Annotated in this window: 204 protein-coding genes, 1 pseudogene and 1 riboswitch (2 of these 206 running past the window's edge); of the genes and pseudogenes, 91 read left to right on the forward strand and 114 right to left on the reverse strand. The window is 71.9% G+C overall.

Annotated features, from left to right (window positions below; all coding sequences use genetic code 11):
* From ACZ4TO_RS15690 to ACZ4TO_RS15700, 3 genes are all read right to left on the reverse strand, one after another.
* Positions 1–536: the 5' portion of an LLM class F420-dependent oxidoreductase gene (locus ACZ4TO_RS15690; protein WP_468024427.1), read on the reverse strand. The gene continues 382 nt to the left of window position 1, outside the view; the window shows 536 of its 918 coding nt (coding positions 1–536); it begins with the start codon at positions 534–536; the stop codon falls past the left edge of the window.
* A gap of 122 nt (positions 537–658) precedes the next feature.
* Positions 659–3,223: an ABC transporter permease gene (locus ACZ4TO_RS15695; RefSeq protein WP_468024428.1), complete on the reverse strand. Its 2,565-nt coding sequence runs from the start codon at positions 3,221–3,223 to the stop codon at positions 659–661.
* A 7-nt stretch (positions 3,224–3,230) separates the two neighbouring features.
* Positions 3,231–4,187, reverse strand: a complete 957-nt coding sequence (locus ACZ4TO_RS15700) for an ABC transporter ATP-binding protein (RefSeq protein WP_468024429.1) — start codon at positions 4,185–4,187, stop codon at positions 3,231–3,233.
* Between the two features lie 207 nt (positions 4,188–4,394).
* Here ACZ4TO_RS15700 and ACZ4TO_RS15705 point away from each other — a divergent pair, with 207 nt between their 5' ends.
* Both ACZ4TO_RS15705 and ACZ4TO_RS15710 read left to right on the forward strand, forming a co-directional pair.
* Positions 4,395–4,634: a toxin-antitoxin system HicB family antitoxin gene (locus ACZ4TO_RS15705; protein WP_339127977.1), complete on the forward strand. Its 240-nt coding sequence runs from the start codon at positions 4,395–4,397 to the stop codon at positions 4,632–4,634.
* A 4-nt stretch (positions 4,635–4,638) separates the two neighbouring features.
* Positions 4,639–5,013, forward strand: coding sequence for a fic family toxin-antitoxin system, toxin component (locus ACZ4TO_RS15710; RefSeq protein ID WP_382787151.1), 375 nt, complete (start codon positions 4,639–4,641; stop codon positions 5,011–5,013).
* A 31-nt stretch (positions 5,014–5,044) separates the two neighbouring features.
* Here ACZ4TO_RS15710 and ACZ4TO_RS15715 read toward each other — a convergent pair whose 3' ends face one another.
* The 4 genes from ACZ4TO_RS15715 to bioB all read right to left on the reverse strand — a co-directional run bounded on the left by ACZ4TO_RS15715 (position 5,045) and on the right by bioB (position 9,181).
* Complete coding sequence (locus ACZ4TO_RS15715; protein WP_468024430.1) at positions 5,045–5,734, reverse strand: class I SAM-dependent methyltransferase; 690 nt, start codon at positions 5,732–5,734, stop codon at positions 5,045–5,047.
* Positions 5,735–5,963: 229 nt separating this feature from the next.
* Complete coding sequence (gene bioD, locus ACZ4TO_RS15720; RefSeq protein ID WP_467848554.1) at positions 5,964–6,680, reverse strand: dethiobiotin synthase; 717 nt, start codon at positions 6,678–6,680, stop codon at positions 5,964–5,966.
* A gap of 1 nt (position 6,681) precedes the next feature.
* Positions 6,682–7,962, reverse strand: coding sequence for an adenosylmethionine--8-amino-7-oxononanoate transaminase (locus tag ACZ4TO_RS15725; RefSeq protein ID WP_382787142.1), 1,281 nt, complete (start codon positions 7,960–7,962; stop codon positions 6,682–6,684).
* Positions 7,955–9,181, reverse strand: coding sequence for a biotin synthase BioB (gene bioB / locus ACZ4TO_RS15730; RefSeq protein WP_382787139.1), 1,227 nt, complete (start codon positions 9,179–9,181; stop codon positions 7,955–7,957). Before bioB ends, ACZ4TO_RS15725 begins: the two co-directional genes overlap by 8 nt.
* Before the next feature lie 169 nt (positions 9,182–9,350).
* Here bioB and ACZ4TO_RS15735 point away from each other — a divergent pair, with 169 nt between their 5' ends.
* Positions 9,351–10,475 (forward strand): 8-amino-7-oxononanoate synthase, encoded by a 1,125-nt coding sequence (locus ACZ4TO_RS15735; protein WP_382787136.1) that lies wholly within the window; start codon positions 9,351–9,353, stop codon positions 10,473–10,475.
* A 99-nt stretch (positions 10,476–10,574) separates the two neighbouring features.
* Here the strand turns inward: ACZ4TO_RS15735 and ACZ4TO_RS15740 are convergent, their stop codons facing one another.
* Complete coding sequence (locus tag ACZ4TO_RS15740) at positions 10,575–10,799, reverse strand: DUF397 domain-containing protein (protein ID WP_385040250.1); 225 nt, start codon at positions 10,797–10,799, stop codon at positions 10,575–10,577.
* A gap of 11 nt (positions 10,800–10,810) precedes the next feature.
* A complete protein-coding gene (locus tag ACZ4TO_RS15745) occupies positions 10,811–11,668 on the reverse strand; it encodes a helix-turn-helix domain-containing protein (protein WP_382787130.1) in 858 nt (285 codons plus the stop codon).
* A gap of 212 nt (positions 11,669–11,880) precedes the next feature.
* Here ACZ4TO_RS15745 and ACZ4TO_RS15750 point away from each other — a divergent pair, with 212 nt between their 5' ends.
* The gene (locus ACZ4TO_RS15750) at positions 11,881–12,342 is read left to right on the forward strand and encodes an ATP-binding protein (RefSeq protein WP_468024431.1); all 462 of its coding nucleotides are present in this window, start codon (positions 11,881–11,883) and stop codon (positions 12,340–12,342) included.
* A 262-nt stretch (positions 12,343–12,604) separates the two neighbouring features.
* Here the strand turns inward: ACZ4TO_RS15750 and ACZ4TO_RS15755 are convergent, their stop codons facing one another.
* The 3 genes from ACZ4TO_RS15755 to ACZ4TO_RS15765 all read right to left on the reverse strand — a co-directional run bounded on the left by ACZ4TO_RS15755 (position 12,605) and on the right by ACZ4TO_RS15765 (position 14,564).
* A complete protein-coding gene (locus ACZ4TO_RS15755; protein ID WP_351865790.1) occupies positions 12,605–13,078 on the reverse strand; it encodes a C40 family peptidase in 474 nt (157 codons plus the stop codon).
* A gap of 3 nt (positions 13,079–13,081) precedes the next feature.
* A riboswitch (cyclic di-AMP (ydaO/yuaA leader) is annotated at positions 13,082–13,254 on the reverse strand.
* Between the two features lie 361 nt (positions 13,255–13,615).
* Positions 13,616–13,921, reverse strand: a complete 306-nt coding sequence (locus ACZ4TO_RS15760) for a hypothetical protein (RefSeq protein WP_382787124.1) — start codon at positions 13,919–13,921, stop codon at positions 13,616–13,618.
* Positions 13,922–13,928: 7 nt separating this feature from the next.
* Positions 13,929–14,564: an ATP-dependent Clp protease proteolytic subunit gene (locus tag ACZ4TO_RS15765; RefSeq protein WP_382787122.1), complete on the reverse strand. Its 636-nt coding sequence runs from the start codon at positions 14,562–14,564 to the stop codon at positions 13,929–13,931.
* 188 nt (positions 14,565–14,752) lie between these two features.
* On the opposite strand from ACZ4TO_RS15765, the gene ACZ4TO_RS15770 reads away from it, so the two are divergent.
* The 8 genes from ACZ4TO_RS15770 to ACZ4TO_RS15805 all read left to right on the forward strand — a co-directional run bounded on the left by ACZ4TO_RS15770 (position 14,753) and on the right by ACZ4TO_RS15805 (position 21,975).
* Positions 14,753–15,031: a type II toxin-antitoxin system Phd/YefM family antitoxin gene (locus ACZ4TO_RS15770; RefSeq protein WP_382787120.1), complete on the forward strand. Its 279-nt coding sequence runs from the start codon at positions 14,753–14,755 to the stop codon at positions 15,029–15,031.
* A 452-nt stretch (positions 15,032–15,483) separates the two neighbouring features.
* Positions 15,484–15,786 (forward strand): urease subunit gamma, encoded by a 303-nt coding sequence (locus tag ACZ4TO_RS15775; protein ID WP_326789136.1) that lies wholly within the window; start codon positions 15,484–15,486, stop codon positions 15,784–15,786.
* 14 nt (positions 15,787–15,800) lie between these two features.
* Positions 15,801–16,112: an urease subunit beta gene (locus ACZ4TO_RS15780; RefSeq protein WP_382787114.1), complete on the forward strand. Its 312-nt coding sequence runs from the start codon at positions 15,801–15,803 to the stop codon at positions 16,110–16,112.
* Positions 16,105–17,826 (forward strand): urease subunit alpha, encoded by a 1,722-nt coding sequence (locus ACZ4TO_RS15785; protein ID WP_385040236.1) that lies wholly within the window; start codon positions 16,105–16,107, stop codon positions 17,824–17,826. Before ACZ4TO_RS15780 ends, ACZ4TO_RS15785 begins: the two co-directional genes overlap by 8 nt.
* Positions 17,826–18,500 carry an urease accessory protein UreF gene (locus ACZ4TO_RS15790; RefSeq protein ID WP_385040233.1) on the forward strand — a complete coding sequence of 225 codons (675 nt, stop codon included), beginning with the start codon at positions 17,826–17,828 and terminating at the stop codon, positions 18,498–18,500. Before ACZ4TO_RS15785 ends, ACZ4TO_RS15790 begins: the two co-directional genes overlap by 1 nt.
* 263 nt (positions 18,501–18,763) lie before the next feature.
* Positions 18,764–19,441 (forward strand): urease accessory protein UreG, encoded by a 678-nt coding sequence (ureG, locus tag ACZ4TO_RS15795; protein ID WP_385040230.1) that lies wholly within the window; start codon positions 18,764–18,766, stop codon positions 19,439–19,441.
* Positions 19,438–20,196 carry an urease accessory protein UreD gene (locus ACZ4TO_RS15800; protein WP_468024432.1) on the forward strand — a complete coding sequence of 253 codons (759 nt, stop codon included), beginning with the start codon at positions 19,438–19,440 and terminating at the stop codon, positions 20,194–20,196. The genes ureG and ACZ4TO_RS15800 overlap by 4 nt, the downstream gene beginning before the upstream one ends.
* 168 nt (positions 20,197–20,364) lie before the next feature.
* Positions 20,365–21,975, forward strand: coding sequence for an alpha/beta hydrolase (locus tag ACZ4TO_RS15805; protein ID WP_382787096.1), 1,611 nt, complete (start codon positions 20,365–20,367; stop codon positions 21,973–21,975).
* Positions 21,976–22,057: 82 nt separating this feature from the next.
* On the opposite strand, the gene ACZ4TO_RS15810 is transcribed toward ACZ4TO_RS15805, so the two are convergent.
* Positions 22,058–22,783, reverse strand: a complete 726-nt coding sequence (locus ACZ4TO_RS15810; protein WP_468024433.1) for a lysophospholipid acyltransferase family protein — start codon at positions 22,781–22,783, stop codon at positions 22,058–22,060.
* A 181-nt stretch (positions 22,784–22,964) separates the two neighbouring features.
* Positions 22,965–24,230, reverse strand: coding sequence for a hypothetical protein (locus tag ACZ4TO_RS15815; RefSeq protein ID WP_468024434.1), 1,266 nt, complete (start codon positions 24,228–24,230; stop codon positions 22,965–22,967).
* A gap of 355 nt (positions 24,231–24,585) precedes the next feature.
* Here ACZ4TO_RS15815 and ACZ4TO_RS15820 point away from each other — a divergent pair, with 355 nt between their 5' ends.
* The 5 genes from ACZ4TO_RS15820 to ACZ4TO_RS15840 all read left to right on the forward strand — a co-directional run bounded on the left by ACZ4TO_RS15820 (position 24,586) and on the right by ACZ4TO_RS15840 (position 33,062).
* Positions 24,586–25,689, forward strand: coding sequence for an FHA domain-containing protein (locus tag ACZ4TO_RS15820; protein WP_468024435.1), 1,104 nt, complete (start codon positions 24,586–24,588; stop codon positions 25,687–25,689).
* Between the two features lie 407 nt (positions 25,690–26,096).
* Complete coding sequence (locus ACZ4TO_RS15825; RefSeq protein WP_468024436.1) at positions 26,097–27,590, forward strand: hypothetical protein; 1,494 nt, start codon at positions 26,097–26,099, stop codon at positions 27,588–27,590.
* Entirely contained in the window at positions 27,587–28,891 is a 1,305-nt protein-coding gene (locus ACZ4TO_RS15830) for a hypothetical protein (RefSeq protein ID WP_468024437.1), read from the forward strand. Before ACZ4TO_RS15825 ends, ACZ4TO_RS15830 begins: the two co-directional genes overlap by 4 nt.
* A complete protein-coding gene (locus ACZ4TO_RS15835) occupies positions 28,888–31,212 on the forward strand; it encodes a vWA domain-containing protein (protein ID WP_468024438.1) in 2,325 nt (774 codons plus the stop codon). Before ACZ4TO_RS15830 ends, ACZ4TO_RS15835 begins: the two co-directional genes overlap by 4 nt.
* Entirely contained in the window at positions 31,209–33,062 is a 1,854-nt protein-coding gene (locus tag ACZ4TO_RS15840) for a serine/threonine protein kinase (protein WP_468024439.1), read from the forward strand. Before ACZ4TO_RS15835 ends, ACZ4TO_RS15840 begins: the two co-directional genes overlap by 4 nt.
* A 210-nt stretch (positions 33,063–33,272) precedes the next feature.
* Here the strand turns inward: ACZ4TO_RS15840 and rocD are convergent, their stop codons facing one another.
* From rocD to ACZ4TO_RS15855, 3 genes are all read right to left on the reverse strand, one after another.
* Positions 33,273–34,523: an ornithine--oxo-acid transaminase gene (gene rocD / locus ACZ4TO_RS15845; protein ID WP_385040223.1), complete on the reverse strand. Its 1,251-nt coding sequence runs from the start codon at positions 34,521–34,523 to the stop codon at positions 33,273–33,275.
* Positions 34,520–35,332, reverse strand: a complete 813-nt coding sequence (ddaH, locus tag ACZ4TO_RS15850; RefSeq protein ID WP_385040220.1) for a dimethylargininase — start codon at positions 35,330–35,332, stop codon at positions 34,520–34,522. The genes rocD and ddaH overlap by 4 nt, the downstream gene beginning before the upstream one ends.
* A 125-nt stretch (positions 35,333–35,457) precedes the next feature.
* Positions 35,458–35,961 carry an Lrp/AsnC family transcriptional regulator gene (locus ACZ4TO_RS15855; protein WP_151470518.1) on the reverse strand — a complete coding sequence of 168 codons (504 nt, stop codon included), beginning with the start codon at positions 35,959–35,961 and terminating at the stop codon, positions 35,458–35,460.
* A gap of 98 nt (positions 35,962–36,059) precedes the next feature.
* Here ACZ4TO_RS15855 and ACZ4TO_RS15860 point away from each other — a divergent pair, with 98 nt between their 5' ends.
* From ACZ4TO_RS15860 to ACZ4TO_RS15875, 4 genes are read left to right on the forward strand one after another with little or no spacing between them, the layout of a single operon-like run.
* Positions 36,060–36,815, forward strand: coding sequence for a LytR/AlgR family response regulator transcription factor (locus ACZ4TO_RS15860; protein WP_385040217.1), 756 nt, complete (start codon positions 36,060–36,062; stop codon positions 36,813–36,815).
* A gap of 11 nt (positions 36,816–36,826) precedes the next feature.
* A complete protein-coding gene (locus ACZ4TO_RS15865) occupies positions 36,827–37,186 on the forward strand; it encodes a hypothetical protein (RefSeq protein WP_382787082.1) in 360 nt (119 codons plus the stop codon).
* A gap of 3 nt (positions 37,187–37,189) precedes the next feature.
* Positions 37,190–39,040, forward strand: coding sequence for a sodium/solute symporter (locus ACZ4TO_RS15870; RefSeq protein ID WP_468024440.1), 1,851 nt, complete (start codon positions 37,190–37,192; stop codon positions 39,038–39,040).
* On the forward strand, positions 39,037–40,242 hold the full coding sequence (locus ACZ4TO_RS15875) for a sensor histidine kinase (RefSeq protein ID WP_382787076.1): 1,206 nt from the start codon (positions 39,037–39,039) through the stop codon (positions 40,240–40,242). Before ACZ4TO_RS15870 ends, ACZ4TO_RS15875 begins: the two co-directional genes overlap by 4 nt.
* Before the next feature lie 183 nt (positions 40,243–40,425).
* Here ACZ4TO_RS15875 and ACZ4TO_RS15880 read toward each other — a convergent pair whose 3' ends face one another.
* From ACZ4TO_RS15880 to ACZ4TO_RS15900, 5 genes are all read right to left on the reverse strand, one after another.
* The gene (locus ACZ4TO_RS15880) at positions 40,426–40,584 is read right to left on the reverse strand and encodes a hypothetical protein (RefSeq protein ID WP_261704251.1); all 159 of its coding nucleotides are present in this window, start codon (positions 40,582–40,584) and stop codon (positions 40,426–40,428) included.
* A gap of 122 nt (positions 40,585–40,706) precedes the next feature.
* Entirely contained in the window at positions 40,707–41,660 is a 954-nt protein-coding gene (locus tag ACZ4TO_RS15885; RefSeq protein ID WP_468024441.1) for a cytochrome c oxidase assembly protein, read from the reverse strand.
* Between the two features lie 137 nt (positions 41,661–41,797).
* Positions 41,798–42,823: a 6-phosphofructokinase gene (locus ACZ4TO_RS15890; RefSeq protein WP_037616657.1), complete on the reverse strand. Its 1,026-nt coding sequence runs from the start codon at positions 42,821–42,823 to the stop codon at positions 41,798–41,800.
* Between the two features lie 308 nt (positions 42,824–43,131).
* Positions 43,132–43,860: a type 1 glutamine amidotransferase gene (locus tag ACZ4TO_RS15895; RefSeq protein WP_339127948.1), complete on the reverse strand. Its 729-nt coding sequence runs from the start codon at positions 43,858–43,860 to the stop codon at positions 43,132–43,134.
* Between the two features lie 19 nt (positions 43,861–43,879).
* Positions 43,880–45,118 carry a MurT ligase domain-containing protein gene (locus tag ACZ4TO_RS15900; RefSeq protein WP_339127947.1) on the reverse strand — a complete coding sequence of 413 codons (1,239 nt, stop codon included), beginning with the start codon at positions 45,116–45,118 and terminating at the stop codon, positions 43,880–43,882.
* A gap of 153 nt (positions 45,119–45,271) precedes the next feature.
* Between ACZ4TO_RS15900 and def the strand changes: the two genes are divergently transcribed.
* A complete protein-coding gene (gene def, locus ACZ4TO_RS15905) occupies positions 45,272–45,811 on the forward strand; it encodes a peptide deformylase (RefSeq protein WP_385040203.1) in 540 nt (179 codons plus the stop codon).
* Between the two features lie 74 nt (positions 45,812–45,885).
* Here def and ACZ4TO_RS15910 read toward each other — a convergent pair whose 3' ends face one another.
* Positions 45,886–46,530, reverse strand: a complete 645-nt coding sequence (locus ACZ4TO_RS15910) for a TetR/AcrR family transcriptional regulator (RefSeq protein ID WP_382787066.1) — start codon at positions 46,528–46,530, stop codon at positions 45,886–45,888.
* Positions 46,531–46,699: 169 nt separating this feature from the next.
* Here ACZ4TO_RS15910 and ACZ4TO_RS15915 point away from each other — a divergent pair, with 169 nt between their 5' ends.
* Positions 46,700–47,929 (forward strand): acyl-CoA dehydrogenase family protein, encoded by a 1,230-nt coding sequence (locus ACZ4TO_RS15915; RefSeq protein ID WP_339127945.1) that lies wholly within the window; start codon positions 46,700–46,702, stop codon positions 47,927–47,929.
* A 220-nt stretch (positions 47,930–48,149) separates the two neighbouring features.
* The gene (locus ACZ4TO_RS15920; RefSeq protein ID WP_468024442.1) at positions 48,150–48,824 is read left to right on the forward strand and encodes a transcriptional regulator; all 675 of its coding nucleotides are present in this window, start codon (positions 48,150–48,152) and stop codon (positions 48,822–48,824) included.
* A 67-nt stretch (positions 48,825–48,891) separates the two neighbouring features.
* Here ACZ4TO_RS15920 and ACZ4TO_RS15925 read toward each other — a convergent pair whose 3' ends face one another.
* From ACZ4TO_RS15925 to ACZ4TO_RS15945, 5 genes are all read right to left on the reverse strand, one after another.
* Positions 48,892–49,131, reverse strand: coding sequence for a DUF6213 family protein (locus ACZ4TO_RS15925; RefSeq protein ID WP_151470505.1), 240 nt, complete (start codon positions 49,129–49,131; stop codon positions 48,892–48,894).
* A 25-nt stretch (positions 49,132–49,156) separates the two neighbouring features.
* The gene (locus ACZ4TO_RS15930; protein WP_468024443.1) at positions 49,157–50,548 is read right to left on the reverse strand and encodes an NADP-dependent succinic semialdehyde dehydrogenase; all 1,392 of its coding nucleotides are present in this window, start codon (positions 50,546–50,548) and stop codon (positions 49,157–49,159) included.
* Positions 50,549–50,657: 109 nt separating this feature from the next.
* A complete protein-coding gene (locus ACZ4TO_RS15935) occupies positions 50,658–51,134 on the reverse strand; it encodes an NUDIX hydrolase (protein WP_468024444.1) in 477 nt (158 codons plus the stop codon).
* Positions 51,131–52,669: an ATP-dependent DNA ligase gene (locus tag ACZ4TO_RS15940; RefSeq protein WP_468024445.1), complete on the reverse strand. Its 1,539-nt coding sequence runs from the start codon at positions 52,667–52,669 to the stop codon at positions 51,131–51,133. The genes ACZ4TO_RS15935 and ACZ4TO_RS15940 overlap by 4 nt, the downstream gene beginning before the upstream one ends.
* Positions 52,670–53,181: 512 nt before the next feature.
* On the reverse strand, positions 53,182–54,201 hold the full coding sequence (locus ACZ4TO_RS15945; protein ID WP_468024446.1) for an NAD(P)/FAD-dependent oxidoreductase: 1,020 nt from the start codon (positions 54,199–54,201) through the stop codon (positions 53,182–53,184).
* Positions 54,202–54,263: 62 nt separating this feature from the next.
* On the opposite strand from ACZ4TO_RS15945, the gene ACZ4TO_RS15950 reads away from it, so the two are divergent.
* The 6 genes from ACZ4TO_RS15950 to ACZ4TO_RS15975 all read left to right on the forward strand — a co-directional run bounded on the left by ACZ4TO_RS15950 (position 54,264) and on the right by ACZ4TO_RS15975 (position 59,856).
* Positions 54,264–54,923, forward strand: coding sequence for a helix-turn-helix domain-containing protein (locus ACZ4TO_RS15950; RefSeq protein WP_468024447.1), 660 nt, complete (start codon positions 54,264–54,266; stop codon positions 54,921–54,923).
* A gap of 233 nt (positions 54,924–55,156) precedes the next feature.
* The gene (locus tag ACZ4TO_RS15955; protein WP_468024448.1) at positions 55,157–56,134 is read left to right on the forward strand and encodes an NADPH:quinone oxidoreductase family protein; all 978 of its coding nucleotides are present in this window, start codon (positions 55,157–55,159) and stop codon (positions 56,132–56,134) included.
* Positions 56,131–57,321, forward strand: coding sequence for an acyl-CoA dehydrogenase family protein (locus tag ACZ4TO_RS15960; protein ID WP_382787041.1), 1,191 nt, complete (start codon positions 56,131–56,133; stop codon positions 57,319–57,321). Before ACZ4TO_RS15955 ends, ACZ4TO_RS15960 begins: the two co-directional genes overlap by 4 nt.
* Positions 57,300–58,424 carry an acyl-CoA dehydrogenase family protein gene (locus ACZ4TO_RS15965; RefSeq protein ID WP_468024449.1) on the forward strand — a complete coding sequence of 375 codons (1,125 nt, stop codon included), beginning with the start codon at positions 57,300–57,302 and terminating at the stop codon, positions 58,422–58,424. The genes ACZ4TO_RS15960 and ACZ4TO_RS15965 overlap by 22 nt, the downstream gene beginning before the upstream one ends.
* A gap of 269 nt (positions 58,425–58,693) precedes the next feature.
* Positions 58,694–59,557, forward strand: a complete 864-nt coding sequence (locus ACZ4TO_RS15970; protein WP_468024450.1) for a phosphatidylinositol-specific phospholipase C/glycerophosphodiester phosphodiesterase family protein — start codon at positions 58,694–58,696, stop codon at positions 59,555–59,557.
* Between the two features lie 104 nt (positions 59,558–59,661).
* A complete protein-coding gene (locus ACZ4TO_RS15975) occupies positions 59,662–59,856 on the forward strand; it encodes a hypothetical protein (protein WP_365734568.1) in 195 nt (64 codons plus the stop codon).
* Between the two features lie 29 nt (positions 59,857–59,885).
* Here ACZ4TO_RS15975 and ACZ4TO_RS15980 read toward each other — a convergent pair whose 3' ends face one another.
* The 8 genes from ACZ4TO_RS15980 to ACZ4TO_RS16015 all read right to left on the reverse strand — a co-directional run bounded on the left by ACZ4TO_RS15980 (position 59,886) and on the right by ACZ4TO_RS16015 (position 67,998).
* Entirely contained in the window at positions 59,886–61,115 is a 1,230-nt protein-coding gene (locus tag ACZ4TO_RS15980) for a phosphodiester glycosidase family protein (protein ID WP_468024451.1), read from the reverse strand.
* 75 nt (positions 61,116–61,190) lie between these two features.
* The gene (locus ACZ4TO_RS15985; RefSeq protein ID WP_382787029.1) at positions 61,191–61,547 is read right to left on the reverse strand and encodes a DUF779 domain-containing protein; all 357 of its coding nucleotides are present in this window, start codon (positions 61,545–61,547) and stop codon (positions 61,191–61,193) included.
* Positions 61,548–61,749: 202 nt separating this feature from the next.
* Entirely contained in the window at positions 61,750–62,739 is a 990-nt protein-coding gene (gene hypE / locus ACZ4TO_RS15990) for a hydrogenase expression/formation protein HypE (RefSeq protein ID WP_382787245.1), read from the reverse strand.
* A 73-nt stretch (positions 62,740–62,812) separates the two neighbouring features.
* A complete protein-coding gene (gene hypD / locus ACZ4TO_RS15995; protein ID WP_385039901.1) occupies positions 62,813–63,934 on the reverse strand; it encodes a hydrogenase formation protein HypD in 1,122 nt (373 codons plus the stop codon).
* Entirely contained in the window at positions 63,931–64,269 is a 339-nt protein-coding gene (locus ACZ4TO_RS16000) for a HypC/HybG/HupF family hydrogenase formation chaperone (protein WP_382787023.1), read from the reverse strand. Before ACZ4TO_RS16000 ends, hypD begins: the two co-directional genes overlap by 4 nt.
* 30 nt (positions 64,270–64,299) lie before the next feature.
* Entirely contained in the window at positions 64,300–66,660 is a 2,361-nt protein-coding gene (gene hypF / locus ACZ4TO_RS16005; RefSeq protein WP_468024452.1) for a carbamoyltransferase HypF, read from the reverse strand.
* Positions 66,657–67,538 (reverse strand): hydrogenase nickel incorporation protein HypB, encoded by an 882-nt coding sequence (gene hypB, locus ACZ4TO_RS16010; protein ID WP_468024453.1) that lies wholly within the window; start codon positions 67,536–67,538, stop codon positions 66,657–66,659. Before hypB ends, hypF begins: the two co-directional genes overlap by 4 nt.
* Entirely contained in the window at positions 67,522–67,998 is a 477-nt protein-coding gene (locus ACZ4TO_RS16015) for a hydrogenase maturation nickel metallochaperone HypA/HybF (protein WP_468024454.1), read from the reverse strand. Before ACZ4TO_RS16015 ends, hypB begins: the two co-directional genes overlap by 17 nt.
* A gap of 88 nt (positions 67,999–68,086) precedes the next feature.
* Between ACZ4TO_RS16015 and ACZ4TO_RS16020 the strand changes: the two genes are divergently transcribed.
* Positions 68,087–68,542, forward strand: a complete 456-nt coding sequence (locus ACZ4TO_RS16020; protein ID WP_385039887.1) for a helix-turn-helix transcriptional regulator — start codon at positions 68,087–68,089, stop codon at positions 68,540–68,542.
* Here the strand turns inward: ACZ4TO_RS16020 and ACZ4TO_RS16025 are convergent.
* The 8 genes from ACZ4TO_RS16025 to ACZ4TO_RS16060 form a co-directional block, all read right to left on the reverse strand.
* Positions 68,518–68,634 carry a DUF6893 family small protein gene (locus ACZ4TO_RS16025; protein ID WP_392180883.1) on the reverse strand — a complete coding sequence of 39 codons (117 nt, stop codon included), beginning with the start codon at positions 68,632–68,634 and terminating at the stop codon, positions 68,518–68,520. The two genes, ACZ4TO_RS16020 and ACZ4TO_RS16025, sit on opposite strands and share 25 nt — an antisense overlap.
* Positions 68,635–68,639: 5 nt before the next feature.
* Positions 68,640–69,200 (reverse strand): hydrogenase maturation protease, encoded by a 561-nt coding sequence (locus tag ACZ4TO_RS16030; RefSeq protein ID WP_468024455.1) that lies wholly within the window; start codon positions 69,198–69,200, stop codon positions 68,640–68,642.
* Positions 69,197–70,636 carry a hypothetical protein gene (locus tag ACZ4TO_RS16035; RefSeq protein ID WP_468024456.1) on the reverse strand — a complete coding sequence of 480 codons (1,440 nt, stop codon included), beginning with the start codon at positions 70,634–70,636 and terminating at the stop codon, positions 69,197–69,199. The genes ACZ4TO_RS16030 and ACZ4TO_RS16035 overlap by 4 nt, the downstream gene beginning before the upstream one ends.
* A gap of 1 nt (position 70,637) precedes the next feature.
* The gene (locus tag ACZ4TO_RS16040) at positions 70,638–71,279 is read right to left on the reverse strand and encodes a DUF6084 family protein (RefSeq protein ID WP_382786999.1); all 642 of its coding nucleotides are present in this window, start codon (positions 71,277–71,279) and stop codon (positions 70,638–70,640) included.
* The gene (locus tag ACZ4TO_RS16045; RefSeq protein ID WP_468024457.1) at positions 71,276–72,013 is read right to left on the reverse strand and encodes a DUF5947 family protein; all 738 of its coding nucleotides are present in this window, start codon (positions 72,011–72,013) and stop codon (positions 71,276–71,278) included. The genes ACZ4TO_RS16040 and ACZ4TO_RS16045 overlap by 4 nt, the downstream gene beginning before the upstream one ends.
* Positions 72,010–72,924, reverse strand: a complete 915-nt coding sequence (locus ACZ4TO_RS16050; RefSeq protein ID WP_382786993.1) for a NifU family protein — start codon at positions 72,922–72,924, stop codon at positions 72,010–72,012. The genes ACZ4TO_RS16045 and ACZ4TO_RS16050 overlap by 4 nt, the downstream gene beginning before the upstream one ends.
* A gap of 91 nt (positions 72,925–73,015) precedes the next feature.
* A complete protein-coding gene (locus tag ACZ4TO_RS16055) occupies positions 73,016–74,797 on the reverse strand; it encodes a nickel-dependent hydrogenase large subunit (RefSeq protein WP_382786991.1) in 1,782 nt (593 codons plus the stop codon).
* 50 nt (positions 74,798–74,847) lie between these two features.
* Positions 74,848–75,930, reverse strand: a complete 1,083-nt coding sequence (locus tag ACZ4TO_RS16060) for an NADH-quinone oxidoreductase subunit B family protein (RefSeq protein WP_382786989.1) — start codon at positions 75,928–75,930, stop codon at positions 74,848–74,850.
* A gap of 368 nt (positions 75,931–76,298) precedes the next feature.
* On the opposite strand from ACZ4TO_RS16060, the gene ACZ4TO_RS16065 reads away from it, so the two are divergent.
* Entirely contained in the window at positions 76,299–78,005 is a 1,707-nt protein-coding gene (locus ACZ4TO_RS16065; protein ID WP_468024458.1) for a subtype B tannase, read from the forward strand.
* Between the two features lie 175 nt (positions 78,006–78,180).
* Here ACZ4TO_RS16065 and ACZ4TO_RS16070 read toward each other — a convergent pair whose 3' ends face one another.
* Together ACZ4TO_RS16070 and ACZ4TO_RS16075 are read right to left on the reverse strand one after the other, a co-directional pair.
* Positions 78,181–80,130 carry an SMI1/KNR4 family protein gene (locus ACZ4TO_RS16070; protein ID WP_468024459.1) on the reverse strand — a complete coding sequence of 650 codons (1,950 nt, stop codon included), beginning with the start codon at positions 80,128–80,130 and terminating at the stop codon, positions 78,181–78,183.
* 750 nt (positions 80,131–80,880) lie between these two features.
* The gene (locus ACZ4TO_RS16075; protein ID WP_468024460.1) at positions 80,881–81,207 is read right to left on the reverse strand and encodes a hypothetical protein; all 327 of its coding nucleotides are present in this window, start codon (positions 81,205–81,207) and stop codon (positions 80,881–80,883) included.
* On the opposite strand from ACZ4TO_RS16075, the gene ACZ4TO_RS16080 reads away from it, so the two are divergent.
* The gene (locus ACZ4TO_RS16080; RefSeq protein WP_382786978.1) at positions 81,185–81,871 is read left to right on the forward strand and encodes a glycoside hydrolase family 16 protein; all 687 of its coding nucleotides are present in this window, start codon (positions 81,185–81,187) and stop codon (positions 81,869–81,871) included. The two genes, ACZ4TO_RS16075 and ACZ4TO_RS16080, sit on opposite strands and share 23 nt — an antisense overlap.
* Positions 81,872–82,002: 131 nt before the next feature.
* Here the strand turns inward: ACZ4TO_RS16080 and ACZ4TO_RS16085 are convergent, their stop codons facing one another.
* Positions 82,003–83,235 (reverse strand): carboxylate--amine ligase, encoded by a 1,233-nt coding sequence (locus tag ACZ4TO_RS16085; RefSeq protein ID WP_468024461.1) that lies wholly within the window; start codon positions 83,233–83,235, stop codon positions 82,003–82,005.
* A gap of 139 nt (positions 83,236–83,374) precedes the next feature.
* Here ACZ4TO_RS16085 and ACZ4TO_RS16090 point away from each other — a divergent pair, with 139 nt between their 5' ends.
* The 3 genes from ACZ4TO_RS16090 to ACZ4TO_RS16100 are packed head-to-tail and all read left to right on the forward strand — an operon-like array spanning position 83,375 to position 86,471.
* The gene (locus ACZ4TO_RS16090) at positions 83,375–84,430 is read left to right on the forward strand and encodes a phosphotransferase family protein (RefSeq protein ID WP_382786973.1); all 1,056 of its coding nucleotides are present in this window, start codon (positions 83,375–83,377) and stop codon (positions 84,428–84,430) included.
* Positions 84,427–85,644 carry an NAD(P)-binding domain-containing protein gene (locus ACZ4TO_RS16095; protein WP_468024462.1) on the forward strand — a complete coding sequence of 406 codons (1,218 nt, stop codon included), beginning with the start codon at positions 84,427–84,429 and terminating at the stop codon, positions 85,642–85,644. Before ACZ4TO_RS16090 ends, ACZ4TO_RS16095 begins: the two co-directional genes overlap by 4 nt.
* Positions 85,641–86,471: a glycoside hydrolase family 16 protein gene (locus tag ACZ4TO_RS16100; protein ID WP_468024463.1), complete on the forward strand. Its 831-nt coding sequence runs from the start codon at positions 85,641–85,643 to the stop codon at positions 86,469–86,471. The genes ACZ4TO_RS16095 and ACZ4TO_RS16100 overlap by 4 nt, the downstream gene beginning before the upstream one ends.
* Positions 86,472–86,523: 52 nt before the next feature.
* Here ACZ4TO_RS16100 and ACZ4TO_RS16105 read toward each other — a convergent pair whose 3' ends face one another.
* The 7 genes from ACZ4TO_RS16105 to ACZ4TO_RS16135 all read right to left on the reverse strand — a co-directional run bounded on the left by ACZ4TO_RS16105 (position 86,524) and on the right by ACZ4TO_RS16135 (position 94,209).
* Positions 86,524–87,327, reverse strand: coding sequence for a polysaccharide deacetylase family protein (locus ACZ4TO_RS16105; RefSeq protein WP_385039850.1), 804 nt, complete (start codon positions 87,325–87,327; stop codon positions 86,524–86,526).
* A gap of 28 nt (positions 87,328–87,355) precedes the next feature.
* A complete protein-coding gene (locus tag ACZ4TO_RS16110) occupies positions 87,356–88,363 on the reverse strand; it encodes a glycosyltransferase family 2 protein (protein WP_385039847.1) in 1,008 nt (335 codons plus the stop codon).
* Complete coding sequence (locus tag ACZ4TO_RS16115) at positions 88,360–89,697, reverse strand: lipopolysaccharide biosynthesis protein (protein ID WP_385039844.1); 1,338 nt, start codon at positions 89,695–89,697, stop codon at positions 88,360–88,362. The genes ACZ4TO_RS16110 and ACZ4TO_RS16115 overlap by 4 nt, the downstream gene beginning before the upstream one ends.
* 10 nt (positions 89,698–89,707) lie before the next feature.
* Complete coding sequence (locus tag ACZ4TO_RS16120) at positions 89,708–90,979, reverse strand: glycosyltransferase family 2 protein (protein ID WP_468024464.1); 1,272 nt, start codon at positions 90,977–90,979, stop codon at positions 89,708–89,710.
* Positions 90,976–91,764 carry a glycosyltransferase family 2 protein gene (locus ACZ4TO_RS16125; protein WP_385039838.1) on the reverse strand — a complete coding sequence of 263 codons (789 nt, stop codon included), beginning with the start codon at positions 91,762–91,764 and terminating at the stop codon, positions 90,976–90,978. The genes ACZ4TO_RS16120 and ACZ4TO_RS16125 overlap by 4 nt, the downstream gene beginning before the upstream one ends.
* 149 nt (positions 91,765–91,913) lie before the next feature.
* The gene (locus ACZ4TO_RS16130) at positions 91,914–92,342 is read right to left on the reverse strand and encodes a hypothetical protein (protein WP_385039835.1); all 429 of its coding nucleotides are present in this window, start codon (positions 92,340–92,342) and stop codon (positions 91,914–91,916) included.
* A gap of 7 nt (positions 92,343–92,349) precedes the next feature.
* Positions 92,350–94,209 carry a glycosyltransferase gene (locus ACZ4TO_RS16135; protein WP_468024465.1) on the reverse strand — a complete coding sequence of 620 codons (1,860 nt, stop codon included), beginning with the start codon at positions 94,207–94,209 and terminating at the stop codon, positions 92,350–92,352.
* A gap of 434 nt (positions 94,210–94,643) precedes the next feature.
* Here ACZ4TO_RS16135 and ACZ4TO_RS16140 point away from each other — a divergent pair, with 434 nt between their 5' ends.
* Positions 94,644–95,447 carry an alkaline phosphatase family protein gene (locus tag ACZ4TO_RS16140; RefSeq protein ID WP_385039829.1) on the forward strand — a complete coding sequence of 268 codons (804 nt, stop codon included), beginning with the start codon at positions 94,644–94,646 and terminating at the stop codon, positions 95,445–95,447.
* A 22-nt stretch (positions 95,448–95,469) separates the two neighbouring features.
* Here the strand turns inward: ACZ4TO_RS16140 and ACZ4TO_RS16145 are convergent, their stop codons facing one another.
* Positions 95,470–96,552, reverse strand: coding sequence for a GNAT family N-acetyltransferase (locus tag ACZ4TO_RS16145; RefSeq protein ID WP_468024466.1), 1,083 nt, complete (start codon positions 96,550–96,552; stop codon positions 95,470–95,472).
* Positions 96,553–96,715: 163 nt separating this feature from the next.
* Complete coding sequence (locus tag ACZ4TO_RS16150) at positions 96,716–97,798, reverse strand: lipid II:glycine glycyltransferase FemX (protein WP_468024467.1); 1,083 nt, start codon at positions 97,796–97,798, stop codon at positions 96,716–96,718.
* Positions 97,799–98,104: 306 nt separating this feature from the next.
* Here ACZ4TO_RS16150 and ACZ4TO_RS16155 point away from each other — a divergent pair, with 306 nt between their 5' ends.
* A complete protein-coding gene (locus ACZ4TO_RS16155) occupies positions 98,105–98,803 on the forward strand; it encodes a hypothetical protein (protein ID WP_468024468.1) in 699 nt (232 codons plus the stop codon).
* 10 nt (positions 98,804–98,813) lie between these two features.
* On the opposite strand, the gene ACZ4TO_RS16160 is transcribed toward ACZ4TO_RS16155, so the two are convergent.
* The 8 genes from ACZ4TO_RS16160 to xylB form a co-directional block, all read right to left on the reverse strand.
* On the reverse strand, positions 98,814–100,037 hold the full coding sequence (locus tag ACZ4TO_RS16160; protein ID WP_385040508.1) for a metallophosphoesterase: 1,224 nt from the start codon (positions 100,035–100,037) through the stop codon (positions 98,814–98,816).
* Positions 100,038–100,169: 132 nt separating this feature from the next.
* A complete protein-coding gene (gene exaC, locus ACZ4TO_RS16165; RefSeq protein WP_468024469.1) occupies positions 100,170–101,693 on the reverse strand; it encodes an acetaldehyde dehydrogenase ExaC in 1,524 nt (507 codons plus the stop codon).
* A 174-nt stretch (positions 101,694–101,867) separates the two neighbouring features.
* Positions 101,868–103,205, reverse strand: coding sequence for a winged helix-turn-helix domain-containing protein (locus ACZ4TO_RS16170; RefSeq protein ID WP_468024470.1), 1,338 nt, complete (start codon positions 103,203–103,205; stop codon positions 101,868–101,870).
* Between the two features lie 109 nt (positions 103,206–103,314).
* Positions 103,315–103,917, reverse strand: coding sequence for an N-acetylmuramoyl-L-alanine amidase (locus tag ACZ4TO_RS16175; protein ID WP_385039813.1), 603 nt, complete (start codon positions 103,915–103,917; stop codon positions 103,315–103,317).
* 145 nt (positions 103,918–104,062) lie between these two features.
* On the reverse strand, positions 104,063–105,076 hold the full coding sequence (locus ACZ4TO_RS16180) for an acetamidase/formamidase family protein (RefSeq protein ID WP_468024471.1): 1,014 nt from the start codon (positions 105,074–105,076) through the stop codon (positions 104,063–104,065).
* On the reverse strand, positions 105,073–106,557 hold the full coding sequence (locus tag ACZ4TO_RS16185; RefSeq protein WP_385039807.1) for an APC family permease: 1,485 nt from the start codon (positions 106,555–106,557) through the stop codon (positions 105,073–105,075). The genes ACZ4TO_RS16180 and ACZ4TO_RS16185 overlap by 4 nt, the downstream gene beginning before the upstream one ends.
* A 489-nt stretch (positions 106,558–107,046) precedes the next feature.
* Positions 107,047–108,255 (reverse strand): ROK family protein, encoded by a 1,209-nt coding sequence (locus tag ACZ4TO_RS16190; RefSeq protein ID WP_468024472.1) that lies wholly within the window; start codon positions 108,253–108,255, stop codon positions 107,047–107,049.
* A 169-nt stretch (positions 108,256–108,424) separates the two neighbouring features.
* Entirely contained in the window at positions 108,425–109,870 is a 1,446-nt protein-coding gene (gene xylB, locus ACZ4TO_RS16195) for a xylulokinase (protein ID WP_385039801.1), read from the reverse strand.
* A 215-nt stretch (positions 109,871–110,085) separates the two neighbouring features.
* Between xylB and xylA the strand changes: the two genes are divergently transcribed.
* A complete protein-coding gene (gene xylA / locus ACZ4TO_RS16200; RefSeq protein WP_385039798.1) occupies positions 110,086–111,252 on the forward strand; it encodes a xylose isomerase in 1,167 nt (388 codons plus the stop codon).
* Positions 111,253–111,938: 686 nt separating this feature from the next.
* Positions 111,939–112,541, forward strand: a complete 603-nt coding sequence (locus ACZ4TO_RS16205; RefSeq protein ID WP_468024473.1) for a hypothetical protein — start codon at positions 111,939–111,941, stop codon at positions 112,539–112,541.
* 67 nt (positions 112,542–112,608) lie between these two features.
* On the opposite strand, the gene ACZ4TO_RS16210 is transcribed toward ACZ4TO_RS16205, so the two are convergent.
* Positions 112,609–113,952 (reverse strand): esterase-like activity of phytase family protein, encoded by a 1,344-nt coding sequence (locus tag ACZ4TO_RS16210; protein WP_468024474.1) that lies wholly within the window; start codon positions 113,950–113,952, stop codon positions 112,609–112,611.
* A 248-nt stretch (positions 113,953–114,200) separates the two neighbouring features.
* On the opposite strand from ACZ4TO_RS16210, the gene ACZ4TO_RS16215 reads away from it, so the two are divergent.
* The gene (locus ACZ4TO_RS16215) at positions 114,201–114,383 is read left to right on the forward strand and encodes a hypothetical protein (protein ID WP_468024475.1); all 183 of its coding nucleotides are present in this window, start codon (positions 114,201–114,203) and stop codon (positions 114,381–114,383) included.
* A gap of 181 nt (positions 114,384–114,564) precedes the next feature.
* On the opposite strand, the gene ACZ4TO_RS16220 is transcribed toward ACZ4TO_RS16215, so the two are convergent.
* The 3 genes from ACZ4TO_RS16220 to ACZ4TO_RS16230 form a co-directional block, all read right to left on the reverse strand.
* Positions 114,565–115,449: a hypothetical protein gene (locus ACZ4TO_RS16220; RefSeq protein WP_468024476.1), complete on the reverse strand. Its 885-nt coding sequence runs from the start codon at positions 115,447–115,449 to the stop codon at positions 114,565–114,567.
* 133 nt (positions 115,450–115,582) lie between these two features.
* Positions 115,583–115,900 carry a hypothetical protein gene (locus ACZ4TO_RS16225; RefSeq protein ID WP_468024477.1) on the reverse strand — a complete coding sequence of 106 codons (318 nt, stop codon included), beginning with the start codon at positions 115,898–115,900 and terminating at the stop codon, positions 115,583–115,585.
* 108 nt (positions 115,901–116,008) lie between these two features.
* Complete coding sequence (locus ACZ4TO_RS16230; protein WP_468024478.1) at positions 116,009–116,542, reverse strand: PadR family transcriptional regulator; 534 nt, start codon at positions 116,540–116,542, stop codon at positions 116,009–116,011.
* A 109-nt stretch (positions 116,543–116,651) separates the two neighbouring features.
* Between ACZ4TO_RS16230 and ACZ4TO_RS16235 the strand changes: the two genes are divergently transcribed.
* Positions 116,652–117,410: an alpha/beta fold hydrolase gene (locus ACZ4TO_RS16235; protein ID WP_468024479.1), complete on the forward strand. Its 759-nt coding sequence runs from the start codon at positions 116,652–116,654 to the stop codon at positions 117,408–117,410.
* Between the two features lie 69 nt (positions 117,411–117,479).
* Here ACZ4TO_RS16235 and ACZ4TO_RS16240 read toward each other — a convergent pair whose 3' ends face one another.
* Entirely contained in the window at positions 117,480–118,079 is a 600-nt protein-coding gene (locus tag ACZ4TO_RS16240) for a class I SAM-dependent methyltransferase (RefSeq protein WP_468024480.1), read from the reverse strand.
* Between the two features lie 152 nt (positions 118,080–118,231).
* On the opposite strand from ACZ4TO_RS16240, the gene ACZ4TO_RS16245 reads away from it, so the two are divergent.
* The 7 genes from ACZ4TO_RS16245 to ACZ4TO_RS16275 all read left to right on the forward strand — a co-directional run bounded on the left by ACZ4TO_RS16245 (position 118,232) and on the right by ACZ4TO_RS16275 (position 125,088).
* Positions 118,232–119,005: an MHYT domain-containing protein gene (locus ACZ4TO_RS16245; RefSeq protein WP_468024481.1), complete on the forward strand. Its 774-nt coding sequence runs from the start codon at positions 118,232–118,234 to the stop codon at positions 119,003–119,005.
* 62 nt (positions 119,006–119,067) lie between these two features.
* Positions 119,068–121,629, forward strand: a complete 2,562-nt coding sequence (locus ACZ4TO_RS16250; protein ID WP_468024482.1) for a sensor histidine kinase — start codon at positions 119,068–119,070, stop codon at positions 121,627–121,629.
* The gene (locus tag ACZ4TO_RS16255) at positions 121,626–122,063 is read left to right on the forward strand and encodes a roadblock/LC7 domain-containing protein (RefSeq protein ID WP_382786882.1); all 438 of its coding nucleotides are present in this window, start codon (positions 121,626–121,628) and stop codon (positions 122,061–122,063) included. The genes ACZ4TO_RS16250 and ACZ4TO_RS16255 overlap by 4 nt, the downstream gene beginning before the upstream one ends.
* A 19-nt stretch (positions 122,064–122,082) precedes the next feature.
* Complete coding sequence (locus tag ACZ4TO_RS16260; protein WP_382786879.1) at positions 122,083–122,496, forward strand: DUF742 domain-containing protein; 414 nt, start codon at positions 122,083–122,085, stop codon at positions 122,494–122,496.
* Between the two features lie 195 nt (positions 122,497–122,691).
* On the forward strand, positions 122,692–123,297 hold the full coding sequence (locus ACZ4TO_RS16265; RefSeq protein WP_382786876.1) for a GTP-binding protein: 606 nt from the start codon (positions 122,692–122,694) through the stop codon (positions 123,295–123,297).
* A 197-nt stretch (positions 123,298–123,494) separates the two neighbouring features.
* A complete protein-coding gene (locus ACZ4TO_RS16270) occupies positions 123,495–123,908 on the forward strand; it encodes a roadblock/LC7 domain-containing protein (protein ID WP_382786874.1) in 414 nt (137 codons plus the stop codon).
* A 127-nt stretch (positions 123,909–124,035) separates the two neighbouring features.
* Complete coding sequence (locus tag ACZ4TO_RS16275; protein WP_468024483.1) at positions 124,036–125,088, forward strand: DUF6397 family protein; 1,053 nt, start codon at positions 124,036–124,038, stop codon at positions 125,086–125,088.
* On the opposite strand, the gene ACZ4TO_RS16280 is transcribed toward ACZ4TO_RS16275, so the two are convergent.
* Together ACZ4TO_RS16280 and ACZ4TO_RS16285 are read right to left on the reverse strand one after the other, a co-directional pair.
* Positions 125,025–125,891 (reverse strand): acyl-CoA thioesterase, encoded by an 867-nt coding sequence (locus ACZ4TO_RS16280; RefSeq protein ID WP_355770234.1) that lies wholly within the window; start codon positions 125,889–125,891, stop codon positions 125,025–125,027. The two genes, ACZ4TO_RS16275 and ACZ4TO_RS16280, sit on opposite strands and share 64 nt — an antisense overlap.
* Positions 125,892–125,910: 19 nt before the next feature.
* A complete protein-coding gene (locus ACZ4TO_RS16285; protein WP_382786866.1) occupies positions 125,911–128,424 on the reverse strand; it encodes a DEAD/DEAH box helicase in 2,514 nt (837 codons plus the stop codon).
* A gap of 145 nt (positions 128,425–128,569) precedes the next feature.
* Here ACZ4TO_RS16285 and ACZ4TO_RS16290 point away from each other — a divergent pair, with 145 nt between their 5' ends.
* Complete coding sequence (locus ACZ4TO_RS16290) at positions 128,570–129,364, forward strand: metal-dependent hydrolase (protein WP_385039762.1); 795 nt, start codon at positions 128,570–128,572, stop codon at positions 129,362–129,364.
* 113 nt (positions 129,365–129,477) lie between these two features.
* Here the strand turns inward: ACZ4TO_RS16290 and ACZ4TO_RS16295 are convergent, their stop codons facing one another.
* The 4 genes from ACZ4TO_RS16295 to ACZ4TO_RS16310 all read right to left on the reverse strand — a co-directional run bounded on the left by ACZ4TO_RS16295 (position 129,478) and on the right by ACZ4TO_RS16310 (position 134,453).
* The gene (locus tag ACZ4TO_RS16295) at positions 129,478–129,753 is read right to left on the reverse strand and encodes a type B 50S ribosomal protein L31 (RefSeq protein ID WP_385039759.1); all 276 of its coding nucleotides are present in this window, start codon (positions 129,751–129,753) and stop codon (positions 129,478–129,480) included.
* A 36-nt stretch (positions 129,754–129,789) separates the two neighbouring features.
* Positions 129,790–130,260, reverse strand: a complete 471-nt coding sequence (locus ACZ4TO_RS16300) for a DUF5709 domain-containing protein (protein WP_382786857.1) — start codon at positions 130,258–130,260, stop codon at positions 129,790–129,792.
* A 213-nt stretch (positions 130,261–130,473) separates the two neighbouring features.
* Positions 130,474–132,498, reverse strand: a complete 2,025-nt coding sequence (locus ACZ4TO_RS16305) for an ABC transporter ATP-binding protein (RefSeq protein WP_468024484.1) — start codon at positions 132,496–132,498, stop codon at positions 130,474–130,476.
* Positions 132,495–134,453: an ABC transporter transmembrane domain-containing protein gene (locus ACZ4TO_RS16310; protein ID WP_468024485.1), complete on the reverse strand. Its 1,959-nt coding sequence runs from the start codon at positions 134,451–134,453 to the stop codon at positions 132,495–132,497. The genes ACZ4TO_RS16305 and ACZ4TO_RS16310 overlap by 4 nt, the downstream gene beginning before the upstream one ends.
* Positions 134,454–134,672: 219 nt before the next feature.
* Between ACZ4TO_RS16310 and ACZ4TO_RS16315 the strand changes: the two genes are divergently transcribed.
* A complete protein-coding gene (locus ACZ4TO_RS16315) occupies positions 134,673–135,422 on the forward strand; it encodes a L,D-transpeptidase family protein (protein WP_385039747.1) in 750 nt (249 codons plus the stop codon).
* Positions 135,423–135,512: 90 nt separating this feature from the next.
* Entirely contained in the window at positions 135,513–137,222 is a 1,710-nt protein-coding gene (locus ACZ4TO_RS16320) for a peptide-N4-asparagine amidase (protein WP_468024486.1), read from the forward strand.
* A 74-nt stretch (positions 137,223–137,296) separates the two neighbouring features.
* On the opposite strand, the gene ACZ4TO_RS16325 is transcribed toward ACZ4TO_RS16320, so the two are convergent.
* Both ACZ4TO_RS16325 and ACZ4TO_RS16330 read right to left on the reverse strand, forming a co-directional pair.
* The gene (locus ACZ4TO_RS16325) at positions 137,297–140,242 is read right to left on the reverse strand and encodes an FAD-binding and (Fe-S)-binding domain-containing protein (RefSeq protein ID WP_468024487.1); all 2,946 of its coding nucleotides are present in this window, start codon (positions 140,240–140,242) and stop codon (positions 137,297–137,299) included.
* A gap of 277 nt (positions 140,243–140,519) precedes the next feature.
* On the reverse strand, positions 140,520–140,975 hold the full coding sequence (locus ACZ4TO_RS16330) for a MarR family winged helix-turn-helix transcriptional regulator (RefSeq protein ID WP_382786842.1): 456 nt from the start codon (positions 140,973–140,975) through the stop codon (positions 140,520–140,522).
* A gap of 132 nt (positions 140,976–141,107) precedes the next feature.
* On the opposite strand from ACZ4TO_RS16330, the gene ACZ4TO_RS16335 reads away from it, so the two are divergent.
* Positions 141,108–142,907 carry an ABC transporter ATP-binding protein gene (locus tag ACZ4TO_RS16335; RefSeq protein WP_385039735.1) on the forward strand — a complete coding sequence of 600 codons (1,800 nt, stop codon included), beginning with the start codon at positions 141,108–141,110 and terminating at the stop codon, positions 142,905–142,907.
* A 44-nt stretch (positions 142,908–142,951) separates the two neighbouring features.
* Positions 142,952–143,785: pseudogene (gene mltG, locus ACZ4TO_RS16340) on the forward strand (endolytic transglycosylase MltG); the annotation flags it as partial.
* A gap of 210 nt (positions 143,786–143,995) precedes the next feature.
* Here mltG and ACZ4TO_RS16345 read toward each other — a convergent pair.
* Positions 143,996–145,084, reverse strand: coding sequence for an NAD(P)-binding domain-containing protein (locus ACZ4TO_RS16345; RefSeq protein ID WP_468024786.1), 1,089 nt, complete (start codon positions 145,082–145,084; stop codon positions 143,996–143,998).
* Positions 145,085–145,397: 313 nt separating this feature from the next.
* Between ACZ4TO_RS16345 and ACZ4TO_RS16350 the strand changes: the two genes are divergently transcribed.
* Positions 145,398–145,820 (forward strand): secondary thiamine-phosphate synthase enzyme YjbQ, encoded by a 423-nt coding sequence (locus tag ACZ4TO_RS16350; protein WP_468024488.1) that lies wholly within the window; start codon positions 145,398–145,400, stop codon positions 145,818–145,820.
* 25 nt (positions 145,821–145,845) lie between these two features.
* On the opposite strand, the gene ACZ4TO_RS16355 is transcribed toward ACZ4TO_RS16350, so the two are convergent.
* The 3 genes from ACZ4TO_RS16355 to ACZ4TO_RS16365 all read right to left on the reverse strand — a co-directional run bounded on the left by ACZ4TO_RS16355 (position 145,846) and on the right by ACZ4TO_RS16365 (position 150,411).
* On the reverse strand, positions 145,846–147,423 hold the full coding sequence (locus ACZ4TO_RS16355; protein ID WP_468024489.1) for a multicopper oxidase family protein: 1,578 nt from the start codon (positions 147,421–147,423) through the stop codon (positions 145,846–145,848).
* 350 nt (positions 147,424–147,773) lie between these two features.
* Positions 147,774–149,537, reverse strand: coding sequence for a SpoIIE family protein phosphatase (locus ACZ4TO_RS16360; protein WP_468024787.1), 1,764 nt, complete (start codon positions 149,535–149,537; stop codon positions 147,774–147,776).
* 193 nt (positions 149,538–149,730) lie between these two features.
* Positions 149,731–150,411: a class I SAM-dependent DNA methyltransferase gene (locus ACZ4TO_RS16365; RefSeq protein ID WP_382786829.1), complete on the reverse strand. Its 681-nt coding sequence runs from the start codon at positions 150,409–150,411 to the stop codon at positions 149,731–149,733.
* 799 nt (positions 150,412–151,210) lie between these two features.
* On the opposite strand from ACZ4TO_RS16365, the gene ACZ4TO_RS16370 reads away from it, so the two are divergent.
* Both ACZ4TO_RS16370 and ACZ4TO_RS16375 read left to right on the forward strand, forming a co-directional pair.
* A complete protein-coding gene (locus tag ACZ4TO_RS16370) occupies positions 151,211–152,275 on the forward strand; it encodes an NAD(+)/NADH kinase (RefSeq protein WP_382786826.1) in 1,065 nt (354 codons plus the stop codon).
* A gap of 127 nt (positions 152,276–152,402) precedes the next feature.
* Positions 152,403–153,032, forward strand: coding sequence for a dihydrofolate reductase family protein (locus ACZ4TO_RS16375; protein WP_468024490.1), 630 nt, complete (start codon positions 152,403–152,405; stop codon positions 153,030–153,032).
* A 73-nt stretch (positions 153,033–153,105) separates the two neighbouring features.
* Here ACZ4TO_RS16375 and ACZ4TO_RS16380 read toward each other — a convergent pair whose 3' ends face one another.
* Positions 153,106–153,687, reverse strand: a complete 582-nt coding sequence (locus tag ACZ4TO_RS16380; RefSeq protein WP_468024788.1) for a TetR/AcrR family transcriptional regulator — start codon at positions 153,685–153,687, stop codon at positions 153,106–153,108.
* A gap of 397 nt (positions 153,688–154,084) precedes the next feature.
* Positions 154,085–154,561, reverse strand: a complete 477-nt coding sequence (locus ACZ4TO_RS16385; protein WP_382786820.1) for an Lrp/AsnC family transcriptional regulator — start codon at positions 154,559–154,561, stop codon at positions 154,085–154,087.
* 240 nt (positions 154,562–154,801) lie between these two features.
* On the opposite strand from ACZ4TO_RS16385, the gene ACZ4TO_RS16390 reads away from it, so the two are divergent.
* A complete protein-coding gene (locus ACZ4TO_RS16390; protein ID WP_468024491.1) occupies positions 154,802–156,304 on the forward strand; it encodes an FUSC family protein in 1,503 nt (500 codons plus the stop codon).
* Positions 156,305–156,836: 532 nt separating this feature from the next.
* Positions 156,837–157,883 (forward strand): lactonase family protein, encoded by a 1,047-nt coding sequence (locus ACZ4TO_RS16395; protein ID WP_468024789.1) that lies wholly within the window; start codon positions 156,837–156,839, stop codon positions 157,881–157,883.
* A 141-nt stretch (positions 157,884–158,024) separates the two neighbouring features.
* Here the strand turns inward: ACZ4TO_RS16395 and ACZ4TO_RS16400 are convergent, their stop codons facing one another.
* The 3 genes from ACZ4TO_RS16400 to ACZ4TO_RS16410 form a co-directional block, all read right to left on the reverse strand.
* Positions 158,025–158,945: a sirohydrochlorin chelatase gene (locus ACZ4TO_RS16400; protein ID WP_385039718.1), complete on the reverse strand. Its 921-nt coding sequence runs from the start codon at positions 158,943–158,945 to the stop codon at positions 158,025–158,027.
* A 129-nt stretch (positions 158,946–159,074) separates the two neighbouring features.
* Entirely contained in the window at positions 159,075–160,157 is a 1,083-nt protein-coding gene (locus ACZ4TO_RS16405; RefSeq protein WP_468024492.1) for an N-acetylglucosamine kinase, read from the reverse strand.
* A complete protein-coding gene (locus tag ACZ4TO_RS16410) occupies positions 160,154–160,831 on the reverse strand; it encodes a uracil-DNA glycosylase (protein WP_382786806.1) in 678 nt (225 codons plus the stop codon). Before ACZ4TO_RS16410 ends, ACZ4TO_RS16405 begins: the two co-directional genes overlap by 4 nt.
* A gap of 461 nt (positions 160,832–161,292) precedes the next feature.
* On the opposite strand from ACZ4TO_RS16410, the gene ACZ4TO_RS16415 reads away from it, so the two are divergent.
* The 3 genes from ACZ4TO_RS16415 to ACZ4TO_RS16425 all read left to right on the forward strand — a co-directional run bounded on the left by ACZ4TO_RS16415 (position 161,293) and on the right by ACZ4TO_RS16425 (position 163,933).
* Positions 161,293–162,279: an ArsR/SmtB family transcription factor gene (locus tag ACZ4TO_RS16415; protein ID WP_468024493.1), complete on the forward strand. Its 987-nt coding sequence runs from the start codon at positions 161,293–161,295 to the stop codon at positions 162,277–162,279.
* A gap of 131 nt (positions 162,280–162,410) precedes the next feature.
* Positions 162,411–162,809, forward strand: coding sequence for a peptidase inhibitor family I36 protein (locus ACZ4TO_RS16420; protein ID WP_385039709.1), 399 nt, complete (start codon positions 162,411–162,413; stop codon positions 162,807–162,809).
* A 155-nt stretch (positions 162,810–162,964) separates the two neighbouring features.
* On the forward strand, positions 162,965–163,933 hold the full coding sequence (locus tag ACZ4TO_RS16425; RefSeq protein ID WP_468024494.1) for a hypothetical protein: 969 nt from the start codon (positions 162,965–162,967) through the stop codon (positions 163,931–163,933).
* Between the two features lie 252 nt (positions 163,934–164,185).
* Here ACZ4TO_RS16425 and ACZ4TO_RS16430 read toward each other — a convergent pair whose 3' ends face one another.
* Positions 164,186–165,271 (reverse strand): WD40/YVTN/BNR-like repeat-containing protein, encoded by a 1,086-nt coding sequence (locus tag ACZ4TO_RS16430; protein WP_468024495.1) that lies wholly within the window; start codon positions 165,269–165,271, stop codon positions 164,186–164,188.
* 250 nt (positions 165,272–165,521) lie between these two features.
* Between ACZ4TO_RS16430 and ACZ4TO_RS16435 the strand changes: the two genes are divergently transcribed.
* Entirely contained in the window at positions 165,522–166,094 is a 573-nt protein-coding gene (locus tag ACZ4TO_RS16435; protein ID WP_382786792.1) for an Rv1733c family protein, read from the forward strand.
* Between the two features lie 373 nt (positions 166,095–166,467).
* Here the strand turns inward: ACZ4TO_RS16435 and ACZ4TO_RS16440 are convergent, their stop codons facing one another.
* The 4 genes from ACZ4TO_RS16440 to ACZ4TO_RS16455 form a co-directional block, all read right to left on the reverse strand.
* Positions 166,468–168,543 (reverse strand): HEAT repeat domain-containing protein, encoded by a 2,076-nt coding sequence (locus ACZ4TO_RS16440; protein ID WP_468024496.1) that lies wholly within the window; start codon positions 168,541–168,543, stop codon positions 166,468–166,470.
* 261 nt (positions 168,544–168,804) lie between these two features.
* A complete protein-coding gene (locus ACZ4TO_RS16445) occupies positions 168,805–170,691 on the reverse strand; it encodes a phosphatidylglycerol lysyltransferase domain-containing protein (RefSeq protein WP_468024497.1) in 1,887 nt (628 codons plus the stop codon).
* Between the two features lie 681 nt (positions 170,692–171,372).
* A complete protein-coding gene (locus ACZ4TO_RS16450; protein ID WP_382786783.1) occupies positions 171,373–171,642 on the reverse strand; it encodes a hypothetical protein in 270 nt (89 codons plus the stop codon).
* 299 nt (positions 171,643–171,941) lie between these two features.
* Entirely contained in the window at positions 171,942–173,021 is a 1,080-nt protein-coding gene (locus ACZ4TO_RS16455; RefSeq protein ID WP_468024498.1) for an NADH:flavin oxidoreductase/NADH oxidase, read from the reverse strand.
* A gap of 183 nt (positions 173,022–173,204) precedes the next feature.
* On the opposite strand from ACZ4TO_RS16455, the gene ACZ4TO_RS16460 reads away from it, so the two are divergent.
* On the forward strand, positions 173,205–173,552 hold the full coding sequence (locus ACZ4TO_RS16460) for an ArsR/SmtB family transcription factor (RefSeq protein WP_382786777.1): 348 nt from the start codon (positions 173,205–173,207) through the stop codon (positions 173,550–173,552).
* A 236-nt stretch (positions 173,553–173,788) separates the two neighbouring features.
* Positions 173,789–175,936: an RNA polymerase recycling motor ATPase HelR gene (helR, locus tag ACZ4TO_RS16465; protein WP_468024499.1), complete on the forward strand. Its 2,148-nt coding sequence runs from the start codon at positions 173,789–173,791 to the stop codon at positions 175,934–175,936.
* 207 nt (positions 175,937–176,143) lie between these two features.
* Here the strand turns inward: helR and ACZ4TO_RS16470 are convergent, their stop codons facing one another.
* A complete protein-coding gene (locus ACZ4TO_RS16470) occupies positions 176,144–177,493 on the reverse strand; it encodes an FAD-dependent oxidoreductase (protein ID WP_468024500.1) in 1,350 nt (449 codons plus the stop codon).
* A gap of 214 nt (positions 177,494–177,707) precedes the next feature.
* Between ACZ4TO_RS16470 and ACZ4TO_RS16475 the strand changes: the two genes are divergently transcribed.
* Complete coding sequence (locus tag ACZ4TO_RS16475; protein ID WP_385040492.1) at positions 177,708–178,178, forward strand: DUF6214 family protein; 471 nt, start codon at positions 177,708–177,710, stop codon at positions 178,176–178,178.
* A gap of 89 nt (positions 178,179–178,267) precedes the next feature.
* Here ACZ4TO_RS16475 and ACZ4TO_RS16480 read toward each other — a convergent pair whose 3' ends face one another.
* The 5 genes from ACZ4TO_RS16480 to ACZ4TO_RS16500 all read right to left on the reverse strand — a co-directional run bounded on the left by ACZ4TO_RS16480 (position 178,268) and on the right by ACZ4TO_RS16500 (position 181,980).
* Entirely contained in the window at positions 178,268–178,981 is a 714-nt protein-coding gene (locus ACZ4TO_RS16480; RefSeq protein WP_468024501.1) for a TetR/AcrR family transcriptional regulator, read from the reverse strand.
* A 116-nt stretch (positions 178,982–179,097) separates the two neighbouring features.
* Positions 179,098–179,388 (reverse strand): hypothetical protein, encoded by a 291-nt coding sequence (locus ACZ4TO_RS16485; RefSeq protein ID WP_385039682.1) that lies wholly within the window; start codon positions 179,386–179,388, stop codon positions 179,098–179,100.
* A 183-nt stretch (positions 179,389–179,571) separates the two neighbouring features.
* On the reverse strand, positions 179,572–180,276 hold the full coding sequence (locus tag ACZ4TO_RS16490; RefSeq protein WP_468024502.1) for an HAD family hydrolase: 705 nt from the start codon (positions 180,274–180,276) through the stop codon (positions 179,572–179,574).
* A 109-nt stretch (positions 180,277–180,385) separates the two neighbouring features.
* Positions 180,386–181,327 (reverse strand): M56 family metallopeptidase, encoded by a 942-nt coding sequence (locus ACZ4TO_RS16495; protein ID WP_468024503.1) that lies wholly within the window; start codon positions 181,325–181,327, stop codon positions 180,386–180,388.
* An 89-nt stretch (positions 181,328–181,416) separates the two neighbouring features.
* The gene (locus ACZ4TO_RS16500) at positions 181,417–181,980 is read right to left on the reverse strand and encodes a DUF5134 domain-containing protein (RefSeq protein ID WP_468024504.1); all 564 of its coding nucleotides are present in this window, start codon (positions 181,978–181,980) and stop codon (positions 181,417–181,419) included.
* Between the two features lie 232 nt (positions 181,981–182,212).
* On the opposite strand from ACZ4TO_RS16500, the gene ACZ4TO_RS16505 reads away from it, so the two are divergent.
* Both ACZ4TO_RS16505 and ACZ4TO_RS16510 read left to right on the forward strand, forming a co-directional pair.
* Positions 182,213–183,856: an FUSC family protein gene (locus ACZ4TO_RS16505; protein WP_468024505.1), complete on the forward strand. Its 1,644-nt coding sequence runs from the start codon at positions 182,213–182,215 to the stop codon at positions 183,854–183,856.
* Positions 183,853–184,512 carry a MarR family winged helix-turn-helix transcriptional regulator gene (locus ACZ4TO_RS16510; RefSeq protein WP_468024506.1) on the forward strand — a complete coding sequence of 220 codons (660 nt, stop codon included), beginning with the start codon at positions 183,853–183,855 and terminating at the stop codon, positions 184,510–184,512. The genes ACZ4TO_RS16505 and ACZ4TO_RS16510 overlap by 4 nt, the downstream gene beginning before the upstream one ends.
* A 103-nt stretch (positions 184,513–184,615) precedes the next feature.
* Here ACZ4TO_RS16510 and ACZ4TO_RS16515 read toward each other — a convergent pair whose 3' ends face one another.
* Entirely contained in the window at positions 184,616–185,386 is a 771-nt protein-coding gene (locus tag ACZ4TO_RS16515; protein WP_468024507.1) for a VOC family protein, read from the reverse strand.
* Between the two features lie 83 nt (positions 185,387–185,469).
* On the reverse strand, positions 185,470–185,856 hold the full coding sequence (locus ACZ4TO_RS16520) for a VOC family protein (protein ID WP_382786746.1): 387 nt from the start codon (positions 185,854–185,856) through the stop codon (positions 185,470–185,472).
* Between the two features lie 107 nt (positions 185,857–185,963).
* On the opposite strand from ACZ4TO_RS16520, the gene ACZ4TO_RS16525 reads away from it, so the two are divergent.
* A complete protein-coding gene (locus tag ACZ4TO_RS16525; protein ID WP_382786743.1) occupies positions 185,964–186,506 on the forward strand; it encodes a GNAT family N-acetyltransferase in 543 nt (180 codons plus the stop codon).
* A 243-nt stretch (positions 186,507–186,749) separates the two neighbouring features.
* Here ACZ4TO_RS16525 and ACZ4TO_RS16530 read toward each other — a convergent pair whose 3' ends face one another.
* A complete protein-coding gene (locus tag ACZ4TO_RS16530; RefSeq protein ID WP_382786740.1) occupies positions 186,750–187,433 on the reverse strand; it encodes a glycerophosphodiester phosphodiesterase in 684 nt (227 codons plus the stop codon).
* A 579-nt stretch (positions 187,434–188,012) separates the two neighbouring features.
* Here ACZ4TO_RS16530 and ACZ4TO_RS16535 point away from each other — a divergent pair.
* From ACZ4TO_RS16535 to ACZ4TO_RS16550, 4 genes are all read left to right on the forward strand, one after another.
* Complete coding sequence (locus tag ACZ4TO_RS16535) at positions 188,013–189,410, forward strand: DUF6421 family protein (RefSeq protein ID WP_382786737.1); 1,398 nt, start codon at positions 188,013–188,015, stop codon at positions 189,408–189,410.
* A gap of 41 nt (positions 189,411–189,451) precedes the next feature.
* Complete coding sequence (locus ACZ4TO_RS16540) at positions 189,452–190,207, forward strand: SDR family NAD(P)-dependent oxidoreductase (RefSeq protein WP_382786734.1); 756 nt, start codon at positions 189,452–189,454, stop codon at positions 190,205–190,207.
* Complete coding sequence (locus ACZ4TO_RS16545; protein ID WP_468024508.1) at positions 190,204–191,277, forward strand: threonine aldolase family protein; 1,074 nt, start codon at positions 190,204–190,206, stop codon at positions 191,275–191,277. Before ACZ4TO_RS16540 ends, ACZ4TO_RS16545 begins: the two co-directional genes overlap by 4 nt.
* An 89-nt stretch (positions 191,278–191,366) precedes the next feature.
* On the forward strand, positions 191,367–191,939 hold the full coding sequence (locus ACZ4TO_RS16550; RefSeq protein ID WP_468024509.1) for a transglutaminase domain-containing protein: 573 nt from the start codon (positions 191,367–191,369) through the stop codon (positions 191,937–191,939).
* A 37-nt stretch (positions 191,940–191,976) separates the two neighbouring features.
* Here the strand turns inward: ACZ4TO_RS16550 and ACZ4TO_RS16555 are convergent, their stop codons facing one another.
* On the reverse strand, positions 191,977–192,705 hold the full coding sequence (locus tag ACZ4TO_RS16555; protein ID WP_382786727.1) for a lysophospholipid acyltransferase family protein: 729 nt from the start codon (positions 192,703–192,705) through the stop codon (positions 191,977–191,979).
* 185 nt (positions 192,706–192,890) lie between these two features.
* Complete coding sequence (locus ACZ4TO_RS16560; RefSeq protein ID WP_382786724.1) at positions 192,891–193,307, reverse strand: DUF4395 domain-containing protein; 417 nt, start codon at positions 193,305–193,307, stop codon at positions 192,891–192,893.
* Between the two features lie 75 nt (positions 193,308–193,382).
* On the opposite strand from ACZ4TO_RS16560, the gene ACZ4TO_RS16565 reads away from it, so the two are divergent.
* From ACZ4TO_RS16565 to ACZ4TO_RS16580, 4 genes are all read left to right on the forward strand, one after another.
* On the forward strand, positions 193,383–193,796 hold the full coding sequence (locus ACZ4TO_RS16565) for a TlpA family protein disulfide reductase (protein WP_385039656.1): 414 nt from the start codon (positions 193,383–193,385) through the stop codon (positions 193,794–193,796).
* Positions 193,797–194,038: 242 nt separating this feature from the next.
* Positions 194,039–194,548 carry a flavin reductase family protein gene (locus ACZ4TO_RS16570; RefSeq protein ID WP_468024510.1) on the forward strand — a complete coding sequence of 170 codons (510 nt, stop codon included), beginning with the start codon at positions 194,039–194,041 and terminating at the stop codon, positions 194,546–194,548.
* A gap of 231 nt (positions 194,549–194,779) precedes the next feature.
* Positions 194,780–195,565, forward strand: coding sequence for an electron transfer flavoprotein subunit beta/FixA family protein (locus tag ACZ4TO_RS16575; RefSeq protein ID WP_361680902.1), 786 nt, complete (start codon positions 194,780–194,782; stop codon positions 195,563–195,565).
* Positions 195,566–195,658: 93 nt separating this feature from the next.
* On the forward strand, positions 195,659–196,621 hold the full coding sequence (locus ACZ4TO_RS16580) for an electron transfer flavoprotein subunit alpha/FixB family protein (RefSeq protein WP_361680899.1): 963 nt from the start codon (positions 195,659–195,661) through the stop codon (positions 196,619–196,621).
* A gap of 77 nt (positions 196,622–196,698) precedes the next feature.
* Here ACZ4TO_RS16580 and ACZ4TO_RS16585 read toward each other — a convergent pair whose 3' ends face one another.
* On the reverse strand, positions 196,699–197,598 hold the full coding sequence (locus ACZ4TO_RS16585; RefSeq protein ID WP_385039650.1) for an endonuclease/exonuclease/phosphatase family protein: 900 nt from the start codon (positions 197,596–197,598) through the stop codon (positions 196,699–196,701).
* 217 nt (positions 197,599–197,815) lie between these two features.
* Between ACZ4TO_RS16585 and ACZ4TO_RS16590 the strand changes: the two genes are divergently transcribed.
* Positions 197,816–199,120 (forward strand): DUF6986 family protein, encoded by a 1,305-nt coding sequence (locus tag ACZ4TO_RS16590; RefSeq protein WP_468024511.1) that lies wholly within the window; start codon positions 197,816–197,818, stop codon positions 199,118–199,120.
* 15 nt (positions 199,121–199,135) lie between these two features.
* Here ACZ4TO_RS16590 and ACZ4TO_RS16595 read toward each other — a convergent pair whose 3' ends face one another.
* Positions 199,136–200,218, reverse strand: coding sequence for a LacI family DNA-binding transcriptional regulator (locus ACZ4TO_RS16595; protein WP_385039644.1), 1,083 nt, complete (start codon positions 200,216–200,218; stop codon positions 199,136–199,138).
* 237 nt (positions 200,219–200,455) lie between these two features.
* Here ACZ4TO_RS16595 and ACZ4TO_RS16600 point away from each other — a divergent pair, with 237 nt between their 5' ends.
* From ACZ4TO_RS16600 to ACZ4TO_RS16610, 3 genes are all read left to right on the forward strand, one after another.
* The gene (locus ACZ4TO_RS16600; protein ID WP_468024790.1) at positions 200,456–201,409 is read left to right on the forward strand and encodes an ROK family protein; all 954 of its coding nucleotides are present in this window, start codon (positions 200,456–200,458) and stop codon (positions 201,407–201,409) included.
* A gap of 428 nt (positions 201,410–201,837) precedes the next feature.
* A complete protein-coding gene (locus ACZ4TO_RS16605) occupies positions 201,838–202,035 on the forward strand; it encodes a hypothetical protein (RefSeq protein ID WP_382786707.1) in 198 nt (65 codons plus the stop codon).
* 128 nt (positions 202,036–202,163) lie between these two features.
* A complete protein-coding gene (locus tag ACZ4TO_RS16610; RefSeq protein WP_468024791.1) occupies positions 202,164–203,204 on the forward strand; it encodes an NUDIX hydrolase in 1,041 nt (346 codons plus the stop codon).
* A 295-nt stretch (positions 203,205–203,499) separates the two neighbouring features.
* On the opposite strand, the gene ACZ4TO_RS16615 is transcribed toward ACZ4TO_RS16610, so the two are convergent.
* On the reverse strand, positions 203,500–204,855 hold the full coding sequence (locus tag ACZ4TO_RS16615) for a dipeptidase (protein WP_385039641.1): 1,356 nt from the start codon (positions 204,853–204,855) through the stop codon (positions 203,500–203,502).
* A 176-nt stretch (positions 204,856–205,031) separates the two neighbouring features.
* Here ACZ4TO_RS16615 and ACZ4TO_RS16620 point away from each other — a divergent pair, with 176 nt between their 5' ends.
* Positions 205,032–206,288, forward strand: coding sequence for a geranylgeranyl reductase family protein (locus ACZ4TO_RS16620; RefSeq protein ID WP_382786701.1), 1,257 nt, complete (start codon positions 205,032–205,034; stop codon positions 206,286–206,288).
* 231 nt (positions 206,289–206,519) lie between these two features.
* Here the strand turns inward: ACZ4TO_RS16620 and ACZ4TO_RS16625 are convergent, their stop codons facing one another.
* A complete protein-coding gene (locus ACZ4TO_RS16625) occupies positions 206,520–206,969 on the reverse strand; it encodes a nitroreductase family deazaflavin-dependent oxidoreductase (RefSeq protein ID WP_382786698.1) in 450 nt (149 codons plus the stop codon).
* 232 nt (positions 206,970–207,201) lie between these two features.
* On the opposite strand from ACZ4TO_RS16625, the gene ACZ4TO_RS16630 reads away from it, so the two are divergent.
* The 3 genes from ACZ4TO_RS16630 (at position 207,202) to ACZ4TO_RS16640 (ending at position 210,267) form a co-directional block, all read left to right on the forward strand.
* Complete coding sequence (locus ACZ4TO_RS16630; RefSeq protein WP_468024512.1) at positions 207,202–207,930, forward strand: TetR/AcrR family transcriptional regulator; 729 nt, start codon at positions 207,202–207,204, stop codon at positions 207,928–207,930.
* A 436-nt stretch (positions 207,931–208,366) separates the two neighbouring features.
* A complete protein-coding gene (locus ACZ4TO_RS16635; protein WP_468024513.1) occupies positions 208,367–209,605 on the forward strand; it encodes a sensor histidine kinase in 1,239 nt (412 codons plus the stop codon).
* A complete protein-coding gene (locus ACZ4TO_RS16640) occupies positions 209,602–210,267 on the forward strand; it encodes a response regulator (RefSeq protein ID WP_468024514.1) in 666 nt (221 codons plus the stop codon). Before ACZ4TO_RS16635 ends, ACZ4TO_RS16640 begins: the two co-directional genes overlap by 4 nt.
* On the opposite strand, the gene ACZ4TO_RS16645 is transcribed toward ACZ4TO_RS16640, so the two are convergent.
* Positions 210,228–210,476 (reverse strand): DUF6332 family protein, encoded by a 249-nt coding sequence (locus tag ACZ4TO_RS16645; RefSeq protein ID WP_468024515.1) that lies wholly within the window; start codon positions 210,474–210,476, stop codon positions 210,228–210,230. The genes ACZ4TO_RS16640 and ACZ4TO_RS16645 overlap by 40 nt on opposite strands.
* 163 nt (positions 210,477–210,639) lie before the next feature.
* Positions 210,640–212,145 carry an MFS transporter gene (locus ACZ4TO_RS16650; protein WP_468024516.1) on the reverse strand — a complete coding sequence of 502 codons (1,506 nt, stop codon included), beginning with the start codon at positions 212,143–212,145 and terminating at the stop codon, positions 210,640–210,642.
* Between the two features lie 85 nt (positions 212,146–212,230).
* Here ACZ4TO_RS16650 and ACZ4TO_RS16655 point away from each other — a divergent pair, with 85 nt between their 5' ends.
* Positions 212,231–212,644: a MarR family winged helix-turn-helix transcriptional regulator gene (locus ACZ4TO_RS16655; RefSeq protein WP_468024517.1), complete on the forward strand. Its 414-nt coding sequence runs from the start codon at positions 212,231–212,233 to the stop codon at positions 212,642–212,644.
* A gap of 63 nt (positions 212,645–212,707) precedes the next feature.
* Here ACZ4TO_RS16655 and ACZ4TO_RS16660 read toward each other — a convergent pair whose 3' ends face one another.
* From ACZ4TO_RS16660 to ACZ4TO_RS16675, 4 genes are all read right to left on the reverse strand, one after another.
* On the reverse strand, positions 212,708–213,472 hold the full coding sequence (locus ACZ4TO_RS16660) for a maleylpyruvate isomerase family mycothiol-dependent enzyme (protein ID WP_385039628.1): 765 nt from the start codon (positions 213,470–213,472) through the stop codon (positions 212,708–212,710).
* A gap of 199 nt (positions 213,473–213,671) precedes the next feature.
* Complete coding sequence (locus ACZ4TO_RS16665; RefSeq protein ID WP_468024518.1) at positions 213,672–214,838, reverse strand: MFS transporter; 1,167 nt, start codon at positions 214,836–214,838, stop codon at positions 213,672–213,674.
* Between the two features lie 587 nt (positions 214,839–215,425).
* On the reverse strand, positions 215,426–216,871 hold the full coding sequence (locus ACZ4TO_RS16670; RefSeq protein ID WP_385039622.1) for a glyceraldehyde-3-phosphate dehydrogenase: 1,446 nt from the start codon (positions 216,869–216,871) through the stop codon (positions 215,426–215,428).
* A 388-nt stretch (positions 216,872–217,259) separates the two neighbouring features.
* Complete coding sequence (locus ACZ4TO_RS16675) at positions 217,260–218,039, reverse strand: DeoR/GlpR family DNA-binding transcription regulator (RefSeq protein WP_385039619.1); 780 nt, start codon at positions 218,037–218,039, stop codon at positions 217,260–217,262.
* Positions 218,040–218,161: 122 nt separating this feature from the next.
* On the opposite strand from ACZ4TO_RS16675, the gene ACZ4TO_RS16680 reads away from it, so the two are divergent.
* From ACZ4TO_RS16680 to ACZ4TO_RS16690, 3 genes are all read left to right on the forward strand, one after another.
* Positions 218,162–219,043: an SIS domain-containing protein gene (locus ACZ4TO_RS16680; protein WP_468024519.1), complete on the forward strand. Its 882-nt coding sequence runs from the start codon at positions 218,162–218,164 to the stop codon at positions 219,041–219,043.
* A 260-nt stretch (positions 219,044–219,303) separates the two neighbouring features.
* Entirely contained in the window at positions 219,304–220,155 is an 852-nt protein-coding gene (locus ACZ4TO_RS16685) for a class II fructose-bisphosphate aldolase (protein ID WP_468024520.1), read from the forward strand.
* A gap of 499 nt (positions 220,156–220,654) precedes the next feature.
* The gene (locus ACZ4TO_RS16690) at positions 220,655–221,887 is read left to right on the forward strand and encodes an MAB_1171c family putative transporter (RefSeq protein ID WP_382786661.1); all 1,233 of its coding nucleotides are present in this window, start codon (positions 220,655–220,657) and stop codon (positions 221,885–221,887) included.
* A gap of 124 nt (positions 221,888–222,011) precedes the next feature.
* On the opposite strand, the gene ACZ4TO_RS16695 is transcribed toward ACZ4TO_RS16690, so the two are convergent.
* Positions 222,012–223,409 (reverse strand): FAD-dependent oxidoreductase, encoded by a 1,398-nt coding sequence (locus ACZ4TO_RS16695; protein WP_468024521.1) that lies wholly within the window; start codon positions 223,407–223,409, stop codon positions 222,012–222,014.
* Between the two features lie 141 nt (positions 223,410–223,550).
* Positions 223,551–224,705, reverse strand: a complete 1,155-nt coding sequence (locus ACZ4TO_RS16700; protein WP_468024522.1) for a methyltransferase — start codon at positions 224,703–224,705, stop codon at positions 223,551–223,553.
* A 59-nt stretch (positions 224,706–224,764) separates the two neighbouring features.
* Here ACZ4TO_RS16700 and ACZ4TO_RS16705 point away from each other — a divergent pair, with 59 nt between their 5' ends.
* On the forward strand, positions 224,765–225,442 hold the full coding sequence (locus tag ACZ4TO_RS16705; protein ID WP_382787230.1) for an alpha-ketoglutarate-dependent dioxygenase AlkB family protein: 678 nt from the start codon (positions 224,765–224,767) through the stop codon (positions 225,440–225,442).
* Between the two features lie 121 nt (positions 225,443–225,563).
* A protein-coding gene (locus ACZ4TO_RS16710; RefSeq protein WP_382786653.1) for an ROK family protein crosses the window boundary here: on the forward strand, positions 225,564–226,400 show its 5' portion. Its footprint extends 402 nt past the window's final position; the window shows 837 of its 1,239 coding nt (coding positions 1–837); the start codon lies at positions 225,564–225,566; the stop codon falls past the right edge of the window.

The raw sequence follows: 226,400 nt of genomic DNA on the forward strand, positions 1-226,400 counted from the left end.
GCGTGCTCCGCGGCCAGGCGGAGCATCCGGTCGCCGTTGGCCCCGATCAGCAGGGGCACCCGAGGCGGTCCGCCGCCCGGCGTCCGGGGCGCCTCCCCGCCCGGCCACGGCGTGCCGGCGGAGAGTCCGTCCGGGCCGAGCAGGCGCTCCAGCTCCTCGACCGTGCGCACGAGATGGTCGACCCTCTCGCGCGGGGTGCCGAAGGGCAGTCCCGCCGTCTCGTGTTCGGCCGGTACGTAACCGGTGCCGAGGCCGAGTTCGAGACGGCCGCCGGTCAGCGCGTCCGTGGTGGCCACCTCGCGGGCGAGCAGCGCGGGGTTCCAGAAGGCCGCGTTGAGCACGAACGTGCCGAGCCGGGGCCGTCGTGTCGCCTGTGCCGCGGCCACCAGTGAGGGGAACGGGGCGGGCATGCCCAGGTGGTCGGCGACGGTGATGACGTCGTAGCCGAGTTCCTCGGCGCGGCGGCACCGGTCGGCCCACTCGGCACCGGTCGCGGGAGCGATGAGGCTGACGCCGAAACGGAACGGGCGTGGCATCGGGGGTCCCTTCCACGTGACTTCGGCGGTCTCTTCCGTCGGAGAACTCGCCGCGGCCCGGCCTTGACCGAGTCGACGGACGGCCGGCCCGGCCCCGGATGCCGGGACCGGGCCGGGATCGGTCACTCGTGCGCGATCGCCGCCAGGACGTTCATGCGCGACGCCCGCAGGGCCGGGAGCAGGGCCGCGACGATGCCGACGACCGCCGAGCCGATCACGACCGCGACGATCGTCGTCCAGGGGATGGCGAGCGCCTTCATGCCCTGCAGCGCGAGCACCTGCTGGACGCAGACACCCCAGATGATCCCGAGCGCCAGTCCGAGGACCGCGCCGAACACGGCGATCACCACGGACTCCAGACGGATCATCCGGCGCAGTTGACGCCGGCCGAGACCGATGGCGCGCAGCAGCCCGATCTCGCGGGTGCGCTCCACGACGGACAGCGCGAGGGTGTTGACCACGCCGAGCACCGCGATGACGATCGCCAGCCCCAGCAGCGCGTACACGAGGTAGAGCAGCACGGCGATCTGGTCGTGGACGAGCTTCTTGTAGTCGGCCTGGTCACGGACCTGGACCTGCGGATACGGCTCCAGGGTCTTCTCCAGCCGTGGCCGCAGCCGCTCCGGTGAGGTGCCCGGGGCCGCGTTGACGTACAGCGCCGAATCCTGCCCGCCGGGCACGTACTTCTCGATGGTGCCGAAGCCGAAGAAGAGTCCGCCCTGTGTCCCGAACCCGCCGCCGTCCTGGTCCGTGAGCGCGCCCACGGTCAGGGTCGTCCTGCGGCCGGCGGGGAACTCGACGGGAATCGTGCTGCCGACCCGCACGTCGTGGTCCTCGGCGAACGTCGCGTCCATCGCGATACGTCCCTCGCCGAGCGCCGCCGCCGAATCGCCCCGCGTGTACGTGAGGTGGGCGACGTCGTCGAGACGCGGATCGTAGGCCGAGGCGGTCGTCTCCACCCGCTTGCCGTCGGGCAGTTCGACCGCGACCGGGGTGAAGCGCTGCCGGACGACCAGTCCGACGCCCTCCGTGGCCCGCACCTTGTCCGTGACCTCGTGCGAGAACGGCACGTAATTGGCGTTCTGGAGCACGAAGTCGGCGCCGAGGGTTTTGTCGATCTGCTGGTCGAAGGACTTGCTCATGGACGCGCTGGCCACGGACATCCCGCCGACCAGGGCGAGACCGACCATGAGGGCGGCCGCGGTGGCGCCGGTGCGCCGTGGATTGCGCAGCGCGTTGCGCTGGCTCATCCGGCCCACCGGCCCGAAGAGCGCCGGGAACGCGCCGCCGAGGACCCGGATCACGGGGCGTACGAGCAGCGGTCCGGCGATCACCGTGGCGATCAGGGTGAGGACGACACCGAGTCCCAGCAGCGACGCCGAGGTCGAGGTCTTCGACGAGGCCGCGCATCCGGCCAGGGCCGCGGCCCCGGCCGCGCCGACGACCCCGCCGACCACGGCCCGTACCCGCAACGGCCGTCCCACGCCCGCGACTTCGGCGTCCGAGAGGGCGGCCATGGGAGAGACGCCCGCGGCCCGCCTGGCCGGGAGATAGGCGGCGACGTAGGTGACGCCCACGCCGACGACGTACGCCGCCACGGGGGTTCCCCAACCGATCACCATCTCCGTGGACTTGAGGTTCATGCCGAAGGCGGACATCAGCTTGATCAGCCCGATCGCCAGCCCGATCCCGGCCGCGAGGCCGAGGGTCGATCCGGCCAGGCCGAGGAGCAGCGCCTCGGTGAGCACCGACCGGCGCACCTGCCGGCGGTCGGCGCCCAGCGCCCGCAGCAGTCCGAGTTCCCGGGTGCGCTGGGCGATCAGCATGGAGAAGGTGTTGACGATGAGGAATATGCCGACGAGCACCGCGATCCCGGCGAAGCCGAGCATCACGTACTTGATGACGTCGAGGAATCCGCCGAGCTGCTCGGCGGACGACTTCGCCTGCTCCTCGGCCGTCTTCACGTCGTAGGGCCCGGAGCCGAGTTCGGCGGAGACGCGCTTCTTGAGCACGGCGTCGTCGACACCCGGCGCGGCGTCCACCGAGATGCTCGTGGCGGCGTCGGGGCGGCCGAGCAGCTTGGACTGCGCGGTCGGGGTGTCGAGGAAGATCAGCGCGGCACCGGGGTTGGTGGTGGTGAAGGTGGCGATGCCGACGATCCGCACCTTGAAGGAGCCGGGCTGCGCCTGCACCGTGAGCGTGTCGCCGACACCGAGGTGCTTCTTGTCGGCGGTGTCCGCGTCGAGCAGCGCCTCGCCCGCGCCGTGGGGTTCGTGACCGGAGGTCAGCTTCACCGGACTGCGTTCGGTGATCTCCCAGTTGGTGACGATCGTCGGGGCGCCCGTCGTCGGTCCGACCGACTTGTTCGCGCTGTCGACGACCGGGGCGTTCTCCACCGAAGCGTCCACGTGGGTCGCGGCGACTCCGTCGACTCCGGCGAGCCGGTCCGCGAGGGAGGCGGGGACGGTCTCGGTCGCGCCGGTGGGCAGTTGGGAGGTCAGGTCGTTCTTCGGTTCCACGGTCACATCGGCCGCGGTGGAGGCGAAGAGCCGGTCGAACGTACGGGTCACCGTGTCCGAGAAGATGAGACTGCCCGCGACGAAGGCCACGGACAGCACGATGGCCAGGGCCGACAGCAGCAGTCGCCCTTTGTGCGCGAGAAAGCTTCGCAGTGTCGCCTTGAGCACGACCGCCTCAGTCCTTGTCGGGGGTTACGTCGCCGGAGCCGCCGCCGGGAGCGGTGTCGCCGGGGCTGCCGTGGGCCGCTTCACCGGCGGCGGGAGCCGTGGCGCCCGCGCCCCGGGTGTCCGGCGCGGCCGCACTCTCGCCCTCGGAGGCCGCTCCACCGGGCCCGCCGCGGCCGTCGTCGAAGGTCACCCGGACGGTGTCGAAACGCTTCATCCGCTCCAGCACGGCGTCCGCGGAGGGCCGCTCCATCTCGTCCACGATCCGCCCGTCCGCGAGGAAGAGGACCAGGTCGGAGTGGGCGGCCGCACCGGGATCGTGGGTGACCATGACGACGGTCTGGCCCAGTTCGTCCACGGCCTCGCGCAGGAATCCGAGGACTTCGAGGCCGGCCCGCGAGTCCAGATTGCCGGTCGGCTCGTCCGCGAAGATCAGCTCGGGCCGGGAGGCGAGCGCCCGGGCGCAGGCGACGCGCTGCTGCTGTCCCCCGGAGAGCTGGGCGGGCCGGTGCTTCAGCCGCTCGCGCAGTCCGAGGGTGTCGATGACCTGGTCGAGCCACTTCTGGTCGGGCTTCTGGCCCGCGATGTCCATCGGCAGCGTGATGTTCTCGGCCGCGTTGAGGGTGGGGATCAGGTTGAACGACTGGAACATGAAGCCGATCCGGTCCCGCCGCAGCCGGGTCAGCTCGCGGTCCTTCAGCCCGGTGATCTCGGTGTCGCCCAGCCACACCTGTCCGGCCGAGACGGTGTCCAGGCCCGCCAGACAGTGCATGAGGGTGGACTTCCCGGAGCCCGAGGGCCCCATGACGGCGGTGAACCGGCCGCGCGCGATGTCCACGTCGACCGAGTCGAGGGCCAGCACCGCGGTCTCGCCGGAACCGTACGCCTTGGTCAGGCCGCGGGCGCGGGCGGCGATCCCGTCCCCTTCCGCGCGGCCGGGGATCTGCTCGGCAGCAGCTGTGGACAAGACCGCCTCCTCCTGGGATGGATGTCCGGACCCTTGGTCCGGCCCGAGCGTAGTGTGATCGGACGCACACCCGGTATCCCTCGTAGGTGCCGTACGGTCTCCGCCCCAGGGTGGGGCCCTGATATCGATGTAAGGGGCAATCTCCACCGGGGTTCTCCACCCCGGCTCCCCTTGCCCGTGCTAGCGATTCCGCGCTAGCTTCAAAGGATGGCGAAGACACAGCTGAACGTCCGGGTGGACGAAGGCACAGCGCGCGCCGCCCGGGAGAGAGCCCTGGAACGGGGGATGAGCGTGAACCGCTACATCGAGGAACTGGTTCGCCAGGACACCGGGGAGGTGGGCCACACCTTCGTGGAGGCCGCCGCCGATTTCATGAAGCAGTACGAGTCCGTCTTCGCCGAGGAGTTCGGCGCGGAGCGTGAAGGCACCAGCGAAGGTCGTCGTTGATCCCTTGAGCAGTCTCCGAGTCGACCTTGCCTGGCTCCTCATGATCGCCGAACAGAAGACACCGGGAGACCCCCAGGTCACCGACTGGGGAGCACTCGTCGCCGCGGTCAGCCGGCACGAGGCGGAGATCCTCGGCATTCCCGTGTACGACAGTCCGCACGCCCGCGCCGCCGCCCTGCTCCAACTCCTGTTGCACGTCCCGGCGCTCGAACGCTCCAACGCGATGTTCGCCTCGGCCGTCGCCTACGCCTATCTCGTCGCCAGCGGCCTGAAGGTCGTCACCTCGCCCGAACAGGTGAGGGAACTGGCACGGCTGGTGAAGAGCGGCGAGGCGACCGTCCACGACATCGCCCACGAACTGCGCCGCTGGAGTCTGTGACCCCGGCGTGGCAGCCCCCTGGGCACGCTCGTCAGTCGAGCTGCCGGTGGGCCGTGCCCAGGACGCAGTACGACGTGGGCAGGCGCGGCCCCTTCTCGGGCATCGACAGCCGCCGGTACGGGCCCAGTTCGAACCCCGCCTCACGCAGCGCGGCGATCGGGTCGCGGGCCACGTGACAGCCGCCGCACAGCCGCGGCCACACCGTGGCGTCCAGGCCCCGCTGGACGGAACCCATGATTCGCCCGCCGCCCTTGCCGTGCTCGAAGAACCGCACGGTGCCGCCCGGGCGCAGCACCCGCCGCACCTCGGACAGGGCCTTCGGCACGTCCCGCACGCTGCACAGCACGAGCGAGAGCACGGCGGCGTCGTACGCCTCGCTCTTGACCGGCAGGGCCTCCGCGGCGCCCGGCGCCACATCGACGGGCACCTCGCAGCGCAGCGCCGCCTCCATCGCCAACTGCCGCAGCAGCCGCTCGGGTTCGATGGCCACGACCTCCGACACGGTGCCCGGGTAGTGGGCGAAGTTCAGGCCGTTGCCCGCGCCGATCTCGATCACCCGCCCGGACAGCCCGGCGAGCAGCCGTTCACGCAACCGGCCCATTCCCAGCCGGGTCTCGGCGCCGACGCTGAGGCGGGCGTAGGAGCGGGCGAACACCGGATGGTGCACGGCCTCCGCGGAGACCTTGCCGGAGTCGGCCGACCGGAGCGGCTTGAACGGCATCTCGGACCTCCCGGGAGACAGGGTTCACCGGAATTGTCCCCCCGGGAAGGCCGCCGCACGCGCGGCGCGTCACCCGGAGGCCGAGTCGACCCCGCCGGGAGCCGCCCGCCCGGGCCGCGGCGGCTCCCAGGCGGGCGCCGTCCGGCCGAGAGCGCCGCGAGAGGTGCCCGCCGAGCCCTGGGCCGGGCCGTGTGGGGTGGGTGACGCGCCCGCCGGGACCGCGGCCTGGTCAGGCCGTGTGCGCCGCCGCGAAGACCCCGGCGTTCCAGCGGCCGCCCAGGCGGTGATCCAGCCAACCCGGCGCCCCGGCACGGAAGTCGGCGGGGGACAGGGCGCCCGCGCCCGCCGGGACGGCGCCCAGCAGGGGAGCCCCGGACACCGCCGGCAGGTCCGCGAGGTTGCAGCGCATCGCCAGATCGGGGGAGTCCGGCCAGCTCCCGATCACGACTCCCGCGAACTCCAGCTCCCGGAGACGCAGTTCACGAGCCGTCAGTTCCGTCGTGTTGAGCGTTCCCAGCCCCGCCGAAGCGACGACCAGCACGGGCGCGTCCAGCATCCGGGCCACGTCCGCGAGCGTCCCGTCCTCGTGGTCGAACCGGACGAGCAGACCGCCCGCGCCCTCGACCAGCACCAGATCGTGCTCGGTGGCGAGCTTCGCCGCGGCCTCCGCCGCCGACCGCGGGGACACCGGCGGCAGTCCGGCCCGCCGGGCGGCCGTCGCGGGTGCCAACGGCTCCGGATAGCGGCCCAGTTCGAGCGTCGTGACGGCACCGGCGAGGCGGGCCACCTCGTCCGCGTCGCCGCGCTCGTCCGGTCGTACACCCGTCTGCGCGGGCTTCAGCACGGCCACGGACCGCCCGGCCGCGAGGGCGGTGGCGGCGACGGCGGCCGTGACGACCGTCTTGCCCACCTCCGTGCCCGTACCCGTGATCACCAGTACCGTCATCTCAGCCCTCCCGCGCCGCGGCGCACACCGCGCGCGTGATCCGTGCCAGGTCCGTGTCGCCGGTGACGTACGGCGGCATCGTGTAGACGAGGTCGCGGAACGGCCGCAGCCAGACCCCCTCGCGTACCGCGGCCGCCGTCGCCGCCTTCATGTCCACCTCGTGGTCGAGCTGGACCACTCCGATCGCGCCGAGCACCCGTACGTCCCGTACGCCCGGAAGCGCGGAGGCCTCCGCGAGACCCTCCGTCAGTCCCGCCTCGATCCGCTTCACCTCGGTCCGCCAGTCCTGCCCGAGCAGCAGGTCGACCGAGGCGCACGCCACCGCGGCGGCCAGCGGATTGCCCATGAACGTCGGGCCGTGCGCCAGCACCGGCACCTCGCCGCGCGAGATGCCGTCGGCCACCCGCGCGGTGCACAGCGTCGCCGCCATCGTCAGATAGCCGCCGGTCAGCGCCTTGCCCACACACATCACGTCGGGGGTCACGCCCGCGTGGTCCGCCGCGAACAGCTCACCCGTACGGCCGAAACCCGTCGCGATCTCGTCGAAGACCAGCAGGACGTCGTGCTCGTCGCAGGCCTCGCGCAGCACCCGCAGATACGCGGGGGAGTGGAAGCGCATCCCGCCCGCGCCCTGCACCACCGGCTCCACGATGACGGCGGCGAGTTCGTCGGCGTGCCGCCCGATCAGCTCGCGCAGATGATCCGCGTACGACTCCTCGTACGCGGCCGGCGGCGCGTCGGCGAACACCTGGCGCTGGAGCACGCCCTGCCACAGCTCGTGCATCCCGCCCTCGGGGTCGCACACCGACATGGGCTGCCAGGTGTCCCCGTGGTAGCCGCCGCGCCAGGTCAGCAGCCGCTGCTTGCCCGGACGGCCGAGCGAGCGCCAGTGCTGAAGGCACATCTTGACGGCGACCTCGACCGAGACCGAGCCGGAGTCGGCGAGGAAGACGTGCTCCAGACCGTCCGGCGAGATGTCGACGAGCCGCTTCGCCAGCCGGACGGCGGGCTCGTGGGTGAGCCCGCCGAACATCACATGGCTCATCCGGTCGAGCTGGCCGCGAGCCGCGTCGTTCAGGACCGGGTGGTTGTAGCCGTGGATGGCCGACCACCAGGACGACATGCCGTCGACCAGCTCGCCCGTACCGTCGGCCAGCCGCAGCCGGACCCCGCTCGCCGACTCCACGACCAGCGGTTCCTGGCGGCCGGGCATGGGCCCGTACGGATGCCAGACATGCCGCCGGTCGAGGTCGAGCAGTTCCCGCGTGGACAGCTCACGCATTGGGCGCGAGATCCGTTCCGGCACCGCGACGGCGTACGGACACCAGGTCCGTACGGGCCTCGGCGGGCGCCTCGGCCGGAGCCACCGGCGCCGAACCGCACACACCGCCGCCCTCGTGGGACCCGCAGCCCCCTTCGGCGTGCGATCCGCATCCGGCCGCCGCGCCGTGCGAACCGCACCCCGCCTCCGCGTGCGATCCGCAGCCGCCGGACGGTGCGCGGTGCTCGGGCAGCGTCACCTCGCCCGCGTTCTCCACCTCGAAACCGGCGTCCGCGATCATCTCCAGGTCGGCCTTGCCCGCCTGGCCCTCGCTGGTGAGGTAGTCACCGAGGAAGATCGAGTTGGCGAGGTTCAGGGCCAGCGGCTGGAGGGTGCGCAGATGCACCTCGCGGCCGCCGGCGATCCGGACCTCCACGTCCGGGCAGACGAAGCGGACCATGGCCAGGATGCGCAGACAGCGCTGCGGGGTGAGGTTCCACTCCTTGGCGAGCGGCGTTCCCTCGAACGGGATCAGGAAGTTCACCGGAACGGAGTCCGGGTCGAGCTCGCGCAGGGCGTAGACGACGTCGACGAGGTCCTCGTCCGACTCGCCCATGCCCGCGATCAGGCCCGAGCAGGCGGACAGCCCCGCCGCGTGCGCCTTCTGGACGGTGTCCACCCGGTCGGCGTACGTGTGGGTGGTCGTGATCTCCCCGTACGTCCCCTCGGACGTGTTCAGGTTGTGGTTGTAGGCGTCCGCGCCGGCCTCGCGCAGCCGCTCGGCCTGGCCGTCGGAGAGCAGACCGAGGCAGGCACAGACCTCGACGTTCTCGTTCTGGTCCTTGATCGCCTTGATCGTGTCGGAGACCCGGTCCACGTCACGGTCCGTCGGACCGCGCCCGCTGGCCACCAGGCAGACCCGCTTGGCGCCCCCGGCCAGCCCGGCCGCCGCGGCCTTGGAGGCCTCCTCCGGCTTGAGCCAGGTGTACTTGAGGATGCCGGCCGTGGAGCCGAGACGCTGCGAGCAGTACGAGCAGTCCTCGGGGCACAGGCCCGACTTCAGGTTGACGAGATAGTTCAGTTTCACCCGTCGGCCGAACCAGTGACGGCGCACCTTGCCGGCCGCGGCCACCACGTCGAGTACGTCGTCGTCGGAGGTGGCCAGTACGGCCAGCGCCTCGTCGCGGGTCGGCAGCTCGCGCCGAAGCCCCTTGTCCACCAGCGTGTTCAGCAGGTCCATGAGGTCCGATCCTGGACCATGCGACCGCTCCCGGCCAAGGAGAGTTTGCACAACAGAGATGGTTCGACGTGTGGGTATTGCCACATCATGCGCCGCCGGAGCGCCCGCTAGGGTCTGTTCACTGCCTACAAAACACCGCCACCGCACCACAGCGAGACCCGGAGGACCCATGGCGTTCGGCTGGATCGACGAGCAGGCCGAGGCACGCCGCCGGGCCGGACTCGTGCGTACGTTGCGCCCGCGCCCCGCCGAGTCCCCGCTCCTCGATCTCGCGAGCAACGACTACCTCGGGCTCGCCCGCCATCCGGAGGTCACCGAGGGCGCGGCCCGTGCCGCACGCCTGTGGGGCGGCGGTGCCACGGGCTCCCGGCTCGTCACCGGCACCACCGAACTCCACACCGAGCTGGAACGCGAACTGGCCGACTTCTGCGGCTTCGAGTCCGCGCTCGTCCTGTCCTCCGGCTACGCGGCCAACCTCGCCGCCGTCACCGCGCTCGCCCCGCACGGCTCACTGATCGTCTCGGACGCGGGCAACCACGCCTCCCTGATCGACGGCTGCCGGCTCGCGCGCGGCACCACACAGGTCGTCCCGCACGCGGACCCCGACGCCGTGCGCAAGGCGCTCGGCACCCACGACGGCCCCGCCGTCACCGTCTCCGACACGGTCTTCTCGGTGGACGGCGACGCGGCCCCGCTCGCCGAACTCGCGCTCGCGTCCCGTGAGTACGGCGCCGGACTCGTCGTCGACGACGCGCACGGGCTCGGGGTCCTGGGCGACGGCGGCAGGGGCGCCGCGCACGCCGCGGGGCTCGCGGGGGACCCGGACGTCGTCGTGACCGTCACGCTGTCCAAGTCGCTCGGCAGCCAGGGCGGCGCGGTCCTCGGCCCGGCGGCCGTGATCGACCACCTGATCAACGCGGCGCGCACCTTCATCTTCGACACCGGCCTGGCGCCGGCGGCGGCGGGCGCGGCGCTCGCGGCCCTGCGCCTGCTGCGCCGTGAGCCGGAGCGGGCCGCTCGGGCGCGCGAGGTGGCCAGGGCGCTGCACGCGCGATTGACGGCGGAGGGTCTCTCCGCGGTACGACCGGATGCCGCGGTCGTCTCCGTGCGGGCACCGTCCCCCGAACGGGCGGTGCGATGGGCGGCCGACTGTCGCGAGGCGGGCCTCGCCGTCGGCTGTTTCCGTCCCCCGTCGGTGCCCGACGGTGTTTCGCGGCTGCGACTGACGGCCCGCGCGGACCTCACCGAGGAGCAGATCGAGCACGCGGTGGACGTGATCAGCCGGAACCGGTGAACCGGTGGAGCGGTCGATCGACGAGCGGGTGGAGCGTTCGGCCGGACAGATGCAGGGGTGGCCGGCCGGTGGTGCGGTGGAGCGGTGAACCGTGCGGGGTCAGTTCAGCCCGGTGATGAACCCCTCCCAGACGTCCGGGGTGAACAGCAGGGCGGGTCCCGCGGTGTTCTTGGAATCGCGCACCGCGACCATTCCGGACCAGGGTCCGGTGCCCGGGCGTGCGGTCTCGACGCAGTTGTTCATCCCGGTACTGCGACTGCTGCGCAGCCAGCGCACATGGAGCAGCGAAGTGCTGGAGGGTACGTACCGAGGCATTGCAGACATGACGTGCCTCCTTACGTGTCGTCGCCTATCGAGGCGATGTAGTCCAACGAGTCCTCGGGTGAAAGGGCGTGGAACTGAAGGGCGTTGAAGGCCTCGGCGTATGCCTGGAGGTCTTCTTTCCGTTCGAGATAGAGGCTACTCGTCAAGTGGTCGAGAACAACCACATCCAGATCGGTTGTGTTCGGAAATGAGAAGATAACGAAAGGGCCGGTCACGCCGATGTGCGCGCCGGCCGCGAACGGCAGTACCTGGAGCCGTACTTGAGGCAGCACGGCGGCCTCCCGCAGCCGGCGGAGCTGGCGTGCCATGACGTCGGGGCCGCCCACCTCACGGCGCAGCACGGCCTCGTCCAGGACGGCGGACAGTTCGAGCGGCGGGTCCGAGCGCAGCACGTCCTGCCGGGCCAGACGCACTTCGACCAGGGCGTCGAGCTTGCTCTCCTCCAGTCCGTCCACGGCGGCCCGCGTCACCGCGCGGGCGTACTCCGGTGTCTGCAGCAGACCGGGCACGACGGAGGTCTCCAGGGTGCGCATCGCGCTGGCGCCGGACTCCAGGCTGATGAAGTCCCGGTACTCCGGCGGGAGGACCCCGCGGTACGCGTGCCACCAGTGGTGGCGGCCGTTGACCTCGGAGCCCGCCAACACGACCAGGAGCCGGCGCAGTTCGGGATCCTCGACGCCGTACGCGTGCAACAGGCGTTCCACATCGGCCGGTTTCACCCCGCTGGTGCCGGTTTCGATGCGGCTCACCTTCGACTGGTGCCAGCCGAGCAGGCGGGCCGCCTCCCCGCTCGTGAGCCCCGTGCCCGCGCGCAGCGCGCGCAGTTCGGCTCCGAGCTTGCGGCGGCGCACCGCGGGACCGTGCTGCATGGCTGTTCTCCTTACTCCTTCCAAGTCGTCCGAATACGCTCTGCCGACGCAGAGTTCACCGCATCGAGCGACAGATATATGCATTACTCGGTGGATCGCACCCGCGACCGGCCCGGTAATGGCAGTCTGGCGCAAGCACCAGTCCGGGACCGTACTCGAACCATCCGCTCGGTGTCGGGCTCCGGTCCCGTGGGAAAGGGACGAACGTCGCCATGGCAGACCATCAGGAAGCATCCGTCACCCTGCCGAGCGAACCGGTCTCGGTTTCCGTGGCCCGAAATTTCGTCGCCGAAGTGCTGTCCGAATGGGGCCTGCCGGGGGACTGCGACGTCGCCGAGACCGTGCGGCTGATCGTGTCGGAACTGGCGACCAACGCCGTGCAGCACACGTTCGGGCAGTCGCCCACCTTCACGGTCGGCGTGCGTCTCGACCGGGAGGAGCGGCTGCTTATCGGGGTCACCGACAGCCATCCGCGCTTTCCGAAGCGGCTGCCCGCGGCCGTCCAGCAGGACAACGGCCGCGGCATGGTGATCATCCGTTGGCTCACCGCCGAATGCGGCGGCAGGCTCACCGTCGTACCGACCCGGGAGGGCGGCAAGACGGTCTCCATCGAGCTCCCGTGGACGGTGCCCGTCCAGCCGGTGCCGGCCGGGTGGCCGCCCCAGGAGCCCTGAGGGGCGCCGCCCCGAGGCGACCGGTCGTCATGGCCCTTGGGGCGGCGGCGGTCGTCAGCGGCCCATTGAGGCCGCGGCGGTCGGCAGTGGCATTGAGGGCGCGGCGGTCGTCAGTGGCCCCGTGAAAGCCGCGGCGGCCATGGTCGGCCCACAGGGGCCGCCCCCGGCCCCGGTCGGCCCGCGAGGGGCCGGGAGGGCGTCACGGCGGCCCTGAGGGCGCTCGCGCCGGGGCGGCGAGGGTCCGCCGCCCCGGGCGAAAGGGTCAGCCGACCCTGCCGTACCAGACGCTTCTCGTCCAGATCTTCTGGAGCTTCACCACTTCCCCGGTCTTCGGGGAGTGCCAGATCTTTCCCTTACCGGCGTAGATGCCGACGTGGTACACGTTCCGGCCCGAGTGGAAGAACACGAGGTCACCGGCCTTGCGGTGCGAGGCCGAGACATGGTGCGTCTTGTTGTACTGGGCCGCGGCCGTACGAGGCAGCTTCTTGCCCGCCTTCTTGTACGAGTAGAGCGTGAGCCCCGAGCAGTCGAAGCGGTGCGGTCCGGTGGCGCCCCACTGGTAGGGGGAGCCGTGCTTCGACGCCGCGACCTGGAGTGCCCGCGTCGCGACGGTGGCCGCCTCGGCGTCTGGTGCGACACCGGGAACCACCAGGCTGCCGCCGACGGCGGCAAGTGTGAGCGCCGAGGCCGTACCGGCCCGGGTCCACAGCGACGGGACACGATTGAGCGCAGTCATGCGCAACCCTTCGTCAGCCGCCTGTGAAGGATGACCTGTCGGATTCGGGCTGGCGAAGTTGCCCGGCCGCTGCTGCGGCTTCACCCCAAGGGCCGCCCGGAACTGTTCCGGCGACCCGTCTAGCTGGGTCCTCCACTCCTGCCGATCCACTCCTGTCGACCGGGCATCCGGGCGGCGGCAGGACTCGGCGTCCGCCCGGACCGCCCCGCCGCTGTGGCGGGGGCTTGTCGTCGGAAGGGATCTTCACTCATCAGAGTCGGAAAATCCGAGCGGAACCGGTGTTTTGTGGGCTTACTCACCACTCGACTGTTCGAGTGAACACCCCTCCGTTCGAGCACGTGTTGGGGACGGCGATGAGGCCCGCACCTGCGACGACGGGGCCCATCCGGCGTCCGGACTCAGCGTGTTGCGCAACTCGGAGGGGTCAGGGAAGGGACCGATGAATACGCCGTCAGGGGGTACACCATCCGGTCCGTTTGAGTCGTGGTCCGGACGTCATGCCGCTTCGGCGCGGGCCGGCCCGTCGGTGGGGGTCCGTCAACTTCCGGACTCGGGAGGCACCGTGACCCGGGCCGCCCGCCGCTCTCCGCCGAGCACCCGCAGGGCCTGCGCCAGCGTCGGGGCGTGCACCTCGCTCTCGCCCCGCTGATGCATCAGCGTGAGCGCGTCCCGCAGGGCCTCCGCCTTGCCGACCAGTGCCTGAGCCGCCCTCAGGCCGCGATAGGTGTCTCCGGGGCGGGAGGGGTTGATCCGGCCGAGGAGGTCGACGACGTCGAGATAGCGGTCGATGAGTTCGGCCTCCGCGCGGGTCAGCGCGGGCAGCGGGGGAAGGTCCGGGATCATCGGCCGCTCACCTCGCGCCGGGCGTGTCGAGCGCGGACCTGCGGCTCGGGACGATCCGGTCGATCAGCCCGTAGGCCAGGGCCTCCGGCGCGTCGAGGATCCTGTCGCGCTCGATGTCCGCCGCGACCTGCTCCGGACTCCGGCCCGTGTGGCGCCCGAGCATCTCCTCCAGCGTCCGACGGGTCCGCAGCAACTCCTCGGCCTGGATGAGCAGGTCGCTCGCCTGGCCCTGGAGCGGCTCGGCCGCCGACGGCTGGTGGAGCAGGAAGCGGGCCCCCGGCAGTGCGAGCCGCTTGCCCGGAGTGCCGCCCGCCACCAGTACGGCCGCGGCCGAGGCCGCCCGGCCCAGGCAGACCGTCTCGACGTCGCAGGTGACGAACCGCATCGTGTCGTAGATCGCGGTCATCGCGGCGAAGGAGCCGCCGGGGGAGTTGATGTACAGCGAGATGTCCTGCTCGGGCGCCTGGTGTTCGAGGTACATGAACTGGGCCGTCACGTCGTTCGCCGACGTGTCGTCGATCGGCGTCCCGAGGAACACGATCCGCTCGCTGAGCAGCTTCGCGTACGGGTCCAGGGTCCGGTGTCCCGCGCTCGTGCGTTCCGTGAACTCGGGCAGGACATAGCGGGCGGACGGGCTGTCCATGGCGCGCCTCCTCAGATCGACGTCTGTAAAAAATGTACAGGACGTACGTCTCTGTGGAAGAGGGCCCTGCTGAGAGCAGAAACGGCGGCATGCCCGGACGGGAAGGTGGCCGAGGGTGCCGTGCGGGGGCCTGCCGGCGGGATCTCGCGCCCCGCGGAGTGCGGGAGGCCCGGTCTAAGCTGGACGTCATGGCCTACGAGATTCCGGTGACGCAAGCCAGGGCTGAGCTCGCCGAACTGATCAACCGCGTCGTGTACGGCGGTGAGCGCGTCGTCGTGACGCGGCACGGCAAGCCACTCGTCGCCCTGGTCTCCGCGGCCGACCTGGAGCGCCTCGAAGATCTCCCGGAGCCGGCGGACGACCAGGTGGTCAGCTCGCTGTCCAGCGTCCGCGAGGTGGCCTCGGCGCCCCGCGAGCACCAGCGGTTCGGCATCGCCGCGGAGCACCGGGGGCCCAGCGCCTCCTGACCGCCTCCCGAGCGTCGTGTGACCGTGCCCGCCGCTCCCTTCCCCCGTCGACTCGATGCATGGTGTGTCCCTTCGTCGACTCGATGCATGGCGTGCCGTCCCGCTCTCCGTGTCGACTCGGCGGCTTCCCCGCCGTCCCGGCTGCCGGTGACGGCTCGGTGCCTCGCGCGGCACACCTCCGTGGCTCGTGCCGCACGCCGTATACGGTCCGGCCCCCGACGGCCTCGCGGTGGTCCGGGGTGATCCCGGGGCCCGGGGCGGAAGAACGGGGCAAGCGGGGCGGCATCGCGGACCCGGGAGCGTTCCTCGGCCGGGCCGGAAGGAGAGCGCGGGCCGGTTAACGTCCTCGAAACTCCGGCCAACTAGCGTGCCCATCCATGCCACCAGGGGTTTCGGTGGCCGCGGCCACCGGGCCCCGCACGGCCCGGAGCGAGGATGTGAGGTGGGACGTCGTGCAACTGACCCCGCACGAGCAGGAGAGGCTGCTGATCCATGTGGCGGCCGATGTCGCCGAGAAGCGCCGGGCCCGTGGGCTGAAACTGAACCACCCCGAGGCCGTCGCCCTGATCACCTCGCACATCCTCGAAGGCGCCCGTGACGGCCGTACCGTCGCCGAACTGATGTCCTCCGGGCGCAAGATCCTCACCCGGGACGACGTCATGACGGGCATCCCCGAGATGATCCACGACGTCCAGGTCGAGGCCACCTTCCCGGACGGCACCAAGCTCGTCACCGTCCACGACCCGATCGTCTGACGGAGGGGAGCGCCGTGATTCCCGGAGAGTTCCTGTTCGCCGACGGACCCGTCGTGTTCAACGAGGGGCGTGAGACCACCCGGCTGACCGTCCTCAACGCCGCCGACCGCCCCGTCCAGGTCGGTTCCCACTACCACTTCGCCGAGGCCAATCCCGGTCTGGACTTCGACCGCGCGGCCGCCCGCGGCAAGCGGCTCAACGTCGCCGCCGGGACCGCCGTGCGCTTCGAGCCCGGGATCCCGGTCGAGGTCGAACTCGTCCCGCTCGCCGGCGCCCGCGTGGTGCCCGGACTGCGCGGGGAGACCGGAGGTGCCCTCGATGCCTGAGATCTCGCGTGCCGCGTACGCCGATCTGTTCGGTCCGACCACCGGCGACCGCATCCGCCTCGCCGACACGGACCTGCTGATCGAGATCGAGGAGGACCGCTCGGGCGGGCCCGGCCTCGCCGGTGACGAGGCGGTGTTCGGCGGGGGCAAGGTCATCCGGGAATCCATGGGCCAGTCACGCGCCACGCGCGCCGACGGCACCCCGGACACCGTCGTCACCGGCGTCGTGATCGTCGACCACTGGGGGATCGTCAAGGCCGACGTCGGCATCCGCGACGGCCGCATCTCCGGCATCGGCAAGGCCGGCAACCCCGACACCATGGACGGCGTCCATCCCGACCTGGTGATCGGACCCGAGACCGAGATCATCGCGGGCAACGGACGGATCATGACCGCGGGCGCCATCGACGCCCACGTCCATCTGATCTGTCCGCAGATCGCCGACGAGGCCCTCGCCTCCGGCATCACGACGCTCGTCGGCGGTGGCACGGGTCCCGCCGAGGGCTCCAAGGCGACCACCGTCACCCCCGGCCCCTGGCATCTGGCGCGGATGCTGGAGGCGATGGAGGGGTATCCGGTCAACTTCGGTCTGCTCGGCAAGGGCAACACCGTCTCCCACGAGGCGATGCTCTCGCAGATCCGCGGCGGCGCGCTCGGGCTGAAGATCCACGAGGACTGGGGCTCGACACCCGCCGCGATCGACGCCGCGCTCACCGTCGCCGACCGCACCGGCATCCAGGTCGCCATCCACACCGACACCCTGAACGAAGCCGGGTTCGTCGCCGACACCCTCGCCGCCATCGCCGGACGCGGAATCCACGCATACCACACGGAGGGCGCGGGCGGCGGGCACGCGCCGGACATCATGACCGTGGTCTCCGAGCCGTACGTCCTGCCCAGCTCGACCAACCCGACCCGGCCCTACACCGTCAACACGGCCGAGGAACACCTCGACATGCTGATGGTCTGCCACCACCTGAACCCCGCGGTGCCCGAGGACCTGGCCTTCGCCGAGTCCCGCATCCGGCCGTCCACCATCGGGGCCGAGGACATACTCCACGACCTCGGGGCCATCTCGATCATCTCCTCCGACTCCCAGGCCATGGGCCGCGTCGGCGAGGTGATCATGCGGACCTGGCAGACGGCCCACGTGATGAAGCGACGCCGGGGCGCCCTGCCGGGCGACGGCCGTGCCGACAACCATCGGGTACGTCGCTATGTCGCCAAATACACCATCAACCCGGCGCTCGCGCAGGGACTCGCCCGCGAGATCGGCTCGGTGGAGACCGGCAAGCTCGCCGACCTGGTCCTGTGGGAGCCGGCGTTCTTCGGGGTCAAACCGCATCTCGTCGTCAAGGGCGGGCAGATCGCGTACGCGCAGATGGGCGACGCCAACGCCTCCATCCCGACCCCGCAACCGGTGCTGCCCCGGCCGATGTTCGGGGCGATCGGGCGGGCTCCCGCCGCGAACTCGTTCAACTTCGTGGCACCGCTGGCCATCGAGGACGGACTGCCGGAACGGCTCTCGCTGGGCAAGCGGTTCGTCGCCATCGAGTCCACGCGGGCGGTGACCAAGGCCGACATGCGGGAGAACGCTGCCCGGCCCGACGTGCGGATCGACCCCGACAGCTTCGCCGTGCACATCGACGGGGAGCTCGTCGAGGCGACTCCGGCCGCCGAACTGCCCATGGCCCAGCGTTACTTCCTCTTCTGATGTCCAGGGCAGCACTTCTCGTCCTGGCCGACGGGCGCTTCCCCGCCGGAGGGCACGCGCACTCCGGCGGGGCCGAGGCCGCGGTCAAGGCCGGGCGGATCACCGGAGCGGCGAGCCTGGAGGACTTCTGCCGAGGCCGGCTGCACACGAGCGGACTCGTCTCGGCCGCGCTGGCCGCGGCGGGCGCGCTCGGGGTCGATCCGGTGGCCCTGGACGCGGCCGCCGACGCCCGCACACCCTCGCTCGCCCTGCGGGTCGCGGCGCGCCGTCTGGGCCGGCAGCTCCTGCGGGCCGCGAGGGCGACCTGGCCGTCCCCCGAACTCGACGCGCTGGCGCGGGAGTTCCCCAAGGGTGCCCATCAGCCGGTCGTGCTGGGGGTGACCGCGCGGGCCGCCGGTCTCGGGCCCGAGGACGCCGCGTACTGCTCCGCGTACGAGTGCGTCAGCGGGCCCGCGTCGGCGACGGTGCGGTTGCTGAGCCTCGACCCGTTCGACGCGACGGCCGCGCTGGCCCGGCTCGCGCCGGAACTGGACGTCGTCGCCCACGCGGCGGCGAGTGCGGCGCGGCGGGTCCTCGACGACGGGGTCGAGGCGCTTCCCGCGGCGTCGGCACCGCTGCTGGAGATCGGCGCGGAGGCGCACGCGGCCTGGCCGGTACGACTGTTCGCGTCCTGACGGCCGCACGCTCTCCGGCGACCACGTTCTCCGGCCGCCGGGCACCTCCCCTGACCGCCGGAAGCCCGAGAACGCCGCATCGGCCGACCGGTGGCGTCAGCCGGTCAGCCAGTCACCCGGTCAGCCGGCAACCGGTCCGCCGGTCCGCAGGTCAGGCCGTCGACGGGTGGCCGGTCGCCCGACCGCCCGGCTCCCCGAGCGGCCGTCGGCGGTCCGCTCCCCGAACTCGATTCCCCCCAGCCCGACGAAGTTGGAGTCGCACCGTGCATCTCGATCACACTCACCACGGACCGTCCGCCGTCAGCGCCGACGCCCGTAGGCCCGACGGCAGGCGGCGTGCCCTGCGCATCGGGCTCGGCGGCCCCGTCGGCTCCGGGAAGACGGCGACCGTCGCCGCGCTCTGCCGGGCGCTGCGCGACGAACTGTCCCTCGCCGTCGTCACCAACGACATCTACACCCGTGAGGACGCCGAGTTCCTGCTGCGGGAGGCGGTACTGCCCCCCGAACGAATCACCGCCGTCGAGACCGGCGCCTGTCCGCACACCGCGATCCGGGACGACATCTCCGCCAACCTCGAAGCGGTCGAGGACCTGGAGGACGAGATCGGCCCGCTGGATCTGATCCTCGTGGAGTCCGGCGGCGACAACCTCACCGCGACCTTCTCCAAGGGCCTCGTCGACGCCCAGATCTTCGTGATCGACGTCGCGGGCGGGGACGACATCCCCCGCAAGGGCGGACCCGGAGTCACGACGGCCGACCTGCTCGTCGTGAACAAGACCGACCTGGCGCCGTACGTGGGCTCCGACCTCGGACGGATGGCGGCCGACGCCAAGGCGCAGCGGGACGGACTTCCCGTGGTCTTCCAGTCGTTGCGCACGGAGGCCGGCGTCACCGCGGTCGCCGACTGGGTGCGGGAACGGCTCGCGGAGTGGACCGCGTGACGACGGCGGGAGTCCGCGCCACCGCGCGGATCGAGGCCAGGGACGACGGCCGCGGCGGGACCTCGCTGCCCGTGCTGGAGGGAGAGGGGCCGCTCGCCCTGCGCCGGGTCCGAAGCGGTGGGCCGGAGACGCGCGTGATGCTCGTCGGGGCGATGAGCGGACCGCTCGGCGGCGATCACCTCGCCGTCGAGGCCCGGGTCGGTCCGGGCGCGCGTCTGCGGGTCGGCTCGGCCGCCGCCACCATCGCGCTGCCCGGACAGGCCAAGGGGGAGGCCCGCTACGACATGCGCCTCGACGTCGCCGACGGAGGTGAACTGTGGTGGCTGCCCGAGCAGTTGATCTCGGCCGGCGGCAGCGACCTGTCCGTCTCCTCGCGCATCGAACTGCGGGGCGGTGCCCGGCTCGTCCTGCGTGAGGAGCAGGTGCTCGGGCGCGTGGGCGAGGACCCCGGGCGGCTGACCAGCCGTCTCACCGTGCGATGCGACGGACGGGCCCTGCTCGACCAGGAGGTGGCGTGCGGCCCCGGCGCGCCCGGGGGCTGGGACGGGCCCGCCGTCCTCGCGGGGCATCGGGCACTCGGCCAACTGGTGATCGTAAGACCGGAGTTCGAGAAGCACCCGCCGGCGGCACGACCGCTCGGGGAGTACGCCGCGCTCACCCCGCTCGCCGGACCCGCCGTGCTCGTGACGGCGCTGGCCCCCGACGCGCTACTGCTGAGACGGGTGCTGGACGAGGCGTTGCGTGAATTGACGTGACGTCAATTGTGTTGCCCGGAAGAGTTGTTCACGTCGTGCCGACCGCTCACCGGAACATGCCGTACCGGCTATCGGATTGGTAAAGAACACCGGTCGCGTCTGTTCCCAGGGACCTCACAGCCGAAAGGATCCCCGTACCAATCGCAATCATGTACGGGGAGGTCACACTTGAGGTCCAAGAGACCGACAAAGCGCGTGGCGGCACTGGGTTCGGCCGGTGTGCTCGTCACGGCGACCCTGATAGCCGGGGCCGTCGCGGCGCCGTCGGCCACCGCCGACTCGCGGCACGGCCACGACTACGGGCAGAGCCGCGAGCAGCACGGCGCGGCCGTGGCCGCCGAGCGGGCCGCCAAGGCCGGGATCGACTGGCAGGACTGCCCGGCCGACTGGGGCTTCGAGAAGCCGATCCAGTGCGGCTGGGTGAGCGTGCCGCTGGACTACGCCCACCCCTACGGCAAGCAGCTCAAGCTGGCCGTGGACCGCATCGGGAACACCGGTACCAAGGAGGAGCGCCAGGGAGCGCTCGTCTACAACCCGGGCGGCCCCGGCGGTTCCGGCATGCGCTTCCCGCGCCGTGTCACCACCAAGGCCCCGCTGTGGGTGAACACCGCCAAGGCGTACGACTTCGTGGGCTTCGACCCGCGCGGAGTCGGCCACTCGGCGCCCATCTCCTGCATCGACCCGCAGGAGTTCGTCAAGGCGCCCAAGGCGGACCCGGTCCCGGACTCCGAGGCCGACAAGCGGGCCCAGCGCAAGCTGGCCGCGGAGTACGCCGACGGCTGCGCCGAGCGCAGCGGCAAGGCCGTGCTGGCGCAGATGACCACGCCCAACACGGCACGCGACCTCGACGTCATCCGGGCCGCGCTCGGTGAGAAGAAGCTCAACTACCTCGGCGTCTCGTACGGCACCTACCTGGGAGCCGTCTACGGCACGCTCTTCCCGGGCCACGTGCGCCGCATGATCGTCGACAGCGTCGTCAACCCGTCGCGCGAGAACATCTGGTACCAGGCCAACCTGGAGCAGGACATCGCCTTCGAGGGCCGCTGGAAGGACTGGGAGGACTGGGTCGCCAAGAACGACGCGGCCTTCCACCTCGGCGACACCCGCGCCAAGGTGCAGGACCAGTGGCTGAAGCTGCGCGCCACCGCGAAGAAGGCCCCGCTGGGCGGCGTCGTCGGCCCCGCCGAGCTGATCTCCTTCTTCCAGAGCGCCCCGTACTACGATTCCTCGTGGGTGCCGACCGCCTCGGTGTTCAGCAAGTACGTCGCCGGTGACACCCAGGCGCTCGTCGACGCCGCGTCCCCCGACCTGTCGGACACGGCGGGCAACATCTCCTCGGAGAACGGGAACGCCGTGTACACGGCCGTCGAGTGCACCGACGCGCAGTGGCCCACGAGCTGGCGGAAGTGGGACCGGGACAACACGCGGCTCAACGCCCAGTACCCGTTCATGACCTGGGCCAACGCGTGGATGAACCTTCCGTGCGCCACCTGGCCGGTCAAGCAGCAGACCCCGGTGGAGGTGAAGACCGGTAAGGGCCTGCCCGCCGTCCTCATCGTCCAGTCCACCAATGACGCCGCCACGCCGTACGCCGGCGCCGTCGAACTGCACAAGCGGTTCAAGGGCTCCCGCCTCATCACCGAGCAGGGCGCGGGCTCGCACGGTGTGACCGGACTGGTCAACCCGTGCATCAACGGGCGGGTGGACTCCTACCTGCTCACCGGCAAGACGGACGCCGCCGACGTGACGTGCACGCCGCACGCCACGCCGCAGCCGTAGTCCCGACAGCACGAGGGGGCGGCCGGAATCCCGGCCGCCCCCTTCGCCGTGCCCGGCGCCCCGCGCGCCGGCTCCGGCAGCGTCAACTCAGCGGCATGCGGCGGAACTTGCGGCCCGCCTCGGCCTTCTGTGCCGCTTCCTCCGCCTTGACCTCGGCCGCGTACCGGTCGACGTACTCCTGCTCGGAGAGGGCCAGGATGGCGTACATGATCTCGTCGGTGATGGCCCGCAGCACGGCCTTCTCGCCCTCCATCCCGGCGTAGCGCGAGAAGTCGAGGGGCTTGCCGAACCGGATCACCACGGGGTGGATCCGCGGCAGCTTCCGGCCCGGCGGCTGGGCCTCGAAGGTGCCGATCATCGCGCACGGGACGACCGGGGCCTCGGCCCGCAGGGCCATCACGGCGACGCCGACCTTGCCCTTGTAGAGGCGGCCGTCGTGCGAGCGCGTGCCCTCGGGGTAGATCCCGAGCAGCTCGTCCTTGGTCAGCACGCCGAGCCCCTCGCGGATCGCCGCCTGCCCGGCCTCCTTGCCGGAGCGGTCCACCGGAATCTGCCCGATGCTGCGGAAGAACGCGGCCGTCAGTCGTCCCTTGATGCCGGGCCCGGTGAAGTACTCGGCCTTCGCCAGGAAGGTGATCCGGCGCTTCAGGATCGCCGGCATCAGGAAGTGGTCCGCGAAGGACAGGTGGTTGCCGGCGACGATGGCCCGGCCCGACGACGGTACGTGTTCAAGGCCCTCGATCCGAGGCCGGAAGGTCACTCTCAGCAGCGGACCCAGAAGCACATATTTGAGCACGTGATAAAACACTTGGGGCACTCCTCGTCTTCCCCGGGGAGCGATCAGTGTAGGCGCGGCCGTCGCCGGGCGTAACCATCGTGATGTCACTCTCTGTGGCCTCTTGGCCGGTATCCGACCCCTTGCGCCAGCACTTTCCCAAGAGCCCCAGGAGTCGACCGGAGCCGCGCCCGTCCGCCCGGTCGGCGTGTTGTCATCGTGTCCCGATGACACCGGCCGCCTGCGGCGCGGCCGCACAGGTGTGCCGCAGCGGCAGGTTGGCCGCTTCCAGCAGGGAGGCCGCCGTGGTCAGGCTCTTGTCGCCGAGCATCGGCAGATCGCATTTGGGGCAGGGGTGGCACAAGTACAGCGCCTTGCCTCGCAGCGCGACCACCGTGATGACCCGTCCCGAACCCGAGTCGTCCGTGATCTCCACCGTGGGGTGCGGGCCGTCCGGCAGCATGCCCGCTGACGTCGAGGACAGCAGGTCCGAGGTGAACACCCGCACGGCGTTGTCGAGATCGTCCGCGGCGCCGGGCAGCGCCTCGTACCAGGGGGCCCGGCTCCACTGTCCTACCGACCCCCAGGCGATGTGCCCGGACAACTGCGCCGCGAACGCGTCGAGCAGGGGCCGCCCGTCGGCCACGCGCTGCTCGGCCACCTTCTCGCGCACCTCGTCGAGCAGCGAGGCCCGTTCGGCGGCGGCGGCCCTGCGACGCTCCAGCAGATCGAGGCGCACGGCCTCCAGGGAGTCGTGACCGGTGGCCTGCGCACCGGCGAGACGGGCGAGTTCGTCCCTCCTCGCGGTCAGCCGTTCGGACGCCGGCGCCAGGTCGTTGTAGAGCGCGTACCCGAACCGCTTGTGCTTCGCGGAGTCGAGGCGCGCCTGGACCTCCGTGTGGTCCTCGAGTCGCCGACCGAAGGACTCCTCCATCGGAACCCGGCGGAAACCGGTGGCCCAGATCAGGGCACCGGTGAAGAGGGCGATGAAGACGATGTCCGCCGGGCCTTCCATGCCGGTGTCGAGCCCGCCGCCGATCGCCATCACCACCGCCACCACGCAGGTGGCCGCGCCGATCGCGGGTATCTGGAGCAGCGCCCGCGGCAGCGCGCGCCACGGACCACCCGCGCGTGCCCGCTCCGCCAGCGGCGATCCGTCCGGCGGGTGTGGAGCCGAGCGCCGCCTGGAGGCCCGGTAGAGCGCCAGGGCCACCCCTCCGGCCAGGGACGCGATCGCCGCCGGCACGGTCATCCAGGACGAAGCCAGCAGTTGCAGGCTCAGCAGGATGGCGAGCAGGCGCCACAGGAGGTTCCACCCGAACCGGCGGGCGTGTTCGCGGCGCACCTCCGACTCGGCCGTGTCCCAGGACCCGCGTTCACGTCGCGTGGCCTCGGCTGCCTGCTCGGAGACCTCCTCCCACTGCCGCAGGGTGCGTTCCCACTCCGCCTGGGCCCGGTTCTCCCGGCGCGCCTCGGCCACGCCGAGCTTCACCGCCGCCTCGCACGCCGGACACGACGTGTCCGCACTGTGTTCACACAAGATGTCGATCCCGCTCACTGCGCCCCTCCCTGGACTGTGTCGGTCGGAGCATGATCAACCCTTCGGGCCCGTTGATCAAGAGCCGTCTCATCGAAAGGCTTCGCAGGTCAGAGGTGATGACGACAAGTCAGGAAGGGTCTTGCGCGGCTTGATCACCATGATTAATGTACCCAACACCCTTGCGCGGATCTCGTGGAGATTTCGTGTCTTCCATCGTGCGTGGCCGTCAACAGTTGTATGTGCGGCCTGTTCTGCGGAGGATCCGGCAGTTTCGACGGAGGCGGGAGGCGTCACGATGAAGGTCGCGGGCGGAGTGGTGGACGTGTCCAACGTCTGCTGGTCGGACCGGTTGACTCCGGTGGGCCGTCATGTCCCGTTCCTGAAGCGGCTCTTCCTGATACGGGACGCCTGGCATCGGGAGTACGGGGCCGGCACCCCGCTGCGGCTGGTCGCCGACAACTCGTTGCGGCGCCTGTTGCGTTCCGACGAGCGGGCGTCCCTGGAACGCATGGAACGTGACGGCGAGATCCGTCTCGTCCCGACCGCAGACCCGGTCCTGCTGGGCCTGGCCCAGCGGCACGGCTGGCACGTCGTCAGCATGGACCGGTTCGTGGACCTGCGCCGGGCGCATCCGTGGATCGAGCACAGCCCGGAGCGGTTCCTGTCCTGGGAGACTCGTGACGGAGTCGTCCGCTTCCGCTCCAGCGGCATCCGCCCGCTCGCGGCGCAGGTGGTGACCAGGGCGATCGAGGACAAGACCCTGAAGTGGGAACAGAAGCTCGACCCCCGTGACCCCGGGCACAAGGTCGTGCTGGCCAGCCACTGGAGATGCGTCAACCCGGCATGTCTCAAGGCCCGTTACTGGCCGGAGAGACTCCACGATTGGCCGGTGCTGAGCCGGACCGGGCAGCCGCAGTGCGGCGGCTGTTCGGCACGTGTGGAGAACGCGGGGCCGCGCAGCCGTCCCCGCTCCTTCGTCGTCGAGGACTCCGAGACGGGACGCGAGCTCCTGCGCTTCCCCGTCGGTGAGGACGACGCCCTGGAACTGGGCCGCGGCGCTCTTCGTCACGGCATCAACCTGGCCGCCGACGAGCTGGATCCCCCCGACCGGATCACCCGGCTCAGCCGCCGCCACCTTCTGCTCGCCGTGGAGAGGACCCCGGAGGGCTCCCGGGTCACCGCCGCGGATCTGGAGTCCGGCAACGGCACCGTGCTGGTACGCAAGGGCACCCGACGCCCGCTGGGCCCCGGCGAGCCGGTCGTCATCCGCGAGCAGGACCGCCTCGTCCTGGCGGACGTGGTCACCCTGCGCCTGTCCGGACAGCGCTTCTTCTCCGACGAGCAGCAGGTCCAGCCCCGACTGGGCAGTACGGGCGGCGGGCTGACCATGCTCGGCTGACGCCGGCGACCGGGCATGGTTCAGGGCCTCACCTGTCGCGGCCAAAGGGTTCGGGCTCGAGAGGCTCGGGTCGCGCCGGCCGCACCGCATCGGTTCGAGGTCCCACCGAATCGGACGTACGCGCCCGGGGCCGCGCCGGTTCCGGAGCGCGACGGTCGCGGAGCGGCACCGGCCTCTCGGGTCGTACATGTCCGGGGCTGTACTGGCCCGGGGCGTACGTGTCCGGTGCAGAAGTCGGAACCGGGTGGCACCGGTTCCCGGCCGGGCCGGCCCGAAGCGCGGCGTCTGCACCGGGCCGCACCGGCTCGGGGCCGCCGGTTCGGAACCGCCGGTCAGGGGCGGCGGCCCCGAAGTCGTAACCGCTTCTCCGTTCCTCTTCCTCTTCTCCACTCCTCCACGACCTTGGGATGACGGTTCACATGCTGGTGAGTCTGACCCGGGTGGGGCCGACCAGGCACTCGCTCGTCAAAACGGTCCTCATGGCCGGCGCGGACACCGGTGCCGCGCTCCGCGAGATCCGGCTGCCCGCTACGCCGGAGTTCGTTCCGGTGACGGAGGTCCGCCCGCACGACACGGTCCCGGGCCTGCTGACCGTCCGGCTCGACGGGGCCTGGCTGGGCACTCCCGCCGCCCGTGAGCAGGTCTTCGGCCACCTCGCCGAGGTGATGGGGTCCCTGGCCCGCGCCGCCCACTCCCAGCGCGGCATGCTCCTCGCCCCGGGCGTGCAGCCCGATTCCGCCGCCCCGCGTGCGCCGCTGGCGGGCGACGGGCACGGGCTGCGCACCCTGGACGACGCCGAACAGGCGGTACTCGTCAACCTGTTGCGCAGACACAGTCCCACCCTGATCGCGCTGACCGGCCGGGCCCGTGTCGGCGGTCCGCCGGACCGGGCCGGCTCACGCCGTCTGATCGAGTCCCGGGAGCATCTGGCGACCCGTTTCCTGGCCTCGGCGGACACCCGCTACCTCCATCACTTCCGGGCCGAACTGCGGCGCACCGACGGCATATCCGACCTGCTGCGGATGGACGTGGCTCCGGTGCCCGCGACACCGGGCAGTCCGGCGGAGGTGGCCGTCCGCTGCGTGGACGCGCAGGTCGCGCTCGCCGACACCCGGGCCCAGGCGCTGCTCCTGGACGCCCTCGTCCTGCGGGCCCGGCGGATGGTCACCCGCGGCCGGCGGGAGCGGTTCGTCCCCCAGGACGTCATCGACGTCAACCGAACCCGTGCCGTGGTGCACGGTATGCGCGCCCGGTTCGTCCCGACCGAGAGGCGGACGGGCAAGGGGCCCTCCACGACGCTGTCGGCCCGCGAGGCCGGGCGGCGGCTGCTCAGGGACCTGCTGCCCGAACTGTCCCTGCTGGACGCGACAGCACGTGAACTCCTGCCCCTGCTGGCCCCGCTGGACCTCCCGGACCTGGGCCTGTACGGCCTGCGGGCTCAGGACCTGCTGAACCGGGCGGCGCACGACCGTGCCGGTCTGGCCGCCCAGGCCGAGCAGGCGCTGTGCGACCCCCGGCCCGGCGGCGGGGTGTTCGACAGGCTGGAGCGGACCTCGCCCGGCCGGTTGCGGCTGCTGCTGGACGACTGGGACCGGATGCTCCGCGACGGGACCGCCCCCGCGGATACCCCCGACACCCCCGGTGAAAGGGCTGCCGCCCCGCGGCGCTCCGGCAGGCGCCCCGACGGCGGCGGCAGCGACGCCGGCAGAAGCGACGGCGGCGGAAGAGACGGCGCCAGAGACGCCCGCGGTGGATCCGGCACCGGCAAGGGCGGCAACCGGAGCGCTGGGCGTCCGCGGCAGGGTCCGCCCCGCAACGGCCGCCGGTACGAAGGCAAGCAGCAGCACGGCAAGCGCCCCGGTTCCTCCGGCGGCGGCGACGAACGGAGGGACCCCCGATGAGCCAGGCGCCGACGGCACAGGTCGAGGCCGTCCTCGACCTGACCGGGTGGGGCGTGCCCCTGCACGGTCCCGAGGAACTGGGCGCCCTCTGGAACGCCCTCGAACCCGGCCTCCACGGCCGGACCCTGGCCGGTGTCCCGGTCCACACCTTCGAGGCCGCCCAGGGAGTCGTCAGGCTGGAGATCGTCCGTCTCGACCCGGCGGTGGACGTGGTGACTCCGCGGACCACCGTCAACCTGGTCGCTGTCCGCGAGGCACCCACGCCCGCCGACCGCTGCGCGGTCTGCGAACGGGAGGGACGCCCCGCCGAACGCGGAGCCCTGCGGTGCGCCGACTGCGCGGCCGACGGCGGCCCCGGGCGTATCTGCGGCGACCACACCGTCCTGATGCCGGGCGCGCTCACCGCGACCTGCCCGGACCACCGGCCGTCCTGTCGGTGCGGCGATCCTGCGTCCTTCTGGTGCGCGGGCGCCCGGTGCCGTTCGCGCGAGGCGTGGTGCGCCCGGCACGCGACGGCACATCCGCAGGACCCCGGCACCGCCTACTGCCCCGACTGCTTCAAGCTCGCCTTCCCCCGCTGCGAGGAGCCCGGTTGCTCGGCCGTGGGCATGGTGAGCTGTGACTGGCAGGGCCCCGACGGCCGTCCGTGCGGACACCAGGCATGCACCCGCCATGCCAAGCGGTGGCAGGTGTTCGGCCCGGAGGAAGTGGGCCTCGGGCTGTGCCGTGCGCACGGCGGAGTCCAGGGGCGGCCCGCGGAGGAACTGGTCCACCAGATCTGCGCGGGCGCGGTCCGCAGACGCCGTGTCCGGATGCCCACGCTCAGAGCCTTCGGGCACACCCTGCGCAACTGCGGTCATCGCGAACTGGCCGTCGACTACGTCCGCATCCGCGCACTGCTGGCCTCGGTGGGCTCCCGGGCGGACGGCGGTCGAGCGCAGGACCTGCGCAAGGGTCTTCTGGACCGGGCGGGCACTGACTGGGACCGCGAACTCCGCGTCCTGCTGGAGACCGTGGTCGCGGGCGAGCGACTGGTCGAGCGGCTACGGCAGTTGATGGTCGCCAAGGACCCCGTGAACGGCCGTCAGATGGCGCTGGACATCCGGCTGGAGGAGTACAAGCCGGCCTTCGAAGGGAAGAACCAGGCCCGTCCGGCGCGGCTGTGGCTTCTGGTCCCCGACAAGCACCGGGGCCGGTTCATCGGCAAGGGAGGCGTCCACCTCAAGTCCTACGCCGGGCAACTGGGAGTGGACATCATGCTGGCGGGCGGCAAGAGCGACGATCACGAGGGAAGGCGATGAACGTGTCGTTGCCGAACGGGGAGACCCATCGGCTGATCCAGGTGACCGACGGCGGCCCCGTCCAGGGGCAGCGGCTCGGCGTGCACCCGGCCGACCTGCCCGGTGACGTCCCGACGGCGGGCCTGCCGGCGCTGCTGACGCTGGAGTCCGCGGGGGACGAACTCCGTTTCGCGGTACGGCTGGTGCCGGTCGTGGAGGTACCCGCCGGCGTGGTGGCCATCGGCGCCGAATTCGCGGCGGAGGCCGGGATCGAGGACGCCGGAGGCGTCTCCCGTTGGAGAGTCGCGCGGCCGCTCACGGTCCCGCTGCGCGGGGTGCGCCTGGAGTCCGCCTCCGAGGCGTCCGCCGACGAGGCGGCGCGTGCTCTGTCCGACGCCGGGCTCCCCGGCCGCCTGCTGTGGGTCCCGGCCCACGACGACGAGCTGTGGCTCAACGCCGGTGAACTGCCCTACCGGGTCAGCCACCTGGACGGCCTGCAGCAGCGCGATGTGCTGGCCGAGTTCCGCCAGGACACCGAAGTGGAACTGTTCGTCTCCGGCGCCCGTGGCGGAGTGGACATGGTGGTGCTGGCCGACTGCAGCGGTTCGATGATGGTGCCCGACATCCCCTCCGCCGGTGAGTACGCCGAGACCGGGCCGTACGGGCTGCAGGCCTCGCGGTACTTGTCGGCACCTCCGGGCCACCGGCTGCCCAAGAAGGAGCGGGCGCAGGCTCTGCGGGAGTCGCTGCACCACCTGGTGGACGAACGGCGGCGGCTGCGCGGCCGGACCTCCAGGATCGCCCTGATGGAGTTCACCCACAGCACCCGGCACGTCTTCCCGCGCGGTGGCGGCATGACGGAGTTCGACGCGGATTCCCCGGCGTCGCTGGCGGCCGAGTTCGAGTCGGCCGTCGAAGCGATCGCCCCGGTGCGGCGGGCGAGCACCGACATCGGCACCGCCTTGCACGAGGCGGGCAACCTGCTGCGCACGCACGGGAAACCGGGCAACGAGAAGCGGATCGTCCTGGTCAGCGACGGAGGCGACTGGCGCTCCAAGGGAGACCAGTCGCTCGGTGAGGTGGTGCAGGCGTTGCAGGAGCCGGTGAGCCTCATGGAGCACCTGTACCGCGACAGCGGGATACGGGTCCACGCGGTGGGCATCAGCACACCCGACCTGTACCGCGCATGGCTGGCCGAGGACCCGCGGAACGTCAACGGTCAGGGACTGTCCCCGGACCACCTGCTGCTGGACGAGCTGTCCCGGGTCGGCGGTGGCGACGCCGCAGCGATCGGCGGACTTGACGTACTCATGCGTGAGTTCGCCGAACTGGGCGCCGGCACGTCTCGCCGGGTCACCCTGTCGGGGAGTGCGGCGATCGGCGGGGCCCTGTCCCGGGAGGCCGCCGAGACGCTGCGCGAACTGGGGGAGCGGCGGGGAAGCGCGACGGGCGCGGGCACGCCCACCGGGCCTGCCGCGGCCGGCGCGATGGAGGACATGGCGGGCCGGATCGTCGAGGAGGCTCACCGGGCGAACGGGGAGGCCGAACGGGTCCTGGGGCACGCCCTGTTCGAGATGGGCGGCATCTCTGTGGCCGTCAGCCGTGCGATAGGCCAGGGCGACAAGGCGCTGGGGCAGCGCAACTTCATCCCCGACATCACCCAGGGGTTCGCACCCCAGTGCCGGGACGACGTGCCGCGGGATCTCCGGCCCGTCCTCGAAGCCCTGAAGCGCTGCCTGGACGGTGTGGCCGAGGGCACCAAGGAGCAGGTCGGCGACTCCGCGTGGCGGTTGGAGCAGGTGACCCGGCTCGCGGAGCGCCTGGAGGAACTGGCCGGGCGGCTGGCCGGAGCACCGGTGCGGTTCGAGCCCGGTCACCCGGCGGTGGCCGCCGTTCAGGCGGCACCGGCCCGCCTGGCGGCGGACGGCGTCCGGGCCGACGACGGCCGGACACCGACCCTGCCGGATTCCCGCGCCGCGGTCGCGGTCGCGCGGCAGGCCGCCTGGGCGAGCCTGCCCACCGAGGACGCCCCGGGCGTCCACCCGCGTCACGTTTCGCCGCGGGCCGTGGAGCCGGTACCCGTGGCCGCGGCCGGGGACGGACCCCGGGAGGGACGCGCGGGCTCGTACGACGACGCGTGGCGTTCGTACGACGGCAACTCCTCGGGCGCGGACGGGGACGGTTTCGGGGACACGTACGACGACGGCTTCGAGGACGGCTGGGCCACGCCGGTCACGGACAGCGACTCCGGCCCGCGTCCCTCGTCGCCGGCGGCCGCCGAGCCCGCACCCACGCCTGCCGCGGCGCCCGTGTTCGACTTCCTCTACCGGGCGGGCGCGTGAACGACAGGACGACGCTCTGGGAGCCGGGGCACACCCTCGGCGACCCGGGTTGTCCGGACGAGTTCCGGCTGGAGCAGTTCATCCACCGCGGCGGCGAGGGCGAGTTGTGGAGAGCCCGTCGCAAGGAACGTGACGGCAACCCCACATGGCACGCCGTCAAGATCCTCCGGGCCGACGCGCTGTCGTCACCGGAGGCGCTGACGGTCTGGCGCAACCGCTGGAGAGACAGCGTGTACGCCGCGAACGAGATCCAGTTGGCGGGACTGGTCCGGTCCCAGTACATGGAGGGTGTTCTTCCGCATCCGGAAGGGGCGCAGGGTGAGCCCGGCGGGGTGTATCTGATCGGGCCCTGGCAGAAGGACGCCCGTCCGCTGGACGAGTGGGCCCGGACCAGCATGGCCCCGCCCGCCGAGCGGCTGCGGGTCCTGGTCCGGCTCAGCAGGATCATCGACGACCTGCACCGCGCCGACTGGGTGCACCGCGACATCTCGGGCGGGAACGTCCTGGTGGACGGGGCCGGGAACCCCACGCTGATCGACCTGACCTTCCTCAAGAGGAGGTCGGCGGGCATCAGTGTCCTGGTCGGCACGCCGGGGTACGCCTCGCTCGACGAGGAGATCCGGGGTGAACAGCCCAGCATCCACAAGGACTGCCTCGCCGTCGGCGTACTGGCTCGCGTGCTGCTGCTGCCCCAGCAGCCGCTGTACGACAGTGTGGCGGCCGTCGCGGCCGACGCACCGGAACAGCTCTCCGCGGCCGGATACTCCGACGAGGTCGTGGACTGCCTCATGCGTGCGCTCGACGCGGAACCGTGGCGGCGTCCCAGCCCGCTGCTGCCCTGGGCTGAGGAACTGTGCGCACGCGTAGCCGCCGGGCCCGATCCCGGACAGCGCTGCCTGGCGCTGTCGACCGACGTCCTCGGGCGTCCGGTGGTGGTCACCGGCGGCGACCGAGGGTTGAACTGGTACACCGCCGCAAGCCCCGTCGAACGGGAGGCCGACCCGGCGGCGGACTGGGTACCGCCGCGCGAGAAGGGCCCCCGGGACGTCCGTGACCTGGCACTGGCCAGGGACGCGCGGGGCGAGCTGGTGGTGGCGGCCGTGGACGCGGACGGAACGCTGAGGATCGCCCGGCGGGACCGCGGGTGGCAGGTCCCGGCGGGCAATGCCCGCGGCCTGGCGGTACTGGTCTCGCCGCGCGGAGAGGTCCTCCTCTGGACGGCCCAGCCGGAGGGCATCCTGCGGGTGCGGCTGTGCCCCGACGGCTCCCCGCCTACACAGGAGGTGCTGCGGGCCGCGCCCGGTTCACGGGTGCTTGCGGCTGCCTGGGACGCCGACGGCCGGGCCGCCGTCCTGGTCGCCGAGCCCGGCCGGGTCACCCACTGCACCTGGCCCGCCGTCCCGGGCGCCGCCCCGGAGTGGGCGGCGGTCCGCGCGGGAGCGGCGGTCCGCGGGACGATCGGGCTCAACCGCAGTTGGGGCGAGCTGGAGGCCGGACTGTGCACGGCCGACGGCACCTGGTACAGCCTGAGCAGGCACCGCTCGGGGGCACCGTGGGACGAGACCGACGCCTCCGGACGGCCGGGGAGCCATACCGCGCTGCGCGGCATCCGGCACGGCGTCGCCCGCGCCACCGCAGGGCCGCAGGGCCTGGCCGTGGCGATCGAGACCGCGGCGGCTGCGGGCAAGGACAACGAGCACGTTCTCCACACCGGACCGGCGCGCATGGTCGGCCTGCACGCCGGGACCGACGGGAACCTGCATGTGGCGGCCCTGGCAGGCGGAGAGATCCGGTGCTGGTCGGAGACCTGGGCGGAGCGGTGGACGAGCACCGCACTCCGGCCCAGGTGATCGCGGGGGCGGGCGCTTCCGCGCGCCCGCCCGCGCCCCCGCCGCCGGTCGTCCGGGTTCGGCCCCCGTACTCGCCGGGACGGTTCTCGTGGTGCGGGCATGACGGGGAGGGGTCCGTGGTGCGTCAGTGGGGGTGCGGGCAGTACGGGAGGGCCCCGCGGCGCCGGCGCCGCGGGACCCCCGACTCGGGCTCTTCGCCCCAAACCCTGCTCAGACCCCTTCGGTCAGAACCTTCTCCAGCGACCCGAGCGCCGACCGGAGTTCCTCCGCCGTGATGGTGAGCGGGGGTGCCAGCCGGATGGTCGAGCCGTGGGTGTCCTTGACCAGGATCCCCTCGCGCATCAGGCCCTGGCTGATCTCCCGGCCCGTGCCGATGGAGGGGTCGATGTCGACGCCCGCCCACAGCCCCCGGGAGCGGAAGCCCTCGACGCCCCGGCCCACCAGAGCCGTCAGCCCGTCCCGCAGCAGGACGCCCAGTTCGGCCGCGCGTCGCTGGTACTCGCCGGTCTCCAGGAGACCCACGACGGCCGAACCGACGGCCGCGGCCAGCGGATTGCCGCCGAACGTCGAGCCGTGCTCACCCGGACGCAGCACACTCAGCACGTCACGGCGGCCCACGACCGCGGAGACGGGCACGATGCCGCCGCCGAGCGCCTTGCCGAGCAGCACCAGGTCGGGGACGACCGACTCGTGTTCCACCGCCAGCGTGGTGCCGGTGCGGCCGAGGCCGGACTGGATCTCGTCCGCGACGAACAGACAGTTGGTGCGGCGGGTGAGCTCGCGGACGCCGGCGAGATAGCCGTCGTCCGGGATGATCACGCCCGCCTCGCCCTGGACGGGCTCGATCAGCACCGCGGCCGTCGTCTCGTCGATCGCCGCTTCGAGCGCGGCCAGGTCGTTGTACGGCACGACCCGGAAGCCCGGCGTGAAGGGGCCGAAGCCGGAGCGGGCCGTCTCGTCGGTGGAGAAGCTGACGATCGTCGTCGTCCGGCCGTGGAAGTTGTCGGCCGCGACCACGATGGTGGCCGAACCGGGCTCGACGCCCTTGACCTCGTACGCCCACTTGCGGGCCACCTTGATGGCGCTCTCCACCGCCTCGGCGCCCGTGTTCATCGGCAGGACCATGTCCATGCCCGTCAACGCGGCCAGGGACTCCGCGAATCCGGCGAGCCGGTCGTTGTGGAAGGCCCGCGAGGTCAGGGTGAGCCGGTCGAGCTGGCGGTGCGCCGCCTCGATCAGCACCGGGTTGCGGTGGCCGAAGTTGAGTGCCGAGTACCCCGCCAGCATGTCGAGGTAGCGGCGCCCCTCGACGTCCTCGACCCAGGTGCCCTCGGCGTGCGCGACGACGACGGGCAGCGGGTGGTAGTTGTGCGCCAGGACGGGGCCCTCGGCCCGGATCAGTTCCTCGGAGCTGCGCGCACCGGCGTCGGCGGGCGCGGTCGCACGGGCGGGAGCGGTCATGAACGGATCTCCTGTGTGCAGCACTTGATGCCGCCGCCGGCCTTGTGGAACTCGGAGAGGTCGACGGGGACGGGGACGTACCCATGGTGGTCGAGTTGCGCGGCGAGGGCCTCGGCACGCGGCGCGATGAAGACGTGACGGCCGTCCGAGACGGAGTTCAGACCGAAGGCGAGGGCGTCCTCACGGGTGGCGATCACCGCGTCCGGGAACAGCCGGCCCAGCACCTCGCGGCTGCCCGGCGAGAAGGCCTCCGGGTAGTACGCGATGTTGTCGTCGTCGAGGACGAAGAGCGCGGTGTCCAGGTGGTAGAAGTGCGGGTCCACCAGGCGCAGGCCGATCACCGGGACCCCGAAGAACTCCTGGACCTCGCGATGGGCCTCGGGCGTGGTGCGAAAACCCGTACCGGCGAGGATGTGGCGGCGCGTCGGGACGAGATCGCCCTCGCCCTCGCACACCGACTCGGGGCGGTAGACGTCGAAACCGGCCGTCTTGAACCAGGTCTCGTACGCGGTGGACTCCGGACGGCGCTCGGGTGCGTGGAAGGACGAGCCGAACACACGGCCCTCCAGGACGAGCGCGCAGTTCGCGGCGAAGACCATGTCGGGAAGGCCGGGGACCGGCTCGACGGAGTCGACGGTGTGGCCGTGGGCGCGATAGGCGCTGATCAGCGCCTGCCATTGAGTTCGCGCGAGATCGACGTCCACAGGGGTGTCGGGACGCATCCAGGGGTTGATCGCGTACTGCACGGCGAAGTGTCTGGGTTCGCAGACGAGAAAGCGCCGGGGGCGCGGCACACGGCTTTCGGACACAGAGAGGTTCCTCCGCTTCCTGCGGTGTCATCTGGTGGGATGCCTCAACGGTAAGAAGCGGGGGACACGGGCGACAAGCGACGAGAGCTGCGCGTATACGCAGTACTGCTGCGTGATCGGCCCGGTCAGCGCACGTTTCCTGCGTCGTCCGGGGCTGCGTGGGTCGCCCCGGCCTCCGGGGCCTCGGGCAGCAGATGCGACAGCACCATGTAGCTGATCGTCTTCCGGATGAACGGCTCCACCCGGATGCGCTCCAGGACCTCCTCGAAGTGCTCCACGTCGACGGCCCGTACGTGGAGCAGCGCGTCCGCGCCGCCGGTCACCGTCATCGCCGCGGTGATCTCCGGATGGTTGCGCACCACCTCCGCGAGCCGCCTGGGGGGCGCCGCGCCCTCGCAGTACACCTCCACGTACGCCTCCGTGCGCCAGCCGAGCGCCGCGGGCTTCACCGTGGCCGTGAAGCCGGTGATCACGCCCGTCTCGCGCAGCCGGTCGACCCGGCGCTTGACCGCCGTCGCGGACAGTCCGATCGCCGCGCCGATCTCCGCGAAACTCGTCCGGGCATTGGCCATCAGGGCCGTGATGATCTTGCGGTCGAGCTCGTCGAACATCGCGGGCTTGCTGTTCATGGCCGCACTGTATCCAGCGGCGGCCACCGGCCGGCCGGGCACGACGGCCGTGTCCGGCACATGTCCAGCCGTGCGTTTGGCTCCTACACTCCACTCTCATGCTGCGCGCGCTCGCCGTCGACGACGAACAACCCTCCCTCGAAGAGCTGCTGTATCTGCTCAACGCCGATCCCCGGGTCGGCAGCGCCGAGGGAGCGAGCGACGCGACCGAGGCGCTGCGCCGGATCAACCGGGCCCTGCAGTCGGGCCCCGGCGGACCCGAGGCCATCGACGTCGTCTTCCTCGACATCCACATGCCCGGCCTGGACGGGCTCGACCTGGCCCGGCTGCTCGGCGGGTTCGCGCAGCCGCCGCTCGTCGTGTTCGTCACCGCCCACGAGGGATTCGCCGTGCAGGCCTTCGAGCTCAAGGCCGTCGACTACGTCCTGAAGCCCGTACGCCGCGAACGGCTCGCCGAGGCGGTCCGCAGGGCCGCCCAACTCCGCGACACCGCGCCCCTCATACCCGTCCACGAGCCCGACCCCGACCAGATATCCGTCGAACTCGGCGGTGTCACACGCTTCGTGGCCGTCGAGGACATCACGCACGTCGAGGCCCACGGAGACTACGCCCGGCTGCACACCGCGCAGGGCAGCCACCTCGTGCGCATCCCGCTGTCCACCCTCGAGGAACGCTGGCGCTCCCGCGGCTTCGTCCGCATCCACCGGCGCCACCTGGTCGCCCTGCGCCACATCGGCGAACTCCGCCTGGACGCGGGCACGGTGAGCGTCCTCGTCGATTCCGTCGAACTCCAGGTCAGCCGCCGCCACGCCCGCCAACTGCGCGATCTGCTGCTGCGCCGGACCACGAGCTGAGGAGCACCCGCGTGCCGCAGGACCCCACCGAACGCCGCGTGGTCGTCACCGGAGCGCCCCGGCACACCCGGCGGACCTCCGGCTACTACCGGCCGAGGACCGAGATCGACGAACAGACCACGCTCGGACACACCTACGTGCGTTCCCTGATGCGCAGTCAGCTCCGCGCCGCATGCGTCACGTTCGCCGTCCTGGTCCTGCTCGTCGGGCCGCTGCCGCTGGTATTCGCCGCGATGCCGGACGGGGCCGGCCTGGAATGGGCCGTCCTCGGCTTCTGCCTGTACCCGCCGCTCGTGCTGCTGGCCCGCTGGTACGTACGGCGGGCGGAACGCAACGAGAGGGATCTCGTGCGTCTGGTCGAGGACCGCTGAACCGTGAACGAGAACTACTCCGTTCCCGCCGTCGCCCTCGTCGTCCTCGCGACCGTCCTGGTCGGCGCGTTCGGGCTGCGCATCTCCCGGACCACCTCCGACTTCTACGTCGCCTCGCGCACCGTCGGCCCCCGGCTCAACGCGGCCGCGATCAGCGGCGAATACCTCTCCGCCGCCTCCTTCCTCGGCATCGCCGGCCTGGTGCTCGTCCAGGGACCCGACATGCTCTGGTACCCGGTCGGCTACACCGCCGGCTATCTTGTGCTGCTCCTCTTCGTCGCGGCGCCCCTGCGCCGCTCCGGCGCCTACACCCTGCCCGACTTCGCGGAGGCCCGGCTCGGCTCCCAGGCCGTCAGGAGGCTCGCCGGGGCCTTCGTCGTCGGTGTCGGCTGGCTCTATCTGCTGCCTCAACTCCAGGGCGCGGGGCTCACGTTGGCCGTGCTGACCGACGCGCCCGATTGGTTCGGCGGGGTGCTGGTCGCCGTGGTCGTGGTGGCCACCGTCGCCGCGGGCGGCATGCGCAGCATCACCTTCGTCCAGGCCTTCCAGTACTGGCTCAAGCTCACCGCCCTGCTCGTGCCCGCACTCTTCCTGATCCTCGCCTGGCAGTCCCACGGCGCCCCGCGCGACGCCTTCGAGGAACCGCCGGCCTTCCGCGAACAGCGCCTCGTCCGGATCGATTCCACACTCGACCTGAAACTGTCCCGGCCGCTCACCGTCACCGCGACGGGCACCGTCGACGGCCGGCGGTACGAGGGCACACGCGTCCGGCTCCCGAAGGGCACCCACCGCGTCGACGGCGGCACCCGGCTCACCTTCGACCGGGGATCCCCGGTCCCGGCGGCCGAACGCGGGAGCACCGACGCCCTGTCCGCCTCGCCGGCCGCCGGCCACGAGGAACGCCCGCTCTACGCCACGTACGGACTGATCCTCGCCACGTTCCTCGGCACGATGGGCCTGCCGCACGTCGTCGTCCGCTTCTACACCAGCCCGCACGGGGTCGCCGCCCGCCGCACCACCGTCGCCGTCCTCGGCCTCATCGGGGCGTTCTATCTCCTGCCGCCCGTCTACGGCGCGCTGGGCCGGCTGTACGCCCCCGAACTCAGCCTCACCGGCGACGCGGACGCCGCCGTCCTGCTGCTGCCCGACCGGATGATCGGCGGAGCCGGCGCGGACCTGCTCGGGGCGCTCGTCGCGGGCGGCGCCTTCGCCGCGTTCCTCTCGACGGCCTCCGGACTCACCATGGCGGTCGCGGGCGTGCTCACCCAGGACGTCCTGCCCTCGCGGGGCGTACGCCACTTCCGGCTCGGCACCGTCCTCGCGATGGCCGTGCCACTCGGCGCGAGCGTGCTGGTGGGCGGGCTGCCCGTCGCCGACGCCGTGGGGCTCGCGTTCGCCGTGTCCGCGTCCTCCTTCTGCCCGCTGCTGGTCCTCGGCATCTGGTGGCGACGGCTCACCCCGCCCGGCGCGGCGGCCGGAATGCTCGGCGGCGGCGGCGCGGCACTCGTCGCCGTCGGCGCGACCATGGCCGGCTATCCGGGGACGGCGGGCCCGCTGCGCGCTCTGCTCGCCTGGCCGGCGCTCTGGTCGGTGCCGCTCGGCTTCGTGACCATGGTGGTGGTGTCGCTCGCCACCGCCGCCCGCGTACCGCCCGGAACGGCGGCGATCCTCGCCCGCTTCCACCTCCCGGAGGAACTCACCGACGACCAGGTCCGCGCGGCGGTCGGCGCCGCGGGCGCGACGGCGGGCACGACGACCGGGACGACGACGGGGACGACGACGGGCACCGCGGCGGGCGCTTCCGCGGACACCGTGGCGGGCACGCAGGAGACCGAAGGGGTGGTGAGCGGGTGAGCGGGTTCGTCGCCGGGCTGTGCGTGGCCGTGCTCCCGCTGCTGGCGGCCGGGTTCTGGCTCGGCAGACGTACCGCGCGGCCCGAGAACCTCGGAGGACTCGGCACCCCGGTCGAGCACGCCACCTTCCAGACCCTGCACACCGCCTCGCTCGCCGCGCCCCCGCTCCGCGCCGGACTCACCGAGGAGACGGCACGCCGGTCCGCCCGCCGGCTGCGCACCCTGCTCGGCACGGACGCCCTGTGCCTCACCGACCAGGACACGGTCCTGGCCTGGGACGGCGTCGGCGCCCACCACCGCACCGAGGTCATGGAACGCCTCGGCGCCCCGCTGGAGACCGGCCGGGGCGAGGCCTTCCGGCTGACCTGCGACGAGCCCGACTGCCCGCTGCGCTGGGCCGTCGTGGCGCCGCTCACCGTCGACGAACGGGTCCACGGAGCGCTCGTCGCCTGCGCGCCCCGCGAGTCCGCGGTCCTGGTGCGCGCCGCCGGCGAGGTCGCGCGCTGGGTCTCCGTCCAACTGGAGCTGGCCGACCTCGACCGGTCCAGGACCCGGCTTATCGAGGCGGAGATCAAGGCGCTCCGCGCGCAGATATCCCCGCACTTCATCTTCAACTCGCTGGCCGTGATCGCCTCGTTCGTCCGCACCGATCCCGAGCGCGCCCGCGAGCTCCTGCTGGAGTTCGCCGACTTCACCCGCTACTCGTTCCGGCGGCACGGCGACTTCACCACCCTCGCCGACGAGCTGCACGCCATCGACCACTACCTGGCGCTCGTCCGGGCCCGCTTCGGCGACCGGCTGTCCGTCACCCTGCAGATCGCGCCCGAGGTGCTGCCGGTCGCGCTGCCCTTCCTCTGTCTCCAGCCCCTGGTGGAGAACGCCGTCAAACACGGTCTGGAGGGCAAGACCGACAAGAGCCACATCAGCATCACCGCGCAGGACGCCGGTGCGGAGGCGCTGGTGGTCATCGAGGACAACGGCACCGGCATGGACCCCGAACGGCTCCGCCGCATCCTGTCCGGGGAGGTCGGCCCCTCCGGGGGGATCGGACTGTCCAACGTCGACGAACGGCTGCGCCAGGTGTACGGCGACGATCACGGCCTGGTCATCGAGACCGCTGTGGGAGCGGGAATGAAGATCACCGCGCGGCTCCCCAAGTACCAGCCGGGCGTCCACTCGGCGACCCGAGGTCCCCGGCAGTGAGCCGCCTCCGGCGACCCGAGGTCCCCGGCAGTGAGGCGCCTCCGGCGGCTGGACATCCCTGGGAGTGAGCCGCCTCCGGCGATCCGACGTCCTCGGAGGTGAGGCGCTTCCGGCTGCCGGTTCCCGGGAATGAGGCGCCGTCGGCGGCCGGGGGAGGGGCCGTCCCGTGCGGAGGTCCCCCGGTCAGGTGCTGCGGGAGGCCACCATCCCCACCGTGATCAGACCCAGTACGACCCAGCCGAACCACAGCCAGCCGTTGCTGCCCAGTGCCACCGTGTAGGCCGTCACCACGACGAGCCCGCCCACGGTGAGCACCCCCATCGTCTTCGTCGAACCGGGCATCGCAGCACCCTCCTCGAGGCGGGTCCGTGAAGCGGGCCGTGGCCTTTGGGGCCATTTTCACCCGGAGGGAGGCGCTTCGCCAGGGCCGTGCGCACTCCGGGGCCCCGGGGGTGGGCCGTGACTCAGTTGCCGCGTGCGTTCAGGGAGGCCAGATAGGCGTTGTACGCCTCCAGCTCCTTGTCGCCGTCCCGGTCCGCGGCGCGGTCCAGACGCCTGGCCTGCCGCTGCTCGGAGTTGTACCACTGGAAGAGCAGCGCGAGCAGGACGAGCACGGAGGGGATCTCGCTGAACGCCCAGGCGATCCCGCCCGCGGCGGTCTGGTCGGCGAGCGCGTCGATGCCGAGCGAGGCCGGCGGGTTCTTGTACGACTCGACCATCGGCCCCGACGCCATCATCAACGCGATGCCGAAGAACGCGTGGAACGGCATCCCCGCGAACAGCTCCAGCATCCGCATCAGATAGCCCGGCCGGTGCGGGCCCGGGTCCACGCCCATGATCGGCCAGAAGAAGAACAGGCCGACGAGGAGGAAGTGGCACATCATCACGATGTGGCCCGTGGTGGAGCCCATCAGGAAGTCGAAGAGGGGTGAGAAGTACAGCGCGTACAGACTCGCGATGAACATCGGGATGGTGAACGCGGGGTGCGTGACGACGCGCATGTAGCGGCTGTGCAGGAACATCAGCAGCAGTTCGCGCGGGCCCTTGGCGCCCCGCCTCGCGGCGACCGGCAGCGCGCGGAGCGCCAGCGTGATCGGCGCCCCGAGCAGGATCAGGATCGGGGACAGCATGCTGATCACCATGTGCTGGACCATGTGCACGCTGAACATGACCATGCCGTAGTCGTTCAGCCGGGTGCACATGACGAGCATCACCGTCAGCACGCCGGTCACGAAGGCGGCCGTACGGCCCCAGGACCAGGCGTCGCCGCGCCGGGCCAGCCGGACGACTCCCCAGCCGTACAGTCCGAGCCCGAGCAGGCACGCGACGAGGAAGAACGGGTCCGCGGACCACTCGAGCCCCCGCCCCAGCGTGAACGGCGGCAGATCCATGGTCATGCCGTGCCCGCTGTGATCCATCCGCCGGCTCCTGTTTCTGGGGATACCTCCCCGGCCCTTTTACGGCACTGGGGGAGGTTGTGCGCTGTCTGTCCGCACCAGAGTAGAACCGCCCCCGGCCGCGACTGCGACCGGGGGCGGTTCCGACGGCGTACGGCTCAGAGCACGCACTCCGCCTCGGCGTAACGCTCGTCCGGAACCGTCTTGAGGGTCTCGACCGCCTCCGCGAGCGAGACCATCACGATGTCGGTGCCGCGCAGGGCGGTCATCATCCCGAACTCGCCGCGGTGCACGGCCTCCACGGCGTGCCACCCGAACCGGGTCGCGAGCACGCGGTCGTACGCGGTGGGGGTGCCGCCGCGCTGGACGTGCCCGAGGATGACCGGCCGGGCCTCCTTGCCGAGCCGTTCCTCCAGCTCGATGGAGAGCTGCCGGGCGATGCCCGCGAAGCGCTCGTGGCCGTAGATGTCCTTGCCGCCCTCGTCGTAGGCCATCGAGCCCTCACGGGGCTTCGCGCCCTCGGCGGCGACCACGATGGCGAACCGCTTGCCCGCCTCGAACCGCTCGCCGACCCGCGCGGCCAGCTCCTCGATGTCGAAGGGGCGCTCCGGTACGACGATGGCGTGGGCGCCCGCGGCCATGCCGGAGTGCAGCGCGATCCAGCCGGTGTGGCGGCCCATGACCTCCACGATCAGGACGCGCTGGTGGGACTCGGCGGTGGTCTTGAGGCGGTCGAGGGCCTCGGTCGCGACACCGACGGCCGTGTCGAATCCGAAGGTGACGTCCGTGACCGCGATGTCGTTGTCGATGGTCTTCGGCACGCCGACGATCGGCAGGCCGCCGTCCGACAGCAGACGGGCCGCCTTCAGCGTGCCCTCGCCGCCGATCGGGATGATCGCGTCCAGGCCGAGGTCCGCGACGTGGCCCTTGGCCCGCTCCACGCCGTCACGCAGATGCGCGGGCTGGACCCGGGAGGAGCCGAGCATGGTGCCGCCGCGAGCGAGGATCCCGCTCACCGCGTCGAGGTCGAGCTTGAGGTAGTCGCACTCCAGGAGACCCTTCCAGCCGTCCCGGAAGCCGATGACCTCGTCGCCGTGGTCGACGACGGCACGGTGTACGACCGACCGGATGACGGCGTTCAGGCCGGGGCAGTCGCCGCCGGACGTGAGGACACCAATGCGCATAGCCCGAAATACCTTCTCAACGTGGTCCGGGGACCGGACCACGTTGTCCGGCGAGGATCGCGGCCAGCCTACCGGCGGGAGGGGCCCGCGCCGTACCGTGCGTCCGCCTGCTGGACGCACCCGCTCACCTGTGCGGATACCGTTTCAGACGGGCTCCGGACGAGGTCCGACGGGTCCGTCTCGCAGCAGCGGAAACGGTTCCCTCGGCGTTCGCTGCGACGACGGAAACCGTTCTTCCCCGGGAAACGCGAAGAGGAACCGTTCCTCCTCGAGAAACGGTTCCTCTGACCCGCCGGGGCGGGCCGGCCCTACGCGGGCTGCGTGGCGGACGCGATGCGCTCGGAGCGCAGCGCCTCGTACCAGCGGTCGTCGGTCGGCGGCAGCGCGTTGACGTCGAGGGCCAGCTTCAGCAGCAGGTCCGCGATCTGCGGGTTGCGGGCGAGGACGGGCCCGTGCATGTACGTGCCGAACACGGTGTCGTTGTAGGCGCCCTCGGTGCCGTCGCCCGTGCCGTTGCCCTTGCCGAGCCGCACGTTCGCGAACGGGCGGGCGGTGGGTCCGAGGTGGGTGACGCCCTGGTGGTTCTCGAAGCCGGTGAGCTGGGGCAGACCGAGCCGCGGGTCGATGTCCGCGAGGACGTCGCCGACGCACCGCTCGCCCTCGCCGCGCACCGAGACCACGTCGAGCAGGCCGAGGCCCGGCTCGCGCTGGCCGAGGTCGTTGATGAACTCGTGGCCGAGGATCTGGTAGCCGGCGCAGACGGAGAACACGATCGCGCCGTTGCCGACCGCGCGCTCCAGACCGCCGTCGCGGCGCAGCCGCTCCGCGGCGAGCCGCTGCGGCCGGTCCTCGCCGCCGCCGATGAGGTAGATGTCGCCGGAGGTCGGGACCGGCTGGTCGCTGCGCACGTCGACACGGGCCACGTCGAGGCCGCGCTGACGCGCCCGGCGCTCCACGACGAGGGCGTTGCCCTGGTCGCCGTAGGTGCTCAGCAGGTCGGGGTAGATCCACACCAGCCGCAGGCTGTTGTCAGTCATTCTCTTCGTCCTCCGTGGCTCAGTTGCCGACACGACGCCTCAAGTCCTGGAATGCGGTGTAGTTCGCGATGACCTCGATCCGTCCGGGCGGTGCCATCTGCACGGCCTGGTCGAGGGTGTCGCACACCTGGAACTGCTGGTTGGCCACTTCGAGGCGGACGGCGAGGTCGAGCTTGCGGTCGCCGAGTACGAAGATCGGGTGTCCGGTCAGACGGGTGTAGTCGACGTCCCAGAGCCAGGAGGTGTCGGTGCCGTCGGCGCCGCGCGCGTTCACCGACAGGATGACCGGGGTCGGCGGCGGGTCGATCAGGGAGAAGGTCTCCAGCCAGCCCGCGGGGTTCTTGGCGAGCAGCAGACGCAGGTCGCGCTCCATGAACTGGACCACGTCGTAGCGTCCGGCCACGGCCTGCACCTGGTACATGCGCTCCAGGGCGACCTGCGGCGGCACTCCGAAGACGGCGGCCACGGCGGCCGAGGAGGCGGCGTTCGCCTTGTTGGCCCGGCCCGGGAGCTGGAGGTGGATCGGCCACGCGGAACCGTGCGGGTCGAGGACGTGGTCCCCGGACAGCGCCCAGGTCGGCGTCGGACGGCGGAAGCCGCACTCGCCGCAGAACCAGTCGTCGCCGGGGCGCTGCATCACGCCGCCGCACGACGGGCAGGACCAGGCGTCTTCCTTCCACATCTGTCCGGCCGCCACCCACATGACGTTCGGCGAGGAGGAGGCGGCCCACACGACCAGCGGGTCGTCCGCGTTGGCGACCACGACGGCCTTGGAGCCGGCCAGACCCTCGCGCCAGTGCTCGGCCATCATCCGGGTCTCGGCGGCACGGTCGAGCTGGTCGCGCGAGAGGTTCAGCAGCGCGATGCACTTCGGGTCGGTGTCACGGGCGACACCGGCGAGGTACTTCTCGTCGACCTCGATGACCGCGAACTTGGCGTCCGAGCCGCCGGCCAGCGCCGAGGTGATGCCCGCGGGCATGTTGGCGCCGAGCGCGTTGGAGACGACCGGGCCCGCGGCGCGCAGCGCCTCCGCGATCAGCCGGGTCGTCGTGGTCTTGCCGTTGGTCGCCGACACCAGGATCACGTCCAGGTGCGTGGCGAGCCTCGCCAGCAGGTCGGGGTCGAGCTTGAGCGCCACCCGGCCGCCGATCACCGATCCGCTGCCGCGTCCGGCGGCTCGCGAGACGGCAGCCGCCGCCTTGCCCGCCGTCACGGCCAGCTTGGCCCGCGGCGACAGCGGGTCCGAGTTGCCTGACATCGTTTCTCGATCCTCCTTGCGTACGCGCCGCGCCCCTGCCCCCGGCACATGTGGGGGTCAGCCTATCGAGATCCACTCACGGGCCCGAATCGCGGCACCACCTCGGTGCCGGCGCGACATGCGCGCGCCTACCAGGACCGTACCCTTGCCGCCATGCGACACGGTTCCATCCCCGGCACGCACGGGCGCGTCCGGCCCCTCATCCTGCTAGGTGACCCCGTCCTGCGTACAGCCTGCGCGGACGTCACGGATTTCGGCCCCCAACTCGCGGAGCTCGTCGAGGACATGTTCGCGACGATGTACGCCGCCGAGGGCGTCGGGCTCGCCGCGAACCAGATCGGCGTCGGTCTGCGGGTCTTCGTGTACGACTGCCCGGACGACGACGATGTCCGTCATGTCGGGCATGTGGTGAACCCTCGACTCGTCGAGGCGGACGGTGTGGTCCTGCGCGGACCGGAGGGCTGTCTCTCGCTGCCGGGTCTGGAGGCCGGGACCGAGCGGTACGACCACGCGGTCGTCGAGGGCCGCACGGTCACCGGCGAGCCGGTCACCGTGCACGGCACCGGCTGGTTCGCCCGCTGCCTCCAGCACGAGTGCGACCACCTCGACGGCGGTGTGTACGCGGACCGGGTCACCGGATGGCGCCGGCGGCGCCTGCTGCGCCAGGTGGCGCGGGCCTCCTGGAGCGGCTGAGGGCCGCTCAGGACTCCGGCCGCCTCCGGCGGTCGGAGCAGGCTGTCCTGACGGGACGTCCGGGTGAGTTCCGGTCAGAACCCGGGGCCGCCGACCCGGTCGCCGGCCGCCGCGAGGCGGCCCCACAGCAGGTCGGCCAGGCTGCGCACCAACTCGGCGCGCGTGCACGGCCGTTCGCCGAGCCACCAGTCCCCGGCCGCGTGCATCATGCCGACGATGCCGTGGCCCCACACCCGTGCCAGTTGCTGGCTGCCCGGTCCGAGGTCCACCCGCTCCTCGATCACCTCGGCCAGCTCCTCGCCCATGCGGCGCAGGACGGGCGCGGAGTACTTGCCCACGTCGAACCCGGCGTCGCCCGGCTGGCCGCCCTCCGCCGGATGCATCAGGAAGCGGTAGACCTGCGGGCGTGCCTCGATGGCGGCCAGATAGGTGTCGAGCGTCGACTCCACGCGCTCACGCCGGTCGGCCGGGGCGTCCAGTGCCGCCCGCAGCGCTTCGAGGAGCGCGTCCGTGTGCCGCTTGGCGAGCGCGGCGTAGAGCCCGCCCTTGTCGCCGAAGTGGCGGTACAGGATGGGCTTGGTGATGCCGGCCTCGGCGGCGATGGCGTTCATGGAGGCCCCGGGGCCGTCGCGGAGCACCACTCTGTCGGCGGCTTCCAGCAGCTCGCGCCGGCGGCGGTCGGCGGACCTCTGCTGATCGGTCCGCTGTGTGGTGTCCATGTGCTCTCCCCACCCGTGGTGATTCGGTGACGCCTGCGCAAACTAACACTGATCGTCGTATGGGTATCGAACGGGATGCCGAGCCGGGCTCGGGAGTTGACTTTTCCTACTAGCCAGTAACAGACTCCAGTTACCGCAAGTAACAGTTTAGTGCAGCGCTGGAGGGGACATGGCCGAGTTCACCATGGAGCTCAACGACGAACAGAAGGAGGTCCGGGACTGGCTGCACGGCTTCGCCGCCGATGTGATCCGTCCCGCGGCCGCCGAATGGGACGAGCGCGAAGAGACTCCCTGGCCGGTCATCCAGGAAGCCGCGAAGGTCGGCATCTACTCCCTGGACTTCTACGCCCAGCAGTACTTCGACGCCACCGGGCTCGGCATACCCATGGCGATGGAGGAGCTGTTCTGGGGCGACGCGGGCATCGCGCTGTCCATCGTCGGCACCGGCCTCGCCGCCGTGGGCGTCCTCGCCAACGGCACCGAGGAGCAGATCGGCACCTGGATCCCCCAGATGTACGGCGATGCCAACGATGTCAAGGTCGCGGCCTTCTGCTCCTCCGAGCCCGACGCCGGCTCCGACGTCGCCTCGATGCGGACCCGCGCCGTCTACGACGAGGCCAAGGACGAGTGGGTCCTGAACGGCACGAAGACCTGGGCGACCAACGGCGGCATCGCCAACGTCCACGTCGTCGTCGCCGTGGTCGACGCCGAACTCGGCTCCAAGGGCCATGCCTCCTTCATCGTGCCGCCGAACACGCCCGGCCTGTCCCAGGGCCAGAAGTTCAAGAAGCACGGCATCCGCGCCTCGCACACCGCCGAGGTCGTCCTGGAGAACGTCCGGATCCCCGGATCCTGCCTGCTCGGCGGCAAGGAGAAGCTCGACGAGCGTCTCGCCCGTGCCCGCGAGCGCGCCAGGGCCGGAGGCGGCGAGCGGGTGAAGAACGCGGCGATGGCCACCTTCGAGGCCTCCCGTCCGGCCGTCGGCGCCATGGCCGTGGGCACCGCGCGGGCCGCGTACGAGGTCGCCCTCGACTACGCGAAGACGCGTGAGCAGTTCGGCCGGCCGATCATCGACAACCAGGGCGTCGCCTTCCAGCTCGCCGACATGCGCACCTCGATCGACGCGGCGCGGCTGCTGGTCTGGCGGGCCTCCTGGATGGCGGTCAACGGCAAGCAGTTCACCGCGGCCGAGGGCTCGATGTCGAAGCTGTTCGCCAGCGAGACGGCGAAGAAGGTCACGGGCCAGGCCATCCAGATCCTCGGCGGCAACGGCTACACGCGCGAGTACCCCGTGGAGCGGATGCACCGCGACGCGGCGATCTACACCATCTTCGAAGGCACCAGCGAGATCCAGCGCCTCGTCATCGCCCGCACCCTGTCCGGGATGCCGATCCGCTGACGCCGCGCGGCCCGGAGCCGTTCCCCCGACGGGACGCCGGTGATCACCGGCGTCCCGGGCGTCCGCGGGGTCTACGCGGGCGGGCGCGGCGGGCCACCGTCGCGCACGGCCGGCGTCACCCCACCGGACCTGGGACTTCGCGTCGCAGCGCGATGAACCGGGGGAGACCGTGCACTCTGGTCGCGGGGGCTCGGAGTCAGCCGGACCGAAGGAGCGCGCGATGACGCGGACGGCCAGGGAACTGCTGGAGGGCGTCACCGGAAAACTCGCCCCCGACCCCCACGCCAACCGGCTGCTCCCGCTGATCGCCCGGGGTGCCGCCCAGCTCGACACGCTCGCCGCGCTGGCTATGGAACAGCGTCATGTCGTCGCGGCCGATCACCGCGCGTTCGTGCATCTGGCCGGCCGCTCGGCGGCCGACCCGGCGAGTGCCGCCTTCTTCGAGACGCTCGCCGAGGGCGAGGCGGTGGCCGGGGCCCGGCTCCCCGCGTTCGCCGCCGCGGTGGGAGCCGGCGAGGCACGGGCCGCGGAGTACGAACCCCTCGCCGACTGCCAGGCCTATCCCGCGTACGTCGCCTGGCTCGCCCTGAACGGGGAGCCCGCCGACGTGGTCCTCGCGCTCGGCGCCAACCTCGCCGCGTGGGGCGGCTACTGCGAGACCATCACCGAGGCGCTGCGCCGTCACTACGGCTTCGACGACGAGGTGTGCGGTTTCTTCGACTTCTTCGCCGAGCCGGCGCCCGAGCTGGAGAGCAAGGCCCTGGACGCCGTGCAGGCCGGTCTCGACGCCGAACGGATCTCCCTGGACGACGTCCTGCGCCACGGGCGGCTGCTCCAGGCCTACGAGGCGAAGTTCTGGCACGCCCTGTGGGAACAGGACCAGCGCGTCGCCTGAGACGGCGGCGACGGCGTCCCGTGCCGGGACGCCGTCCGCGGCCTGGACGCGCCGCCGTCGCCGACGGTCAGCGGCCGCTCGGGCCGCTGCTGTGCGCGATGCAGGCCACGTCGATCCGGTCGGCCAGCTTGGCCAGTTCGATCGTGAGCGCGGCCACCGTGTCCTCGTCGAGACCGTCCTGGCCGGCCTCCACCAGATGCAGCCATCGGCCGCCCACCGTGCGCAGCAGCTTGCTGACGTCGGCGGCCGCCACCTGCAACGTGCCGCGGTCGTCGACGATCAGGGGGAGGGTCACTTCGCGGTTCACACGAGGGATCGTAGCTGCGGAACGCTCACGCTCCGTGCCATACGGTGGTGATGTTGCAGAACTCGCGGATTCCGTGCCCCGACAGTTCACGCCCGTAGCCGGACCGCTTCTCCCCGCCGAACGGGAACGCCGGGTGCGAGGCCGTCATCCCGTTGACGAACACGCCGCCCGCCTCGGAATCACGTACGAACCGCTCCACCTCCGCCTGGTCGTTGGTCCACACGTTCGAGCTCAGCCCGAACGGCGTGTCGTTGGCGAGGGCCACCGCCTCGTCCAGGTCGGCCGCGCGGTAGAGCGTGGCGACCGGCCCGAACGTCTCCTCCTGGTGGATGCGCATGTCGGGCGTGATGTCGGTGAGCACGGTCGGCAGGTAGTACCAGCCGCCGCCGAAGCCGTCGGGGCGTTCGCCGCCGCACAGCACGGTCGCGCCGTTCTCGACCGCGTCGTCGACGAGCTCCTCCAGGTCGGCCCGGCCCTGCTCGGTGGACAGGGGCCCGATGTCGGTGTCCTCCTCCAGCGGGTCGCCGACCGCGAGGGCCCGCATGCCCTCCGTGAACCGCTCCGCGAAGGCGTCGAACACGTCGGTGTGCACGATGAACCGCTTGGCGGCGATGCACGACTGTCCGTTGTTCTGGGCACGCGCGGTGACGGCGACGGTCGCGGCGCGCTCGACGTCGGCGGACGGCATCACGACGTACGGGTCGCTGCCGCCCAGCTCCAGCACCGTCTTCTTCACCTCGTCCCCGGCGACCGAGGCGACCGCCCGGCCGGCCGGTTCGCTGCCGGTGAGGGTGGCCGCCTTGACCCGCGGATCACGCAGGATGCCCTCGACCGCCCCGGAGCCGACCAGCAGCGTCTGGAAGCAGCCCTCGGGGAAGCCCGCGCGACGGAACAGGTCCTCCAGGTACAGGGCTGTCTGCGGCACGTTCGAGGCGTGCTTGAGCAGTCCCACGTTGCCCGCCATCAGCGCGGGCGCGGCGAACCGGACCACCTGCCAGAGCGGGAAGTTCCACGGCATCACGGCGAGCACGGGGCCGAGCGGACGGTAGCGCGCGAGGACCCGGGAGGCGCCGGAGTCCGCGGCGTCGGCGGGGGCCGCCAGCTCGTCGGCGAGCAGATCCTCGGCGTGGTCGGCGTACCAGCGCATCGCCTTGGCGCACTTGGCGGCCTCCGCCCTGGCCTGCTTGACCGGCTTGCCCATCTCGGTGGTCATCACCCGGCCGATGTCGTCCAGGTCGTCGTCCAGGAGAGCGGCCGCGCGGTGCATGAGCCGCGCCCGCTCGGCGAACGGGGTGGTGCGATACGTACGGAACGTGGCCTCGGCGGCAGCGAGCCTGCGCTCGATCTCCTCGGCGCCGAGGGCGTCGTACGTCTTGAGCGTCTCGCCGTTCGCCGGGTTCACCGTCGCGATGGGCATGGCCGACCTCCTGAAAGCTGGCTGTTCCCCGACCCTCCCGCGCGGGGCGGCACGGCGCAACGCGGGCGGGCCCCGAGGTGAGCCGGCGCTTCTGGCCGAACGCCGGCTCTCAGTGCGAGTGCTCAGCCAGGCGGTCGAGAAACACGGTCTGCGCGGTCACGAGCAAGGAACGGGCCCGTTCCGGGCTCATCCACTCCACCCGGTCGAGCTCGGGGAACTCCTGGCGCCGCCCCGATCTCGGGGGCCATTCCATCGTGAACGTGCCGGGGACCATGGCCGCCGGATCGAGATCCGCCTCGATCGCCCAGGCCGTGACCACCTTGCCGTTCTTCTGGGTCACCTCGCCGAGGGCGATCGCCGCGCCGTCGGGCGGCGGCAGCCCGAGCTCCTCCCGGAACTCGCGGCGGGCGGCGTCCCAGGCCGTCTCGTCGGGCTCGTACTCGCCCTTGGGAAGGGTCCAGGCGCCGGCGTCCCGCCGCGCGTAGAACGGGCCGCCCATATGGCCGACCAATACCTCCACGCCGTGGTCGGTGTGCCGGAACAACAGCAGTCCCGCGCTCCGGCGCCCGTGCTGGTCTCCGCTCATCGCGTCACCTCCGGGTGGGCGGCCAGCAGGGTGTCGACGGTGTCGGCCTCGGCGGCCGCCTTGTCCTCGCGGTAGCGCACGACCCGGGCGAAGCGGAGGGTGACGCCGGCCGGGTAGCGGGTCGACCGCTGCAGACCGTCGTACGCGATCTCCACGACCAGCTCGGGCCGTACGGTCACCACGTGGCCGTCGTCCGAGACGGCCAGCTCCCGGAATCGCTCGGTCTGCCAGGCGAGCATCGCGTCGGTCATGCCCTTGAACGTCTTGCCGAGCATGGCGAAGGAGCCGTCGGCGGCGCGGGCTCCCAGGTGCAGGTTCGAGAGCTTGCCGGTGCGCCGCCCGTGACCCCATTCGGCCGCCAGGACCACGAGGTCGAGGGTGTGCACGGGTTTGACCTTGAGCCAGGCGGCACCGCGCCGGCCCGCGCTGTACGGGGCGTCGAGGGCCTTCACCACGACGCCCTCGTGCCCCCGGGCCAGCGTGTCGGCGAGGAACGTCTCGGCCCGCGCGGCGTCGTCCGGCCCCGGCACGAGCGTCCGCCGCACCCGCATCGGCTCGGGAACCAGCCGGGCCAGTTCCGCGTGCCGCTCGGTGAACGGCAGATCCAGCAGGTCCCGGCCGTCGACGGACAGCGCGTCGAAGAAGACGGGGGAGACGGGCACGGTCTCCGCGGCCGTCGTCACGTCCACCCGGGACCCCACCCGGGCGGCCGTCTCCTGGAAGGAACGCGGCCGTCCCCGGTCGTCCAGCGCGATCACCTCGCCGTCCAGGATGAACCGCTCACCCCGCAGCTCCATCGCGACAGCGGTCAGTTCGGGGAGCCGGCCGGTGATGTCGTCGAGGGTGCGGGTGTAGACGCGGACGTCCTCGCCGTCCCGGTGGAGCTGCACCCGGATGCCGTCCAGTTTCTCCTCGACCACGCAGGCGCCGAGCTTGCCGACCGCCTCCGGGACGGAGGAGGCCGAGTGCGCCAGCATCGGCAGCACCGGGCGGCCGACCGTGAGCCGGAAGCCGTCCAGGGCCCCCGGGCCGTCCGCGAGGAGGGCCCGCGCCACCGCCGAGAGCGAACCCGCCAGCATCACCGCCCGCCGTACGTCCTCGGCGGGCGCGCCGGTCGCCTCCGCGAGGCCCTCGACCGCGAGCGCGTCCAGCGCGCCCTGGCGGACCTCACCGGTGAGCAGCCCGAACAGGAAACGCTGTTCCTCCTCCGTGGCCGCCGCCATCAACTCGGCCACCAGGCGGGCCCGTTCGGCCTGCGAACCGGTGCCGGAGACCTTGCCGAGCTCGGTCAGCCGGGCGTCCACCTCGCGCACGGTGAGGGTGGGGCCGGCGGCGGGGGCGACCGGCGCGCTCAGTACCTTCCAGCCGACCCCGATGCGGCCCTGCGGCAGCCGGCCCGCGAGATACGGGATCACGATCGGCGCGTCGTCCGCCTCGGCGTCCCGGAACAGCTCCGCGAGCAGAGCGGTCTTCCGGGACCGCGCCGAGGTGGCGGCGACCTCCTGGGACACATGGGCGAGCCGGCTCAGCAGCATGCAGCCATCCTGCAACGCGAGCGCCCGGTTCACACCCGTACGGGACGCGGAGGATGCGCCCTGAGGGCGTGTTTCGGCCCAGTCCCCCGCAGGGCCGACGGGCGGCGGGCCCGGGGCCCGGTCCGGGTGTGCTGTGGGCGGCGGGCTCGCCACCCGGCCCGCCTCGTACGGCCGGACCGCGGGCTCGCGGGCTTGTCCGGGGGTGCCGCAGGGCCGCGGGCCCGCAGCGGTGTCCGGGTGTGCCTCCGGGCCGCCGGTCTCGGTTCGGGCCGGGTGTGTGCCGTCGGGCCCCGGCCCTTGGATCAAACCGGCTGTGTGCCGTCGGGTTGCGGGCCTCCCGTCGGTCCGGGGGGTGCCACAGGGCCGCGGGCCCGCAGCCCTGTCCGGGTGCGCCTCCGGGCCCCGGGCCTCGGATCGGTCCGGGTGTGTGCCGTCGGGTCTCGGATCGGACCGGGTGTGTGCCGTCGGGTCGCGGGCCCCGGATCGGGCCGGGTGCGCCCCGGGCGCTGGTCTCAGCCCTGGCCGCGGGCGATCGCCGCGTCGAGGTCGGCGAAGAGGAGTTCTCCGTTGAGCGTGGCCGCCGCGCGGTACCCGGCGCTCGCGGCGTTCACCACCTGCTCGGCGAAACCGGCGGCGTTGCCGGCCGCCCAGACGCCGGGCACGCTCGTCAGTCCGGTCGGGTCGACGACCGGGTAGCTGCCGAACGGCGTCTCCCGCAGCTCCGCGCCCAGCCGCTCCAGCAGACCGGTCCGCGGCACCGGGCGCGGCGCCACGAACAGCACCGAGCGGTCGTGCGTGGTCCCGTCCGCGAGCCGTACGCCGGTGAGCCGGTCGTCCTCGACCACCAGCTCCGCGACCTCGCCCGGCACCACGGCGACCCCCGCGGCGGCGAGCCTGCGCAGGTCCTCGTCGGAGAGCTCGTCCTCGGCCACCGTGTGCAGGAAGAAGGTGACGTCCTTCGACCACTGGCCGACCATCAACGCCTGGTGCACACTCATCGGCGTCGCGGCCAGCACCCCGAAGGCCTGGTCGCGGACCTCCCAGCCGTGGCAGTACGGGCAGTGCAGCACGTCGCGCCCGAAGCGCTCGGCGACGCCGGGCACCGACGGCATCTCGTCCGCCAGGCCCGTCGTGACGATCAGCCGGCGCGCGTGGACCCTGTCCCCGGAACCGACCGTGACGTCGAACTCCCCGGCGCCGTCCCGGACGACGTCCGTCACCCGGCCCCGGACGATCTCCACGCCGTACCCCTCGACCTCCCGCCGCCCCTCGGCGAGGAACGCGGCGGGCGGCATGCCGTCGCGGGTCAGATAGCCCTGCATGTGCGCCGCGGGCGCGTTGCGCGGCTCGCCCTCGTCGACGACGAGCGTGCGGCGCCGCGCCCGGCCGAGGACCAGGGCCGCGGAGAGCCCCGCCGTGCCGCCGCCGACGACGACCACTTCGTACGTCCCGGCCGACGGTCCGGCCGCTGCCCCGGCCGCTGTCTCGGCCGCTGTCCCGGTCATTGCCTCGGTCATGGTGACCACCTCCATGGAGAAGGTCGCCCCGAACCCGCCGGATTGACAAACGGCTTTGCCGATTCTGCAATGGAGGGATGAGTGAGGCGGCCCGTGCGGGCGAGAGTGACAGCGGCGGGCACGACGGCGGCGGGCGCGGTGCGACCGGCGACGCGGCGACGGACGAGGTTCTCGCCGAGGTGGGTCCGCGGCTGCGCCGGATCAGGAAGGAGCGCGGGGCGACCCTCGCGGGGCTGTCCGAGGCCACCGGCATCTCGGTGAGCACGCTCTCGCGCCTGGAGTCCGGCCTGCGCAAGCCCAGCCTGGAGCTGCTGCTGCCCATCGCGCGGGCCCATCAGGTCGCCCTGGACGAACTGGTCGGCGCCCCGCCGGTGGGCGACCCCCGGGTGCGCGCCGAGCCGCTCGTGCGCCACGGCCGTACGTACTGGCCGCTGACCCGTCAGCCCGGTGGACTCCAGGCCTACAAGGTGCTCGAACCGCAGCGGACGGGGGAGCCCGATCCGCGCACCCACGAGGGCTACGAATGGCTGTACGTGCTCTCGGGGCGGCTGCGGGTGGTCCTCGGTGAGCACGACGTCGTGCTGGAGGCAGGCGAGGCGGCCGAGTTCGACACGCGCGTGCCGCACTGGTTCGGCTCGACGGGGGAGGGGCCCGCGGAGTTCCTGAGCCTCTTCGGTCCGCAGGGGGAGCGCATGCACGTACGGGCCCGGCCCAAGACCCGGTCCAAGGAGGAGTGACGGCGGACGCCGGGGCGGCCGGGGTGCGGGGTTCCCTGCGGCGGGGCGGCCGGCGCGCGCGTGCGGCCCGTGCGGTGGGACGGCGGGGTGGCGGGGGTGCGGGCCGGTGCGGCGGGGGCCGCGGTCGTGGGGCTTGGTGAAGACGTGGGCCGTTCGCTGTTCCCAGGGCGGCAAGCGACCGCTTAGTATGCGAAGGACCCCGGTCAGCCGACACAGTCCCCTGGAGGCCCCGCATGCAGGCATGGCAAGTGCACCAGAACGGCGAGCCCGCAGAGGCGATGCGCCTCCTGGAGGTGGAGCGGCCGACGCCCGGTGACGGCCAGGTCCTGCTCAAGGTGCGCGCCGCGAACATCAACTTCCCGGACGCCCTGATGTGCCGCGGTCAGTACCAGGTCAGGCCGCCGTTGCCGTTCACGCCGGGCGTGGAGATCTGCGGCGAGACCGAGGACGGCCGCCGGGTGATCGCCAACCCCGCCCTGCCGTACGGCGGCTTCGCCGAGTACGCGGTCGCGGACGCCGCCGCCCTGCTGCCGGCGCCCGAGGCCCTCGACGACGCCGAGGCCGCGGCCCTGCACATCGGCTACCAGACCGGCTGGTTCGGCCTGCACCGCCGGGCCCGGCTGGAAGCCGGCGAGACGCTGCTCGTCCACGCGGCCGCCGGAGGTGTCGGCAGCGCCGCGGTCCAGCTCGGAAAGGCGGCGGGCGCGCGGGTCATCGGCGTCGTCGGCGGTGCCGACAAGGCCGCCGTCGCGCGCGAGCTGGGCTGCGACGTCGTCGTCGACCGGCGTTCCGAGGACGTGATCGCCGCCGTCAAGGAGGCGACCGGCGGACGCGGCGCGGACGTGATCTACGACCCCGTGGGCGGTGAGGCCTACACCCAGTCCACGAAGGTCGTCGCCTTCGAGGGCCGGATCGTGGTCGTCGGCTTCGCCAGCGGCTCGATCCCGAGCCCCGCGCTGAACCACGCCCTCGTCAAGAACTACGGCGTCCTCGGCCTGCACTGGGGCCTGTACAACACCAAGAACCCGAAGCTCGTCCTGCACTGCCACGAGCAGCTCACCGAACTGGCCGCGCGGGGCGCGATCAAGCCGCTGGTGAGCGAGCGGGTGCCGCTGAGCGGGGCCGCCGCCGCCGTACAGCGGGTCGCCGACGGAGTCACCACCGGGCGGATCGCCGTGGTGCCCACACTGGAGAACGGAGCCGCCGCATGACCGACGCAGCCGAACTGCGCCGCCGCACCCAGGAGTTGCTGGCCGCACACCCGCCCGGGGAGACGGACCGGCTGGACTTCCTCGGGGCCCGTTTCGACGCCGGGCTCGCCTGGGTGCACTACCCCGAGGGCCTCGGCGGCCTCGGCGCCCCGCGCCGCCTCCAGGCCGTCGTGGACGCCGAACTCGCGGCCGCCGGCGCACCCGACAACGACCCCCGGCGGATCGGCATCGGCCTCGGCATGGCCGCCCCGACCATCCTCGGCTTCGGCACCGAGGAGCAGAAGCGCCGCTTCCTGCGGCCCCTGTGGGTCGGCGAGGAGGTGTGGTGCCAGCTCTTCAGCGAGCCCGGCGCCGGCTCGGACCTCGCCGCCCTCGGCACCCGCGCGGTCCGCACCGACGGCGAGGACGGTGACTGGGTGGTCAACGGGCAGAAGGTGTGGACCTCCAGCGCCCACCTCGCCCGCTGGGCCATCCTCATCGCCCGCACCGACCCGGACGTGCCCAAGCACCGGGGCATCACCTACTTCATCTGCGACATGACCGACCCGGGCGTCGAGGTGCGGCCCCTGCGCCAGATCACCGGCGAGGCCGAGTTCAACGAGGTCTTCCTCACCGACGTCCGCATTCCCGACGCGCACCGCCTCGGCGAGGTCGGCGACGGCTGGCGGGTCGCGCAGACCACGCTCATGAACGAGCGCGTCTCCATCGGCGGCATGCGCATCCCGCGCGAGGGCGGCATGATCGGCCCGGTCGCGAAGACCTGGCGCGAGCGGCCCGAACTGCGCACCCACGACACGCACCAGCGGCTCCTGAGGCTGTGGGTCGAGTCCGAGGTCGCCCGGCTCTCCGGCGAACGGCTGCGCCAGCAGCTCGCCCAGGGCCAGCCCGGCCACGAGGGCTCCGGCATGAAGCTCGGCTTCGCCCGGCTCAACCAGGAGATCAGCGGCCTCGAAGTCGAACTCCTCGGCGAGGAAGGCCTGCTGTACGAGGACTGGACGATGCGCCGGCCCGAACTCGTCGACTTCACCGGCCGGGACGCCGGATACCGCTACCTGCGCTCCAAGGGCAACAGCATCGAGGGCGGGACCAGCGAGGTCCTGCTGAACATCGTCGCCGAACGCGTCCTCGGCCTGCCGTCCGAGCCGCGCACCGACAAGGACGTCGCATGGAAGGACCTCGCCCGATGAGCCAGGTGAGCACCGAGCCCGATCTGCTCTACACGGAGGAGGAAGAGGCGCTGCGCGCCGCCGTCCGCGACCTCCTCACCGACCGCTGCGCCGCGGCGGACGTCATCACCCGCAGCGAGTCGGGCACTCCGCACGACGCCGAGCTGTGGAAGGCGCTCTCGGAGGGCATGGGTCTCGCCGGCCTCCTCGTGCCCGAGGACCGGGGCGGCCAGGGTGCCACGCACCGCGAGGCCGCCGTGGTCCTGGAGGAGCTGGGCCGCGCGGTCGCTCCCGTGCCCTATCTGACCAGCGCCGTGGTCGCGACCGAGGCCCTGCTGGCCTGCGAGGGACCGGCCGCGGCCGAGCTGCTCGCCGCGCTCGCCTCCGGCCGGACCGTGGGCGCCCTCGCGGTCGCCCTGAACGTCGCCCCGGGAGCCGTCCACCGGGCCGTCCGTCTGGAGAACGGTTCCGTGCACGGGGAGCTGACGGGCATCGCCGACGCGGCCGCCGCCGACGTGCTGCTCGTTCCGGCCGAGGACGGCGGGCTGTACGCCGTCGACGCGGACGCCGTCACGATCGTCCCGCAGGTCAGCCTCGACCAGACCCGGCCGCTCGCCCGGATCACCTTCGACTCCGCGCCCGCTCGGCTGCTCACCGCGGACGCGCCCGGTGCCGTACGGCGCGCGCTGCGGGCCGGGGCCGGACTGCTCGCCTCCGAGCAGCTCGGGCTCGCCGACCACTCGTTGACCGAGACGGTCCGCTACCTCAAGGAGCGCAAGCAGTTCAACCGGCCGGTCGGCGGGTTCCAGGCGCTCAAGCACCGGCTCGCCCAGGTGTGGCTGGAGGTCGTCAACACCCGTGCCGCCGCCCGGAACGCGGCCGACGCGCTGGCCACCGCGAGTGCGGACGGCGACGTGGCCGTGGCCGTCGCCCAGGCGTACGCGGCACCCGTCGCCGTACACGCGGCAGAGGAGGCGCTCCAGCTCCACGGCGGCATCGGCATGACCTGGGAGCATCCGGCCCACCTCTACCTCAAGCGCGCCAAGGCCGACTCCATCGCCTACGGCACGGCGGGCGCGCACCGCGAGGCCCTGGCCGAACTGGTCGACCTCCAGGCGCCCTGACCGCGCCTACCCGCAAGCGCCCTGACACCACGTCCGGAAGAGCCCGCCCCACCTGGGTCGGGCTCTTCTCGTGCGCCCGTCGCACCCCGGTTCGGGGAGGGCGGGGAGGTCACACCGGACCCCGCCCCGCTCGGCCCGCTCCGCCCCGCTCCGGTGAGGTGAACACGTCACGTCGGTCCGGCCAACTCCCCCTTGAGCGAGGGTCCGCGGCGGTGGGCAGGCTCCATACTCCCTGAGGTCCTGAACGGCATCCTCAAGGGAGGCAGAGCATGGCCCACACCACCCGCCGCAGCGCCCTCACCACCCTCGGCGCCGCCCTCGCGGGCTCGTTCGCGCTGCCCGCGCCGCGAGCTCGTGCGAGCGAGCCGAGGCCCCGGACCCGGCCCTTATGGCGAGCCCACGCGCACAACGACTACGAGCACCCCCGCCCCCTCCTCGACGCGCTCGACCACCGCTTCGGCAGCGTCGAGGCCGACATCTACCTCGTGGGCGACCAACTCCTCGTCGCCCACGACCCGGTGGACCTCGACCCCACCCGCACCCTCGAATCCCTCTACCTCGAACCGCTGGCCGCTCGCGTCAGGGCCGAGCACGGCTCGGTGTACCGGGGCCACCACCGGCCGCTGCAGTTGCTCATCGACATCAAGACCGAGGGCTCCTCGACCTACCTCGAACTCGACCGTCATCTGCGCCGCCACCGGCACCTGTTCACCTCGTACGCCGACGGCAAGGTGCGCCCCGGCCCGGTCACGGCCGTGATCTCCGGGGACCGCGCCGCGCGCGTCCCGATGGAGGCGCAGCCCGAGCGGCTCGCCTTCTACGACGGCCGGCTCGCCGACCTCGGCGGCCCCGCCCCCGCCTCCTTCATCCCGCTGATCAGCGACAACTGGACACTCACCTTCAGCTGGCTGGGCGAAGGCCCCTTCCCCGACGCCGAACGCGAGAAGCTGCGCGGCATCATGGCCACCGCCCACGCGCGCCGGCAGAAGGTCCGGTTCTGGGCCACGCCGGACCTCGCGGGCCCGACACGCGAGGCCCTCTGGAGCGAACTCCTCGCGGCCGGCGTCGACTACTTCAACACCGATGACCTGGGCGGTCTCGAGAAGTTCCTGGACGCCCACGACCGACGGTAGAAGACCACCCGTTCGGGGGACACGTCAGCCGCCCGGACCAACCCTCCGCTACGCCACACTTGCGGCCGAACGCCGCGAAGCGGACGTGGCGGAGGAGGTTGACGATGGCCATTTCCATCTCTGCGGTGCTGTTTCTCCTGGTGCTGGCGGTGATCTTCCTGCGCAACGGAGGGCTGAAGATCTCCCACGCCCTGGTCTGCGCCCTGCTCGGGTTCCTGCTGGCCAGTACGAGCATGGCCCCGACCATCCACAGCGGGCTCACCGCGACGGCCGACATCGTGGGCAGCCTGACCCCCTGACGCCCCGGTCCTCTCACCCGAGGGGCGCCTCATGGGCCCTCGAACACCCCGATGCCGTTGGGGACCGGACGCTCGGCGCCGCCGCTCGGATGGTTGAGGACACTCACGGCGTCCGCCCCCGGCCACCGGGCGACCATCGTGGTGGATCCGCCGCCGTCCAGGCTGAAGGCGTCCTCGGACCCCAGCCGCTTCATCGCCCCGGTGACCTCGGCGATGGTGAGGCCGGCGCGGAACTGCGGTGCGCCGTCCAGGGCGAGGAGCTGCATCCGGCGCCCGTGGTCGGAGAAGCCGACCGCGGTGCGTACGGCGGCGGTCCGGTCGTCCAGACCCGGCAGCGGCACGCCGTCGGTCATCATCGGATAGCCGCCGAGCGCGAAGCGGTAGGGCACCTTGGAGGATTTCGCGACCAGCCGGTGCCGTACCCCGACCGGCTCGCCCACGGACAGCTTCCGCAGCTTCTGGGCACCCGCCTCGCGGCCGACGAGCACGGTGGTGCCCCGGGCGATGGGTCCGCTCCCCGGAGTGTCGCCCGCGGTCACGACCCGCCCGTGGCGGACCGTCACCTCATAGGTGTCGGTACTGCACGGCGCGGCCCGGTCCGTGTCCGTACCGCAGGTCGCGCGGACCCGCGAGACGCTTCCCCAGTCCGCGGTGAACGCGCCGACGGAGTCGACCGGGAGCGCGTACTGGTTGAACCCGCCCAGCGGCCAGGTGCCCTCGGGACCGCGGACGGATCCGTCGAGGACCACGTCGTCCAGCCGGGCCCGGCGGTCGACGCCCACACCGAACACGTCCTCGGTGTGGGTGTCGGGCGGCAGCGCGGGCCCGAACCGCTGGCCGTCGGGCACCGCGGCCTTGAGCCCCCGTCCGCTCGCGATCGCGGGGCCCACCGTCGCGCCCGTCGCCTCGACACCCGGATGCTGGGTCTCCGTGATGTTGAAGAAGTCGCCGTTGACCCCGGCCACCGCGCCCCGGGAGTCGGCCAGTTGCGACACCGGAGCCCGCGCCGCCACCGCGCCAGGGTAGAGCAGGTCGACCCGCACATGGGGATTGCGCAGATCGACGTTCAGCACATGCGCGTGGGCCACTCCCTTGGCTCCTGGGATGTCCAGCTCCGTGTACGCGACCCCGGGCGCGACACGGGTCGCGCTCTCCGCGGCGTCGGCCGGCGCCGCCCCCGTCAGGGCCGCACCGGCCAGCGCTCCGGTTGCCGTGAAGACCGTCAGTGCCGTTCTGAACCGTCTGCCAAGACGCGTCACGGTGCCCCCTGATGTCTCGTCAACTCTGCCAGGACTCAGGGGAATTGCACCAGAGACGGGGACCCGGCCCGGTGGCTAGACGCCGACGACGCGGGAACGGATCAGAAAACGCACTCCTTCGGGTGCTTCGAGGGAGAAGCCGCTGCCCCGGCCGGCCACGACGTCCACGATGAGCCGCGTATGGCTCCACAGCTCGTACTGGCTCTTCGAGATCCAGAAGGAGACCGGCTCGGCCACCCCCTCGACCTCCAGCTCGGCCATCAGGACGTCGGAACCGCCGGTGCGGAACTCGCCCTCCGGGTAGCACATGGGGGCGCTGCCGTCGCAGCAGCCGCCGGACTGATGGAACATCAGCGGTCCGTGCAGGGTCCGCAGCCGCCGCAGCAGTTCGGCGGCCGCGGGTGTCAGCTCCACGCGTGGGACGACGTCCATCGGCTCTCCCCCTCGGGTCTCGCGGCTGTCGCGCACCAGCCGACCAGACCGGACGTTGCGAGAGGGTTGCACCCGCCCCGGGGTACGGAAAAGGGCCGGTCCCCGGTGACACCCGCGTGATGCGGGTCCGTCACCGAGGACCGGCCTCGGAAGTGTTCGTGCCGGCCGACGGGGCGTCAGCCGTGGGCGTGGACGGGGTGGGTCAGCAGATGCGCGGAAGCTGCTCGCCGAGCGGCATGTCCACCACCCGGGTGCCGCCCAGGCCGGTGGCCGCGACCACCATGCCGGGGTGGTCGGGGACGCAGTGGCCGATCGCCACGGACTCCTTGCCCAGCGGGTGCGCCCGCATCGCCGCGAGCACCGCGTCGGCGTGCTCGGCCGCCACGAACGCGACCAGCTTGCCCTCGTTGGCCACGTACAGCGGGTCCAGACCGAGGAAGGCGCAGGCGTTGGCGACCGTCTCCGGGACGGGCAGGGACCGTTCGTCGAGCCGGATGCCGACCCGTGCCGCCGCCGCGATCTCGTTCAGCGAGGTCGCCAGGCCGCCCCGGGTCGGATCGCGCAGCACGTGCAGGTCGGGACAGACCGCCAGCATGTCCGCGACCAGACCGGCCAGCGAGGCGGTGTCGCTCTGGATCTCGACGCCGAACTCGAGCCCCTCCCGCACGCTCATGATCGCCACCCCGTGCACCCCGATCGGCCCGCTGACCAGCACCACGTCACCGGGTGCCGCGCGCTGCGGGCGTATGTCGACGCCCTCGGGGATCAGCCCGATCCCGGCGGTGTTGATGAAGACGCCGTCGCCGTGACCGGCGTCGACGACCTTGGTGTCGCCGGTCGCCACCACCACCCCGGCCGTCCGCGCGGCCTCGCCCATCGCCTCGGCCACGCGCCCCACGACGGAGAGCTCGACGCCCTCCTCCAGGATGAACCCGCAGGAGAGGTAGGCCGGAACGGCCCCCGCCATGGCCAGGTCGTTGACCGTGCCGTTGACGGCGAGGTCCCCGATGCTGCCGCCGGGGAAGAACAGCGGCCGTACGACGAAGGAGTCGGTGGAGAAGGCGAGCCGGGCGCCGCCCAGCAGCAGATGGGCGGAGTCGCCGAGTTCGGCCAGCACGTCGTTGCCGAAGGCGGGAGCGAACAGATGCTCCACCAGTTCGGCGGAGAGCGTGCCGCCACCGCCGTGCCCCATCACGATCCTTTCGTGGTCGCGCAGGGGCGCGGGACAGGTCCAGGAGGAGAAGTCGACCGGAGCGTACGCCGAGTCAGCCAACGGAGCTCGCCTCCTTCTGGTCCGGGCTGTCCAGCCGCCGGTAGAGGTAGTAGGCGGCGCAGGCGCCCTCGCTGGAGACCATGGTCGCGCCCAGCGGATTGCGCGGGGTGCACTCCTTGCCGAAGGCGGCGCACTCGTGGGGCTTGATGAGGCCCTGGAGCACCTCGCCGCTGCGGCATACGGTCGACTCCTCGGTCTCGATGTCCGTCACCGAGAAGCGGTGCTCGGCGTCGAACTCGCGGTACTTGGGCGACAGCCGCCAGCCGCTCTGCGGGATCATGCCGATCCCGCGCCAGGCGCGGTCGGTCACCTCGAAGACGTCGGCGAGCATGGCGCGCGCCGTGGGGCTTCCCTCGGGCTGCACCGCGCGCGGATAGGCGTTCTCCACGGTGTGCTCACCCGCCTCCAGTTGGCGCACCGCGCGGCGGATGCCCTCCAGGATGTCGAGCGGCTCGAAGCCCGTCACCACGATCGGCACCCGGTGCCGTTCGGCGAGTTCGGGATACTCGGCCATGCCCATCACCGTGCAGACGTGCCCGGCGGCGAGGAACGCCTGGACCCGGCAGTCGGGCGAGTTCATGATGGCGTCGATGGCCGGGGGCACCTTGACGTGCGAGACCAGCAGGCTGAAGTTGGGGATGCCCAGCTTCTTGGCCTGATAGACGGTCATCGCGTTGGGCGGCGCCGTGGTCTCGAAGCCGATGCCGAAGAACACGACCTGCCGGTCGGGGTTCTCCTGCGCGATCTTCAGCGCGTCCAGCGGCGAGTACACGACGCGTACGTCCGCGCCCTCGCTCTTGACCTTGAACAGATCGCGTCCGCTGCCGGGCACGCGCAGCATGTCGCCGAAGGAGCAGAAGATCACGTCCGGGCGGGAGGCGATCTCCAGCGCCTTGTCGATGATCTCCAGCGGGGTCACGCAGACCGGGCAGCCCGGCCCGTGGATCAACTGGATCTCCTCGGGCAGGAGCTGGTCGATGCCGTGGCGGATGATCGAGTGCGTCTGGCCGCCGCAGACCTCCATGAGCGACCAGGGCCGGGTGGTGATTGCCCTGATGTCGTCGAAGAGCCGTTTGGCGAGGACCGGGTCGCTGAACTCGTCCAGGTACTTCATGACCGCGCCTCCTTCTCGACGCCCTCCAGGGGCGGTGGTCCGGTTCCGGCCGGGCGTTCGGCGCCGGCGTCCCGGGCCGCCTTGCCCCAGGCGTCGCCGAACTCCTCCTCCAGCACCCCGAGGTTCTCGAACAGCTCCAGGGTCTGCTTCGCCGACTCCTCGTCCAGCCGTTGCAACGCGAATCCCACATGGACGATGGCGTAGTCACCGACCTTCATGTCCGGCACGTACTCCAGACACACGTCCTTGACGACACCGCCGAAGTCCACCTTGGCCATCCGCGTCGCGTCACGTTCCTCGATCTCCAGCACTCGGCCGGGTACGGCCAGACACATGACTTGCTCCTGCCTCGCTCGTGCGCCGCGCTAGTCCAGCGACCGGGCGGCGACGACGAGCTGACCGAGGGCCAGACCGCCGTCGTTGGGGGGAACCCTGCGGTGCCTCAGCACGGTGAAGCCGTCCCGTTCCAGGACGGCGCCGCAGGCCTCGGTGAGCAGGGCGTTGCAGAACACCCCGCCGCTGAGGGCGACGACGCCGATGCCCGTCCGTGTCCGCGCCACCGTGCACACCTCCAGGACCAGACCGGTCACGGCCCGATGGAACCGACGGGCCACCCGCCCGGCCCCGGAGCCGGATCCGACATCCGCGACGGCGGCGGCCAGGACCGGCGCCGGATCGGCGATCAGCGGCGCTTCGGGGTCCTGACGGACCGTTCTCAGCATGAACCGGTACGCGTCGTTCCGCTCGTCGTCGGCCAGCGGTCCGGCCAGGTCGCCCAGCGCCGCGTTCTCCAGCTCCATGGCGGCCTGCGCCTCGTACTCCACCCGGTGGCAGACGCCCGCGAGCGAGGACACCGCGTCGAAGAGGCGTCCCATGCTGGACGTCGGGACGCAGTTGAACCCCCGTTCGAGCTGCCGTTCGAGCAGCCGCCGCTCCTCGGGTGTGGCGGCCGCGACGCACGGCAGCTCGTCCCTCCAGGGCAGTCCCGCGGCCCGCAGGTGCGACAGCGCCATGCGGTAGGGATTGCGTACGGCCGCGTCGCCGCCCGGCAGCGGGACATAGCCCAGATGGGCGAACCGCCGGTATCCGTCGTAGTCGGCGATCAGTACCTCACCGCCCCACACCGCCCCGTCGTCGCCGTAGCCGGTCCCGTCGAACGCGACCCCGATCACCGGCGTCGAGCCGTCGAGCCCGTGCTCGGCCATCGCCGAGGCGACATGGGCGTGGTGGTGCTGGACCTGGCGCAGCGTCAGTCCGCGGGCCTCGACGGCGCGCCGTGCCCACAGGGTCGCGCGGTAGCCGGGATGCCGGTCGGCGACGAGCAGGCGCGGCGTGACGGCGGTGAGCTCCGTCAGATGGCCGGTGGCCCGCTCGAAGGCGGTCAGGGTGGCCAGGTCGTCCATGTCCCCGACGTGCGCGGACAGCCAGGCGTAGCGGCCGTCCCCGGCACAGAAGGTGTTCTTCAGGTCGCCGCCCACCGCCAGCGCCGGGACCACCGGCACCGGCAGCGCGATCGGGAAGGGGGCGTAACCGCGCGAGCGGCGCACCGGCAGCTCGGCTCCCGCGCAGACCCGGACCACCGAGTCGTCGCAGGGCACGTGGATGGGCCGGTCGTGCGCGAGCCAGGCGTCGGCGAGGCCCGCCAGCCGGGTCAGCGCCTCGGCGTCGTCGGTGACGATGGGTTCGCCCGAACGGTTCCCGCTGGTCATGACGAGGACGTCGGGACCGGGCGGGTCACCGGGCAGACCGAGCAGCAGCCGGTGCACCGGTGTGTACGGGAGCATGAAGCCGAGGTCGGGGCTGCCGGGCGCGACGCCCGCCGCGATCTCGTCGCCCGTCCCCGCCCGCCGCCGCAGCAGGACCACCGGCTTGCGCGGCCCGAGGAGCAACTCCCGCTCCTCGGGCCCGACATGGGCCAGCCGCCGGACGGTCTCCAGCGAGCCGGCGAGCACCGCGAAGGGTTTGCCACCGCGGTTCTTGCGCTTGCGCAGCGTGCGGACGGCCGCGGGATCCGCCGCGTCGCACGCCAGGTGGTAGCCGCCGATGCCCTTGACCGCGACCACGGCGCCCTCGGCCAGCAGCCGGCGGGCCTCGGCGAGTGCCTCCGCGCCCCGCAGTTCGCCCGGATCGTCCGCTCCCGTGCGCAGGGTGAGCCGGGGACCGCAGGCGGGGCAGGCGATCGGCTGGGCGTGGAAGCGCCGGTCGGCGGGATCCGCGTACTCACGGGCGCAGTCCGGGCACATCGGGAAGCCCGCCATCGTGGTGCTGTCCCGGTCGTACGGCAGCGCGGTCACGATGGTGAACCGCGGACCGCAGTGCGTACAGGTGATGAAGGGATGCCGGTACCGCCGGTCGGCGGGGTCCGCGAGCTCACGCAGGCAGGCGTCGCAGGTCGCGGTGTCCGGGGAGACCAGGGTGCGGCCCGGCCCGCCGGAGGAGGGCCGGATGGTGAACACCGGGCCGTCGTTCTCCAGGGGTACCGCCCGGTGCTCGACCGACTCGACGACCGCGAGCGGCGGGGGCCGGGTCCCCACCCGCGCGCAGAACTCGGCCACGTCGGCGGCCGGGCCCTCCACCTCGGCCTCGACGCCCCGCGCGTTGTTGGTGACCCAGCCGCTCAGCCCCAGTTCCTCCGCGAGGGTGTACACGAAGGGCCGGAAACCCACCCCTTGGACCACGCCCGTGACCGTGACGTGCCGGCGCTCGCGCCCCGGGGCCCGTTTCACGGCGCCTGTCCGTCCACGGGGGCGGGCTCGCGGGCATGTTCGTCTCCGCGCTCGTGCTCCTGCTCGTGCTGGTGGTCGTGCGCGGGGCCGTGGCCGTGGCTGTGGTCGCGGTCGTGCGTGTGTTCGTGCGCACCGCCGTTCCCGTCCCCGCTCCCGTCCCCGTTCTCGTGGCTGTGCAGATACCGCTCGTGCTGCCGGGCCAGGACCGGTACGTGCGCCTCCTCGCCGGCCGCGCAGCGCAGGACGTGCGCCAGCAGGGCGTCGACCCCCTGGCCGGTGCGCGCCGAGGTCTCCAGGACCGGCACCCCGGGATTGACCTGGCGGACCCCGCGCAGGAACGCCTCCCGGTCGAAGCCGACGGCGTCCGCGATGTCGGTCTTCGTGATCACGACCAGGTGCGCGAGCCCGAACGCCGTCGGGTACTTGACCGGCTTGTCCTCGCCCTCGGTCACCGACGCGAGCGCGATGCGCAGGGTCTCCCCGAGGTCGTAGGAGGCGGGACAGACGAGATTGCCGACGTTCTCGACGAACAGCAGCCGGGCGCCCTCCGGCAGCCATCCCTCGAGCCGCCGCTGGAGCATGCCCGCCTCCAGATGGCACAGCCCGTCCGTGAGGATCTGCCGCACCGGCGCCCCGGAGCGGGCCAGCCGTGTCGCGTCGTTCTCGGTCGCCAGGTCGGCGGTGACGGCGGCCGCCGGGGTGCCGCCCGCCACGGCGCGCGCGAGCAGCAGTTCGAGCAGGGCCGTCTTGCCGCTGCCGGGACTCGACAGCAGATTCACCGCCACCGTGCCGCGGTCACCCAGGTAGCCCCGCAGGGCCAGCGCGTTCGCGTCGTTCTTGGCGAGTACGGCCTGATGCAGGTCAACGGTGCGGCACATGGCTCGCCTCCTCGTCGCGTACCGGCAGCCCGGACGGCGCGGACTCCGGCCCGTCGTCCGGGCCCTTCACGCCCTGCACGTTCAGGGACCCGTTCACGGGCCCGTTCGCGTCCGCCGGCCCCTCGGCCAGCGTCACCCGGACGATCTCCAGCTCCCGGCCGCCGAGCAGGGTCAGTGGTGCCCCGCACCCGGCGCACCACAGCACCGGAGGCATCCCGGTCGCCGCCTCGCGGCCGCAGCCCTCGCAGCGGCCCCGGGCATCGACAGTCTCGATCAGCAGGCGTGCCCCCGCCAGCGCGGTGCCCTCCGCGGCGAGCTCGAACGAGAACTCCAGTGCCTCGGGCACCACGCCCGCCAGCTCGCCGATCCGCAGGGTCAGCGACACGACCGCGCGGCCCTGTTCCCGCACGGCCTCCTCGACCTGTTCGACGACCGCCACGGCGATCGACAGCTCATGCACGGACCTCACCTCCCGCCGCCGGTCCGCCGCGCGGTGCCGCCGCGCCCGGATGTGAGGCCCGCGCATGGCTGGTTACCCTGAGAACACGATGACCGGGCAAGAGGTCGAGAGACGCGCTCTGCTCACCCCGGTGCTGCTCCTGTTGCTGGCCGAACGCCAAGGTCATGGCTATGAACTGGTGCAGCGCCTGGGAGCTTTCGGCTGCGGCGACGCGGACCAGGCGCATGTGTACCGGCTGCTGCGGGGCATGGAGAGCAGCGGTGAGGTCACCTCGCACTGGCGCGCCTCGGAGAGCGGCCCCGCACGCCGCGTCTACGCGATCACCCAGCAGGGCGCCATGAACCTCGCCCTGTGGTTCGTGCGCCTGGGTGAACTCCACGGCACCCTGCATCTCTTCCTGGAGCGCTATGTGCAGCTCGAGGACGTCGGTGGCCGCGCCGGTCGCGACGGCGGGAGTCCCCGGGACGGCGGGAGTCCGCGCGCCGGAGCCCGTCCGCCGGATCACACGCATCCGCCGGATCACATGCGCCGCATGCGCAAGTAGCGGCGGATGTCCGACAGGTTCCTCGCGACTCCGTAGGCCACTACGAGGCCCGCGGCCAGGCCAACCCATTGCCATTCCATCCTTGCCTCCATCGTGGTCAGCTCCTCTGGGGTACAGAGGCAGCGCGGTGTACGAGGTCGAGCACCAGGTCGGCGGCGGCGTCCACGGCACCGGCCACCGGGGGAGTCAGGCCCATGCCCTCGCCGGTGTCGAGGGGTTCGCAGCCGATGACGTACACCTCCTCGGGGAGGGTGCCGCCCGCACCGGCGTGCAGGTCGTGCAGCAGGGCCAGCACGGTGGCGGGGTCCATGGCGTGCGTGTCCAGCGGACCGGGTGCGTTCCCCGCCGTGGGAGGTTCGGGGCCGACGTCGATCGTGTAGAGCGTGCCCGGCGGGCCTCCGCGGCTGACGAGGTCCACGAGCACGAGCGTCCGGTACCCCTCCAGCAGCCGGTAGGCGAGATGCACCCCGCGGATGCCGGCGTCCATCAGTTCGACGCCGGTCGGCAGTCCGGGCGCACGGGCGGCGAGCCGTCGTACGGTCTCCACCCCGAACCCGTCGTCCTGGAGGAACACGTTGCCGACTCCGGCGACCAGAATCCGGCCGGTCGCGTGCTCCGCGGCCGGACCGGAGGGGCCGCTGTGCGGGGATCCGGTCATGTCGCCTCCTCCTCCCGCTCCTTCAGCGGTGCCACCTCGTCGGGCTTGAAGTAGAGGAAGCGGCCCTGGGCCCGGCGTACGTCGGTGCCCGGGTCGTCGTCCACGACGACGGCGAGATGCGTCTCGCCGTCGAGGTCGCCGACCACGGCCTCGACCGTGGCGTGCCGGCCGTGCAGGAAGGAGTCCTGGGCGTCGGAGCGCCGGGCGCCGGGGGTGAGCCTGACCCTGCTCCCGGCGCGTACCGTCTCGCCGTCCACGACGACGGCGTCGGGCACCTCGGCGGCCTCGGCGTCCTGCGCCGGATCCCACCAGGGATGCCCGGGACCCTGAGGGAGAGTCGGTCCGGTGTCGGGGGCGGCGGGCCGCGGTTCGCCCGCGGGGCCGTCGCCGGTGACCTCGCGCAGCCCCCGGATCGCCCCGTGCAGCCGTTCGCGGACCGCGCCCGGCATGGCGTCGACCAGGTCGATGACGTCGGCGGCGCGGGCGTCCGTGCCGCGGGCCTCGCGCTTCTCCCGATCGGTGAGCGCGGCCGTGCGCAGCGAGAGGATCTCGTCGATCTCGGTGGCGTCGTAGAGGGGCCCGGGACTCTCCTCGGCGACGGCGGGATGGTCCTCCAGGATGATCGGCGAGGACAGCATGACGTCGTCCGCGCCGGGCGGGCCCGCGAGCACGGGCCAGGTGCTCTCGTTCCGGCAGCTCGCGGCGGCCGGGCGGACCCACTCCGGCGGGTCCGTCAGCGACAGGAACCGTCCGCCGGGTACGCCGAACAGCAGATGGGTGCCGATCAGGCTGTGGGCGAGGGCGGTCTCGCGGTCGGCGTCCGCCCGCTCCGTGACAGCGGTCGTGTTGTGCACACTCACCGTGAGCCGCAGCACCCGGTAGGGTCCGGGCAACTCCTCGACACGCGGCCGCAGTTCTCCGGTCAGTCGCTTTCTGCGCCGCACCAGACGGCCCAGCGTCCGGCCCTCGGCGTCGGTCACCGGTTCGTACTCCACGGCGTCGGGGAGGTCGAACCGTACGGCGTGGACCGGTGCCTGATCGCCCGTCAGCTTGTCGAGCGCTTCATGGATCAGGACACGCTCCTCGTGCCCCTCGTCCCACGGGACCAACACCCGGTCGGGCAGGTCGAGTTCGGGAACCTCCGTGTATCCGCCGTCCGCGTCGAGCCGTTCGACCGTGCGTCGCCGCACGTGCAGGAAGCGCAGTTCGGCGTGGAGCCGGTCGCCCTTGCGGGGCTCCAGCAGACACTCGGTGCGCTGGACGGAGTGTTCCCCGGTCGTGGCGGTCCAGGCGGGCGGCACCAGGACGCCGAACTGCCAGCGCAGTTGGTTCTTCGCGGCGGAGGCACGGTAGGGGTAGAGGACGTATCCCTCGAACAGGACGGCGTCCGCCACCGCCCGGGCCCGTTCGAAGCGGTCCTCCAGCGGATTGCTCATCTCAGTCGGCCCCCTTCGCGTCGGCGGTGGCGAGGAGTTCGTCGAAGACCCGCTCCCAGGAGGGCAGGGCGCGCGCGGACCGGTAGCGGCGCAGGGCGTCCAGGACGTCCAGCCGGACGCGGAGCCAGCCCGAGTTGGGGAAGTACTGCTCGATCATGTTCCGCCAGACGTCCACCGGCATCCGGTACGACGTCTCCTTGTGCCAGGGCACGGGCTCGGCCCGGAAGCCGTCGCGGCCGGTGAACACCGTGCCGGAGAACAGCAGGAGCAGCGGGACCTCGCCGCGGGACAGCGCCCGGAAGTACGACGCGGACGCGACCTCGGTGTCGTAGGTGCAGGGCACCGGGAGATCGACCTCGGTCGAGCCGGTGAACCCCGGGACCGTGATGGAGGTGTGGGCGAACTGGAGCGGCTTGAGCGTGCTGCTCCAGCGGCTCGGCTCACCGAACAGGTCGCCCAGCATGCCGACCTCCTCGGGATCGTAGGACCGCCCGGCGGGCTCGATACGGATCTGGCAGCGCAGCGCGACGGCGTGCACCGGCTGGTGGTCCGCCTCCTCGATGCGCAGCCCGAACAGCAGCGTGGGCCCGGCGCCGAACGGTTCGGGGCGCACACCGGTGCAGGTGAACTGGAGATCGGTCACGGGGCGCCCCCGGAGCTCTCCGCGTTCCCGGCGCTCTCGACCTTTCCGGAGCTCTCGACGTCCCGGGCGGTCCGCGCGCTCCCGGTCCTCTCCAGGCTCCCGGAGTCGTCCCCGCTTCCCGCGTGCTCCAGCGGCCGGGCGCTCGCGGTGATCCGTTCCAGGAACTCCGCGATGTCCGCGCGGGCCTCGGCACCGCCGTCGAAGCCCTTCCAGTGCAGCCGCATCCGTCCGACCAGTTCGTAGCAGACGTCGACCGGGACGAGTGTGCAGGTCACCGCCCCGCCGCGACCGCGGTGCAGCAGCAGCGCCTCCACATCGGGTTCCAGCAGCCCCGCCAGCTCGCTGCGGCCGAGCACCGCGTCCCAGGTCGCCGGGTCGAGTTCGCTCTCGGTGGCGCCCGCCGGGCTCGGATAGAAGGCGGCGAGCCGGCCGAGTTCGGAGTTGCGGAAGAAGAAGGCGAGCGCGACGGGGATCTGCAGCCGGTTCCAGTCGGCCTCGTCCAGGACGAACCCGGGGTCGGTGAGATACCGGTCCGGGACCGCCCGGAACCGGCCCTGTCCCGCGCCCGGCCGGGTGAACAGCAGATGGCAGGGCGGGCAGGAGCACTTCAGGGACCGCCGGGAGGTGTCCACGAGATGCCGGTGTTCGGCCGGCAGCGGCTCCCCGCACAGGTCGCAGCGTTCGCCCTCGGGCGGTGGCCTGCGCTTGAACTGCCTGAGGATGTCGGTGGTCACGGTCCCGCCCCCAGCAGCTCACCGGGCAGTGCCACCCGCACCGACCCGTCCTCCTCCTCCAGCAGGGGTACGGGCTCCAGATGGCCCTGGTCGCCCCGGCCCGCCCGGCGGACGTCGAACGTGGCGCCGCAGCCCGCGCAGACCAGCAGTTCACCGTCCAGGACGGCTCCGGCGAGGCCCGCCGCGCACAGGGGGCAGCGGTCGCGGTACGCGTACAACTGGCCCGGCAGACGGATCAGCAGGAGGGCGCGGCCCGCCACCTCGGTGACTCCGGTGCCGCCGTCGCCCGCAGGCAAGGAACCCGGGACGAGTTCGTACCAGCGCGCCGCCTCGCCCGGTCCCGCGGAGGGCGCCGCCTCGCCCGGGGCGTCGTCCGGGCGGTGCGGCAGGATCTGCAGCAGCGCCGGCTCCGGGCTCCCGTCGGTCATGCCCTCGACCTCGATGTGGGCGATCTCGGGGGCGATCCGGGCGACCGCCTCCTCGATGGTCCAGCGCACGGTCTGGGTGGAGGACGGACAGCCGTCGCAACTGCCGCGCAGCCTGAGCCGCAGCGTCGGACCGTCGGCGGTCTCCAGGTCGAGGCCCGCCACCTCCACGTCACCCGCGTGCGAGCCGAGGTAGGGGCGGACCTTGTCGAGGGCGCGGCCCACCCGGGTCGCGGTGTCCTCGGGGTGCAGATCGTGCAGGATCAGCAGGTCACTGACGAGTTCGTCGGCGGTGAGGACGGCGAGGGGATCCGCGCCGTCCGGGGCGGAGCGCAGCAGGCGTACGGTCCGGGCCAGGCCCTCGCCGTAGAACTCCATGAGGCAGCGCACCAGTTCGTCCGCGATGTCGCGCGCCTCCGGTCCCGCCCGCTGCGCCAGCTCGTCGAGCAGCGCGCCTATCCGCTCGCCCGTCTCCTGTCCGGCCATCGGCAAGCCCCTCTCCTGAGGAAGGTCGATCGCGAGGAAGGACGGATCGCGATGAACGTCGGATCGCGATGAACGCCGGATCCCGGGAAGGTCAGCCGGCCAGTCCGCTCAGCCCCGTCGGCAGGTGCGTCTGCTCCACGGTCCGCCCGCCGCCGACGTACATGTGCACACCGCACGGCAGACACGGGTCGAAGCTGCGGACGGCCCGCATGATGTCGATGCCCTTGAAGTTCTCGGGCGGGTTCTCCTCGAAGATGGGCGTGTTCTGCACCGCGTCCTCGTACGGGCCCGGTGTGCCGTAGCTGTCGCGCACACTGCCGTTCCACGGGGTCGGCGGGTACGGGTGGTAGTTGGCGATCTTGCCGTCCCTGATCACCATGTGGTGGGAGAGCACACCCCGGACGGCCTCGGTGAAGCCGCAGCCGATCGACTCGTCCGGCACGTCGAACTTCTCCCAGGTCTGGGTGCGTCCGGCCCGTACCTCCTCCATCGCCTGCTCGGCGAAGTGGAGGGCGGCAGCGGCGGCGTACGCCTGGAAGTAGGTGCGGGCCCGGTTGCGTTCGAGGGCGTTGCTCCACTGCGGGATCTTCCACTCGAGCGCCATCTCGGGCTTGGTCATCGTGCGCGGCAGATTGATCTGCACGCTGTGCCCGGTGGCCTTGATGTAGCCGATGTCGACGAGACCGGAGAGCGCCGTGGACCACAGCCGGGCGATCGGGCCGCCGCCGGTGTCCAGGGCCAGGTGGTCGGTGCCGTCGAACCAGCGCGGCGACATGACCCAGCTGTACTTGTCGTCGAAGTCCCGCTTCTGCGGGGCCGGGATGGTGTGCTGGTTCCACGGGTGCCGCTCGTCGATGGGGTTGCCGAGCGGGTCCCGCTCGACGAACTTCTCCATGCCCGACCAGTCCTCGTAGTACGAACTGCCGAGCAGGATGCGGATGCCGAGGTTGATGTCGACGAGGCTGTTGGTGACCAGCTTGCCGTCCACGACGACGCCCGGGGTGACGAACATCCGCCGGCCCCAGTTCTCCATGTTGGCGTACTGGAAGTCGCAGTACTCCGGGTCGTTCAGGGCGCCCCAGCAGCCCAGCAGCACCCGGCGCCTGCCCACGTCCTCGTACCCGGGCAGGGCCTCGTAGAAGAAGTCGAAGAGATCGTCGTGCAGCGGGACGACCCGCTTCATGAACTCCACGTAGCGGGTGAGCCGGGTCAGATAGTCGGTGAAGAGCTGGATCGTCGCGACCGTGCCGACACCGCCCGGGTAGAGCGTGGAGGGGTGCACATGGCGTCCCTCCATCAGGCAGAACATCTCCCGGGTGTAGCGGCTGACCTGGAGCGCCTCACGGTAGAACTCGCCCTCCAGCGGGTTGAGCGAGCGCATGATGTCGGCGATGGTGCGGTAGCCGTGGTCGGCCGCGTGCGGGGCCTCGGTGCGCTCGGCCTGTTCGAGCACGCCGGGGTTGGTCTCGCGGACCATCCGCTCGCAGTAGTCAACGCCGACCAGGTTCTCCTGGAAGATGTTGTGGTCGAACATGTACTCCGCGGCCTCGCCGAGGTTGATGATCCACTCGCCGAGGTGCGGGGGAGCCACGCCGTACGCCATGTTCTGGGCGTAGACCGAGCACGTGGCGTGGTTGTCGCCGCAGATGCCGCAGATCCGGCTGGTGATGAAGTGCGCGTCGCGCGGGTCCTTGCCGCGCATGAACACGCTGTACCCGCGGAAGACGGACGAGGTGCTGTAGCACTCCGCGACCCGCTTCGCCTTGAAGTCGATCTTGGTGTGGATGCCGAGACTGCCGACGATGCGGGTGATCGGGTCCCACGACATCTCCGTGAGGCCGTCACCGGCCGGCTTGTTCGTCGCCGTCGCCATGGTGCCGCGCCACCTTCCTGTCGAGTGTCCTGCTCAGCGGGTGTCCGTGGTCACCACGGGGCCTTGTAGCCGGTCGTGAGCTCCTCGCCCTTGCCGCGCCACTTCGGTTCCTTGTCGACGGTCTTCGCGGTGATGTTCCGCAGGCGTCGTATGACGGATCCGTAGATACCGCTCGCCGTCGCGGACACATGGCCGCCCGGCGGCTCGTCCATGAACGGCATGAACTTGTCGGGGAAGCCCGGCATGGTGCAGGCGATGCAGATCCCGCCGACGTTCGGGCAGCCGCCCACGCCGTTGATCCAGCCGCGCTTGGGCACGTTGCACTTGACCACCGGGCCCCAGCAGCCGAGTTTGACCAGGCACTCGGGAGATCCGTACTCGTTCGCGAACTGCCCCTGCTCGTAGTAGCCGGCGCGGTCGCAGCCCTCGTGGACCGTGGCCCCGAACAGCCACGTCGGCCGCAGCTCCTCGTCGAGCGGGATCATGGGTGCCGCGCCCGCCGCCTGGTACAGCAGGTAGAGCAGGGTCTCGGAGGCGTTGTCCGGGTGCACGGGGCAGCCCGGGATGCAGACGATCGGAATGCCGGCCTTGGACTTCCACTCCCAGCCGAGGTAGTCCGGCACCCCCATCGCGCCGGTCGGGTTCCCGGCCATCGCGTGGATGCCGCCGTACGTCGCGCAGGTGCCGATGGCGACCACGGCGAGCGCCTTGGGGGTGAGCCGGTCCAGCCACTCGCTGGTGGTGATCGGCTGACCCGTCTCCGGATCGTCGCCGAAGCCGCACCAGTAGCCCTCCGGCTTGACCCGCTCGTTCGGGATGGACCCCTCGACGACCAGCACGAAGGGCTCCAGCTCGCCCCGGTCGGCCTTGAAGAACCATTCGACGAAATTGTCGGCGCCCTCCACGGGCCCGCACTCGAAGTCGATCAGCGGCCAGTGGACCGCCACCTTGGGGAGCCCCGGCAGCGCGCCGAGGGCCAGTTCTTCGATGCTCGGCTGGGTCGCGGCGGTCAGCGAGACCGAATCCCCGTCGCAGCTCAGCCCCGCGTTGATCCAGAGAATGTGGACGGTCGGGTCCTCCTGCGCGTCGTCCTGCGCGGCCGGGCCCGCCGTCGTCGCGGTCGGGGCGTCCATGAGCCCTCCTGGGATCAGCTCATTCAGGTCATAGCTGGCCAAACAGCCTCTCCCATGGTGACCGCCAGGAGGCGTCGCCGGTAAGTGCGAACGGGCCCTATCGCCGTCCCGCACCCCCGTCGCGGCGGAGGCGTGCCGTGGGGCGGCCGCCGGATGGCGCGAAATGTTCGCAAAATTGCTGGGTATTTTGTTAACAATCTTGTAGCGTGCGTGACGCCTTGGGCCCGAGGTGTCAGTGGATCACTCGATACGCAACAAGAGGAGACCCCATGCAGTCGCTCTCGGAATCCTCCGGTCGAGCAGGCTCCGCCCGCCCGGCGGGTGAAGCGGAAGGACGCGCCCCCGGCCGCGGGCGTCGTGTGCGGGGCATGGCGATAGCGGGCTCACTGGCCCTGACGGCGCTCGCGATGCCCTCGTCCGCGTTCGCCGCCCAGGGGCACTCCGCGTCGCACGCACACGTCGTGGACCCGGAGGACGCCGCTCTGGCCTTCGACGCCGCCGCCTACACGACGCTCACCGTGACCGTCGACGGGCAGCCGGTCAAGGTCCGCTCCTACAAGGAACTCTGCTACGTCGCCGCCCCGGTCGCCGCGGCCGCGCAGCAGTCCGGCATCAACGGCACCACCACCATCGCGAACACGCGCTGCGGCTACGAGAGCATGAACGTCTTCGTGCCCGAGAGCGCCTTCGACGACCAGCGCGCGCCGGTCTACTTCGCGGTGAACAACGCCGGCTGGATGGCCAGTTACATCCGGGCGAGCGTCGCCGACGGCGCGTCCTACAACAGCGCCACGAGCAACGTCGGCGCGGCGCTGAAGGCCGGGTACGTCTTCGTGGACGTCGCCAACCGCAGCCGAGGCCTGGTCGGCGCCGACGGGTCCTCGCCGGGCAAGGCCCCCGCCGCGGTGGTCGACGCCAAGGCCGCGGTCCGCTACCTCCGCCTCAACGACGCCGTCATGCCCGGCAGCGCCGAGCGGATCGTCGTCAACGGAACGAGCGGCGGCGGCGCGCTGTCCTCGATCCTGGGCGCCTCGGGCAACAGCGCCGAGTACGACTCCTACCTCGCCGCGATCGGTGCGGCCGGCATCGACGCGAAGGGCCGCAGCACCCTGCGCGACGACGTGTTCGCGGTCGACGCGTACTGCCCGATCACCGACCTCGGCAACGCCGACACGGCCTACGAATGGCTCTACAACGTCCTCGGCACCCGCGACGCGACCGGCTCGAACGCCACGCCCGCGGACGCCGCCGAGATCGCGGCCGGGTTCCCCGCGTACGAGAAGAGCCTCAAGCTCCGTAACCCGGACGGTTCCAGGCTCACCGCCGACGACATGCTCGACACGATCAAGAAGGAGGTGATCCGTTCCGCGGAGACCTATATGAAGGCCGACCCGGCCAACACCGTTCCGGCGCTCGGAGCCACCTTCGACATCACCTCCGGCGGGCCCGGCGGGACCACCACCAAGTCGTACGTGAACGACTGGATCGACGTCGACAACGCGGCGGACAAGGTGCTGTCGGTCGACATGGCGAAGTACCTGGCGTTCGTCGCCACCCAGGCCAAGCTGAAGACGACGCCCGCCTTCGACGCCGTCGGCGTGCACGGGAACACCACCAGCGGGACCGAGACCAACCTCTTCGGCCCGTACACCCAGAAGTACATGAACTACACCGAGTGGAGCTGGAACCACAACGACGTCGCCGGCGACGGCAGCGGCATCGACGACACCGGGCTGACGTGGGACCAGTACACCGGTAAGAAGAGCACGACCCTCGACGACCAGATCCATCTGATCGACCCCATGGACTTCGTCGGCACGAGCGCCGACACCGCGCCGAACTGGTACGTCCGCAACGGCACCCGCGACCGGGACACCTCCTTCATCATCTCGGTCAACCTGGACCGGGCGCTGGAGGCGGACAAGCAGGTCAAGAACGTCGACTACCGGCTCGCCTGGAACCAGCCGCACGCCGGCAACTACGACGTGCCCGAGGCCATGGCCTGGATCGCCGAGGTGGCCGCCGAGGCCGGCGACCCGCTCGCCCCTCCGCACCACGGCCCCACCCCGCGCTAGGGCCCGCCCTTCGGGCGACGACGCGCATTGTCGGACAGGCCCTGGCCGCACCGGCCGAGCCGATTGTGAGTCGCCGGGTCCCGTCCATGGGCGGGACCCGATCCGGGGGTGGCCGGGCCGGGGGGTGGCCCGGCCGGGCCGGGGGAGTGCCCGGAGCCTTCGGCCCGGCCGCCCGCTACTCGCTCCCCGGTATGTGGTCTCCCGTCGGTTCGACGGCCGCGGGGAGTGGGGCTCCCGCATCCACCCAGATCGTCATGTACGTCTCTCCCTCCCCGGGAGGTCGGGTCCACGAGCGTGTGGTGAACGAGTGCAGCCGCCCGCTCCGGATCGCGTGACGCGGCAGATGGACCCCGAACTCCGCGCCCACCGCTTCGAGCAGCCGCCGCTCCGCCTCGTGGCTGTCCTCCGGTCCGCCGAGGAACCGGTCGGGATCCAGCGACTCCGGTATCTCCCCGCTCCGCCGGACCTCCCCGCCCGCGTACGTGAACGCGTACTGTTCGGCGCCGTCCCACGCCACCGAGAGGTGGAAGAACGGCTCCCCGTGCCGCGTCCCGAGGCCGCTCCACACCACCACCGCGCGGGAGGCCGTGCCCGCGCGCGCCGCCGGCGACACGAACCGCTGCCTGCCGAAGGGGGCGGGGTTGCCGTCGTAGGCGAAGCTCCAGCCGTCGCCGGCCCGGCCGACCGCCACGAGGGCCTCGTCCCCGTAGGAGGAGAACTCCCGCCTGCCGCGCAGCGATCCGCTCCGTGCCTCCCAGCGGGTCTTGGGATCGTCGAGCCCGGAGCTGTCGTCCGCGAGACGTCCGGGCAGTTCCTGTGGCTCCACGCCCTCCACCAGGACGAACCGATAGGACCTGCCGTCGTCGCCCGGCTCCGGTTCAGCGAGCCAGGCCAGCCCGCCCGGGTCGAGGCCGGGCGTCGGCTCCGGCACCTCACCGGACCGCCCTCCCCTCGGGGTGGACAGCAGTTCTCGGCCCCGCTCCGGGGTCAGCAGCGGGCCGAGCACGGGGTCGGCCACCCACCCCAGCGGTGCCAGGTGGTGGGGTCCCAGCGGTTCCCACAGGGGCACGGCGTCCCTCAGCGTCCGCCACGCCCCGTCCGTGTCCCCCCACCGCGCCGTCTCCCGCGCCCGCTCGACCGCCTCCCCGAACGGTCCGCCCGGTGCGTACCGATAGGCGCCGCCCCTCACCTGATCCAGTGTCGCGAAGGCCAGTGACACCAGGTCGTCGTCCGCACCCCGCAGGTGGAACTTCAGCGTGGAGTCGTCCCAGTTCGAGTTCGCCGCGTGTTCGGCGACCAGCGGCGGCAGGAGATCGGGCGCGTACCGAGGGTCCGTCACCAGGTCCTCGAAATACACCATGTAGGTCTGGCCCAGCAGACGCCGTATCTGGTCACCCAGGCCTGCGGCCCCGGGCCTGCCGTAACTCCTGGCCTCGTCGAGGAGCGCAACGGCCCGCTCCCAGCCGCCGCCCAGCGCCTCCAGCCGGGCCCCGGCCACCCGGGCGTCCTGCTCCCGTGTCGTGCCGTTGACGAACGCCGGCTCGCCGTCGCGTCCGTGTGCCCGCAGACTGTGGAACTCCCGGTGCATGTCCCGCATGAACTCCAGGAAACTCGCGTGCCGTTCGGGTGCCTCGGCGCGCCAGCTCGCCCACGTGTACACGGCCCACTCGCCGTCCTCGTCCACGTCCTCGGGATCCATGAGGACGTACGTGGCGTCCGACTCCACGTCGAGCTGCAGTCCGCGCCGCCAGATGTCCGCCTCCCGCCGCTCCTCGGGCCCGGCGTCCTCGTCCAGATACTCCTCGAACGACGCCCCGAGTCCCGAGGCGTCGTCGTGCCAGTCGGCGTCCTGCGTCCCGGCCAGCAGCCACACGAACCCGCCCGCGTGCCGCCAGCCGTCGGTGACCTTGAGGAACTCCCGGTACGACGGGGGAAGGCGCCGGCCCAGGCGCTCCTCCATGGCCGCGATCCGGTCCTCGGGCGCGGGCGGGAATCCCAGCCAGCGCGCCTGCCGGGCGCTCGCGTCGCCTTCGTCCCGTGTCTCGTCCTCTGGCAGGGAATCCGCCCACTCCCCGCTCCAGGTGAGCAGGAAGGGCCGCCAGGCGAAGGTCGTGGTCTCGGTCATGAATCCGATGCTGCCACCCGCCACTGACAGTGGCCCGGCGCGCGCCGTCGGTGACGCGGTCGGCCGCGGTGTCCCCGTCGGCGCCCGACGTCCGGGCGACTGGGGCCGATGGCTGCCGACTGGAGCCGATGGCATGCGATTTGGAGTGTATGACCGAATTGCCCCGTCACGTGTCGGACATCACTGGACCGGGCCCGACCCGGTCAACTCCAGTGCGGGACATGAATTTCCCCTGAGGAATGGGGTGCTCCGGGGGTGGTCAGGTACTTGCGGATCCGGTTCACCTCCCGCAGAGTCCATCACCGTTCAGTCCGCCATTGCCCACCGGTTTTGCGTGGCACACCTGTGTCGCATGGGGGCGAAAGGTCACGCGTACATGCCAATGAATCGCACAACTGATATTGCTAAACACCGTCGTCCTCGCACCATGCGAATGAAATTGGGTGCGCTCGCGGTCGCCACTTCCGCGGTCGCCGGAGGCGTCCTTACGCAAACGGGCCAAGCGGAGGCGTCGACTCCCGGCGTCGTGGTCGATTCTCTTTCCGTCTCGGCCGCCTCGAACGGACAGTCCAAAGCCACTGCCGCGGTCCACAGCGCCAAAACGATCAAATTGCAGGCACTGACCGTGGCCGTACGGTCCGCCGACGGCGGCAAGTACGACTTCCCCGGCGCCACCGCGGCCACTCTGGGAACGCGGCCCACCGCTTTCACTTCGGGCTCCCGCTCATTCCCGGCCGGCACCTACACGTATTACGTGGCGTACAAGTTCCACGACCGCTGGCACAGCGTCTCTCCGGTGAAGTCCTTCACCTCGGGCCCCTCGGCCGGTACCGGTTCCTCCGCGACGCCGACCGCGACGCCGCCGTCCACCGCGGCCCCTACTGTGACGCCGCCGTCCACCGCCGCACCGGTACCGACGTCCACGCCCGCGTCGACCCCGGCCTCGACTCCGACCTCGACTCCGCCGTCCACCCCGGCGTCGGCACCCGCGTCGACCCCGGCTTCGACGCCGACCCCCAGTGCGACCTCCTCGGCGCCGTCCACGGGCGCGGCGATGCCCGCCGGTATCGGCGGCACCTGGCATCAGGTGTTCAGCGACGAATTCAACGGCACCGCACTCGACACCTCCAAGTGGAACGCGAACTGGTTCGGCTGTTCCGGGTGTGCCACCAAGCCGGTGAACTCCGCCGAGGCGTCCGCCTATTCCCCGTCGCAGGTCACTGTCGCCGATGGATCCCTGCACCTGAATCTCAAGCAGCAGTCGACCACCGTCGACGGCAAGACGTACCCGTACGTCTCCGGTCTGGTGAACAGCAACGGCAAGGCCCAGTTCACCTACGGCGCTTTCGAGTCCCGTATCTACACGCCTTCGTCCGGGTCGCAGATGGCCAACTGGCCGCAGTTCTGGGTGGACGGGCAGAACTGGCCGACGGACGGCGAGCTGGACGTCATGGAAGGTCTGGGCGGCTCCGCCTGTTATCACTTCCATTCCACGGCGGGTGGTCCCGGAGGCTGTGCCTCCGGCAATTACTCCGGTGGCTGGCACACGTTCGGCGCCGAATGGAAGCAGGGCTCCGTCACGTACTACTACGACGGAAAGCAGGTCGGTCAGATCACCTCCGGGATCACGTCCTCCCCGATGTATCTGATCCTCAACAACGGAATCAATCCCGATCACAGCGGAACCAACGTGGCTCCCGCCGACATGAAGGTCGACTACGTGAGGGTCTGGCAGCACTGATGTGAGGTCCGGCGGCGCCGACTTCACCGTCGAGCCGGGCACACTCCACTGTCACGCCGGGCAGACCCCGCCATCGCGCCCGGGCGCCGACCGCTTCACGCGGCCGGAGCCCGGGCGCGACGTGCGTCCGGTCAGTGGCACCCCGCCGGACCGGACCGGCCCAGCCGCAGCAGACGCCACGTCACCAGCGCCGTGAACCGGACCGCCTCGGCCGCGGCCGGCAGGGGATCGTCCCGGCACAGCCAGGCCCGCTCGGTGGGCCGCTCGCTCCGGAGGTCGGGCGGCAGCCGGCGCTCGCGGCGCAGCCACGCCGCCACCGACGCGAAGTCCAGCTGACCGGCGACGAAGACCCGCCCCTCGACCTGTGCGCCCTCCGGCACGGTCCGGCCGGTCAGGTCCAGATGCATGGCGCGGACGACGTCCACGCCGTGGACGTTCTCGAACAGGCGGAACTGGGCGCCGGTGCGCGGGTTGAAGTCGACGAGCTTGTACTGCCCGTCGCGGCGGTCGTAGCGCCAGTCGAGGTCCGCGAGTCCGCTGTATCCGACGCGGCGGCACAGCCGCTCCGCGAGCCCGGCCAGTTCGGGGTTGCGCAATGCCACCGCGCGGGCGGTCATGCCCGCGTACGGAGGCCAGGAGCGCAGTTTCAAGCCGGTGAACAGGGCGCGCGGCACCCCGTCCGCACCGGCGTAGATGTGGGTGATCCAGTCCTCCGCCTGCTGCCTGGGGATGTACTCCTGCACGAGGACGGGCGGCGGCGCGGCCCCCGGGAAGCGGTCGAGGAGCGCCCGCTCGTCGGGCACCACGGTGGTGGTGCCGCTGACGGCCGGGGTACGGAGCCGGCTGAACGGCGCCAGGTTCTTGAGCACCAGTGGATATCCGAGCGCGTGGCCCGCGTCGACCAGCTCGTCACGGCTCGTCGGCGCCCGTGACCGCGGCGAGGGGACGCCGACCTCCTCGCAGATCCGGTGCAGGCTCGCCTTGCAGGCCAGCAGCCGCGGCAGATGGGCCGGTACGGGCGGAATCAGGAAGCACTCCTTCAGCAGGTGCGCGTATTCCGCGAGCACGATCGCCGCCTCGTCGTCCGTCGGCACCGCCACACACCGGCCGCCGATCCTGCGGCCGATCGACAGCAGGCCCTCCGCCAGCCCCAGCGGTTCCTCACGACCGGTCGTCGGCCATACGAACCCGCTGGTGAGGTGGCGCGAGAGGGCGACCGGGGTGAAGCGGTCCTCGACGACGGCGTGGACCGGGACGCCCAGCCGCCCGACCGTGCGCACCACGCCCAGACTGCCGTGGTGCAGCGGATAGTTGCCGATCCGGGCGAGGAGGACGGGCACCTCGTCGTCGAGCAAGAAGACCACCCGCCCCTCTCCGGGAAGCTTCTCCCGAAAGGAACTAATATGGATGAAGCTTGCAGATCTACTTATATGTGACAGATCGCCGTATCCATTATCCCCGGCAACCGAGGGTCGTGCCGACGACGGCCCGGCGAGGTCTGGTATGAAGACACCCGCCAAGATGTCCTCGCTCTCCGGTTTGCTGCCCCTCTACTTCCCGCGGGCGCTGGCCGGCCTCGACGACCGTCTCCGGGCCCACTGGCTCGTACGCGGCGCCGGCCCCAGGGACATCACCGTCGTCCGGCGGCCCTCGCTGCCCGAGGCGGGTCTCCTGATGTTCGAGCTGCGGCGCGGCACGGGAAGCCTGGTCGTCAAACACCCCAGGAACGAGGCGGGGGCCGCCGTCACGGCGCGGGAGCGGGAGGTCCTCCAGGAGCTCGACGCCGACAGCCGGCTCGCTCCCTGGCGTGCCCTCCTGCCCCGGGTCGTCGGTTCGCCCGGGCCCCAGGGGACCTTCGCCCAGAACACGCTCCCGGGCGTCCCGGCGGAGCGGCTGATCCTGGACACGCCCGAGGACGCCCCCGCGATCGTGGCCCCCGCCCTGCGCCTGCTGGCGGAACTGCGGGCCGCCACCGGGCGACCCCGTGCGGCGGCCGACCGGATCCCGGCCTGGTGCGAGTCGCAGCTCACGGCGCTGTCGTCCGGGATGCCCCGCTACCGCTCCGGCAGGCGGGCGGCCGCGTTCGAGGCGCTGCGCCACCGGCTGGACGCCGCCCTGGCCGGTGCCGAGCTGACCGAGGGCTGGACCCATGGCGACTACCACCCAGGCAATGTGCTGCTCGGCCGCGTCCCCCTCCAGGTCACCGGCGTCTTCGACTGGAGCAGCGGCCGCGTCGACGGGCCCTGCGAGATCGACGCGTACACCTTTGCGGTGGCCCTGCGCAGCACCCTCACCGGGCGTCCGCTGGGCGGCCTCGTCGCCGAGACGCTGCGCGCCGGCCGGGTACCGGACGCCGACCGCGCCCTGCTCGCGGTGGCCGGCCTCGACCCGGACCGCGACGTCGCCGACCCGGTGGCGATCCCCCTCCTGAGCTGGCTGTGGCATGTGGCGAACAACGTGCGCAAATCGCCGAGGTTCGGCCAGAGCTACGGGTGGATCACCCACACGGTGGCACCCGTGCTCGACGAATGCGCCCGCTGGGCCGGTGCACGGCTGTGACGGCGCCGGCGCCCACGGTCGTCATCGGGGCGGGCCCCTACGGGCTCGCCACGGCCGCCTGGCTGAGCGCGTCGGGGACGGCGCGGAGGGTGTTCGGCGAACCCATGGAGTCCTGGCACACCAACATGCCCATGGGCATGTATCTGAAGTCCGTCCCCGCCGCCTCCTCCATCTCCGCGCCGGAGTCCGGATACCGGCTGGAGGACTTCCGGGCGGCGCGGGGACTGGGACCGGTGGGCGACCGGTACCCCATCCCCGTCGACGAGATGATCGCGTACGGGCGATGGTTCCAGGAGCGCCGCGTGCCGGAACTGGAGCGCCGGAGCGTCCGTGGCGTCGAGCATGTGGACGGGCTGTTCGGCGTCACCCTGGACTCCGGGGAGGAGTTCCTCGCCGAGAACGTGGTGATGGCCACCGGGCAGGTCCCCTTCGCCCACGAACCCGCGGAACTGGCCGGCCGGCTCCCCGCGGAACTGGTCTCCCACACCAGTCGGCACCGTGATCTCTCCCGGTTCTCCGGGCAGCGGGTCGCCGTCCTCGGAGCGGGTCAGTCGGCCCTGGAGAGCGCCGCTCTGCTGCACGAGGCCGGGGCCCTTCCCACCGTGATCGCACGCGCGCCGGCCGTCGCGTTCGGCAGCCCGCCCGCCACGGACCGGCCGTCCGACCGGCCGCGTCCGGTACGGATGCTGAAGCCGGGTTCGCCGCTCGGACCGGGCTGGTCGCTGCTGGCGTGCTGCCACGGCGGCGGTGCCATCCGCCATCTGCCGCCAGGCCTGCGGGCGCGGCTGGTGCACGACGTGCTCGGACCGTCCGGGGGCTGGTGGCTGCGGCCCCGCATGGAGGACATCCCCGTGCTGTGCGGCCGTACGGTCCGCTCCTCGGAGGCCGAGGACGGCATGGTGCGCCTCGACCTCGTGGACGCCGACGCGGGGACGAGGGTGCTGCGGGCCGGCCATCTGCTGCTGGCCACCGGATACCGGGTGGACGTCGACCGGCTGCGACTGCTGGCACCCCGGCTCCGGCGGGAGATATGGACGGTCCACGGCGCACCGAGGCTGTCGTCCGGGTTCGAGTCCTCCGTGCCCGGCCTGTTCTTCACCGGACTGGCCGCCGCCCCCACCTTCGGTCCCGTCCTGAGGTTCGTCGCGGGCACGCAATTCGCAGCGCGCCGGGTGGCCCGCTCCGTCGCGGCAGGGACACGTACCCGCCGATGAACGCGCGAGGTGTGCTGCTCGGCGCGCTCATGCTGCTGCTGGTGGCATGCGGTGCCGGCGGGCCCGCGCCCGGGACCACCTCCGGGACGACGACGCCCCGGCCCCCGGCACAGGGCGACTGGCGGCTCGTCTTCCACGACGACTTCAACGGCTCACGCCTCGACAAGAACCGCTGGGCCACGTGTTACGACTGGAACGACCGCGGCTGCACCATCAGCACCAACCACGAACTGGAGTGGTACCAGCCCGGTCAGGTCACCGTGAGCGGGGGCAAGGTGAGCCTCGACGCCGAGCGCCGCTCCGTCCGCGGCAGCGACGGCAAGGTCTACCCCTGGGTGTCCGGCATGATCTCCACCGGCCGGGACAACTGGTACGCCCAGCCGCGGAAGACCTTCACCTACGGCTACTTCGAGGCGGCGATCCGCATCCCGTCCGAGGGCGGGATGGCGCCCGAGTTCTGGATGATGCCCGCGAGCCGCTACACCCCGCCCGAGATCGACATCATGGAGTTCCTCGGCACGCCGCGCACGCTGTCGATGTTCGTGCACTGGCGGAACGCCGACGGCGAGGAGAGGAAGCAGCGGGGGACCTTCACCTCGGACGGCTTTCCCGACGGCTATCACGTCTTCGGGCTGCTCTGGGAGAAGGACCGCCTCGTCTGGTACGTGGACGGCATCGAACGCTTCCGGGTGAGCGAGCCCGAGCGCATCCCCCACGAGCCCATGGAGGTCATCCTCAACCTGGCCGTCGGCCTCCCCTACACCCCGCCCCCGGGCACCGACTCGGCGCGGATGCTCGTGGACTGGGTCCGGGTCTGGCAGCATTGACGCACCGTCAGGGGGCCTTCCGGTCCCGGTGGTTCTGCTGTGGGCCGGTGGATCAGGCGGGTATCGCCCGGTACGGCAGCCCGGCCACCGCTCTAGCCCGGCGGTAGGCCCGCCAGCCCCTTGTCCGCAGCCCTTCGGAGAACGGTGCCACGGGGGCTCCCGTGCCGCTCGTCCAGTGAGCGAAGCGGTCCCGGCCCATGTCGGCCTGGACCATGAGCCGGGCGAACCGCAGGGGGTCGTCCCGCTCCGAACTGAACGCCGAGGCCGCCCGGATGGCGGCGGCCGACGTCCAGCCCGCCTCCCGCACCGACGCGCGCACGGAGCGGCTGGAGTAGCCGTGCGGGTAGGCGAACGAGTCGACGGGGTGCCCGAGTTCGTCCTCGAGCCGCCGCTTGCAGCCGGCCACCTCCTCCCGCACCCGGGTCCGGGGCAGCGTGTCCAGTTGCGGATGCGTCTCGGTGTGCCCGCCGATCTCGACCCCGGCCGCGTCCAACTCCCTGACCTGGGACCAGGTCAGCGTCGCCGCGGACGGGAACGGCATGCTCGCCGAGGGACGCAGGGCGCCCGTGGTCACGTACAGGGTCGAGGGCAGTGCCCGTGCTGCGAGCAGCGGAGCCACCGTGGTGGCGAAGTCCGCGTATCCGTCGTCGAAGGTCAGCACCGCCGAGCGTGGTGGCACCGGGGAGCCGCCGAGCAGTGCCGCGACCAGCCTGCGCAGGGGGATCACGCGCAGCCCGCTGTCCGCGATCATGTCCAGGTGCTCCACGAACGTGCGGGGGCTGACCGTGAACTGCGCGAGCCACGACGGTGAGTCGTCCGACACCGCGTGATACAGGAAGACGGGGACGACGTTCATGACCGGGCCTTCGTGGTCGGTGCCGTGCTCATGCCCGGGCCATCGTCGTCGGCTCCGCCGCTCCTCGCGGACGGAGCGAGGAGTCCCGCGAGCCCAGGGGACGGATCGACCCGACGAGATAGCCGGTGACGGTCGCGCCGACACCCCCGGACAGCGCCGCGATCGTGCGCAGCGCGCCGGGGCGGCGGATCCGGGTGAGGTTGCGGGCGAGGGCACGCGGGATGACCGACCGCACGTACACGCGTTCGTTGGCCAGCGCCGGTCCGCTGCCGCAGCGCCGCGCCACCAGCGCCTTGGACAGCCCCTCGATGTAGCAGCGGTTGCGGAAGTACCCCCAGCTCGTACGGGACGCCGGGACCCGGTGTCGTATCTCGGCCCTCGGCTCGTACAGCAGGACGGCCTCCGGGTCGCGGGCGGCGATCCGCAGACACAGGTCGGTCTCGTCGCAGCTCGCCGCCGGACGGCTGCCCACGCGTCCGAGGGCGTCGAGAAAGCCGCCGACAGCGATCAGTTCGCTTCGCCGGAAGGACATGTTGGCGCCGATGAAGTTGCGTACGTGGGCGGCCTCCAGGGGCTGTCCCCGGTAGGAGCAGCCCACGACCCAGTCGAACTCCGGCGGGAACCACAAGGGGCGTTCGGTGGCCCACCACGGCCGGACGAAACCGCCGACACCCCTCACCCGCGGGTCGCCGTAGGGCGCCAGCAGACGGGCCGTCCAACCCGGTTCCGCGGTGGCGTCGTCGTCGAGGAAGGCCACCACGTCGGCCTCGGAGACCGCCACTCCGGTGTTGCGACCCCCTGAGAGACCGCGGCGCCGCTGGTTCGGCACCACGCGGACGCCGGACAGCTCCCGCTCGGCCCGCTCCAGGAGGGCCCGGTTGTGGTCGACCACCAGCACCACCTCGTCGGCGGGCGGGTCCTGGGCCAGCACCGACGCGATCGCGGCCCGCAGGTCCCCCCAGCGGTCCAGGGTGTAGGCGCAGATGACCACCGCCAGGGTGGGGACGGTGCGTTCGGCGGAGCGTGCGCTGTTCATGACGATCCTTCGGTGACGGGGACGAGCCAGCGGGACCGGGAGACGACCAGGAAGCCGGCGATCAGGCATTGGGTGACGAGCCAGGCGAGGCCGGCGCCCGCGAGGCCGGCCACCGGCAGCAGCACATGGGTGAGCCCGAGCACCAGGACGCACATCGCCGCCTGGAGCCACACCGCCCAGCGCAGCCGCCGCTGCGCCCGGACCACGTCGATGGCCACGCTCAGCAGCAGGTTCGGCAGCGCCGACAGGGCCAGCAGCCGCAGCAGCGTGGTTCCCTCGGCGGCGTACGAGGCACCGAAGATCGACAGGATCTGCGGGGCCGCGACGACCAGGACGAGGGTGACGGCGCCCAGCAGCAGTCCCGAGTGGCGCAGCACGCGCCGAGAGTGCTCCACGAGCCGTCCGGGCCCGCGTACGGACTCCGCGAGCAGCGACGTGCCCATGTTGCGGGCGATCAGGTAGGGGACGTAGGCGACGCCCCAGGCGACCGAGTAGAAGGCGCTCTGCTCGGCGCCGCAGTTGTTCAGCACGATCAGCGGGACCAGCGTGTACCCGGCCGTCCGGAACAGGGAGCCGACGTAGTCGGCGGCGGCGTACTTGAGCATGCGGGGCGGTGGCGGAGCTGCCGTCGTCTCCCGCTCGTGCCGGGGGATGCCCCGGCGCATCAGGACGAAGTTGGCGACGACCAGCGACACCAGCAGTGCGCCCGCCCACGACAGCAGGATGCCGGAGAAGAAGCCCAGGGCCGCTCCGAGCGCGAGCAGCACGATCTTCACGACGGCGAAGATCAGGTTCTCGCCCACGACCCAGCCCGGCATGCGGACCGCGGTGAGCGCGCCGTCCTGCAGGACGAAGACGGCGTATCCGGCGGTCGCCACCACGAAACAGGTCGCGGTGACCGGTGTCAGCAGGAAGCCGAGCCTCGGTTCCACCAAGGGCACCATCGCGAGGAAGATCAGGGCCACGACCACGCTGAAGGCCGTGCTCGCCGCGTAGCAGGTGAGGACCAGACGGCGGCTGCGGCGGCCCGCGGTCGGCACGAACCGCACCAGGAAGTCGTTCAGGTTGAGCTGCCCGATGCCCGTGAGCAGGAGGGACGCCATGAGCGCCGAGTAGCTCAGGCCCACGGTCCGTTCGTCGTACCAATGGGTCGCGAAGGTCCAGAAGAAGAAGCCGAGGCCGGCGTTGACGAGGGAACTCACCGCGAGGACGTGTCCCGTGCGCAGCACGGGCTCGCCCGGGAGCACCGCGGCGACACCGGCGCGCAGCATGACCAGGGGGCGTCGCAGCGGGGTGCCTTTCGCGGCGGAGTCGGTCACCGGGGTGGTGTCCAAGCCGCCCACCTCATCGGGTTCCGGCGCGGGTGAGACGTCCGCGGAGGTATCCGCAGGGTCCGTAGATCATGCCCCTGGTCTCCAGGAGCGCGAGGTGCCGGGACCAGCCGGCCTCGGGATCGGCGCTCCGGGCGCGTGACCTGGTCATGGCGTAGCGGATGCCGCGGGGCAGTCGCAGCAGCAGGGCGGGCAGCCGGCGCGGGTTCCTCAGCAGCGCGCCGGTGAGATAGGCGCCGAGTCCCGCGCCGTAGCCGAACGCCTGCGCGGCGACGGCGTCCCGTGTGCGGCGGTGACAGTGCCAGACGATGGCGCTCGGCTGGTACGCGAGGGTGTGACCGGCCGTCAGGATCTCGAAGAAGGCGAGCAGGTCGTCACCGCCGCGGCCGGGGGTCCCGGCACCGGTCGCGGTGTCGAAGCCGCCCAGCGCGCGGAGCGCGTCGGTACGGAACGCCATGTTGGCGCCGGAGCCGAAGCGGCCGGCGGTGAACGGGAACAGAGGGTCGCCCGGCGGATCGGACAGGGACCACTTGCGCGGCACGTACCCCTTCGCGAAACCGCCCTGCCGTTCGAGGGCGTTCTGGGCCGGGGTCTCCAGTTCGGCGGGCACGATCAGGCCGGTGACACACCCGATCCGTGGGTCGCGGGCGAAGGTCCCGGCCAGCGCCGGGAGCCATCCGGGGTCGACGAGCGTGTCGTCGTCCGTGAACGCGACGACGGATCCGCGGGCCCTGGCGAAACCGGTGTTGTGGGCGCGGGCCAGTCCGGCCACGGGTTCGCGGACGTAGCGGACCCGTCCGGCGAACTCTTGGCGGATCAGGGCCTCGGTCGTACCGTCGGCCGGTGCGTTGTCGACCACGATGACCTCGAACTCGGGGTACGTCGAGCGCAGCAGCGACCGCAGGCAGCGGCGCAGCATCTCGGGCCGGTCGCGCGTGGCCACGATGACGCTGATGGCGGGTGCCTGCTGGAGTGCGGGGTGCCGGACGCCGCCGGAGGAGGGCTCGGCCCGGTCCACGGCGCGGAGCCGGGTGAGCTGCTCGGCCAGTTCCACGTTCGCGGTGTCGGCCAGCGCCCGCCACAGGCCGTCCGGTCCGGGGGCGTTGCCGGCGGTGACCATGCCGAGGGGGCGACCGTGCAGGCGTACGAGTGCGCGGGCCTGTCTCCGCGGTCGGGCCGGCCCCTGGTCGCCGGGCAGCCGGAACTCGCCCGGGCGGGCCAGGTCGATGTCGACCACCGGCACGGGGGGCCGCACGACCGGGGAGCGGACCGCCGCGGCGGTCACGATGCGCTCCGCTCGGGCTGGGCGGAGGAGGGGCGCGCCGAGGCGTGCCGGGCGGAGGAGGAGCGGGCGCCCGGGCGCTCCGAGAGCAGGGTGCGCAGCACCCGGCGTCCGTCCGATATGGCGTGGAGGTTCGAGCAGCCGCTGCGCCGGGGCAGTTCGAGGCTGGGGACCTCGGCGATGCGCAGACCGGAGCGCAGGGCGTGCACGATCATCTCGGCCTCGATCTCGAAACCGACGGCGTGCAGGTCGAGCTGGTCGAGGAAGCTGCGCCGGAAGGCGCAGAAGCCGTAGCAGAGGTCGGTCAGGCACGCGCCGTACAGCTTGTTGGCGGCGAGCAGGAGCACGTGGTTGCCCATCTTGCGGATGGGGGTGATGTCGAGCGAACCGCCGCCCGCGACGAACCTCGAACCCTTGACGAAGTCGTAGCCGTGGTCGAGGAAGTGCACGAAGTGGGGGATCTCCGCCGGTGACATGCTGCCGTCGGCGTCCATCATCACGACGTAGTCGCCCTTGGCGGCGAGGAAGCCCGTGCGCAGGGCGTTGCCCTTGCCGGGGCCGCTCTGCCGGACGTTGCGCACGGTCGGCAGGCAGTGCTGGGCCATGGGGACCGTGGCGTCGGTGGAGTCGCCGTCGACGAGGATCACCTCGTCCACGCAGGCCGGGATCTGATCGAAGACCCACGCGATGTTGCGCGCCTCGTTGAGGGCAGGCACGACCAGACTGACGGTGCCGTGTGTCTCGGCGTCTCGCTGGTCACTGATGATCGGGTCGTTGTACATGATCATGCATCTCCGGGTGCGCGGCCTACGGTATACGTTTACAACGTATATCTACACCTTTACCCGATTTGTGGGAGACGTCAAGACGGCGACGGGAATGTTCGGGTGGCGCCTGACGTGGAGTGTTGCGGCAGCTCGGAGGGGCCGCCGGTGTCTCACTCCGAGGCGGGAGGCTCGGGCCGACCGCTGTCGGCCGCCCCCGGGGCCGTGTTCCCGGCGGCTCGCGACGCCCGGCGCGACCATCCGCCACGCCTGGGCAGCAGGGTCAGCGCGGAGGTGACGGCGGCCAGCACGACCAGCGCCCGGGTGACGGTGAAGGCGTCCCACAGGAACAGCGGTTCCACGACGAGGACCGCCATCGACACGCTGAGCGTCGGCGCCAGGACACCCGTTTCCAGGAGCGCCGTGCGGTCCCACGCGCGTACCGCACCCGGACGGGCCCACCGGGAGGCCGCCAGGCCGGGGCAGACGAGCAGGAACGCCGTCGCCACCACACCCCGCAGGACCAGGGCGTCCGGCAGGAGGGTGACCACCGCCAGGGTCACCCAGCCGGACAGTGCGAGCCCCCAGCGCAGGGAGGTCATGGCCCCCTCAGCTCTTCGTGCCCTGGTACCGGTAGACCACCGCGTCCTTGGTGCGGTAGACGGGGAAGTAGTCCGGGTTCTTCGACAGGGCCGAGTTCATGCGGCTCATGAGGTCGGCGGGCAGGATGCCCGTCTGGTAGATGTCGGCGGCCTGGGCCCGGCTCAGGATGATGTAGGCGGGCTGCTGCGGGGTGGCCTGCTGGAGGAACCCCTCCAGGCCCTTGACCGGATCCTTCACCAGGCGCCGCCGGTCGCCGATGTCCTGCTGGTCGAACTCCACCTGCGGGTTCTCGTCGTAGCGCGCGTACAGGCCGGGGACGGCCGAGGTCAACGAGACGACCGTGGAGCCGGGGGGAGCGGTGGCCGCGACGAAGCGCCCGGCCGCCACCTCGTCCTTCGTGAAGTAGTTCGACGATTCCTTGCCGTAGTAGCCGAACATGAGTCCCCCGAGAAGGGCGATCAGCAGTGGACAGGCGGCCAGCACCTGAAGGCGCGGCCGACTGCCCCGTTCGAGGAGGAGGACCGCGATCAGCAGCGAGGCGGCGGGCAGCGCGAACAGATAGGCGCGAAAGATCATCTCGCCGCCATAGGCGTTCGCCGCCAGGACCGGCAGCGGAGCCAGGACGAGCAGGGGCAGGCCGGTGCGGCGGACCCAGGGGCGGGCCAGGAAGGCGACGGCCGCCAGGACGAAGACCGCGGCGGACAGGGCCCGGTCGACCCACGCGACCACGACATGGCCCGGGGCCGCCGTCCCGAGGGCCGCCAGCCCGGACACGACGTTGGTGTCGGGTTTCAGCAGCGAGCCCAGGAAGTCGTTCAGGTTCTCCGAGATGTAGGGGCGGGCGACGGTGGCGTCCCAGACCACGGCCAGCAGCACCGTGCCGGCCAGGACGGGCAGCACGATCCGCCGGTTGCGCCGCGGGATCGACAGCACCACCAGGGCGCTGATCAGCATGAGCGGTGTCAGCGGGTGCGAGGAGATGATGACGGCCGCGAGCACCATGACCAGCACGAACCGGCCCACGGGCCATCGGCCCGTGGGGATGTCGCCCGCCCGCGTGTCACCCGTACGGATGTAGCGCATGTCGCCACCGCGGTGCAGCACCGAGGTGGGCAACTGCCCCATGACCAGCGCGATCATGGTCACGAAGAGCAGGAACGCGAAGGCCTGGGGAGCGAAATAGTCCTGGCCGACCCAGGAGCACGAGTAGTAGATCCAGGCCGCCCCCCAGATCAGCCGCCGGTCACGCGTCACCGTCCGGTAGAGCAGCAGCAGGGGAGCGAGCAGGACGGCGTTGAAGACGGGCGGGGTCCAGGTCGCGTAGCCCAGCGCCGAATCCAGGCCGGTGGCCTGCAGGAAGAACGCGTTCAGGTCGAAGAAGCCGGGCCACTGGTTGTAGATGGCGAGCTTGCCCGCGTGGGGCACCTCGCCGTGGTGGCGGATCACCGCGTCGGTCACCGCGACGTGTTTCCACGCCCAGCTGTAGCGCAGCGCCGGGTAGAGCAGCGTGGGGGTCGCGTGGATGACCGCGATCAGCCCGAGGACGTAGGCCCCGAACCATCCACCGGAGGTCCGCCGGTCGGTCAGTGCCAGGCAGAAGCCGAGCGTGAGCAGGCCGAGGGCGACCCAGAAGAGCACCGGCAGCACCTGCAGCAGGCCGTAGTCGCGCATCCCGATCAGGTGCACGTGGCGCAACGACAACAGCCAGAGGGTGAGGGCCACGGGAAGGATGAAGCGCGCCGTCCACTGGCGCGCCGTCGCCGGGCCGGAGTCGCGCGGCTCCCCGGCGGCCGCACCGGGCCGCCGCGCCACGGCGCTGGTGAAGGACGCCATGCGCCCGCTCGTCAGCGTCTGGAGCCTGCCCATGAAGAGATTTCCCGGAGAGCCGGTGCTCCGACGACGATCCCCCTCACGCGGCACCCAGGCTCCTCGGAAGAACCCGCCGCCCTCCCGCCGCGGGCGACAAGGGCGTTGACTCGACGCATCTGGCACCTTCCGGATCCGGTCTGTCGGTCTCCCGTTCCGGCGAACGGGTCTCCCGTTCCTGCGAACGGCCATCCGTGACACCGGCCGACGGCACTCCCGTTCGTCGGTCCACATCAGTACACGATGTCGACCGGTAAGGGATATTAGTACTGATTGTGACGGTATTTCCGATGGCTGCAAGTGGCGGCTCGCGGCGATCACGCACGGCGCGCGTCGAAACGGTGCCCGGAGGGAGAGCGGTGAAGCCACGAGTGGGCGGCGCACGGCGGGGGACCCGAGGCCCCCTGACGAGAGGGATTCTCGCCTGGGCGGCCGTGGTGCTGACGCTCCTGACGACAGCGGGTTGCGACCAGTCGTCGGCCGCGTCCGGGATCCCCCGTCCGGACCATGTCGTCGTGGTGATCGAGGAGGACCAGTCGTACGACGCCGTCATCGGCAGCCCGGATGCCCCCTACATCAACCAACTGGCCCGGCGGGGTGCCTCGCTCACCCAGTTCTACGCCCTGACCCACCCCAGCCAGCCCAACTACCTGGCGCTCTTCTCGGGCTCCTACCTGGGGGTCGACGACGACTCCTGCCCGCACACGCTCACGTCGCGCAACCTCGGCTCCCAACTCCTCCAGGACGGTCGTACGTTCGTGGGGTACGCGCAGAGCATGCCCCGCGTCGGCTTCACCGGCTGCTCCAGCGGCCCGTACGTGCGCCGGCACAACCCCTGGGTGAACTTCGACAACCTTCCCGCTTCCGCCAACCGCCCCTGGACCGACTTCCCCCGGGACTTCAAGGATCTGCCGACGGTCTCGTTCGTCGTCCCGGACCTCGAACACGACATGCACGACGGCGGTGTGCGACAAGGGGACACCTGGCTGCGGAACAGTCTCGGGGCCTACGCGGACTGGGCCATGACCCACAACAGCCTGCTCGTCGTGACCTGGGACGAGGACGACGGACAGGGGCCCAACCACATCCCCACCGTCCTGGTCGGTGAGCACGTCCGGCCGGGCGACGACGACCAGCCGAACAACCAGTTCGGACTTCTGCGCATGCTGCTGGACGCGTACGGCCTCACACCCCTCCACCACAGCGTCGAGGCGGAACCTGTCGACGTGTGGAAGTGACGTTCCGGGACCCGGCGGAGCGTCAGGGGTCCCGGAAGCGGATCACCCGTTTGACGGCCGTCCGCAGCCTGCGTTCGGCCGCCGACACCGGAAGCCGTTCCCGGAGGTAACGCGGGGAGGAGAAACTCTCCGCTCCGAACCCCGCCTTGAACGTCGCGAGGGAGGAGTCCGGCGCGGACTCGCCCATGTCGAACGTCCGGCAGGCCGACGCGCACGCGTCCTCGATCGCCAGCCGGTACAGCAGGGGAACGGCGTGGACCGGATGCGCCAGCTCCCGGTCCATGGCGCTGCGCCACAGTTTGGCGTGACCACCGTGGCGCAGGACGACACACGCGGCGGCGGGCTCTCCGGCGCTCCAGGCCACCCAGATCGCGCAGTCGTCACCGAACCGGGCGGCCACCTCCGCCAGCCGCCGCTCGGGGAACTCCCGCGTCCTGCGCCAGCGGGCCAACGCCGGAGGCTCGTGCTGCTGTTCGGCCCAGCGCACGATCGACTTCCGGTACAGGTGGTAGAACGCGGGCACGAGCCGGCCGGTGCGATCGACCTCGACCTCGACCTCCGAGCGCTCTGCATGGCGGACCTCCCGTCGCCGGTGGCGTCTGAAACGTCGCTCCCACACGGTGTCGAAGCCGCCTTCGAGATCCACCATCTGTGTCATGTGGGGCTCGGGAAGGAAGCCGGAGGCGGCGTCCGACCACAGGTCCTGGTCCGCCGGCCGCAACCGCACACCGACGCGGAGCGCGCGCAGGCCGGCGAGATCGGCGAAGACCGCCCGCGCCTCCGCCGGACTCACCCGCTCCGGGCACACCGGCCCTCCGATGCCCCACTGGGCCGGCCAGGACTCCGCGGAGCCCAGGATCCCCGGGCGACGCGCTCTGCCCACGAGGGGGAGTACGAGCCGGTGGCCGCGCTCGAACTCGTAGAGGCGGCTCGCGTCCCGGTACGGCCCCGTCGCGCACAGGCAGTCCAGCCACAGCGGGGTCTGACTCGGGTTGGTGTCGAGGTCCTTGCCCGCCAGCTCCCACCAGACGTCACGGGGAGCCGGCGTGGTGACGCGGGCGGGACCGGCCACGGTGTCGATCAGGAGCTCAGCAGATGCGTTCACGGGCCTCTCCCGAGCAGGTGCGTTCACGGGTCTCTCCCGCCGGGCACAAGGGCCCCGCGAGGACGACGCTCGCGGACCGAGGACCCACGTGCCACACGTCCGATGCTAGGCGGGGCGCCGGGGCCGGGCATCTCGGTGCGGCGCGGGTCGGGCGGCGCGGGTCTCACTCGTCCTTGAAGCCGATGAGACGCTTCGCCGCACTCCGCCAGAGCTGGTCGATCGACGTCAGCGGAAGCACTTCCCTGCGGTAGCCGAACGACGGGTGACCGCGGGCGCCGAGCCGTTCCTTGAAGATGCTGACGGAGGAATCCGGAACCGAGTCGCCCATGTGGTAGAAGCGGCAACCAGCCGCGCAGGCGTCCTCGATGGCGAGCTTGTGCAGCAGCGTGGGGGCACGACTCGGCTGAGCCAGCTCCTTGACCATGCCCGCCCGCCAGTACTTCGCGTGCGGACCGTGGCGGAGCACCATCATCGCCGCCGCGGGCTGACCCTGGTAGGTGGCCAGCCACACGGCGCAGGAGTCGGCGAACGTCTCGGCGACGGTCTGGAACTTGCGCAGCGGGTCGATCCGCTGCCTGCGCCACCGGGCGAGTGCCAGTGGCTCGTTCTGCTGCTCCGCCCAACGGGCGATCGAGTGCTGGTAGAGCGCGTAGAACGCCGGCACCAGACGTCCGGTGCGGTCGACCTCCACATCGACGCCCGCCTTCTCACCCTTGCGTACGGCGGTTCGGACCGGAGGCTTGAACTTCCGCCTCCACACGTCGTCGAAGCCGCCGTCGAGATCCAGGATGTACGTCGTGTGCGGCAAGGTGGTGAAGTCGGACGGAACCGCCGACAGCCACGCGGGGTCGACGTCCGGCCCGAACCGCAGGGACACGCGATTTGCACGAAGGCGGGCCAGATCCTCGAAGACGGCGCGGACTTGCTTCGGGTCGGGAGCCCCGGCGGCGAGCGGACCTCCGATACCCCACTCGGAGGGCCAGGCGTCCTGGGCGATCAGACGGGCGGGCCAGCCGCGTCGCCGGACCAACGGCACGACGACGGCGCCGGAACCGTCGAACTCGTAGAGGCGACTGGCATCCTCGTAGGCATCGGTCGCGCAGATGCAGTCCGACCAGCCCGGGGTCTGGGTGATCAGCGCCTCGTCGCTCCGGTCGACCAGACGCTGCCACTCGTCCCGGGGCGCCGGACTCGTCACGGCGAGACGGTCACGGGCCGACGAGGTCCGCTGGCCCGTAAAACGCATGACGCTACTTCCTTACGCGTCGCACACGGCAGGCGTTGTGAACCCTCATTCATTCCAGGGTGCTCTGTCGGCGATCAGGCCGCATCTTCGCTCGGCGCCCCGGCCACGCGGCCCCCGGAAGGGCGCCGAGCAAGTGCGGAAGACCAGGTCAGAAGATATGATCGGCAGTGGAACGGTGATACGAGCGACCTGCTACAGCGACCTGTATACCGCCACTCGACAGAGGTTTCCGTGGACGGAATTGCCGGAACTCAGACCTCCACGCGCATGGTGCGCCTCCATCAGCGTTTCCCCTCGCTCCGGTTCATGAGCGACGCGCGTCGCACACTCGACAACACGATCGATCTGGTCCGCCTGAAGCTCGACGCGCTGCCCGACGGCATCTACCAGCCGGTCCCGGGCGTCCCCGTGCGCAGGGCGAAGCGATCCGTCGGCACCGGTTCGCGGTGGACGGCGATGGAGCCGGTCGTCGAGCGGCTCCGGGTGCGCAGCGCGCTGGACGTGGGTGCGAACGTCGGCTACTTCCCGATCAAGCTCGCGCAGCGCGGGATACCTTCCGTCGCGCTGGAGTCGGATCCGAAGTGCGTCCGCACGGCCATGACCGCCGTGCGGCGCAACGGACTGGACAACGTGGCGGTGATGGACCTCGAGCTGCGCCCCGACACGCTCGGTCTTCTGCCGTCGACCGACTGCACCCTGCTGCTGTCCGTCTGGCACCACCTGGTGCGCGGGCTGGGCTTCGACGCCGCCACCGACCTGTTGCGGGGGCTCTGGGACCGGACCGGCAAGGTGATGTTCTTCGACAGCGGCGAGGACGAGATGCCCGCGTCGTTCGGGTTGCCCCGCATGGTGCCGACGCCCGACGTGTGGCTCACGGAGTATCTGCTGAAGACCTGCGCTGGCGGGCGGGTCGAACACCTCGGCCGGCACCGTGCCTTCGACGCCGCGGGCCTCCCCACGGACCGCGCGCTCTTCGCGGTGATCCGGGAGACGCCCGACGCGTAGAGGGAGCGTGCTACCGCGGTGCGGCGGACGGCTGCGGGGAGCGAAGCACGAGCAGGGTGATCTCGCTGGGGGCGAAGACACGGAACGGCGGACCCCAGAAGCCGGTGCCGCGGCTGGTGTAGAGGAAGGTGCGGGCGCCGTGGTGGCTCAGGCCGGCGACGGTGGGCTGGTCGATGCGGACCAGGTGGTGGAAGGGCCAGATCTGGCCGCCGTGGGTGTGGCCGGAGAGCTGGAGGTCGACACCGGCCGCCGCCGCCCGGTCGACGAACTTGGGCTGGTGCGCCAGGAGCAGGACGGGCAGGTCGGGGTCGGCGCCGGTCAGAGCGCCGTCCAGGTGGGCGCGGTGGCCTTCCAGGCCCGAGGATTCGGCCGTGACGTCGTCCACGCCGGCGACCACGAGGGTGTCGCCGCCGCGTTCGAGCAGCAGATGGCGGTTGCGCAGCGGCTCCCAGCCCAGCTCGTCCATCAGGTCGACCCAGCCCTGTGCCTCGCTGTAGTACTCGTGGTTCCCGGTCACGTAGACACGGGCCCGGGAGGCCCGCACGGTTCCGAGCGGGACGGCCTGGGCGCGGCGGCGTTCGGCCGTGCCGTCCGCGATGTCACCGGTGTGGCAGACCAGGTCGGCTTCCAGCGTGTTCACCGTCTCGCACACCCGCGCCGACCAGTCGGCACGATCGAGCGGGCCGTAGTGGGTGTCGGTGATGAGGACGACGCGCGTGCCGTCCAAACCCGCTCCCAGCCGCGGGAGTTGTACGTCGAGGCGGCGCACCCGTGGCACGCGGCGGGCCTCGGTGTATCCCCAGGCGAGCAGTACGGCGGCGACGCCGAGCACGGCCCACGTGACGACGCGGGCCCGGTCCTGGCTCTCACCGACGCCGGCCACGGTCAGCACGAGCCGCAGCAGGATGCCGAGCAGGACGGACCAGGTGAACAGGACCCAGCTCGTGCCCAGCAGCGTGTCACCGACGATCGCCAACCGGTCCTGCTGACGCCGGCCGTGGCCGCGCACCATCGCGAGCGGCATACCGACGAGACCGAGGACGAACAGGCCGGTGCCGACCAGGGTGACGGGCAGCGGCCAGTGCTGGCCGGTGTACAGGAGCACCCAGCAGGGCACGGCCCACAACAGGACGGGGGCGATCAGCGGGATGTAGCGCATCAGACGGTGCAGTCGGCTCTGCCGCGGCGCTTGCGCCGCACCGTCGGCGGGTCGGGTGTCGCTGGTGTCGGTCACGCTGCCCCTCTCTGACCAGGCTGCCATCCCGCGCACTGTATCTGGTCGTCCTCGGCAGGCCGGAGGGGGCGTTCACGGGCGTCGCCGGGTGCTCGGAGGCCGACGAGGCCTCCGGGCACCCGGCTTGGGGCTCTAGAAGAAGCCCAGCTTCTTCGGCGAGTAGGACACCAGCAGGTTCTTCGTCTGCTGGTAGTGCTCCAGCATCATCTTGTGGTTCTCGCGGCCGATGCCGGACTGCTTGTATCCGCCGAACGCGGCGTGTGCCGGATACGCGTGGTAGCAGTTCGTCCAGACACGGCCGGCCTGGATGGAACGGCCCGCGCGGTAGGCGGTGTTGATGTCCCGCGTCCACACACCGGCGCCGAGCCCGTACAACGTGTCGTTCGCGATCTTGATGGCGTCGTCGAAGTCGTCGAACGACGTCACCGAGACGACCGGGCCGAAGATCTCCTCCTGGAAGATCCGCATCCGGTTGTCACCCTCGAAGATCGTCGGCTGGACGTAGTACCCGCCCTTCAACTCGCCGTCGTGCTCGATGCGTTCACCGCCGGTGAGTACCTTGGCGCCCTCCTGCCGGCCGATGTCCAGGTAGGAGAGGATCTTCTCCAACTGGTCGTTGGACGCCTGGGCGCCGATCATCGTGTCCGTGTCGAGCGGGTTCCCGGGCTTGATGAGCTCGGTGCGGGCGACCGCCGCCTCCATGAACTCGCGGTAGTGCCCGCGCTGGACGAGAGCGCGCGAGGGGCAGGTGCACACCTCGCCCTGGTTGAGCGCGAACATCGTGAAGCCTTCGAGCGCCTTGTCGCGGAAGTCGTCGTTCTGCGCCCACACGTCGTCGAAGAAGATGTTCGGCGACTTGCCGCCCAGCTCCAGCGTCACCGGCTTGATGTTCTCCGAGGCGTACTGCATGATCAGCCGCCCCGTGGTGGTCTCACCCGTGAACGCGACCTTCGCCACCCGCGCGCTGGAGGCCAGCGGCTTGCCCGCCTCCACGCCGAAGCCGTTGACGATGTTCACCACACCCGGCGGGATCAGGTCCGAGATCAGGCTCATCAGGTAGTGGATGGACGCCGGTGTCTGCTCGGCCGGCTTGATGACCACCGCGTTGCCCGCCGCGAGTGCCGGGGCCAGCTTCCACACCGCCATCAGGATGGGGAAGTTCCACGGGATGATCTGCGCGACCACGCCCAGCGGCTCGTGGAAGTGGTACGCGACGGTGTCGTCGTCGACCTCGCTGAGCGCGCCCTCCTGAGCCCGGATGGCCCCCGCGAAATAGCGGAAGTGGTCGATCGCGAGCGGGATGTCGGCCGCCAGCGTCTCGCGGACCGGCTTGCCGTTCTCCCAGGTCTCGGCGACCGCCAGCTTCTCCAGGTTCGCCTCCATACGGTCGGCGATCTTGAGCAGGACGTCGGCGCGCGCGGTCACGGAGGTGCGCCCCCAGGCGGGTGCCGCCGCGTGTGCCGCGTCCAGTGCGTGTTCCACGTCCTCCGCGGTACCTCGCGCGACCTCGGTGAACGGCTGCCCGTTCAACGGGCTCGGGTTCTCGAAGTACTGCCCGCGAGCCGGCGCGACGTACTCCCCGCCGATGAAGTGGTCGTAACGCGCCTGGTAGGAGACGATCGCGCCCTCGGTGCCGGGCGCCGCGTAACGGGTCATGCTGGTTGCCTCCCGGAGAAGCGCCGCCCGCCGTTGGGCAGCTCTCGCCGCGAGGCTAGAAACCGGGACGTTGCAACGACGTTGCGGGGGTCAGGGGCCAGGGGCTAGGGGCCAGGGGTCAGGAGCCAGGGGCGGTCAGGTTCAGGGCCAAGACCCGGAAGCCGGAATCCGGATTCAGTGCGACCGCGGGCGCGTCCGGCCGTCGCGCGCGGCGTGCGCCCAGCCGGCCGGCGCCGCCTGTTCGGACTCCAGCTCCGCCACGCGGGCGTGGACGGCCGGACCCGGGCGCAGCGCCGACAACGCCCGCCAGACGTCGAGATCGTCCTCGCCCCAGGGCGCACGGGCCCAGTCGGCCAGCAGGTCGGGATCACGCCGGGCGATGATCGCCGTACGCAGCCCGTCCGCGAGGCGCCGCCGCAGCCGCGTCACCGCCGGTGCCGTCGAACCCGGCAGCAGGGGCCCGGCGTAGACCGCCGCGGCCGCCGTCACCGAGCCGCTGCCGAGCCGCCGCTCCACCACCGCCACATCGGACTCGACCGGCCTGGTGAGCCGGTAGGGCCGAGAACTCAGCAGTCCGGGACCGAGGATCCTGCGCAGCCGCGCCAGCTCGGCCCGCAGGGTCACCGGAGTCACCGACTCGTCCTCGTACAGCGCGCACTGCAACTCGTCGCCCGTCAGCCCCTCCGGATGCCGGGCCAGCAGCACCAGGATCTCGCTGTGCCTGCGGCTGAGCCTGATCTTCCTTCCGTCCGCGACGAGTTGGGCCTCGTCGCGCCCCAGCGCGGTCAGTTCGAGGGAGTCGGCCAGGGCCTGCGGCGGCGCGAGCAGCGCCAGATGGGCCTCGGCGGCCCGCGCCACCGCCTGTACGAAGCCGAGGCTGTGCGGATGCGCGAGCCCGTCCCCGCCGGTTATGTCCACCGCGCCGAGCACCCGCCCGGTGCGGGGATCGTGCACGGGTGCCGCCGCGCAGGTCCAGGGCTGCACCCGCCGGATGAAGTGTTCGGCCGCGAACACCTGTACCGGACGGTCGACGGCGACCGCCGTACCCGGCGCGTTCGTCCCGACCGCGGCCTCCGACCATCGCGCGCCCGGTACGAAGTTCATCCGCCCGGCCTGCCGCCGCGTCCCGGGATGGCCCTCGACCCACAGAAGCCGGCCCTGCACGTCGCACACCGCCAGCAGATGCTCCCCGTCCGCGGCGAACGTCCCCATGAGCTCCCGGAACAACGGCATCACCCGCGCGAGCGGATGCTCCGCCCGGTACGAACCGAGCTCTCCGTCCGTGAGTTCCACCCTCGCGGTGCCCTCCGGAGCGACGCCCGCCCGCGCCGAACGCCGCCACGAATCGGCGACCACGGCACGCACCGGCCGCGGCACCGTGCCCGCCTCGGTGAACGACTCGTACGCGCGACGCATCAGCCGAACCCGCTCGGCGGGATCGGCGCCCGGTTCCAGGGCCACCCAAGGATCGGTCAACTCGGCCTCCAGGAAGGCGATGCGACTGGGTCCCATCGTCACTCCCGGTGCGGGCTTGGACAACCCGTGTGACGCTCTCCTTCCGCTCGGTGTCCCGCGGCATGCTCACTCGGTCCCGCCCGATGCGCCGCGAGACCGTCCCTGGTCAGGCGAAGTTGACGAGCCGGATGTACCGCGTCCAGTCCCAGTTCGGCCCGGGATCCGTGTGATCGGTGCCCGGAACCTCGTAGTGACCGAGGATGTGGGCGCGGTCCTTGGGGATCCCGTACTGGTCGCAGATCGTGGCGGTGAGCTTGGCCGACTCCTCGTAGAGCGCGTCGGTGAAGTAGGCGGGCCGGTCCACCCAGCCCTCGTGCTCGATACCGATGCTTCTGGTGTTGTAGTCCCAGTTGCCCGCGTGCCAGGCGACGTCCCGCTCTCTCACGCACTGGGCGATGTGGCCGTCGGCCGAGCGGACCAGGTAGTGGGCCGACACCTTCTTCTGCGGGTTCTGGAAGATCGACAGGGTCGTGGTGTACGTGGCCTGGGTGACGTGGATGATCACGTAGTCGAGGTCGTAGCTGTAGGGGCGGTCGGAAGCCGTGTAGTTGGAGCTCGTGGCCGGATTCCACTCGGCGTCCGGATAGTCGACGGCCGCCGCCGGCTGCGCCGTCGCCTTGACGTCGGGGAGCAGCGCGTAGGGAAGGGCCGCGAGGGCCGCGCCCTTGAGCAGCCGCCGCCGGCTGGGGAACGGCCGTGCTCGTTCCATGGAGAGTTGGCCTTTCGTCGGTGGGGGGTGGGGGGTGGGGGGGTGGGGTGGGCCGTGGTCACGCAGGCCGGAGCCGGGCGGTCGACGCGGCTGCCGGAAGGGGCGGAGTGCCGGCTCGCTCTCTGTCGCGCGTGGAGCACGCGCATCAGTGGCGGAGGGCCGCGGCCGTCTCCCGCAGTCGGGCGTGCAGTCCTCGATGGGTCTCCCGCGCGGGCAGCCATTCCTTGCGCAGCTTGGCGACGCACGTGTAGTTGGTGTCGCATACGTTCGCGAGGGGAGACTCGACCGTCTGCGTCGCGAACTGGTACGCGTCCAGCTCGCTGAACCCGTAGTCGCGCACCAGCCACTGCACGAGGTCGAGCTGGGATATCCGGAAGGCGTCCTCCAACGGGCGGGCCGAGCCGGTCGAGATGATGTGGGTGTCGGACTCGATACGCGGCCAGGGGGTGGCGACTCCCTTGAGCAGCTCGACGATCACCACCGTGTTCATCGCGCATTCGACCGCGACGCCGCAGGTCTCGCCCTCACCCTGGCGAGCGTGCCCGTCGCCGAGGCTGAGCAGGGCGCCTTCGACGTTGACCCCGAGGTAGCAGGTCACCCCGGCGCGCATCTCCGGCGTGTCCATGTTCCCGCCGTGGGTGTCGGGCACCAGGGCGGAGCGCACCTCCAGGTTCGCGGGCGCCACGCCCACGGTGCCGTGCATCGGATCCATCGGCAGTTCGACCTGGATGCCACTGTCCCGCGCACTGAACAGTGCGGTCCGCCGCTCCCGGTCGAGCTGCCAGATCCACACGGTCTCCGGCAGCGGTGGCTGAAGCGAGGCGGTGGTGTGCGTGGAGGTCAGGGCGCCGAACAGGGGCACGGTCGTGGACGCCGCCCAGTCACGGGCCGGCTCGATCGACACGAAGTGGACCGCGACCGTGTCACCCGGCTCCGCCCCCTCGACATGGAAGGGACCGGTCTGCGGATTGAGGAACGGGAACTCGCACACCTCGGAGACCAAGTCCTTCTCGGAGCGCACCCGTCCGGCGAAGCAGTCCTCGGTGTAGAGATCGAGCACCGTGCCCGGCGCGATGCGTGCCACCGGGGGCGCTCCGCCGAACGTCCAGGCGAACTCGTCCGGCGTGGGGCGCACGGTCAGGATCCGGGGGTCGCTCATGACTGCACAACTCCGCTCTGCGAAGGGGCGGTGGTCGAGGTCTCGTCGAGGTGGACACGGGCGGTCTCGGCTATGCGCCCGGGGTGGCGGCGCAGCAGGAAGATCAATATCACGACACCGGCCGACATCCAGACACCCACGACGGGTCCGGCGTACGACACGGGTGGGGTCAGCTCGGTCACGAAGTCGAAGACCGGCAGGCCGGCGGCCGTCAGCAGGGCGGGAACGAAGGCGATGATGCCGAGAAGCGGGAACACGAGGTGCCGCACCGGTTTGAGCAACTCGCGTCTGCGGCGCAGGAAGTAGCTCGCGCAGGCGAGATTGACCACGATGTACACGCCGATCACCACGGTGACGATCACGGTCGCGAGAAGCAGGAACGCGGTCACCGGGTCGTACGCGAGCCCGAGCCCCAGCATGACCGCCACGCTCACGACACACTGCACGGCCACCCCGGCCACGGGGGAGCGGTGCCTCGGGTGCACGCGCGCGAAGAGCGCGGGAAAGACGCGGATCCGGGCCAGCGCGAAGGCCGTCCGCGTGGAGACGGTGGCGCACGCGTTGGCGTTGGCGATCGTCGAGTTGACCACCGCGAGGAACACGAGCACCCAGAACAGCCCGAACGAGGCGCGAGCCACCCCTTCCCACGAGGCGGCGCCGGAGGCTCCGAATCCCGCGAACCGGTCGGGGCCGAAGTACACCGACATGGCGTACGTCGTCAGGACGTAGACGAGACCGATGGCCAGCGCCGCGCCGAGGACGGCCCGGTGCATCGTGCGGCGCGGGTCCTTGGTCTCCTCCGCGAGCGGGGCCGCCGCCTCGAACCCGGCGAAGGCGAGCACCGTGTACACCGACCCCGCGAACACGCCGCTTATCCCGTCGTAGCCCTTGGCGGTGTGGGACGTCCCGAACACCGACAGGGTGTTGTCGCCGCCGGCCTTGGCGATCAGCCACACCGCGAAGACGAGGAAGACCAGCACCTCGAAGACGCCGAGGACGGTTCCGAAGCGGGCCGAGGCGCGCACTCCCAGATAGCCGGCGACGGCGATGACCGCCGCGCCCGCGAGCGACCAGGGCCACCAGAGGTCGCCGGGATACGAGGACCATTCCTGGTGCAGCGTGCCGGCCGTGGTGAACCCGAGCTGCAGGAGGAGCAGGGGCGGCACCAGGGCCTCGACGAACACGTACCCCCAGCCCACGAGGAATCCGAGGGACGGGTGTAACCCTCGCGCCGTGTAGGTGGCCACCGATCCCGCGGCGGGCATCTCGCGCGCCAGCTCGGCCACGCACGACGCGGTGAACAGACAGGCCACCAGGGCGATGAGAACGGACAGCGGCAGACTGCCGCCCGCGAACGCGGCTCCCGACGGGATGGACGCGGCGACCGCCGCGGCCGGTGCCATCGCGGTGATGCTCTGGAACAGGACCTCGCGCAGGCCGATCGCCTCACGCCGCAGACCCGGAACCGCCTCCTCCGACATCAGAATCCCCCGATCCGACCGGAACACAGCCCTCGGCATGACGGCTGCGCCTCGCGTGAATTACGGTACGGCGCTTGCCGGTTGGGCAGGAAGGGCCTGGCGCGAGTCCGTGGACGGACCGCCGAATGTGGACAACGCGATCACCCACAAGGGGGAAGCTCCTCGGCCGAGCCGGCCGCGTTCACCTCGCCCGTCGGCCCGTCGGCCCGTCGGCCCGTCGGCCCGTCGGCCCGTCGGCCCGTCGGCCCGTCGGCCCGTCGTGCTCGAGGTTCGGTAGGGGTTCCGCCCACGACAAGCCGGTGCGGCCCAGACGCCCCGGTGAGGTTCCCTCTCCAACCGCATCCCGCAACCGGCCCTCCACGACCGCCCCCGCAAACGGCACGTCGGCAACCCCCGGCTGCAACCGGCCTTCACCGAGCGGCCCGCCGCCGACCGGCCCCCCCACGACCGTCCGCCCCCCCCACGACCGCCCCCGCCTGCGACCGCCCCCTACGACCGCCCCGCCACCGCCGCCGGATCGTCGAGCACCGCGCGCACCACCGAATGCGCCGCACCGAGCAGCGGCCCCTCGGACCCCAGGCGGGAGACGGACACCGGGCAGGCGGGCCCCGCCGTGCGTCGCGCCAGCTCGTCCTCCAGTGCGGGGAGCAGCCAGGGCGCCAGCCCGGCGAGGGCCCCGCCGAGCACGACCGTCTCCGGGTCCAGGAGGTTGACCGCCCCGGTCAGGGCGATGCCGAGCGCGGTGCCGGCGTCGCGCAGGGCACGACGTACGTCCGGATCGCCGTCGGTGGCACGCCGGGACAGCAGCCCGACCCGGTCCTCACCCGGTTCGAGACCGGCGGCCCGCAGCACGGCCTCCTCGCCCGCGTACTGTTCGAGGCATCCGCGACCGCCGCACGGGCACTCCGGCCCCTCCGGGCGCACCGGAACGTGCCCCAACTCGCCCGCGAAACCACGGGTCCCGCGCAAGAGCTGCCCGTCCACGAGCACCGCGGCACCGATGCCGATCTCCGCGGACACGTGGAGGAAGTCACGCGGGGTCGCCTCGCCGAGCCAGAGCTCCGCGAGCGCGCCGAAGTTCGCCTCGTTGCCCACGGTCAAGGGCCACTCGGCGGGCAGCAGCTCACCGAGGTCCGTGTCGTGCCAGTCGAGGTTCGGCGCCCGGACCACGGTCCGGGCGTCACGGGCCACGAGTCCGGGGACGGCGACGGCGAGGCCGGCCGGCCACAGCCCTTCCCGGTCGGCCTCGGCGACGACCTGGCGTATCAGTGCCGTCAGTTCCTGGAGCACGGGACCGGCCGCCCGGCCGCGGTTCGTGCCGTGCCGAACGGCACGGGCCCGCACGGTGCCGCGGAGATCGACCGCGCACACCGCGAGATGGTCGACGCCCACCTCGGCGCCGATCCCGGCGGGGCCGTGTCCGCTGACCGCGAGCGCCGAACCCGGACGTCCCACTCGGCCGGGACGCTCGGGCCCCAGCTCCTCGAGCAGCCCCGTGCGGATCAGCTCGTCCACCAGGGTGGAGACGGCCGCCCGGGTCAGACCGATGTGGGAGGCGACGGCGGCACGCGACAGCGGTCCCTCGTCACCGACGGTGTGCATCACCCGGGCGAGGTTGCGGCGGCGCATGCCCTGCTGGGTGTCGGGCAGTCGCCGGCCGGGACCGGTCGGATGGGCCTCGTGCAGCGGTGCGGTCATGCTTCCGTCAGTCCTCGTCCGGCCGTCCCGTCGGCCTGTCTCGGTGCGGGTCCCCGTCCGGCGGTCCCGCGTCGAGCGGGGCGACCGGGCGGCCCCGGCCGGTACCGCTCACGCGGGAGGGATGCCACGCCGAGAGCCGGCCGCGCCGGGGCGGCACGCCTGATCGTCGTCAGTTCCTGTTCGGCTCCCGTTCGAGCAGCGGGGCCGCGTCGGAGAGTACCCCGGTGATCCGCGCGAGCGTCTCCTCGTCCCGGTCGATGGCCTCGAACACCGGTCCGCGGGCGGTGTCCCAGCGCCGCGCCACCGCCGCCGGGTCCTCGCCCGTGAGCAGGCCGGCCGCCTGGGCGGCGGCGCCGAGCGCGACCAGTTCCCTGGCCTCGGGCACCTGCACGGGCCTGCCCGAGAGCCGGCGCACGGTCTGCTGCCAGGCCTTGCCCCGCGCCCCGCCGCCGATCAGGAGCAACGGTGCGGAACGGTCGGCGTCCTCGTCCAGTACCAGGTCGAGGGCGCCCAGCAGGGAGTGCACGGCGCCGTCGTAGGCGGCCTGGAGGAGCTGTCCGCCCGTCGTGTCGTGCCTGAGCCCGTGCAGCAGGCCCGAGGCGTGCGGCAGGTTCGGTGTGCGCTCGCCGTCCAGATACGGGAGGAACGTCACCGAGGAGCCGGGCTCGACCGCCTCCCGGTCGAGTCCGAGCAGCGCGGCGAACCGGTCGACGGCGAGCGTGCAGTTCAGCGTGCAGGCCAGCGGCAGCCAGTCGCCCCGCGCGTCCGCGAACCCGGCCACCGTGCCGGTCGGGTCGGCCGGGCGGTGCGTCGAGACGGCGTACACGGTTCCCGAGGTGCCCAGGCTGACCACCGGCGTGCCGGGGCGCAGCCCGAGGCCGAGCGCGGCCGCCGCGTTGTCGCCCGTCCCCGCCGCGACCAGGGTGCCCTTGGAGAACGGCAGCTCACCCCTGGCGTGCACGGTCCCGGCCACCTCGCCCGGCCGGGCGACGCGGGGGAGCAGGGCGGGGTCGAGGCCGATGTGCGCCAGGACCTCCTCGTCGTACGCCTCGCTCCCGGAAGCCCACCACCCGGTGCCCGAGGCGTCGCCACGATCGGTGGTGCCCTGCCCGGTGAGCCGTTCGGTCAGGTAGTCGTGGGGCAGCCGGACCGCCGCCGTCGCCCGGACGGCCTCGGGCTCGTGCTCGGCCAGCCAGGCCCACTTCGTGGCCGTGAAGGACGCCGCCGGCACGCTGCCGGTCCGCTCGGCCCAGGCCTTCGGGCCGCCGAGTTCCTCGACCAGCCGACGGGCCTGCGGCGCCGAGCGCACGTCGTTCCACAGCAGTGCGGGCCGTACGGGCTCGCCGTGGGCGTCGAGCGTCACGAGCCCGTGCTGCTGTCCGCCGATCGACACGGCGGCGGCCTCGTGCGCGGCGTCACCGCACTGGCGCAGCGCTTCGCAGAGCGCGTCCCACCACTGGCGGGGGTCGCTCTCGCGGCCCTCTCCGGTGGAGACGGTGTGCGGCGCCTGGCCGCTCGCCACCACCTGTCCGGTCGACGCGTCGACGACCAGCGCCTTGGTGGACTGGGTGGACGAGTCCACCCCGATGACGAGCGGACCCTCGGCTGCTGACATCGGACTCTCCCTCTTCCGCGGCTCCGCGGGATCGTGCTGGTCACGGGATTTGTGCTGGTCACAGGCGTGTCCGGACCGCCACGGTCCGGATCCCGCGGTTCGTTCCCGGACCGATGTGACCAGGTTTCCTACTTCGTCTCTTCCCAGAGGTGCGTCCGCATACTAATTTGTAAACCGCCATGACGAAATAGTCGGAGCTAGCAAGGAGCCGCGGCATGAACTACCAGCCCACCCCCGAGGACAGGTTCACCTTCGGCCTGTGGACCGTCGGCTGGCAGGGAAGGGACCCGTTCGGCGACGCCACCCGGCGCGCCCTCGACCCCGTCGAGTCCGTACAGCGCCTGGCCGAGCTCGGCGCCTACGGAGTGACCTTCCACGACGACGACCTGATCCCCTTCGGGTCCTCGGACAGTGAGCGCGAATCGCACATCAAGCGGTTCAGGCAGACCCTGGACGCCACCGGCCTCAAGGTGCCGATGGCCACCACCAACCTGTTCACGCACCCCGTCTTCAAGGACGGCGCGTTCACCTCGAACGACCGTGACGTGCGCCGCTACGCGCTGCGCAAGACCGTCCGCAACATCGACCTGGCGGTCGAGCTCGGCGCCGAGACGTACGTCGCCTGGGGCGGCCGCGAGGGAGCCGAGTCCGGTGCCGCCAAGGACGTACGCGTCGCCCTCGACCGCATGAAGGAGGCCTTCGACCTCCTCGGCGAGTACGTGCTCTCGCAGGGCTACGACCTGAAGTTCGCGATCGAGCCCAAGCCGAACGAGCCCCGCGGCGACATCCTGCTCCCCACGGTCGGCCACGCCCTCGCCTTCATCGAGCGCCTGGAGCGTCCGGAGATGTACGGCGTCAACCCCGAGGTCGGCCACGAGCAGATGGCCGGACTCAACTTCCCGCACGGCATCGCGCAGGCGCTGTGGGCGGGCAAGCTCTTCCACATCGACCTCAACGGCCAGTCGGGCATCAAGTACGACCAGGACCTGCGCTTCGGCGCGGGCGACCTGCGGTCCGCCTTCTGGCTGGTCGACCTCCTGGAGAGCGCCGGTTACGCGGGTCCGAAGCACTTCGACTTCAAGCCGCCGCGGACCGAGGACTTCGACGGCGTCTGGGCGTCCGCCGAGGGCTGCATGCGCAACTACCTGATCCTGCGCGAGCGCGCCGCCGCGTTCCGGGGCGACCCCGAGGTCCAGGCGGCTCTGCGTGCCTCGCGTCTGCACGAGCTCGCTCAGCCCACGGCCGAGGACGGCCTCGCAGGTCTGCTCGCCGACCGTGCCGCCTTCGAGGACTTCGACGTCGAGGCCGCGGCCGCGCGTGGCATGGCCTTCGAGCAGCTCGACCAGCTCGCGATGGACCACCTCCTGGGCGTACGCGGCTGACCGGAGCGCTCTGAGGGAACGGACCCGCCCGCATGGCGGGTCCGTCCCCGGGCGGGTCCGTCCACCGCGGTGCCTGATCTCCGTGCGGAAATTCCCGGAATCATGCGATCCATGGCATGAGTCCGTATCAACTTCCGCACAGGGGTCGCGCGATGACCGGATTCGAGGCGACTCTTGGCGGTATGGCCATGCCGCCCGAACCGCCTCGGTCTCCGCGTTCGCAGGGAGACCCCCGCCCTCCCGGGGACGACGCCCAAAGCCCGCGCTCGAGGGGCTACGGGCCTTCGTCATCCGGGGCTTACGGCTCACCGCCGACGGGTGGCTACGGCCCTCCGGACTCCTCTGGCGGCTACGGGCCTCCTCCTTCCGGCGGCTATGGTCCGCCGTCCTCCGGTGGCTATGGCCCGCCCTCCGGTGGCTACGGTCCACCCTCGTCCGGTGGCTACGGCCCGCCCCCGTCCGGCGGTTACGGTCCTCCACCGGACGGCTTCGGCCCGCCTCCGGGAGGCGACGGCCCTCCTTCCGGAGACTACGGTTCGCCGGATCAGGGCGGCGGCTTTCCTCCCGGGCACAGCGGCGGTGGTTGGCCGCCTCCTCCGCCGCCCGGACCTCCACCGGGACCTCCGCCCGGGCCCGGCGGCCACCGCGGAGGACGCCGTCGCAACAGGCTGCTCCTCGTCATCGCGGTGATCGTCGGAGTCGGCGTCATCGTGGCCGTGGCGGTGGCGGCCATGGGCGGCGGGGGCGGAGACGGGAAGTCCCCCAGCGGGAACACCGCGAGCACCGGGCGGACGCCGAGTCCCTCCCTGAGTCTCCCGTCCGGATTCCCGTCGCTCCCCTCGAGCCTGCCCAGTGTCCTGCCGTCGCTTCCCTCGGATCTGCCCACCGGGCTGGTGCCCAGCGATCTGCGATCCCTCTTCCCGTCCCTCGCGGACGACGACATGCCCTACTACCTGCTCCGGAAGGGCGATTGTTTCGACACGGACGACGCCCTGCCCGGACAGGCCGCCAAGCGGAAGTGCACCCAGCCACACGACGCCGAGGTCGTGACGGTCACCGAGCTCAACGGCACCTACACGACGGAGGCGGCCCTCAAAAAGGCCGCCTCCGCGCTGTGCGAGGCGCCGCTGCAGCGAAAGGCGGCGAACCAGACGGCCGGCACGGTCAGCCAGACACTCGTGCAGTACCCGGACACCGGGAGCTACGCGACCGGCATCGACAAGGTCGCGTGCAGCCTGGCCGCGGACGTCGGCAAGGGCACCCACAGGCTCACCAGGCCGCTGAAGTGAGCGGTACGCGCGCGTGGCCGCTGTCCATCGTGCACGCACGCGTACCGCGCTGAGGGGATTCCCGGGATCAGACTCCGCGCGGCAGTCGCACGTAGGTGACAGTCGTCTCGATGCCGCTGTCCACGAGCCGCCCCTGCGCGTCGAAGGCGCCCGCCCCGTCGGTCATCCCGAAGTCGTTGTCGTTGATGAGGGCGAGGGTGTCGTGATCCACGCGCGCGACGCCCTCGATCTTGCCGGGCACCCCGGAGACCGTACCCAGGTCGACGACCAGGCGCTTGGCGAGCACCGGAACGCCCGCCGACGCCGGGTCGTCCAACTGCTCGAGCGAGGGCGACGTGGTGTCGCTGTCGTACGGGCCGCCGAGGATGTTCGCGCTCCGTGTGAGCCGCACCGACTGAAGACGGGCCGCCTTGTCGGTGCGCTCCTCCACGAGCAGTCGGTCGCCGCCGACGGCCACGACGGAGGAGATCTTCAGCTCGGACGTGTCGTCCTCACTCGGATCGACCACATTCACGGCGTCGAAGCGGTACGCGTACTCGGCGGTCACAGCCCGCTTCCTGGGAGAGAAGCGCAGCAGGCGGGTGGTGAGCGACGCGTCGCCCGCGGCCGCGTTCGGCAGTGAGAGGGGACTCTGCAGCGCCATCACCAGATCACCGTCGGGGAGCAGGGCGAGCCCTTCGAGACCGCGGTTGGTCTTGCGGTGGAGCAGCACGGAGGGCAGCGCCTCGACGACCGGGTAGTCCGCGCCGGTCAGCTTGAGACCCTTGGGGACATAGCGCGTGAGGACCTTCCCACGCGCGGAGACGTGCACCAGCGACGGGCTGTACTCGTCCACGAGCCAGAACGAGCCGTCCTTGGCCCGCACGACGCCCTCGGTGTCCAGGCCGTTCGCGTTGTACGAGAGGGGGGTCTGGGCGTTGTAGGAGTACGGCGCCTCGTCGCGTCCCGCCTGGTTGGACAGGCCGGTGACCGGCTTCCCGGACGAGGTGGTGATCGGGATCGAGTCGATCACCTTCACGGTGTCGCCGGACACCCGGATCTTCACGATCGCCGGGTCGAAGCCCGGGACCGGGAACGTCCGCCGCTTCGTTCCGTCCACCTTGATCTGACCGTTGGGCCCCCGGTCGGTCACCGTCCAGAACTCGCCCTTGCGCCCCGTCGGGTAGATGTCGCTGCCGATGCCGCCGAGATCGACACCGCGGTCGTCGTCCACCGTGCCGGGCAGCAGCGCGTTGCTGAACGAGCCGAGCGGGATGTCCCCGAGGGTCGCGTTGCGCGTCACGTGCGGCTGCGCCGGTCCGGACGCCGCGTCGGAGGTGCCGGCCAGCACGAAGGTGGCCAGCACGGCGAGCGGCACGCCCAGGGCGATGGATCGGTGGATGTGCTGCTTGCCGGCGACATGCGCGGACATCAGGCCTCCTGAGTCACAAGTTCGTTGACAGCGGCCAGAGTTGGCCCCGGCGCCGAACGGTTCGCGACGTGAGGGTGAACGCCGCGCGTCAGACAGTCATCGGGTCTCCATCGGTCGACGCGAGGGCGGTCTCAGGGTTGAGTAGGGGGCGCGCGTCAGGGACGTATCAGGGTCGCGGTCCGGAACCGTGGGACGCGGGGACCCGTTCTCAGGACAGAGAGCGGCAGCAGCCGCGGAGGAGGCGACACATGTCGAAGAACGCGAAGATCGCCGCAGGAGGTGTGGCGATCGGCCTGATTCTGTTGATCTGGCTGCCCTGGTGGGCCGCATTCCTGATCGTGCTGGGGGTTCCGGCTGTCGCGTATCTGGCGCTGGACCCCTCGCAGCGGCGCAGGCTGCGCCGTGTCAGCCGCAAGGAGCTGGGCCGCTGAGCGGTGACCGCCCGGTGGCGATCCGCCCGACGGCGTTCGGTCCGTCGGGGATCCGCCTGTCGAGGATCCGCCTGTCGGGTGTCCCGCCGCTCACCGCGGACGGTGAGCGGCGGGACCGACGTGACGAACGCACGGGGCCGGCCGAGAGCCGCGTCGCGGGAATTCCACGTGACACGGTCGCTCAGCTCGGGCGGACCGCCATCTTGTCCAGGGCCTCCAGGAGGCCGGGCAGCTCCGGTCCGCGACCGATGGGCAGGACCTCGCCGGGTTCCTCGTCGAGCAGGACGAACGCGATGTCGTCGGTCCTGGCGACCAGCGACCAGCCGGGACCGTCGGCGCGCAGGGTGCGGGCGTCGCCGGTGGCGAAGGACGAGCGGACCCGGCCCAGCGGGGGCGGTGTGTCCACGTACCCGCGGGCCTCGGCGAGAACGCGGCGGATCCCGGCGCGGTTCACCTTCTTCCCGTCCTCGCCCTCGCTCTCGTCGCCGCCCTGGGATTCCTGCCACTCCTGAGCGTCCTCGGCCTCTCCAGAGGTGTCGTCGGCACCCTCCGACGGCGCGAACTCACTGTCGTCGATCTGGTCGCGCCACATGGCCCACTGGAGCGCGATCTCGTCCGCGCCGAGCCGTCGCTGGGCCGGTCCCCATTCCGTGGTGTCCGGCGGGCTCAGCGGAGGCCGTTCCGTGAGTTCGGCCGACGGATCGTGCGGAGCCGGCACCCCGGGGGCCGATACCGCCACCTCGAGAGGCCAGCCCGGCAGCGCGGCGACGACCGTCCGCTCGTCCGGCGACAGCTCGTGTTCCATCCCGCAGTCCCAGGACGCGATGGCGACGGCGACCAGGGAGACGTCGTCGATGACGACGGTCCAGCGCGCGCCCTCCCCGTCCTGGCCGAGCACCAGCCCGTACCCCTCCGCGAGAGGCGCGAGGTCGAGCGTCGCGCAGGCCTCCGGGTAGTCGTCACCGAGCACGCTGGGGAACTTCGCCGGCGTCAGCAGTACCGCCGTCAGCACATACAGCGCGTCGTCGTCCCCGGTGTCGACGGCGTCTTCGTCCGTCCCGGCCATTCCAGCCTCCCGATCGCTCCATCTGTCGGCGCACCCTAAGCGACAGGGAGGCGCTTGTCACGGTCCCGAAACCCGTGCGGAGCTGCTGCTATCCGGCTGGACAGGGGCGAAACGCCCTCGTGGGCCCGCCCGGTCAGGCGGCGGGCAGTCCGAGCAGGGTGCGGGCGACCTCCTGGGGCGACTCGTCGCGTTCACGGGCGAGAGCGACAACAGCCCGGCAGGCCAGCTCGTTGACCCCGAACGACAGGGCCTCAGGCGACACCCAGGCGGCTGCCTCGTCGATCTGCTCCTGGTCGTCCTCCGCGCACGCGGCCACGTACACGGCGGCCGCCTCGAACAGGTTGTATGTGCGCTTTCTCTCGTTGCGGCCCACCTCCCGCGCGCCCTTCTCGGGCCGCCCGGCCGTGGTCCCGCGCCCGATCGAGCGGAGCCTGCCGAATATGCCGGTCATCCGGTCACCATCCCTGCCTGATCGCTGATCGTGTGGTTGCCGCTACCCAACGTAGAGATGGAGCTGCGGCGGCAGAAGAGGGGCGGCCCGGTGAAACCGGATCTCTTGTCAGTGGCCCGCCGTGTCGAGCGAGTCGAGCGTGGTCCGCAGCCAGTCCAGCTCGGCCCGGCTGGTCGCTCGCGCGATGGTCAGGATGCCGCGCCGGAAGGGGTCGTCCAGCTCCTCCGCCCGGAGCGGCCGGTCGCCGTCGTAGAAGAAGCTCGCGGGCTCCTCCAGGAAGGCCAGTCTGCGGCGCAGTACGGCGGCCTGCGCCTCGGGGTCCGGCAGGTGTCTGAGGAAGGCGAGCACCGCGAACCAGCGGTTCTCGTCGGTGATGTCCCGTCGCGCCGGTTCGGCGAGCCTGCGGCGCAGCTCGCGTCCGCCCTCCTCGGTGAGTGTCAGGACGTGACGAGGGGCGGCGACCGAGCCGGGCTGTGTGGCCCGTTCCAGGAGCTGCGCGTTCTCCAGCCGCTTGATCGCGGGATACAGCGTGCTCTCCGCGACCGGCTTCACATGCCCCGTCAGAGCGGTGATGCGCTTGCGCAGCTCGTAGCCGTGCAACGGGGCGTCGTGCAGAAATCCGAGGATGGCCAGCTCCAGCATGGCTCCATTCTGTCGCATCAGCGCTGTACATCGCTTCAGTCATACATCGGAACCGATGTATGCTCTTCGGACTGTGGAAGACGACCGGACGGCGACAGGGGAGAGCGCGATGCGGCAGGTGGAGTTCGACGGCAGGGGGAGCGTGATCCGCTGGACGGAGGCGGCGGGCGGGGGCCCCGCGCGCGTCTACGTGCACGGCCTGGGGTCGGCTTCGACGGTGTACAACGCCCACATCGCGGCCCGGCCCGAACTGGCGGGTCGCCGCACCCTGTTCGTCGACCTGCCCGGCCACGGCATCAGCGACCGGCCCGCGGACTTCGGCTACACACTGGAGGACCACGCCGCGGCTCTGGCGGCAGCTCTGGACGCCGCTCATGTCACCGGAGCGGAACTCGTCGCACACAGCATGGGCGGCTCGGTTGCCGTCGTGCTCGCCCGTCGGCGTCCCGAGCTCGTCTCGCGGCTCGTCCTCGTGGAGGCCAACCTCGATCCGTGCCCTCCGGTCACCGCCGGCAGCAGTGGGATCGCCTCCTACGAGGAGGGTGAGTACGTCGAGAACGGTGGTCACGCGCGCGTGCTCGAGAAGGTCGGCGGCCTCTGGGCCGCGACCATGCGCCTGGCTGATCCACGCGCCCTGCACCGCTCGGCGACGGGACTCGCCCGGGGCTCCACCCCCACGATGCGTCAGATGCTCGTAGAGCTGACGATGGAGCGCCTGTTCCTTCAGGGCGAGCTCAGTGGTGAACTCCCGGGCGCCGACGGCCTGGAAGCGGCAGGGGTGCGTGTGGTGAACGTGCCGGGTGCCGGACACAACATCATGTTCGACAACCCCGACGCGTTCGCGGCGGCCGTCGCCCGCTCGGCCTGACGGTCGATCACCGGATCAGGTTGGTGTGTTCCTCCCGCGACAAGGCCGGCGCTCACCCTCAGCGGGAGGTCATCCCCGGCGTACGGCCAGCGCGAGGAAGCGGGCGTCCTCGTCCACGTACGAGGTCATGTCCCAGCCCGAACCGGCGAGCAGGGGGCCCAGGTTGTCCTCGGCGCGCAGGTCGGCGGGGGTGATCCGACGGCCCTGTCGGGCCGCGAGCGCGGCCCTGCCGATCGGGTGGAAGAGCGCGAGTGTGCCACCAGGCCGTACCACCCGGGCCAACTCCATCAGATTCTCGGCCGGGTTCGGCAGGTGGGCCACGAGTCCGGCCGCGAACACCGCGTCCAGCGACTCGTCACGCAGCGGCAGCGCGGTGACGTCGGCCAGCAGCAGCCGCCCCTCGCGGTCCCGTCCGGCCCGGACGGCGGCCTCCAGCATGGCCGGAGTCAGATCGGCCCCGACGACCACGCCGGTGCCGCCCACGGCCGCTCGCAGCGGGGGCAGGGCGCGCCCCGTGCCGCAGCCCGCGTCGAGCACGCGATCACCCGCGCGGAGCCCCATGTGCGCCACGGCGTCCGCGTAGGCGGGCCCGTCGTCGGGGAAGCGGCTGTCCCAGTCGGCGGCCCGCGCACCGAAGAACTCCTGGACGTGTGTGTGGTCGTCGCTCATGTGCCGCATGATCTCTCACCGACACGAAGGACGGCGCGCTGCACACGTTCGAGCCCCATGCGATCGCTCGGGCACAGCTCTTCGTCACTTTGCATCAGCTTTCGAAACGCGCCCCCGTCGTGCGCCCCTGTGCGCACTAGCGTCCCGGGGCCATGGGACACCTGGACCACGCCGCCTTCGGCTGGCTGACCCCCGTACTGTCGTACGCGATGGCCTGCACAGGGTCCGCGCTGGGGCTGCGCTGCACGGTCCGCGGACTCGACGCCACCGGCCGGTCGCGCCGCAACTGGCTGCTCACGGCGGCCTCCGCGCTCGGTACGGGCATCTGGACGATGCACTTCGTGGCGATGCTGGGCTTCGGCGTCACCGGCACGGAGATCCGCTACAACGTGCCTCTGACGATCCTCAGCCTGCTGATCGCGATGACCGTCGTCGGCGCGGGCCTCTTCGCCGTCGCCTACGGCCGTGACCGGCGCCGCGCACTCGTCGTCGGCGGCCTCACCGCCGGGTTCGGCATCGCGAGCATGCACTATCTGGGGATGGCGGCGCTGCGGCTGCACGGCCAGGTGCGCTACGACCCGGCGCTCGTGGCGCTCTCCGTCGTGATCGGCGTGATCGCGGCGACCGCCGCCCTGTGGGCCGCGCTCTCCATCCGGTCACCCGTGGCCGTGGCCATCGCCTCCCTCGTCATGGGCGGCGCGGTGAGCAGCATGCACTACACCGGAATGATGGCCGTGAACGTACGGGTCAGCCCCTCGAGCGACGCGTTGTCGGGCGCCACGGCGATGCAGTTCATCTTCCCCCTCGCCGTCGGCCTCGGTTCCTACCTCTTCCTGACAGCGGCCTTCGTCGCGCTGTCCCCGATGTCCGGCCGAGCCGAAGCGTCCGCGACGGCCCGGCGGCCGGTCGAGGGCGTCGCCCGCTGACGGCGGTGCCGCAGCCGCGCGGCCCGGACGGCACACCCCGACCCTCTCCGATCGAGGAGGCCATGCGTACACCCCGCAGGACCACCACAGCAGGCGCCCAGTCATCGCCCCCGCGCCGCGGCCGTCGCGCGCACGCGGGCCCGCCGGCGGACGAGGGAGACATCGGTGACCTCCTCACCGGACCTTCGCCCGAAGCGCCCACGCGCGCGGGACGGTGGGGCGGCAGGCCCCGAACCGTCCGGGCCAAGATCGTCAGCCTGCTGATGGTGCCCATCGTCTCCTTGCTCGCCCTGTGGGCCTACGCCACCGTGAGCACGGCGCAGGACGTCGCGCGGCTGCGGCAGTCGCAGCGCGTGGACGCCACGGTCCGCGCCCCCGTCGACGCGGCGGTCGCCGCGCTCCAGGCCGAACGGGCGGAGGCCGTCCGCTACGCGACCGACCCCGCCGCCGTGTCGCCGGGCGACCTCGAGGACCTCTCACGCCTCACCGACCGCGCCGTGGCGAAGCTCCGCCTGGGAGACCACAACACCGTCGCCGACGGAGCGGACCTGCCCGACGGAGTCTCCGGGCGCCTCGCCGCCTTCGTCGCCGACGTGGAGCGACTGAAGTCGCTGCGCACCGGTGTACGGGAGCGCCGCACCGGATGGGAGGAGGCGTACGGGGAGTACACCAGGACCATTTCGACGGCGTTCGGCGTCGAGGGCGCGCTCACCGGCGTGTCCGGAACGGCCATGCGCACCGACGCCCGGGTCCTCCTCGAGTTCTCACGGGCGGGGGAGGCGCTGGCCCAGGAGGACGCCGTGCTCGGCGGGGCCCGGCTCGCCGGAACCCTGGACGGCGAGCGGCTGCGACTGTTCACGGGTGCCGTGGACACACGCCGCACCCTGACGGACGCCGCGACGCCGGACCTCGACGGGCCCGAACGGACCGCCTGGAACGATCTCGTGGAGGGGAGCGCGTACGACGACGTGCGCGCCGTCGAGGACAAGGTGCTCCTCTCGCGCCCCGGGCCCAAGGCACTCGACGCAGCGCCGGAGGCCGCCTGGAGCATCGCTCACGAGCGCGTCGGCGACGGCATGCGCGCGGTCGAGGCCGACGCGGGCCGTGTCGCCGCGGACGACGCGACCGACCCGCTCGGGCACGCGCTGCTCACCCCGGCCGGCGCCGCGGTCCTCTTCGGACTCGTCGCGGTCATCGCCTCGCTGATCATCTCCGTACGCATCGGACGCGACCTCGTGGTCGAACTCGTGGGACTGCGCGACGGCGCCCTGGACATCGCCCGCCGCAAACTCCCCGAAGCCATGCGCAGGCTGCGCGCGGGCGAGCCGGTGGACGTCGACGACGAGGCACCGCCGGGACGGCCCTCGGAGGACGAGACCGGGCAGGTCGCCCAGGCGCTGAACACCGTGCACAGGGCCGCTCTGCGGGCCGCCGTCGAACGCGCGGAACTGGCCGACGGCATCTCCGGGGTGTTCGTCAACCTGGCCCGGCGCAGCCAGGTCCTCGTGCACCGCCAGTTGAACCTCCTGGACGCCATGGAGCGCCGGTCCGAGGACCCGGACGAGCTGAGCGACCTGTTCCGCCTCGACCACCTCACCACGCGGATGCGGCGTCACGCGGAGAGCCTCATCATCCTGTCCGGAGCCGCGCCCGGACGGGCGTGGCGCAGGCCCGTCTCGCTCACGAACGTGGTCCGGGCGGCGGTCTCCGAGGTCGAGGACTACGCGCGCGTGGAGGTGCGGCAGCTCCCCGAGGCGGCCGTCGTCGGCGGGGCGATCGCCGACCTCACCCATCTGCTGGCGGAACTCGTCGAGAACGCGGCCCAGTTCTCGCCCCCGCACACCCGCGTGCGGATCACCGGTGAACCGGTGGCGAACGGCTACGCGGTCGAAATCGAGGACCGGGGACTGGGCATGGGCAAGGACCGGATCGCCGAGGCCAACCTCCGCATCGAGCGGTCCGAAGCCCTCGACCTGTACGACAGCGACCGGCTGGGCCTCTTCGTGGTCAGCCGGCTCTCGGCCCGGCACGGCATCAAGGTGCACCTGCAGGCCTCTCCCTACGGAGGCACGACCGCGGTCGTGCTGCTGCCCACGGCATTGCTGCAGGACGGTCCGACGGAACGTTCCCTCCTGGAGGCCGACGCGGACGGGCCACCACCGAAGAGGGAGTACGCGCGCGTGCCGGTCGCTCCGGAACCCGAAGCGGTCGAGGCGTTCACCGAGCGGCCCGCACTGGTTCCCCCGCGACCGAGGGCTTCCGAGGAGCGGACGAACGGATCGGCGGGGACCCCGCCCCCGGCGAACGGCACGAAGGAGACAGCTCGTTCGGACATCGCGCTGCTCCGCCCGCAACCTCCCTCGGAGGACTCCGCAGGTTCCGGCGGACTTCCACGCAGGGTGCGCCAGGCGAACCTCGCCCCCCAACTGCGCGAACAGCGCTCCGAGGAGTCGGAGGAACCTCCGGTGTCCCCGTCGGACGACGAGCGCACACCCGAAGTCGTACGGGCCCGCATGACCGCGTACCGGGCCGGCTGGGCACGCGGCGGCGGCCGGTCGCCCGGAGTCGGCGCAACTCCAGGCCCCGCAGCGGGCACCGACAGCAGCGAAGGAGACCCCTCATGATCCAGGACCCGACCAGGGACGGTGCCCAGCGGTCCGGTGAGCTCGACTGGCTGCTGGACGACATGGTGCTGCGCGTGACCGAAGTACGGCATGCCGTGGTGCTGTCGAACGACGGACTGGCGGTGGGCGCGTCCACCGCCCTGCGGCGCGAGGACGCCGAACACCTCGCGGCCGTCGCCTCCGGATTCCACAGCCTGGCCAAGGGAGCCGGCCGCCACTTCGGCGCGGGCGGGGTGCGCCAGACGATGGTGGAGATGGACGAGGGCTTCCTGTTCGTGGCCGCCGCGGGGGACGGCTCGTGCCTCGCCGTCCTGACCACGGTCACAGCCGACATCGGACTCGTGGCGTACGAGATGGCGCTCCTGGTCAAGCGTGTCGGCGAGCATCTCCACGCCCCGCCCCGGGTCGGCGCACAGCCGCCCGCGGCGGGATGACCGAGGACGGCCCGCGCAGATGACCGAGGACGCGCCGGACATCCCGGCATGGCCGGGCAGCCAGTGGTACGACCAGGAGGCGGGCCCGCTCGTCCGGCCCTACGCCGTGACGGGCGGCCGCACCAGCGCCGGTCCGGCCGGGACGCATTTCGACCTGATCGCCCTCGTCACGCTCGACAGGACGGCGCCGGGAGCCGACGAGGACACCTCGCTCGGCCCCGAGCACCGGACGATGCTCGAACTGTGCCGTTCCGAGACCCTGTCCGTCGCCGAACTGGCCGCCGGCACCGGACTTCCGCTGGGCGTGGTCAGAGTGCTCCTGGGCGACCTCCTTGAACGCCGCTGTGTCACCGTCAACCGCCCGGTACAGCCCGCGTACCTGCCCGACGAGCGCATCCTCCGCGAGGTGATCGAGGGGCTGAGGGCGCTCTAGGCGAACCACAATTCGATCGGAGTCACGGCCAATCGCGTGCACTCCTGGGCACGGAACGGGCGCGTTCCGATCGCAAGAGGCAATCTGCGGTCCAACCCCGCCCGGTCGAGCCGTAGTTGTCATGATGCTGGCTTCGCTCGCCCGATCAGACGCATCGATGCCGGCCGTCGCCGGCGATCCCGAGAGAAGTGATCCATGGTCTCCGAGAACTCCGACGCCACGGGTGGCGACCCGACCGCCATGGCGCTGAAGATACTGGTCGCCGGCGGGTTCGGCGTCGGGAAGACGACCCTGGTGGGCGCGGTCAGTGAGATCCGGCCGCTGCGCACCGAGGAACTGCTGAGCGAGGCCGGTCGTTCCGTAGACGCGACCGACGGCGTGGCCCAGAAGATCACCACCACCGTGGCCATGGACTTCGGACGCATCACCATCCGTTCAGGACTCTCGCTCTACCTGTTCGGAACGCCCGGCCAGGACCGGTTCTGGTTCCTGTGGGACGAACTGTCGACAGGCGCTCTCGGCGCCGTCGTCCTCGCCGACACCCGACGGCTCGAGGACTGTTTCCCCGCGGTGGACTACTTCGAGCACCGCCGGATCCCCTTCGTCGTGGCCGTCAACTGCTTCCCGGGCGCTCGCGCGTACGGGACCCAGGACGTCTCCCGTGCCCTCGACCTGGACCCAGGTACGCCCGTGGTCCTTTGTGACGCCCGCGACCGCGACTCCGGGAAGGAGGTGCTGATCCGGCTCGTGGAGTACGCGGGGAGGGTGTACACGGCCCGGCTGCTCGAATCCGTCGGCTGAGAGAGCCCGTCGTCGCCTCGGCGAGGCGACGGCGCCACGCCACCGTCGCAGGCCTCCTCGCGGTCCGCCCTTCGCGCCCGTTCGTCGGCCATCTTCTCTGCCATGCCACCCGTGCGCCTTGCCGGGACGGCGGCAGTGGGGAAGGCTTGCTGGTCGAAACCTCCGGCCAGGGGGACGGCACACGGGGAGACCGGAACATGGAACAGAACACGGGACTCGGCTGGTTGCTGGACGACCTCACCGAGCGGGTCGAGCACGTTCGGCATGCGCTGGTGCTGTCCAACGACGGGCTGGTGACGGGCGCGAGCACGGGACTCCGACGCGAGGACGCGGAACACCTCGCCGCGGTCTCGTCGGGACTGCACAGCCTGGCCAAGGGCTCCGGCCGCCATTTCGGCGCCGGGCAGGTACGGCAGACGATGGTCGAGTTCGACGACGCGGTTCTCTTCGTCACCGCGGCCGGCACGGGAAGTTGTCTGTCCGTCCTCAGCGGGGCGGAGGCGGACATCGGGCAGGTCGCCTACGAGATGACGCTGCTGGTGAACCGCGTCGGCGAACACCTTCGCGTGGACGCGCGGCAACCGGAAGGCAAGCCCGCTTCAGACTTCTGACCTGCTGATACGCCGCCGTGGCCGAGGTTTTCCACAGGCCCGCCACGATGTCCGACAAGCCGGATACGGTTTTTCCCGAGGCGAACGCACACCGGCGCGAGCCTTCGAAACCACAGGGGAGACCGTCATGTCCGCGACCACCATCACGCAGTCCGCCACCGTCTCGCTCAGCCGGGCGGCACGGGAACTGGAGCTCAAGCGAGGCGAGTTCGACCTGGCCCTGCATCTCGGCTGTGTGCGCTCGGTCCCCGACGAAGGAGGCGGGGGACGCCGGATCGCCCGCACCGAGATCGACCGGGTGCGAGCCGAAGCCGGGTTCCCGGAGACGCTGCGCGAGCGGGTCAAAGCCGTCGGCACCACGGAGGGCGCCGCCCTCGTCGGCGTGACGACAGCCCGGTTCACACGCCTCGCCCGCCTGGGACTGGTCGTGCCGATCAAGTTCTATCTCAACCGTTACAGGGTGGTCGTCTGGCTCTACCTCGCCGAGGAGCTGAAGCAGTTCGCGGCCGACGAGCACAACGCGCCGCTGCTGAGCGGGCGCACACCGGAGGGCCTCCGGGACCAGTTGGTCGAAGGCCTCGACCTCCGTCCCCGTAACTGGCGTGGCCGCCACCTCGGGTTCCTGCTGCGGCAGACCGAGGACCCCTGGGCCCGCGCCGCGGTGGTGGCGTCCCTGCTCGACCCCGTCCACGTGGCCGAGATCGTCAAGGATCCCTACGAGCGCGCGCATCTCAACCGTCTCATGCCCGCGCCTGTTTCACGGGCCGCACCGGACTCGCCCGGTGCCCGGATCACCGAACGCATCACGACGGCTGAGCACCCGGACGAGATCGGCTGGCTGAGGGCCGACCTCGGGCAGAGCGTCCTGGAAGCCAGGGAAGTCCGCCCCGCGCCCCGCCCGGCACCGCGCGCCCCGAGCGTTCCGGCGCGGGTCCCGTCGCCCGGGTCGTCGGTAAGGGGGCCCATCGGAGCTCCACCGCGCGCCGCCCGGACCTCACCCGTCGGCTCCCCGCGCGCCGAACGGCACTGCGCGGCCGCCCCGCCGAGGCCGCCGGAGTCAGCCCGGTCGCGGAGGCTGCTCGCATGGCTGCGGCGCGGGAGCCCGGACGAGTCCGCCTACAGGGCCCTGAACAGCCCCTCCTGCACGACCGAGACGAGCAGGCGTCCTTCGAGGTCGTAGATGCGCCCGCGGGCCAGACCGCGGCCACCCGTCGCGATCGGCGACTCCTGGTCGTACAGGAACCACTCGTCCGCGCGGAACGGGCGATGGAACCACATGGCGTGGTCCAGCGACGCCATGTCGAAACCACGCGGACCCCACAGAGGTTCCACCGGGATGCGGACGGCGTCCAGAAGAGTCATGTCGCTCGCGTAGGTGAGGGCGCAGGTGTGCACGAGCGGGTCGTCGCCCAGCGGGCCGACGGCACGCATCCACACGGCACTGCGCGGCTCGGCGCCCTTGACCTCCTCGGGCGTCCAGCGCAGCCGGTCCACATAGCGGATGTCGAACGGCTGGCGCCGCGCCATGCGTTCCAGCGTTTCGGGCAGAGCACCCAGATGCTCCTTGATCTCCTGCGTCACCGTCGGCAGGGACTCGGGGTCCGGCACCTCACGGGCCGGCGGCAACTGGTGCTCGAAGCTCCCTTCCTCGGGCTTGTGAAAGGAGGCGGTCAGATTGAAGATCGTGCGGCCCTGCTGCACGGCGGTGACGCGGCGCGTGGTGAACGACCGCCCGTCCCGCACCCGTTCGACCTGGTACACGATCGGGACGCCCGGACGGCCCGGGCGCAGGAAGTACGCGTGCAACGAGTGCACCGGCCGGTCGCCCTCGGTGGTGCGCCCGGCGGCGACCAGCGCCTGGCCTGCCACCTGGCCGCCGAAGACGCGCTGCAGCGACTCCTGCGGGCTGCGCCCGCGGAAGATGTTGACCTCGATCTGCTCCAGGTCGAGCAGGTCGACGAGCCTCTCGGCCGGGTTCGTCATCGGTGGAGTTCTCCTGTACTCAGAGCTGTCCGACATCGGTGACCTTGACGACGGCACGGCCCTCGGCGTCCGAGGCCGTGAGGTCGACCTCGGCGCTGATGCCCCAGTCGTGGTCGCCGTTCGGGTCGGCGAACGTCTGGCGGACCCGCCACAGACCGTTCTGCGGCTCCTCCACGATCGAGAGCAGCTTGGGGCCACGGGCGTCGGGGCCGGTGCCGAGGTCCTCGTACTCGTCCCAGTACTTGTCCATCGCCTCGCCCCACGCGTCGGCGTCCCAGCCGGACTCCCCGTCCATCTCGCCGAGTTCGTCGACGTTGTCCAGAGCGGCCAGCTCGACCCTGCGGAACATCGCGTTGCGCACGAGGACACGGAAGGCCCGGGCGTTCGAGGTGACCGGCTTGACCTGGTCGGCCCGCTCCTGGGCCTCCTCGGCCGTCATCACCTCGGGGTTGGCGAGCTGTTCCCACTCGTCCAGGAGGCTGGAGTCGACCTGGCGCACCAGCTCGCCCAGCCAGGCGATCAGGTCCTCCAGGTCCTCGGACTTGAGGTCGTCCGGGACGGTGTGCTCGAGGGCTTTGTAGGCGCTGGCCAGGTAGCGCAGGACGATGCCCTCGGTGCGGGCGAGCTCGTAGAAGGACACGAACTCGGTGAAGGACATGGCCCGTTCGTACATGTCACGGATGACGGACTTCGGCGACAGCGGGTGGTCGCCGACCCACGGGTGGCTCTTGCGGTAGGTGTTGTACGCGTGGAAGAGCAGTTCCTCCAGAGGCTTGGGGTACGTCACCTCCTGGAGCCGCTCCATGCGCTCCTCGTACTCCACGCCGTCGGACTTCATCGCGGCCACGGCCTCGCCACGGGCCTTGTTCTGCTGGGCGGCGAGGATCTGCCGCGGTTCGTCCAGCGTGGACTCCACGACGGACACCATGTCCAGGGCGTAGGACGGGGATTCGGGGTCCAGCAGGTCGAAGGCGGCGAGCGCGAACGTCGACAGAGGCTGGTTGAGCGCGAAGTCCTGCTGGAGATCGACCGTCAGGCGCACGATGCGGCCCGTCGGGTCCGGCTCGTCGAGCTTCTCGACGATGCCGCCGTCGAGGAGCGAACGGTAGATCGCGATGGCCCGGCGGATGTGCCGCAACTGCTGCTTGCGCGGCTCGTGGTTGTCCTCGAGGAGATGCCGCATCGCGTCGAAGGCGTTGCCGGGCCGTGCGATCACCGAGAGCAGCATCGTGTGCGTGACACGGAAGCGCGACGTCAGCGGCTCGGGATCGGAGGCGATCAGCTTCTCGAAGGTGTTGTCCGTCCAGCCCACGAAACCCTCGGGAGCCTTCTTGCGCACCACCTTGCGGCGCTTCTTGGGGTCGTCGCCCGCCTTGGCCAGCGACTTCTCGTTCTCGATCACGTGCTCCGGCGCCTGGGCGACGACGTAGCCCGCCGTGTCGAAGCCCGCGCGCCCGGCCCGGCCGGCGATCTGGTGGAACTCACGGGCACGCAGCGTGCGCACCCGCGTCCCGTCGTACTTCGTCAGCGCGGTGAACAGCACTGTGCGGATGGGGACGTTGACGCCCACACCCAGGGTGTCGGTGCCGCAGATGACCTTCAGGAGACCCGCCTGGGCCAGCTTCTCCACCAGCCGTCGGTACTTGGGCAGCATGCCGGCGTGGTGCACACCGATGCCGTGGCGTACGTAGCGGGAGAGGTTGCGGCCGAACTTGGTGGTGAACCGGAAGTTGCCGATGAGCTCGGCGATCTGGTCCTTCTCCTCACGCGTGCACATGTTGATGCTCATCAAAGCCTGCGCGCGCTCCACGGCCTGCGCCTGGGTGAAGTGCACGATGTAGACCGGGGCCTGCTTCGTGGCGAGCAGCTCGGTGAGCGTCTCCGTCAGCGGAGTGAGCACGTACTCGTAGGAGAGCGGGACGGGCCGGGTCGCCGACCGGACCACCGCCGTGGGGCGGCCGGTGCGGCGCGTGAGGTCCTTCTCGAACATCGAGACGTCGCCGAGCGTCGCCGACATCAGGATGAACTGCGCCTGCGGAAGTTCCAGGATCGGGATCTGCCAGGCCCAGCCCCGGTCGCCCTCGGCGTAGAAGTGGAACTCGTCCATGACGACCTGGCCGACGTCGGCGTGCTTGCCGTCCCGCAGGGCGATGGACGCGAGGACCTCGGCGGTGCAGCAGATGACTGGGGCGTCGGCGTTCACGGAGGCGTCGCCGGTGAGCATGCCGACGTTCTCGGTGCCGAACATCTTGCACAGCTCGAAGAACTTCTCCGAGACGAGCGCCTTGATCGGTGCCGTGTAGAAGGTGACCTCGTCGCGGGCGAGCGCCGCGAAGTGAGCACCCGCCGCGATCATGCTCTTGCCCGAGCCGGTGGGTGTCGAGACGATCACGTTCGCACCCGAGACAACCTCGATCAGCGCCTCCTCCTGGTGGGGGTAGAGGGTGAGACCGCGTTCCCCGGCCCACGACTCGAAGGCTTCGTAGAGGGCGTCGGGGTCTGTGGTCTGCGGGAGCTGATCGATAAGGGTCACGCCCCCATCTTGCCTGTCGATACACGTGATGGGGGAATCGGATGTTCGGGGGAAGATCACGACCGCTACGCTGTGGCGCCGGTGACGCGTCAGCGTGCACGGGCAACTGGACAGCGTTGCAAGAGAAATGGGGCGGGGAACGGCCATGATGGGACCAGCACACTCACTGTCGGGGGCCGCGGCCTGGCTCGGCGTCGGAGCGGCGGCCGCCGCAGCCGGCCATGCCATGCCCTGGCCGGTCCTGCTCGTCGGCGCGCTGATCTGCGCCGGCGCCGCTCTCGCCCCGGACCTGGACCACAAGGCCGCGACCATCTCGAACGCCTTCGGACCGGTGTCACGCAGGCTCTGCGAGATCGTCGACAAGCTCTCCTACGCCGCATACAAGGGGACCAGGAAGCCGGGCGACCCCCGGCGCAACGGCGGGCACCGCACACTGACGCACACCTGGGTGTGGGCGGTCGCGATCGGAGCGGGCACGGCACTGCTGGCGATCACCTGCGGCCGGTGGGCGGTCCTGGGGATCCTCTTCGTGCACATGGTGCTCGCCATCGAGGGTCTGCTGTGGCGGGCCGCCCGCGGTTCGAGCAGCAACGTCCTGGTCTGGCTGCTCGCCGCGACGAGCTCGTGGATCCTCGCGCAGACCCTGGACAAGCCGGGCAACGGCGCGGACTGGCTGTTCTCCGCTCCGGGCCAGGAGTACCTGTGGCTCGGACTGCCGATCATCCTCGGCGCCCTGGTGCACGACATCGGGGACGCGCTGACGGTGTCCGGCTGCCCGATCCTGTGGCCCATCCCGGTCGGCCGCAAGCGCTGGTACCCGATAGGCCCGCCCAAGGTGATGCGGTTCCGGGCCGGGAGCTGGGTCGAGCTCAAGGTGCTGACGCCGGTGTTCATGGTGCTGGGCGCCGTGGGCTGCGCGGCCGCGCTGAACTTCATCTGAGTCCCGCGCCGCCCGCTCCGCATCGGGGTCGCGCGGCTCCTTCGAGGCCGTACGGGCGCCTTCTGCTCGACGGAGGGCGCCCGCGCCCGTCGCCGCCCCCGACGCCGTCGTGGTCAGCCGTCGGTGCCGGGGCCGGACCCCTGCTCTCCGCCTCCGAAGCGCCGCTCGAACTGGGCGATGCGGCCCTCGGAGTCCACCGTGCGGGCCTTGCCGGTGTAGAACGGGTGGCTCTCGGAGGAGATCTCGACGTCCACGACCGGGTAGGTCTCGCCGTCGTCCCAGTCGATGGTCCGGTCGCTCGTGGCGGTGGAGCGCGTGAGGAAGGCGTAGCCGGCCGCACGGTCGCGGAACACCACCGGGCGGTAGTCGGGCTGCTTGTCCTGCTGCATGGCGACTCCTTGGGAAGGAAACGGGAGGCGTACGGGTCAGCCGGACACGGCGTCCTCGTCGACGATGTGCATCGCGGCCTCCTCCGCCGAGGCTGCGGCACCGTCGATGCCGATGTCCGTGGCGATGAGCCCGCTCTCCTCGTCCTCGTGCGCGCCTTCGTTCGGGGCCACCAGACGGCCCGAGCGGAGGGCGCCCACCTCGTTGTCGATGGGCTCACCGTCGGTGCCCTCGCAGTCGCCGATGCCGTCGCCGTCGGATCCGGCGATGTCGGGGAGCTCGTCGGCGAGGCGCTGGTCCAGGGTCTCGCCCGCACGGCGCTCCGAGGCGGTCACCCCGTTGTGCTCCACCGCCCACGGCCGTTCCGGCGGCGACCAGCCGCGGTCCAGGGGGTCACTCACACCGTCTGTGACCAGTGTGTCCTCGGAGTCGAGCAGCCCCGCGTCGTCCTGCACCTCGGATCCGTCGGGCTGGTAGACGTCGTCTCCCCATCCGTCGGCGCTGTCCACAGGTACCTCCAGGGGGTGCGGACGGGACCGGAGCCACCGTGTTCGACGGTGGGCGCGCGGACCCGAGGACACAGGCGTCGCTTCCCGCGAACCGGTTGGTTCCCGGGAGTCCCCCGAGCGGGTGCCCACATCCAGCCTTCCACCCCCCTTCGGCACCGCGCAACGCCACAGCGGCCGACCAGCAGCGCCACAGACCCCGGCGGGGTGCCCCGCTCACCCGTGCCAGGACCTCCACAGTGCCGCGTACGCGCCGTCCGCCGCGACCAGTTGGTCATGGCTGCCGAGCTCGCTGATGCGGCCGTTCTCGACGACGGCGATGACGTCCGCGTCATGAGCGGTGTGGAGACGGTGGGCGATGGCGATGACGGTGCGGCCGTCGAGGACACGGGCCAGCGAGCGTTCCAGATGGCGGGCCGCCCGCGGGTCCAGGAGCGAGGTCGCCTCGTCCAAGACCAGGGTGTGCGGGTCGGCCAGGACCAGCCGGGCCAGCGCGATCTGCTGCGCCTGGGCCGGGGTGAGCGCGAACCCGCCCGAGCCGACCTCGGTGTCCAGACCGTCGTCCAGCGCCCGCGCCCAGCCGGCCGCGTCGACCGCGCCGAGAGCGGCCCAGAGCCGGGCGTCGACGGAGTCGGCGCCTTCGGCCGGATGGGCAGCCTGGGTCGGGGACGGCGCTGGAGTCCCGTCCTGACTCTCGGCCCCACCCGGAGCCAGAGCGAGAGCCGGGGCTGGAGCCGTACCCGCGTCCGGAGCCGGGGCCGGCGTCGCGCCTGCGGCCGGTGCCGGAACCCGCTGCTCCTGCACCTGCCTCCGTCCCTGCTTCTTCCCCTGAGCCTGCTCTTGATCGTGCTGTTCGTCCTGGTGTCGCCGGGACTGGGGGACGGCGAGCAGGAGGTTGTCGCGCAGGGAGCCCACGAAGACGTGGTGCTCCTGGTTGACCAGCGCGACGTGCGCCCGGACCTCCTCCGCGGGCATCCGGGACAGCTCGGCGCCGCCGAGGGTGATGTGGCCGTCCCGGGGCGCGTAGATTCCGGCGAGCAGCCTGCCCAGGGTCGACTTCCCCGCGCCGGACGGGCCGACCAGGGCGAGCCGGGTGCCTGGCGGCACCGCCAGGGAGACCTCCCGGAGCACGTCCACCCCCGCGCGGTAGCCGAAGTGCACCCGGTCGGCGTGGACGTCGCGTCCCTCGGGCTTCACAGCAGGGTCGCCCGCGTCCGGCTCGATGTCCCGCACCCCGACCAGCCGGGCCAGCGAGACCTGGGCGACCTGCAGCTCGTCGTACCAGCGCAGGATCAGTCCCACCGGGTCGACGAGCATCTGGGCGATCAGCGCACCCGTCGTGAGCTGGCCCACCCCGATCCAGCCCTGGAGGGCGAGCCAGCCGCCGATCATCAGGACCGAGCAGAGCACCGTCACATGCGTGATGTTGACGACCGGGAAGAGGACCGACCGCAGCCAGAGCGTGTAGCGCTCCCACGCCGTCCATTCCCGCACGCGGCGGTCCGACAGCTCGATGCGGCTCCCGCCCAGGCGGTGCGCCTCGACGGTGCGCCCGGCATCGACCGTCTCGGCGAGGACGGCGGCGACGGCGGCGTAGCCGGCCGCCTCCGAGCGGTAGGCGGCGGGTGCACGCTTGAAGTACCAGCGGCAGCCCATCACCAGCACCGGGACGGCCACCAGGACGGCGGGAGCGAGCACGGGGGCGGTCACGGCGAGTCCGCCGAGGAGCAGGGCCGCCCACACCACGCCGATGGCCAGTTGCGGGACGGCCTCGCGCATCGCGTTGGCGAGCCGGTCGATGTCGGTGGTGATGCGGGACAGCAGGTCGCCCGTCCCGGCCCGTTCCAGGACGCCGGGCGGCAGACCCACCGACCGTACGAGGAAGTCCTCGCGCAGGTCGGCCAGCATCCGCTCGCCGAGCATGGCACCGCGCAGCCGGACCTCCCGGACGAACACGGCCTGGACGACGAGCGCGACGACGAAGAGGGCGGCGGTGGCCTCCAGATGGAGGTCGCGCGCCTGGTCCGAGACGCGTTCGACGACCGAGCCCAGCAGATAGGGCCCGGCCATCGAGGCCACGACGGCCACGGTGTTGACGGCGACCAGGAGCAGGAAGGCTCCGCGGTGCCGTCGGAACAACTCGGTCACGTAGGCACGCACGGTCGCGGGCGCGCCGACGGGCAGTGTGTTCGCCGTCGTCGGGGCGGCCGGGTCGTACGCCGGTGGGGCCACGCCGATCATGCGGTCTCCTCGATCTCTTCCAGTACGCCGTCGAGAACGGCCTCGTCGTCGGCGGTCACGGTGCCGAGAGCGGTTTCGTCGTTGACGCCCACCGGGCCGAGGGCGGCCTCGGCGTCAGGAGCCGTCGCGACGAGCTCGGCTCGGCCTGCAGCCTTGGCGGCGGCCCCGGTGGCGGCCTCTTCCTCGGTCTCGCGGGTCACCACGGCCCGGTATCGCGGTTCGCTGTGCACCAGTTCGCGGTGCGCGCCGACCGCGACGACCTCGCCCTCGTGGACGAGGACGACCCGGTCCGCGTGGTCCAGGAGCAGCGGTGAGGAGGTGAAGACCACGGTCGTGCGCCCGGTGCGCAGGGAGCGCACACCGTCGGCGATGCGGGCCTCGGTGTGCGAGTCGACGGCGGACGTCGGCTCGTCCAGGACGAGCACCTCCGGGTCCGTGATCAGGGACCGGGCCAGCGCGAGCCGCTGGCGCTGGCCCCCGGACAGGGAGCGCCCGCGTTCGGTGACGCGCGCGTCCATCGGATCCTCACTGTCGAGCGAGCCCTGGGTGAGGGCGTCCAGGACGTCACCGCACTGGGCCGCCGACAGAGCGGCCTCGGCGCTCACGAGACCCGACGCGGGCACGTCGAGCAGTTCGCGCAGCGTGCCCGACAGCAGGACCGGGTCCTTGTCCTGGACGAGGACGGCGGTGCGGGCGCACTCCAGGGGCAGCTCGTCCAGCGGTACGCCTCCGAGCACCACCGAGGTGCTTCTCGCCCCGTCCCCGGCCCCGTCCTCGGCGCTGCCCTCGTCGCTCCGCTCGGAGGGGTGGCCGCCGAGCCGTTCGGCCAGGAGTCCGGCCGCGTCCGGGTCCCCGCACACCACGGCGGTGAAGCGGCCCGACGGAGCGAGCAGACCGGTCAAAGGGTCGTACAGGTCGCCGCGCGGCAGCTCCGCGGCGAGGGAACCGCCGCTGTCGATGGCCCGTTCCAGGGACAGCACCCGGGCCGCCCGCTTGGCCGACGGACGGGAGAAGGAGTACGCCATGGCGATCTCCTCGAAATGCCGCAAAGGGTAGGTGAGCAGCATGACGGCGCTGTACACGGTGACCAGTTCACCGACCTCGATCCGGCCGTTCCGGGCCAGCTCCACACCGCGCCAGACGACGGCGATCATCAGCAGACCGGGCAGCAGCACCTGGATCGCCGAGATCATCGACCACATGCGCGCGCTGCGCACGGCGGCCCGGCGCACCTCCTGGGAGGCGCGGCGGTAGCGGTCGAGGAAGAGCTCCTCGCCGCCGATGCCGCGCAGTACCCGCAGGCCCGCCACGGTGTCGGAGGCCAGCTCGGTGGCACGTCCCGCCTTCTCCCGCTGGAGGTCGGCACGCCGGGTGGCCCGGGGCAGCAGCGGCAGGACGGCCACCGCCAGCACCGGTACGCCCACGGCGACGATCACGCCGAGGGCCGGCTGGTAGACGACCAGGGCCACGCAGACCACCACGACGGTCACGGCGGCGGCCGAGAACCGGGACACGCCCTCCACGAACCAGCCGATCTTCTCGACGTCGCCGGTGGAGACGGAGACGACCTCGCCCGCCGCGACGCGCCGGGTGAGCGCGGAGCCCAGCAGCGCGGTTCGGCGGGCCAGGAGTTGCTGAACGCGCGCGGCCGCGGTGATCCAGTTGGTGACCGCGGTGCGGTGCAGCATGAGCTCGCCGACGGCGATGCCCGCGCCGCACACGACCATGATCGCGCCGGCCAGGGCGAGCCGGGTGCCCGAGCGGTCGATGACGGACTGGACGGCGAGACCGACGCAGAACGGCAGCGCGCAGACGGCGAGGAAGTGCAGCAGACCCCAGGCCAGGGCCTTGAACTGTCCGCCGAGTTGATTCCGCCCGAGCCACCACAGGAATCGGGGACCTGAGCGTGCGTCGGGCACACCCGGGTCGGGATACGGAAGGTCTTGGATCTGCATGACGTCCCAGTGGCTCGTGTAAGGCGATGGAGAGGGTTCCGGATGTCGGCGGGCCGTCCGGCCGGGGCCGGCAGCAAACCGTGACAGGTTCGCGCCGCAGTGTGGTCGAAGGCAAACGGTTTTACGTCCCGTGGCAAGGAACCGGACCGGGGTGGCCGCGACTGGCCGGTACGGGAGAGAAGGGCGATTCGCCCGATACGTGATGCGAGGATGGACGGCATGCGAAAGAACGGTGCGATGCGTACGGGGCTCGCGGCCATGGCCTGCGGGGCCCTCGTGGTCGCTCTCTCGGCCTGCGGTGGCGCGGAGGGCGGAAGCGGCAGCGGTGGGAAGGGCCACTCGGGGGCCCGCGGCGAGGTCGCTCGTACGAGTGCGCCCGCGGTCGACCCGACACGCATCCCCGACGTCGGTGACCGGCTGCAGCGGGAGATCCCCTCCGACTCGCGGCAGGTGCTGGCGGTGTACGGCGAGGGCAAGGACTCCGCGGAGTCCACGGCCGTGCTGTTCACGAAGTCCGGTACGGCCTGGGAGAAGACGCGTAGCTGGGCAGCGCACAACGGCAAGAAGGGCTGGACCACCGACCATCACGAGGACGACAAGCGCAGCCCCGTCGGTGTGTTCACGCTCAGCGACGCCGGTGGCGTGCTCGACGACCCGGGTGCCCTGCTGCCGTACTCGCAGTCGGAGACGTACCAGGCTCCGCACGACTGGCCCGAGTCGTACTGGCACGACTTCGATTACGTCATCGCCATCGACTACAACCGCCTCGAGGGCAATCCTCCGGACGATCCGACCCGGCCCTGGGGAGACGAGAAGGGCGGCGGCATCTGGCTGCACATGGACCACGGCAGTGGCACGTCGGCGTGCGTGAGTCTGCCCAAGGAAGGCATGGAGTACCTTCTGCGCACCCTCGACCCGGACCAGCATCCCGTGGTGCTGATGGGTGACAAGGCGGATCTGAAGGCCTAGGACGGACACGCCCTGGCGCACCCATGTGTGTTGGCCGGGGCCGACGGTGCGCCATTGCGGACGGCTCGACCGCCCCGTAGAACACCGCACATGAAGAGACCGGTCATCATGTCCATGCTCGCCGGGCTGCTGTTAGCCGCGAGCACCCTCCTCGGGGCGGCCCCGGCTCCGGCGGCCACGGCGCCCGTCGCGGATCGCCCGTTCCCGGCCCCCACCGCATCCGTGGCCCCCACCGCGTCCGTGGCCTCCACCGCGTCCGCCGCGGACAGCGCCTCGGCTCCCGCCGTCCAATCGGGCGACGTGCCCGCCGAGTTCGGCAGCGACTGGCACGACCCGCTCACCGCCGCCCCACCCGTCGGCCGGCCGGCCGGGAAGTCCTGCGAAGTGACGGTCGCCGAGGCACAGTTCCGCGACTTCACGCCCTACACCGGCACCTACATCCCGCCGAAGGGCTGCGGCGACCGCTGGAGCAAGGTCGTGCTCCGGCTCGAAGGCAAGGTCAAGGGGCGGCAGTTCGACCGTCTCGGCTATCTGCACGTCGGCGGGGTGGAGATTCTCCGTACGTCCACGCCCGAGCCGTCGCCCGACGGGATCGAGTGGTCCGTCGAGACGGACGTGACGCGCTACAGCGACACGTTCCGGCGGAGCCAGGACGTCGAGATGCTCATCGGGAACGTCGTCGACGACACCTACACCGGCGTTCTCGACGTCAAGGCCACGCTGACCTTCTTCACCGGCAGGCCCGCCGTGACGCCCGACCGTGTGCTGACCCTCCAGGACGGCACCTTGACCACCCCGCGCAACAGTGAGCGCGTGATCGCCGAGGTGTACGCGACCGGGTCAGGCGGCGGCTGCGAGGAGGTCTGGTACATGACGGTCCCGGACGAGGCGCCGTATTCCTGCAAGGCGGCCGGTGGCGCCTACCGCGAGGTGCAGATCAAGGTCGACGGCCGGCTCGCCGGCATCGCCGAGCCGTTCCCGACCGTGTGGACCGGAGGCTGGTCCAACCCCTTCCTCTGGTACGTGATTCCGGGACCCCGCGCCTTCGCGGTGCGGCCCATCGAGTACGACCTGACCCCGTTCGCCGGAGTCCTCGACGACGGGCGTCCGCACCGGATCGACGTCTCCGTCGTGGGCGTTCCCGAGGGACAGTCCGGATGGAGTCTGCCCGTCAACGTGCTCGTCCGGCAGGACCCGGGGCGGGCCCGGGTGAGCGGTGGGCTCGTCCGGTCCGAGGAGGGGGACCTCACCGACTCGGCCACGTACACACCCGGTTCGGAGCACCGCGTCGACACCGTGGGCGGGCACCGGCTGACGGTCGCGGGCTATGTCGACACCTCGCACGGCCGGGTGCTCACGACGGTCGGCCGGGAGCTCGCCAACACCTCCACGCACCGCTGGACCGAGGGCGAGGACACGGACGGCATCGAGGCGAGGTGGACCGACGACGAGGTCGTGACCGTCGACGGACGCGGACCCGCCACGACGACGCGCACCCGGCGCACGTACACGATGGACGGCACGACGACCCTCGGCCCGGACGGCCGGCTGCGGACCGTGCTGACGCTCGGCGACCGGGCCGCCGCGAACGAGGACTCGGGTGGTCGGCCCACCGCATGGTCACGGCTCGACGACACCTACACGGGCGACGCGACCTACACGACCGGTGTGCCGCGCGACCAGCGTCACGCGGTCGCCACGACGAGCGAGCGCTATCGGAGCCACGGTTCGGCCGGGTGTTACGACCGCTCGCTGGTGACCGTGCAAGGGACGCTCACACGGGACCGCGCCCGCTGCTGAGCAAAGGGTGCCCGAGCGGCGGCGTGGAGGCGCGTGCCGCCGCCCTGGCGCCCGCTCCGGTCTGCGGCCGCACGTCAGGGAGACCGGTCGGCCGGTCCGGCGCCGGGGCGGGTCGCGTGCTCAAGTGCCAGTAGGGCGGAGTGGTACGAGCGGCCCGTCGCGTGATCCATGCCGATCTCGCACATGCGGCTGGCCGACAGGTGCGCGTCGAAGGCGCGTGAGGTCACGTACGCCGCCTCCTCGCGGGTGGCCGACTCGGTGAGCTCCCTGTGGAGCATGCCGCGGTCGCCCGCGAAGGCGCAGCACCCGGCGTCGTCGGGAACGACCACCTCGTCCGCGCAGGCCTCGGCCACCGCGCGCAGCTCGGCCTCGTCGCCCAAGTGCCGCATGGAGCAGGTCGGGTGGAGGACGGCCGAGCCGAGCGTGCGGTGCACCGTGAGGCGGGGGAGGAGTTCCCGCGCCGCCCACACGACCGAGTCGACGACCCGCAGCTCGGCGTGCAACTCCCGGTTGTCCGGGCTCAGATACGGTACGACCTCGCGCGCGATGCCGAGCGCGCACGACGAGGCGTCCACGACGAGCGGCAGTCTGCCGCCCGCGGTCCACCCCCAGGCCGCCTCGACGACGCGGTCGGCCATCACGGCGTTGCCGGCGTCGTACCCCTTGGAGTGCCAGATCGTCGCGCAGCAGGTGCCGCGCACATCGTCCGGGATCCACACCGGTCTTCCCGCGCGTGCGGAGACCGCGACGACGGCCTCCGCGAGGGACACCTCTCCCGGGCCGCCGAAGATGCGGTTGACGCAGGCCGGGTAGTAGACGGCGGCGGCACCCACGCGCGCGGTGCGGGGCAGGGCGGAGGGCGCCGCTCCGGGCATGCCCGGCAGCCACTCGGGCACGAGATCGGGGCGCACGACTCTGCGGACCGCCCGTGTCACGGCGTTCACCGGCCCGCCGCCGATCCGGTCCGCGGCGGCGACGGCCAGGCGCGCGGAGCCCTCGACTACCCGGAAGTGCCGTGCGGCCAGTGCGGCCGCCTTCTCCTCGCGCGGCGTGTGCCGGGCGTGCCGGAACGTCTTCATCAGGGCGCCCGTGTCGATGCCGACCGGGCAGGCCAGTTTGCAGGTCGAGTCGCCCGCGCAGGTGTCCACCGCGTCGTACCCGTACGCCTCCAGGAGCCCTTTGCCGACGAGTGAGCCGTCGGGCTGGCGCATGACCTCGCGGCGCAGCACGATCCGCTGGCGCGGTGTCGTCGTCACGTCACGGCTCGGGCAGGTCGGTTCGCAGAAGCCGCACTCGATGCACGGGGCCGCGATCGCCTCGATACGCGGGATCGTCTTCAGACCCCGTACGTGCGCACGCGGATCGCGGTCGAGCACGACGCGCGGGGCGAGCACGCCGTCGGGGTCGATCAGCCGCTTCGTACGCCACATCAACTCCGTCGCCCTGGGCCCCCATTCGAGCTCCAGGAAGGGTGCGATGTTGCGCCCCGTGGCGTGTTCGGCCTTGAGCGAGCCGTCGAAGCGTTCGACCGTGAGCCGGCAGAAGGCGTCCATGAAGGCCGCGTAGCGCTCGACGTCGGCGGGCCGGGAGGCGTCGAAGGCGAGCAGGAAGTGCAGGTTGCCGTGGGCGGCGTGGCCCGCGACGGCGGCGTCGAAGCCGTGCCGGGTCTGGAGTTCCAGCAGCGCCTCGCAGGCTTCGGCGAGCCGCTCGGGCGGTACCGCGAAGTCCTCCGTGATCAGTGTCGTGCCGGGCGGGCGCGCGCCGCCGACGGCCGTCACGAACGCCTTGCGGGCCTTCCAGTAACCGGCGACGGTCCGCTGGTCACGGGTGAACGCGTTCGCGACCGAGGGCACGGGTGACACGAGGGGAAGCTCATCGAGGACCGCGCGTGCCCGCTCCTCGTACGCCTCCAGTGCCTCCTCGTCCGGGGCGCGGAACTCGACGAGCAGCGCGGTCGTCGGACCCGGCAGACCGGTCCAGTCCCCGGGCACGCCGTCGACGGCCACCGAGGCGCGCAGGGTGTTGCCGTCCATCAGCTCGACGGCCGAGGCGCCGGCGGCGGTGAACAGGGGCACGGCGGCGGCCGCGGCCGGCAGCGAGCCGAAGAACAGCAGTGCCGCGGAGACCCGGCGGTCCAGCGGCAGGGTGTCGAAGACGACCTCCGAGATGAAGCCGAACGTGCCCTGCGAGCCGACCATCAGACCGCGCAGGATCCCGACGGGCGTCGAGCCGTCGAGGAACGCGTCCAGGCGGTAGCCGTTGGTGTTCTTGATCGCGTACTTGGCCCGGATGCGCTCGACGAGCGCGGCGTCCGCCTCGATCTCCGCCCTGAGCTCCATGAGCCCGGCGCACAGGGCGGGTTCCGCCGCCGACAGCCGCTCGTCGGCGTCCGGTTCCGCCGTGTCCACGACCGTGCCGGACGGCAGGACGAACGTGAGCGAGGCCAGGGTGACGTAGGCGTTGCGGGTGGTGCCCGCCGTCATGCCGGAGGCGTTGTTCGCGACCACGCCGCCGACCGTGCAGGCGACCGCGCTCGCCGGATCGGGGCCGAGCACGCGCCCGTGCCGGGCGAGCGCGGCGTTCACGCGGGCGACGGTCGTGCCCGGAGCGATCCGGACCCGCGCTCCGCCGCCGAGGACCTCGACTCCCGTCCAGTGCCGGCGGACGTCGAGCAGGATGTCCTCGCCCTGCGCCTGGCCGTTGAGCGAGGTCCCGGCCGCGCGGAACACCACCTCGCGGCTCTTGCCATGGGCGTACGAGAGCACCGCCGAGACGTCGTCGACGTCCTCGGGGACCACCACGACCCGTGGCACGAAGCGGTAGGGGCTGGCGTCGGAGGCGTAGCGCACCAGGTCGGAGATCCCGGTCAGCACCTTGTCGGCGCCGAGCAGGGCGATCAGGTCGCCGCGCAGGGGCTCGGGAGTCCCGCCGGCCCGGTCCTCCGGGACGCGGTCGGCCGCCGGGGCGTCGGGGCGCGTCCCGGGACGCAGCCTGTCGGGGTCGGGCTCCAGCAGAGGCACAGCGGACCACTCCTCCTACGCTCGCGGCGGCGGGCGGGCGGTGCGCCGAGTCGGCTCAGGACGAGACCGCCCCGGGCCGGGCCGTTCCGCTCCAGGCCGCCCTGTCCGGGCCGTTCCGGTCCAGGCCGCCCGGTCCGGGCCGTTCCGGTCCAGGCCGCCCGGTCCAGGCCGCCCGGTCCAGGCCGTCCCGGCGCGGGCCGTCCCGGCGCGGGCCGTTCCAGTCCCGGCCGTTCCGGTCCCGGGCCGCCTCAGCGGCGGCGCACCGCCCCGAGCCCGTTCAGCACCGGTGGTCCACCCTCGGCATGCCGTCCACCAAGGTGTCCAGCAGCCCGCCGAGCACCTCGCGCTGCTCGTCCGTCAATGGAGCCAGGATCTCCTCCGCGGCGCCGCGGCGCGCGGCGCGCAGCTCGCGCAGCGCCTTGCGCCCCTCGTCCGTGACCTCGATACGGATCACCCGGCGGTTGGTGGGATCGGGCACCCGGCGCACCTTGCCGCTCGCCTCCAGGCCGTCGACCAGCGTGGTCACGGCGCGCGGCACCACTTCGAGGCGCTCCGCGAGATCGGCCATGCGGGGTGGCGAGGCGTAGTGCGCGAGGGTACGCAGGAGCCGGGACTGGGCAGGGGTGATGCCCAGCTCGCGCTGCTCCAGATGGCGCTTCTGGATGCGGTGCACGCGTCGCGTCAGACGCAGCAACTGCTCGGCGAGCAGGCCGTCGGCATCGGGGGTGCTCATGCGGGAACAATATCAGGATGCCGTTCATTGTGAGTATAGGTAACAATGAGCTGGTGTCCGTCAGTCGTCGGATCCTTGTCGATGTCCATGTCGTCATCGGCACCCCTGTCCTCTCGATTCCCTAGGAGTCCATTGCGCCCCGAACAGCCGACCTGGAGCCCGCCACCTGTCGACAAGCAACAGCCCCGGCAGGTGCGCCGCATCCTGAGTCTCTTCCGGCCCTACCGCGGCCGCCTCGCGATCGTCGGCCTGCTGGTCGGCGCCGCCTCCCTCGTGGGGGTCGCCACGCCCTTCCTGCTGAAGGCGATCCTCGACACCGCGATCCCCCAAGGGCGTACGGGCCTGCTGACCCTGCTCGCGCTCGGCATGATCGCGAGCGCCGTCCTGAGCGGCGTCTTCGGCGTCCTGCAGACGCTGATCTCCACGACCGTCGGCCAGCGCGTGATGCACGACCTGCGCACGGCGGTCTACGGCCGTCTCCAGCGCATGTCGCTGGCCTTCTTCACCAGGACGCGCACGGGCGAGGTCCAGTCCCGCATCGCCAACGACATCGGCGGCATGCAGGCGACCGTCACCTCCACCGCCACCTCGCTGGTCTCCAACCTCACCAGCGTGGTCGCCACGATCATCGCGATGGTGGCCCTCGACTGGCGCCTGACCGTCGTCTCCCTGCTCCTGCTGCCGGTCTTCGTGTGGATCAGCCGCCGGGTCGGCAACGAACGCAAGAGGATCACCACCCAGCGGCAGAAGCAGATGGCGGCGATGGCCGCCACCGTCACCGAATCGCTGTCCGTCAGCGGCATCCTGCTCGGGCGCACCATGGGCCGGGCCGACTCGCTGACGAAGTCCTTCGCCGAGGAGTCCGAGGGGCTCGTCGACCTCGAGGTGAGGTCGAACATGGCCGGGCGCTGGCGGATGTCCGTCATCGGCATCGTCATGGCCGGCATGCCCGCCTTCATCTACTGGACCGCGGGCGTGGCCCTTCAGCTCGGCGGACCCTCCATATCGATCGGCACGCTCGTCGCCTTCGTCTCGCTCCAGCAGGGCCTGTTCCGGCCGACGGTCAGCCTGCTGTCCACCGGCGTGCAGATCCAGACCTCGCTCGCGCTGTTCCAGCGCATCTTCGAGTACCTCGACCTGCCCATCGACATCACCGAGCCCGAGAACCCGGTCCACCTCGACCAGGTCAAGGGCGAGATCCGCTTCGAGGACGTCGAGTTCCGCTACGACGACAAGGGCGCCCCGATCCTCGACGGCATCGACGTCACCGTCCCGGCCGGCGGCAGCCTCGCCGTCGTCGGTCCCACCGGTTCCGGCAAGTCGACGCTCAGCTATCTGGTGCCCCGGTTGTACGACGTCACGGGCGGGCGGGTGACCCTCGACGGGGTCGACGTACGGGACCTGGACTTCGACACCCTCGCGCGCGCGGTCGGCGTCGTCTCCCAGGAGACGTACCTCTTCCACGCCTCGGTCGCCGAGAACCTGCGCTTCGCCAAGCCGGACGCCACCGATGAGGAACTGCACGCGGCGGCGCGGGCGGCCCAGATCCACGACCACATCGCGTCGCTGCCCGACGGGTACGACACGGTCGTCGGCGAACGCGGCCACCGTTTCTCCGGCGGCGAGAAGCAGCGCCTCGCCATCGCCCGCACGATACTGCGCGACCCTCCCGTGCTCATCCTGGACGAGGCGACCAGCGCCCTGGACACCCGTACGGAGCACGCCGTCCAGGAGGCCATCGACGCCCTGTCGGCCAACCGCACCACGCTCACCATCGCGCACCGGCTCTCCACGATCCGCGGCGCCGACCAGATCGTCGTCCTCGACTCCGGCCGCGCGGTCGAGCGCGGCACGCACGAGGAACTGCTGGCGGCGGAGGGGCGCTACGCCGCGCTCGTCCACCGGGACGCCCAACTGGAGCCGACAAGATGACGATATGCCGGGTTTGTGGGCAATAGCGCGTTACCGTGCCCCGTATGCAGACGAACACTCCGCCACGGAGCACGATCCGACTGACGCGCCGGGGCCGGGTCGCCCTGATCGCGACCGGCGCCGTCGTGGCGGCAACCGCCGTGGCGGTGCCGCTGCTGACCATGGGGGACGACGCCCGTCCGACGTCTCTGGTCGTTCCGGAGGGCTGGCGCTCCGGACAGATCTACGCGGCCGTCGACAAGGCCCTCCGGGTCCCCGCGGGAACCACCAAGAAGTCCCTGGGGAAAGCCCGTCTGAAACTTCCGAACGACGCCAGGGGCAACCCCGAGGGCTATCTCTTCCCGGCCACCTATCCGATCCGTGACAAGGCGACCCCGGAGTCGCTGCTGACGTTCATGGTCGACACCGCGAACAAGAAGTTCAACGGGGCGCCGATCGCGGCGGGCGCGCAGCGCAACGCGATGAACGTCTATCAGGCGGTCACCGTCGCGAGCATCGTGCAGGCGGAGGCGGCGACCGAGGCGGACATGGGCAAGGTGGCCCGCGTCGTCTACAACCGCCTGGCGCGCGGTATGCCGCTGCAGATGGACTCCACCATCAACTACGCGCTCAACCGTTCCACCCTGAACACCAGCGAGGCGGAAACCAGGCTCGACAGCCCGTACAACTCGTACCGGCGCATGGGCCTGCCGCCCACTCCCATCGCCAACCCCGGCGAGGCGGCGATGCGCGCCGCGGTCAACCCGCCCGCGGGCGACTGGCTGTACTTCGTCACGGTCAAGCCGGGGGACACGCGCTTCACGGCCCGTTACGAGGAACACCAGCGCAACGTGGCGGAGTTCAACCGGCGGCAGCACAAGAGCGGATCACCGACGGCCTCGCTCACGCTCCCGCAGACGGCCTCTCCCGCGGTCACGTCCCCGGCGTCACCCACGGTCCCGCCCGTGGCCTCTCCCGCCAACACCCCGGCGATCACGCCCGAGGTCTCACCCGCGGTCACCTCCGCCGCGCCCTCCACGGCCACGCCCACGGTCGACCCCACGACCGATCCCACGGTCGTTCCCACGAGTTGACGTTCGTACGGGGCATCACGCGGCGACCGGCGCGTCCGCCAGCAACCGCCTGATGTCCCGTACGGCCGCCCGGCCCGCCCGGTTGGCGCCGATGGTGCTCGCGGAGGGCCCGTACCCGACCAGGTGGATCCGCGGATCTGCGACCGCGCGCGTTCCCTCGACCCGGATGCCGCCGCCCGGTTCGCGCAGCCGCAGCGGCGCCAGATGGTCGATGGCGGCCCGGAAGCCGGTCGCCCACAGGATCACGTCCGCTTCCACCCGCGCTCCGTCCGCCCACTCCACGCCGTCCGGGGTGATCCGGTCGAACATCGGCCGCCGGTCCAGCACGCCGTCGGCCAGCGCCTGACGGATCGCGTCGTTCAGCGGCAGCCCGGTGACCGAGACCACGCTCTTCGGCGGCAGCCCCTGCCGGACCCGCTCCTCGACGAGAGCGACCGCGGCCCGCCCGAACTCCTCGGTGAACGGTCCCTCGCGGAAGACCGGGGGACGCCGGGTGACCCAGGTGGTCCCGGCCGCGTGCGAGGCGATCTCCATCAGATGCTGGGTGCCGGAGGCGCCACCGCCCACGACGATCACGCGCCGCCCGGCGAACCATTCGGGGCCCGGGTACTGAGCCGTGTGCAACTGCCGCCCGCGGAAGGTCTCCTGGCCCGGATAGCGGGGCCAGAACGGGCGGTCCCAGGTCCCCGTCGCGTTGATCAGCGCCCGCGTCGACCACGATCGGTCGCCGGCTTCCACGAGCAGCCGCCCGCCGGACCCCTCCCGGACCGACCTGACGTCGACCGGCCGGTGCACCGGCAGGCCGAAGGCGCTCTCGTACGTGGCGAAGTACTCCGAGATCACCTCCGAGGACGGACGGTCCGGGTCGGCGTCCTGGAGGTCCATGCCGGGCAGGGAGTGCATCCCGTGCACCTTGCCGTACGTCAGCGACGGCCAGCGGAACTGCCAGGCGCCGCCCGGATGCGGCGCGTGGTCGAGCACGACGAAGTCCCGCTCGGGCTCGAAGCCGGTGCGCCGCAGGTGGTAGGCGGCGGCCAGACCGGCCTGGCCGGCCCCGACGACGACCACATCGATCTCGCGCGCGTTCACCCCGGTGCTGTTCACGTCTCTGCGAACCGGACCGGGGTCCGGGATCTTCCCGCCGGGGACGTCGGGTACCTCACTGTGAGCCACCCGACGGACCGTCGTGCCGGTGAGAGCCGACGGAAGGCCGATCACGACCGGCCGCCGAAGGCCTCGCCACAGTCGCCGAGGACCCCTCGCCACGGCCTCAGAGGACTCCTCGCCTCAGCCTCAGAGGACCCCTTGCCTCAGCCGCCGACGACTCCTCGCCTCGCCCGCCGGAACCCTCGCCACGGCCGCCGGACAGGCGCAGTCGCCACAGGCCGCGAGCCCGTGGATGGGGGAGGATTGAGGCATGTCCGATGCCTTCACCACGCAGGTCCTGAACATCTCCTCCGGCACGTCGGAGAGGGTCGTCGACCTCACCCGCGACTGCGAGGCGTTCCTCCGTGAGGTCGCGGCCGGCCGCGACGGCCTCCTGAACGTCTTCGTGCCGCACGCCACCGCCGGAATCGCCATCATCGAGACCGGCGCCGGCAGCGACGACGACCTCCTGACCGCGCTGCACTCCCTGCTTCCCGCGGACGACCGCTGGCAGCACCGTCACGGCAGTCCCGGGCACGGCCGCGACCACGTCCTTCCCGCCATCGTCCCGCCGCACGCGACCCTGCCGGTGGTGGACGGGGCCCTGGAGCTGGGGACTTGGCAGTCGGTGTGCCTCGTGGACACGAACAAGGACAATCCGAACCGTCAAGTGCGACTGAGCTTCCTCGGCTGAGCGGCCGGCCCGACGCGCCGCGGACTCAGGCCCCGTAGGCCAGGAGCGCCATCATCCCGGCCTCGCTGTGGTAGGCGTTGTGGCAGTGCAGCATCCACTGCCCGGGGTTGTCGGCGTCGAAGACGACGGACACCTTCGACCTGGGCAGCACGATGGTCGTGTCCTTGCGCGCGCCGTCGGGGCCGAGTTGATACGTGTGCCCGTGCAGATGCATCGGGTGCCACATGCCCGTGGCGTTGACGAAGTCGAGCTGGACCCGCTGGCCCTGCTGCACGAGCAGCGGGTCCGCGGTCGGGGCGGCCATGTCGAACCGCTTGCCGTTGATCGCCCAGTCGTACGTGCCCATGCTGCCGGTGAGCTTGACGCGGATGACCTGGTCGGGATCCTTCGTCCCCAGTCGTACGCCGTCGCTCGCGCGCAACTGTCCGGCGGTCACGATGCGGCCGTCCAGTTCGCTCGGACGCACGGCCGGATCCGGCAGGCCGCCCGACCCGGTCTTCACGAGCGCCATGCCCGAGACGTCCTTGCCCTCGGCCAGCGCGACGAGCGGGAAGACGCCGTCGTCGAGGGTGACCAGCGCGTCGTACCGCTCGCCCATGGCGACCAGCAGGGCGTCGACCTCCTCGTGCTCGACGGGGAAGCCGTCGGTGTGGGTGATCGTCAGTTTGTGGCCGCCGAGCGCCACCCGGTACGCGGTGTCGGCGCCGGCGTTGATGATCCTGAGGCGGACCCGCCTGCCGGGCGTGCCGTTGTAGACGGCCGGGTCGGTCGGCACCCGTCCGTTGATCAGGTGGTACGGGTAGTTGACGTCCCCGGCGTCACGGCCGAGCAGAGGGCTGGCGGAACTGGCCAGCCTGAACCGCGTCGAGGGGCCGTCGCCGGCGGACGCGGACGGGGACGTCCGCATCGACGGGTGGTGCGAGGACGTCGGCTGCTGCGACCCGCTGCCCTTCATGTTCATGCCGGACATGCCGTGACTGAGCTCGGTGAAGACATCGTCGGGCGTGCCGGTCACGCCGTCGAGCCAGTCGTCGAGGACGAGAACCCACTCGTCGTCGTACGACAGCGGCTCCCTGGGGTCCTCGATGATCAGCGGCGCGTACAGGGCACGGTCGACCTGGACGCCGACGTGCGGGTGGAAGAAGTACGTGCCGGGTTTGTCGGCGACGAAGCGGTACGTGAAGCTGGATCCGGCCCGCACCGGGTTCTGCGTGACGGGCGGTACGCCGTCCATGTCGCCGCGCAGGGAGATGCCGTGCCAGTGGATGGACGTCGTGGTGGCGTCGGGCAACTGGTTGGACAGCTCGGCCTCGAGCGTGTCGCCGGCGGAGATGCGGATCTCCTTGCCGGGAATCTGCCCGCCGAAGGTCCAGGACTTGGCCGTCACCCCGCCGCCCAGGTCGACGGTGGCGGGCGCGGCGGTCACGTTGAGGCTTCGTACCCTGCCCGTGGCGCCGCGCTTCTTCTCGACGCGGGCGACCTGGGGTCCGTTGGGGCTGAGCAGGGCGGGGGTGCTGGGAGCGTCCTTGCCGCAGGCGGCGAGCAGGCCGGTACCTGCCGCGCCCAGTCCGGCGAGGACGGTGCGACGGTTGATGCTGTTCACGGGGAGTCCTCTTCTCGATGCGCGACAGGCGTTTCGGGACGGTCCACACACGGCCTTACGGCGTCCGAGGACGCGGAGTGCCGTGGGGACGTGGCCTATGTGCGCGGTGAGGAGAGGAACGGCGGGCCGGGCCCAGGGCAACATGCGTACCGTCATCAGGGGCGTCAGCACTTCCTGCGAGCTAGGACCGCCACCGTACCCCGGACGGGTATGCCTGCCCCGGAACCACCGGGACCGTCGTTCGAGATCGCTCAAGAATCAGCCGAATGCGGATCGCGGCGGCGCCGGCGGAGCTGGTGAGGGCCGGTGGCCGGCGCGGGTGAAGGCGCCGGATGCCGTCCTCGAGGCGGCTACTTCGCGGGGATCTTCTGCTCGAACCAGACGACCTTGCCGCTGCTCACGCGTGTCGCGCCCCAGCGCAGGGCGAGTTGATTGACGAGGAAGAGGCCGCGACCGCTCTCGTCCCCGGCGCCGGCCTGCCGCATCCTCGGCACCTGGGGCGAGTCGTCGGTCACCTCGCAGCGCAGCACGTCGGTGCGCAGCAGCCGCAGCGACAGGGGACGGGAGGCGAACCGCACGGCGTTCGTCACGATCTCGCTGACCATCAGTTCCGTCGGGTCGACCAGCGACTCCAGACCCCAGCGGCGCAGTGCCCTGCGGGTCAGCCGGCGCGCCTGGCCCGCGGTCATCGGGTGCGGGGCCAGGAACCAGTAACCGACGCTGTCCGGCGGGAAGCCGTCGAACCGGGCGGTGAGCAGGGCGATGTCGTCGTCCCGGGTCCCCGGGCCCAGGGTCCCGAGCACCTGGTCGCAGAGCACCTCCAGCGAGGCGAGTCCGTGGCCGGTGCTCTGGAGACGGCCGCGCAGCGCCTCGACGCCGCTGCCGATGTCCGTGTCGCGGGACTCGACGAGTCCGTCGGTGTACAGCACCAGGGTCGCCCCGGGGGGCGCGGCCATCTCCACCGACTCGAAGACGACACCGCCGACGCCGATCGGGGCGCCGGGCGGAACCCCCAGCACCTCGGCCCGGCCGTCCTCGTGGAGCAGAACCGCGGGCGGGTGGCCGGCGTTCGCCATGAGCAGGCGGTGCGAGATCGGGTCGTAGATCGCGTAGAGGCAGGTGGCGATGTGGTCGCTGCCCAGCCGCTGGGCCTGCTCGTCGAGGTGGTGCAGGACCTCGTTCGGGGGCAGGTCGAGCCCGGCGAGGGTCTGCACGATGGTCCGGAGCTGGCCCATGATCGCGGCGGAGGTCATGGAGTGGCCCATGACGTCGCCGACGACCAGGGCGATCCGGTTGCCGGGCAGCGGGATCGCGTCGTACCAGTCGCCGCCGACCTGGGCGGTCTTGGAGGCGGGCAGATAGCGGCTGGCCAGCCGGATGCCGGTGGGCTCCGGCAGCGACGACGGGAGCATGGTGTGCTGGAGGGTGTCCGCGACGGCGGCTTCGTTGCCGTACATCACCGCCTTCTGGACCCCGAGCGCGGTGTGCGTGGCGAGCTGCGAGGCGACGAGGAGATCGTCGCTGGTGAAGACCGGGCGGTCGGCGCACCGGAGCAGGACGACCGTGCCCATGACGTGATGGCTGCCGTGCAGCGGCGCGATGATCAGACGGTGGCCCGGCGGAAGCGTGTCGGGCGGGACGGTCCCCGCCGCGAGCAGTTCGGCGACGGCGGGCGCGTTGCCGGGCGCGTCACCGAACGCGGGACGCCCGTCCCGCAGCAGCTCCGCGAGCCGGCCGCCGCCGGCCGGTTCCACGCGCTCGGCGATGTCGGGGAGCGGTGGTGGCGGGGTCTGGCCGGTGTACGGGGCCGGGTCGGCGTGAAGGGCTGCCGCGGCGTGAGGGGCTGCCTCGGGGTACGGGGCCGCCTCGACCTGCGGGGGTGCCCCCACGCGTGTGGCCGGGGCGGCGCCCACGGCCGTGTCGCCGTACAGCGTCGTGGCGGTGTGCGTCGCCCCCGGCCAGGTCCGTTCGGAGCTGTGCAGGCGGAGCACGACGGGTCCCGTCGACGTCTCCGTGCCCACCGGCAGCGGATCGTCGAGGTGGATGAAGACCGCGTCCGCGAAGGCCGGTACGGCGGCCTGCCGCAGTTCCCGGAGCGTCTCGTCCAGATCCATCCCGCGCGCGATCCGCCGCGTCGCCACGTCCAGGTACCGGAGGCGGTCGGTCTGTGGCACGCGGCCGTCCGTCACCGCCACAGGTGGCAGGAGGACCTGTGGCGGCGCGGTGCCCTCTTGGGGGGTGCGGTGCTCGGTCACGCTTCTGTCCCGTCGGGTGGGTGGCGCGGTCCGCGGCTCGGACTCCGCCTCCTCAGTCACACCGCCGGCAGCACAGGAACACCTGCTCCTCGGGCGGGACGTCGGTCACGGCGGGGGCGTACGTGTACGAGGTCTCCTTGACGATCTCGAAGCCCGCCTCCTCGACGACCTTGTGCAGGTCCTCCCGCAGATAGCCGGAGACCCGGATCGTGTTCCCCAGGAACGGGATCGCGAAGTTGTCCACGTCGGCCTCGACCATCGACAGGACGAACAGGCCGCCGGGCACCAGCAGATGGCGCACGGTCCGCAGGGCGAGGGGGATCTCGGCGCGCGGCAGCATCAGCAGCGAGAAGAAGGCGGCGACGCCGTCGAAACGCCCGAGGTCGCGGGGACCGCCCGGGCGCAAGTCGGCGAGGTCCACCTGGTGGAAGGTCCCTTCGGGGACGTATCCGCTCGCGAGCTCCACCATGCCGCCGGAGAGGTCGACCCCCACGACCTCGAACCCCGCGTCCGCCATCTGGCGCGCGGTCGGCACGCCCGTGCCGCAGCCGAGATCCAGGACCCGCGCCCCCTCGGCCAGTGATCCGACCAGCCACTCGCCCGCGGTGACCTGGCCTTCCTTGTGCGGGAAGGCCTCGTCGTAGCGGTCGCCGATGGCGTCGAAGGCTTCGGCCTGGCCTTTGCGGTCGAGCGGAAGGCTCTCGTAATCAGTCCCGTGATTGCTGTTGATCACGAAAGGAACCTTTCATGGGGGCGGTCGAAGTAGTGCGCAATGCGGATGAAAGCGGCCATGACGGGATCTCCGAGCCTTGTCGGTCGCTCAGGAGACGTCAATTCGAGACGATAGTCGTTCAGCGTTCCGCGGGATGCCCAAGTGTCCGAAACTGTTCGGCCCGCGGAACGGCTCCCGTGCCGGCTGCCCTGCCGCTGACGGCACCCGAACTCGTGCTGAGCGGAGGCGAGTTGCCCTACCCGGGTGACACCGACACGGCCGGAATCCGTCCGGGGGATTCGGGGCCGGAGCGACGCTCGTGGCGGCAAGTCCCGCTCGGGGCGGGAGACATGGGCAAGTCGGCTGTTCATGTGGGGAGTTGGGGTTGCGGCGGCATGGCCGCTCCGGCCCTCGGGCTTCGGCGCCGGATCGCGCGGCCGGGTGATCCGGTCGGCGTCGCGGGGGGGGGGTGAGGCGGCCGGCGTCGCGGCCGGCGAGAGGGACCGGCATCCGCCGCCGCACGCCGCACACCGCACGCCGCTCGCCGCACACTGGCCGGGCGCCGCTCGCCGGGCCCGAGCCGGGCTTCCGTCGCCGCACGTCCGCGGCGGCGCCCGAGCCGGGCTTCCGTTGCCGCACGTCCGCGGCGGCGCCCGCGACCGACATCCGTCGCCGCACGCCGGCCCGGCGCCCCCGCGGATTTCCCGGTCCGGCGGCGCCGCGGGGCCTCGGTGCGGCCGGACGGCCCTCTCTCCCCGTCCGAAACACCCCATTCATGGAAGGATCGGTACGTACCCCATGGGACCTGGAGGAGGTTGCCGTGTCCGTGCACCGCGTCGGCCTGGTCGTCCACCAGGGGCGGACCGCGGCCCGCGACGTGGCCCGCGCCGTTCACGAGTGGTGCGACGCGCGAGGCATCCGGTGCACCGAGATCGACGTCTGGGCCAAGGACCAGCGGCGCCGCGGCGGACGCGCCGAGGCCGAAGCGGCCGGCAACCCGGACCTCGTCGTCACGCTCGGGGGTGACGGCACCTTCCTGCGCGGCGCCCGGATCGCCGTCAAGAGCGGTGCGAACGTGCTGGGCGTCGACCTCGGCAAGGTCGGCTTCCTCACCGAGGTGCCCGCGGCCGACGTCACCCGGGCGCTGCAGACGGTCCACGAGGGCAGGGCCACGGTAGAGGAACGGATGACCCTGACGCTGCGGGCCTCCCGGGTCCTCGAGATCCCCGCGGAGGTGGAGACGGTCCTCTGCTACGGGCGGGGTCCCGCACTGCCCCCGCCGCAGGTCAGGGGCGAGACGACGGAGGGCGACGGCTGGGGGGTGGCGCTGGACGTCACCGCCCTGAACGACGTCGTCCTGGAGAAACTGGCCCGCGACCGCCAGGTCGGCGTCGGCGTGTACCTCGCCGGCCGACTGCTGGCCTCCTACTCGGCGGACGCCTTCGCCGTCGCCACCCCCACCGGATCGACCGCCTACAGCTTCGCCGCCGGCGGCCCCGTGCTCTCTCCGCACATGGACGCCGTCGTCTTCACCCCGATCGCGCCGCACATGACCTTCGACCGCAGTGTCGTCGCCGCCCCGGACGAGCCCGTCGCCCTGCGGGTGCTGCCCCACTCGGGCCAGGCCGCCGTCAGCATCGACGGCCAGTTGCGCGGGGTGCTCGACCCGGGCGACTGGATCGGGGTCTTCCGCGCCCCGCAGCGGGTGCGCCTCATCCGGCTGCGCCCCACCGACTTCTACGGACGGCTGCGCGACCGCTTCCGCCTCACCGACGCACCGGCCACGGCGCCCGACGGCGAACCCGCCCCGTTCTTCCGCCCCGACACCCCCATCCCTCCGGACCTCGCGGAACTGCGCCTGCCGCCTCCTTCGGCGGCCCGGTGACGGCGGCCCGGTGACGGCGAGCCGGATTCCGGGCGGCAGGGAAATCTTTCGGGAGCCCGTCGATCCCCGCGCGTCCCGTTCGACGTACGGGTGAGAGCGGGACACCACCAACCCAGGGAGCACGGCCATGCCCAAGCTGCGCGTACACAACATCACCGTCTCGGTGGACGGCTACGCCGCCGGTCCACGCCAGGATCTCGAGCATCCGCTCGGCGAGGGCTTCGGGACCATGCACGAGTGGATGTTCGCCGCCATGCGCGACCTGGCCGACGGCAAGGACGGGACCGACGTCGAGTACGTCCGGCGCAGCGAGGAGAACATCGGCGCCACCATCATGGGGCGCAACATGTTCGGGCCTCACCGCGGACCCTGGGAGGACGAGTCGTGGACGGGCTGGTGGGGCGCCAACCCTCCGTACCACAACGACGTGTTCGTCCACACCCACCACTTGCGGCCCTCCGTCGTCATGGAGGGCGGAACGACCTTCCACTTCACCGACGAACCCGTCGAGAAGGTCCTCGCCCACGCCTTCGAGGCGGCGGCGGGCAAGGACGTCCGGCTCGGCGGCGGAGCGGCCACCGTGCGGCAGTACCTGCGCGCCGGACTCCTCGACGAACTGCACATGGCCGTCGTCCCGCGGCTCCTGGGCGGCGGAGAACTCCTGCTCAGCGACCTGGGGGACGCCATCGACGGCTACCGGGTGGCCGAGACGGTCGCATCGCCGGCCGCGACGCACGTCCGGCTGGTCCGCCGCTGAGCCGACCCCCTTCGAGGCAGGCCCCGGCTGATCGTGACCGACGGCGCTCCCGGCCCGCGCGCGAGCCGCGGGCTCAGTCCGCAGGCGTGGCGCGCGTGTCCGGTCCCGGCGCGCCCACGCGCAGGCCGTCCGTCACCAGGTCCAGCAGGCGGCGGGCGTGCGCCTGCCAGTCGCCGTGCCGGTCGAGGTGCCACAGCCCGGCGACGGCGAGCAGGAAGTCGTCGGGAGTCACCCCCGGCCGGATCGTGCCCGCCTCCTCGTTGGTCCTCAGCAGGAGCGCGACCGTCGAGCTCAGGGGCCCGTGGTCGAGGCTCGTGAGGAGTCCCCGGGGTGTGGCGGTGGTCGTGCGCAGCGCTTCGGTCAGACCCGCCTTGGCCATCGCGAACCGTGCGAGACGGTCCGTCCACTCCCGAAGCGCCCGGTCCGGTGGGCGGGTGGCGAGCAGATGCGCCGCCGCCTCGGTCACCTGCCGCACCTCGTGGCGGTGGATCTCCAGGATGAGCGCCTCGCGGTGGTGGAAGTTGCGGTAGAAGGTCCCCTGACCGACGCCCGCCTTCCTGGCTATCGCGCTCAGCGGTGTGTCGGCGGAGCGGGTCAGCTCCGCGAGGGCCACGGCCAGGATGCGCTCACGATTGCGCCGCGCGTCCGAGCGCACCGGACCGTGCGGGTCGTCGTCCGCACCGGTCGGCGTGCCCGAGCCCGCCGCGGGTCGGACCCTCGGGGGCGACGTCGCCCCCGAGCCCGCGGCCGCGTCGTGCGAGCGTCGCGCCGCGCCCGGGCCGCCGGCCGGGTCGTACGGACCTGGCGGCGCCCCCGAGCCCGCGGGTGCGTCCTTTTCGGGGTGCACGCGTACTCCTTCCGGAACGACCGCCGGAACCTCCCGGTCGTGTCACGGCCGGGCCGCCTCGGCGGCCGGAACCTCTCGCCGCCCGGCATTCTGGCGCACCCGGCGGAGCTCCGGCCGGGACTTGAGAAATGGCCCACGGACGGGTGTCGGCCCGGTGGCCCGAGCCGCGCTCGGCACGCGTGGGCCCGGTGGCCCGGAGTCGCGCTCAGCCCCGCGTGGCCCGCCCGATCGACTCCACCAGGGGCAGCAGCCGGTGCGGGACGCGTTCGCGCAGGGCCACCTCGGTCCGGGTGCGGACCACTCCGGGCAGGCTGATCAGGGCCTGGATCACGTCCTCCAGGTGGGCGTTGTCGCGCGCCGCGACCCGGGTGATCAGATCGCCGCCGCCGGTGATGGAGAACGCCTCGATGATCTCCGGCACGGCGGCGAGCGCGTCGCCCACGTCGTCCAGATGCCCCTGCGTGACCTCGATGTGCACGAACGCGAGCACGGGATGACCGAGAGCGGCGGGGGACAGCGACGGCGCGGTCCCGGTGATCACCCCGTCCCGCTCCAGCCGGTCGAGGCGGGCCTGGAGCGTCCCCCGGGCGACCCCGAGGACACGGGCGTACTCACGGACGCTGGTGCGCGGCTGCTCCAGGAGCAACCGCAGGATGCGGGTGTCGAGCTCGTCCACGGGCATGGTCCGTTGGCCTCCTCGCGGCCGAAAATGTTCTTCTTCGACTGTACCAATGGCCCAGCCGAAACCACGCCGGTTGAGCCAGTTCAGGGCCGCCACGTACCTTGTCCGTATCGATGGCGCTGCGCAGTGCCGGACGGCAAGGAAGCCGTTCCGGACCCGCGGCGCCTTTCGCATGTGCGCCGCGCATGCCGGATCTCTGTTGAACTGCGAAGTGGGGGCGGGCCGCCGAAGGTGAAGAAGATGTTCATGGCGCCGGATCCGGGACTGTTCCGTCTGCGGGTGTCGCTCCGGGCGGTCCTCGGCATCGGCCTCGCGGTCGCGCTGTGCCAGCTGACCGGACTCTCGCTCCCGGCCTCGATCGCGGGCGGGCTCGCGGCGCTCCTCGCGCTGTTCACGGTCGGAGACCCGACCGTGCGCGGCCAGGCGGGCACCACCGCGCTGCTCCCCGTGGCCGGCTTCCCGGTCCTCGTGCTGGCGACCACCCTGCACGGGGCGCCGCTGTTGCGGGACGCGACCTGGCTCGCCGTGATCTTCGCCGGGGTGTACGCCCGCCGCTTCGGCCCGCGCGGTCACGCCCTCGGCATCTTCGCGTTCATGATGTTCTTCACGACGCAGTTCCTGCACGCCGTGCCCGGCCAGCTCCCGCAGCTCTACGCGGCCGTCGCGATGTCGCTGACGGCCTCCTCGGCCGTGCGGTTCGGCGCCTGGTGCATCGAGCGACGCAGCCCCCTGCCCGCGGCGCCGCTGCCGCTGGAAGGGCGCGGGCTGGCGCGCCCCGCCACCCGTCAGGCCTTCCAGGCGACCGCGGCCTGCGCGTTCGCACTCGCCGCCGGCCAGTTGCTCTCGCACGACCGCTGGTACTGGGCCGTCGGCACAGCGTGGTGGATCTTCGTCAACACGGCCTCGCGCGGTGAGACGCTGGTCCGGGGCTTCCGGCGCGTGATCGGCACGCTCGTCGGCATCGTGGCCGGGCTCCTGGTCGCCGTGCCGCTGCACGGAGCGCCCGCCCCCACCGCCGTCCTCGTCGCGGTGAGCGTCTTCGGGATCTTCTACACCGCCGCTCCCTCGTACAGCTGGATGATGTTCTTCGTCACCGTCATGGCGGGCCTGCTCTACGGGCTGCTCGGCGTCCTGCATCCCGGGCTGCTGGGCCTCCGGCTCGCCGAGACCGGTGTCGGCGCGCTCGGTGCCGCGCTCGCGGTGGGGCTCGTCCTGCCGATCACCACGCACACGGTCACCGACCGCTGGATCGAGCGCGCCCTGCACGCCGTGCACGGCTGCACCTCGGCGGCGGCCCGACGGCTCGCGGGTGACGACCGGGCCGACCCGGCGCCGCTCGCGGGGGAGCTCGAAGCGCTCCTGGGGCGCGTACGGATGGCTCTCGCACCTCTGGTGCATCCGCTCAACCCCATGCGGCAGCGCAAGGAGCGGGCGCGCGCGATCCTCGCCCTGCTGGACGACTGCGCCCGCGAGGTGCGCGGTCTCGCCGCGGTCGCCGCCGACCCGGACGCCTCGCACGACGCGCGCCTCACCGCGGCCTGCCGACGGGTCGAGACCGCCATGGAGTCCCTGGTCGGCGCCGTACCGGGAGGCGCTCCGGCGTCCCACCACGGTGTCCCGGGCCATCACCCCGGTGCTGAGCAGGCGCTCGTGCACCTGCACGGCCTGGAGCGCGCGCTCGTCGACATGGCGACACCGCTGCGTGGTCCGGTTCCCCGCTCCCGACTCGTCGTCGGCGCCTGACGGACACGGGCAGCACCGCATTTCCTCCGGCCCCTGGGGCGTCGTACGACGCCCCAGGGGCCGTTTCTCTCTATCGGTGCGGGGTCGCCCGGTGCGGGGGCCGAGGAAGCTCCGTCGGCGTCGGCTCCGAAGATCCACAACGAGGCCCAGGGCGCCCGCTGGACGGCTTCGGAGCGGTTCCGGAGGCCTCGGGTCCGGCGGGCGCCGGAGAGGCTCGTGGCGGCCGTCTTGCGGGCTCCACGCGCCCTCGTGGCCCACGTGCGTCCATATGTGTGCCGTACGCACGCTGTCGCACCCGGCGCGGTGCGCAGCCTTGCACACCCGCGCTTCCCGCCGCCGGATCGCCGCACCGGCCGCCGGTCAATCGTCCGCCCGTCCGCCCGTCCGCCGATCGGCGGGGCCGGAGTATGGCCGTCCGTCGACCGGACGGCCCGACGTGCGGCCGTCCCCTCGACCGCCGGGCTTTGGTCTAGACCGCAGCCCCGTGACTGCTACCGTCGCCCCGACGACGCGGGACCGAGAGGGGACAGCAGTGGCGCACGGCGGCAGGCGGCGACAGCGGGCGTTCATCGGCTCGTTCACGGCGGCGGGAGGGCTCGGTGTCCTCGCGGCGGCCGTGGACCCGGACACCGGCGCGCTGACCGTGCTGGGTGCCGCCGACGACGTACCCGACCCCTCGTATCTCGTGTTCGCTCCCGCGCACGACGTCCTGTACGCGGTCAGCGAGAGCGCCGAGGGCGCGGTGGCCGCCTACCGGGTGCACGGCGACAAACCGGAACTGACCGGTCCGCCGACCCCGACCGGCGGCAGCGACCCCACCCACCTCAGTGTCTTCGACGGACACGTCCTGACGGCGGACTACGGTTCGGGCAGCGTCAGCGCGGTACCCGTCCGCCCCGGCGGGGAACTGGCGCCCGCCGCGTCCAGCGTGCTCCGGCACGCCGGTTCCGGTCCGCACACGCAGCGGCAGCAGGGGCCGCACGCCCATCAGGTGCAGCCCGACCCCACCGGCCGCTGGGCGGTCAGCGTGGACCTCGGCACGGACTCGGTCCGGGTGTGCGCCCTCGACGGCGGAAACCTCACCGTGCACCGCGAGATCGCGCTGCGTCCCGGCTCCGGGCCGCGCCATCTCGCCTTTCACCCCCGCGGCGAGCACGTGTACGTCCTCAACGAACTCGCGCCGACCGTCACCGTCTGCCGCTGGGACGCCGGGGAGGGCACGCTGCGGCCGGTCGGTGAGGCGCCGGTCCTGTCCGGTGTCCCGGACGGCGACGCGTACCCCTCGGGCATCGTCGTCTCGCCCGACGGCCGCTTCGTCTGGGCCGCCGTCCGCGGGTGTGACACCGTCTCCGTGTTCGCCGTCGACGCGGGCGGCGAGGGGCTCACACTCGTCGCGGAGGTGCCCTGCGGCGGCGTCTGGCCGCGCGCGCTGGCCCTCGACCCGTCCGGGCGCTTCCTGTACGCGGCCAACGAGCGCTCCGGCGACGTGACCTGGTTCGTCGTCGATCCGGACACCGGCGTTCCGGTCCGGGGCGGCTCGGTCGAGGCGCCCGCCGCGTCCTGCGTGGTCTTCGACTGACGCGGCCGGCCCGACCCCTTCCCGCCTGGTGCGTCTCCACCCGGTACGTCGGCGTCGGCCCATGGGAAAGGGCCCCTCCTGACTCAGGAGCGGGCCCTTTCGGTGTGCGGGTGGTACGGGTGGTGCGGTGGCGGCGGCCGACTAGAAGGCCGGCGCTCCCTGGGACTGCGGCGGGGCGATGCCCAGCGCCGTCGTGTACTGGGAGAGCGCGAGCTTGCCGATCGCCGGGTACGGGCCGAGGGCCTCGGCGGCGCTGCAGCCGGCCTCCTTGGCGGCCGCGTCGAGCAGACCCGCGTCGAGCTCCGGACCGATCAGGTACGGGGCGAGCGCGAGCTGCTGCGAACCGGAGCCGCGGAGCTGCTCGGCGATGGCCGCGATGGAACCCTCCTCGTCGAGGGCGGCAGCCATGACCGGCACGGCGAGCCGCGCGGCGAGCAGCATGCCGGTGATCCCGGCGGCCTGCACCGCGTCCTCGCCGCCGACGGTGGCGAGCACGATGCCGTCCGCGGCGGTCGCCACGGTGAACAGCCGGGCGCGGTCGGCGCGGGCCAGACCGGCCTCGGAGAGACGCACGTGCAGTGCCTCGGCGAGCAGCGGGTGCGGACCGAGGACGTCGGTCAGCTCGGCCGCGACGCGGCTTTCCATGACCGCCTGGCGGATGCGGCGCAGCAGGGCGCTGTCCGGACCGGCGAGCAGCGGGACAACGATGCCGACGGGGCCGTCGGGCTCCGAGACGTCGGAACCGGCGGCGCGGGCCTGCTCGAAGCGCGCGGTGCGCTCCTCGGCGGCGTGGGTCAGCACGGACTGCAGCGTGGGGAACTCGTCGTCCCCGTCCAGGTAACCGATGCGGGCATCGAGGCCGGGGAGCTCGGAGCGGGCGATGCTCACGACCTCCTCGGCGAGGCTGCGCGTGGCGGCGCTGGGGGTGCCCGGCACCGCGAGGACGAGCGCGGGCGCGCCCTCAGGAGCCGCCAGAGGTTCCGGACGGCGGTGCCGCCCGGCTTGGCGGGGTCGCGGCATTCGTACTGGCAGGCCGGACGCGGGCCCAGTGGGGGAGCTCATGGCGCCGCATGTTACTGGTTTCTTGGGTTCCCCTGTTCGGGGAGGGTGCAGGTGAGCGGTATCCGTCCGCTTTTGTCTGATGAGTTACGTACGGATCAGAAGTGATCGGTAAACGCCTACTTGTCGGCCCTACGGTGTATTCGGGCCATGGATTTCCTGGTACGGCTTTTCGGCCACCACGTGCAACATCCGTTCGTCCAGGGGCAGCGCGAGCCGGCCGTCCGCCAGGTCGGCCGCGATCCGGAGCGCGCCGTCGAGAGGGTCGCCCGCCGCCGGTACGCGGTGGACGTTCGGCAGGCGCTCGGCCAACTCCTCGTCCAGGGGCTCGAGGAGCGCGGCGCCCAGGTTGAACAGGCCCCCGGTGAAGGCGAGATGGCGATCGCCGTCGGCGGCGCACACGGCGGCGGCCGATGCGGCCAGGTGCCGGGCGGCGGTCCGCAGGATGCGCGAGGAGACGGGATCGCTCCCGGAGAGGTCGGCCACGTCGGGGGCGAAGGAGGCCAGGACGGCCGCCCGGTCGGTGCGCGGATACAGCAGGCCGGGAAGTTCCGGCATCGGTCCGAACCTGTCCTCCGCCCGTGCCAGCAGCGCGGCCGAGCCGTCCGGGCGGCCGTCGAACGCGCGCAGGGCCGCTTCCAGGCCCGCGCGGCCGATCCAGGCTCCGCCGCCGCAGTCGCCGAGCAGATGGCCCCAGCCGTCGGCCCTGCGCCAGGACGTGAGGTCGGTGCCGATCGCGATCATCCCGGTGCCCGCCGCGATCACGGCACCCGCCCGGCTGCCCAGGGCTCCCGCGTACGCGGTCACCGCGTCCGCCGCCAAGGCGAGCCGCCGTACGCCCAGTTCGCGCTCCAGCGCGGCCGGCAGCTCGTCCCTCAGTTCGTCGCCGAGCGTGGCCAGACCTGCGGCGCCGACGGCCACGGCCCCGAGCCGATCGGCGCCCGCGTCGGCCATCAAGCGGCGTGCCATCGGCAGCAGTTGTTCCAGCAGATGATCGGCCGAGATCCCGCGCGGGCCGGTACGGACCGGCTCCCGGGAGGTCAGGGGTCCACCGAGCCGGTCAGGGGCCGCGAGGCGTGCGCTGCCGTCTGCCTCGTCCGGGGCCCCGTGGGCGCCGAGCGCCACACGCAGGCCCGAGCCTCCGGAGTCCACGGCCAGCACCACGGCGGGGCTCTGCCCGTCGCGCGGTCGGCCGTGTCCTCCGCCGGGTGTCACGGCAGGCGCCAGTCCACCGGTTCGGCGCCTTGCTTCGTCAGCAGGTCGTTTGCGCGGCTGAAGGGGCGCGAGCCGAAGAAGCCGCGGTCCGCCGACATGGGGGAGGGGTGCGCGGATTCGACCGAGGGGAGACTGCCGAGCAGGGGGCGCAGATTGCGGGCGTCGCGGCCCCACAGGATCGACACCAGCGGTCGTCCGCGCGCGGCCAGTGCCCGTATGGCCTGTTCCGTGACTTCCTCCCAGCCCTTTCCGCGGTGTGCGGCGGGGCTGCGGGGTGCCGTGGTCAGTGCCCTGTTGAGCAGCAGCACGCCCTGGTCGGCCCAGGGGGTGAGGTCACCGTTGGACGGCGGGGGCGCGCCGACGTCGCTGTTCAGTTCGCGGAAGATGTTGATCAGGCTCGGCGGCAGCGGACGTACCTCCGGGGCCACCGAGAACGACAGGCCCACCGCGTGTCCCGGGGTCGGGTAGGGGTCCTGCCCGACGATGAGGACGCGTACGTCGTCGAAGGGCTGCTGGAAGGCCCGCAGGACGTTCGCCCCGGACGGCAGGTAGGTGCGTCCCGCGGCGATCTCCGCGCGCAGGAAGTCGCCCATCTCGGCGATCCGTCCTGCGACGGGTTCGAGGGCTTTCGCCCAGCCCGGTTCGACGATCTCATGCAACGGTCGTGGTGCCACGGGCGTCACCCTACTGCCGTACACATGGCCGAGATCAAACCGGTGCCCGTCCCGTGATCGGGGATGACCGATTCGTCGCCGAATCGGACGTCTACGGGCGCAAGACGCCTGCCAGGGCGGGGCGTTGGACTCCGGCCGGCCGACGAGTTCCCTGTACGGCTCCGTGAGGTACGGCTCCGCGGGGTACGGCTCCGCGAGGCCGCGGATACACCGAACCCCCCCACCGTGCGGCCGACCCGGTTGCCCGAAAACGTCGGCATGAATTCAGCCATCCGCCGGATGGAGACGGTGATATGGGCTGATGGGGGCCGTAATCGACGATTCGGCCAGGCGTGATGGGCGTACATGGATTGGCGCACATCGATTGGCGCACCTGGAATTGTGAGAAATTTTCTTGCGGGTCCCGTCATTCCTGGTATAGACAATGAACGACGAGGTGTGGGGGCTCGTGGGGGTGGGAGATGCTGCGGATTCATTTCACGACCGAAGATCTCTTGAAAACCAGGGTGATCTCGTCGCCGGATCCCATGTGGGAACTGGTGTTGAGCGTCTTCCGATTACGCAGGCGACTTGCCGTGGCCCGGTATGAACCGTGGTATCGGCAGGTCAGGGCCGAAGCGGCCCGCAGTGATCTGTTGCAACGCATTCGGCTCATGCTGATGCCCATGATCCCGGCCTCGGGATATTTTCCGGACTTCCTCACTCCGGAAAATCGGCGGCACGGAGGGGTCGAATCGATCATTGAATCCGTGGCCGGAAGCCCCAGAAGTGTCGTGCGCGGTCAACTCGACCTCCTCGACCGCGGCCGGGGATCCGCCTGGCTGGAGCGCTTGTACGAAGCGGATCTTTCGGCCCGGGAAGATTTACGAAAACTCCTGCTGGACTATCACCGAATCGCCCTCGCCCCTCACTGGAATGCGATCCGAAACAGCGTCGAGGCGGACCGGGCCATTCGCACCCGCGCCCTTCTCGACGGCGGAGTCCACGGACTGCTGCACAGCTACCCGTCGCTGATGCGATGGGCGCCGCCCGTCCTGCACGTCCGGTACGCCGTCGATCAGACACTCCGACTGAACGGACGAGGACTGCTCCTGGCCCCGTCCCACTTCGGCCAGGGACCCGCCAACTCGCTCGCCGACCCCGCGCTGCCACCCGTCCTCGTCTACCCCGCCGGGTACGACAGGACGACGGCGCCGGTGACGGTCAGGGCTCTGGGCCGGCTCATGGGCGGCACCCGCGCCTCCATCCTGATCGCCACCGAGACCGCGACGACATCCGGGGAACTCGCCCGCCGTGTGGGGGTGTCCGCCGCCACGGTGAGTCATCATCTGTCCGCACTGCGCGCGGCGGGTCTTCTGCGCACCCTCCAGCAGGGCGAACTCATCCTGCACACCCGAACCCCCACCGGATCCGCCTTGGTCGACGCGGCCCATCCGTCGGGCACTTGAGAGCGGAAACATGGCCGGGCCGGTGACCACCTGCGCATTTCGACCGCGGTGGAAAGGGGTGTCCCTCGACCGAACACGCTGGCGAGTATGGCGGGCAGCCCGCATCCGTACCGGAAGGGATACGACACACCGTGAACAACATACGTCGCTCGGCGGCCGTCGCCGCCGTCCTGGCCGCCGGTGCCACCGCCCTCACCATCAGCCCCGCGTCAGCGGCCGACACGACCTGCTCCAGCGGCTACGCCTGCATCTACTACCACCCCAACTATCAGGGCGCCTTCTTCAAGCAGTTCCCCAACATCCCCAACTACTCCGGCTACACCTTCACGGCCAGCGCCAACGGCAGTGACGGCGCCGGCCAGGGCGTCCGCAACAACGCCGCCTCGGTGGACAACTGGGACTTCAACAACGCCTTCACCGTGTACTTCCACGTCAACTACACCGGAGCGAGCCAGCGCTTCGCCGCGGGTGGCGGCGGCAACTTCAACTCCACGCTGCGCAACGAGAACGCATCGGGGAAGTTCGGCTGATCCGCCGGGACCTCCCGACCGACCGAGGTCCCGCACCGCAGCCTTGCGCAGGGGTGCCCCGCTCCGAACACACCGGGCGGGGCATCCCCCGCGCCCCGGCCGCACGCTCGGCCGTCCTTGCGTACCCACCCACCGCATCGAGGACACACCGGCTCATGAACTCGTCCCCTGTCCGCGGCCACCCGAAGGCCGCCGTCGTCCTGGCGACGGCCGCCGTGCTGATGGCCGGGGGCTGCTCCTCGTCCTCGCCGTCGTCCCCCGGGCCCGCCCGGCCGAAGGGCGCGGCCGTCGCGATGCCGGAGGTCTCTTCCGTGCCGCGGCTGATCACGGCAGCCGACCGGACGCTGCCGATCGCCCCCTACCTCCTGAGCGACGAGCAGTCGGACGAACTGACCGCGGCCCAGGCCAAGCTGACCGAGGCATGCATGGCACGGTTCGGGCTGCGCTACACGTCTCCCGCCCCGGCCCCGGTGTTCCGGCCGAGGACCCCCACCCAGTTCCGGTACGGCGTGACCGACCCCGGGGCGGCGGCGACCGACGGATTCGCTCCGGCCGGCAGCAGAACCGCCCCGGCGACCACCGAACCCGCCCCGTTGTCCGCGGAGACGACGCTCGTACTGACCGGGACGAACGACCCGCACGTCAAACCCGGCTCCACCGAGGCGGGCGGCCAGGTCCACAAGGGCCGGAGGATTCCGGTCGGCGGATGTGTCGGTGAGGCCCGGGCCCGACTGCGATCCGAAGGGCCGGAAGCCGGCGGTGACGCGAAGCTCTCCGACGACATCAACATCGAGAGCTTCGAGGCCTCGCGGCAGCATCCGCTGGTCAAAGCCGTGTTCGCCCAGTGGTCCCGGTGCATGGAAGGCCGCGGCTTCTCCTACCCGGACCCGCTCGCGGCCACCAGCGACCCGGCCTGGCGTACGAGGACCGCGTCGGTGAAGGAGAAGGCGGCGGCCCGCGCCGACGCGGACTGCAAGAAGCGGAACAACGTCGTCGGCGTCTGGTACGCCGTCGACGCCGCCCTGCAACGGCAGGCGATCGAGAAGAACAGCGTGGCTCTGGCCAAGATCAAGAAGGCGATCGGCACCCGGGTGAGGCTCGCGTCCGCCGTACTCGCGGAATGACGGGCCGACCCGCCGGGCCGGGGGCAGCACTGACGGCTTCCCAGCCGGGGCAGCGATAACGGCTTCCCAGCCGGGGCAGCGATAACGGCTTCCCAGCCGGGAGGCAGCGATAACGGCTTCCCGGCCGGGGCGGGTACGCCCCTCCGGCCTGGACAGGGCTCAGGCCACGCCCGTCCGGCCTCGGCGGCGTTCGGGTCACGCCCTTCCGGCTTCGGCCGGGTTCAGGTCACGCCCCTCCGGCCTCAGCCGGGATCAGGCCATCACCGCCGCGCGGACGCACAGGACGTCCGGGAGGTGCGAGGCGAGCTGTCGCCAACTGTCGCCGTCGTCCGCGGACGCGTACACCTCGCCGTTGCGGTTGCCGAAGTACACGCCCGCGGGGTCCGCGCCGTCCGTGCACAGCGCGTCCCGCAGCACCGTGCCGTAGTGGTCCTCGGAGGGCAGGCCCGCCGTCAGCGGTTCCCAGGTCGTGCCCGCGTCGTCCGTACGGAAGACCCGGCAGCGCCGGTCGGCCGGGACACGGTCGGCGTCGGCGTTGATCGGGAAGACGTAGGCCGTGTCCCCGCGGTGCGGGTGGGCCGCCACCGCGAAGCCGAACGTCGACGGCAGGTCCGCGCCGATGTCGGTCCACTGCCCGGCCCCGTCGTCACTGCGGTACACCCCCCAGTGGTTCTGGAGGTAGAGCCGGTCCGGGTTCACCGCGTCACGCGCCACCTTGTGCACGCACTGCCCGAACTCCGGGTTCGGATCGGGCAGGAACACGGCGGAGACACCGGAGTTGGCGGGTTCCCAGTTCGCGCCGCCGTCGCCGGTGCGGAACACTCCGGCCGTGGACACGGCCACCGTCACGGCCCGCGCGTCGCGCTCGTCGGTGAGGATGGTGTGCAGCCCCTCGCCGCCACCGCCGGGGACCCACTTCGAGCGGGTGGGGTGCTCCCACAGGGGGCGGACGAGTTCGAAGGACTCGCCCCGGTCCTCCGAGCGGTACAGCGCGGCCGGTTCCGTGCCCGCGTACACCACGTCCGGTTCGGCGGCCGCCGGGTGCAACTGCCACACCCGCTCCAGCGAGGCGCCCGTCTCCTTGGGGAACTTGACCGCGGGCTGCGCGGGTTCGGTCCACGTACGGCCCAGGTCGTCGGAGTGGAACACGGACGGACCCCAGTGCGCGCTGTCCCCGCCGACCAGCAGCCGGGGATTGTCGCCCCGGGAGTCGATCGCGACCGAGTACACGGCTTGCGCGTTGAAGTACGGACTCTCGTCGAACTCCCAGGCGCCGCCGCGCCGTCGCCCGATGAAGAGGCCCTTGCGGGTGCCTACCGTGAGCAGTACGTCGGCCATGACCGGCCACCTCCGCGACGTCGTTGTCTGCGCTACGGGCCAGTCTGCACCCCGGCACCGACAGTCACCTTCCGGTGTGACGTCTGCGCAGGTCGGACGGGGTGTGTCGGCACCTTCCGGCTCCGGTGCCGGGGCTCCGGTCCGGCAGGTCGGGCGAGCCGGTGGGCGCGAGGTGTGAGCATCGCGTGGAGCACGCGCGTAAGGGAAGGAGATGTGGCGTGTCCGTGCGGTCGTGAGGAGGAGGCCCTTGATGGCGGCGTTCCGTGGTCCGGGGGTCTGGCTGTGGCGGTGGCGGAGGAACCCGCTGCGGCGGCGAAGCGATGTCCTGGAAGCCTGGATCATGCTCGCGGCCTGGGTCTTCACGGTGCTCGGCGGTGCGGTGGCGGGCCTGGCGACCGTCGGCGCCGTGGAGAACAGTCTCGCGAGGGAGCGTGCGGAGTCGCGCACCGTCCCCGCCCAGTTGATCGAGGACGCGCGGGAAGCGAGCGGGCCGGCCGGCCGCGTCGTGTGGACGAGGGTCCGCTGGACGGCGCCGGACGGCACCGTCCGTTCCGGTCAGGTGCGGGTCGCCGCGGGCACCCTGGCGGACACCCCGGTGCTGGTGTGGACCGACCCCGACGGGCGTCTCGTCGACCGGCCCACCACCGTCCCCGTGGCCCGGCTGCGGGCCTGGCTGATCGGCGTCTTCGCCGGCGCCGGGGTGGCGGGCATCCCCCTCGCCGTCGGCAGCTTCCTCCGCGGCCGCCTGGAACGCCGTCGCGTGGACCGCTGGGACGAGGACTGGGCCCGGATCGGCCCGCTCTGGGGCCGGATGACGAGCTGAGCCGAGAGGATCCCAGCCCTGAGCGGCGGGAGCCGGCAGGGTCCCAGCACCTGGCGCGGGAGCCGGCAGGGTCCCAGCGCCTGAGCGGCGAACGGCGCCCGTGCCTCCGCCATGTCACCCGCCACGCCCCGCGTCGCCCAGCCGCCCACCGCCACGCCCCGCGTCGCTCACCGCCACGCCCCGCGTCGCTCACCGCCACGCCCCGCGTCGCCCAGCCGCTCACCGCCACGGCCTCGCGCCCTGCTGCTGCGGCCGCCGGCCCCCGCCGCTGCGGTCCCTCACCCCACTGATGCACTGATTGCCGCCGCTCGATCCGCCGTTGCGGCCCCTCACCCCACCGCTACGCCCGCTCGCGGGCGGCTTCGGGTCGTCCCTACGCGATCTCCAGGACCCTCCGGCAGTCCCTCAGGAGCGTCTCGTCGTCGAGGACGTCGTGGCTGCCGTGGCCGCCGGACCGGGCGCGGTGACGGCGGGGAGAGGCAAGCTCCGCTCGGACCAGGTCGTGGACGGGCGCGCCCGCGTCGCCCATCCGGACGAGGCACGCGGTGACGGTGCCCCGGGTGTACGGGTTCCGCCAGGCCTCGCGGAACACCGGCAGGACAGGGTCCGGATCTCCGGCGATCTCCCACAGGGCACAGGCGGCGGCCGTCCGCTCCCACACCTCGGCGGAGTCCGTCAGGCGTCGCAGCCCGGGGAGCGCGGGCGCGGCCGCCGCCCCCGACCGGCCGAGCGCATCGGCCGCCGCCCGGCGACTTCCGGCGTCCCGCTCCGGTGCCAGCGCCCCGAGGAGAACGGGAAGGACCGCCTCGACGTCCCCCTCCACCTCCCGGAGCGCGTCGGCCGCCGCCACGGCGTTCTCACCGGTCTCATCCGTCAGCAGTTCCCGCAGCGTCGGTACGGCCTCACGCGCCCGGGGACCGAACGCGGCGACTGTCCTGGCCAGCGCCTTCACCAGGGCGTTCCGGAGCCGCAGATCCCCTGGTGTGCCGTGCAGCAGTCGCAGCACCTCGGGCAGGGCCGCGGCGTACCGCAGCGTGCCGAGCGCGGACAGCAGCGGAGCGGCACGGTCGTACGTCTTTGGAGAGTCGAGCGGAACCTCGGCCAGCCGCTCGCGCAGTAGGGGAGCCAGCGGTGCCGCGGCCGGTCCCAGGAAGCCGATCGCGTACCCGGTCTCGTTCGGCACGGCCGGGCCCCGCAGCACCTCGGCGAGGGCGGGTATCGCCCGTACGTCTCCGCACCGGGCGAGGGCTTTGAGGGGGCGGTACAACGTCGCCGTACCCCGCCCCCGGGAGCCGGTGCCGGCCTCCACGAGGTCGGCGAGCCGGTCCGCCGCCGGAACCGCCAGCGTGAACAGGAACTCCAGGACGGACACGGCGGCGCAGCGCAACCGCTCCTCGTCCGAGCCGAGTTGCTCACCTATCAGCGCGACCGGCTCCTCGTACGCGCCCCGCCATTCGCGGAACAGCCCCGCCGACATCCAGACGGCGTTGCACCGGTCGGCGGTGTTCGGGCAGCTCAACTGTCCCTTGAGCAGGGCGATCCGGTCCGTGGTGCGGGCGCCCAGCGCCTTGTGGAGCGTCCGGAGCAACTGCGCTCCCTCCTCGTCCGCCGGGCGCATCCGGCGCAGACTGCCGATGAGGGTGTCGGACGAGGTCCGGACGGGCTCTCTGGACGGCCGGATCCGCTGTGACCGGGTGTGGAGCAGCGCGACGACCGTCGGCACGAGGTCGGCGGGCAGCCGGTCGAGGGCGCACGAGGCGAGCTGACCGAGCGCCGCGAGCCGCAGCCCGGGGTCGTGCGGCGGGCCGCACAGCGACACCAGACAGTCCACCGCCGGGGCCGAGGAACCGCCGTGGAGCCGGGCGAAGAGGCCGAGACCCTCGACCAGTGCCAGCCGGACGCCGTCCTCCTGTTCGTCCCGCAAGCGGTCGCTCAACAGGGCCAGGACGCGCGGAGGTTCGCCGTGGAAGCGTACGAGCGCCGTCGGCGCGGCACGGCGCACCTCCGGGTCGCCGTCCGTGACGAGGTCCAGGAAGACCGCGGAACCCGCCCGGACCGCCGCGTGCGCCATCGCGTGGTTGTCGTCCTCGGGGACCTCCGCGTCCCGGTCGTCGCCGTCCTCGTCCGCGCCGTCCTCAGCGTCCCCGGAGGTGTCCCCGAAGGTGTCCGCGTCGTCCGAACCGCCGATGCTGGTGAGCAGTTCCACGATTCCGCCCCGGTCGGGAAGTCCGGCGCGGGCGGCGAGTGCGAAGAGGAAGGGGATCGACGCGAGCGTCGAGTCGTACACGTCGCCCTGGTGGTGCACGGCTCCGTACATCCCGTCGAGCGCGGTCTCCCGCTCCCGGGGGAGCGGTGAGGCGAGTCCCCGCAGCAGCTCCGGCACGTCCGCGGCGCTTCCGTACGCATGCTGCATCGAGGCCCAGTCGACCTCGTCGATCCCCCTGAACACGTGTCCTCCCCATGCGTACGGCCATTGATCGTGAGTGTGCACCACGGCACTGACAGTGACGCTCGTGAACCCTCCCGTCGATGGCGTCGGTCCAGCCAACTACGGGGCGAACGGCTGTTTTCCGACGGTCGGGCGGAGCTGCCGCCGTCGTAGAGGGACGCCTGGCCGGGGGAGAGGGGTGGGTGGAGACACCGCGGCCGGACACCTCCTGGGTGCCCGGCCGTGTGTGGACGGATCGAGGCCGCGGTCCGCGGCGTGGCGCTACTCGCCCGAGGCGGACGCCCCGGGACTTCCGGACCCGGCCGAGGTCCCCGAGGTCGCGGCGGGTGCAGCGAGGGGCGGTTCCTGGGATCGCCGGTCCGGGTGGGCCGGGCGCCGGGAGGCGAACCGGGGCAGGGCCGGCGGGGCGAGGAAACCCTCGGCGCGCGCCGCGGCGATACCGATACGGGGAAGGTCCGCGCTCTTCTCGAAGAGGAGGTACCGAGGCTCCCAGACGGGCCGGTACTTGGCGTTGGCCCGGTAGAGGGATTCGAGCTGCCACCAGCGCGAGAGGAACGTCAGCACCGAACACCACAGCCGCAGTACGGGTCCCGCGCCCAGCCGGGTGCCGCGTTCGAAGACGGACCGGAACATCGCGAAGTTCAGGGAGATCCGCTCGACACCGAACTCCTCGGCGTGCTGGAGCAGTTCGATCACCATGAACTCCATGAGGCCGTTGTCGGAGTTCCGGTCGCGGCGCATCAGGTCGAGGGACAGGCCCCGCTCACCCCACGGCACGAAGCTCAGCACGGCCCGGGGTTCGCCTTCGCTGTCGTGGCACTCCAGCATCACGCAGCGTCCGTCGGCGGGGTCTCCCAGCCGGCCGAGCGCCATGGAGAAGCCGCGTTCGGTGGCTCCGTCGCGCCATTGGTCCGCCTTGTCGGTCAACGCGGCCATCTCGGCCTCGGGGATGTCCTCGTGCCGACGGACGCGGACCGTGTAACCGGCGCGCCGGATGCGCTTGTGCGCCTGCCGGACGCCGCGCATGGCGCGTCCCTCCAGGGTGAAGTCGGACCGGTCCACGATGGCTTCGTCGCCGAGCTCCAGGGCGTCCAGGCCGTGCCGGGCGTACACGGTCCCGGCCTCCTCGCCGGCCCCCATCACCGCGGGCGTCCACGCGTGCCGACGCGCCTCCCGCAGCCACGCCTCGATCGCGCCGGGCCAGGCCTCCGGGTCGCCGATCGGGTCGCCGGACGCGAGGGTCACCCCGCCGCGGACGCCGTACGCGATCGCCGCCTTGCCGCTCGGGGACCAGATGACCGCCTTGTCGCGGCGCAGCGCGAAATAGCCGAGCGAGTCGCGTTCCCCGTGTCGGGCCAGCAGGGCCCGCAGCCGGGTCTCGTCGTCCTCGCCGAGAAGTTCGAGACCACGCGGGGAACGGAAGCACGCGTAGAGCACCAGCAGGAACGTGGCGGCCACCAGGGCGTTGACCAGGATGTCGACCCAGCGGGGCGCGACGACGCTGTCGAACCGGTCGGCGAGCGGGCCGACACTGATTCCGCGCAGCAGGGTGTACGCGATCCGGTCGCTCAGCGGTGTGCCCGACACCCGGTTGGTGGCGCTGACGAGCAGGGTGCCGAGCGTGGCGCTGACGAGCAGGCCGCCCGCGCCGACGGCCAGCGCGAGTCGGGGATTCGAGCGGTCCCCGACGGCGTGGAACTCCTTGCGCCCCAGCAGGAGGGCGACGACGAAGAGCGCGGTGAGGAGCAGCGAGATCCAGTTGAAGACGTGCCGTTGGTAGCGGTCCTGGGTCAGGGCCACGCCGTAGAGCACCAGGAGCGGCCCGGCGAGCAGCAGGTTGAAGATCCAGGCGGCTCGTTTGCGGCGCCGCATCACGAGTGCGAGGAACAGGGCCAGCGCCGCCGAGATCAGCCCGGCGGTGGCCAGATAGGGAGTGAAGAACTCGCCTCCGTTGTGCTCGTGCACCTCTTCGCGGAAGGGCAGCGAGGACACGGCGACGACGTTGAGGACGGCGAGCAGCCGCAGGTACCAGACCGTGAACGCGGCGGCTCTGGGCCGGATTCCGTCGCCCGCTCGTCCGGACGGAGCCTCACGGCGCGGGCTCGCGTTCCGCTGTTCCGGGATGAGCGCTGACTGTTGTACGGACACCGTGGAACATCACCTTGGGGAGAGAGCGGGAGAACCGGTGGGGACTGAGGCCGGAACACTACATCTTGTAGGGAAGAGTGAGGTTATGGCCAGCCAGAGACGGAGTGAAGAGGTAAGGAGGAGTTGAGAATGCGAAGCGGGCGCTCCACGCGTGCCTGATGGCTCCGCCTCGCGTCTGTCAGCGGCTTCCGTGCCGCCCCTGCTCCGCTCGGGCAAGGTCGCGTGAGCCCGGCGCGCCCGGGGTCCCGCCGTGGGCGTCGAACCGTATCGCTGGCCGCGGCTCGGCCCGGCGCCGGCCGAGCCGGATGTCTCAAGCGGGCGTGCCCCTCGCGGATCGCGGAGGCCTCGCTCAGCGGCGGCTGAGCCCGAGGGTCGGCCCCACAGCAGTGGTGGGGGCCTCGATGGTGGGGCGTCGCGCCTCGGCGGCAAGGGCCCCAGCGGTGGACGTCGCACCTCAGCGGCAGAGGTCCTCGACGGGGTGGAGGTTCCCAGCTGTGGGGGCCTCGGCGCACGGGGCCTCAGGCGGCGAGGCCCTCGCTGGAGGGCGGTGGGGCTTCGTGCCTGAGCGGCGGGGTTCCTCGGCGGCGATTGGGGGTGGCCCTCAGTGGCGGAGTTCCTCGGCGGCGGCGATTGGGGGCCCTCAGCGGCGGGGTTCCTCGGCGCCGCGGATTGGGGGTGGCCTCAGCGGTGCGGTGTCGCGCCCCGCTCGCGGTCCGCGCGTGTGGTCGCCCACCACAGGAGGTCTCCGAGCGCGGCACCTGCCGCCACCAGGGCCGTGATCACTCCGGCCATGGTCAGCCCGTCGCCGAGGTGCGGGCGCCCGTGCAGGGCGTGCAGATCGAAGCCGCACAGGTGGTACACGCCCAGCGCGGCGATCCCGAGGCTCGGCAGGAGCAGTGCCAGCACGGACGCCGGTCCGCGTGCCACCCGCCCGGTGTCATGCTCCTTCACGGGCTCCCCCTGACGTACGTCGCTCGCTCACCGCCGGGACCCTACAGCACGTAGGGTCTCCGTGTCCTGGCCGTGCATCGGCGGTGTCGTGGCGGCTACCCCGGACGACGGCCCCCATGCGGGGCAGGGGCGTCCGCGGTGCGTGATCCGGATCACGCGGCGTGTCACCCGTCCGGCGCCCACGGCGGGCGCCGGGCGGACCGGCGGAGTCGGGGCCCGGCTCTCCGGCAGGGTGGTGGTGCGGCGGGTCGACCACCCGTAGCGGGCCCCGTTCGGTCGCCTCCGCGGCCGGACGGCGCCTACACCGACCGGTGGTACTGGTCCGGCACGCGCACCTCGGCCCCGAGTTCACGTGCGGCGAGCCGGGCGAAGGACGGGTTGCGCAGCAACTCCCTTCCCAGCAGCACCGCGTCGGCCTCGCCGTTGGCGACGATCTTCTCGGCCTGCTCGGCCTCCGTGATGAGACCGACGGCGGCGACGGCCATCGGGGTCTCCTTCTTCACCCGTGCGGCGAACGGGACCTGATAGCCGGGCCCGACGGGAATGCGTACACCGGAGGCGTTCCCGCCCGTGGAGACGTCGAGCAGGTCCACGCCGTGTTCGTGCAGCTCGGCGGCGAAGCGGACGGTGTCGTCGGCGCTCCAGCCCGCGTCCTCCAGCCAGTCGGTCGCGGAGATACGGAAGAAGAGCGGCTTGTCCTGCGGCCAGACCTCTCGCACGGCGTCGACGACTTCGAGGGCGAACCGGGTGCGGTTCTCGTACGAGCCGCCGTACGCGTCGGTGCGGTGGTTGGAGTGGGGCGAGAGGAACTCGTTGATGAGGTAGCCGTGGGCTCCGTGGATCTCGACGATCTCGAAGCCGGCCTCCAGGGCGCGGCGAGCCGCGTCGGCGAACTGACCCACGATCTCGCGGATTCCGTCGACCGTCAGCTCGTCCGGGACCGGGTGCTTCTCGTCGAACGCGAGCGCGCTCGGGGCGACCGCCTGCCAGCCGTGCGCGTCCGGGCCGACCGGGGCGCCGCCCTTCCAGGGGCGCTCGGTCGAGGACTTGCGCCCGCCGTGGCCGAGCTGCACGGCCGGCACCGTGCCCTGCGCGGACAGGAAGCGCGTGATGCGGCGGAAGGCCTCGACCTGGGTGTCGTTCCAGATGCCCAGGTCGTACGGGGAGATCCGGCCCTCGGGCGAGACGGCGGTCGCCTCGACGATGACCAGGCCCGCCCCTCCCGTGGCGCGAGCGGCGTAGTGGGCGAAGTGCCAGTCGTGCGGAGCGCCCGCCGAGGGGCCGTCCGGCGCGGCCGAGTACTGGCACATCGGGGGCATCCACACCCGGTTGGGGATGGTGACTTCGCGCAGGACGCAGGGCTCGAAGAGAGCGCTCACGACCGACTCCATTCGTGGCGGGACCGATGTATGCGTCGTACGATAAACCTCGTAGTACGGCGAGTGTCAAACTACGACGAGTCTCGTACAATGCCGGAGTGCGGCGGAGTCGGGTGAAGCCCGCCGGACGATGCCGAAGACGAGGGGGCGAAGACCGAGGCCCCCGGACGAAGTGGAGCCGCCGTGACGCCCGCCGCACGTGGCCGTGATCTGCCGCACCCCGCGCGCGAGGAGATCCGGCTGGAATCGGTCCTGCACGCGCTGTCCGACCCGATGCGGCTGCGGATCGTCCGTGAACTCGCCGTCGAGGGCCGTGAACTCTCCTGCTCGGACTTCCTCCTGCCGGTCACGAAGTCCACGACGACGCACCACTTCCGGGTGCTCCGCGAGAGCGGGGTCGTCCGCCAGGTGTACCGCGGTACGGCGAAGCTCAACGGCCTGCGTACGGACGACCTCGAAGTGCTCTTCCCCGGACTCCTCGACCGTGTCCTGGAGGCCGCCACCCGGCAGGCCGCGCGCCCGGAGCGGTGACCCTCGCGGAGCCCGCTTCGGACACCTCGCGGCACCGCCGCCGATGGTTCACCGCAGCGCCGGCGGACCCCTCACGGAGCCGCTTCCGAGGCCTCCGGGTTCCGGGCAAAAAGAAAGGGCAAAGGGGAAAGCCATCCCTTGCCACTCTCAACTTATAGCGCACCGGGGGGCTTGCGGCAAGGCCCCCGTCGTCCCGCAGAATCACTGGCCGAAGCCAGGACCTGCGGAAAGTTGACATGAGCCCTCTGACCACCAGCGCGTTCCGCCTCCCCGGCCGGCTCTCCGCCAAGGCGGACCCGGCACTGATCGCCGCGGACGAGCGGCACTTCGCGGCCGTCGCGGAGAGCCTCGACCGCGCGATCGCCGAACTGTCCGACCGGCTCGACGCCGAACGCAGGGCGCCCGGCGGCCTCGGCCGCGAGGCGATGGAGCGAGACCTGGAGATCCACCGGCTGACCGGGCGGCTCCGCGCACTGCGCCGCTTCGGACTCGACCTGTGCCTCGGACACGTCGTCCCGGCGGACGGCTCCGGACCCCTGTACATCGGGCGCCTCGGCCTCACCGACAGCGAGGGCCGCCGACTGCTGACCGACTGGCGCTCTCCCGCCGCCGAGCCGTTCTTCGCCGCGACCCACGCCCGCCCGATGGGTCTGACGAGCCGCCGCAGATACCGCTGGACCGACGGCCGCATCAGCGACTACTGGGACGAGGTGTTCACCGCCGAGGGACTCGAGCGGCACGCGGCGCTCGACGACCAGTCCGCCTTCATCGCCGGTCTGGGCGGCAGCCGTTCGGCGCGGATGCGGGACGTGCTCGCCACCATCCAGGCCGACCAGGACGCCGTCATCCGGGCGGGATCCCGAGGCGCCCTCGTCGTCGACGGCGGTCCCGGCACCGGCAAGACGGTCGTCGCCCTGCACCGCTCCGCCTACCTCCTCTACTCCGACCCCCGGCTCGGACACCGACGCGGCGGCGTGCTGTTCGTCGGTCCGCACCAGCCCTACCTCTCCTACGTCGCCGACGTCCTGCCCAGCCTCGGAGAAGAGGGCGTGCAGATCTGTACCCTGCGCGACCTCGTCGCCGAGGGAACCGGAGCGGCGGCCGAGCGCGACCCGCACGTGGCCCGTCTGAAGTCGACCGCGGACATGGTGCGGGCGATCGAGACGGCCGTCAGGTTCTACGAGGACCCGCCCGCCCGGGAGATGACGGTCACGACCCCGTGGGCCGAGGTCCCGCTGAGCGCCGACGACTGGGCCGAGGCGTTCGAGGCGGCGGAGCCGGGCACGCCGCACAACGAGGCACGCGACCAGATCTGGGAGGCGCTGGTCGCGATCCTGACGGACAAGCACGACGACGACGTCCCGCCCGAACTGCTGCGCAGAGCGCTGCTGCACGACCAGGAGCTCGTCGGGACCCTCGACCGCGCGTGGCCGCTGCTCGACGCGGCCGACGTCGTGGGCGACCTGTGGTCCGTACCCGCCTACCTGCGGCTGTGCGCTCCCTGGCTCGGACCCGACGACGTCCGCGGACTGCAGCGCCCGGACCCGCGGGCCTGGACGGTCTCCGACCTGCCCGTCCTGGACGCGGCGCGGCAGCGGCTCGGCGACCCGGAGACCTCGCTGCGAAGGCGCCGCCACGAGGCGTCCGTCGCGGCCGAACGCGAGCGCATGGCCGGCGTCATCGACAACGTGCTGGCGGCCGACGACGACGGCGAGGGCGCGGTGACGATGCTGCGCGGCCGGGATCTGCAGGACACCCTGATCGACGAGAGCGGACTGCCCGCGGACCGACCGGACCTGCTCGCGGGGCCGTTCGCGCACGTCGTCGTCGACGAGGCGCAGGAACTGACCGACGCGGAATGGCAGATGCTGCTGCGGCGCTGCCCGTCCCGGAGCTTCACCGTCGTCGGGGACCGCGCACAGGCCAGACACGGTTTCGCCGAGTCCTGGGAGGAACGGCTCGGGCGGGTCGGATTCGACCGGATCGACGTGGCCTCGCTGACCATCAACTACCGGACGCCGCAAGAGGTCATGGTGGAGGCCGAGGCGGTCGTCCGGACCGCGCTGCCGGACGCCAACGTGCCGACCTCCGTGCGCAGTTCCGGCGTCCCCGTCGCCCACGGTTCGGTCGCGGACCTGGAGTCGGTGCTCGACACCTGGCTTCGCGACCACGCCGAGGGCATCGCCTGCGTGATCGGCGATCCGACGTTCCGGGCGACCTCCCGGATCCGTTCACTGACACCGGAGTTGTCGAAGGGCCTCGAATTCGACCTGGTCGTCCTCGTCGACCCGGAGAACTTCGGAGAAGGCGTGGAAGGAACGGTCGACCGCTATGTCGCGATGACCCGGGCGACCCAGCGACTCGTCATCCTCACGAGCCCCTGACACGCTGAACCCCCTGACACGCAGAACCCCCAGACACGCTGAACCCCCCCTGACGCCGCCGGAGGTCGAGGCCGACGGCGGGCGGTCCAGGCAGGAACGAACCGGCCGAAGGCCGCACGGGCGGGGTGTCCGCCCGTGCGGCCTTCGGCCCCGGCCCGTGGCTCGTGGGGACCGCTCACCGTGGGCCGCCGGCAGCCGGCGCCATGGTCAGGACGTGGCGGCCCGTGCCGCCGTCCACAGCGCCTCCCAGTCGGGCAGCTTGACCACCTCGCGGCCCAGGCCGGCCCCCAGCTCCGCCTCGGCCCGCTCGATCGCCTGCCATCCGACCCATTCCACCGGCCGTATCCCCTCGGCCCGCAGTGCGTCGAGGGGATCACCGGCCACCTCTCGCCGTACGAGACCGGGGGCGTCCTCCAGCAGGGAGGCCACCGTCTCCTTGGCGCACGGGCGATTGGTCCCGATGACCCCGGTCGGACCTCGCTTGATCCAGCCCGCCACATACTCACCCGGCGAGACCGCGCCGTCCCGCAGGACCCGTCCCGCCCGTTGCGGCACCGTTCCGAGACCGGAGTCGAACGGCATCCCCTCCAGCGGCACCCCGCGATAGCCCACCGAGCGCAGCACCAACTGGGCCTCGATCTCCTCGAACCGCCCCGTCCCCGTCACCCCGCCCGCCCCGTCCGGAACCGTCCGCTCGAACCGCACCGCGCCCACCCGGCCCCCGTCGGCGAGGAGTTCGACGGGCCGCAGGAAGAAGCGCGGGCGGATCAGCCGCGGCCGGCCCCGTGGCGCGGCGGCCGCCCAGCCCCGGAGGACCTCCACGTTGCGCCGCTGGGCCGCGGGCAGCCCGGACGGATCGAGGTAGGCCGGATCGAGTGCCAGCTCCGCCTCGTCCACGCTGATGTCGGCCCCCGGAAGGCCGCCCAGCTCGCGCAGTTCCTTCGTGGTGAAGCGGGCCTGCGACGGCCCGCGCCGCCCGACCATGCTGATCTCGGTGACCTCGCTGGCCGCCAGCGCGCCGAGCGCCGCCTGCGGGATGTCGGTGGGGCTCAGCTCGGGCTCCGTGCGGGCCAGGATGCGGGTCACGTCGACCGCCACGTTCCCGACGCCGATGACGACGGCCGAGCGCGCCCCGGCCACGAAGTCACCGGCCACGGCGTCGGGGTGCGCGCTGTACCAGGAGACGAACTCGGTCGCCGACCAACTGCCGGGCAGGTCCTCGCCGGGTACGCCGAGATGCCGGTCGGTGGCGGCGCCGACGCAGTACACGACCGCGTGGTACAGCTCCCGCAACCGCGCCACGGACACACCGCCGGGTCCCACCTCGACGCCGCCGAGGAAGCGCACCCGCTCGTCCTCCAGGACGGTCCGCAGATTGTTCTGGAGCGACTTGATCTTCTCGTGGTCGGGCGCCACGCCGTAGCGCACCAGGCCGTACGGGCAGGGCAGCCGGTCCAGGACGTCGACGCGGACGTCGGGAGGCCCGCTCCGCTGGACCAGGCCCTGTGCGCTGTAGACCCCGCTGGGTCCCGAACCGACGACGGCGACACGCAGCACGGCGGAACTCCTCACCCGAGGGATCAGGAAGATCGCTGACAGGACATCGCTGGTGCTCCCAGGATCGCACCACCGGGTGCTCCGCTGACAGGGTGCGGTGCGTGCCGATCACGCGCGTGTCCGTTCGTATGGAATGTGATGATGCGGTTACGTTCCGTATGTGCTAGACGCATCGTTTCTTAATCTGTCCGACCGCTGCCGCGCGGACGGCGACGTGTCGGTGTGGCCCGCCTGGGAAGTGCGGGAGTCCGCGTCGGGCGTCACGTCCTGGTTCAACGTCCGGCTGGCCTTCGCCGACGGTGCCAGGGTCGACCTGCTCGCGGTGCTCTCGGCGACGGCCCTGTCGATCGAGGACGTACGGGCCGAGCCGCCCCTGTCCCTGGACGACCTCGCGGTCGTCGCCGAGTGGATCGAGGAACCCCTGTCCGAGGCGTGCGGCAGCCGCCTCGGCACCGGCCCCGAACAGGAGCGGGAGAGCCAGGCGCGGCGCGCCCGGCCCACCTGGCCGCGCGGCGCCGAGGGGCGTCTGCTGGTGGCGGAGGAGTACATGGCGGCGCAGCGGGACGGAGTGGATCCGGTGCTCGCGGTCATGGACGCCACCGGGCACAGCCGCCGCAAGTCCCTCAGGCTGATCGCCGGGGCCCGCGACGCGGGGTTCCTGGCACCTCGTCACGCGCGCCGCTGACGGAGGCGGCCCGGCTCGCCGGTGGCCCATGGCGCGGGCCCGCCGACAGGCAGGGCCCACCGTCAGGCCGAACGCCCTTGAGCCGTGGGTTACGTGGACGGACCGTCCGCGGGCTCGGGCTCGGGCTTGCGCTCGGGGTCGTGCTCGGGCTCCGGATCGGTCGCGAAGAAGCGGGAGAGATCCGTCTCGCGGGGGCGGTTCGACGCCTCGGCGTCCGGCGGCGTCCCCATCTCCCAGTCCAGCCGGTAGCGCTTGAAGAGCTCGGCCCGCAGCACCGGGACCTTCATCGGGACGCCCGGCACCAGCGCCGAGTAGACCGCGCCCATGAGCAGGGCGCGCAGCATCGGGTAGTCGGCCGAGACCTGCTGCGAGCCGTACCGTGCCACGGTGTCCCCGAGCAGTTCGGAGAGCCGCACCTGTTCGGGGCACTGCACGAACCCCTCGGCCTGGAGCAGCCCGGCCATGTGCTGCCGCATCAGCACCGGCTGGTCCTGGGTGAGGCCGAGGATCGCGTCGATGGCCCGGGCCATCCGCTCCCGGCCGTCCTCGCTGCGCGGTTCGCGTTCGAGGGCCTCCTCCAGCGTGCGGTGCATCAGCCGGTGCACCGCTGACTGCAGGAGCTGGCGCTTGCCGGGGAAGTAGTACGAGACGAGCCCGCGCGCCGACCCCGCGCGATCGGCGATGTCCCCGAGCGTCGTGGCGTCGTACCCGTGCTCGCTGACGAGCTCGACCGCGGCTTGCAGCAAGCGCTCCCGGGAGCGCCGCCGCAACTCTTCATTGACCGAGGCGCTTCGCGGGGACATGCTGTAACTCCTGCGTTGACTGGCTGCCAGCCAACTATACTCAACGCGTCCGGATCGAGGCCCTTCGCGGGTCGGTTCCGGGCTGCCGCCGACCTGGGGCGACGCGGGGGATCGCCTCAGGTCGGACGCGCGGCAGCGGGCGTCGGGGGAGTGCCGTCGAGACGGCCGCCGTCCTCGCGCCGCGAAGCGTCGTTCCGCGTCCCGGACATCCCGTCGAAGGATGTGCGCCGGTTCACGGCCAGGTAGGCGCGTCGCCAGGTGGTGACCATGTACCAGCCGACCGACAGACTCAGCAGGACGTTGCCGACGAGGGTCTCCCTGTCGTCACTGCGCGCCGTGTTGACGAGAGCGGCGCCGGTGACGCAGGTGAGGAAGCCGGCGAGGAGAATCCAGAACACTGTCTTCATTGCGGACCTCGGGACTGTGTGGCGGAGGCGCCAACGTAGCCACGGATCCCGCATTGCGAAGCGTTTGGCCTTTGTTGGCCAGAACTTGACGGTGCCAGCCTGCTCGTGGCCGAAAGTCGTCGCTTCCTTGTCGGGATTCCTGAACGGGTGTTCCGGCGACGCCGAACGGCTGTCTCCGGTGCGTCAGTTCGTGTCCACCAGGTCGAGCACCGGCCGCAGTCCGTCCGGGCGGTCCGCCGCCGGCAGATGGTCGACGAAGAGCACCGCGCACCCCAGGGCGGCCGCGCCGCCGTCCGCCGTGCGGTCGTCGCCGACCATCAGGGTGTCCTCCGGGGTGATGCCGAGTTCGGCGCAGGCCGTCGCGAAGAGCCGCGGATCCGGCTTCTGGACGCCGTGCTCGTACGACAGGACGTACGTCCCGACATACGGGTCGAGCCCGTGCTCGCGGAAGACGGGCCGCAGGTCCCAGCCGATGTTGCTGACCACCCCGACGACCAGACCCCGCTCGCGCAGCGCGCCGAGCACCTCGACGGCGTCGGGATAGGGCCGCCACGCGGCGGGTCGCATCTGGCGGTCGTAGAGAGCGTCGTGCAGACCCGGATCGGGCAGTGACACCTGCCGGGAGAGGCCGGTGAACGCCGCCCGGTGCTGCTCGGCACCGCGGTCGCGGGACGCCCAGAGGTCGCGGAGGTGATCCGGCACCGGGAGCGTCGGAGGGGCTCCGCCCGCGAGCGCGCCCACCGCCTCCAGGGCGCGCGCCCTTTCGGCCAACTCCCGCTCCGGGAGCGTGTGACCGCTCTCCACGAGCACCGCGCGCAGCCACGATTCCGTGTCCTCGACGCGGAAGAGGGTCCCGGAGAAGTCGAAGAGCACACCCTTGAAGGTCATGCGGGAGATCCTTCGCGGCGCGGCCCGTGGCGGTCAAGAAGCACTCGTCCGCCGCCCCCGCGCGGGAGTCCGGATACCGCCGACCGGGCGAGTGGCTCGGTGGTACGGGCTAGCCCAGTGCTCGCAGACCCGGTACGAACGCCACGAGGACGGGGACCACCGGCACCAGCGCGGCTGCCGCCGTCAGTTGCAGCCGGCGGCCCGCCGGGAGCCGGTCCCGCGGTGTGAGGAGGCGGTCCACCCGCTGGGGGAGATGCGCGCCGGGGCTCGCCGGGCCGGGTCCGAACACGCCCCGGTCCTCGTTGAGTTCGACCAGGGCGAGAGCGATCGTGAGCCGTCCGAACCGGCGCGACGCCACGTCGTCGGCGGCGAGTTCGACCAGCCGGTGCATCTCGTCGCGGAACGCGGCGAACACGGGAACCTGCGGAAACCCGTTGGCCAGCGCGGCCGAACAGTGCAGCAGCCAGTCGTGCCGGGCCCGCGCGTGGCCCTGCTCATGGGCGAGTACGGCGTCCAGTTGGCGTCCCTTGAGGCGGCGCAACGCGGCTGTGGTGATGACCAGTCGGGGAGCGGCGCCGGGCAGGAACCAGGCGTCGGGGCGTTCCCCCTCCAGGACGACGAGACGGCCGGCGGTGCCGCCCTCCTCGCCGGGCAACAGCGGTGCCCGCACCAGGAGTTCGGACCGGTTCTGCCGACGGCGCGTCCGCGCCCGTACGATCTCGCGTGCCAGCATCGCCGCGGTCCAGGCGCCGCCGCATGCGAGGGCCACCGCCGTGGCCGCGGCCCAGGGGGCGCCCGCTCTCGGCGCATAGGCTTCGACGACCGCCGCCGGTGCGCCGCCGAAGACAGGTCCGCGCACGGCCACCCAGGCGGCTGACGCGCTCAGTGTCATCGACAGGACGCAGCACAGCAGGACGGCCGCCACCACGCATTGCCACACCCACAGGGCGACCACGGGTTCCCGGTCCGGCCAGTCTGCCCGTGCGAGCAGTCGCGGAGCGACCACGGAGGCAAGGGCGCCGAGCAGCAACAGTGCCGCGGGGACCATCATGGCCGAAGCCTATGAGCGGGGCCCGCCGCTGGATACGCCCCGCGACCCCAAGTGACGTACGCCACGGGTGCGTAGCGGACGAACGGGCCTCAGAGTGTGATCAGCATCGCCAGCATCGCGATCCCCATCGACAGGCGGCAGGCCCGGGAGAGTTCGGGGCGGTCTCCCCAGCCGACGGCACCCGCGGGCGGGCCGCTCGCGACGGGCCCCGACGCGACGGCCAGGGGCAGGAGGCGGGCGCCGGAGCGGAGTACGTAGGCGGTGAAGTACAGCAGGAGCGCCCCGGTGAGGACGGGGACGCCGGTGCCGCCGTGGGCGTGGTGGGCGGGGGCGGTGGTCATCACCGCGGCCATGTAGACCATCGCGACCGTGCCCATCAGATGGTGCAGATGGTGTCCGCCGCCGCGGGCCGTCCACAGCGCGCGCAGCGCGGCGACGCCGAAGACGGCCGTGCACACGAACCAGGCCCAGCGCGGCGGGGTCACCACGGCCGCCGGTACGGCCATCGCGGCCATGCCGAACCCCATGAGGGCCTCGCCGCCCGCGGTGCGGCGCTGTTCGTCGACCGGGCTGCGCATCCGCAGCAGGCAGTAGGCCCCGGTCGCCGCGCACAGCGCGACGAGCAGCCAGCCGGGTGAAGCCGGTCCGTGCACCGCGTACCTCCCCGCAAGACGACCTCGGACACGCGACGCAGGACACGCGATGCCGGGCGGAAGGTGCCGGGCAGCGGTGCCGGACATCGGGCGGTCGGTCAGGGCATGCCCCGGCCGGCCGGGGCGCAAGCGAGCGCAGGGGTGTACACGGGGGAGCGTGCGGGGGTGCGTCGCAGGTGGGAGGCGGTCGGAGAAACTAATTTACAGATAAAACACCTGCTAAGGTTGTGGAATGAGCAGTGCGACCCCTCCCCGTCCATCGCCCGCCCGCCGGCTCCCGCTGGCCGGCGCGCTGCGTCTCGGCAGGCCCTCGGACATCTGGTTCAAGCCCGCCCTGAGCGTCGTCGTCGCGGTCGCCCCGCCGAACCTCACCCTGCTGGCACTCGGCCGGCTGGACCTGGCGATGTACACCATGGCCGGGTCGCTCTGCGCGCTCTACGCCCACAGCCGTCCCTACGCCGCCCGGGCCCGGGCCCTCGCCTGGGTGGTGGCCGGGATGCTCGGCGGACTGGGCGTCGCGCTCGTCACGGCCTCGCTCACGACGAACGCCGTCGTGCTGGTCACCGTCGGCGCGCTGCTGGCCGCCACGCAGAAGATCCTGTGCGACGCCACGCGCATCGGCCCGCCGGGCCATGTCGTCCTCGCCTTCATCTCCTCGGCGTCCCTGTTCGTGCCGCAGAGCCTCGGCCAGGTGCCGGGCCACCTCGCACTGGGCGCGGCGGCGGGGGCCTGGGCCTGGATCGTCGGCATGGCACCCGGGCTCGTACGCCCGCACGGCCCGGAACGGCGCGCCACCGCGCACGCGCTGAACGCCGCGGCCGTGTCCGTCGACGCCCCCGACGACCCCCGTGCCCGCGCCGCCGCGGCCGCCGCCGTCCACGCCGCCTGGCAGTCACTGCTGTCCACCGGAGCCCGCAGCGAACCCCGGCGCGCTCTCGAACGGCTCGTCGTACGGGCCGAGGTCGCGCTCGCCGCACCCGCCGACACGGATCCCGGACGGCTGCGCGGCTGGGCCCGCGCACTCTCCGGCACCGGACCCGTCCCGTGCCCCGACGGGCTCGGGGACGCCGCGGACGAGCTTCTCGGCGTCGAGGCCGCCCTCGCCTTCGGGGAACCGCGCCTGCTCGCCCGGCTCGGCCCGCTCGCCCCCGTCGCCCTGCGCACCGCGCTCGGCTGCGCCCTCGCCGGATACGTCTCACTCGCGTTCGGTGTCGGCCGCCCCTACTGGGCCCTGGTCACCGCCGCCTCCCTCTACCAGGCCAACGTCACCCTTACCTGGAGCCGTGGAGTCCAGCGCGTGACAGGCAACCTCGTCGGCGTCGCCGTCTTCGCCGTCCTCGTCCCGCTCGCCCACGTCGGCCAGGCGGCCCTCGTCCTGTGCTGCCTCGCCCTGAATTTCGGCGCCGAGGCGCTGATCGGCCGCAACTACTGGCTCGGCAGTGTCTGCGTGACCCCCATGGCCCTGCTCATCACCGAGTTCGCGCACACCCAGCGGCCCGGCGAGCTGATGACCGACCGGGTCCTGGACACCCTCGTCGGAGCGGTCGTCGGGTTCCTCGCGGCCGTCGCCGTGACCAACCGGCGGGCCGGTGACCGGATCGAGGAGGCGCTCTCCGCCGTGGGGCGGGCCCAGGAACACGCCGCCGCACTGCTCGCCGAGGAGCGGCCCGAGCCCGGCGCCCTGGAATCGGCCCGCCGCGGACTGTCCGCCGCCGTCGTCCACCTGCGCTCCGTCGCGGACGCCGCCGCGGGCGAATGGTGGAAGCACGCCCTGCCGGAGGAGCGGGTGATGCGGGCCGAGCAGGCCGGACACCGTACGCTCGCCGCGACGGTACGACGCCAGGGACTGCACTGCTGGGAGGGCGCACAGGCATGACGACAGCGGACGGGCGGAGAGCGGCGGAGGGCGACCCGGCCCGGGGCGGCGATCCGGCGACGGACGGTGATCCGGCGACGGACCGTGAGCCGGCGTCGCACGGGGAGCCTTCCGTCGGCAGCCCCGCCGAGCGGTCCCCCGGCGCCTCCGTCGCCGGTGACACCGTGGCGGCCGTCGTGCGGCAGTGGGAGAACGTGCGGCCCGACCTCGACACCGGGCCCATGGAGGTCATCGGGCGGGTCAACCGCTGTGCCGCACTCCTCCAGCAGGCCGAGGACGCGCCCCTGCGCCGGGCCGGGCTCACCCGCCCAGAGTTCGACGTGCTCGGGACGCTGCGCCGCACCGGGCACGAGCTGACCCCCAGCGACATCGCCCGCGAGACCTTCTCCTCGGGCGCGGCCGTGACCAAGCGGCTCAAGCAGCTCACCGAACGCGGTCTCGTCGAGCGGCGCGGCGACACCCGGGACCGGCGTGTCGCACACGTCCGGCTGACCGACGCCGGACGGGACCTCGTCGACGCCGTCCTCCCCGATCAACTCGCCTACGAGAGCGGTGTCCTGTCCGGCATCGACGAGGAGCGTCGGCGTGAACTGGCCGGACTCCTGGGCGAGTTGCTCGGGCAGCTCGAAGGCCGGCTGCGACTGCCCCGCGCCTGACCGGGCCGGGGCCGCAGAGCAGGCAGACCCCTCGGGTCGGGTCGGCCGCCTCGGGTCGGTCCCCTCGGGTCGGCCCTTCGGGCCTCCGCGTGGATTCCCCGGATCAGCCCTTCGCGCCGCCGTCCGCGTAGATCCCGAAGGCCGCGCCCTGTCTGTCCCGGGCGACGGCCAGGCGGCGGTGGCCGCCCGGCTGGGAGACGGGCTCCATCAGCAGGTGGCCGTCCGCCATGAGGACCGCGTTCGCCGTCTCGTCCACGTCCTCGACGGCGAAGTAGGGCAGCCAGTGCGAGGGGACCTCGTGCGCGAAGTTCTCGTCCATCGTGACCATGCCGCCGAAGTCGGCGCCGTCGATGCCCCACTGCGGGTAGTGCGGCGAGGGCTTCACGGTCCAGCCGAACACCGTCGTGTAGAACTCGGTCACCCGGTCCGGGGCCCGGGTCAGGAGTTCCACCCAGCCGAGCGAGCCGGGGGCGTTGAACAGACCCGCACCGGGAAAGGCCCGCGCCTGCCACATCTGGAACACGGCGCCGCCCGGGTCGAAGGCGACCGCGAAACGGCCCACGTCGAGCACGTCCATCGGAGCGAGGGCGAGGGTTCCGCCGGCGGCCTGCACGGCGGCAGCGGTCGCGTCCACGTCGGTGACGCCGAAGGACACGTTCCAGGCGACGGGCTGCGACTCCTGGTAGATCGGGGTCATCGCCGCGACGGCCGCGTCCCCCAGGTGGGCGACGGTGTACCCGCCCGCCTCCGGGCGCGGGTCCGTCTCGGGGCGCCAGCCGAACAGATCGGCGTAGAAGGCCTTGGCGCCCTCCAGATCGTCGGTGCCGAGCTCTGTCCAGCAGGGTCCGCCGGGCACGGGCCTGTCGAGCTTCATGACGTTCCTTCCGCAGCGAGTTCCCTCAGCACGCTAAGCCTGCCGTGGAGCACCGGCCATCGGGACACACCGGCCCGGGGGCCTCAGGGCCGGTGACGCAGGGGATGGTCGGCCGGGATCTCGACGATCACGATCTCGGTCCCGTCCGGGTCCGCGATCCACATCTCGATCAGCCCCCACGGCTCCCGCACGGGCCCGCGCACCACCTCGACACCGGCGGCCGTCAGCTCCTCGTGGGCCGCCGCGATGTCCGCGACCTGGAGCCAGAGCTTCAGCGCGGGGGAGGGTGGCGTCTCGGAGCGCCCGGCGACCTCCAGGAAACCGCCGCCGAGGAAGTACACGGTTCCGCGCTCGGGCCCGGTGCCGAACTCGCGGTACACGGCGAGGCCGAGCCGCTCACCGTAGAAGACGCGGGAACGCTCCGGATCGGTCGGGCGAAGGAGGGTCCGGCTGCTCAGTACATGCACCATGCCCCGGAGCCTAGGACCCGACAGGCCACGGGACCTGTCGGTCCGCTCCCGGGGGAGCGTTACGCTCGGGCGTGCCCTGCCGTGTCACCGATCGGAGAACCGCCGCCATGGAAACCGCCGCCGCCACCGGACTGACCTTCCGCGACGCCGTCGACAGCGATGTGGACGCGCTGGTCGCGCTGGTCGAGTCGGCGTACCGAGGTGACTCCAGCCGGGCCGGCTGGACCACGGAGGCGGACATCCTCGACGGTCAGCGGACGGACGCCGACGCGGTCCGCGCCATCGTCGAGGCACCCGACAGCCGGCTGCTGACCGTAGAGCGGGACGGCGCGCTCGTCGCCTGCTGCCAGCTCGAGCACCGCGGCGACCACGCCTACTTCGGCATGTTCGCGGTCAGCCCCGCGCTCCAGGGCGGCGGGCTCGGCAAGGTGATCATCGCGGAGGCGGAGCGGACGGTCCGCGAGGTGTGGGGCGCCACGGAGATGCACATGACCGTGATCTCCGTGCGCGAGGACCTCATCGCCTGGTACGAGCGGCGCGGATACCGCCGTACGGGCCGGATGACGCCCTTCCCGTACGGCGACGAGCGCTTCGGTGTCCCGCAGCGCGACGACCTGCGCTTCGAACTGCTGGTCAAGCCGCTCGTCTGAACCTGCTCGTCGGAACCCACCCGCCTGCACCCGCTCGCCTGAACCCACGCGTCCGAACCCACCCGCCTGCACCCACTCGTCCGACCTCGCTCGGCGGCCGAGCCCTCCCGGCCCGGACGGGGGCCGGGGCATCGACCACGGCCGCCGGTCGGGCCGCTCGGCGCGTCCCCGCCGAGCGGCCGTCGGACGGCCCGCGAACCTCGCGAACATCGCCTCGAACGGCGCGGGCCCGGCTTCGTCCGGCTACGCCGTGAAACGGCCCGTGCGCTTGATCTCGGGGTAGTCGGTCGTGGCGCCGTCGAGCTCCAGAGCGCGCACCAGCCGGAGGTGGTCCTGGGTGTTCACGACCCAGCCGATGATCTTCCGGTCGGCCTTGCGGGCGTGCTCGACGACCTCCAGGCTCAGCCTGCGGATGTTCAGGCAGACGGTCGCGGCACCGGCCTCGACGGCGCGGTCCACCACGTCGGTCCCGTAGCGGCTCGCGATCAGCGCGGTACGGACGCCCGGCACCAGCCGGGCGATCTCGGCGATCGCCTCGTCGTGGAACGACGACACCTCCACCCGTCCGACGAGGTCCTTGCGGTGCATCACCTCGGCGAGCGCCCTGGCCGCCGCCACGTCCTTGATCTCTGCCTGCAACGGCGTCCTGACCGCCTCCAGGACCTCCTCGAACACGGGGACGCGCTCGCCGTGGCCCGCGTCGAGCGTGCGCAGCTCCGCGAGCGTCTTGTCGGCGATCGGCCCCGTGCCGTCGGTCGTACGGTCCACTTCGGCGTCGTGCATGACGACGAGGGCGCCGTCCTTGCTCAGATGCAGATCGAGTTCGATGAGGTCGAGGCCCGCGTTCTGGGCGGCGATGAAGGAACGGAGGGTGTTCTCGGGCTCGACACCCATCACTCCGCGGTGACCGATGGTGAGGAAGTTCAAGATTCGACTCGCTTCCGTCGACGGCGGCTCGGCTCGCGCGTGGTTCCGACGGGCGGCCACGCGGCAGGCCGCAGCCTAATGGCCTGGCTGTGCTGTGTACCCGTTCCTACGCCGTGCAATGGGAGTGTCGGATTCACACGGCGCGGCGGGAGCGCCGGGACGGGCGCCGCACCGCGAGCACGGACGGGACCAGAGGCCCGGCGAACCCCACCATGACCGGGGCCCGGCGAACCTCACCATGACCGGGGCCCGGAGACCCTCGGCGTGACGAGGGCCACGCGTACACCACCAGTCTGCGGGAAGGGGCGCAAAGAGGTGGCCGGGGAAGCCGTGGCACGGGTCGCCGGGAGCGGCCAACGGGGTGTGTTCCACCGGCCGTTCGGCTGTCCGGAGGTTCCGGCCGACGCCCGTGCCGCCCGGGAAGCTGTGGCGCATGTCATCGCATGGACGGTGTCAGACAGGAAAAAGAGCGGTGAAGACGGGGGGTGCGCAGGATAATCTCCCGGCTTTCCTCTTGCGTAACGGAACCTCGCATACATACGGTGTCCATACGCGAGGTTTTCCTGTGGAGGATGGGACATGACGGAAGTTCTTGTGCAGGTGGGTTCGGAGGAGCGGGTTCCTCCCGTGGCCAGGGTGGTGGAGCACCCGGCGTGGCCCGTGCTCAAGGCTGCCGTGGAGCAGATTCGGCCCTGGCAGTCCGCTGACGGTTCCATCGACCTCCAGGCGGACGGCGCCCCCGCCGCCGCAGACGTCGAGGCGGTCGTGCGCCGGGTGGCCGAGGCGATAGACGCGCTCTCGCCGCTCGTGCCCCACGACGCCGCGTACCACGAGGCGCTCGTCAAGGACCTGCGCCGCTGGGCCGACGGCGGCTTCGAGGTGCCCGACTTCCTGGACTCGCTGCTGGCCTTCCAGCCCGCCGCGAACCGCGAGGACGGCCTCCAGCACCTGGTCGTCTTCCCGATGTACACCCAGAACGGCAACCTGGACCGCAACTTCGAAGCGGTCGTGCTGCGCATGGTGTGGCCCGAGTGGCTGGCCGAGCTGGAGCGCACCCGCTACGACAACCCGCTGTTCTGCGGCATCACGTTCGAGGACTTCACCGCCGGGTACGACACCAACTCGGCCGTCCTCTTCCCGGAGACCATCGCCGTGCGCGAGGCGCCGGAACGATTCTCCTGGGGTGGCATCTTCTGCGACCGCGAGGCCGCCCGCTTCCGCGCCGTCACCGAGGCCGCCGTGGACACCCTGGGCCTCGAACTGCCCGAGGACATCGCCGCCATGGTCCACGACCAGGAGCGCTGCGAGAAGGCCTTCGTGCTCTGGGACATGGTCCACGACCGCACCCACAGCCATGGCGACCTGCCGTTCGACCCCTTCATGATCAAGCAGCGCCAGCCGTTCTGGATGTACGGCCTGGAGGAGCTGCGCTGCGACCTCACCGCCTTCAAGGAGGCCGTGAAGCTGGAGGCCGAGGGCAACGAGCACGGCCGTGACGTGCAGTACGCCGTCCTCTTCGACCGTATGTTCCGCTTCCCGCTCACCGGCGACCGCGTGCGCAACTACGACGGTCTGGGCGGCCAGCTCCTCTTCGCCTACCTGCACAAGCACGACGTCGTCCGCTGGACCGACAACAAGCTGCACATCGACTGGCAGCGCGCCCCGCAGGTCACCAACCAGCTCTGCTCCGAGATCGAGGAGCTCTACCGAGCCGGCATCGACCGCCCCAAGCTCGTCCACTGGTTCAAGGCGTACGAGCTCGTCTCCACCTACCTCGCCCCGCACCCCGGCTCCCGCTGGGCCAAGGGTCCCGACGCCCTCGACCTGTCCCTGCCGCCGCGCAAGCTCGTCGACGACGTGCTTCCGGACGAGTTTCCCCTGAGCATGTTCTATGAGGCGCTCTCCAAGAAGCTGAAGAACGTGATCGCCTCCACCAAGGGCATCACCGCGGCCGGCTCCGAGCGGGTCGCCGCGTGACCGACCGCGGTAGCGAGAACATTGCTCAGGAGGCGAAGACCATGGGGAACGGGGCTCTCAGCGGTGCGGTGATCGCGGTGGCGGGCGCGGGTGGACCCGCCGGCCGGGCGGCGCTGCTCAGGCTGGCCGAAGCCGGCGCGACCGTCATCGGCGCGGACAACGACGCGGAGCGGCTGGCGGAGGCCGTCGACGCGGCCCGCTACGCGCACGGCGGCTCCACGGTCGTCGGCGACACCGTCGACCTGCTGGACCTCCAGTCCACGCGTGACTGGTCCGCGCGCATCCAGAAGGACTTCGGCCGGGTGGACGGGCTCGTCCACCTCGTCGGCGGCTGGCGCGGCAGCGAGACCTTCACCAAGACGGTCCTCGACGACTGGGACCTGCTCGAACTCCTGCTGATCCGCACGGTGCAGCACACCACGCTGGCCTTCCACGAGGCGCTGCAGGCCAGCGAGCGCGGCCGGTACGTCCTGATCAGCGCCGCGGGCGCGAGCAACCCCACCGCGGGCAACGCCGCCTACTCCGCGGCCAAGGCCGCCGCCGAGGCCTGGACCCTGGCCATGGCGGACTACTTCCGCAAGGCCGGCATCGCCGAGGGCGCCGACGGCGCGACCTCCGCCGCTGCCATCCTGGTCGTGAAGGCGTTGGTGCACGACGCGATGCGCGCCGAGCGACCGAACGCGAAGTTCGCGGGCTTCACGGACGTCACGGAACTGGCCGAGTCCATCGTCGGCGTCTGGGACAAGCCCGCCGCCGAAGTGAACGGAAAGCGCCTGTGGCTGACCGAGAAGCCGTGAACCCTCCGAAGACCGACGCCCGCCGTCATCACGACCCGGCCGTCCGCGGCTTCGCCAGCGACAACTACGCGGGGGCCCACCCCGAGGTGCTCGCCGCCCTGGCCCTGGCCAACGGCGGGCACCAGGTCGCCTACGGCGAGGACGCGTACACGGACAACCTCCAGACGATCATCCGCAGTCACTTCGGTGCCGGCGCGGAGGCCTTCCCGGTCTTCAACGGCACCGGCGCGAACGTGGTCGCGCTCCAGGCGGTCACCGACCGCTGGGGCGCGGTGATCTGCGCGGAGAGCGCGCACATCAACGTCGACGAGGGCGGCGCCCCCGAGCGCATGGGCGGCCTCAAGCTGCTCACGGTGCCCACGCCGGACGGCAAGCTCACGCCCGAACTGATCGACCGGCAGGCGTTCGGCTGGGACGACGAGCACCGCGCGATGCCGCAGGTCGTCTCGATCACCCAGAACACCGAACTGGGCACGCTCTACACGCCCGAGGAGATCCGCGCGATCTGCGACCACGCCCACGCGCACGGCATGAAGGTGCACCTGGACGGGTCCCGGATATCCAACGCGGCCGCCTCCCTGGACGTCCCGATGCGGACGTTCACCAACGCGGTCGGCGTGGACATCCTGTCCCTGGGCGGCACCAAGAACGGGGCGCTGTTCGGTGAGGCGGTCGTCGTCCTCAACCAGGACGCCGTCAGCCACATGAAGCACCTGCGCAAGCTGTCGATGCAGCTCGCCTCCAAGATGCGTTTCGTGTCGGTGCAGTTGGAGGCGCTGCTGGCCAAGGATCTGTGGCTGCACAACGCCCGGCACGCCAACGAGATGGCCCAGCGCCTGGCCGAGGGCGTCCGCGCCGTGCACGGAGTGGAGATCCTCTACCCGGTCCAGGCCAACGCGGTCTTCGCGCGGCTCCCGCACGACGTCAGCCTGCGACTCCAGAAGCGCTTCCGCTTCTACTTCTGGGACGAGGCGGCGGGCGACGTCCGCTGGATGTGCGCCTTCGACACCACCGAGGACGACGTCGACGGGTTCGTCGCCGCGCTCAAGGAGGAGATGGCCCAGCAGTAGCGGGGCCAGCACCGAACAGAGTGCATAGATATGCGACCATCCGAAAAGTCATTGACTCTCGGGTGGTCGCATTCCTATGCTCTACGGGCATGGAGCTGATCCAGGAGACAAGCGACCTGTCCGCTTATCTGGCCGCCGACGAGGTGGTCGACCATCACCATCCACTCGTCCGCGAGACGGCCGCACGGCTCGCCAAGGGATCCGTCGACTCGTATGCCTATGCGCGGTCGGCGTTCGAGTTCGTTCGGGACACCATCCCGCACTCGATCGATTCCGGTGACCCGAGGGTCACCTGGCGTGCCTCCGACGTCCTGGAGCAGCGCACCGGCATCTGTCACGCCAAGGCCCACGCGCTCGCCGCGCTCCTGCGGGCCGAGGACATCCCCACCGCGTTCTGCTACCAGAGGTTCGAGGTGCTGCACGGGCTCGTGGCCGTACGCCTCGACGGCGCCTGGCACCGGCAGGACCCGCGGGGCAACAAGCCCGGGGTCGACGCCCATTTCTCGCTCGACGGCGAACGGCTCGCCTTTGCGCCCGACCCGGACCTCGGCGAGCAGGACTATCCGGGGCTGTACGCCGCACCGCACCCGGCCGTCATCGGCGCCATGAAAGCGGCCCCGGGCCGGGCGTCCCTGCTCAGGACGCTTCCCCTCGCGCTGTGAGGCGGGGAAGCGTCCCTCACGGCCGGAGGGGGAGGGGTCAGCGGGCCTCGGCCGCGCGCACCTCTTCGGGGGTCGGCGCGGTGCCGCCGAGGTGGGCCGGCATCCACCAGGTGTCATCCGGACCCTTGGGGCGTACGGGATAGGCGCGCTGGGCCGATTCGAGCAGCTCCTGGACCCGCTCGCGCAGCCGCCGCGTGATGGCGCCCGCGTACTGGTCCTTCGGGGCCTCCACCGGCTCGCCGACCCGGATGGTGATCGGGGTGTGGCTGCGCTTGAAGTTGCGCGGGTGGCCCTTGGTCCACAGCCGCTGCGTGCCCCACAGAGCCATGGGGATGAGCGGTACGCCGGCCTCCTGGGCCATGCGCGCTGCACCGGACTTGAAGCTCTTCAGGGTGAACGACTGCGAGATGGTCGCCTCGGGGAAGACGCCGACGATCTCACCGGAACGCAGCGACTCCAGCGCGTGCTGGTACGCCGTCTCGCCCTGGGCGCGGTCCACCGGGATGTGCTTCATGCCCCGCATCAGCGGACCGGAGATCTTGTGGCGGAAGACCGACTCCTTCGCCATGAAGCGCACCAGGCGCTTCTGCGGCAGAGCGGCCAGACCGTCGAAGATGAAGTCCAGGTAGCTGATGTGGTTGCTGACCAGCACGGCACCGCCCGAGCGCGGAATGTTCTCCGATCCCTGGCAGTCGATCTTGAGGTCCCACGCCTTGAACAGTGTCTGGGCGAGGCCGACGACGGGACGGTAGACAAGCTCTGCCATGGACGGGGTGGACCCTTCTCTCTGCCTGGGAAGGGGTCTCCCGGCGGGAAAGTTACGCTGCCGTAGGTTTACGGCAATGCGCAGATCGTGCCCGAAGAACGGACGGGTGGCCAGTCCTGGTGCCGGGTAGCGGCGAGATCCTCGTCACGTCGCCCCTTGATCCACCTCGGGGTTTTAACACGCCTTTACTTTGCGCGTACCGTCACACGCCGTACGAGCAGGTACATCTCACATCCGAGGCAGTACCCGAACGCCGCATTGAGAAACGCCGCCGCGAGGGCGCACGCGGTGGCCGCCGACCCGAGCCACCCCGGCCCCACGGTCCAGCCGATCAGACCCACCACCGCGAAGCCGAGCCCGACCGCCTGCGCGAACCGCGGCGGCTCCGGCGCCTCGAACTCGCTCGGCGGGCCGAGCCGCGGCCGTACGGCCTTCCTGAAGACCCAGCCGTACGGCGAGCGCGTCACGCCGCCCGCCGCGCCCAGCGCGAACGCCAGCGTCTGCCACGCCAGCAGCCAGACGCTCCCGGTGATCAGCGTGACCGCCAGCACGACCGCCGTCACCGCCGCGCCGAACCGCGGCCCTCTCGCATCGATGTCCATGAATCAAGCATTCCGCACGAACGACGCCTCCCGGCCCCGGGAATCTTTGCGGTCTCGTGAATGCTTGTGCATGTGATGAGCGGACTTGTGGTGTGCGTGGTGGTGCTCGCGGCGGCGAGCGTCTTCGGAGTGCTGCACCGGCGGCGGAGCGGGAGGGTGCGGGTGAGCGGGCGCGACGGAGGAAAGCGGCTCGGCGCGGCGGAGCTGGGGCAGGCCCTCGGGGAACGGGCCACGCTCCTGCAGTTCTCCAGCGCCTTCTGCGCCCCCTGCCGGGCCACCCGGCGGGTGCTGGGCGAGGTGGCCGGCATGGTCCCCGGCGTGTCGCACGTGGAGATCGACGCCGAGGACCACCTGGACCTCGTACGCGATCTCGGCATCCTCAAGACACCCACGGTGCTCGTGCTCGACGCCGACGGACTGATCGTGCGGCGCGCGGCGGGGCAGCCGCGCAAGGCGGACGTCATCGCGGCGCTCGGCGAGGCCGTCTGACCGGTGGCGATCATGGTGAGGCATCTCCCACATGCGCGTACGCCCTTGACTGCGCCCGCCGCCTCTCGTCAGCCTGACCGTATGTCACCGCACAGCCTTCTCCCCGAGCTCGCCGACACGGACCCGCCCCGCACCGCGGGCGCGCGCGGTCCGGGCTGTTGACCGGCCAAGGACCGTCTCCCGCCCCCGGTTCCGCCCGAGCGGCGCGAACCTCACGCCGGCACTCGCAGAAGGACAGCTCCATGACGGCCACGCCCGGCCTCGGCACCCCACGGCCCGCATCACCCGATCTGCTGCGATCGGTGTTCCGGCGTCACGCGGCCGGTGTGGCCGTGATCACCGCCTCGGGTGCCCGCGGTCCCGTCGGCTTCACCGCCACCTCGCTCACCTCGGTCTCGGCCGAGCCCCCGGTCGTCTCCTTCGGCATCGGCACCGGCGCGTCGAGCTGGCCCGCGATATCCGAGGCCGGGCACGTCGGCGTCCACGTGCTCGGCGAACACCAGCGGGAGCTGGCCGCCACCTTCGCCCGCAGCGGCGCCGACCGGTTCGGCGCGCCCACCCGTTGGCGTAAGGGGCCCGAGGAAGTTCCCGTACTGGACGGCGTCCTGGCCTGGCTGGTGTGCCGTGTCGTGGTGCGGGTGCCCGCCGGCGACCATCGGATCGTCCTGGCGGAGGTCGTGCTGGGCGATCACTCGGGCGCGGGCAGCCCCCTGCTGTACCACCAGGGGCGGTTCAACGGCCTGCGTGACTGAACCCGCAGGCCGGGGGCAGTGGGTTTGCTACTCACCGGTTCTACTCGCCGGTTACGCAGCGTTGCGAAGGTCACAGTCCAAAGCGCTTGCTTAGTGTGCGCCCACTGGGTGTACTGGTGAGTAATATTTCGTTCGGAGCGCGGGCCGCCCCGACCGGGATCGGCCGCTTCAGGCGCCTATGCTGCCTGAAAGAAGGCAGCCCAGAAATGACGATGCAGTAGGAGAGCCGGCGTGAGCTTGAGGATCGTTGTCACTGTGAAGTACGTGCCCGACGCCACTGGCGACCGGCACTTCGCCGATGACCTGACCGTCGACCGTGACGACGTGGACGGCCTGCTGTCCGAACTCGACGAGTACGCCGTCGAACAGGCGCTGCAGATCGCCGAGGACGCGGACGACGCCGAGATCACCGTGCTGACCGTCGGCCCCGAGGACGCCAAGGACGCGCTGCGCAAGGCGCTGTCCATGGGTGCCGACAAGGCCATCCACGTCGAGGACGACGACCTGCACGGCACCGACGCCGTCGGCACCTCGCTGGTGCTGGCCAAGGCGATCGAGAAGGCCGGCTTCGACCTGGTCGTCTCCGGCATGGCCTCCACCGACGGCACCGCGGGCATCGTCCCGGCGCTGCTGGCCGAGCGCCTCGGTGTCCCGCAGGTCACCCTGCTCTCCGAGGTCTCCGTCGAGGACGGCGTGGTCAAGGGCCGCCGTGACGGCGACACCGCCTCCGAGCAGCTCGAGGCCTCCCTCCCCGCGGTCGTGTCGGTCACCGACCAGTCGGGCGAGGCGCGTTACCCGTCGTTCAAGGGCATCATGGCCGCCAAGAAGAAGCCGGTGGAGTCCTGGGACCTGTCCGACCTCGACATCGAGGCGGACGAGGTCGGTCTCGAGGGTGCGTGGACCAAGGTCGACACCGCCACCGAGCGTCCGGCGCGCACCGCCGGCACGATCGTCAAGGACGAGGGCGAGGGCGGCAAGCAGCTCGCTGAGTTCCTCGCGGGCCAGAAGTTCATCTAGTCGCCGAGGGTCCGGGGCGTGCCCCCGGACCGTCGCCGCGGCCCACCCCGCTTACCGCCCCTCAGACTTCGCAATCCGCAGGAGAGCATTCCCATGGCTGAAGTTCTCGTCTACGTCGACCACGTGGACGGTGCCGTCCGCAAGCCCACCCTCGAACTGCTGACGCTGGCCCGCCGCATCGGCGAGCCCGTCGCCGTCGCCCTCGGCTCCGGTGCCGAGAACACCGCCGCCGCGCTCGCCGAGCACGGTGCGGTGAAGGTCCTCACGCACGACGCCGCCGAGTACGCCGACTACCTTGTCGTGCCGAAGGTGGACGCGCTCCAGGCCGCGTACGAGGCCGTCTCCCCGGCCGCGGTGCTCGTCCCGTCCTCCGCCGAGGGCAAGGAGATCGCGGCCCGCCTCGCGGTCCGCATCGGCTCGGGCATCATCACCGACGCCACCGACCTGGAGGCCGGTGACGAGGGTCCGGTGGCCACGCAGTCCGCGTTCGCCGCCTCCTTCACCACCAAGTCCCGTGTCTCCAAGGGCACCCCGGTCATCACGGTCAAGCCGAACTCGGCCGCCGTGGAGGCCGCCCCGGCCGCCGGCGCCGTCGAGGCCCTCGCGGTCACCTTCTCCGACAAGGCCACCGGCACCAAGGTCACCGCCCGCACCCCGCGCGAGTCGACCGGCCGTCCCGAGCTGACCGAGGCCGCGATCGTCGTCTCCGGCGGCCGTGGCGTCAACGGCGCCGAGAACTTCTCGGTCATCGAGAACCTCGCCGACTCGCTCGGTGCCGCCGTGGGCGCCTCGCGTGCCGCGGTCGACGCCGGCTGGTACCCGCACACCAACCAGGTCGGCCAGACCGGCAAGTCGGTGTCGCCCCAGCTCTACATCGCCTCCGGCATCTCCGGCGCCATCCAGCACCGCGCCGGCATGCAGACCTCGAAGACGATCGTCGCGATCAACAAGGACGCCGAGGCGCCGATCTTCGACCTGGTCGACTACGGAGTGGTCGGCGACCTCTTCGACGTCGTCCCGCAGCTCACCGAGGAGATCAAGTCCCGCAAGGGCTGATCCCCAAGCGCTGAGGAAGGCCCCCGCGACCGCACCGGTCGCGGGGGCCTTCGTCCGTCCCGGGGCGGCGAAGCTCGTCATCCCAGGGTCAGTGAGGCCCGTACGGGCAGATGGTCGCTCGGGAACTGGCCGTGCAGCGAGAAGGTGTCGATCGACGCCCGGGCCACCTCGGTGCCGGGGCCGGCCAGGATCCAGTCGATGCGGTCGCCGTCCGGCGTCAGCGGGGCGTAGCCGTGGAAGGTCGCGTAGAGCGGGCTCCGCGAGGCGGCCGTGTCCCAGGTGTCCGTGAGTCCGGCGCCCAGCAGGATGTCGTAGACCTCGTTCCGGTGCGCCGGCGCGTTGAAGTCCCCGGTGACCAGGCACGGCAGGGACGGATCGAACCGCGCGATCCGTTCGGCGACGAGCGCGGCGGCCCGTACGCGCGCGTACTGGCTCGCGTGGTCCAGGTGGGTGTTGAGAACGTGGAACTGCCGCCCGCCGTCCCGCAGATCGCGGAAGCGCACCCAGGTGGCGATGCGGGGGAGCGCGGCGCCCCAGGTGTTCGAGGCGATCACCCGGGGGGTGTCGGAGAGCCAGAACGTGTCGTGTGCCAGCGGGGCCAGGCGCCGGGTGTCGTAATAGATCGCCACGGACTCGTCGCCGCTTCCGCCCTCCCTGCCGGTGCCGATCCACTTGTAGTGCGGCGCGAGGTCGGCCTCGATGTCGAGGAGTTGCTGGTAGAGGCCCTCCTGGGTGCCGATGACATGGGGCGACGTACGGCGCAGGAGTTCACGCATCACCGGACGGCGCACCGGCCAGCTGTTCGGCTCGACGTCGCTCGCGAAGCGCAGGTTGTAGGTCATGACGTCGAGACGGGGGCGGGGGCCGGGCCGCCGGGTGGCGGAGGCCCGGGCCTGGGTGAGCAGCGGCAGGACGACCGCGGCGGCCACCGCGTTTCTCAGCCCGGTGCGCCGGGTCACTCTCCTGGAGTCGGGCACGTGTGCTCCTTCGCTCGCGAGTCGGGACGGGGCGCGCACCACCGGAGGGGAACAAGGAACCGGGAAAGTCTGCCCCGGGAGACCGGGACGGGAGTGAACGCGGCGGGGCCGGGGCGTGTCCCGTGGTCCACGAGGGTGTTGACCCGCGGGAAGCCCGCCGGATAACTTCATTCAACAGATTGTTGATTCCGTACTGCGGAAAGCAGGAGGCTGTCGGATGGGTAAGGGTCAGCAGGACACGGTGACGACGAGCCTGTCGGGGGCCGTCACCGAAGCGATCGGCGCCTCCCTCGCCCCGGTCGACGCCGAACTGGAACGCCGCTATCCAGGAGACCCCGGCACCCGCCAGCCCGTCCATACCGTGTACGTCCCCGGCGACGCCTTCGCCGCCGACACCGTCCGCTCCTGGGGCGACCGTGCCCTCGCCGCCCTCGACGAACACGCCCCCGACGCCGCCTCCTTCGCCGCCGTCCTCGGCCTCGCCGACGAACTCGCCGGACCCGTGTACGACCGCGTCCGGGCCAAGCTGGAACGCGAACCCGTCGAAGACCTGCGCGTCGACTTCGAGGACGGCTACGGCAGCCGCCCGGACGCCGAGGAGGACGCCACGGCGGCCCGCGCGGCCCGGATCGTCGCCGAGGCGTACGAGAACGGCACCGCGGCCCCGTACATGGGCATCCGCATGAAATGCATGGAAGCCGCGGTCCGCGACCGGGGCATCCGCACCCTCGACATCTTCCTGACGGGCCTGATGGAGGCCGGCGGCCTGCCCCACGGGCTCGTCCTCACCCTGCCCAAGGTGACGTACGCGCGGCAGGTCACCGCGATGGTCAGGCTCCTGGAGGAGTTCGAGAAGGCCCGCGGCCTGGAACCCGGCCGGATCGGCTTCGAGATCCAGATCGAGACCAGCCAGGCCATCCTCGCCACCGACGGCACGGCCACCGTCGCCCGGATGATCCAGGCCGCCGAGGGCCGCGCCACCGGACTGCACTACGGCACCTTCGACTACAGCGCCTGCCTCGGCGTCTCCGCCGCCCACCAGTCCAGCGACCACCCCGCCGCCGACCACGCCAAGGCGATCATGCAGGTCGCCGCCGCCGGCACCGGCGTACGCCTCTCGGACGGCTCCACCAACGTCCTGCCCGTCGGCCCCACCGAGAAGGTCCACGACGCCTGGCGCCTGCACTACGGCCTCACCCGCCGCGCCCTGGCCCGCGCCTACTACCAGGGCTGGGACATGCACCCCGCCCACATCCCGACCCGCTACGCCGCCGTCTTCGCCTTCTACCGCGAAGGCTTCCGACAGGCCGCCGCCCGCCTCTCCCGCTACGCGGGCCACGCCCCCGGCGACGTCCTGGACGAACCCGCCACGGCCAAGGCCCTCAGCGGCTACCTCCTCCGAGGCCTGGACTGCGGCGCCCTGGACCCGGGCGAGGTCGCCCGGGAGTCGGGCCTGACCCGCCCCGAACTGGAGGGCTTCGCGGGTCCGCGACGGGGGGATCTGACGGGGGCGGGGCGGTAGCGGCGCCGCCCTCGCTCAGTGAGCCGGAGGCAGTTCGCCCGAGCCGCGGGTGATCAGGCGGGTCGGGAGTTCGATGCGTTCGGGGGCGATGAGGTTGCCGTCGAGCTGGCGGAAGAGGCGTTCGGCGGCCGTGCGGCCCAGGGCCGCGGCGTCCTGGGCGACGACGGTGACGCCGGGCTCCAGGAGGTCGGCGAGCTCGATGTCGTCGAAGCCGACCAGGGCGACCGGGCGGCCGCGCTCGGCGATGACACGGACGACGGTCACGGTGACACGGTTGTTGCCCGCGAAGACCGCCGTGACCGGGGAGGGGCCCGACAGCATGTCCTCGGCCGCCTTGCGCACCCGCTGCGGGTCGGTGACGCCGAGGGACATCCAGTCGTCCTCGACCGGTATCCCCGCGTCCTCCATCGCCGCCCGGTAGCCGCGCAGTCGCTCGGCCGCGGTGTGGATGCGCGGCATGTCGCCGATGAAGCCGATCCGGCGGTGGCCGTGGGCGATCAGGTGGGCGACACCGTCCCGGGCGCCGCCGAAGCTGTCCGACAGTACGACGTCGGCGTCGATCCGCCCCGCCGGGCGGTCCACGAAGACCGTGGCGACGCCCGCCTTTATCTCCGGCTCCAGATAGCGGTGGTCGTCGCCGGCCGGGATCACGACCAGCCCGTCCACCCGGCGCGCGCACAGCGCGAGGACCAGCTCCTGCTCCCGCTCCGGGTCCTCCGCGCTGGACCCGTTGATCAGCAGCGCCCCGTGCGCCCGCGCCACCTCCTCGACCGCGCGGCTCAGCGGACCGTAGAACGGGTCCGCCAGATCCTCCAGAACCAGCCCGATGCTCGCCGTACGGCCCTTGCGCAGCACCCGGGCGCTGTCGTTGCGGCGGAAGCCCAGCGCCTCGATGGCCTCCTGGACGCGCCGCTCCGTGTCCGGGGTGACCCCCGGCTCACTGTTGACCACGCGGGAGACCGTCTTCAGACCGACTCCCGCACGCGCCGCCACGTCCTTCATCGTCGGGCGGTTGCCGTAGCGGTTCTCGGATCGGCGGGCGGTCTCGGCCACGATGTGCTGTCCTGTCCTGTCGTCCACGGGGATGCGTAGGTCCATGGGGTTGTATGAGGATGTGGCGTCGAGCATAGAGCCTGGACAACGTTGTCAGATGCGGGAGACACTGTCCACCGCAATCTCCGGCCTGCGTCTTCCCCAGGGCGCACGGTCCCCGGGGTCCGTCGGCGCACTCCGCGCGGCGTACGACGGGGCCCGATCCCGAACCGTCCCCGGCCGGAGACCCGGACCCGCGGCGCGGCGGGCCCGTCACCACACCCCATGGGAGACCTGAAACTGATGCACACCGACCTCGTGGCCGCGCTCGACATCGGCGGCACCAAGATCGCCGGAGCGCTGGTGGACGGCCACGGCCGGATCGTCCTGCGCGCGCAGCGCCCGACGCCCGCCCAGGAGGACGGCGACACCGTGATGCGCGCCGTCGAGGACGTCATCGGTGAACTGGCGGTCTCCCCGCTGTGGAGCGGCGCCGGAGCCCTGGGCATCGGCAGCGCGGGCCCCGTGGACGCCTCCGCCGGCACGGTGAGCCCCGTCAACGTCCCCGGCTGGCGCGGCTACCCGCTGGTCGAGCGGGCCTCCGAGGCCGCCGGCGGACTGCCCGTCGAACTGATCGGCGACGGCGTCGCGATCACCGCGGCCGAACACTGGCAGGGCGCCGCCCGCGGCCACGACAACGCGCTGTGCATGGTCGTCTCCACCGGCGTGGGCGGCGGGCTCGTCCTGAACGGTCAGCTCCACGCGGGCCCCACCGGAAACGCGGGCCACATCGGGCACATCAGCGTCGACCTGGACGGCGATCTCTGCCCCTGTGGCTCCCGGGGCTGCGTCGAGCGCATCGCCAGCGGCCCGAACATCGCCCGGCGCGCCCTGGAGGCGGGCTGGCGGCCCGGCCCCGACGGCGACAACTCGGCCGCCGCGGTCGCCGAGGCGGCCCGCGCCGGCGACCCGGTCGCCGTGGCCTCCTTCGAACGGGCCGCGCAGGCCCTCGCCGCGGGCATCGCCGCGACCGCGACCCTGGTCGAGATCGACATCGCCGTGATCGGCGGGGGAGTGGGCAAGGCCGGCGAGGTGCTCTTCGCGCCGCTGCGCCGGGCCCTGGCCGACTACGCGACGCTGTCCTTCGTCCGCCGCCTGACCGTGACGCCCGCCCTGATGGGGACCGACGCCGGGCTGGTCGGCGCGGCTGCGGCGGCACTCACCCGCCGCTCGCGGACGGCTACGGCACACGTCTGATCCTGTGGTCCCGGGTCGCTTCGTACACATGCGACCCGGGGGCGCCGACGGGCTTGGGGATTCCGCCGACCAACTCGGGGATTCCGCCGACCAACTCGGGGATTCCGCTGACCAGCTCAGATATTTCGCCGGGCCTCAGCCGTCCGGTGGGTGGGTCGGGGCCGTGCCGGTGCATCAGCCCGTCGCCGTTGGACGGGGATGTGTTGGACGGGGATGTGGGCGTCGGTGGCGACGGGCATCGATGTACCGGGCACGGCCCCTCGCGCCGGATTCCGGCTGCGGGTGCAGTTATCAGCTCCTCCGGTCCGCCGCTCGGGTACGTCAGGGGACCAGGTGGCACTCCTCACCCACCCGGCCGGATCGAGCGGTCCGGATGAAGGTGTCCGGTCCACCCGTGACTCCGTCCGGTCTGCGTAGTTGAACCGGGCATGAAGAAGCGCAGCATGCTCGCCATCGCCTCCCTGGCCACCGGGTTCGTCGTCGCGGCGATCACACCGTCCCACGCCCTGAGCGGGGACGCCCTGAACGACCTGAACGTCAACGACACGCTCAGCTCGCTCGACCACACCGTCGGCACCGACAGCCTGGCGGTCGACGAGGGCGCCCTGGGCGGCCAGGAGAGCTGAAGGCCCCCGCGCCGCGCCGGTGTCCCCGTCACGGGGCACCGGCGTCGCCTTGTCGGCGCCCTCATCAGCGGCTGGTTTCCGTGGCAGGGTGGAGCGGGCAAGCCTCAGGGGGCCACAGAAGAGGGGGAATCGTGATCGTCTGGATCAACGGTGCGTTCGGTGCGGGAAAGACCAGCACCGCACGGGAACTGATCGAGCTGATCCCGAACAGCACGCTCTTCGACCCCGAGATCGTCGGGGCCACACTCACGCAGCTGCTCCCGGCCAAGCACCTCGCCGAGGTCGGCGACTTCCAGGACCTGCCGATCTGGCGCCGGCTCGTGGTCGACACCGCGGCCGCCCTGCTCGCCGAGCTCGGCGGCGTCCTCGTCGTCCCCATGACCCTGCTGCGGCAGGAGTACCGCGACGAGATCTTCGGCGGCCTCGCCGCGCGCCGGATTCCCGTGCACCATGTGCTCCTCGCTCCGGCGGAAACGATCCTGCGGGAGCGAATAGCCGGGCGGGAGGTACCTCCGGACCTCCCCGACGGCGAGATGCGCGTCCGCCAGTGGTCCTACGACCACATCGAGCCCTACCGCGCCGCGCTCCCGTGGCTCACGGCCGACGCCCACCCGGTCGACACCAGCGCGCTCACCCCGCACGAGTCGGCCCTGCGCGTCGCCGAAGCCGTCCGCACCGGCGACGCGCCCGTGTGCGACATCGTGCAGACTCCCGAACCCACCGCGGAGACGGTCGCCGCCGGAGTGCTCCTCTTCGACGACGACGACCGGGTCCTGCTTGTCGACCCGACCTACAAGGCGGGATGGGAGTTCCCCGGCGGGGTCGTCGAGGCCGGCGAGGCCCCCGCCCGCGCCGGTATGCGCGAGGTCACCGAGGAGACCGGGATCACCCTCGACGAAGTGCCCACGCTGCTCGTCGTCGACTGGGAGACCCCAACACCGCCCGGCTACGGCGGTCTGCGGCTCCTCTTCGACGGCGGCCGCCTCGACGAACAGGCCGTACGAGGACTTCTCCTGCCGGGACCGGAACTGCGCGGCTGGCGGTTCGTCACCGAACAGGAGGCGGCCGACATGCTGCCGCCCGTGCGCTACGAACGCCTCCGTTGGGCCCTGAGAGCCCGTGAGCGAGGCGCGGCGCTGTACCTGGAGGCCGGAGTGCCGCTCGGCTGACATCGCCGCTGCGAGCCACTCGTTCGGCCGCTCCGTACGGTCCTGTCGGCGGCCTGCTCCGCAGGGGTCTGCGTCGGCTGCTCCGTACGGCCCACCTGCCTGCGGCTGCTCCGTACGGACCCGCGCCGGCTGCTTCGTATGGACCCCGGAGCCGCTCTGTACGCGCCCGTAGCCCGGCGACGGTCGGAATTCCCGTGCCGTGATCCACCGGCCATGGAACGACCGGACATGACAAGGGCCCTCGCTTGCGTGCGAGGGCCCTTGCCGTGGTGGGCGACGATCAGCTCCGGCTGGATCAGCTCGCCGCGTAGTTCCGCAGGAACAGCGCCTCCGCGACCGACAGACGCTCCAGCTCGTCCGGCGAGACGCTCTCGTTCACCGCGTGGATCTGCGCCTCCGGCTCGCTCAGACCGATGAGCAGGATCTCCGTGTCGGGGTACAGCGAGGCCAGCGTGTTGCACAGCGGGATCGAGCCGCCCATGCCCGCCGACTGCATCTCCTGGCCCGGGTAGGCGACCGCCATGGCCTCGGCCATCGACGCGTACGCGGGGCTGGAGGTGTCGGCGCGGAACGCCTGGCCCTGGCCGACACTCTCGGTGCGCACCCGCGCGCCCCACGGCGTGTGCGCCTCGATGTGCGCCTCCAGCAGCTTCGTCGCCCCGACCGCGTCGACGCCCGGCGGCACCCGCAGGCTGATCAGCGCACGAGCACCCGCCTGCACCGACGGCGTCGCGCCGACGACCGGCGGGCAGTCGATCCCGAGCACCGTGACGGCCGGACGCGCCCAGACCCGGTCGGCGACGGTGCCGGAACCGATGAGCTCCACCCCGTCGAGCACCTTGGCGTCCTCACGGAACGCCTGCTCCTCGTACTGGAGGCCGTCCCACGCGGCCTCGCCCGCCAGGCCGTCCACGGTCGTCGAACCGTCCTTCGCCCGCAGCGAGTCCAGGACGCGGATCAGCGCCGCCAGCGCGTCGGGCGCGGCACCGCCGAACTGACCGGAGTGCAGGTTGCCTTCGAGGGTGTCCACCTGCACCCGTACGAGGGTCATGCCGCGCAGGGTCGCGGTGACCGTCGGCAGGCCCGCCCGGAAGTTGCCCGCGTCGCCGATGACGATGGTGTCGGCGGTCAGCAGCTCGGGGTGCGCCTCGGCGTACCGCTCGAGACCGCCGGTGCCCTGCTCCTCGGAACCCTCGACGATGACCTTGACGTGCACCGGAACGCCGCCGTTCGCCTTCAGGGCACGCAGCGCCAGCAGATGCATGACGACACCGCCCTTGCAGTCGGCGCTGCCGCGTCCGTACCAGCGGCCGTCGCGCTCCACCAGCTCGAACGGCGGTGTCGTCCAGGCGGCTTCGTCCAGGGGCGGCTGCACGTCGTAGTGCGCGTACAGCAGGACCGTCTTCGCGCCCTCGGGGCCGGGCAGGTAGCCGTACACCGACTGCGTGCCGTCCGGGGTGTCGAGCAGCGCCACGTCCTGGAAGCCCTCGGAGCGCAGCGCGTCCGCGATCCAGTTGGCGGCACCCTCGCTCTCGCTCCTCGGATACTGGTCGAAGTCCGCCACCGACTTGAAAGCCACCAGCTCGGCGAGTTCCGCCTTCGCCCGCGGCATGAGCGAGGCGACGGTCTCGGCGACCGGATTCGACGACATGGGCACGCTCCTTGTAGGTGCGACGTTGTACTTCTATGTACAGATGATCGAGTGATGCGTACTGGTGTACAGGACGCATCCGTGGCAGATCCTCCCACAGCGGCCTGCGATGACGCCCGCCGTAGGATGCGGGGGACAGGTGCGGCAGACGGCTGGACTGGGAGCAGTAGACCAACGTGAGCAGCGAGAACTCTTCGGCGGACGACGAGCGGCGTGCGGCGGACGACGAACAGCAGGTGTGGGACGTCGTGGTCGTCGGCGGAGGGCCGGCGGGCGCCTCGGCCGCCTACGCGGCAGCGGTCGCGGGACGCAGCGTCCTGCTGCTGGAGAAGGCCGAACTGCCCCGCTACAAAACATGCGGCGGCGGCATCATCGGCCCCTCACGGGACGCGCTGCCCCCGGGCTTCGAACTGCCGTTCAGGGACCGGGTGCACGCGGTCACCTTCTCGATGGACGGCAAGTTCGCCCGCACGCGGCGGTCCCGGCACATGCTGTTCGGGCTCATCAACCGCCCGGAATTCGACCAGCAGCTCGTGGAGTTCGCGCAGAAGGCCGGCGCCGAACTGCGGACGGGGGCCACGGTCTCGCGCGTCGAGCAGCACGGTTCGGCCGTGCCGGACCGGCGCACCGTGGCCGTGGTCCTGCAGGGTGGAGAAACCGTTCTGGCGCGCGCGGTCGTCGGTGCCGACGGCAGTGCCAGCCGGATAGGAGCCCACGTCGGTGTGAAGCTCGACCAGGTCGATCTCGGCCTGGAGGCCGAGATCCCGGTGCCGGAGACGGTCGCCGAGGACTGGCGGGGCCGTGTCCTGATCGACTGGGGCCCCATGCCCGGCAGTTACGGATGGGTCTTCCCCAAGGGCGACACGCTCACCGTCGGCGTGATCTCCGCGCGAGGCGAAGGTGCCGCCACCAAGCGGTACTTGGAGGACTTCATCGCCCGGCTCGGCCTCGCCGGCTTCGAACCGTCGATCTCCTCGGGCCACCTGACGCGCTGCCGCGCCGACGACTCGCCGCTGTCGCGCGGCCGGGTCCTCGTCTGCGGTGACGCGGCGGGACTGCTCGAACCCTGGACCCGTGAGGGCATCTCGTTCGCGCTGCGCTCCGGGCGCCTCGCCGGCGAGTGGGCCGTACGGATCGCCGAGGCGCACGACGCGGTGGACGCCCGCCGCCAGGCGCTGAACTACGCCTTCGCGATCAAGGCCGGGCTCGGTGTCGAGATGAGCGTCGGCAAGCGCCTGCTCGGAGCCTTCGAGCGTCGCCCCGGCATGTTCCACGCCGGGCTCACCGGACTGCGCCCGGTGTGGAAGGCCTTCACGGGAATCACCCGCGGCTCCACCACGCTCGGGGAGATCATCCGGACGCACCCGATGGTCGGGCGCGCTCTGACGAGCCTCGACCGCCGCCCCCAGACGGCGGAAGGCGCGGAGGACTAGCCGAGGGGCGGCGAGCTGAGGGGCGGCGAGCTGAGGGGCGGCGAGCTGAGGGGCAGCCGGCCGAGGGCCGAAGACCGCGAGCAGGCGAGCGGAACCCGAGCCTGTCCGGCGATTCCCGACACGCCCGGAGACTGCCGGGGCGGACGGGAGACGTCGGACGGGCTCGGGGTTCACCGGGGTTCACGGGGGTTCCTCGGGTTCACCGGGGTTCGGCAGAGGACGCGGCCGACGTCAGTGCTCGACGGTGATCCGGAAGACCGGGTGGTCGGGAGCGATGCGCCGCAGCTCCTCGTCGGACGAGTCGGGTCCCACACCGCCGAAGAACACGCCGACCTCGGCCTTCCAGTGCTTGAGGTACGCGCGCAGGATCGACGCCTTGTCGTCGTCGGCCACCTCCACCGCCGTGAAGGTCTCCACCTTCTTGCCGAGGCGCAGCTCGCCCCCGCCGGCGGCCCGCATGTTGTGCGTCCACTGCACGTGACCGCGGGGTGCGACGAGGTACCGCTGACCGTCGAGGGTGAGCGGATTGACGGGGGTGGTCCGCCACTCACCGCTCTTGCGGCCCCGGACGGCCAGGACGCGCGAGCCGCGGAGGCTCAGACCGCGCTTGGTGATCCAGGCCACGGCACGGTTGAGGACGTTGACGGTGAACCAGCCGGGCTTCTGGACGTGTGTGGACACGGTGACCTCTCGGGGCGGGCGAGTTGATGAGAGCGCCGATCTGTTTTGTGAGCACCGCTCTCGCTTGAGAAGAGTCTGCATCGGATCGGTGATCCAATGCAAGAGCAGTGCTCTCGTTTTTGTGCGCCGATCTCTTTTGTGACGGGTGATCTCCTGGCGGAGCATCGATCCGTTTTCAGATCGCCGCTCTCGTTTGTGTGCACTGCTCTGAAAACATGGGACACTGCACCGTATGAGTACCGCGCAAGGGGCACGCGCCCGAGCCAGGATCGAGGTCACGGCGGCCATCAAGGACGAGGCGCGCAGACAGCTCGCCGCCGAGGGTGCCGCCAAACTCTCGCTGCGGGCCGTCGCCCGCGAGCTGGGCATGGTCTCCTCCGCCCTCTACCGGTACTTCCCCAGCCGGGACGACCTGTTGACCGCGCTGATCATCGACGCCTACGACTCGCTGGGCGAGGCGGCCGAGTCGGCCCATGCCGAGGTGGCCGCCGCCGGACCCCGCGAGCGCTGGATCGCCGTGTGCGTGGCGGCGCGGCGCTGGGCGCTGGAGCATCCGCACGAGTACGCGCTCATCTACGGTTCGCCCGTCCCTGGGTACGTCGCGCCGCAGGAGACCGTTCCGGCCGCCTCCCGGGTCGGGCTGCTCCTGATCGGAGTCGTCCGAGACGCGTACCGGGGCAAGGGGGTGGCCCGTACGCCGCTGTCCGACGGCTTGAAGGCGGAGGCGCGGCGGATGGCCGCCGACCTCGCGCCCGATCTACCGCCCGAGGTGGTGGTGGCGCTGGTGGCCTCATGGGCGCAGCTCTACGGGCTGATCGGGTTCGAGCTGTTCGGCCAGTTCAACCAGGTCGTGGAGGACCGGGAGCCGTTCTTCCGGCATGCGGCGGGGCGGCTCGCGCAGGACGTGGGGCTGGTGTTCCCGGAGGCGGGTGGGCCCGCGGCGGGTCCGACTCCGGCGTAGGCGGGCTTTTCTCGGCGTGGGCCGGGCCGCGCGCTCGGTGCGGGGCGACTTCTGTCGGCGTAGGCGCTGCTTGGCGTGGACGACCGCCATGAGGGCGGACGACGCCTGCCTCGGCGTGAACGGTGCCTCCTCGGCGTCGACCGGGCCCTCCCCCCGGCGTGGCACCGCGCCCCCTCGGTGTGAACGTGCCCCTCCGGCGTCGACCGTGCCTCCCCCGGGAAGGACCGTGTCTCCCTCGGCGTGGTGCGTGCCGCCACGGGCGCGGGGCGAGTCTCCCTGGCGTGGTGCGTGGTGCGTGGTGCGTGGTGCGTGGTGCGTGGGGCGTGGGCCACCGGTGTCGGCCGGGTCTCGGTCGGCTCGTACTCCGTGGGGAGTACGGGTGATCACCTCGCCCGGCGGACGCCGCCGTCGCGGTCGGCCGTCTAGCGTGACGGCCATGGAAGAGCAGCACACACCCGCGCCGCGGACGTGGGGCGGTCCGTCGCGCTGGTGGCACGGGCCGCCCGGGTGGGACCGCCGGGACGACGAGGGGCGCCGCGCGCGCTGGCCCTGGCGTTCCACGCTGCTGCTCACCGCTTTCGTGTTGATCGGTTCCAACTTCGCCGCCCACGCCCAGCAGGGCGACCGGCTGGCCCTGGACCCCTTCTCCCGGGCGCTTCTCCTGGTGGGCTCCGGCCTGCTGCTGTGGCGCCAGCGCCATCCCGTGGTCGTCGTGTTCGGAACGGCCGCGGTGGCCCTGGTCTACGTGGCCGCCGGATATCCGTACGGGCCGGTCTTCCTCCCCGTGGCCGTCGGCTGCTTCAGCGCCGTGGTGGCCGGGCACCGCAAGGCGGCCTGGACGGCGCTCGGCCTGCTGTGGGCGGGGCATCTCGTGGTCGCCCACTGGCTGTACCGCCAACTGCCCCCGACGGGCGACCACCCGCCCTCCTGGATGCAGGAGATCGGCATCGCCACCTGGGTCGTGGCGGTGGTGGCCCTGGCGGAGCTGGTCCGGGTGCGCCGCGAGCAGTGGAGCCGGGAACGGGCCGAGCGCGCGCAGGCGGCCCGGCGCCGCGCCGACGAGGAACGTCTGCGGATCGCGCGTGAACTGCACGACGTGCTGGCGCACAGCATCTCGGTGATCAACGTCCAGGCGGGCGTGGGCCTCGCGCTCCTCGACTCCGATCCCGAACAGGCGCGTACGGCACTCACCACCATCAAGGCGGCCAGCAAGGAGGCGCTCGGCGAGGTCCGGCAGGTGCTCGACACGCTCCGAGCGCCCGGGGAGGCGCCGCGCGCGCCCGCTCCCGGGCTCGACCGGCTTCCCGAACTGGTCGAGCAGGCGGCGAGCGCCGGTCTCACCGTCGAGATCGAGGGTGAGGTACCGGCGCCGGCGCCCGGCACCGACCTCGCCGCGTTCCGCATCGTCCAGGAAGCGCTCACCAATGTCGTACGGCATTCGGGGTCGCGCCGGGCACGGGTGCGGTTCGATCACGAGCGGGGCGTGCTGCGGCTGCGGATCGACGACGACGGTCCGGCCACCGGCGCGGACGCGGGGGGAAGCGGCAACGGGCTTGCGGGCATGCGGGAGCGGGCGGCCGCGCTGGGTGGCACGATCGAGGCCGGTCCACGCGACGACGGAGGGTTCCGGGTGCTGGCCGTACTGCCGTGGAAGGCCAAGGAGGAGAACCGGTGATCCGCGTCCTGCTCGCCGACGACCAGTCGCTGGTCAGGGCCGGCTTCAAGGCCCTGCTCGACGCCCAGCCGGACATCGAGGTGGCCGGGGAGGCCGCCGACGGCGAGCAGGCGGTGCGGGCGGTCCGTGAACTGGTTCCGGACGTCGTCCTGATGGACATCCGGATGCCCGTGCTGGACGGCCTCGCCGCCACGCGCCGTATCACCGGCGACGCGGCGCTCGGGGACGTCAAGGTGGTCATGCTCACCACGTTCGAGCTGGACGAGTACGTCTTCGAGGCCATCCGCTCCGGTGCCTCCGGCTTCCTCGTCAAGGACACCGAGCCCGAGGAACTGCTGCGCGCGGTACGGGCGGTGGTCGAGGGCGACGCCCTGCTCTCGCCCGGGGTGACCCGTCGGCTGATCTCCGAGTTCGCGGCGCGCTCGAAGCAGCCGGAGTCGGTCGCGAGCCTGGCCGAACTCACCGAGCGCGAACGGGAGGTGATGGCGCTGGTCGGCATCGGCCTCTCGAACGAGGAGATCGCCCGCCGCCTGGTCGTCAGCCCGCTCACGGCCAAGACCCACGTCAGCCGGACGATGGTGAAGCTGGGCGCCCGCGACCGCGCCCAACTGGTCGTACTCGCCTATGAGTCGGGGCTGGTACGACCGGGCTGGCTGGGCTGAGGGACGGCGGCTTCCCGGTGGAAGCGGAACAGCACGGTGGCCACCCGCAGTGCGAAGAGGGCGGTGGCAAGGGTGCCACCCACGGTGACGAGCGCGTGCACGGTGGCGGACGACAGGTCCAGGAAGAGAGCGGGACCGGTGACGACCCCGAAGGCGACCGCCGCCACGAACGCGGCGCTGGCCAGGGCGTATCCGATCTCGACAGTCACGGCGTCGCGCCGTGCCTGATGCTGTGCATGGGTGTGTGGCGCCCGCGTCACGTCGGCACGGCTGCGGTAACCACCCGCGATTTCCCCGTTGTTGTTCATGGGCCGAGTCAACAGCCGTGCGCCCGGCGGAGCAAGAACCCCGCCGGGCGTGTGCGTCGGGTGATCAGCTGTCGAGGACGCCGACCCGTTCCGGCGCCGGCTCCGCCACCGTCTGGTCGGGGTGTACGGGCTCGTCGGAGCGGGCGACGACGAGGGACTCCCGTCGGCGCGTGGTGCGCAGGCCGGGCAGGGTGATCAGCAGGCCGGCCAGGGCGATGCCGGTCACCACCATCAGGCCGGTGCGGTAGCTGTCGAGGACGTCCTGGGGCGAGGATCCCGCGGAGGAGCTCGCGGTGACGACGGCCGTGACGACCGCGAGGAAGATCGCGCCGCCGACCTGCACCGAGGTGTTGAGCAGGCCCGAGACCATGCCCTGCTCATGGTCGTCGACGCCGTTGGTCGCCTGGATGTTGAGGGACGGGAAGACGAGGGCGCACGCGGCGCCGATCAGCAGCATGGTGGGCAGGATGAGCGTCGCGTAGACGGGGTCGAGGTCGACGCGGAGGAACAGCGCGTACCCCGCGACCATCAGGGCGAAGCCCGCCGCGATGAGGCGGGGTGTGCCGAACCGGTCGACGACGGCACCCACCTTCGTGGAGGACAGGGCGACCAGTGCACCGGCCGGCAGGAAGGCGAGCGCGGTGTGCAGGGCCGACCAGCCGAGCAGCGACTGCATGTACAGCGTGACGAGGAACTGGAAGCCGACGTACGAGCCGAAGAACGCCATCGCGCCGAGCTGGGCCCGGACCTGGCTGCCGGAGCGCAGCACGCCGAGCCGGATCAGCGGGCTCGCGCTGCGCCGTTCGACGCGGACGAAGACGGTGAGCAGCACGGCGACGGCGAGGAAGGACAGCAGGGTCCGGGCCGATCCCCAGCCGGCTTCGGGGGCCTGGACGACGGTGAAGACGAGCAGCAGCATCGAGGCGGTGCCGAGGACGGCGCCCGGGATGTCGTAACCGCCGTGGCTCTTCTCGCGTTCGCTGCGCGGGATGAGCTTCATGCCCGCGAACAGTGCGGCGACCGCGATGGGGGCGGGAAGCAGCATGGTCAGCCGCCAGCTCGCCTCGGTGAGCAGCCCGGACAGGACCAGGCCCATGGAGAATCCGGTGGCCGCGCAGGTGGTGTAGATCGAGAGCGCGCGGTTGCGCAGCGGGCCCTCCGCGAACGTCGTGGTGATGATCGACAGGCCGGCGGGCGCGGTGAACGCTGCGCTCAGCCCCTTGATGAACCGGCTGGCGATCAGCAGCGGGCCCGAATCGACGAGGCCGCCGAGCAGCGAGGCGAGCGCGAACACGGCGAGGGCCACGAGGAAGACCTGACGGCGGCCCAGCAGGTCGGCGGTGCGTCCGCCGAGGAGCAGCAGCCCGCCGTAGCCCAGGATGTAGCCGCTGACGACCCATTGGAGCGTCGAGGTGGAGAGGTCGAGTTCGGAGCCGATGGACGGCAGTGCCACGCCGACCATCGACACGTCCAGCGCGTCCAGGAACATCGCGGCGCAGAGCACGAGCAGGGTGCCCCACAGCCGGGGGGTCCAGCGTCCCGGCGCGGGGTGGGTGAGCGGAGAGGTCATGCGGTCGACAGTACATGCACATGCATTCAATGCAAGCGCATTTAATTACGGCGCAACAAAGTCGATTCTTTGCTACGGTGCGTGCATGGCTGCCGAGAATGCCGAGCAAGGGCTCGTGGACCAGTGGCGCGGCATCCTGACGGTGCACGCCCGCACCCTGTGCGAACTCGACCGCGAGTTGCATCCCCACGGTCTGGGAGCCAGTGACTTCGAGGTCCTCGACCTGCTGACGACGGGGACGGCCGCGGACGGCGGCCCCAGCTTCCGCGTCCAGGAGATCTCCGAGCGCGTCCATCTCAGTCAGAGCGCCCTGTCCCGCCTGATCGGACGTCTGGAGAAGGACGGCCTCGTGACGCGCGGAATGTGCGCCGAGGACCGACGCGGCGTGCGGGTGTGCGTCACCCCGAAGGGGCGTGAACTGCACGGCGAGGTACTGCCGTTGCAGCGTGCGGTCCTGGCCCGGATGCTGGCGGGCGACCCGGTGGCCTGCGGGGAGTGACCCGGCTGCCGCCCGGTCCGCGGTTCCCCGCCGATGCGGAGGCCGGGCCGGCGAAAGTGCTCCTCAGCTCCAGGTGATGGCGGACTTCTCCCGCCACAGCGTGGCGAGTGAGGCGTCACCCGTCACGGCCGGGAACGGGGCGCGGTTCCACAGGGCCAGGTAGAGCCCCGCGGCCGTTCCCGCCAACTCGCAGTCCACGCCCGCGTCCACCTCACGATGGGTATCCGGGTCAGCGCCGCGCTCGGCGAGCGGCGGTCCGGACGACAGGCGTACGGTCCACACGGCGTCCGCGCGGTCCGTGGCCCGCACGCGCAGCACCCGGGGTTCCTCGGTGCGGACCCTGCTCCTGTCCCGGCCGTGGAATCCGCGCAGCAGCTCGTCGATCCCGTCGACCGCGAAGTCCGAGGGGACGGCGGTGGGTTCCCCGCCGAGTGCCGACTCAGCGTCGACCCGGTGCACCGTGGTCTCGTGCGCCTGGCGGCGCGCCCAGAAGGCCAGCGGCGAGGGCGCCGGCAGGAAGCTCCAGCACCGCACGTCCGGCGAGGCGTCGGTCAGCGTGTCCACGAGCCGGCGGTGCCCGTCGCGGAACCAGGTCAGCAACTCGTCGTGGTCCAGATCCGGCAGACCGCCGTCGGGGTGGTACGAGGTGAGCCCCTCGGCGACGAACGCGGTGGCCCAGCGGTGGACCATGCCCGTGTGCCGCACCAGATCCCCGACCTGCCAGCCGGGGCAGGTCGCGACCTCGGCGTCGGTGCCGGCCTTCTCCGCGGCGGTGGCCAGCGACCGGCCCTCCCGGTCCAGGGTCTCCACGAACTCCCGAATCTCCATGCCGAGAAGTGTGCCCGACGCGGGCGCCGGGCGCGGAGGGCGGGGCTGAAGTGCGGGGGAGGGGAGGCGACTTCAGCGTGTCGGGGCTGGGGCTCGGCTCTGCTGTCGCCTCGCCCGGCGCCCCCACCCCCGTCAGCCCGGGGGCCCGGCACTCCCATGCCCCGTCAGTACGTTGCGCCGGGGTGCCTCCCCATGCCCGTCAGCCCGTCGCGGCGCGGCGCGTCGTGAAGCCGATCAGGGCGGCCACGGCCGCCAGCGCCGCCACGCTCGTGAGCGCCGTCGGCAGGGAGTACCAGTCGGCCATGAACCCGATGGCGGGCGGCCCGATCAGCAGACCCCCGTATCCGAGGGTGGAGGCGACGGCGACCCCGTTCGCCCCGGCGAGCGCGCCGGCCCGGTCGACCGCCACGGGGAAGACGTTGGCGAGGCCGAGCCCGGTGACGGCGAATCCGAGGAACGCGGCCCAGACGGAAGGTGCGAGCGAACCGAGCAGCATGCCGAGCGCGGCCGTCGTGCCGCCCATGACCACCGTGCGGGTCCGGCCCAGCCGTTCGAGCAGGGCCGTCCCGCTCAGCCGGCCGATCGTCATGGCGAGGGCGAAACAGGAGTAGCCGACGGCGGCGGTCCCCGGGCGGGAGTCCAGGTCCTGCTGCAGATGGAGCGCGCCCCAGTCGGCGAGGGCGCCCTCGCCGTACGAGGTGCACAGGGCGATCAGCCCGAAGACGACCACCAGGCCGCGGGTGCGGGAGTCGAGACGGCGGCGCTGTCCGGATGCGTCGCCCTGTGGGCGGTCCGGTGCGACCGGGACCTGCTCGCGGAGCAGCGCGCGTCCCGCGACGGCGGTCACGAGCAGGCCGACGACGGCGACGCAGACCAGGTGGCGGGTCGGTGACAGATACCCGGCGACCAGCCCGCCGAGAGCCGCTCCGAGCATGCCGCCCAGGCTGTAGGCCGCGTGGAAGCTGGGCATCACGGGGCGTCGTAGCGCGGCCACGAGATCGACGGCCGCGCTGTTCATGGCGACGTTGATCCCGCCGTAGCCCACGCCGAAGACCAGCAGGAACAGTCCGAGGAGCGGTACCGAGTGGGCGAGCGGGGGCAGGACGATGCTCAAGGACAGCAGCGCCGCGCAGGCCACGGTCACCGGGTGACTGCCGAACCGCCGGCACAGGCGCCCCGTCAGCATCATGGTGATCACGGCCCCGGCGGAGACGCCGAGAAGGGCGAGGCCGAGCGCGCCCGCGGAGGCGCCGGTCTGGTGCTTGATGGCGGGGATACGGACGACCCACCCGGCGAAGACGAAGCCGTCCAGGGCGAAGAAGGCGGTGAGGGTGACACGGAGTCGGGTGAGGGAACGATCCGGCACGACACTGTGCGGGACCGTTTTGTTTATGAGCGGCACAAACTCACGTTAGACGGCTGACCTGCTCGGGGCAAGGGGAGGGGCGGGCCGGGATTCGAGGGCCGCGATCATGCGAATGCGCTGGTGGAGGCCGGATGGAGTCCCGCTCGCGTATCCGTGGAGCCGGGCTCGGGGCCGTGGCTTCGGTCGGGCCGGGCTCGGGGTCGTACGGCGTTGGTCGAGCCCGACGTGTGGCTTGTACGGCTTCGGTCGAGCCGGGCTCGAGTGTCATACGGCTTCGGTCGGGCCCGGCTCGGGGGCCGAACAACGTAGGTCGAGCCGCGGACCATCGATCGGTGCGGCCCGCGATCGGGGTGAGCCGTCGGCGCCCACGTGTCCCGCTCGGTGGCGAGCCGCTCCAGAAGCCGGGGCCGCCGTCCGGAATGCGGATGGCGGCCCTCGGTGTCGTGCCTTTGTTCAGCGATCGTGCTCTGTACCGCGAGCGGTTCGGGTGTTCACCGCACCCGCCCGGGAGCCCCCGCCGAAACATGAGGCGCCTGGGCGTCGTGTGGCGCCCGCCGAAACGCGAGGCGCCCGGGGTGGATCCGGACTCAGGCCGCCGGAGCCGGGAACGTCGGGTACTCCACGCCCGAGACGTGCTGGACGACGCGGATGACCTGGCAGGAGTAGCCGAACTCGTTGTCGTACCAGAGGTAGAGGATCGCGTTGTCGTCCTCGACCTTGGTGGCGCCGGCGTCGACGATCGAGGCATGGCGCGAGCCGATGAAGTCGCTGGACACCGCGTCGGGGGCGCTGATGAAGTCGATCTGGCGCTTGAGCGGCGAGGTCAGCGACACGTTGCGGAGGTAGTCGAGGACCTCCTCGCGGGTCGTCGCGCGGCCCAGACGCAGGCTGAGGATCGCGATCGAGACGTCCGGCACCGGAACACGGATCGAGCTGCCGGTGATCGGCGCCTTGAGGTCGGGCAGCGCCTTGGCGACCGCGGAGGCGGCACCCGTCTCGGTGATGACCATGTTGAGCGGCGCGGAGCGGCCGCGACGGTCGGAGCTGTGGTAATTGTCCAGCAGGTTCTGGTCGTTGGTGAACGAGTGGACGGTCTCCACGTGGCCGCGCAGAACGCCGTACTCCTCGGCCATCGCCTTGAGCGGCGGCACGATCGCGTTGGTGGTGCAGGAGGCGCAGGACAGGATCTGCTCGTCCGGCTTGATCGTGTCGTGGTTCACGCCGTGCACGATGTTCGGGACGTCGCCCTTGCCCGGAGCCGTCAGGACGACCTTGTCGATCCCGGGGCGCAGGTGGTTCGAGAGGCCCTCGCGGTCACGCCACTTGCCGGTGTTGTCGACGAGGATGGCGTCCTTGATGCCGTACGTCGTGTAGTCGATCTCGGACGGGTCGTTGGCGTAGATGACCTTGATCTCGTTGCCGTTGGCGATGATCGTGCTGTTCGCCTCGTCGACCGTGATCGTGCCCTGGAACTGGCCGTGGATGGAGTCGCGGCGCAGCAGCGAGGCGCGCTTGACGATGTCCTGGTCGCCGCCCTGGCGCACGACGATGGCGCGCAGGCGAAGGCCGTTGCCGGAGCCGGTCTTCTCGATGAGCAGGCGGGCGAGCAGACGGCCGATGCGGCCGAAGCCGTAGAGGACGACGTCACGGCCCTCGCGGCGCTCGATCTTGTTCTCACCGGTGGCCCCGGAGACCGCCTCGGCGGTGAACTCCTCGACGGACAGGCCGCGGTCGTCGGCCGCGTACGTCGCGGCGAGCATGCCGATGTCGATCTGGGACGGGCCGAGATCGAGCGTGGTGAGCGTCTGGAGGAACGGAAGCGTGTCGGTGACCGAGAGCTCCTCGCCGGCGATCTGCCGGGCGAAGCGGTGGGTCTTGAGGATGCTCACCACCGACTTGTTCACCAAGGAGCGGCTGTGCAGGAGAACGGTGACGTCCTGCTCCCGGTGCAGCCTCCCGATGATGGGGATCATCGACTCCGCGATCTCTTCGCGGGTCTTCCAGTTGGTGAACGCGTCGTCGTTGACAGTCACAGGAATCATCTTTCGAGCTAGGTGGCGCTCATATGGTAACCGGACCCTGTTTCTGACGTTCATGCGGTGTCCACTCGTGGGGAGGCCGACGTCCGCCGGGGCGTTCGTGGCATGGGATCGGGGGCGGTCGGGTGCCTCCCGCGAGCGTGCTTCGGCCCGCTGGCCCGCTGGCCCGCCGGCCGGGTGACGGGCGCAGGCGGGTTCCGCGCGGTGAGCCAGGTCCTGCCTCCGCACGGTGAGGCAAGACCTGCGCTTCCGCGCGGCGAGGCAGGACCTGCGCCTCCGTGCGGTGAGCCAGGTCCGGTGCCGTGAGCCGGGTCCCGCCCCGCGGGTCGGAGCCGTCAGGCGCGGGCGGTCGTCAGGTCGAAGGGCCGGACGGGCCGGACGGTCATACGGCCAGGACCTCGATGCCGGCTTCCTCGAACCGTCCGATCGTCTCGGGCCCCGCCGCCGCGTCCGTGACGAGGGTGTTCACCGACTCGGCCGCGCAGATGCGGGCGAACGCGCGCTGCCCCAGCTTGCTGGAGTCGGCGGCGACGATCACGCGCTCGGCCCGCTCGCACAGCAGGCGGTTGATCGCCGCCTCCGCCTCGTCGTGGGCGGCCGCTCCGTGCGTGGCGTCGAACGCGACCACGCCGAGCACCGCGACGTCCAGGGTGATCTGCTTGAGGACGGCGTCCGCGAGCGGCCCGATCAGCTCGTACGACTGCGGCCGGGCGACCCCGCCGGTCGTCACGATCTTGAACTGGGGGCGTACGGCGAGCTCGTTCGCGATGTTGAGCGCGTTCGTGACCACGGTCAGCGCGGGGGAGCCGGACGCCAGGTCCGGGCGTACGGCGAGCGCGCGGGCCACCTCGGTCGTCGTGGTCCCCCCGGTGAGGCCCACCGCCTCGCCGGGGGCGATGAGGTCGGCGACCGCCTTCGCGATGCGCTGCTTCTCGGAGGCGTGACGGGCCGTCTTGTAGCGCAGGGGCAGTTCGTACGAGACGCCGTGCACGACCGCGCCGCCCCGGGTGCGCACGAGCATCTGCTGCTCGGCGAGCTGGTCGAAGTCGCGCCGGATCGTCGCCGCCGAGACCTCCAGCCGCGCCGCGGCCTCCTCGACGTCCAGACGGCCCCGCTCCACGAGCAGCTCCAGCAGCGCCTTCCATCGGGCGTCCCGCGACATCGGCGCTCTCCCTTCCTCGCTCCTCCGCGACCTTAACGCACCCCAACCGCGTCCAGATGCTTGATTGTGCTCGAAACCTCGCTATATCTTGCAGAAACGAGCATCGGTGGGAGGGGTAAGCCATGACGTATGTCGAGGACGAACTGAACAGCCAGCCCGAGTGCTGGATCCGCGCGGCCGACGAGGCGGCGGCGCACGCGGCCGCGCTGCCGGCGCCGGGGGAACGTGTCGCGATCGTGGGATGCGGCACCTCGTTCTTCATGGCGCAGGCCGCGGCCGTGCTCCGCGAACAGTCCGGGCAGGGGGAGACGGACGCCTTCGCCGCCTCGGAGTTCCCCGCCGGCCGCTCGTACGATCGCGTGGTCGCCCTGACCCGTTCCGGGACGACCACCGAAGTGCTCGAACTGCTCGGCCTACTGCGCGGACGGACCCGTACGACCGCCGTCACCGCCGACCCGGACACACCCGTGATGAAGTCCGCGGACGACGTCATTGTGCTCGGCTTCGCCGACGAACGCTCCGTCGTGCAGACCCGGTTCGCCACGACCGTGCTCACCCTGCTGCGCGCCCACCTCGGCCTGCACGGCGAGGCCGTCGTCGCGGACGCGCGCACCGCGCTCGACACCCCGCTGCCCGAAGAGCTCGTCGGCTGCTCGCAGTTCACCTTCCTCGGCCGCGGCTGGACGGTCGGGCTCGCCAACGAGGCGGGGCTCAAGATGCGGGAGGCGTCCCTCGCCTGGACCGAGGCCTACCCCGCGATGGAGTACCGGCACGGCCCCATCAGCATCACGACACGGGGCACCGCCACCTGGATGCTCGGCGAAGCGCCCGACGGGCTGGCCGAACAGGTCCGCGGGACCGGGGGTCTGTGGGTCGGCGGGGGCCTCGACCCGCTCGCCGAGCTCGTCCGCGCCCAGCGCCTCGCCGTCGCCGTCGCCGCGGCACGCGGCCTCGATCCCGACCGGCCCCGCCACCTCACCCGCTCGGTGATCCTCGACGGCTGAACCGCCCGCCGTTCCCCGCGCTCACCGAGCCCCCGGAAGCCGCCGCAGTCGCCGCCGTCACCGGGGCCACCAGGGCCACCGGGCCCTTGAGGTTACCGGGGCCGCCGGGGCCACCGAGCCCTTGAGGTCGCTGGTGCCGCCGGGGCCACCGAGCCCCTTGAGGTCGCCGGTGCCCCCGGGGCCCCCAGCCCTTAAGGCCACCGGTACCGCCGAAGCCACCGCCCCGGCTCGGCTCGATCCCCCATGGAACAGGAGGAGTTGTGCCCCTCGCAGCAACCGGAGAGCTGGTCGCCCGGACCGCCGAGCCCCGGACCGCCGTCGCCGCCTTCAACGTCATCACCCTCGAACACATCGAGGCCGTCATAGCGGGGGCGGAGTCGGTCGGCGCGCCCGTCGTCCTCCAAGTCAGCGAGAACGCGGTCAAGTTCCGCCACGGCAGGCTGCTCCCGCTGGCCCGCGCCGCGACCGCCGCCGCCGAACGGGCCTCCGTGCCCGTCGCCCTGCACCTCGATCACGTACAGAGCGACGAGCTGCTGCGCCAGGCGCCCGGTGCCGGGTTCAGCTCCGTCATGTACGACGCCTCGGGCCTGCCGTACGAGGAGAACCTCGCCGCGACCCGCGCCGCCGCCGACTGGGCCCACGCCCAAGGCCTGTGGATCGAGGCGGAGTTGGGGGAGATCGGCGGCAAGAACGGCGAACCCCCGCGGGACGCGCACGCGCCGGGTGCCCGTACCGACCCCCAGGAGGCCCGGGCCTTCGTGACCGACTCCGGCGTGGACGCCCTGGCGGTGGCGATCGGCAGCTCGCACGCCATGACCACCCGCACCGCGGCCCTCGACCACGACCTCCTCAAGCGCCTTGCCGCCGCGCTCGACGTCCCCCTCGTCCTGCACGGCTCCTCCGGGGTGCCCGACGGGGAGCTGCGGGCGGCCGTCGAGGGCGGAATCGCCAAGGTCAACGTCGGTACCGCGCTGAACATCGCGATGACGGGCGCCATACGGGAGTTCCTCACCGCCAGCCCCGACGCCGTGGACTCGCGGAAGTACCTGGGGGTGGGGCGCGAGGCGATGGCGCGCACCGTGGCGGGGCTCATCTCCGTACTGCGGGGGTGAGCGGCCTCGCCGGGGAGAAGCGAGGGGGCGCGTCGCCGTGCCGAGGGTCCCGGCCCCGTCCGGATACCCCTGCAGCCGGACATGCGCCCCAAAGCGACCCCTCCCCGGGGGTCGCTGCCGGTGGAAGCCGTTTTCCTCATGTGCTTTTGCACCGACGACAGTTCGAGCGGGTGACAAGGTGGCTAGGGTGAACGACTATGAGGAGGCCGAAAGGGCACGGCGGGCTCGCGGGTGAACCTACGCCCCGGAGACCGCTCGGGCACGCGTCCGTAAGCCCCCATGAACGCGGGGAGCAGGGGTTTGCGGTGTTTTCGGGGCAGGTCGGGCACCGGTCCGGGCGCAGGACGGAGAAGGCCTTGAGCGGTCAACTTCTGGCCGGTATCGGTAGGTTGGCGGGTGGGGGCCGGCTGTACGCCCCGGTGAACAGGACGATCCCGGAATCCGGCCCGCGCCCCGGCGCGCATCGGGGACTCCGGCCTCGCACACTCCTGGGTCCGATGTGAACGGACTGATCTACTACCTCGCCGCCGCCGTCCTCTGGATGGGCCTCGCCGCTCAGCTCCCGGATCTGCGCCGGCACCGCAGGGACCCGCTCAAACGGTCGTTCTGCGCGGTCATCTTTCTCTCGGGACTCTGTTTCGTGCTCGGGGCGCCGCCCACCGTCGCTCTCGTCAACAGCCTTACGGGCATTCCGAACATGGCGGCACCGCTGACCTACGGCGCGGTGACCGCCTTCGGCGCGGCCTCGCTCATCCTCATCGTGCACTGGCGGGGCAGCGACCCCGCCCAGGTGCGGCGCACGTCGCGGGCCTGGCTGTTCAGCTACCTGGGCGTGATCGCCGCCGAGGGCGTGCTGTTCTCACTGGGCGACGCGCCCGTGGAGCGCCGTGCCGACTTCGACACCTACTACGCCTCGACGCCGTTCATCCGGGAGATGATCGTGCTGTACCTGGTGGCGCACATGGTGGCGGCGGTGACGACGACCCTGTTGTGCTGGAGCTGGATACGGAAGGTGAAACGCTGGACGCGGGGCTCGTTGGTCCTGCTCGTGCTGGGCTGGCTGTTCACCAGCGCCTACAGCGTCGTCAAGTTCGTCGCGCTGACCGCTCATTGGCGCGGGGACCACTGGGACAGCCTCAGCACCAGCGTCGCGCCGCTCGTGGCGGTCGGCTCCTGTCTGGCCTCCGCCGGCTACATCCTTCCCCTCGTCGGTCCGCGCGTCGACTCGGCCGTCACGTTCGTGCGGCTGCGTCCGCTGTTCCAGCTCCTGGCGGGGCCGGGCAGCCGGCGGCGCTGTTTCGGCGCACTGTCGTGGCGGATGATCGGTGACGTCGAACTGCGGCTCACGACAAGGGAGACCGCCATTCGCGACGGTCTCAAACGGCTCGCCGGACAGCTCGACGACCAGGTGCGCAGCCGCGCCTACCGGGACGCTCTGGCCGCCGGATCCTCGGCGGCGGAGGCCGAGACGATCGGGATGGCCGCGATGGTGGCCGTGGCCGCTCTCGCGGAGGCGCCGACTCCCATGGGGGAGACCGGCACCATCGGCATCTCGGTGGGTGACGTCGACGTGGTGGTCTCGGTCAGCGCGCGCGTGCGTCGGCCGGCCGTCGGTTCGCGGTCGTTGGACACGGGCCAGCCGTCCCTGCTGAGCCTGTCCAAGGCGGTGCGCACACCGATCGTCGACGCCGCGATCCAGTCCCGTAGAACCGCGGTGCGACAGCCGTCCTGAGCACGCCCCGCGCCTCGGCCGTCCCGGCCCCTCACGCGACGGTGGCACGGAGGCCCGCAGCGTGAAAGGGCGGGACCGACGTCCGTACGGCGAGCGACGCGTCATACGGCGACGCGCGCCGCCGTCATACGGCGAGCGGGTCCACGGAGTCCAGGAAGGCGCTCTCCTCCTCGGTCAGCGGAGGCCCGGTGAGGGGTTCCCTGACAGGTCCCTTCAGTGTGGCCACGAGCAGCTCCGAGCCCACGAGCCGGCTCGCGTCGGCCTGGAGCGTGATGACCCTGCACATCGCCGCGGACACGGCGTACGAGGTGGTGGCCACGCGTGACATCCGGCCCATGTAGCGGCTGAGGAGCCGGTCCGTGAGCGTCGGAGCCTTGCCCACGACCTCCGGGAACCACTGGTCCTGCGAGGTGCTCATCGTGTAGGCGGCGGCGACGGACTTGGCGGCCGCCCGCTGGACGTCGCGGGCGAAGCCCGGAGCGGTCACGTCGGTCTGCCGCAACTGCCGGCTCAGCGCCTGGGCACCCAGGGCCGCCACCGACATGCCCTGGCCGTAGACGGGGTTGAAGGTGGCGACGGCGTCACCGAGCACCACCAGGCCCTCGGGCATCGCCGTCTTGTCGAAGTCGCGGCGCCTGTTGCGGGTGCTGCGGCTGAGGAACACCTCGGTGAGCGGCTCGGCGGCCGAGACGAGCTGACCGATGATCGGGTGGCGCAGGTTGAGGGCGAAGTCGGTGAACGCCTCGGGACGGCTGCCGGGTTCGCCGCCGCGCGTGCCCGCGAGGCTGACGAGCCAGCGGCCGCCTTCGATCGGTACGAGATTCCCGGAGCGCCCCGGCCGGTTCGCGGTCGGGTCGGCCTCGACCTGTGTCAGCGGGAAGTCCTCGGCGCCCTTCGGGACACGGAAGATCCGGCTGGCGTAGACGAGTCCCGAGTCGACTTCGTCGGTCGGTATGTCCGTCACGCCGAGGCCTTCGAGCCAGTGCTCCACCCGCGAACCCCGTCCGCTCGCGTCGACGACGAGGTCGGCGCGCAGGTCCTCCTGGAGGCCTTCGGCGAGAACGCGTACACCCGTGACGCGTTCCGCGGTTCCCAGCAGGGACACCGCCTCGGCCCGGCGGACCCGGACGGGAGTCGTGCCCACGACCGCGTCGCGCAGGGTCCAGTCGAGCAGGTCGCGGCTGCAGCAGGTGAGCAGCAGGTCCTCGGCCACGACGTCCCAGCGGCGGTACCAGCCCTGCGGGCCGAAGCCCAGCATGTCGGTCAGGGACTGCTCGTGCGCCCCGGCGGCGAGCAGGCGTCCGTGCACGTCCGCCACCGGAAGCAGTTCCTGGATCGCGTCGCGTCCGCTCGGCAGCAGGATGTGGGCGTGCCGTGCCTGGGGGATGCGCTTGCGCGGGGACGGCCTGTCGGGCAGCTCGTCGCGCTCCAGGACGATCACTTCGTCCATGGACCGGAACAGGGCCGCGGCGGCGAGCATGCCGGCCACGCTCCCGCCGATGACGACAGCGCGCCGCGACATGATTCCCCCTGTTGTCATTGGTGATCGGCATCACTCTACGGTCGTACGCGCGACTGTCCAGAGGTGATCAAAAAGTGAGTGGAATGTGCCGTTGGTGCGGCGCGTGAGCGTCTCCGGGGCGGTCGGCGCCGGTGGGCCGGTCTATCGCTCGGCATCCTTCTTCACGGCCCGGAGAATCACGAACTTGGCGTCGCCCGCGACCAGTTCACTGTTGCCGAAGAGCCGGCGCAGCTTCAGGTGGTAGCCGAGATGGCGGTTGCCGATCACCCACAGCTCGCCGCCCGGGCGCAGCGCGCGCCGGGCGTCCGCGAACATCCGCCAGGCGGTCGTGTCCGTCATCGCCTGATGGGAGTGGAACGGGGGATTGTTCAGGACGAGGTCGACGCTCCCGGACGGCACACCCTCCAGTCCGTCGGCGACACGGAATTCGGCCTTCCCCTCGGCGTTCTCCCGGTAGGTCGCCTCCGCCGAGGCCACCGCCTGGTACGACTCGTCGGCGAACAGCACCTCGGCCTCGGGGTTGGCGAGCGCCATGGCCGTACCGAGCACGCCGTTGCCGCAGCCCAGGTCCACGACCCGCTCGGCACCCCGGCTGCGCGGCAGGTGCCCCAGGAAGAAGCGGGTGCCGATGTCGAGGCGGTCGGCGCAGAACACGCCCGCGTGATTGACGACCGTGCGGCCCGAGACCGGGCCGACGTCGTCGGGCAGTTCGTAGCGGTACGGCCAGGGGTTGGCCTTGCGGGCGATCCCCTGGAGCGGGGTGCAGAAGATCAGGCGGGCCTTCTTCTCGGCCAGCGACGTACGGGTGGGACCGAGGATCCGCTCGAAGAGGTGCAGCGTCGAGGTGTGGATCTCCTTGACCATCCCGGTGCCGATGACGACCGTCTCCTCGTGCACCCCGGGCGCCAGCCGGTGAAGCTGGTCCTCCAGCAGGGCGAGGCTCTTCGGCACCCGCACGAGCAGCACGTCGATCCGCTCGGGAGGCGGGTCCTGGGTCGTGAGGAGACGGACGGCGGACTCCCCGGCACCGGCCCGCGCGAGGTTGGCGCGGGTCGACTCCCACGCGAGGTGCGAGTCGGTGATCAGCGTCGGCCGCCGCTCGGACAGAGCCGTGGTGAGGGCGCCCCACCGGTCGCCGAGGATGACGACCGACCCCGTCAGCGGGGTGCCGCTCTCCGCGAGATGCCGCAGCAGATACGTGTCGGCGGCGTCCCAGGCGCGCAGCCGGTCGCGCGGGTCCTCGGGGAAGCGGGCGAGTTCGTACTCGCCCCAGGGTGTCGTCATCCGGTCGTTCATCGTGGGTCAAGGCTAAGGGACCGGGACCGCTCGACGTGCGCGAGGATGGGGGCATGTCGATCGACGCGGAGCTGTTCCCGCGCGGCAGGACGGAGCTCGCGCCCGGCGCCGTGCACCTCCCGGACTGGCTGGACGCCGCACGTCAGCGGCACCTCCTGGACGCCTGCCGGGGCTGGGCCCGCCCGCCGGCGGGCCTGCGCACCGTCCGCACCCCCGGCGGCGGCACGATGACCGCCCGGCAGGTCTGTCTGGGCTGGCACTGGTACCCGTACGGCTACGCGCGGACGGTGGTCGACGGCGACGGTTCACCGGTGAAACCCTTCCCCGATCGGCTCGGCGGGCTGGCCCGCGAGGCGGTCACGGACGCCCTCGGCCCCGACGCTCCGGGCGCGGATCCGTCCGCCCCGTACGACATCGCGCTGATCAACTTCTACGACGCCGAGGCCCGTATGGGCATGCACCGCGACAGCGACGAATCGTGCGACGCCCCGGTCGTGTCGCTGAGCCTGGGCGACACCTGCGTCTTCCGTTTCGGCAACACGGAGTCGCGGGCACGGCCGTACACCGACATCGAGCTGCGCAGCGGCGACCTCTTCGTGTTCGGCGGCCCGTCACGGCTCGCCTACCACGGAGTGCCGAAGGTGTACGCGGGCACGGCTCCCCCCGGGCTGGGCCTGACCGGGCGGCTGAACCTCACGCTCCGGGCGAGCGGCCTCCCGCCGGAGCCCGCCCGGTAGCCGCGGACGCCGTCGCGCTCGTACGGCGGCCGCCGCGACCGGAGGGACGCACGCGGGGCCGGTCCCCTCGGGCCGCGACCGGACGGGCCCCGCGCGAGCGGATCATGGGAGACTCGCCCTCATGAACGGCAAGGCGGCCCCTCGGACGGCGGGGGATGGCAGTACACGGACACGGCTCGACCGGGGGCGCGGAGCACTCGGACCGGCGCTGGAACTTGTGCACACCGGGCGCGCGCCGACCCGTGCCGTCCTCACCGCCGAACTGGGCGTCACCCGGGCGACCGCGGGCGCGGTCGCCGCGGAGCTGGAGGCGCTGGGACTGATCCGGGTCGACGCGCGGCCCGGCGCCGCCGCCGGTTCCCAGGGTCGGCCCTCGCACCGGCTGGAACTCGCCGACGACGGGCCCGTCGCGCTGGCCGCGCAGGTGCACGCCGACGGTTTCCGCGCCGCGCTGGTCGGCCTCGGCGGCCGGATCGTCGCGACCGCCCCCGGCTGCGAGACCGTGGACCCCGACCCGGCCAAGGTGCTCGGCTCCGTCGTCGACGCGGGCGCCGAACTGCTCCGTGAGACGGGGCGCCGCTGCGTGGGGGCCGGGCTCGCCGTGCCGTCGGCCGTCACCGAACCCGAAGGGCTCGCGCTCAACCCCCTGCACCTGGCCTGGCCCGCCGGCTCAGCCGTGCGGGAGATCTTCGCCGAGCGGGTGCGTGCGGCCGGGATCGAGGGGCCGGCGTTCGCCGCCAACGACGTCAACCTCGCCGCCCTCGCGGAGCACCGGCACGGAGCGGGCCGGGGCGCCCGCGATCTGCTGTGCGTGGCCACCGGACACCGGGGCGTCGGCGGTGCCCTGGTGCTCGACGGGCGTCTGCACACCGGCAGTTCGGGGCTCGCCCTCGAAGTCGGCCATCTCACGGTCAACCCCGAGGGCCGCCCCTGCCACTGCGGAAGCCGCGGCTGTCTC

The organism is Streptomyces sp. NPDC028298, assembly GCF_055565895.1.

Excerpts from the sequence above, each read along its gene's own strand:
- ACZ4TO_RS16675 (WP_385039619.1), bottom strand. The coding sequence starts at position 218,039 with ATGTCGCGGGACGCCCGATGGAAGGCGCTGCTGGAGCTGCTCGTGGAG.
- ACZ4TO_RS15830 (WP_468024437.1), top strand. The coding sequence starts at position 27,587 with ATGAGCCAGGCGCCGACGGCACAGGTCGAGGCCGTCCTCGACCTGACC.
- ACZ4TO_RS15770 (WP_382787120.1), top strand. The coding sequence starts at position 14,753 with ATGGCCTACGAGATTCCGGTGACGCAAGCCAGGGCTGAGCTCGCCGAA.
- ACZ4TO_RS16320 (WP_468024486.1), top strand. The coding sequence starts at position 135,513 with ATGAAGAGACCGGTCATCATGTCCATGCTCGCCGGGCTGCTGTTAGCC.
- ACZ4TO_RS16350 (WP_468024488.1), top strand. The coding sequence starts at position 145,398 with ATGTCCGATGCCTTCACCACGCAGGTCCTGAACATCTCCTCCGGCACG.
- bioD (WP_467848554.1), bottom strand. The coding sequence starts at position 6,680 with ATGACGGTACTGGTGATCACGGGTACGGGCACGGAGGTGGGCAAGACG.
- ACZ4TO_RS16275 (WP_468024483.1), top strand. The coding sequence starts at position 124,036 with ATGTCCGCGACCACCATCACGCAGTCCGCCACCGTCTCGCTCAGCCGG.
- ACZ4TO_RS16105 (WP_385039850.1), bottom strand. The coding sequence starts at position 87,327 with ATGAACGTCGTCCCCGTCTTCCTGTATCACGCGGTGTCGGACGACTCA.
- ACZ4TO_RS16580 (WP_361680899.1), top strand. The coding sequence starts at position 195,659 with ATGGCTGAAGTTCTCGTCTACGTCGACCACGTGGACGGTGCCGTCCGC.
- ACZ4TO_RS16315 (WP_385039747.1), top strand. The coding sequence starts at position 134,673 with ATGCGAAAGAACGGTGCGATGCGTACGGGGCTCGCGGCCATGGCCTGC.
- ACZ4TO_RS16220 (WP_468024476.1), bottom strand. The coding sequence starts at position 115,449 with ATGGCCGGGACGGACGAAGACGCCGTCGACACCGGGGACGACGACGCG.
- ACZ4TO_RS16060 (WP_382786989.1), bottom strand. The coding sequence starts at position 75,930 with ATGGACGCCCCGACCGCGACGACGGCGGGCCCGGCCGCGCAGGACGAC.
- ACZ4TO_RS16605 (WP_382786707.1), top strand. The coding sequence starts at position 201,838 with ATGAAGAAGCGCAGCATGCTCGCCATCGCCTCCCTGGCCACCGGGTTC.
- ACZ4TO_RS16680 (WP_468024519.1), top strand. The coding sequence starts at position 218,162 with ATGACGTATGTCGAGGACGAACTGAACAGCCAGCCCGAGTGCTGGATC.
- ACZ4TO_RS15755 (WP_351865790.1), bottom strand. The coding sequence starts at position 13,078 with ATGACTGCGCTCAATCGTGTCCCGTCGCTGTGGACCCGGGCCGGTACG.
- ACZ4TO_RS16650 (WP_468024516.1), bottom strand. The coding sequence starts at position 212,145 with ATGACCTCTCCGCTCACCCACCCCGCGCCGGGACGCTGGACCCCCCGG.
- ACZ4TO_RS16270 (WP_382786874.1), top strand. The coding sequence starts at position 123,495 with ATGGAACAGAACACGGGACTCGGCTGGTTGCTGGACGACCTCACCGAG.
- ACZ4TO_RS16590 (WP_468024511.1), top strand. The coding sequence starts at position 197,816 with ATGGGTAAGGGTCAGCAGGACACGGTGACGACGAGCCTGTCGGGGGCC.
- ACZ4TO_RS15915 (WP_339127945.1), top strand. The coding sequence starts at position 46,700 with ATGGCCGAGTTCACCATGGAGCTCAACGACGAACAGAAGGAGGTCCGG.
- ACZ4TO_RS16175 (WP_385039813.1), bottom strand. The coding sequence starts at position 103,917 with ATGGAACGAGCACGGCCGTTCCCCAGCCGGCGGCGGCTGCTCAAGGGC.
- ACZ4TO_RS16290 (WP_385039762.1), top strand. The coding sequence starts at position 128,570 with ATGATGGGACCAGCACACTCACTGTCGGGGGCCGCGGCCTGGCTCGGC.
- ACZ4TO_RS16570 (WP_468024510.1), top strand. The coding sequence starts at position 194,039 with ATGACGGCCACGCCCGGCCTCGGCACCCCACGGCCCGCATCACCCGAT.
- ACZ4TO_RS15960 (WP_382787041.1), top strand. The coding sequence starts at position 56,131 with ATGACCGACGCAGCCGAACTGCGCCGCCGCACCCAGGAGTTGCTGGCC.
- ACZ4TO_RS16310 (WP_468024485.1), bottom strand. The coding sequence starts at position 134,453 with ATGCAGATCCAAGACCTTCCGTATCCCGACCCGGGTGTGCCCGACGCA.
- ACZ4TO_RS15880 (WP_261704251.1), bottom strand. The coding sequence starts at position 40,584 with ATGCCCGGTTCGACGAAGACGATGGGGGTGCTCACCGTGGGCGGGCTC.
- ACZ4TO_RS15940 (WP_468024445.1), bottom strand. The coding sequence starts at position 52,669 with ATGCTGCTGAGCCGGCTCGCCCATGTGTCCCAGGAGGTCGCCGCCACC.
- ACZ4TO_RS16425 (WP_468024494.1), top strand. The coding sequence starts at position 162,965 with ATGAACTCGTCCCCTGTCCGCGGCCACCCGAAGGCCGCCGTCGTCCTG.
- ACZ4TO_RS16065 (WP_468024458.1), top strand. The coding sequence starts at position 76,299 with ATGGCGATAGCGGGCTCACTGGCCCTGACGGCGCTCGCGATGCCCTCG.
- ACZ4TO_RS15785 (WP_385040236.1), top strand. The coding sequence starts at position 16,105 with ATGCCTGAGATCTCGCGTGCCGCGTACGCCGATCTGTTCGGTCCGACC.
- ACZ4TO_RS16635 (WP_468024513.1), top strand. The coding sequence starts at position 208,367 with ATGGAAGAGCAGCACACACCCGCGCCGCGGACGTGGGGCGGTCCGTCG.
- ACZ4TO_RS16150 (WP_468024467.1), bottom strand. The coding sequence starts at position 97,798 with ATGCGTTTTACGGGCCAGCGGACCTCGTCGGCCCGTGACCGTCTCGCC.
- ACZ4TO_RS15835 (WP_468024438.1), top strand. The coding sequence starts at position 28,888 with ATGAACGTGTCGTTGCCGAACGGGGAGACCCATCGGCTGATCCAGGTG.
- ACZ4TO_RS15760 (WP_382787124.1), bottom strand. The coding sequence starts at position 13,921 with ATGATCCCGGACCTTCCCCCGCTGCCCGCGCTGACCCGCGCGGAGGCC.
- ACZ4TO_RS15735 (WP_382787136.1), top strand. The coding sequence starts at position 9,351 with ATGGCGTTCGGCTGGATCGACGAGCAGGCCGAGGCACGCCGCCGGGCC.
- ACZ4TO_RS16520 (WP_382786746.1), bottom strand. The coding sequence starts at position 185,856 with ATGGTGCATGTACTGAGCAGCCGGACCCTCCTTCGCCCGACCGATCCG.
- ACZ4TO_RS16130 (WP_385039835.1), bottom strand. The coding sequence starts at position 92,342 with ATGACCTCCCTGCGCTGGGGGCTCGCACTGTCCGGCTGGGTGACCCTG.
- ACZ4TO_RS16260 (WP_382786879.1), top strand. The coding sequence starts at position 122,083 with ATGACCGAGGACGCGCCGGACATCCCGGCATGGCCGGGCAGCCAGTGG.
- ACZ4TO_RS16430 (WP_468024495.1), bottom strand. The coding sequence starts at position 165,271 with ATGGCCGACGTACTGCTCACGGTAGGCACCCGCAAGGGCCTCTTCATC.
- ACZ4TO_RS16020 (WP_385039887.1), top strand. The coding sequence starts at position 68,087 with ATGACCGGGCAAGAGGTCGAGAGACGCGCTCTGCTCACCCCGGTGCTG.
- ACZ4TO_RS16480 (WP_468024501.1), bottom strand. The coding sequence starts at position 178,981 with ATGTCCCCGCGAAGCGCCTCGGTCAATGAAGAGTTGCGGCGGCGCTCC.
- ACZ4TO_RS15920 (WP_468024442.1), top strand. The coding sequence starts at position 48,150 with ATGACGCGGACGGCCAGGGAACTGCTGGAGGGCGTCACCGGAAAACTC.
- ACZ4TO_RS15855 (WP_151470518.1), bottom strand. The coding sequence starts at position 35,961 with ATGAACAGCAAGCCCGCGATGTTCGACGAGCTCGACCGCAAGATCATC.
- ACZ4TO_RS16700 (WP_468024522.1), bottom strand. The coding sequence starts at position 224,705 with ATGAACGACCGGATGACGACACCCTGGGGCGAGTACGAACTCGCCCGC.
- ACZ4TO_RS15750 (WP_468024431.1), top strand. The coding sequence starts at position 11,881 with ATGGCAGACCATCAGGAAGCATCCGTCACCCTGCCGAGCGAACCGGTC.
- ACZ4TO_RS15910 (WP_382787066.1), bottom strand. The coding sequence starts at position 46,530 with ATGGACACCACACAGCGGACCGATCAGCAGAGGTCCGCCGACCGCCGC.
- ACZ4TO_RS16215 (WP_468024475.1), top strand. The coding sequence starts at position 114,201 with ATGTCGAAGAACGCGAAGATCGCCGCAGGAGGTGTGGCGATCGGCCTG.
- ACZ4TO_RS16070 (WP_468024459.1), bottom strand. The coding sequence starts at position 80,130 with ATGACCGAGACCACGACCTTCGCCTGGCGGCCCTTCCTGCTCACCTGG.
- ACZ4TO_RS15745 (WP_382787130.1), bottom strand. The coding sequence starts at position 11,668 with ATGCAGCACGGTCCCGCGGTGCGCCGCCGCAAGCTCGGAGCCGAACTG.
- ACZ4TO_RS15945 (WP_468024446.1), bottom strand. The coding sequence starts at position 54,201 with ATGGAGGTGGTCACCATGACCGAGGCAATGACCGGGACAGCGGCCGAG.
- ACZ4TO_RS16490 (WP_468024502.1), bottom strand. The coding sequence starts at position 180,276 with ATGACCTTCAAGGGTGTGCTCTTCGACTTCTCCGGGACCCTCTTCCGC.
- ACZ4TO_RS16400 (WP_385039718.1), bottom strand. The coding sequence starts at position 158,945 with ATGAGCTCCCCCACTGGGCCCGCGTCCGGCCTGCCAGTACGAATGCCG.
- ACZ4TO_RS16495 (WP_468024503.1), bottom strand. The coding sequence starts at position 181,327 with ATGATGGTCCCCGCGGCACTGTTGCTGCTCGGCGCCCTTGCCTCCGTG.
- ACZ4TO_RS16180 (WP_468024471.1), bottom strand. The coding sequence starts at position 105,076 with ATGAGCGACCCCCGGATCCTGACCGTGCGCCCCACGCCGGACGAGTTC.
- ACZ4TO_RS16510 (WP_468024506.1), top strand. The coding sequence starts at position 183,853 with ATGACGACAGCGGACGGGCGGAGAGCGGCGGAGGGCGACCCGGCCCGG.
- ACZ4TO_RS16655 (WP_468024517.1), top strand. The coding sequence starts at position 212,231 with ATGGCTGCCGAGAATGCCGAGCAAGGGCTCGTGGACCAGTGGCGCGGC.
- ACZ4TO_RS16280 (WP_355770234.1), bottom strand. The coding sequence starts at position 125,891 with ATGACGAACCCGGCCGAGAGGCTCGTCGACCTGCTCGACCTGGAGCAG.
- ACZ4TO_RS15825 (WP_468024436.1), top strand. The coding sequence starts at position 26,097 with ATGACGGTTCACATGCTGGTGAGTCTGACCCGGGTGGGGCCGACCAGG.
- ACZ4TO_RS16555 (WP_382786727.1), bottom strand. The coding sequence starts at position 192,705 with ATGGCAGAGCTTGTCTACCGTCCCGTCGTCGGCCTCGCCCAGACACTG.
- ACZ4TO_RS15885 (WP_468024441.1), bottom strand. The coding sequence starts at position 41,660 with ATGGATCACAGCGGGCACGGCATGACCATGGATCTGCCGCCGTTCACG.
- ACZ4TO_RS16135 (WP_468024465.1), bottom strand. The coding sequence starts at position 94,209 with ATGGGCAGGCTCCAGACGCTGACGAGCGGGCGCATGGCGTCCTTCACC.
- hypE (WP_382787245.1), bottom strand. The coding sequence starts at position 62,739 with ATGGGGCACGGCGGTGGCGGCACGCTCTCCGCCGAACTGGTGGAGCAT.
- ACZ4TO_RS15705 (WP_339127977.1), top strand. The coding sequence starts at position 4,395 with ATGGCGAAGACACAGCTGAACGTCCGGGTGGACGAAGGCACAGCGCGC.
- ACZ4TO_RS16535 (WP_382786737.1), top strand. The coding sequence starts at position 188,013 with ATGACGGAAGTTCTTGTGCAGGTGGGTTCGGAGGAGCGGGTTCCTCCC.
- ACZ4TO_RS16055 (WP_382786991.1), bottom strand. The coding sequence starts at position 74,797 with ATGGCGACGGCGACGAACAAGCCGGCCGGTGACGGCCTCACGGAGATG.
- ACZ4TO_RS16695 (WP_468024521.1), bottom strand. The coding sequence starts at position 223,409 with ATGTCGCGGCGCGCTGTCGTCATCGGCGGGAGCGTGGCCGGCATGCTC.
- ACZ4TO_RS16185 (WP_385039807.1), bottom strand. The coding sequence starts at position 106,557 with ATGTCGGAGGAGGCGGTTCCGGGTCTGCGGCGTGAGGCGATCGGCCTG.
- ACZ4TO_RS15860 (WP_385040217.1), top strand. The coding sequence starts at position 36,060 with ATGCTGCGCGCGCTCGCCGTCGACGACGAACAACCCTCCCTCGAAGAG.
- ACZ4TO_RS16660 (WP_385039628.1), bottom strand. The coding sequence starts at position 213,472 with ATGGAGATTCGGGAGTTCGTGGAGACCCTGGACCGGGAGGGCCGGTCG.
- ACZ4TO_RS16525 (WP_382786743.1), top strand. The coding sequence starts at position 185,964 with ATGGAAACCGCCGCCGCCACCGGACTGACCTTCCGCGACGCCGTCGAC.
- ACZ4TO_RS16190 (WP_468024472.1), bottom strand. The coding sequence starts at position 108,255 with ATGACCGCACCGCTGCACGAGGCCCATCCGACCGGTCCCGGCCGGCGA.
- ACZ4TO_RS15955 (WP_468024448.1), top strand. The coding sequence starts at position 55,157 with ATGCAGGCATGGCAAGTGCACCAGAACGGCGAGCCCGCAGAGGCGATG.
- ACZ4TO_RS16305 (WP_468024484.1), bottom strand. The coding sequence starts at position 132,498 with ATGATCGGCGTGGCCCCACCGGCGTACGACCCGGCCGCCCCGACGACG.
- xylB (WP_385039801.1), bottom strand. The coding sequence starts at position 109,870 with ATGTCAGCAGCCGAGGGTCCGCTCGTCATCGGGGTGGACTCGTCCACC.
- ACZ4TO_RS16375 (WP_468024490.1), top strand. The coding sequence starts at position 152,403 with ATGCCCAAGCTGCGCGTACACAACATCACCGTCTCGGTGGACGGCTAC.
- bioB (WP_382787139.1), bottom strand. The coding sequence starts at position 9,181 with ATGGACCTGCTGAACACGCTGGTGGACAAGGGGCTTCGGCGCGAGCTG.
- ACZ4TO_RS16240 (WP_468024480.1), bottom strand. The coding sequence starts at position 118,079 with ATGAGCGACGACCACACACACGTCCAGGAGTTCTTCGGTGCGCGGGCC.
- ACZ4TO_RS15725 (WP_382787142.1), bottom strand. The coding sequence starts at position 7,962 with ATGCGTGAGCTGTCCACGCGGGAACTGCTCGACCTCGACCGGCGGCAT.
- ACZ4TO_RS16230 (WP_468024478.1), bottom strand. The coding sequence starts at position 116,542 with ATGCTGGAGCTGGCCATCCTCGGATTTCTGCACGACGCCCCGTTGCAC.
- ACZ4TO_RS16090 (WP_382786973.1), top strand. The coding sequence starts at position 83,375 with ATGAAGACACCCGCCAAGATGTCCTCGCTCTCCGGTTTGCTGCCCCTC.
- ACZ4TO_RS16330 (WP_382786842.1), bottom strand. The coding sequence starts at position 140,975 with ATGAGCACCCCCGATGCCGACGGCCTGCTCGCCGAGCAGTTGCTGCGT.
- ACZ4TO_RS16515 (WP_468024507.1), bottom strand. The coding sequence starts at position 185,386 with ATGAAGCTCGACAGGCCCGTGCCCGGCGGACCCTGCTGGACAGAGCTC.
- ACZ4TO_RS16360 (WP_468024787.1), bottom strand. The coding sequence starts at position 149,537 with ATGGATCTGGACGAGACGCTCCGGGAACTGCGGCAGGCCGCCGTACCG.
- ACZ4TO_RS16025 (WP_392180883.1), bottom strand. The coding sequence starts at position 68,634 with ATGGAGGCAAGGATGGAATGGCAATGGGTTGGCCTGGCCGCGGGCCTC.
- ACZ4TO_RS16265 (WP_382786876.1), top strand. The coding sequence starts at position 122,692 with ATGGTCTCCGAGAACTCCGACGCCACGGGTGGCGACCCGACCGCCATG.
- ACZ4TO_RS16125 (WP_385039838.1), bottom strand. The coding sequence starts at position 91,764 with ATGATCATGTACAACGACCCGATCATCAGTGACCAGCGAGACGCCGAG.
- ACZ4TO_RS15935 (WP_468024444.1), bottom strand. The coding sequence starts at position 51,134 with ATGAGCGGAGACCAGCACGGGCGCCGGAGCGCGGGACTGCTGTTGTTC.
- ACZ4TO_RS16235 (WP_468024479.1), top strand. The coding sequence starts at position 116,652 with ATGCGGCAGGTGGAGTTCGACGGCAGGGGGAGCGTGATCCGCTGGACG.
- ACZ4TO_RS16505 (WP_468024505.1), top strand. The coding sequence starts at position 182,213 with ATGAGCAGTGCGACCCCTCCCCGTCCATCGCCCGCCCGCCGGCTCCCG.
- ACZ4TO_RS16630 (WP_468024512.1), top strand. The coding sequence starts at position 207,202 with ATGAGTACCGCGCAAGGGGCACGCGCCCGAGCCAGGATCGAGGTCACG.
- ACZ4TO_RS16540 (WP_382786734.1), top strand. The coding sequence starts at position 189,452 with ATGGGGAACGGGGCTCTCAGCGGTGCGGTGATCGCGGTGGCGGGCGCG.
- exaC (WP_468024469.1), bottom strand. The coding sequence starts at position 101,693 with ATGACCCGTTACGCGGCGCCCGGCACCGAGGGCGCGATCGTCTCCTAC.
- ACZ4TO_RS16255 (WP_382786882.1), top strand. The coding sequence starts at position 121,626 with ATGATCCAGGACCCGACCAGGGACGGTGCCCAGCGGTCCGGTGAGCTC.
- ACZ4TO_RS16225 (WP_468024477.1), bottom strand. The coding sequence starts at position 115,900 with ATGACCGGCATATTCGGCAGGCTCCGCTCGATCGGGCGCGGGACCACG.
- ACZ4TO_RS16080 (WP_382786978.1), top strand. The coding sequence starts at position 81,185 with ATGCCCGCCGGTATCGGCGGCACCTGGCATCAGGTGTTCAGCGACGAA.
- ACZ4TO_RS16250 (WP_468024482.1), top strand. The coding sequence starts at position 119,068 with ATGCGTACACCCCGCAGGACCACCACAGCAGGCGCCCAGTCATCGCCC.
- ACZ4TO_RS16435 (WP_382786792.1), top strand. The coding sequence starts at position 165,522 with ATGGCGGCGTTCCGTGGTCCGGGGGTCTGGCTGTGGCGGTGGCGGAGG.
- ACZ4TO_RS16170 (WP_468024470.1), bottom strand. The coding sequence starts at position 103,205 with ATGGGACCCAGTCGCATCGCCTTCCTGGAGGCCGAGTTGACCGATCCT.
- rocD (WP_385040223.1), bottom strand. The coding sequence starts at position 34,523 with ATGACCGCTCCCGCCCGTGCGACCGCGCCCGCCGACGCCGGTGCGCGC.
- ACZ4TO_RS15985 (WP_382787029.1), bottom strand. The coding sequence starts at position 61,547 with ATGGACGTCGTCCCACGCGTGGAGCTGACACCCGCGGCCGCCGAACTG.
- ACZ4TO_RS15950 (WP_468024447.1), top strand. The coding sequence starts at position 54,264 with ATGAGTGAGGCGGCCCGTGCGGGCGAGAGTGACAGCGGCGGGCACGAC.
- ACZ4TO_RS15965 (WP_468024449.1), top strand. The coding sequence starts at position 57,300 with ATGGAAGGACCTCGCCCGATGAGCCAGGTGAGCACCGAGCCCGATCTG.
- ACZ4TO_RS16210 (WP_468024474.1), bottom strand. The coding sequence starts at position 113,952 with ATGTCCGCGCATGTCGCCGGCAAGCAGCACATCCACCGATCCATCGCC.
- ACZ4TO_RS16110 (WP_385039847.1), bottom strand. The coding sequence starts at position 88,363 with ATGAACAGCGCACGCTCCGCCGAACGCACCGTCCCCACCCTGGCGGTG.
- ACZ4TO_RS16565 (WP_385039656.1), top strand. The coding sequence starts at position 193,383 with ATGAGCGGACTTGTGGTGTGCGTGGTGGTGCTCGCGGCGGCGAGCGTC.
- ACZ4TO_RS16390 (WP_468024491.1), top strand. The coding sequence starts at position 154,802 with ATGTTCATGGCGCCGGATCCGGGACTGTTCCGTCTGCGGGTGTCGCTC.
- hypD (WP_385039901.1), bottom strand. The coding sequence starts at position 63,934 with ATGAAGTACCTGGACGAGTTCAGCGACCCGGTCCTCGCCAAACGGCTC.
- ACZ4TO_RS15765 (WP_382787122.1), bottom strand. The coding sequence starts at position 14,564 with ATGGACAGCCCGTCCGCCCGCTATGTCCTGCCCGAGTTCACGGAACGC.
- hypB (WP_468024453.1), bottom strand. The coding sequence starts at position 67,538 with ATGTGCCGCACCGTTGACCTGCATCAGGCCGTACTCGCCAAGAACGAC.
- ACZ4TO_RS16295 (WP_385039759.1), bottom strand. The coding sequence starts at position 129,753 with ATGCAGCAGGACAAGCAGCCCGACTACCGCCCGGTGGTGTTCCGCGAC.
- ACZ4TO_RS16560 (WP_382786724.1), bottom strand. The coding sequence starts at position 193,307 with ATGGACATCGATGCGAGAGGGCCGCGGTTCGGCGCGGCGGTGACGGCG.
- ACZ4TO_RS16415 (WP_468024493.1), top strand. The coding sequence starts at position 161,293 with ATGCTGCGGATTCATTTCACGACCGAAGATCTCTTGAAAACCAGGGTG.
- ACZ4TO_RS16000 (WP_382787023.1), bottom strand. The coding sequence starts at position 64,269 with ATGTGTCTGGCCGTACCCGGCCGAGTGCTGGAGATCGAGGAACGTGAC.
- ACZ4TO_RS16600 (WP_468024790.1), top strand. The coding sequence starts at position 200,456 with ATGCACACCGACCTCGTGGCCGCGCTCGACATCGGCGGCACCAAGATC.
- ACZ4TO_RS16595 (WP_385039644.1), bottom strand. The coding sequence starts at position 200,218 with ATGGACCTACGCATCCCCGTGGACGACAGGACAGGACAGCACATCGTG.
- ACZ4TO_RS16100 (WP_468024463.1), top strand. The coding sequence starts at position 85,641 with ATGAACGCGCGAGGTGTGCTGCTCGGCGCGCTCATGCTGCTGCTGGTG.
- ACZ4TO_RS16550 (WP_468024509.1), top strand. The coding sequence starts at position 191,367 with ATGGAGCTGATCCAGGAGACAAGCGACCTGTCCGCTTATCTGGCCGCC.
- ACZ4TO_RS15895 (WP_339127948.1), bottom strand. The coding sequence starts at position 43,860 with ATGACTGACAACAGCCTGCGGCTGGTGTGGATCTACCCCGACCTGCTG.
- ACZ4TO_RS15715 (WP_468024430.1), bottom strand. The coding sequence starts at position 5,734 with ATGCCGTTCAAGCCGCTCCGGTCGGCCGACTCCGGCAAGGTCTCCGCG.
- ACZ4TO_RS15900 (WP_339127947.1), bottom strand. The coding sequence starts at position 45,118 with ATGTCAGGCAACTCGGACCCGCTGTCGCCGCGGGCCAAGCTGGCCGTG.
- ACZ4TO_RS16050 (WP_382786993.1), bottom strand. The coding sequence starts at position 72,924 with ATGGCCGGACAGGAGACGGGCGAGCGGATAGGCGCGCTGCTCGACGAG.
- xylA (WP_385039798.1), top strand. The coding sequence starts at position 110,086 with ATGAACTACCAGCCCACCCCCGAGGACAGGTTCACCTTCGGCCTGTGG.
- ACZ4TO_RS16030 (WP_468024455.1), bottom strand. The coding sequence starts at position 69,200 with ATGACCGGATCCCCGCACAGCGGCCCCTCCGGTCCGGCCGCGGAGCAC.
- ACZ4TO_RS16485 (WP_385039682.1), bottom strand. The coding sequence starts at position 179,388 with ATGAAGACAGTGTTCTGGATTCTCCTCGCCGGCTTCCTCACCTGCGTC.
- helR (WP_468024499.1), top strand. The coding sequence starts at position 173,789 with ATGAGCCCTCTGACCACCAGCGCGTTCCGCCTCCCCGGCCGGCTCTCC.
- ACZ4TO_RS15970 (WP_468024450.1), top strand. The coding sequence starts at position 58,694 with ATGGCCCACACCACCCGCCGCAGCGCCCTCACCACCCTCGGCGCCGCC.
- ACZ4TO_RS15820 (WP_468024435.1), top strand. The coding sequence starts at position 24,586 with ATGAAGGTCGCGGGCGGAGTGGTGGACGTGTCCAACGTCTGCTGGTCG.
- ACZ4TO_RS16385 (WP_382786820.1), bottom strand. The coding sequence starts at position 154,561 with ATGCCCGTGGACGAGCTCGACACCCGCATCCTGCGGTTGCTCCTGGAG.
- ACZ4TO_RS16035 (WP_468024456.1), bottom strand. The coding sequence starts at position 70,636 with ATGAGCAATCCGCTGGAGGACCGCTTCGAACGGGCCCGGGCGGTGGCG.
- ACZ4TO_RS15975 (WP_365734568.1), top strand. The coding sequence starts at position 59,662 with ATGGCCATTTCCATCTCTGCGGTGCTGTTTCTCCTGGTGCTGGCGGTG.
- ACZ4TO_RS15930 (WP_468024443.1), bottom strand. The coding sequence starts at position 50,548 with ATGCCCATCGCGACGGTGAACCCGGCGAACGGCGAGACGCTCAAGACG.
- ACZ4TO_RS16155 (WP_468024468.1), top strand. The coding sequence starts at position 98,105 with ATGAGCGACGCGCGTCGCACACTCGACAACACGATCGATCTGGTCCGC.
- ACZ4TO_RS15890 (WP_037616657.1), bottom strand. The coding sequence starts at position 42,823 with ATGCGCATTGGTGTCCTCACGTCCGGCGGCGACTGCCCCGGCCTGAAC.
- ACZ4TO_RS15740 (WP_385040250.1), bottom strand. The coding sequence starts at position 10,799 with ATGTCTGCAATGCCTCGGTACGTACCCTCCAGCACTTCGCTGCTCCAT.
- ACZ4TO_RS15790 (WP_385040233.1), top strand. The coding sequence starts at position 17,826 with ATGTCCAGGGCAGCACTTCTCGTCCTGGCCGACGGGCGCTTCCCCGCC.
- def (WP_385040203.1), top strand. The coding sequence starts at position 45,272 with ATGCGACACGGTTCCATCCCCGGCACGCACGGGCGCGTCCGGCCCCTC.
- ACZ4TO_RS16245 (WP_468024481.1), top strand. The coding sequence starts at position 118,232 with ATGGGACACCTGGACCACGCCGCCTTCGGCTGGCTGACCCCCGTACTG.
- ACZ4TO_RS16615 (WP_385039641.1), bottom strand. The coding sequence starts at position 204,855 with ATGTCGTCGAATCCGGTCGCCGAGACCGTCGCCTCGCTCATGCCGCGG.